We start from the raw sequence: 230,686 nt of genomic DNA on the forward strand, positions 1-230,686 counted from the left end.
CTCCATATCGTGGCTCTGAGCCCAACCGATGCGGTGGTTGTCACCCTAGCGGCCCTACTGCCCTTGGTGATCAACGAAACGACGAAGCCTGCCCCCATCAACCGCTAACCTAGTCATAGAGTGCATAGACTCATCGTGTCCCTGAACCTGCCTAGCCCCATGCCCCGTCCGCTGCTGTTTGACCAGGTTTCTGACTTTGCTGAGGGGTTGGCCATGGTGAAAACCAAGACCACCCTTGGCTACCTCAATACCAGCGGCCATCTAAGCATTACGGTGGCCGATGACGCTGTTACCGCCGCTGCCCAGTACAGCGAGTCCCTGGCCCTAGCGCGGGCCGGAGACTACTACGGCTACCTCAACCGCCAGGGTGAATGGGCGATTCCGGTACAGTTTCGGCAGGCCAAGGGGTTTTCCCAGGGCCTAGCCGCTGTGCAGGGGGGCACCAAGTACGGGTTTATCAATCTTTTGGGCGAATGGGTGATCGAACCCCAGTTTGATCTGGCCGATTCCTTTGCGGATGGACGGGCGGCGGTGAAACTGGGGGAACGCTACGGCTACATCAACCCCCAAGGACAGATGGCGATTCCGACCGATTTCAGGGATGCATGGCGCTTTGCCGAAGGGTTGGCCGTAGCCAAGCCAGCGGATCAAAATCAGTATGGCTACCTCAATCCGGCGGGAGACTGGGTGATTGCGGCGTCCTATGATGGGGCGTTTCACTTTTCCGAGGGGATGGCCCGCGTGCGCCAGGGCCGTTTCTTTGGCTACATCAGCCGCCAGGGCGACTGGGTGATCGACCCCACCCTGGCCTTTGCCACCGAATTTTCCCAGGGTCGTGCCGCCGTCCTAGAGGGAGCAAAATGGGGCTATCTCGACGCGGAAGGACAGATGGCCATCGCCCCCCGGTTTGACTACGCGGCCAACTTCTCTGAAGGGCTAGCCGCTGTGCAGATAGATGGGCGCTACGGCTACATCAACCCCCAAGGTGACTGGGTGATCGCCCCCGCCTACAGCAACGCTGGCCCCTTTGCCGCAGGATGGGCGAGGGTGCAGGTTAGCGGAGCCTGGGGGTTCATCAACCCTACGGGGCAACCGATGATGGATGTTGGCTTCAAGCCCCTGGGCCTATAATTTATTCATCACAGAAAAATCGGGCCTGAACGACGTTTGTGCTTGACACTCCGTAAAAAAACGTAATGGAAACGGTTCTCAGAACAGACTAAGTTAACAATTATGGTGATTGAAACCTCTGGGCCATTGTTCGCCTTGGCCCCTGCCCGCCTGAGCCTAGCCTTGGGCCAATTTTAAGAATCCTGTTTTCCGGTTAGACCTAGACCTAGAGCGAGACGTTTAGCATGAGTAACCTATCCACCGAACTGCGTGAAGGCACCAAAAAAGCCCACACCATGGCCGAGAACATGGGGTTTGTGCGCTGCTTTTTGCGGGGTGTTGTTGAGAAGCAGTCCTACCGCAAGCTGGTGGCCAACTTCTACTACGCCTACGCCGCCATGGAAGAAGAGCTAGAGCGCCACAAAGATCATCCCGTGGTCTCTACCGTTTACTTCCCGGAACTGCACCGCAAGGCGTCCCTAGAATCCGACCTCGCCTACTACTATGGCTCCAACTGGCGCGACCAGATCACCATGACCCCCGGTGGCCAAGCCTATGTCAACCGCATCCGCGAGGTAGGCAACACCCAGCCCGAACTGCTGGTGAGCCACTCCTACACCCGCTACATTGGCGACCTGTCTGGGGGCCAAATCCTCAAGGGCATTGCCCAGCGGGCCATGAACCTCAATGACGGCGAAGGTACCGCTTTCTACGAATTCCCTGACATCGCTGACGAAAAAGCCTTCAAGGCCACCTACCGCGAATCCATGGACGCCGCCCCGGTGGATGACGCCATGATTGCCGCCATCGTGGAAGAGGCCAACGACGCCTTTGGCATGAACATGGAAATGTTTAAGGAGCTAGAGGGCAACTTGATCAAGGCCATCGGTCAAATGCTGTTCAACAGCCTCACCAGCCGCAAGCGCCGGGGCAGCACCGAACTGGCCACCGCTGAATAGTCCTAGAGACCGCCTAGCCCGGTGAGCGAAGGAACGGAATCCGCTGTATCCAGTTTCCATCGGGCTTCCACGAATACCGCTGATGGAATCGGTGCGTCTGTTTCCAGGTTCCTACGGCTTCTCCGTTTTTGGAGACGTCAGAAAGGACAGCAACACCCGCCGATCACCTCGGCGGGATTTTTATTCCTAGCTAAGAAATCCTAATTTTCCCGGTTCTAGTTCCGAAGTTCTCGATAGAGTGAAAGAGGTGTTGGGCATAGGAGTACAGGACGGCCATGGTGAACCAATCCCAATCGGTGCCCCCGGCTGAGGGGGCGGGGGCGGCTCCAGATCTCCCCTTTGATGGCCTTGGGGGATCCCTCGGTGATGCGTTCAAGACTGCACGGGAGATGGAAGCCTATCTCGCAATTCCTGAGGTCATTCAACATCCACCCCAGCCCAAGAACTCCGGCAAGACGGTGCGGCCCCCTGCCTCTGGGCATTTCTGGCGCTGGCTGCTGCTGTCGATCCTGAGCTGTGTGGCCACCAGTGCGGCGGCGGTGGGAGCCTTGCTGTGGTTGGTCAATTTGCCCCCCACGACGAACTGCGATGACCCAGCCCAAATTACCACTGACCGGGCCGCCCTGTCCTGTGCCGAGATGGCGGCGGTGGATGGCGACTTAGAGTCAGTGCTGGCGGGGCTTACCCTGGTGCAGAGTTGGGGGCCGAACCATTGGCTATCCCACGAGATTGATCCCCTGGTGGAGGCCTGGTCGGCGGTGGTGGTAACGGCGGCAGCCCAGGAACTACGTCAGGGTCGCCGCGATGAAGCCGAGAGACTGATTGCCCATATTCCGTCCCAGAGTGCGGCCTATCCACTAGGGCAAAACCTCTTGGCCGAGTGGAACCAAGAATGGGAGGTGGGAGCGGCCCTGGTGGCTAAGGCCCAAGAGGCCATGGCTAACCAAGACTGGCAGGCTGCATCGGCCCAGATGTTGGCGCTAGGGGAACTGAGCCATCCCCACTGGCGCGAGGAGCAGGTACAGGCCGTGGCCCGTCAAATCCAGGGGGAGCAACAGGCCCACGCCCAAATTCGTCGGGCCGTGGCCTTGGCTTCCTCCGGTGGTGCAGATCGGCTGATGGAGGCCAGCGGGCTGGTCAGCCAGGTGGCCCCCGATACTATCGCCCACAAAACCGCCCAAACCTACCTAGACCGCTGGAGCGATCTGCTGCTGACGGAGGCGCTTCAGCGGTGGTACAACGCCGACCTGGATCGGGCTATTCAGATTAGTCAGTCGGTGTCTCGCAACCCCAACCGGGCCAAGGCGGCCCAAGAGCTGATCTGGCTGAGTCAGGCGCGTCAACTGGCTCGCGACAGCGTCGGCCCTTGGCGGGTGACGCCCCAGCAGATGACGGCCATCTACCAAGCTATGCTGCTGGCTAATCGTCTCCCTAGCGATAGTCCCTACTATCCCCAAGCTCAGTCTAGCGTGGCCACTTGGCGCACCCACCTGGCAGGCATGGGCACCCTGCAACTGGCCCAACTGCCGGGGGGCATTCACCAAGTCGGTACCCTGAAGCTGGCGATCCAGCAGGCCGAAATGATCCCCGCCGATCACCCGCGCCGGGTTCAGGCCCAAACCCTGATGGCTCACTGGCGGCAATCCCTAGAACGGTTGGAGGATGCCCCCTACCTCAGACAGGCGCACCAGCAGGCTAAGACCAACACCCCGGAGGGACTGCGCCAAGCCATTGCCAGCGCCAGCCAAATTCACACCCACCGCGCCCTGCGAGGGGAGGCCCAGAGCTGGATCTATGTGTGGACAAACCGCCTTCAAACCTTGGAGGATCAGCCCATCCTCGACCGGGCTCGTCAGCTTGCGGAGGAAGGCAAGTTGTCCCAGGCGGTGGCTGAAGCCTCATCCATTCGGCCAGGACGATCACTGTACGACGAGGCTCAATCCGCTGTGATCCAATGGCAGCGCACCATCACCGCCCAAGAGCAGCACCGCTATGCGCCCCCGCCGCGCCCCGCAACCCTGCCCCTGGCGGTGGAGCCTGCATCGCTCACCCCTCCGGCCTCGCCCTTGACGCCTGGGGTGCCCCCCCAGCGGGTTGCCCCCGCCGCCGTTCGTCCCTCACCGCCCGCTCAGCCCGCCGCTCCTGTTTCGCCCCCAACGGCTCCAGTACCCAGGACAGAACGACCCTCAGTACTGCCCACCCGCATTGAAACCGTGCCCGCAGACGATCTGCCTGTGCCAACCAGCCCCGCCGCGCCGCCGCGCCCTCTAGCTGCGCCCTCCTCGGTAGAGGGTCTACCCAGCGCCCCTCCGGTGTTAACGGCCCCGCCCCCGACGTCCCCTCCGGTGATGGCTCCTCCCCCAGGGGCCATCACCCAGCCTCCCCCTGCACCTCCAGCGCCCCCCACGCATGAACCTACGTCTCAGGAGGGTGCTAGCCTGCCCTCATCTCACCATGGGGGCACCTCATCTGCCCACCCCGACGCAGGCCCAGAGGTGATTTACACCGGGGCTCTCTATGCTGGGTGGTAGGGTCGCTGGCTTAGATCGGTTAGCAATGACAAGGCTTTGGCCCCCCTTGCCTCTTCCTCCGATGGCCTCGTATACTAACCCCCTCTGGCCTGACTTCTGGGGTAGGCGCGCTGGCAGAACTCGATTTTGATGAGATCTTTTTGTGTTTTTTGAGCACAATACTATCATCCAGGTTGACCTAGGTTCCTCGGGCTTTCAGGGGTCAGGTGGGTTGCAGCATTCGAGACAGATCCCATGGGGCCAAATGATCATCTACCTAACGACCCGTCCCTCCTATCGGCGGCGGCGGCCAATGAGGCTATGCGGGGCCTTAGCCAAGACTTGGAGGCTCTGCGCCAAAAGATCTCCGCTCAGTTGGCCGACGACATCACTTACCTGCAAACCCGAAAGCAGCGGTTGATGGCGGATATTGAGACCTTGGAGGATGATTTTTCCCAGCTCAAGGCGGAGTATCAGGCTTTGCGGGCTAGCCAGGGACAGTTGCTCAGTGAGCAGCAGATGGCCCAGCAGCAGGTGTGGGCCAAACGGCTGGCCCAGGCCCTAGCTACGCACCTCCAGGCTCGCCTCACCGAATCGCTGTTGGCTCCGGGGGTGGTCACTGGGGGAGATACGCTGACCTCCTTCACCGAAGCCAGCGAGCGTCTATCGGCCCTCGACCAAAGCCTCCACAGTGCCCTCAAGGCGATCCAGCAAGACCTGCAAGGCTACCAGAGTAGTTTGTCCCAGCAGGTGAGCCGGATGCACAGCATGGAGCAGCAGGGAGAGGCGATCCTAGAAGCTCTGGTGACGCGCCTCAGCCAGCAACTTCAGGGGCAGATGGTGCAACCCCAGCGGATGCCGAGTCGGAGTCCGGCGGAGGGGGCGCTGCTGCCCAGCCCGCGCACCCCTGAGCTACCTACCCCAGGGCTGTGGGGCCGTCCCCCTAGTCCTTGGCCTCAGCCTCAGCGGCCTACCTCACCTCTGCCCGCATCGCCTAGGAATAGTCCTGTTGCCCCCCAGGGCTCTCGGTCTGGGCCATCCCCCACCGCCGGAGCACCACCTGCGGGGGCGGCTTTGCCCTCGCCCCCTCGTTTGCCCCAGGCTTCGCCCACACCGGGACACCCCACGCCGCCCGCCGCTGTTCCCAGCCGCAGCCAGACTCAGGCTGGACTGATTTTGGTCATCCTGTCTACCCTGGCTTTGTCGATTCACAATGTCTTGGTTGGGCTGATTGGCTTTGGCGGTCAGGTGTTTGGCCAAATTCCGGTGGCGGCTATCTTCCCCCTCAGTCTGCCCAATTCCCTCCTCTTGTTGTGGCTGCGAATGGTAGTGGTGGTGCCGCTGATGGTAGTCGTAGCCCAACGGCTGCGCCCTACCGTTGGCCAAGAAATTGGCCAGGTTCTGTCCCAGGCTGATCGTCGGCCCCTGATGCAGGTGGTGGCTAGCGGGAGCTTTTTGTTCCTCTCCCAGGTGTTGATCTACAAGGCCATCTCCGAGATCGGCCCAGGGGTAGCCGTGACGCTGCTGTTCATGTATCCCCTGATCACGGTACCGCTGGCTTGGGCGCTGTTTGGGGATCGACCCACGCCCCTCCGCTTGGTTGTGATGGTGGCGATCACCATGGGCATTGTGTTCACGGCTCTGCCGCGCATCTCCAGCGACCTCAGCACCAGCCTAGTCTCGCCCTGGGGGGTGGGGGCCGCGCTGCTCTCTAGTGTGGCCTTTGCGCTGTACCTGGTGGCCATGCAGCTCAGTTTTCGACGCCTCCACCCGGTGCCCGTTAGCCTGATGCAGTTTTCCACCGTCTTTGTGCTCACTAGCGTGATTTTGATTGGCGGATCCTTTGTGGGCATTCAGCCTAGCCAGCCTGCCAGCGCGGCGGGCCTATATGTGGGTGGCCTGATGCTTGGGTTCCTCACCCTGCTGGGCTATCTATTTAATAACTATGGCGTCAAGCTGATGGGGGCCGCCCAGGCTTCCATCGTGGCGGCCAGTGGCCCCGTGGTGACGGCGGTGCTGGCCTATGTGGTGCTACCCGGAGAGAAATCGTCCCTGCAATTCATTCAGTGGATGGGGGTGGTACTGGTAACACTGGGGGTCGTGTCCCTTAGCCTCGAACGTCTGATCACCCTCCAACGAGCGGCTCGTCGTTCCGATCCCGCCTGACTCTGCGCGGAATGTTCGATAAACTAGAACTCACATCCGATGTCACTGCTTTCTAGCGATTTTTGCCCTCACCGTTATGACCTGGGTTCTGACCACGGCCACTGCCGCTGCTTCACCGACCATTGCCCCTGAGAAAACCCGCCAGACCACCCGCCAACCCTACCCCAACTACAAAATCATCGTCCTCAACGACGACGTCAACACCTTTCAGCATGTGGCGGAATGTCTGGTGAAATACATTCCCGGTATGGGAGCCGATCAAGCCTGGAACCTTACCAACCAAATCCACTACGAAGGGCAGGCGATTGTCTGGGTTGGCCCCCTCGAACAGGCGGAACTTTACCACACCCAGCTCACCCGTGCGGGCCTGACGATGGCTCCCCTCGAAAAGGCATAACCTGCTGTAGACTGGGCAGCAGGGCTGCTACCTGTGGCATCGCTCACCCCATACCCACATCCCTATTTCCCCGTCTATCCATTTCCCCTTCTATAAGAACAACCTTTATGACACAAGCCTCGGACGGTCGCCTCGTTTGGAACCACTCCACCCATCTACCGGGCCTGATCCCCATCCTGGAACAACTGCTCCATCAACCCGGTATTGGCACCGTCACCCCTGGGGTCATTGCCAACGTCCGTGCCCACTCGCCCGAACTGCGGGTGAAGGTCTCGGTGCCCATCCGGGGTGGGTTTAAGCTGATTGCCCGCAAAGGCAAGACCGTCCAGGAAGTATTTGTGCTTACAGAATTAGACAAGGCCGGATTAGAAACCGCTGTGGCTAAGGCTATCGAGGCGGCCTAGGGTGTCTGGGGAAACCTTTGATCCTCCGTCTAATCCCACCGAATCTGCCCAGCAAAAACCGCTGCCACCCCAGCCCCAACGGCAGCAGGAAGGCCAGGTAACGTTTACGGTGGGGGACGCCTTCTACCGTCCGCAAAGCGCCCTGGCCCGCGATTTGGCCGTCCTCGTAGCGGCCTTAGAAAAACAGCGCCTGGGCCATCTGCGGGTGCTGGATGCCATGACGGGCAGCGGCGTGCGGCCTTTGCGATATTTAGTTGAAGCCGGGGCCGATTGGGTCTGGGCCAACGAGGGCAACCCCGATCACGCCCCCATCCTGACCACCAATCTGGCCCAGGTTGACGCCACCCGTTACCGCATCACCCACGAGGACGCCCAGGCCGTTTTCTTTCGCTGCTATCAAGAGCGGGATTTTTATGATCTGGTGGATATCGACAACTTCGGCAGTCCCGCACCCCACACCAGCAATGCCCTCTGGGCGGCCAAGATTGGTGGATTGTTGTATTTGACCAGCACCGATGCCCGCTCCACCAGCGGCCACGACCCCGAACGCAGCCTGAAAATCTACGGAGCCTCCGCCCGATCCCACCCCGCCGTCCATGAGCAAGGGCTCCGGCTGCTGATTGGCCACGCCGCCCAAACCGCTGCCGCCCGTGGGTTTGGCATTCAGCCCGTGTTTTCCCTCTTTACCGGGCAAGTCCACCGCGCCATGGTGCGCCTGGTAAAACGCCCCACCCTCTCCAGCCACACCTACGGATTTCTGGCCTACTGCCATACCTGCGGCCAATTTCAAACCGTGGGCTGGCGAAAATTGGGCCGAGTTACCTGTACCTGCCCTGGTTTAGGCGGTCATGGTTTAGACGGTCATGGTTTGGCTGTGGATCAACCCCATCAAAACCTAGCGGCCCACAAGACCGAGGACAGTGCCAGCCTCGTTCTCAGCGGCCCGATGTGGCTAGGCGATTTACACCACGTTCCCACCCTAGAGGCTATGGCCACTGTGGCGCAGACTTGGGGCTGGTCGTTCCAGGTGAATGTGCTGAACCGCATGGCCGCTGAAGTGCCCCTGCCGCCCTACTACTATCCCCTAGGGGAAATGGGCCGACGGGGACAGATGGATATCCCCAACCGGGATCAGTTAATTGCGGCCCTTCAGCACCAAGGTTATCGAGCCACCGTTCCCAGTTGCGACCCCCAGGCTATCAAAACCGATGCGCCTCTCTCCATTTGCCTTGCCTTGGCCAGCCAACGGAATCACTAGGGCTGACGCTCTACCCAGCAGAAGATCGAAGGCACAAGTAGACGATAGGATAGGGCTACAGTCTCCCTATTAACGCCGTGGAAGTCACGTTTCCCAACGAACTTTTAGTGGCCCTCCGTGAAGAGCCAGATTCCTTTCGCCAGAAGGTTTTAGTCTACACCTTGGGCAAACTGTACGAAACGGGGCGCATTTCTGGCGGGTTTGCTGCCCAGATTTTAGGGTGTGATCGCTACGACTTCTATCGCCTCATATCCGAGCATGGCTTTTCTGTCATCGACTATGTAGAGGAGGATTGGTCGGCTGAAGCCGATTTTACCCCTTGGTTGTCCTCCCAAAAACAAGAATGAAAGCTGTTGTTAACGCAACTCCACTCATTGCGCTATCTCTGACGGGGCACCTGGATGTGTTATCTCAACTCTTTGCTGAGGTCTATGTTCCGCAGTCGGTGTACGAGGAAGTTGTGACTCAAGGGCGTGATCGTCCCGGCAGTAGTCGGGTTAAACGGGTTGATTGGCTCAAAATTCAGCAAACAACACTAACATCCCCGATGCCAGCTTTGCTGATGGGCTTGGATGTAGGGGAGCAGGATGTTATTTTGCTTGGTCAGGAAATCAGCGCCGACTGGCTCATTATTGATGAGCGATTAGGGCGCAGAATTGCCCAGGCTATGGGTTTTCGGGTTAAGGGAACCCTAGGTATTCTCTTGATCGCCTACCAAGCAGGTCTTTTATCTCAGTCAGACGCTATTAAAGCCGCTGAGACTCTGACACACAGCTCAGTCCGCCTCAGTTCAAAGCTTTTGGAATGGTTTAATCAACAACTTGAACGAGAGTAGACTTGTCGGACGCAGTGACTGACTGGATTTAGTTACTGGGCGAGCCCACCTTGCAGAAGGCTGGATTGAGCTTGGGAATGTTGGGTGGTGTGTTCTACCCAGGCGCGATAGTCGTGGACGAGGTGGTGCTCGATGCGGCTTTTCATCGTCATCAAAATGCCGCTGAGGAAGGTGCGCCCGGTGGCATCGAGCACCGAGTGGGGCATGAACTTAATCGGCGGCGGCATATCGAGCCGAATCCGCAAATTGGCCTCGCCTCGAAGTTCGGTGTGGTGTTCTTGGCGATGGGGTTTGAGGATGCCCTTGAGGCCCATGGAGAAGGAGTCGTTGATGTGGCTGAGGTAGCCGGGGCCGCGCACTTCGCAGTTGACCGCCTCTAGGCAGAGGGAACCATCCGCTAAGCCCCACACCTTGAGGTCGGTGGTGGGTTCCACATGGAGGCCAAAAAAATGCAGGGGCCGCAAACTGAGGCGATACACGCCATTCTCACGCGGTTCGATGTGGCGCGGATCGGTGATGGCCTGCACCAAACGCTGGGGCTGGCGCAGGTAATGCTCGATGGGGATGGCCTCATGGGGCACCCGCAGATGGAGGGCTTGGCTGGCGTGGAACTCTTTCATATAAGGACGTTACCCGAAAACGGGGATCGCTTTTATGGAGATAAAGTTTTGTAACGACATCTCATCTCCATTGTAGGTGCCGCCCCTAGGACTGTGGGGTTTCCCACAACCCATAGGGGTGAGGTTTCCCCACCCTGACTCGCCCTGGAGAAGATGGGCAAGGAGACCTTGCCCCTACGGGAGGCACTCTGTAGATTGATTGGGGCTTAATCGGGTAGCCCTAACACTTCGCCTTCACCGAGGACAACTTCACCGATGGCGTAGGCGGCAATTTGGTGCTGGGTGAGCCAGGTGAGCACGGCATCGGCCTGATCGGCGGGGACAATCAGCGCAAAGCCGATGCCCATATTAAAGGTGTGGTACATATCCCGCAGGGGCACGTCACCCGCCGCCGCCAGCCACTCAAACACGGGCAGCACGGGCCAGGTGCCAGGGGTGAGGTGCAGGCTTTGGCCGGGGGCAAGGCAGCGGGGCAGGTTTTCGGGCAGGCCGCCGCCCGTGATGTGGGCCATGGCGTGGATGGGCAAGCCTTCCCGTCGCGCTGCCAGTACGGTTTCTACATAAATCGTCGTAGGGGTGAGGAAGACTTCGCCCAAGGAGCGGTCGCCCAGGCTAGGGACGATTTCGGCCCAGTCGTAGCCCTGGCCGCTGCCGTCAAGGCGCTGGCCTTCGCTGACCACCTTCCGCACCAGGCTGAAGCCGTTACTGTGGACGCCGCTGCTGGCAAGGCCAATCACCTGGTTGCCAATCTGTACCTGGCTACCGTCGAGGATTTGGGATTTTTCCACCACGCCCACGCAGAAGCCCGCTAGGTCGTACTCTCCAGGGGCGTAGAATCCGGGCATTTCCGCCGTTTCGCCGCCCAATAGGGCACAGCCCGCCTGCCCGCAGCCCGTGGTGATGCCTTCGACCACGTTGGCTAGGGCTTCGGGTTCGAGTTTGCCCGTCGCCAGGTAGTCCAGGAAAAAGAGCGGCTCGGCCCCGCAGGTGAGAATATCGTTGACGCACATGGCCACCAGATCGATGCCGACGGTGGCGTGGCGCTGGGTGAGTTGGGCAATTTTGAGCTTGGTGCCCACCCCATCGGTGCCCGACACCAGCACGGGTTGCCGATAGCCCGCCGGAATTTCGCACAGGCCGCTAAAGCCCCCCAAGGCTCCGAGGACTTCTGGGCGACGGGTGCCCTCCACCATGGCCCGAATGCGCTGCACAAAGTCGCGCCCTGCCACCACGTCTACTCCGGCCTCACGATAATCCATAGCGGGAACGTCTTCCTTAAATGTCGTTGATCACTGTCATACGTGCGTTGATTCGCCTTCTATTTATAGGACGTTTCTAGGGCGTAATGAGAGTGATTTGCGGAGGCTGTGCCCTGGGCCAATCTCAGCCCTAGGGCTGTGGATAGGGGTGCAGCGGACAATATGACGGCTAAAACCTACGTGAAAATACGGGCACACCAGGGCCAAGATCACTCAGGAGATCTCATTTTTGCTCTATCCACATCCTGCATCGGCTCTCCATTGGTGAGGGCGGAGCTAGATTTCGACCCTGTTCATCTGATTTTGGACAGATCTATTGATGAGTTTTTAGAATCAGAAATGAATTTCACATAAGAAAATTAAAATTATTTATCCCCTAGGCGAAAGGGCCTCAAGCCCGATATGATGGGCGGTTGCAAAAATTGAGTTAGGATCACCCGCCAGTATTTTTTGCCGCCAGAGATTTATCCCACGGATCTTCCCCGGATTCGCAACCTAGGATCTTCGTGCTAAGTTACGTTTCGACAAAAAGCCGAGAGTAAACCTTTGTAACGGATCCGTGCCGCAAGGTTGTCCTGTGAAACCTGTCCTGTCGCCCCTATGGGCTCCGGGATTGAGCACCGTCCTCCCTGTTGATCTCTTCTGGTGTATATGAAACAGTCTGTATTGGGTGGGTTAACGGCTGCCGTTATCCTGTCCGCCTTTGGAGCACCGTTGCCCAGTTACGCACAATCCGCCGACGATCTGCGTCGAGCCTCTGAGTCTGAACTTGATTCTTTCCTAGCGTCCGCTGCCTCAGGTCTTTCCGAGTCCGCTACAACGGCCCCAGAAGCCGATATCTCCGCCACCGAGGCGAGCGATGTCTCAGGTTCCAATCTTTCCAATTCTCGTCAACGCTTTTCTGAAGACCTAGTGGCCATTTTGCCCCACGCCCTGGATACCAACCAGGCAGCTACGGTCTACCTGCGCTCTATCCCGGTGATGACCTTGGTTGGCGATGAACTCGCTACCCTGGGTGAATCCAAGGAAACCCACAGTGCCCCCACGGAGGGCGATCAGGATCCCGTAAATCGGGCCAACGAAATTGTGGATCGGCTACTGGCCTTGGCCGAAACCGAAGACCCCGCCAACATTGAAGCCCGCTGGCTGGCCGATCAACAAGCCTTTGTGGTGGCCTGGGACGAGGAAGTGCTGGTGACGGTCAACGATCAAACCATCCTGCCCGACACCACCCAAAACCCCGCCGAAGATGTGCTGCAAATGGCCAACCGGATGCGGCGACTGTTGGGCAATGCCCCCGCCCTCAGCCGCGTGGAGGGAATGCCTGAACCCGTGCGGCCTGCCCCGGCGGCTCCCCAGGTGGGCATTGTCACCAGTACCCTCACCGGAACCGCCTCCTGGTATGGGCCTGGGTTCCACGGTCGGCGCAGCGCCAGCGGTGAGGTGTTTAACCAAAACGACCTGACGGCGGCTCACCGTACCCTGCCCTTCGGCACCCGTGTGCGCGTTACCAACCTGCGGACGGGCCAGCAGGTGATCGTTCGCATCAACGACCGTGGCCCCTTCAGCCGTGGCCGCATCATTGACCTCTCTGCCGCAGCGGCGGGCCAAATTGGGCTGCGGGCCAGTGGAGTAGGCCAAGTGCAAATTGAGGTGTTGTCCAATCCCTAGCCGGGGTGAGGTCGGATCGCCTTAAATTCGGCCCTGCTCTAGCTCTTTTCTTTTATTTTCAAGGTTGATTTTCAATGATGCCCTGCGGTTCTCCGTGGGGCTTTTTTGATGGCTTGGTAGACAGGCGACGGTTATCCAGGCCGCTATCTGTGGCCAACAATAATCTGATAGGCTATGGACTTTGGCTGACAGTGGCCAGATGTTCATCTGTCACAGGGCTGGCCCACGAAAACGGTACTGGAGCGAAGACGGAGAGAGCGCAGGTGGTGCGAATACTGAAGACGGTGGACGGACTGACCTGTTATTTGGCCCAAAAACGCCAGGGCCGAACGGGGGCGCTCACGGTGGGCCTAGTGCCAACCATGGGTGGCCTCCATGCAGGGCATCGTAGCCTGATGGAGCAGGCGCGGCGGGAGAACGATCTGGTGGTGGTCAGCATTTTCCTCAATCCCATCCAGTTTGCGCCGGGGGAGGATTTGGCCCGCTATCCCCAAACCCCCAGCCAAGACCTACAGCTTTGCGAACAGGTGGGGGTGGATGCGGTGTTTATGCCCACGCCCCAGGTTCTCTACGGCAGCGATAGCCCAGCCTCGGCAGGGTTAACCCAGGTGGTGCCTCCGGCGGCGATGATGGCGGTGCTCTGCGGCCCCCATCGTCCGGGCCATTTTGAGGGGGTGGCCACGGTGGTGACAAAGCTGCTGAGTTTGATACGCCCGGATCGGGCCTACTTTGGCCGCAAGGACGCCCAGCAGTTCGCCATCATCAAGCGCCTTGCCCAAGATCTGAACCTGCCCACTCAAATTGTTGGTTGCCCCACTGTGCGCGAAGACAGCGGCCTCGCCCTCAGTTCCCGCAACGCCTACCTGAGTGAGGCGGAACGGGAGGAGGCCACCGTGCTGCATCGGGGGCTGAGGGCGGCTCAGGCAAAGTTTAAGGCCGGGGAACGCTCTAGCCTCGCGCTGATTGCAGCGGTCGATCAAACCCTGTGCCAGGTGCCAGCGGTGCAGCCCCAGTATGTGGAACTGGTGCATCCCGAAACCCTGGTGCCCTTGGATCGCATCGAATCCACGGGACTGCTCGCCATTGCCGCCTATCTGGGCCAAACTCGGCTGATTGACAATATTTTGCTGCGCCACCGCCAGCCCATTGTGGCCATTGACGGCCCCGCCGGAGCCGGGAAGTCTACCGTGGCGCGTCAGGTGGCCAAGCGTTTGGGCCTGCTGTATTTAGACAGTGGGGCGATGTATCGAGCGATTACCTGGAAGGCGCTTCAGCAAGGGCTAGACCTCCAGGACGAGGTGGCCGTGGCCGAACTGTTGCAGGACTGCGACCTCAAACTTGCCGCCTCTGGGGATGCCCCTGCCTTTGCCGCCTATCCCAGCCGGATTTGGCTCAACGGTGAGGAAGTGACGGAACTGATCCGCCAGCCCAGCGTCACCGCCCAGGTCTCCACCATTGCCGCCCAGCCCATTGTTCGCAAGGTGCTGCTGAAGCAACAGCAACAGTACGGCGTGGCCGGGGGCGTGGTGATGGAAGGGCGCGACATTGGCACCCAGGTCTTCCCCCAGGCGGAACTGAAGATTTTCCTCACCGCTTCGGTGGCGGAACGGGCGCGCCGTCGTCAGCAGGATCTCAAAGCCCAGCAGCAGCCCATCGAAAGCCTCGCCGCCCTAGAACGTGCCATTGATGACCGCGACCGCAAGGACAGCACCCGCCGCGTGGCTCCCCTCAAAAAGGCCGAGGATGCTGTGGAACTGATCACCGATGGTCTCACCATTGATCAGGTGGTCGATAAAATTGTCCTGATGTACGAGGACAGGGTTGGAGGCGTACCTATCCCTGAAGGGACTAACGGCCAACGCTAGCGATCCCCATAAATCCCCCTTAAAAAGGGGATTTGGAATCCAGTTTCGCTCAATACCCCCATGCTAAGTAGCCAGAGGGTTGAGCGGAGTCGAAACCCAGAGCCAAAATTAATTTTAATTTAGCCATTCTACCTACGCCTGATTCTCTTGTTTTTCAGATTCCTATGACGATTACTGGAACGACTCGACTGCTTGGTATTATTGGCGATCCGGTGGCCCATTCTCTGTCTCCGGTGATGCACAATGCGGCCCTGGCGGAACTGGGGGTGGACTATGTCTACGTGCCGTTTCCCGTGCAGGCGGACGACTTGGCGGCGGCGGTGCAGGGTTTGGCGGCGGTGGGCGTGCAGGGATTTAGCATCACCATTCCCCACAAGCAGGCGATTTTGCCCCTCTTGGCCACCGTAACGCCGGAGGCCCAAGCGGTGGGGGCGGTGAATACCGTCTGGCGCACGGAACAGGGCTGGGCGGGTACGAATACCGACGTGGCGGGCTTTATGGCCCCCCTGCAAGGACGGGACTGGTCAGCGGCGCGGGCGGTGGTGTTGGGCAATGGCGGCGCGGCGCGGGCGGTGGTCGCAGGCGGCGGGCAATTAGGGCTGAATAAGGTTCAGGTGGTCGGACGCAATCGGTCTAAATTAGCCGACTTTGAGGCAAGCTGGGCCAGTTCTCCCCTTAAACCGCCGCTATCTGTCCATGGCTGGGATGAGTTGCCGCAGCTATTGCCCCAGGCGGATTTGGTCATCAACACCACGCCGATTGGGATGCACCACACCGCCGCCCAAACCCCGTTAGAGGCCGCTGAACTGGCCCTGATTCCCGATCACGGTCTGGTCTATGACCTGATTTATACCCCTCGTCCCACTCGGTTGCTCACCCTGGCGGCAGAACGGGGGCTATCCACCCAGGACGGCCTAGAAATGCTGGTTCAGCAGGGAGCCATTGCCCTAGCGCAGTGGCTCCAGCAGCCTGTTCCCGTAGACACTATGCGGCGGGCCTTGGTGGCTTGGCTGGATCGGTCGCCCTAGCCTGTCTGAATCGTGACATCCAATCACGACGCCCGCTTGCGGTAATCGATCATGGTAGCTATTCCCGGCCATTTCCCGATGACCCAAAACAGCGTTACCCTAGTAGCGGCTTATGTTGAAGGGGCGAGGAAAACAATGGTCTTCCGCAGCATTGTGACGGGCGTTTTGGTAGCGATGCTCTGGCTGTTGAGCGGTTGGGGACTGACCGCCGAAGCCCTGACGCCCATTGATCTGAGCGATATCGCCTACAAGCCCTGCCCACCGGAATATGCCGATGGCATGGTGGCGGCGGGGTCAATCCAGCAAGCCAACTGCTTTTTGATTACCGGGAAGGCGATTAACCGTTCCGGCAAACCCGTGCTGGACGTGGATATTTTTGGCCGCATCTACGACGCCGACGATAATCCCGTCATGCAAAACCGCACCCGACTGGGCGGCATTCCCGAAGTGCTCCCCGGTGAAAGCGAGTTTGAAATCCGCATTTCCGTAGCGGCCAATCAACCGGAACCCTTGCAACTTAAGCAGTTCAAGGCATCCGGCTTTGCGGCCATGGTGCGTCGATAGGCCGCCTTCGGGAACCTTGTGCTAGAAGAAAATTGCTAGTCTAGTCCATCTACTTTTAAGACTTTACTCACCAGTTTAGTTTCTGCCGTAAGATGGGGTGGTGCCATTTCCCCTCCATAGCCTATGGTTTCCGTCCCTTCTTATTTTTCCTGGCGTATCCCCGGAGCCATAGCGGCCTGCTCAGCGCTCAGTGTTGCCTGTAGCCGTCCCACGCCCCAGATGATGGCTCCCCCTGCCGTGCCCGTGCAGGTGCAGATGTTGCAGTCGGCTCCTCTAGCAGAAAGCTCTGAGTTTATCGGTGCCCTAGAGGCCGAGCAGCGGGTCATTTTGAGGCCCGAAGTGGCGGGGCGGATTAGCCAGGTGCTAGTGGCAGCGGGGGCAGCGGTTAATCCAGGCCAGCCCATTGCCCAGCTTCGAGCCGACCAGGCCCAGGCCCAGGTGGCGGGGGCAGCGGCGGCGGTGCAGTCGGCGCAGTTTGGCCAACAGGCGGCCCAGGCCCAGATTGACGCCGCCCAGGCCCAGGTAGATCGGGCCAATGCGGAGGTGCAACTAGCCCAGGTAGACTTCAGCCGTACCGAACGGCTGGCCAGTCAGGGGGCTCTCAGCCGTCAGAATTTGGATGAGGCACGCAATCGCCTGGAGGTGGCCCAGGCCACCCAGCGACAGGCCACCGAAAACCTCCGCGCCGCCCAGGCCCAACTGGCCCAGGCCCAGGCTGTCGTCAGTCAGGCCCAGGCCCAGGTCAACGTCAGCCAAGAATCCTTGGGCTTTACCCAGGTGACGGCTCCTGTGGCAGGTATTGTGGGAGACGTCCCTGTGCGGGTGGGGGATTTTGTCAGTGCAGGGGAAACCATCACTACCATCATCCAAAACCAAGAGCTATTCTTGCGAATTCAGGTGCCTACGACGCGGGCGAACCAGCTACGCCTAGGCCTGTCGGTCGAGTTGATTGATTCGGCTACCGGATCGCCCCTAGGCACGGGTAATATCAGCTTTATTGCCCCAGAGGTAGACGAGGCCGCCCAGGCGGTGCTGGTGAAAGCCCGTTTCCCCAACGGTGGGGGCCAATTGCGGGATGGCCAGCGGGTACGGGCCCGGATTATCTGGAACCAAACTCCAGCGCTGTTGCTGCCCACGGTGGCGGTGTCTCGGTTGGCGGGGCAAAACTTTGTGTTTGTGGCCGAAGATCGCCCCACGGAAGACGGCCAAACCCAGATGGTGGCCAGCCAGCGCCCCGTTACCCTTGGTTCCATCCAAGGCAACAGCTACCAGGTGCTAGGCGGGCTTCAGGCTGGGGAGAACATTATCATCAGCAACATTCTCAAGCTTCAAGACGGCGTGCCCATCGCCCCTGAAGCTGCCGCTGCCACCTCCTTGGCCCCTGCGCCTCAAACGCCCCAGTAGCGGTCTCCGTCCCACCTTTTTCCTAAACCTCCATGGCAATCTTTTCCCTGGCCGAGCCCTTCATTCGCCGTCCGGTCTTTACGACCGTCTGTACCCTGCTGATTGTGCTGGTGGGGGCCGTGGCTATTCCCCTGCTGCCCATCGAACAATTGCCGGAAATTGCGCCCCTGCAAATTCAGGTATCCGCCAACTACAGCGGGGCCGATGCCGAAACCGTGGAAAGCGCCGTCACCACCGTCCTAGAGCGGGAAATCAACGGGGTGCAGGGGATGGACTACATTACCTCCAGCAGCACCAACACCGGGCAGAGCAGCATCAACGTGGTGTTTCAGCCCGGACGCAACCCCGACATTGCCCAGGTCAATGTACAAAACCGGGTGTCAAAGGCCGAGCCCCTCCTCCCCACCGAGGTGACTCAACTGGGGGTCACGGTGGATGCCCAGTCCCCCAGTATCCTGCTGGTCTACCGCTTTTTTACCGACGACGACCGCTACGACGCCCTGTTTCTCAACAACTACGTCGATCAGTTCGTGCTGGACGAAATCAAGCAGATTAACGGCGTCGGCAATGCCCAAGTGTTTGGGGCGGGGCGCTACGCCATGCGCATCTGGCTTGATCCACCTGCCCTGGCGCGGCAGGGGCTCACCCCCCAGGATGTGATCAACGCCCTGCGGGAACAGAACGTGCAAATTGGCGGTGGAGCCATTGGCGCACCCCCCACACCGGGCAATCAAGACTACCAGCTCACGGTGCGGCTCCCCAGTCGATTGGCAGAAGCCTCCGAGTTTGAAGACCTGGTGGTGCAAGTGGGGCAAGATGGCACCCTTATCCGCCTGGGGGATGTGGGTCGGGCCGAGCTGGGATCGGAAAGCTATAGCTTTGACGTCAAAACCGGGGACAACCTGGGGGCAGGGCTGCTGGTCTACCAGTTGCCGGGGAGCAACGCCCTGGAGGTGGCCACGGCGGTGCGGGATCGGCTGGCGGAACTGCAAGGCCGCTTTCCCCCTGGGCTGCGGGCCGAATTGGTGTTTGACACCACCGACTTTGTCAAGGTGTCGCTGCGGGAGGTGCTGATTACCCTAGCCCTGGCCGTGGGGCTGGTGCTGCTCATTTTGTTTATTTTCTTGCAGGACTGGCGGGCCACCCTGATTCCGGCCATCGCCATTCCGGTGTCGTTGATTGGGGCCATGGCCTTTTTGCTGATCTTTGGCTTTTCCATCAATACCCTGACGCTGTTTGGCTGCATTTTGGCCTCCGGCTTGGTAGTGGATGATGCCATCGTGATTGTGGAGGCCATCGCTGCCAAAATTGACCATGGCCTGACCCCGCGCCACGCCGCCCTTGAGGCTATGCGGGAACTGTCTGGAGCCGTGGTGGCCACCTCCCTGGTGTTGATGGCGGTGTTCATCCCCGTGGCCTTCTTCCCCGGCAGTACGGGCAAAATCTACCAGCAGTTCGCCCTCACCATCGCCTTCACGGTGCTGGTGTCCACGTTCAATGCCCTCAGCTTTTCTCCGGCCATGTCGGCCCTGCTGTTGCGGCCTCGCCCACCGGAGGGCTATGGGGGGCCGCTGCTGTCTGGGGCCTTCGACCGCTTTAACCGAGGGCTGAGCTGGACGGTGGAGCGCTATCGGCGGGTGGTGGAGGTCTTATTGAGGCTGCGCTACGGGATTTTGGGGGTCTTTGTAGCGGGGCTGTTTCTCACCCTGTTTATGTCGCGCCTGGTGCCCACGGGGTTTGTGCCGGAGGAGGATCAGGGCTTTTTCCTCGGCATTGTGCAGGCTCCCGACGGGGTTTCCCTGGAATATACCCAGCGGGTGATGGCCCAGACCAACGCCATTATTTCCCAGTTCCCCGAAGTCGAGAGCACCTTTTTGATTAGCGGCTTTGGCTTTGATGGGCCGTCCCCCAACCGAGGAGTGTTTTTTGCCACCCTCGCCCCCTGGGATCAGCGGCGGGGGCCAGCGTCTTCGGTGATGGGTCTGTTGCCCCAGGTCAACGGCGCTCTCCAGGGCATTCAGGAGGCGATGGTGATTGCCTTTAATGCGCCCCCCGTTCCTGGCTTTAGCCCCACGGGTGCCTTAGAGATGCAGCTCCAAGACCGCAGTGGCAACCAAATGAGCATTGCGGAATTTCTGGGCAACACCTACGAAATCATGGGACTGGCCAACCAGTCCCCCGCCTCCATGGGGGTGTTCACTCAGTTCACCGCCAGCTCACCCCAAATTCAACTGGATGTGGATCGAGATCGGCTGAAGGCGCTGGATGTAGACGTGGATGCGGCCCTCAATACCCTCAGCACCTACCTGGGCTCCCGCTACGTCAACGACTTTACCTTTGATGGCCGCAACTACCGGGTCTACGTGCAGGCCGATGCTCCCTTCCGCAGCAACCCCAACCACATCAACGATCTCTATGTGCGATCCAACCAGGGCAGTATGGTGGCCCTGGGAGAAGTGGTGCGCCAGCAAGAGGTGGTGGGGCCAGCCACCATCAACCACTTCAACCTGCTGCGGTCAATCAAACTGGAGGGCTTGCCTGCCCCTGGGGCCAGCACCGGGCAGCTCATTCAGGCCATGACCGAGGCCCACGCCCAGGCCGCTCTGCCCGTGGTAGGGATGGCATGGCAGGGCACCGCCAAGGAGGAAATTGCCTCCGGTGGCTTGGCGGGGATTATCTTTGGCCTGGGCATTGTGGTGGTGTTTTTGGTGCTGGCCGCCCAGTACGAAAACTACGTTGACCCGATCATCATTCTGCTGACGGTGCCCCTGGCCATCCTGGGGGCGCTCACCTTCCTCTACCTGCGCGGGCTAGACCTGAATGTCTATGCCCAGGTGGGGCTGGTGATGCTGATCGGCCTTGCCAGCAAAAACGCCATCCTAATTGTGGAATTTGCCAACCAAGCCCGCAGCGAAGGGATGGGCATCTTCCCCGCCGCCATCAGCGCCGCCGAGCAGCGGTTTCGCCCCATCATCATGACCGCCATTTCTTCCCTGGTGGGCTTCTTCCCCCTGCTGATTGCCACGGGGGCGGGCAGCGCCAGCCGTTGGTCGGTGGGCTACACCGTGTTTGGCGGCTTGTTGGTGGCCACGGTGCTCAGTCTGCTGGTGGTTCCCGTCCTCTACGTCATCTTCAAGCAGCTTGAGGACTGGCTCTTTGTCTGGGAGCACACTGCCGCCCCGGCGTTGCCCAAACCCGACCCCGACTATGCCTCCAATGACCCTGCTCATCGACCCTGACAACCCCTTGCACCCCTGGACAGGCTAAGGGAGTGTCCAAAGCCTCTATCCCCGTGCCATAGTGACAACAGCGATTCCCTTGACCTAGCCCCATGACAACCCCCGACATCCAGTGGTACCCCGGACACATTGCCAAGGCCGAAAAAGCCCTGGTAGACCAACTCAGCCGGGTGGATGTGGTGCTGGAGGTACGGGATGCCCGGATTCCTTTGGCGACTCAGCATCCCAGCGTCAACGGTTGGGTAGGAGACAAACCTAGGGTGCTCGTCCTCAACCGGGTAGACATGATTTCCCCGGAGGCCAGGGAGGGCTGGGAAACCTGGTTTCGGCAGCAGGGGGAGGTGGCCCTCTTTACCAATGCCCAGCAGGGCCAAGGGGTAAAGGCCATCGCCAAAGCGGCCCAAGCGGCTGGCGAAGCCGTCAACCAACGACGACAGGCACGGGGCATGAAGCCTCGCCCCATCCGCGCCGTGGTGATTGGCTTCCCTAACGTGGGCAAGTCGGCATTGATTAACCGTTTGTTGAATCGCAAAGTGGTGGCCAGCGCCCGTCGTGCCGGAATTACCCGCCAGTTGCGATGGGTGCGCGTTTCTGGAGAATTAGACTTGCTGGACGCGCCGGGGGTGATTCCCGCCCGGTTGGATGACCAAACTGCCGCCCTCAAACTGGCCATCTGCGACGACATTGGCGAAGCCGCCTACGACACTCAACGCACCGCCGCCGCCTTTTTAGAAATCCTCAAAACCCTAGAACAGCGACGGGTTCCCGATGATTACCAAGCCGTGCTACATCAGCGCTACGGCATCATGCTGGCCGACCACACCGGGGAAAGCTTTGTGGCTGAAGTGGCCGCTCGCAAGTTTCAGGACGACAAAGAACGCACCGCCAAACGCATCCTCAACGACTTTCGTACCGGGCTGCTCGGTGCCTGGATTTTGGAATGGCCTCCAGTGGGCTAGGGGGTTTTCCCACATCCCTAGAGTCCGGCCTCCAGGGTCACGCTACACTGTGGGTCAGTTCCAACCGGACGACCCGTTCCGATGGACATCCTATTCTTGAAACCGTATTGACACTATGCCTTGGTCTCGCATCATCAGTGGGCTGGTTGCCATTCTCATCGCCCTCGCCATGATTCTCCTGGGGGGCTGGTATTTTACCCTGGGGTTTGGGGTGATTATTTGGCTCGGCCAGCGGGAGATCTTTGAGCTGGTACAGGCCAAGAGCATTGTCCCTGCCACTAAAACCACCTTGGTCGTAAGCCAGTTGGTCTTGCTTGCCGCCCACTTTGTGCCCCACCTGGCCGATGCTCTCCTGCCCTTGGGGGGAACGTTTATCTGTTTCTACCTGTTGTTTCAGCCCCAGGTGGCCACCATTGCCGACGTGGCTGCTTCCATTTTGGGTCTGTTCTACGGCGGCTACCTGCCTAGCTTCTGGGTACGGCTGCGCGATCTAGGAGATAACGTCGGTTCGCTACCCCTGGGGGGCTACTGGCCCGACCACTGGCCCCCAGCCCTTGATCAGCTACCCCCAGGGCTCACCCTCACCCTGATTGCCTTTGGCTGCATTTGGGCCTCCGACATTGGAGCCTACACCGCTGGCAAGGTGATCGGCAAAACGCCCCTGTCCAACATCAGCCCCAAGAAAACTGTGGAGGGTGCGGCCTTTGGCATGGCCGGAAGCATGGCGGTGGGGTTGGCCGGGGCCTACTGGCTCAGTTGGCCGTTGTGGCCCCTCTCCGGTGCGGCCCTAGGGCTGATGATCGGCATCTCCAGTCTCCTAGGCGACCTCACCGAATCCCTGATGAAACGGGATGCCGGGGTCAAGGACTCTGGCGACCTCATTCCTGGGCACGGTGGCATCCTCGACCGTACCGACAGCTACGTCTTCACCGGAGCTCTGGTGTTCTATTTTGTCACCCTCTTTCTGCCCCTGCTAGATAGCTAGCGGCGGAATGGCTAGGAAGGACGACGGGGTGGACGGCCAAAGCTGGGGAGCTGAACCGCAGCCAAAGAAGCTAGTTTCCGCTGGGGGCGCGGCGGATGGGCAGCGGGCATTGAGGCCGCCGCCGCCCTTTGCAGCGGACGCTCGGCCTCAGCCCAGATCGGCGGAGTTGGGGCCGGAGACGCAGCCACAGCCGCCTTATCAACCTGCCCAAACGCTTCGGGCGGATCGAGAGGCGCTTCCTTAGCCGATGGGTCGGCAGGCACCGAGAGCGGCGCACCCCAGGGAGACGGCTCGGTGAATTCGGGGGTTGGTTCGTTACCAGCCGCTTGCCAGGGGTCGGCAACGGGGGAAAATCCCGAATCTAGGGAGATGGGATCGGGGCGGATGGCGGTGTCCCGAGACGTTGGGTCTGCACTGGGATTGCCCTCTGCCACTGGGGGAGTGGGCGCAGCCGGGGGCGTGATCGCCTCTGGTGCAGATGGCTGAAAGAACTCCGCCGCCAAGGGCATGGCAGGCCGTGGAGCCACTGCTCTACTCTCTTGCTCCACGGCTGGGGCACTGGCCGCAGGATTTCTGAGCCCTTGGAGGAGGCTAGTCAGGGCATCTGTCTGATCTGCCGCCACACTGGACGCCGCCCAGGGCTGAATTTGCTGGGCCTTGGGCATGGTCACGGGCTGAGCCTGAGCGACGGCGGCGGGCTGAATCTCCTCAAAAGCAGCGGGGCTGGCGCTGGCACTGGCAACAGCGGGAAGGGGTTGGCCATCGTTCGCCTTGAGGCACTTCTCCAGGGCGGTCTTAAATTGCAGCGTGTAGCGTTGCTGGCGGTGGAGACGGGCCTTGAGATCCCGGCAGGTATCCTCGGCCTGTTGCAGGGCGGTATTTTTTTCGCTAAAGCGCTGTTGCAGCAGGGTGCATTCCCGCTCCAGTTGGGCTACCCGCTGCTGGCTAGACTCCAGCTCTGTTTGCAGGGTTTCGTTGTGGATGGTGGCTCGTCGGAGGCCATCGTTTACCCCATCCAGCTCGCTGAGCAGTTGGGCAATTTGGGGAGGCACCACAGCTCGGTCTGGCAGGGCATGGCCCTGGGTCTGGTGGCGCTCCACCTCGGCTTGTAGGGCGGTTTGGGATCGCTCTAGGGATTCCTCCAAATCTGACACCCGCAACAGCAGCGCGTCGTTGCACTGGTTGAGATCTTGGATTAGCTGAATCAGTTCCTCGGTGCGGGGTAGGGCCGTCGAGTTAGGGGCAGGGGGAGACACTTCCGCTGGGGTGGATAGGGCTTCATCGGAGGCCACCACGGTTAGGGGCGTAGCCGTGGTGGAGAGGTTGGCCCCTGGGGGATGGAGGGTTAAGGGAGACGTAGCGTCAGGCCCGCTGGGGGTGTCGGCAATGGCCATTTGACCAGGAAACGTAATCACTTCCCAGGTTTGGGATGCCTTGGCTACTCCGGTTAGGGGAGGGCCAGGAGCACGGTCGGGGCAAGGCTGATCTTGGGAGCCGGGGGCCGGGTTAGAAGCGGTATTGTCAGTCATGGGCTTGCCTGATCCTGGTCTCGTGGTTTCAGATTTCATCCCCGAAGATGAACAGGGTGACTTGACCCAATAGAGTAGCGGACTTTGACAATTTATTCACCCTAAATTGGGGCCATCGTTCCCGAATGCACACAAAACTTTGCTAATCTGACTTTTCTGATTTGGCGCTGGCTTTGGTGTTAAAGGGCCTTGAATTCATCGCGCTGATTGCTGCTGCCCGAAAGGGGCATATCATTGCCGTTGGCGGTGGTTAGTTGGCCGTAGTTATTAGCTGTGGTGAATGGGGTGCGCCCCCTCTCCCCCGGCTTGATCAAAGGGTTGGCGTCAGCAAAATTGTGGCTAAAAACTGACGTAGTGTTGTTGCCGTCGCTGCTTCATCTAGCCCTAGGGGGGTATCGGCAGCGGCCACCACTTCAGCCGGAATCATCGGCAGTACCGGAGCCCCGGGCTGGGGCTGAGGGCTGGGAATAATCTGTACCATCGCTCCGAGGTTGGGCAGTTGGCTGGGGTCTACCTGCTCCGCCAAAATATCCGCTAACCGACGGCGAAACAGAATTTGGCACGCCGCTGGAGCCTGACGCAGGGTGTGACGTCGCCGCTGCCAGGTTCGCTGTCGCCCTTTGCCGCCCAACCAGGCCGCCAGGGTAATTAGGGGTGAGAGGGGAGAAACTAGCCAGCGATCCAGCCGCCAACGACGAACTGCCTGGGGATTGACCCAGCCCTCTGGTTCTACGAGGGCCAGTCCTTGTACCTGCCGGGGATGCTGCTGGGCATAGCGCAGGGCCACCCACGCCCCCAGGGAATGCCCCACGAACACGCAGCGGGAAATGCGTAGAGCCTGGAGCAGGGTACGCAATGCCTCAACTTCTAAATCTACCGAATGCACAGTAGCCGCACTGGTCGATTCGCCAAAGCCAATCAAATCAGGGACAAGGCAGTGGTAGTCAGCGGCTAGGGTCTGCATCACTGGGAGCCACTGGCCGCTGTCTTGCCAAGCTCCATGGAGAAAAATTAGGGTTTCCCCGCGTCCGGCCTCGTGCCAAAACAGGGTACCGCTGGGCACCTTTAATCGGCCCGTACGCATGACGATTTCCTGGGAGGGTTTCATGGCCCTAACTGAGTTTATAGATACAACCATTAAGTCACTGTAACCCTGATGCTAGGGCGATGGAATCCGGCATTGCCGAAACCTTGCCCGCTGATGCCAGCATTGGCCCTTTCAGCTTAGGCTAAAACCGTTTTGCCCTGGAAAAAATCCTCGAGTTGGTGGCGGTGGTCGTGGGCGAGTTGATCCCAGGGCAGGGCATCGCGGGCAAACGACCGCACCTCCAGTACCTCTTGGGGGTCGGCGGTGTAGGGCTGATCGGGCACCCGTACCGCCACCGCTACACAGATGGAATGGAAGCGCGGATCTCGCCCCGGCTTGGAATAAACCCCCACCAGCCGATCTAGTTCAGCCGATTCAATTCCGGCCTCCTCTCGCAGTTCTCGACGGGCGGCGGTGATCACATCCTCGCCCCAGTCCACTAGGCCACCGGGCAGGCTCCAGCGGTGGTTGTCTCGGCGCAAAATCAGCACAATGGTGCCATCGGGCCGCACCGGAATCACACAGGCTCCCACAATGGGTCGCCGCAACAGCAGCCCCGTTAAGGTTTTGAGCATGTGGGCAAGATAGGACATAGGAACTCCTGGACAGACTGGGGTAAGGCCAGTCTAAACCAGTCAGGCAAGCCCTAGGGACAAGACCAACGAGTTGGCTTTAGGGGCCTGTCTATCTGGGGCTTGGCGCACAGCGGGGTGATCCCCAAGGTTAGCCATCAGCCAAGTCCGCTAGCACCGTTTCGGCATGGGTTTCGGCCTTCACCTTGAGGTAAATGCGTTCTAGGGTGCCATCGGGGGCAATGACAAAGGTGCTGCGGGTGATGCCCATATACTCCTTGCCCATAAATTTCTTGAGGCCATAGACGCCGAAGCGGCTGGCCACTTCGCCGCCTGCATCCACCAGCAGGGGAAAGGGCAGGGTGTATTTGGTGGCAAATTTGCTGTGGGACTTGGCATCGTCAGCGCTCACCCCCAGCACCACCACGCCCTTGTCTTGATAGGCCGCGTAGGCATCGCGGAAACCGCAGGCTTCTTTGGTGCATCCGGGCGTGTTGTCGCGGGGGTAGAAATACAGCACCACCCGCTGGCCTTTGAGCGACGCCAGACTGTAGAGATTGCCCTCGGCATCGGGCATAGAAAAATCGGGGGCGGGATCACCAACGGCAAGAGTCATGGGGATTTCAGAACGACAGGGCAGAAGGGTATCAACAGCGGCAGGTCTCCCAGAGCGGTTTTGACAACCTGTTGCTTTGAAAGCCTCCAGTTTTGGAAGCCTCCTTTGAAAGCTAGCCTGGGAAGCTCGCTTGGGAAACCTGCTGTTATCGAAGCCTATTTTACCGTCATGGGCCTCCCCCCCGGGCCTACTCTGGACGGCGGTGGACATGGAACACCGAGGATTGGTCGGTGGGCATGAGGAAAATTTCGCTGATGTTGATGTGGGGGGGGCGGGTAATGGCAAACAGAATGCTGTCGGCGATGTCTTCCCCCGTCAGCGGCACCATGCCTTGGTAGACCTGTTTGGCCCGGTCGGTGTCGCCCCGGAAGCGCACGTCGCTAAATTCCGTTTCCACAAAACCGGGTTCCACATTGGTGACGCGCACGGGCGTACCCAGTAGGTCTAGCTTCAAGCCCTCAGAAAGCGACTTCACCGCTGCCTTGGTGGCACAGTAGACACTGCCGCCGGGATAGGTTTGCCGTCCGGCGATGGAGCCCACATTCACCACATGGCCGCGCCCCCGCGCCACCATCCCCGGCACCACCGCTCGGCTCATGTACAGCAAGCCCTTCACGTTGGTGTCGATCATTTCCTCCCAGTCTTGCAGGGGCGCTTCGTATTGCTTATCCAGCCCCCGACTGAGGCCCGCATTGTTGATCAGCACATCAACCGCCTGCCACTCTGGCGGGAGACCATCAATGGCCACCTGCACCGCCTGGGCATCGCACACATCCAGGGTCAGCGTCAGCGATTCAGCGCCGTACTGAGTCTGCAATTCTGCCGCCAACGCCTGAAGTTTCTCCGCCCGACGAGCCGCAAGAATGAGCCTTGCCCCGTCTTGAGCCAACAGCCGCGCACAAGCCGCCCCAATGCCGCTACTGGCTCCGGTAATCAAGACAATCTGTTGACGCATGGACACTGCCATCGGACACCCCCACTGTTTCAAACGTTGGCCCTAGGAGTTGATCCTAAAGGCTCGCTCGCTCTGTGGTGCCATTATCCCCCAGTCTTTCGCGAAAAACACCGGAGCGCGGGATTCCTCCGTTACTGCCCCAATTGCCGCAGCACAATGCCCACCAAGGCAATCGACGCACTAATGGCGAGCCCCGCACTAATGCCGCCAACCCACTTCACCACATCCCAGGTACGATCTTGCCACTGCTGACCTTGTTCCTGGTTGCGCCGCATTTCATCCTGGCTGCGGATCACCTCATCAAGACTGTGTTGCATTTCATCCTGGCTGTGTTTGACCTCGTCGAGTTCAGTGCTCAGCGTGGTTAGCCGATCTAGCACATCCTGTAGGGTCGGTTCTGGTTTAGGTGATGGGGTTGGGGTCATGGCGATATCTCAAGCCCTAGTCAGTCGCAAGCCTTAGTAAAACGTTAGCCTATCTCTAGGGTGATGGGCAGATCAAGCCGCCCTGTAGCACTCTGGCAAAGAGGCGAATCGCCATCGTCCAGAGTCATCCTTGCATCGAGAGACAGTGAACCCCAGCAACAGAAACAGTATGGAACGGCGGAGCTTTTTATCCCTGATGGCGGCGATGGCGGGAACGCCGCTGGTAGCTCGGTGTGCGCGGTTGGCTACAGCACCAACGCCCCCGACAATCTACCGCAGTGAAGCAGGACGCCTAGAGATAGACCTCACCGCCAGCCTTAACCAGGTTTCCCTGGACGGACGCTCGGCCACGCTGATGACCTACAACCAGCAAATCCCTGGCCCCCAGCTTGAGGTGCGCTCTGGGGATCGGCTGCAGATTCGCTTCACCAATGCCCTCGATCAGCCCACCAATCTGCACTACCACGGGCTACACCTGCCGCCCACGGGCCTAGCCGACGATCCCTTTCGCACGGTGGCCCCAGGGGAAACGGCGCTGTACGACTTCCAAATTCCCGACCAGCACCCCAGCGGTTTCTTTTGGTATCACCCCCATGTTCACGGCTTGGTTGCATCCCAAGTCTTCCATGGCTTAGCAGGAACCATCCTAGTGCGAGGGGAGGACGAAGCACCCGAATTGCAATCGGCCCAGGAAGCGGTGCTGGTGCTGCAAGACTTTGACCTCGACCGTCGCGGCCAGGTGCAGGAACCCACGCCTGTCTTCCGTATGTGGGGACGGCAGGGAAATTTAATCACCGTTAACGGCCAATCCCAGCCCCGGTTTAGTCTGCCCCAGGGCGGTTTGCTGCGGCTGCGGATTCTCAATGCTTCGGCTTCCCGCGTCTATCAGCTCCAGTTAGCGGATCATCCCTGGTGGCTGGCGGCGACGGATGGCCGCTCCCTGGCAGCTCCGGTGGCCCAAGAATCGGTAATTTTGGCTCCTGGGGAACGGGCGGATCTGCTGGTGCCGGGGAATCGTAATTCCGGTAGTTATGCCCTGCTGAGTTTGCCCTACGACCGAGGCATTGCCGCCATGGCGAAATCCATGATGGGGCATGGGGCGATGATGGAGTCTGGGACAGACGGTGCAGAGGAACCCCAAACCATCGCCACCTTGGACTACGGTGGGGAAGCCAGCGATGCAGGAAGTCCCGCTGTGGTTAACCTACCCGCAACCCTAAGCACTGTGGAACCTCTGCCAGAGCCTTCAATAGTGCGGGAATTTGTCTTCGATCACGGCATCGATCCCGAAACCCGAGATCCCTTTCTCATTAACGGTCGCGCCTTTGGCCATCATCGGGTAGACACGCAAGTTCAGGTGGGCACCGTGGAGGATTGGGTGCTGGTCAACAAGGCGGGGATGGATCACCCGTTTCACCTGCATACCAACTGGTTTCAGGTGATCAGCCGCAACGGCCAGCCGGAACCCCTGCGGGCTTGGCGCGATACCGTCAACCTACGCGCCTACGAAACCGTGCGTATTCGCATTCCCTTCCGCGACTTTGCGGGCAAAACGGTCTACCACTGCCACATCCTCGATCACGAAGACCAGGGCATGATGGGCATTGTGGAGATGGTGTAAAACCCTTAATTTTCAAGCCTTGGCGGTGTCTTTCGATGTCAGGAAATGCTGTATACTCCCTTGTGCAGCACCACGCCTAGAGGGAGCCTACTGCAATGGTTGCCGTTGCCATTCTCGCCGCCGGACGCGGCACCCGCATGAAGTCTGACCTACCGAAGGTTCTGCATTCGGTGGGGGGTAAACCCATGGTAGAGCGGGTGTTGGACGGGCTGGCAGCGGTGCAGCCGGAGCGGATCTTTGTCATCGTCGGCTTTGGCCAAGAGAAGGTGCAGACGGCCTTGACTCACATCCCTAACTTAACCTTTGTTCACCAGGCGGAACAGTTGGGGACAGGCCATGCGGTGCAGCAGGTGATTCCCCACCTCGAAGGCTTTGAGGGCGATCTGCTGGTGCTGAATGGCGATGTGCCCCTGCTGCGCCCCGAAACCATCTACACCCTGGTGCAAACCCACCGGGATAACCAGAATGCGGCGACCCTGCTAACGGCCCAATTTGCTGACCCCACGGGCTACGGTCGGGTCTTTTGCACTGAACAAAGCATCGTCACCGAAATTGTGGAACACCGGGATTGCAGCCCCGCCCAGCGGCAAAATCCGCGCATCAATGCCGGGGTCTACTGCTTCAACTGGCCCAAACTGATGGAGGTGCTGCCTCACCTGCAATCCGACAACGACCAGCAGGAATACTACTTGACGGACGTGGTGAAGGACCTCAGCCCCGCCATGGCCGTAGATGTGGCCGATTGCCAGGAAATCTTCGGTATCAACAGCCGTCAACACTTGGCGGAAGCCTACGCCATTTTGCAAGATCGCATCAAAACCCAGTGGATGGCCGCTGGCGTCACCCTGATTGACCCCGACAGCATCACCATCGACACCACCGTCCACATCGAACCCGACGTGGTGATTGAACCCCAAACCCACCTGCGCGGCCACACCAGCATCGGCACCGGAAGCCGCATCGGCCCCGGCTCCATGATTGAAGACAGCCAAATTGGGCCAAACACCACCATCACCTTCTCCGTCATTTCCGACAGCATCGTAGCCGCCGGAGCCAAGGTTGGCCCCTATGCCCACCTGCGCGGCCATGCCGTGGTGGGCGAAAACTGCCGCATCGGCAACTTTGTAGAACTGAAAAAAGCCACCCTCGGCCAGGGCACCAATGTGGCTCACCTGTCTTACCTAGGTGATGCCACCCTGGGCGAAAAGGTGAACGTGGGCGCAGGCACCATCACCGCCAACTACGACGGCTACAAAAAACACCCGACCGTCATCGGCGACCGCACCAAAACCGGGTCGAACAGCGTCCTGGTCGCCCCCATCACCGTGGGATCCGACGTCACCATTGCCGCTGGTTCCGTTGTGCGGAAGGACGTACCCGATGACTGCCTGGTAGTGTCCCGTGCGCCCCAAAAAATCCACGAAGGCTGGAAACCCGCCCACCTGCGCGATACCTCATCCGAAGCCAAGTTGCCTAATCCCTAAGCGATTCCCAGCGATTCGCAAGGCCAGAGGCCCAGTTTCTCGGATGTTGACCGACCCGCATCGAGGTTTGCTAGCCTGGGGTTGTCAATATTCACCCTGGAGTTGCAGGGGCGGAGGCGCGATGGGATCAACAATTTGGCGGCGGCTAGGCTATCTGGGGATCGCCTCCCTGGTGGGGTTGACCACCTTGGCCATGGGGACGATGCCTGCCCTAGCCCAGCGCTGTACGGTCAATTGTGGATCTGGCCAAATTCAGTTCACCCCTGGGGATCGAATCACCGTGCAGGTGGTGAATCGCAGCACCACGGCGGTCGGCATCGAGCAGCCCCCCCTGACTGGCCCCCGCACCCTGCAACCGGGCGAAGACTTAGAGCTAGGGTTTGGCTGGGGCACCACTCCAAATATCTCCATCCTGTTTTGGGCGTTGCGGGATCAGCCCATTCGCGTCAGGCTAGGGCGACCTGCGGCCCAAACCCTGTCGATGGAACTCTACAGCGTGCCCAGCGAACCCAGTCACCGCAGCATTTTTATCGAAAACGATGGCCGCGTCAGCATTAAATAGTCCCACGATAACCCTGCAAGGATGAGCCTGCGAGTATGAACCTGCAAGAAAGCCTCACCATGGCGACCAAAACCCTCGCCGCCAACCGCCTCCGCAGCACCCTGACCATGCTGGGCATTATCATCGGCAATGCCTCGGTGATTACCATGGTGGGCCTGGGGGAGGGGGCGCAGCGGTATATCAGCGCCCAGCTCGAAACCCTGGGGCCGAATGTGCTGTTTGTGGTGCCCGGTAGCCGGGAGACGCGGCAGTTGGGGTCGCTGAACATTCCCCGTACCCTGGTGCTGGAGGATGCGGTGGCGATTAGTCAACAGGTGCCTTCGGTGACGGGGGTGGCGGCAGAATCCAGTGATCGCCAGCTCATCACCCTGGGCAACCGCAATGCCAATGTGAATGTGGTGGGCACGGTGCCGGATTTTCTGACGGTACGCAGCTTTGAGGTGGCCAAGGGGCGGTTCATTAGTGACCTAGACATCAGCCGCAGTGCCCAGGTGGTGGTGCTGGGGGATACCCTCAAAACCCGTCTGTTTGAGGACGAACCCGCCCTAGGCCGATCTCTGCGGGTGGGCGGCGTCAACTTTAGCGTGATCGGCGTGTTGGACAAGAAAGGATCGAACCTAGGGCTAGATTACGATGATGCCGTCCTGGTGCCCATCACCACCCAGGCTAACCGTTTGGCCAGGGGCGAACGGTCTCCCTACGGCATTGATGTCTCGTTTATCACCGTTTCTGCCCGCGACCGGGAGAGCATGGCCACCGCAGAATTTCAGATTACCAACCTGCTGCGCCTGCGCCACAATATCCGCGACGACGACGATTTCTACATCAGCAGCCAAGACACCCTACTCACCATCGCCAACACCATCACCGGGGCGCTGACCCTGATGCTGGCGGCGATTGCGGGGATTTCCCTCCTCGTCGGCGGCATCGGCATTATGAATATCATGCTGGTCTCCGTGCGGGAGAGGACTCAGGAAATTGGCCTCCGCAAGGCCATCGGAGCCTCCCAGGGCGATATTTTGGGCCAGTTTTTGATTGAGGCGATCATCCTCTCCGTGGCTGGGGGCATCATCGGCACGGCCCTAGGGGTCAGCGGCATTGTGCTGATTGGCGTTCTCACCCCCTTTGATGCCGGAATTTCCGTTAGCGCCATCGTTATGGCGGTCAGCATTTCCGGCGGCATTGGTCTCTTTTTTGGAGTGTTTCCCGCCCGCCAAGCTGCCCAACTCGATCCCATCGTGGCCCTACGCACGGCTTAGTCGCTTACCCATCGGGTCAGCCAATTCAGTTTGAAGCGCTTTCCAACTCCCCTCTCCTCTCAGGAGAGGGGTTGGGGGTGAGGTCTTCCGGGGACGTTGCGATCTACTGAGATGATGCTAGAAGGAATCCAAATCCAGAGCCTTGGAGCCGCCTTCCTCAATCATGGCCAGAATTTTGCCCAACTGCGACCAGATCAGCAGGCCGCTGAGCAGGGTCATGGGTGCGCCCATGGCGTAGGCCACTTTGCCCGAAAAGCCGAACAGTTCAATGCCCGAAGCGAGGAAGACGCAAACTCCGGCGCAGATGCCAAAGAAGGGAATTTTGAGCTGTGGCCCGCGCAGGGTCGCTAAGATTCGGGTCGAACGATTACGGTTCCAGTCGCCAACGGATTGTTGCAGAGTGGTGCTGAAGGCGTAGCCGGAGGTGACGGCGGCAAGAAAACCCGCCAGGAGCAAAATGTAGGGAGGTTGGGAGTACACGGGTAACGCTCTGAAACAATAATTAATCTTTTGCAATTATAGGGGAGAGGCTTCTCTGAAATACCGCTCCCCTCAGCGGGAAAACCCTAAACCTGAAGCGCCTGACGCAAACCGCCCACCCCCGGCACCAACTGTTCCGCTTGGTCTAGGGAATAGGTGGTTAGGGCTCCCCAGGCGGCCTCTAGGACACGATCCACGGTGATGTCCTCCTTCACCAAGTCCCACAGGCGTTGGACTTCGGCGGTGTGGAGGCGGTCGTTTTCGGTGAGGGCCAGCAGCAGCATTCGGCGCAGGTGTAGCCCCTCCTCGGACATCAGGTAGCGAATGCCAAGGCCAGCGGTGGGCAGAACGTCAAAGTTGCTGTCGCTGCGGGCGATAGCCAGCATATTTTCCAGCCGCTGCCACTGGAGCTGACCGTCTTTGAAGATGACCTCCAGCAGCCGTTGCCGCAAGGCCGGAGTTTCGCCCAGCAGTAAACGCCGCGCCACGTAGGGATAGGCCACATCCACAATCTTGAAGTCGGGATTGAGGCTGAGGGCCAACCCCTCTTGGGTGACGAGGGAACGAATAATCAGGGCAAACTTGGCGGGCACCCGGAAGGGGTAGTCGTACATCAGTTCCGAGAACTGGTCGGTGATGCTCTTGAAATTGAAGTCCCGTACCTTGGCCCCCATGGCATCTCCCAGCACCCGTTTGAGGGCGGGGATAATCGGCCCCAGTTCGGTTTCGGGGGTGAGGAAGCCCAGTTTGACAAAGGCGGTGCCCAGGCGTTCAAAATCTTGGTTAATCAGATAAACCACGGCATCCACCAGGGTTTCCTTGGTGGTCTGATCGAGCTGATCCATCATGCCAAAGTCGATGTAGGCCATGCGACCATCGGCGATGGCAAACAGGTTGCCGGGGTGGGGGTCGGCGTGGAAAAAGCCAAACTCTAGTAGTTGTCGCAGCCCGGAGGTGACGCCAATTTCAATCAGGCGGTTTTGATCCAGGTTGGCCTCGGCCATGCCCTCGGTGTCGGTGAGCTTGCGGCCTTCGATCCATTCCAGGGTAAGCACCCGGTGGCTGCTGTAGCGCCAGTAGATGACGGGCACCTTCACCGTGGGGTCGTCCTTGAAGTTGGCGGCAAAGCGCTCGGCGTTGCGGCCTTCGTTGAGGTAGTCAATTTCCTCGAAGAGCTTGATGCCAAACTCGTCCACGATCAGGGTGAGGTCGTGGCCCAGGTTGAGGGGCAGGAACCGGGCTATCCACCCCGCCGCCCAGCGCATCAGGTACAGATCGCGGCTGAGCAAGGGCCGCAGGTTGGGCCGCTGCACCTTCACCGCTACCTCTTCTCCAGAAAAGAGCCGCGCCCGGTAGACTTGGCCCAAACTCGCCGCCGCCACCGGGGCCGGGGAGATGCTGCTAAAAATTTCTTCCGGGGAGTAGCCCAGTTCCGCTTCGATAATGGCCCGGGCTAGGGGCGTGGAAAAGGGCGGAAGCTGATCCTGAAGCTTGGTCAACTCTTCCAAAAAGTCCTTCCGTACCAGGTCGGGCCGGGTGGAGAGGGCTTGCCCTACCTTGATGAAGGTTGGCCCCAGATCAATCAACACCTGCCGCAGTTGGGAGGCGCGTTTCTGGCGGTTTTGTTCCTCGCGCCGGAACCATTGGTCAAACTTCAGCCCCAGGACGAAGGTGCCCAGCCACCAGAGGATTTGCACAATCCTCGTCCCCAACGTCCACCATCGCCACCGAAACTGACGGGCAATGACGGCAGCATCATAGGCCCACAACGTATTGGGATCTTCACCAGTCACAGTATGATTGCCTCTCTTCCAGGGGATTGGAGAACGATGCCGCAGCCACGATAAGGGAGCGAAGTTGAGCGGGGAACGATCCCCAGCGTGGGAAACCGGGAAACCACTGACTCTAGTATCGGGCCTGGTTGTCTTCCGTTAAGACTAGTATAGAAAACTACAAACAAATTTATATGGATTTTTCCCGTCGATACCCTGGCTTTCCTTTTTCTCTAGAATTGACCTGAATCAATCTTGATCGTTATGACAATAGGCTGAACCAGGGATTCAAGGGCCATAGGGGACATTCGCGGCGATCACCCAATCTGTGCAATGCTCTGATCCATTGGGTGAGCCGCCATGCCCCCCAAGAGCGGGGGTTGCGAAAGGAGATCTGGGCACGGGAGGAACCTGGCGAAATCGTGCCGCGACTCCCCCCTTCGCCCACCGCGCCTAGCAGTATTGCGCTGCCTTCAAACCCACTTCGGCCAGCACCTGCTTCAGGGTGTTGGCGATCACCTCCTGGCGGGCGGCATCCAGTTCGGGGAACATAGGCAGGGACAGCACTTGATGGGCGGCGGCTTCGGCCTGGGGAAAATCGCCCGGTTTGTAGCCTAAGGACTGATACACCTCCTGAAGGTGTAGGGGAATGGGGTAATACACCATGCAGATCACCCCGGCTTCCCGCATTCGCTGCTGGATCTGGTTGCGCTCCTGGCCCTCGGCGGTGGCTCCGGCAATCCGCAGGGTGTACTGGTTCCAGACAGACTGGCCAAAGGTGGGAGCCTGGGGCAACACAATGCCCTCCACGTCGGACAGCAGGGTTGCGTAGCGTTGGGCGACAGCGGCGCGTTGCTGGTTCCACTGATCCAGGTAGCGCAGTTTGATGTCTAAAATCGCGGCCTGCACAGAATCTAGACGGCTGTTGATGCCGATGGCCGCGTGGTGGTAGCGCACTCGACTGCCGTGCTCCCGCAGCATGGTCATAGTATCGGCCAGGTTGGGATCGTTGGTGGTAATGGCTCCACCATCGCCGCAGCCGCCCAGGTTTTTGGTGGGGAAGAAACTAAAGCACCCCACATGGCCAAGGCTGCCGACAGGTTTACCCTGCCAGGTGGCCCCGGTGGCCTGGGCGCAGTCTTCAATCACCGCCAGTTGGTGACGGCTGGCAATATCTAGCAGTGGCCCCATATCCACCGGACGGCCAAACAGGTGCACGGGAATGATGGCGCGACTGCGGGGGGTAATGGCGGCAGCGATTTGGGTAATGTCGATATTGAAGGTATCGAGGTCGATATCCACAAACACGGGGGTGGCCCCTACGGCACTAATCACCTCAGCGGTGGCGATGAAGGTGAAGGGAGAGGTGATCACCTCGTCGCCGGGGCCAATGTTGAGGGCGCGGAGGGCCAGGTAGAGGGCGTCGGTACCGGAGTTGCACACCACGCAGTGGTCAGTGCCCACCGAGCGGCCAAAGGCTTCGGTAAAGGTCTTAACAATGGGGCCATTGATATACTGGCCCGACGCCAGCACCTCTGCCACTGCCGTGTTCACCTCGGCTTGGATTAGCTTGAACTGCTCCGTCAGATCAACAGGTGGAATCACGGCCCCTCGCTCACACTCACGAACATAGATAGGCTTAGTGTACCGTACAAGAAGGGCGGCCATGGGTGTGGATTAAGCGGCTGCCTTAGCGCTGGGATGGTGATCGCTGAAGGCGGGTTGAATGGTCGTGGGTTGGGGGCTGATGTATTGAGCCGTAACGAGTTGGATGATAGCCGCTGTGACTGAGTCTTTTTCCACCGACCCCGCTGATTCCCTCCATCGACAGTGGATGAACCGCTGCCTAGCATTGGCCCAGCAAGCGGCTGGGCTAACCGCCCCTAACCCCCTAGTGGGGTCGGTGATTGTGCAGGCCGGGGACGTGGTGGGGGAGGGGTTTCATCCCAAGGCCGGACAGCCCCATGCCGAGGTGTTTGCCCTGCGACAGGCTGGGGACAGGGCCAAGGGCGCAGCGCTCTACGTTAATCTGGAACCCTGCAACCACACCGGACGGACGCCCCCCTGCACCGAGGCGATTATCCAGGCAGGGATTCATCGAGTGGTGGTGGGCATGGTGGATCCTGACCCACGGGTGGCTGGCAGCGGCATTGCGCGGTTGCGTCAGGCTGGCATTGAGGTGGTTGTGGGCGTCGAAGAATGGGCCTGTCAGCGGTTGAACGAAGCGTTTGTGTGCCGCATTTTGCGCCAGCGCCCCCTTAGTCTACTGAAGTATGCCATGACCCTAGACGGCAAAATTGCCACCACGACGGGCCACAGCCAATGGGTGACGGGGCCGGAGGCAAGGGCGGCGGTGCACCAACTGCGGGCGGTGTGCGATGCGGTAGTGGTGGGCGGCAACACTGTGCGCTGCGATGATCCCCACCTCACCAGCCACGGTCACAGTGCCCATAATCCCCGCCGAGTGGTGATGAGTCGCGCCCTTGACCTGCCCGATCAGGCGCACCTGTGGGATACCTCAACGGCTCCCACAACGGTGTTTACTAGCCTCGCTGCCCCTGCGGAAAAGCGTCAACGCTTGGAGCAGGTCGGGGTTGAGGTCGTGGTCATGGATGATCTGACTCCCTTGAATGTGATGGCCCATTTGTACAAGCAAGGCTGCGCTCAGGTGCTGTGGGAATGCGGCGGCACCCTGGCGGCCCAGGCCATTCGAGATGGGGTCATCGACAAGGTTTGGGCCTTTGTGGCCCCCAAACTGGTGGGCGGTCAGGCAGCACCGACCCCCCTGGGGGATTTGGGCATCGCGGAAATGTCTGCCGCGCTGCCCCTGCACCACCTCACCTGGCGATCCCTAGGGCCAGACCTATTGATTGAGGGCTATCTAACCCCCGAACTTTGGCCGCGCGAAAAGCCTGCATCCCAGTTATAGTTCCTTGGTCGTCGCCTCACCCAGCCTCTTGCCACCGGGGAGGTAGGGTGAGTCATGGCTATGTTCTAGAAACCCCTAGGACTGGGGATAGACTCGCACTAGGGGCGACATTTCGTAGCGGAGGGAGCGCTGGTGCATGAAGCTATCGAGCACTTGGCGCATGTCGTCTTTGCTGCGGAAAGTTTCGAGGCGTTGGCGTAGTTCGCCCCCTTCAAACAGCAGCAGGGTGGGTAAATTAGACAGGCGGTAGGTATTGGCGAGGCGAAGATTTTCGTCAGCATTGATGTCTACGAGGCGAATTTGGCCTTCCCACTCTGCCTGGAAGTGATTCAGGAGGGGATTGATCATCTTGCACAGCCCGCACCAGGGAGCCCAAAAGTGGACTAATACTGGCACCTCTGAGGCTAGGACAATGGATTCAAAGGTGGCTTCGCTCACGGAGGTTGACATTGTTATAAATTCAGTATTTTTAAGGAGCTTGGTTATTAAACGTATTGTGACACTTTCCGGCCCATTCCCCACGATCTCCCGTATCCAGCTTGATCCCCTAGGGTCTATGGGATAGAGCAGTCGTGAAAAGTCTAAGGGGTGGGGGGTATGGAATCAAGGACGCAGAGCTGATATGGCCTAAGGACGCTAGAGGCTTACCCATTGAGGTTGGGATCATTGTAGATCAGGGAAGAAATGAAGTTAACCAGGGGAAATGGAATTCAACCCAGCCAGACCCCTACCTGGGCAAGGGCGTTGCCGTCGGGGGATCTCCAGGATAGTTACCGCCTGAGTTGAGGCCGTTGCTGGCAGGGCAACGTTGACCTAGGCCGTGGGGATTCTGGATTGGCTGAGGAGTGCCTGGGCTTCGGCGACAGGGAGGGGTTTGGCAAAGAAATAGCCCTGGCCGTAGTCGCAGTGTTCCTGCTTCAGCATGGTCATTTGCTCCAGGGTTTCCACTCCTTCAGCCACGACCTCCATACCCAGCTTTTTCCCTAGGGTGAGAATCGTGTGGATGATGGCTCGATCTTCGTTGCTTTTTTCTAGACGACCCACAAAAGACTTGTCCACCTTGAGGGTGTCCATGGGGAAGCGGTGCAGGTAGCTAAGGGAGGAATATCCGGTGCCAAAGTCATCAATGGCGAGCTTTAAATCCAGGGATTTCAGCTTCAGCATTAGATCAATCGCGGCATCTACATCGCCCATTACCATGCTTTCAGTGATTTCTAGCCGCACGCACTCTCCCCGCACCTGGGTTTCTTGCAGGGCCGCTTTTACCTGGCTGATGAGGTCAGACTGGCCAAACTGCCGATTGGAGAGGTTGATGCTCATGGTCAGGTGGGCGTGCTGGGGAAACATCTCGTGCCAAGCCCGCAGTTGGCGGCAGGCTTCCCAAAAGATCCACTGACCGAGGGCCATAATCAGCCCCGTTTCCTCGGCGGCAGGGATGAAGGCACTGGGCAGCACAAAGCCCCGATCCTTCTGATGCCAGCGCACCAGGGCTTCAAACCCGGCCAGTTCTCCGGTGGCAAGGCGAATGATCGGCTGATAGTAGAGCAAAAATTCTTGGTTATCCAGGGCGCTGAGCAGGTCACTCTCCAACTGAAGGCGGTTGACAGCCTCGGTTAGCATCCCCATGGCAAACACTTCAAAGCGAGACTTACCCAGGGCCTTGGCGCGATACATCGCGGTGTGGGCATCCCGCAGCAGGTCGGCGGGTTTGTGGGCCATGCCCGGTTGGCTAATGGCCATACCCATACTGATGGCGCTAGGCAACCGCTGTCCCTGGAGCAGGATCGGCTCGGAAAGCGCATACTGTAGGGCATCCATCTGCTCTCCTGCCGCTGCTTTACTGAGGTTGGCCACCATCAGGGCAAATTCGTCGCCGCCGACTCGCGCAACTCGCCCATCGAGGGGCATTTTTTGGGTGAGCCGCTTGGCGATGATGCGCAACACCTGATCCCCAGCTTGGTGGCCTAGGCTTTCGTTGATCACCTTAAAACGGTCAATCCCCATAAACACCACAATCACTGGATCTGCCTCCGGATCACCCTGGTGTTGGCGGAGAGCCTTTTGGATTAGGGTGAGGAAGGCTTCCCGGTTAGGGAGCCCAGTCAGGGGATCGTGGGTGCTGCGATAGAGCAGCTTGTAGGCAATGACGGCAGCGGTGGTGGTCACAATGCCCACCATGGGTTCGGCAATGGGGAGCCACAGCAACTGTTGCACCGCCACCCAGCCCAATCCACCGATCCCCACCACCAGTACCACACTGGATCCCAGCATCAAACTGGGCCGCCGCAGCCCCCATACCAAGCTACCCGCTACCAAGCACCAGCCAAATAGCCATAGCCCCTCTCCCCAGGCGGGTAAATAGCGGTATAGGGCAGGTTTGCCTTCCAGCAAGTCTAGGAGCTGGCTGATCATTTGGGCGTGGATGACAACCCCCGCCATGGTCATCTCTTCGTCGAGGTTGAAGCTGAAGGGGGTATAGAACCGATCCTTGAGGCTGGCGGCGGTGGTGCCAATCAACACCACTTGGTCGGTAATCCAGGCGGGGTCAAACTGGCCGCTCAGCACCTGGCTCATGGAGAGTTGGCGGATGGGCTGATGGCGACTGTGGTAGCGCAGCACAATTTGGTAGCCGCTGCTGTCTACCGACTGATACCCTCCATCCGGCCCCGACAAGACCCGAATGGGAATGTCTCCCAGGTACAGGTGATTCTCATCCGTTGTCAGGGGTAGGGGATCGCGCTGGTTGTCGGCCAACACCACCCGCAGCCCAAAGGAGTAAAACCCGTCGGGGGGACGGCCCACAAACAGCAGATTGCGCCGGATGATGCCGTCCGAATCGGTCGGAAAATCGTTAAAGCCCACCCGCTCTCGCTCCACCGTGGGCGGTGGCGGCACCTCTCCGATCCCAGGGGCATTGCCCACATTTTCAATGGCGATCAGGTTGGGGGCGGCTAACTGTTCGATCAGGGCCTCAGTACCGGGGGGGCGAAAGGTGCTGCGGTAGAGGTCAAGCCCGACCACCCGAGGCTGATGGGTCTGGAGGGTCGCTAGCAAATCCGCCAACTGCTCGTCGGATAGGGGCCACCCATACTGACGCAGATCCCCCTCGCTGAGGCCAATAACTGTGATGCGAGGGTTCAAATCTTGATCGGGCAGAGATCGGACAATCCGGTCGAAAATAAATAGCTCTGCGGGCTCTAAAATTTGCAGGAACTTTAGCCCGGTAATGCACAGTCCGGCAAACAGGCTAGATAGCGCAATAATTTTGCCCCCAGTGGCCAGGGTTTGGGTCTCCGACTGATAGAGAACCTTAGGGAGAACAACATGGCGAAAAAAGTGATTTAGGCGCTTGAGAGAAGCTTTCACAATCGCTGGAATCCTAGTGATGGTGGCGGTAGTGGTATCCCGTCAGCGACAATCTAGCCTTGGGGTCAAGGGCTCCCCTCAAACCAGGATCGCGGCACGCATCCCAGTTGTGGCCTTGTCTTGCTTTTTTGTACCTGTTCACCCAGGGGCACAGTGCCGAAGTACCCATATCTGTTCTATCTGAGTTCTGCTGTAACGGCCAGAGGGCGTCATAGGTTGTAATTCTTTTGCCGCCTTTGGGGAGGAGATGGCCCTTTTCCATGGGCCTTTTCTGCAATCCCGTCGTCTTCTGCCACCGTCAGCGCCATGTTGCCATAAAAAACTCCCCCTCACGGGGAGGGAGAGTGGGCTGATCGATCATCCGGAACCGTCATCCAGCGGAGTCTTGGCTACAGGGCTCCGGTTTGATCGTCGATCAGCAGGTCATCGTCATCCATGGTCATGGCGAGGAAGTCGTCGCCATCCTCCGACAGAGCCGGGGGACGCCGCAGACCGCCTTCATCCATGGGAGATCCGATCATTTCGTCGTCGTCGGTCAGGATGCTGAGGCTACCCTCTAGGTCGTAGCTGCGGGCGGTGCGGTCATCTAGCACCACGTCCTGAAGGTCGTCGTCGAGGATGGCAGACTCGTAGCCCGGTTCGACTTCAGGGGCGGGGGCGTCTTCGTAGGCGTTGTAGCCCGTCCCGGCAGGGATCAAGCGCCCAATGATGACGTTTTCCTTCAGGCCGCGCAGCCAGTCGGACTTGCCTTCAATGGCGGCTTCGGTGAGGACGCGGGTGGTTTCTTGGAAACTCGCCGCCGAGATGAAGCTGTCGGTATTTAGGGAGGCCTTGGTAATCCCCAGCAGCACCGGAGTGTACTGGGCCGGAGCCCCACCCGTAATCGACATGGCTTCGTTGACCTGCTCCACCTGGTAGATTTCCACCAGTTCACCGGGCAGCATGGTGGTGTCACCGCCGTCGTCAATGCGGCACTTGGAGGACATCTGCCGCACGATCACCTCCGTGTGTTTGTCGGAAATATCAATCCCCTGGGACTGGTACACCGACTGCACCTCGTTCACCAGGAAGCTTTGAACTTCCTGCAAACTCTTGAGGGCGGCTTCGTGGGTGCCTTCCCCTAGACTCATGTGGTAGTCGAAGAAGACCTCCAGAATTTCGTGGGGGTTGGCGGGGCCGTCCGTGAGGTGTTCCGCCGTGCTGACCTGCTGCCCGTCGGAAACGATTACGTTCTGGCCGGGGTTGATCGGATATTCCGACACCACGCCGTCCTCTTCGATCACCTTCACTTCCACGGTTTCGTCGTCGCTGTAGACTACCTGGGCGGTACCGGGGCGACGGGACAAAACGCAGGCTTCCTTGGGCTTCCGGGCCTCCAGTAGTTCCTCAATCCGGGGCAGACCTTGGATGATGTCTCCGGTCTTGGCCCGCTCAAACACCAGTAGCACCAGGTTGTCGCCCCGTTGCACGAGGTCGCCATCTTCGATGTGCAGCACGGCTCCGGTCGAGACCCGGTAGGGCCGTGCGAGGCGTAGGGTGAGGGTGTCACCGTCGATGCTGGCCACTTCCCCAGATTCGTTGTGGCTGATGCCGGGGGCGATTTCTGTTTCTGCCACGACTAAGCTGCCCACCTTAACGCTGGGCGCTTGGCCACCCAGGTTCATCTGAACCTGGTCGGTGTCGCGCACCACCAGCAGGCGACGCACGGCCTCCTGGCCTTCACGAATCCCGCGCACGACGCCGGATTCCTTACACTTGATTTCGGTACGGGCCAAAACGGCACCGGGGGGAATCTGGTCGCCCTCCTTCACCAGCAGGGTGGTGACGGTGCTGCCCTGGGTTTGGTCGGCTACCACATCGCGGCGGATCACCTGGGTTTCCAGCACCACCATTTGCAGGCGGGTAATCTCAGGATCGGCATCGTCGGGCACGAGTTCAATGTCGGCCACGACATGGGGCGATTCGTCTTCGATATCCAGCACCAACTGAGTCCGCAGGAGTTCGACGCCATCGACCACCTCAATCCGGTCGCCATCCTTGAAGGGCACCCGCTGTACCGCCCGCAGTTTGATGGAGCTGGCGGCATCCGTCGCGGAACCCTGGCTGGGCACCGAGGGCTCGTTGGGGACGGTGTATTCCTCTACCGGACGCAGCAGAATCGCAGGCCCTTCGGGGGTTTCTACGTATTCCACGTAGCGCAGGGCGTCGGCCACTAGACCGGGCATGATTTCTTCCCCGGCGTTCACCAAGGAGCGATCCCGTTCCATCACGTCTTCGGGGGCATCCACCATGTGCAGGTCGCCCGGTTTGACGATGATCTTCCGCAGAATGTCGTTCTTCTGGGTAATTTCCACCACACCGCTGTTTTGGCAGAAGATGTCCTTCACCACTTCGGTGCCCGCTTCTAGGTATTGGCCATCCTCCACCATCAGCAGGGAGATGTCTTTGTTGACCTCGTGGGTTTCTTCGGGAATCCACAGCAGGGTGCCGCCTTGCACAACTTCGTAGCCCTGCTTGCCCTTGCCCTTTTTGGCCACCTCAACCCCAGCAAACTTGACGATACCGCCCGTCTGGGTTTTGAACTGGTCGTCTTCGAGTTCGGCAATCACCTGGCCGCTGGTGACTTTGGCCCCAGGGGTAGCAATCAAAGAGAAACGCTGCCCGTAGGAGGTTTCGATGAAGTAATGCTCCCGACCTTGGCCCTGCTCTTTGCGCACCTGGGCCTGATCCAGCATGACGGAGGCGGTGATGATCTCCACTTCCCGGCTACCCTTGTCGTCTTGGGTGTCGGGCAGACGCACGAAGCCGCCGCGCTCGGTGGTCAGCTTGGTGGCGGCTAGGGTGTCGCCCGCCTTCACGGCATCGCCGTTGCGTACCACGGGTTCGGCACCGGGCAGCAGGTTATAGACATCCCCAGACAGCACCCACAGCAGACCGCCACGCTGGGCTAGGCGAGTGGTGTTGCCCTGGCGGTCGGTTTTTTCCTCCTGCACCAGGCCGTCGAACTTCACTTCCCCAGCCAGGTCAGAGGTCACGTCCTTGGTGGCTTTTTCCGTCACCTTGCGGGTGCGCCCTGCGGAGGGCAGTTCTGCCAGCAGTTGCTCTTTCTTGACCGCATCGCCATCGTTGACGAATAGGATCGTCCCCTGGGGTAGGCGTTCCGTCTGGTTCTTGCCGCTCATCTCCACCACAAGATCCGCGTCGGACTCCAGCATCAGGGCTTCTTCGCCGTAGCGGGTGCGGAAGCCACGACTCTTGAAGCGCTTGGGCAGGCGCACAGTGCCGTCCTTGGTGGCGTTAATCCGGGGAGCCACTTCCCCGGTGAAGGTACCACCCGTGTGGAAGGTACGCATGGTCATCTGGGTACCCGGTTCGCCAATGGACTGGGCGGCGATGATCCCCACCGCTTCGCCCAAGTCCACCAGGTCAGAATGGGCCAAGCTCCAGCCGTAGCACAGTTGACACACCGACCGCGTGGCTTCGCAGGTGAGGGGCGAGCGCACCACCACCTCTTCCACCCCGGCCTTGGCAATCTTGCTGGCGGTTTCGGGGGAAATGGGCTCATTCTTGGCCAGGACAACTTCCCCGGTTTCCGGGTTGACCACATCCTCTGCCACCACCCGACCCAGCAGACGGTTTTCCAGGGGAATTAGCACCCGCTCCCCGTCGGTCATGCTGCGTAGACGAATACCGCGCTCGGTGCCGCAGTCGTGCTCACGGATAATCACATCCTGGGACACGTCCACCAGACGCCGGGTGAGGTAGCCGGAGTCCGCCGTCCGCAGGGCCGTATCCACCAGCCCCTTCCGCGCCCCGTAGGAGGAGATCACGTACTCGGTTACGGTCAGCCCTTCCCGGAAGTTGGTTTTAATGGGAAGGTCAATGATTTCCCCTTGGGGATTGGCCATCAGGCCGCGCATCCCCACCAACTGACGCACCTGGGAGATGTTCCCCCGTGCCCCAGAGAAGGCCATCATGTACACCGAGTTGAGGGGGTTGTTCTTTTTGAAGTTCTCAACCACCTGATCCTTCAGCTTTTCGCTGGTGTCGTTCCAGGTATCGATAACCTTGGTCAAACGCTCTACCTCGGTGATTTCACCCCGGATATAGCGCTCCTCAGTGGCGTTGATGTCCTCTTCGGCAGCGGCCAGCATGGCCCGTTTTTCCGCTGGTACCTGGAGGTCTTCCACACTGATGGAAACCCCGGCGCGGGTGGCGTACTTAAAGCCCAGCTCCTTAATTCGGTCGGCCATTTGGGAGGTGCGGGCGGTGCCGTACTCGGTGAATGACCAGGAGATCAGCTTTTTAAGCTGCTTTTTGTCAATGATGCGGTTCCGAAAAACCAGCGAGGATTGAGTTGCCCCTTGCTCAGCCATGTGTTTTCTGCCCCTCGTGCGGTGTACTGATGTCGTGATTGGCGGGAATGGCGGCTCCGGCTCATCCAAAAGCCAGAGCCAGACGTTAGCTTGCGATTGCTTCGAGAACGGCCTTGTTGTAGATGATGCGGCCTGCGGTGGTTTTGATGTACTGGGAAATGACGTTGCCCTCTTGATCCAGACGCACCCGCCGTTCGGAGTAAACCTGCGTCTTGATGCCGCCGGATTCCTCCTCCTGCTCCAGTACCTCCGGCTGATCCGACTCCACCGGGCCGTCATAGCGCAGCCACACCTTGGCATGGAGATCCACCAAGCCCTGCTCGAAGGCCATGATGGCGTCTTCCATGTTGGCGAAGTAGTGCCCTTCGCCCTTGGTGGCCCCAGGGTTGTCCGCCGTTAGGTAATAACAGCCCAACACCATATCCTGGGAGGGGGTGATGATCGGTTGCCCCGTGGCCGGAGACAGCACGTTGTTGGAGGCCAGCATCAGCAGCCGCGCCTCGGCCTGGGCTTCCAGGGAGAGGGGGACGTGGACAGCCATTTGATCGCCGTCAAAGTCGGCGTTGAAGGCGGGACAGACCAGGGGATGAAGCTGAATGGCGCGGCCTTCCACCAGGATCGGTTCAAAGGCCTGAATCCCCAAACGGTGGAGGGTCGGTGCCCGGTTCAGCATGACGGGGTGGCTTTCAATCACCTCTTCCAGCACTTCCCAGACGGTGTCGCTGTTGTCGCTGTGCTGGATCATCTTCTTGGCGGCCTTGATGTTGTTCACCACCCCCTGGCGAATCAGGCGATGGATCACAAAGGGCTGGAACAACTCAATAGCCATTTCGCGAGGCAGACCGCACTGGTGAATTTGCAGCTTGGGGCCAACCACGATGACGGAACGGCCAGAGTAGTCCACCCGTTTACCCAGCAGGTTTTGGCGGAAGCGGCCCTGTTTCCCTTCAATGATGTCCGACAGGGACTTGAGCGGGCGGTTGTTGGCCCCCACCACCGTGCGACCCCGACGACCGTTGTCGATCAGGGCATCCACGGCCTCTTGCAGCATCCGCTTTTCGTTGCGGACGATAATTTCCGGGGCCAGGATTTCCTGTAGGCGGGCCAAACGGTTGTTGCGGTTGATGACGCGACGGTAGAGGTCGTTGAGGTCGGAGGTGGCGAAGCGGCCCCCATCCAACTGCACCATGGGGCGCAGGTCGGGGGGAATGACGGGAATCACATCCAGCACCATCCACTCGGTTTTCGACCCGGTGGCGATGAAGTTGTCGATCACCCGCAGGCGCTTGATCAGCTTGGCCCGCTTTTGGCCCTTGGAGTTGGCGATTTCCTCCCGCAGCTTCTCGGCCACGGTTTCCAGTTCCAAATCTTGCAGCAAGCGCTGGAGGGCTTCGGCCCCAATCCCCACCTCAACGCCGGAGAGTTCGGTATCTTCGTCATAGAGCTGGTCTTCGATTTCAATCCACTGATCTTCCGTCAGCAGTTGCTTGTAGCTGAGGTTTTCAGCGTTACCGGGATCCAACACCACATAGGCGTTGAAGTAGACAATCTGCTCCACGTCCCGCAGGGGCATATCCAGCAGAATGGCGATGTAGCTGGGGATGCCCTTCAGGTACCACACGTGGGCCACCGGAGCGGCCAGTTTGATGTAGCCCATGCGGTGACGGCGCACCCGCGATTCCGTCACTTCCACGCCGCAGCGCTCGCAGACAATGCCCCGGTGACGCACCCGCTTATATTTGCCGCAGTGGCATTCCCAGTCCTTAGCGGGGCCAAAAATCCGCTCACAGAAAAGCCCGTCCATCTCCGGCTTTAGCGTCCGGTAGTTGATGGTTTCCGGCTTGGTGACTTCGCCCACCACCTGGCCGTTGGGCAGGGTGCGTTCCCCCCACTGGCGAATCCGTTCAGGGGATGCCAATCCAATTTTGACGTAGTCAAACCGCTGTTCTAGCTTGGCCATGCTGGGTGTTTTCCTTGTAAGCGCGCTCAATCGAATGGAAAGCCGTGATCTGGGAAGATCCGTGTCGGGTTAGAAGGCTGGATAGAGGGGGTTCCGAGGTGGAGACAAGGCACCCCGGAACCGGGGGTTAGCTGAAGTTAGCCAACGGCCCTAGTCTTCCATGTCCTCGCTGTCGTCGCGGGCGATGGATTCGTAGGTGGGCCGGGAGGGAGCCCGACGATTGTTGACATCGGCCATCAGGTCTACCTCAATGTCGCGGCTGGTGCCGTCTTCCTTGGTTTCCACCTTGTGAACGGCGATGTCGAGACAGAGGGATTGCAACTCCCGCATCAACACCTTGAAGGATTCCGGCGTACCGGGGCGAGGGATGGACTTGCCCTTGACGATGGCGTTGAGGGCTTCGTTACGGCCCTGCATATCGTCGGACTTCACGGTCAGCAATTCCTGGAGGGTGTAGGCCGCCCCGAAGGCTTCCAGCGCCCACACTTCCATTTCCCCGAAGCGCTGTCCACCCTGCTGGGCTTTACCGCCAAGGGGCTGCTGCGTCACCAGAGAGTAGGGACCCGTGGAGCGGGCGTGGATCTTGTCATCGACCAGGTGAACCAGTTTCAGCATGTAGGCTTTGCCCACAGTGATCGCCTTATCAAAGGGTTCCCCGGTGCGGCCATCCCGCAGGATGATTTTGCCGGGATCGTCGGGGTTGTAGACCCAATCTTTTCCGGTGGTTTCGCGGGCCTCCATCAGCTTGCCGTGGGTGGAGTTGCGGGAGGCTTCTTCGCCGTACATTTCGTCGAAGGGGATCACCTTAAAGCGGGCGTCCAGGTTCTCCGCCGCCCAACCCAGTAGGCACTCAAACACCTGACCCACGTTCATCCGGGAAGGCACACCCAGGGGATTCAGGGCAATGTCGATGGGGGTGCCGTCGGGCAGGTAGGGCATGTCCTCGATGGGCAGGATGCGGGAAATAATTCCCTTGTTGCCGTGGCGTCCGGCCATTTTGTCGCCCACCTGGATCTTGCGCTTCTGGGCCACGTAGACCCGCACCACCATGTTGGCACCGGGGGGCAGTTCGTCGCCCTGTTCGCGGGTAAACACCCGCACATCGACCACGCGGCCCTTTTCGCCGTTGGGCACCCGTAGGGAGTTATCCCGCACGTCCCGCGCCTTTTCGCCGAAGATGGCCCGCAGCAGTTTCTCTTCCGGGGGCTGGTCGGATTCACCCTTGGGCGTCACCTTACCCACCAGAATGTCGCCGGATTCTACCCAGGCCCCAATGCGGATAATCCCGGTTTCGTCGAGCTGACGCAGGGCATCTTCCCCGACGTTGGGAATTTCGCGGGTGATTTCCTCTGGCCCCAGCTTGGTCTGCCGCGCCTCAATCTCGAATTTCTCGACGTGGATGGAGGTGTAAACATCGTCGTAGACCATTCGCTCGCTGAGCAGAATGGCGTCCTCGTAGTTGTAGCCTTCCCAGGGCATGTAGGCCACCAGGATGTTTTGACCCAGCGCGAGTTCACCGCCCTCGGTGGCAGAGCCATCGGCCAGCACCTGCCCCGACTGCACCTTTTCCCCAGGAAACACGATGGGGCGCTGGTTTAGACAGGTGTCTTGGTTGGAGCGCTGGTACTTTTGCATCTCGTAGGCATGGATGTTGCCTTCGGGATCCTTAACCTTAATCAGGTCGGCATCCAGGTAGACCACCTCGCCATCGGTGCGGCTGATGATCACCATCCCAGAGTCGCGGGCGGCCTGGGCCTCCAGACCCGTACCCACCAGGGGACGCTCCGGTTGCAGCAGGGGCACCGCCTGCCGCTGCATGTTAGACCCCATCAGGGCGCGGTTGGCGTCGTCGTGCTCTAGGAAGGGAATCAAGGACGTGGCCACGGAGATAATCTGCACTGGAGACACGGCCACGTAGTCTACCTCGGTGGAGGCGGTGGTGGTGAAGTCTTGCCGATAGCGCACGGGCACGGTGTCGCCAATGATGTAGCCCTCTTCGTCGGTGGCGATATCGCCCGGAGCCACCCGCAGATCGTCCTCTTCGTCGGCGGTCATGTAAACCGGGGGAATATCCTTCCGCACCCGACCATTTTCGGCCCTAAAGAAGGGGGTTTCGATGAAGCCGAAGTCGTTGACGCGGGCGTGGGTGGCTAGGGAGCCGATCAGACCCGCGTTGGGGCCTTCCGGCGTTTCAATGGGGCAAATCCGACCGTAGTGGGAGGGGTGAATGTCGCGCACCGCAAAACCTGCCCGTTCCCGGGTCAGACCACCGGGGCCGAGGGCGCTGATCCGGCGCTTGTGGGTCAACTCCGCCAGGGGGTTGGTTTGATCCATGAACTGGGAGAGCTGGCTGGAGCCGAAGAACTCCTTAATCGCCGCTACCAGGGGTTTGGGGTTCACCAGGGAGGCCGGAGTGAGGGAATCGGCATCGGACACGGTCATCCGTTCCCGAATGATCCGCTCTAGGCGGTTGAGGCCCACCCGCACCTGGTTTTGCAGCAATTCACCCACCGAACGCACCCGACGGTTGCCGAGGTGGTCGATGTCGTCGATGCTGCCGATGTCGAATTCCAGATTAATCAGGTAGTCGATGGCGGTGAGGATGTCCGTGGGGGTCAGCACCCGCGTAGTGTCGGGCACATTCAGCCGCAGCTTGCGGTTCAGCTTGTGGCGACCCACCCGACCCAGGTCGTAGCGCTTGGGATCGTGGAAACGGGAGTACAGCAGTTGCTCACCCCCCGTCACCGTAGGCGGTTCACCGGGACGCAGCTTGCGGTACAGCTCCAGCAGGGCTTCCTCTTCACTGAATTGCCCTTCTTTTTCGATGGTTTTTTGGAAATATTCCGGGTTCCGCAGGGAGTCGAAAATTTCGTTGTCGCTCAGCCCCAACGCCTTCAGCAACACCTGGGCCGACAGCTTGCGGGTTTTATCAATCCGCACCCACACCAGGTCGTTTTTGTCGGTCTCAAACTTCAGCCAAGCGCCCCGGTTGGGGATCAGGTTGGCGTTGTAGGTACGGCGACCGTTTTTGTCGGTTTCCGACTTGTAGTACACCCCAGGACTACGGACGATCTGGTTGACGATCACCCGCTCGGCCCCGTTGATGATGAAGGTACCCCGGTCGGTCATCAGCGGCAGATCACCGATGAACACTTCCTGCTCCTTAATTTCCCCGGTTTCTTTGTTAATCAACCGAGTGGGCACATACATCTGCACCGAGTAGGTGGCGTCCCGCCGCTTGGCCTCATCCACGTCGTACTTCGGGCTTTTTAGCTTGTACTGCTTACCCAAAAAGTGCAGTTCCAGCTTGCCCGTATAGTCGGTAATCGGAGAGAAACTTTCCAGCTCCTCGATCAGCCCTTCCTCCAGGAACCAGCGGAAACTAGAACGCTGGATCTCCACAAGGTCGGGTAGAACGAAGTTGGGCGTGGTGTAGGTGATAGGTTCAGTCATGGGTTTCCTAAAGCGAGTCAGGCCCGGGCCTGGGTGGCCTTGAATTCAGACGAAAGCATCCAAACGAAAAAGTCAGCTAGCCAGCACAGTGACTAACCGATGACGGTACAAACAATGATGGGGAAGGGAGTCATGGATAGGGGGCAGGATGGCTAACCTCAGCACAGTAAAACCTTGAAACGAACAAACCCTGGGGCCGTCAATGGGGCAGCAGAAACCGCGTTAGACCAATGGATTATCCAGTAGCCAGAGCCGCTATCCTCTCGGTGAAGGGTAGGGGGTCAGGCCACTGAAAGAGCGCCCAGGCATTGCGGGTTGTCCCCTCTGCCAAAGCCTGAAAGTCCACCTGGCGCAGATCGGCAAGATAGCGGGCCACATGACTAACAAAGGCGGGCTGATTTCGCCGCTCCTTACGCATGGGTTCAGGGGAGAGGAAGGGACAGTCAGTTTCGATCAACAGGCGATCATCGGGGACGATTTGCGCCGACGCCTTAACCTGGCGGGCGTTTTTAAACGTCACAATGCCGCTGAAGCTGATGTAAAACCCCAGATCCAGAAACCACTGGGTTTCCTCCGGGGTACCCGCCCAGCAGTGCATTACTCCAGTCACGGGGCCGACGGTCTCCTGAAATTCGCGAATGAGCTGGGCCGTGGCCTGGGCCGCATCACGACAGTGAATAATCACCGGAAGAGACATCTGGGAGGCCAGGGTGAGCTGTGCCCAAAAGGCTTCCCGCTGCACCTCAGTGTTGTCGGCCTTGAAGAAATCCAGCCCCGTCTCCCCAATGGCAACCACCCGATGATCGGATCGAGCCAAGCGCCCCAGTTCTGCCGCCGTATCCACCCCCCACTGATCCACATCCAGGGGATGCAGCCCCACCGCCAGGGAAAGCTCAGGGAAGCGATCCGCAATGGCCTGCATAGCCGGAAAATCCTTGGGTTCCACGCAGGAATGAACCATCCGCACGATCCCAGCCTCTCGCCAAGCCTGAGCTAGATCGTCAAGATCGTCAGCAAATGTGTCGAAGTTGAGATGTACGTGGGTATCAACCAGCGGCATAGTCGGGGGGCAGCAATGGAGAAAACAGGGGCGATATTTGACCCGAACCGTTCCTAGGAGGCTGCGGTGCCCTGACTATCTTTCGTTTTGAGGGCTCTTGCCAAGCCAGATTTTTTCCGTGCCCCGGTGTTGGGATGCAGCACACCCCGCTTAACGGCTTTGTCAATTTTGCTGTAGGCCGTGGCCATCTTGGCCTCAGCCGCCGCCAGGTTTTCTGGAGTGGGGTCAGCCTGATAAGCCTCAGCCGCCGCCAGGTAGGATTTGCTGAGTGTTTTAACCGCTGACTTATAGGAACGATTCCGAAGCCGATTCCGCTCGGCAACTTCGATGCGCTTGAGCGCAGACTTAATGTTTGCCACAGTATGCCCTAGCTTAACAAGATTATGCTTGATCTGGATATAACATCTTAGCACCAGATGTCGCCATTCAGCAGAAGGATGATCGAATTGTCTAAATTCTGCTCCAGATTGACCGATGGGGTTGATTGGGCCGGATACGTCGTTATTATCCCCATTCCCGCCATGAAAATGGGCCTTCTAGGACTGGAATGGGGGCAACTGATTGGCAGGGAAACTCCCAGGGCCTCCGGCAAATACCCGAATAAATCGACTATCCTGTATAGAATACAACGACTCACCTAGGGCTGTCCTAGGGGGCGTTAGAGAGCCTAACCCCTGGGCCATCGTTGACTGTCGAATCCATCTGAACCCATCCGCCGTAATGCTGCGCATCATCCACCAGATTCCTGAGGCAAGGGCCGAGCTACAGCGTATCTGTGCCCGCACCCACGACGACCAGGTCGTTCACAAGGAGGCGACTGTTCGTGAGATCCTACACGCGGTTAAACGCCAGGGCGACCAGGCTTTGGTGCAGTATACCCAAGACTTTGACCGGGTTTTGCTCACTCCAGAGGATCTGCGGGTAACGGGGGCAGAAATGGACGCTGCCTACCAGCAGGTGAGTAAGCCCCTGCTGGATGCCCTGCGGGTAGCCTGTCGCAACATTGAAGCTTTTCACCGCCAGCGTTTGCCGAAAAGCTGGGTGCAGTTTGAAGACAACGGCGTGGTGCTGGGAAAACGATATACCCCGGTGGATCGGGCGGGGATCTATATTCCTGGGGGTCGCGCTGCCTACCCCAGTACGGTGCTGATGAACGCCATTCCGGCCAAGGTGGCAGGGGTATCGCGGATTGTCATGGTGACGCCCCCTGGCCCCGATAAGGCCATTACCCCAGCGGTGCTGGTGGCGGCTCAGGAGGCTGGAATTTCCGAGATTTACCGAGTGGGCGGTGCCCAGGCGGTCGGTGCCTTGGCCTATGGCACTGAAAGCATCCCGGCAGTAGACGTAATCACTGGCCCCGGCAACATCTACGTGACCCTGGCCAAAAAGCTGGTGTTTGGCGCTGTGGGGATTGACTCCCTGGCAGGGCCGTCGGAGGTGCTGGTGATTGCCGATGGCAGCGCCAACGCCGACCATGTGGCTACGGATATGCTAGCCCAGGCAGAGCATGATCCCCTGGCAGCCTCGATTTTAATTACCACCAGTGCCCCCCTCGCCGACGCCGTGGCGGCATCGGTGGCCCGTCAGCTAGCGGATCACCCTCGCCAAACCCTGACGGAAAAATCCATCGCCAACTACGGCCTCGCGGTAGTGGTAGATACCCTAGATCAGGCGGCAGAATTGTCTAATCAGTTTGCCCCAGAACATCTACAGCTTGAGGTGGACGATCCCTGGGCGCTGCTCGATCAGATTCGCCATGCCGGGGCGATTTTCCTGGGGCACTCGACCCCCGAAGCCATTGGCGACTACCTAGCGGGGCCAAACCACACCCTGCCTACCTCCGGCGCGGCCCGCTATGCCTCGCCCCTCTGCACCGAGACGTTCATGAAGCATTCCAGTCTGATTCAGTACACCCCCCAGGCGCTCCAGGAGGTGTCTGAGGCCATTGCTGTGTTGACCGAGGCGGAAGGACTGCCCTCCCACGGGCAATCGGTATCGGATCGGGTGTAGCCCCAGACCCAGCGAGAAGACGGGTACCCAGGGCACGAGTTGGCGTACAATACCTGTTCAGCCGTTGCCAAGGGATTAGGGTGCCTGTGTTTGACGTTGTTCTGATTGCCTTAGACTGTACCCCCTTCGATCAAGAGGTGATGGTAGCGGCTCAGCAGTTGCGGCTGGAGGAGGACGTAACGGTAGTTTTTGTCCACGTGCTGCCCTACGCCGAAGACACCGCTGGCCAGGACGTGTCTCGCCCGCTGCCCCCCACCCACGACTTTCCCCACGGCCAGTTAGAGCAATACCTGCGCTCCTGTGCCGATCAGTTGGCCGATCCGGCCCTGGGTCAGAATTTTCGCCTAGACACCCTATTTGAGATCGTCCAGGGCGACGCGGAAACCGAAATTATTCGCCTCGCCAACATTCACCAGGCTGATTTGATTCTGCTGGGCAGTCGGGGGCTGACGGGGGTGAATCGCATCCTGGCGGGTTCCGTCAGCAGCCAGGTGGTGGCCGATGCCCCCTGTACGGTGATGGTCGTCAAACCGCCCCAGGACTAGACTATCCTACCCCTGGATCACCCCAATCCTAGACCGCGTCTCTAGTCCGAACGACCCAGGGCATAGCGCTGACGAAACTGCTCCTCGGCCAGGGCTTCTAAGAAGTGCTTTAGGGGTTGGGGATCGGGGCTGGCGGGCTGGTCGGAGATAATTTGAATCCAACCTGACACGTCGGTGGTGCAGTGGGGAGTGAGCCCAACGGCAGCCAAGGCCAGCAGGCCCAGGTCTAGGGAAACCTCAGAAATCCTTAGCCGTTCTCTCAGGTAATCGCGGGACACGGCGGTTTGGGTGCGGGCTAGGTATTTGGCCATGCCTGCCAAGGTCTGCCAGACCGTGATGGGAGATGCGGCGTTGATAGACTCAGCATGAGCGGTTAGGCTGGCGTTCAGTCGGGGCAGATGGCCAGAAATGAGGCCAAAATCGCCAAAATCAGGAGTTAGGGCAACGTCAGGCTGAACGGTTTCCGTATCACCGACAGCAGAGCGCACATCCACCAGCTTGACGTGGTAGCCCTGGCGCTGGCTGTGATCCAACTCCACCACCACATCACAGCGGCCTTCGGGCAGTTCCTCCTTATAATGCCCCCACCACTCCCCCGGAAAGCCTGCGGTGGCGGTATCGTCCCCCAGGTCAAACTCGGTTTTGATGAAGCCGACCCCCTGGTTGGTGGCATCGCGCAGATTGCGGTGAAAGGCGTTGGCAAACCAAGCGTTCCGAATTAGCAGCCGGGGAACGGGATGGCCCATGCCGTAGGGCTCTAACAGCTTGAGTTCTCGAAATAGGTCTTGCCCCAAGTCTGCCACGGTCACGGTTAGGTCAATGGTGAGACTAGGCTGGGGAATGCCGCTGCCCAGGGCCTCCCGCACCGCTCGGTTCATGGCGGTGGTGAACATGGCTAGCCGCTCCACAGGCAGGGTAAGACCAGCGGCGAGGGGGTGTCCGCCAAAGCTGGTCAGCAAATCTGCCTGGGATTGGAACAAATTGTACAGGTCTAGGCCGGGGACGGATCGGGCAGAACCCCTGGCTAGGCGTGGTGTTTCTGGGGATTCTGCGGAACTGGGGGGATCGATGGTGAGTAGGAGAGTGGGCCGACCGAGGGTTTGACTCACCTGTCCGGCCACCAGACCCAGAATGCCCGTGGGCCATTGTTCGTCGGCCAGAATGACGCAGTGGGTCGTCGCCAGATCGAGGGCCGCGACCCGATCCATCACCTGACGGTAGAGATCTCGCTGAAGCCCCTTGCGGCGGGTGTTGGCCAGTTCCGCCTCGTAGGCGAGTTTGCGGCAGCGGGCCGCATCTTGGCTGGTGAGCAGTTCCACACAAAAGCGGGCGTCGCCATGGATGCGGCTGACGGCATTGATGCGCGGCCCTAGGCCAAAGGAAATATCCGTGGGCCGATCCCCCGTTTTCTTGCAGAGGGTCAGCAATTCTTTCACCCCTGGCCGAGGGTGGGGAGGGTGGTCTGTCAGGTGGGTTTGGAGCTGCTTTAAGCCCCGCTGGGCCAGGTAGCGGCAGTCTCCGGTGAGGTCTACTAGGTCGGCAATGAGGCCAATGGCGACGAGATCTAGGAGATGTTCGAGGGCAAAATGTGGCGGGACATCAAGGGACTCGTACAGCCCCTCTAGCAGCTTATAGGCCACCGCCACGCCGGACAGGGTGGCCAGGGGATGCCCCGTGGGGAACCTGCGGGGATTAATCAACGCTACGGCAGCGGGGTCGGTCTCCGGTAGGGTGTGGTGGTCGGTGATGATCACCTCCATGCCCAGGCGTTGGGCATAGGCTACTTCCTCCAGGTTGGTGCTGCCCGTGTCGCAGGTGACGATCAACCCTGTGCCCCAGTCCCGTACCTGATCTAGCCCTGCCTTAGACAGCCCGTGGGATTCTCGCAGCCGATTGGGAATGTAGTAATGCAGGGTAGTTCCCTGGTCAAAGAGTTGACCCAGCCCCTCCCACAGAACGGCGGTAGCCGTCACTCCATCGGCATCAAAATCACCCCAGATGGTCACGGTTTCCTGCTGCGCCATGGCCCGCTTGAGGCGATCTATCGCCCTTGCCATCGGCAGACCAAAGGCCCCCGGTGGAGTGGGGATGTAGGCCATTGGGCCACCGTCGTCCTCTAGGGGGTTGAGGAAACCCGCAACCCCCTCCAAGGGAACGAGTTGACGCTGCCACAGCACCTGCGCAGCCCAGCCTGCCAGCGTCGCTGAGGGATCTTGGGCCGTCGCGGCGGTCGCCACGGCCCAAAGCCAGGATTCTGGAGGTGGGGTAGAGGCGGCACAGTGCCAAAGTCGGGGGGAGTCATCCATCGCCTTTGGAAGCCGAGGGCTATGGCGTGCCCTAGACCATGGCTAGCAGCTTATCGAGGTTTTTGGCCGTTTCAAAGAAGTAGGCCGCGTTTTCTTCGGGGGTGCCGGGGAGGATGCCGTGGCCCAGGTTGAGGATGTGGCCGCGATTTCCGGCTTTCTTAACGGTGTCGAGGATGCGCTCGCGAATGAGTTCCTTAGACCCAAACAGGATGGCAGGATCCACATTGCCCTGGACGGCAACGTTGGGGCCAAGGCGACGACGGGCTTCGGCCATGTCCACCGTCCAATCCACGCTGACAATATCCACGCCAGACTCGCCCATCATGTCAAAAATTCCGGCGCTGCCGCTGATGTAGAGAATCAAAGGCGTGTCGGGGTGGGTTTGCTTCACCTGCTGCACCACCCGCTGCTGGTAGGGCAGGGCGAAGGTGCGGTAGTCCATGGGGCTGAGCTGTCCGGCCCAGGAGTCGAAAAGCTGCACCACCTGGGCACCGCAGTCGATTTGGTAGCGCACGTAGTTGGCAATGTTGTCCGCCAGTTTGCCCAGCAGGGTGTGGAGCATGGCGGGCTCGCTGAAGGCCATGCCCTTGATGTTGGTGTAGCTCTTGGAGGTTTTGCCCTCTACGGCGTAGGCGGCGAGGGTCCAGGGAGAGCCCACAAAGCCCAGCACGGCGGCTTCGTTGCCTACTTCTTGGCGCAGGGTTTGCAGGATGGTGCGAATGTAGGGCAGGGCCGTTTCGGGATCGAGCTCGTGCACCGCGTCAATTTGGGCCTGGGTGCGAATGGGGGGATCGATAATCGGGCCTTTGCTTTCGATGATATCGAAGGGAATGCCCATCCCCGGCAGCGGCGTGAGGATGTCGGAGAACATGATCACGCCATCGGGACGGAAGGCGCGCCAGGGCTGAAGGGAAATTTCGATGGCCAGATCGGCATTTTCCGACCGCTCCCGGAAGGAGGGATACTTGTCGCGCAGGTCTCGGTATACCTTCATATAACGCCCTGCCTGACGCATCATCCATACGGGGGGACGATCTAGCACTTCGTGGCGGGCGGCGCGGAGCAATAAAGGTACCTGATTCGCTGCGGTCATTGAAGCGTCACCAATTTACAAGAACGGTTTACAAGGGGAGATTAACAAGGGCGATTTTAAGCGCACAGGCTAGCTTATCACTCTGCGATGCCCTAGTGCCTACAGAGCGCGGGTTTCAGCATCTTTGGTTGTTACATTTGTACATATTTTTAAGGCGCTTCACCCTAAGATGCACGGTGGGGCAAGACCAGAATGGGGTGTCTGCTCCTGCCCCATCGTGAGAAGATCGGGGCCTAATCTTGGGGTGCCCTTGGGAGGCGGTGGGGGCTATGGGCTGGGGATCAAGGCACGTTGCCGCCCTAGTACCGGAAAATCACCCGTGGGGCAGGGCGAATATCCATATGCAGAAAGCCCTTGGCTTGGCCGAGGCCGATTCCTTTCACCGCAGGTTCGTCTTTGAGTACCGTCAGCAGGGTGGCAAAGTTGCCGTTGAGGGGGTAGATGTCGGCGGCCCGACCAGGGATATGTTGGGAATTGGGCACGCCGATCCGCAGATGGGCCGGACGGAAACCAGAGGTGACGCCAATGGACGACCCAAACTTCGTGCGGATCCGGCCAAACACCTTGGCAACTTCCTGGATGTTTTTGACCTCACTGGCCTGGGTGGGGCGACGGGTGAGGTTTTTGGTCATTTCCCCCCAGGTGAGGTAGGAGCCGGGCAGAATCCACTCGTTGGCGTAGACCAAGCCCACGGTGGGCAGCGTGGCCGACGCGCCCGATTTAGAGCCCGCATTGATCAGCGGTTGCTGGTTCAGCCCCTCCCCTTGCTCAGACAGGGTGCCCGGAGCCGAAAGCTGAGCTAGCAAATTGAGAGTCGTTTGGCCAATGCCCTTGGGATATTCCAAATGCTGATCGGCCTTGAACTTGGCTAGGGCTGCCAAGGTCTTGGGGCCACAGACGCCATCAATGGCTCCATCGAGGTAGCCGCCAACCTTGAGCTGGGTTTGAACCCACCGGACAATATTGGGTTCGAGTTCGTCGATGTTACGCGGAACCGTGAGCGTGGGCGCTTGCACCATGGTCGTGTCTCCTGACAGACTCGGCTGTCTATTGCATCTGCCTCCAGTGTGTCCTCGGTCTGTGGCTACAGCATGATTTGTAAGAACATTGAGCATATTTTGTAAAAATGAGACATAAACCCCAGCCCCAGGGCTCAGTTCCCTCGATTAGATCCGCATGATTCCGGGCCATGGCACCTTAGAATGGGAGACTGTGACTCGATTGGCAAGCTGACCTAACGCCCATGGATATTGTGAGTTTTATTGAAACCCTGGCCGGGAAATGGTTTTCCCAGCGCACCACCCACTACCTGGCCAGCCAAACTTCCAAGGCGGGGCAGTCTAACTTGCTGATGGAGGTGCTGCCCGCCACTGATGCTAGCCTGGTGCAGCTGTGCGAAGCCCAGGGCCAAGATCCCAGCCACATCGTCTGCGGCCTTAAGGTTGACCAAGACAGCCGCCTGGATGGCGATACCCGCAATACCCAGCGCACCACGGTGATGGTGATGTTGCAGCCCACTGCCGAGGGCAAAGGGGTGTTGCTGCAAGCCAGTTCCAAGGAAACCGTGGCCCTGGGTGAATATAGCCTCGACAGCGACGTGCTGACTCTTACCACCCAAACCCCCGACGGCACGGTGCAGGAACGCCTTTGGTTTGCCAACCCCAACCTGCGGATGCGGACGAGCGTCCTGAAGGTGGGTGATATTGAGCACATGGCCTCCTTTTGCTCGGAAATTCGCCTGGGCGGAGCACCTGTTCAAAGCTAGCTTCAGGGGCCGTCGAGGGAGCGACTACCGCTGCCCCAAGGGTGAAAATATGAAAAGCGCCTAGGGTCAAAATCCTAGGCGCTTCCTGTAGAGCATCAGTTGTGTCAGGCAATTGTGTCAGGCAATCGCATTAGTCAGTCTTGATGGCTGACTAATGCAGGGCGGTGGGACTAGCTTGCAGAAGCACCGCTACGGCCATAGGTTGCCCAAAAGCTGGGGTGAACTTTGCCCTGGATGTGATTCCAGTAGCGGGCCGCATCGGTGGGCAGTCCGGCTTCGGTGGCTAGGCGGGTCAGCATGGACTGCTGCCGACGCTTAACGGTGCGATGACGATTGAGCATCATCAGCCGCGCTTTGTCTTCGGTATTCACCGCTGCGGCCACAGGTACAGGGGCAACAACGGGAGCCGTCACAGGGGCCACATCAACGGTAGAGCCCGTGCTGTAGGCCACACCGCGATACATCAGATCAAGGGTGGGCTGCTGTACGGGAGCCTTGGTGATGGTGCGGAATCGGATATCCACGCCCCGGAATTTGCCGCTTTCATCCACGGCCTTCAGGGCCACAGTGGGGGGAGTATATTCGTAGCTAACGCCGCGATAGGTAAGTTTCATGAGGTCGCCTCCAAAAGATCAAGGAATTTGATCCGAACCTTGGGGCGCGTTCCTTCGGGGGGATCAACCCCTACTTCCGTCCCTCTCTGATCCAGTTGAGATGAGCGAGAGAGATGAACGAATTTCAATTTCCTTCTGTATAGTAAGCTACGGTTTTGAAAAAAGTCAAGGTGCGTCTTCGACTGTAAAGGTTCTTCATGCATTCCCTGTTCCCTGGATTCGCGCCTAGGAGAGATCGGTGGGCGCGGTGGAATCGGTGGGGCGGGCAGGGGGGGAATTGGCCCCCAGGGATTGGATCGTTTGACTGAGGTCTAGCCCGGTACTTTCCTTGAGTTGGGCCAAAAAGGCGGCGATTTTGGTGGCGTTGGTGCCGCCGCTGGCATCAATGACCGTGACCTTATCGACGGCCACATTGGGGATGGTATCTACCAGGTTGGCCAACAGGGCCTCTAGCTTCTGGAACAGGAAGATGTCGCGGGCGTTGTCTCCGGCGACTTGCCAGGTGGTGGCCAGGGCTCGGAGACCTTCGGCGCGGGCGCGTCCGTCTTCAATGATGCTGGCCGCTTCCCCCTTGGCCTGGGCTTGGGCCTGTTGGCAGGCGGCGGCGGCGGGGGCAATCACGTCGGCCTGAAGTTGTTGTTCTACCTGGTTGCGGCGTTCCCGTTGCACGGCCAGGGCAGCTTCGGTGCGAGCTACTTCGGCGGCAATTTCCGCTTCGGCCTCGGAGATGGTGGCTTGGCGCTGGCTGAGGGCATTTTGCAGTCGCCGTTCGGCCTCGGCGCGGGTGGTGGCAATTTTGGCCTCAATTTGGCGCAGGGAGGTGCGGCGCAGGTTTTCGGCAGATTGCAGGGCCGACTGGGCCTTAGCTTCGGCTTCAGCAATGCGGGCATCGCGCAGCAGATCGGCCCGCTGCTTGCGACCAATGGAGTTGAGGTAGCCCACATCGTCGGAGATGTTTTGGATTTGCAGGTTGTCCAAAATCAGCCCCAGTTGGGCCAGGTCATCGTCGGCTTCGTCTAGCAGGTTTTGCACAAAGGCCATTTTGTCTTCGTTTACCTGCTCTGGGGTGAGGCTGGCCAAGACGCCGCGCAGGTTGCCTTCGAGGGTTTCGCGGGCAATTTTTTCGATCTCTTCCCGGCTTTTGCCCAGCAGCCGTTCAATGGCGTTGTGGATGGCGGGTTCTTCCCCGGCAATTTTGATGTTGGCCACGCCGTCTACATTCAGGGGAATGCCGCCCTTCGAGTAGGCGTTTGTCACCCGCAGCTCAATGATCATGTTGGTGAGTTCCATGCGGAAGGTTTTTTCCAGCAGGGGTTTGCGGATGCTGCTGCCGCCTTTCACCAAGCGATAGCCTACCCGCCGTCCATCGCTGACGACGCGGCGATCTCCAGCAAAAATCAGCACCTCACTGGGCTGACAGATGTAGTAGAGGTTGCGAATCACCAAGATGAGGCTACCGGTGGCCCCAAACATGACCACTAGCAGGGAAAAGATGAGGCCCATGAGTTTTCCTCCAGGGGTAAATTGCGGTGAATATCAACGGAAATTGGGATCAACGGCACGAAGGAGTCGGGGGATCTGAGCCACGGTCGTACCGTGGCTCAGCTAACGGCCCGCGCCTTAAGTATCCGTCGAGGGATTGCTTGAGGGATCGGTCGAGGGATCGGTCGAGGGATCGGTCGAGGGATCGGTTGAGGGATCGGTTGAGGGATCGGTCGAGGGATCGGTCGAGGAGTCAGCCGGGAGATTAATCCATGGGCCTGCCTCTGGCGGTGCCTCGGTGCTGGACGAGGTCGGGTTGGATGCTGCTGGGTTAGGCGTCCACTCACGGGAGGTTGGCGACGGGGTGGCGATGGGTAATTCACGGCGGGGCAAGGCTAACCCAGGGGCCGACCCATTGCCCGCCGGACGACGGGTGGCTAGGGGAATGCCCAGGATCGATTCCGACTGATGGAGGAACTGCTTCACCATTTCGGGGTAGGCGTTGAGGAGCGACGCCATGGCCTTACCGTCGCCGTTGTCGATGACGTTTACCTCGCCGAGGTGCAGCCGACTGGGGATGCGTCCGGCCTCCTTCAGCACCATTTCGAGCTGCTGCACCAGGAAGAGTTCCGAGGCATCAACGCCAGTGTCTTGCCACACCCGCACCAGCAGTTCGCTGGCCTGGGCCGAGGCTTTGGCATTTTCCTCTAGAATGGCCGATGCGCCCCTGGCCTGAAATTCCTGGGCGCGTTGCTGGGCCTGGGCGGGCAGCACTTTCTCTACCTCCAAACGGGCCTGCTCTAGCTGGGCGCGAAGGGCCTGGAGTTCTCGCTGGGCTCTGGCCTTGGCTTCTTCGGCGGCGGCTTGGGTGCGTTCCTCTTCAATGCGGGCCTGTTTATCCACATCGGCGGTGATGCGGCGCAGTTCGTTTTCCTTCTCTTCGATGGCGGTACGGGCCTGGGTTTGGGCCACCTCCGCCTGTCGGCCACTGTCGGCTTCAATCTGTTCGGCCTCGGCGACGGCGTTGGATTCGGCAATTTCCGCATCCTTGACCACCGTGGCAATTTGCCGCCGCCCAATGGAGTTGAGGTAGTCTACCTGATCCGCCACGCTTTGAATTTTCAGGGTATCCAGTTGCAGCCCCAGCTTAGCCAGGTCGTTTTGCACATCGCTGGCAATGCGCTCAGCAAACTGAAGCCGATCTTCATTGAGCTGCTCCGGCGTGAGGGTGGCCACGACGCCGCGCAGGTTGCCCTCTAGGGTTTCCCGCGCCACTCGGGCGATTTCCTCTCGGCCTCGGCCTAAAAAGCGCTCGATGGCATTGCCCACCAGGGTTTCATCGCGGGCTACTTTAACGTTGGCAATGGCTTGAATATCCAGGGGTGTTCCCCCCTTGGCGTAGGCATTCGTTACCTCAATGGGCACGGGCATGGTGGTCAAATCCATCATCCGCACCGTTTCTAAAATCGGCACCCGAAACGTGCGCCCACCATAAATCACCCGGTAGCCCACCACCTGGCCATCGGGGCGGTGATACTTGCGGCCCGAAATAATCAAAATCTTGTTGGGGTCGCAGATCTGCACCAGGGCATTGACGCCCCAAATGGTGATCAACACCGCAAAAATCAACACCGCCACTGCGCCGCCGCCCACCGACTGGGCCACAACGGGCACCGCTGGCTCCGGCGGCAACGCTTCTGCCGCCCTGACTGTTTCCACTTGATTCATTCCATCTGCCATAACCTACCTCGCTTAGCAACCTCAACTGATCCTTGAACTGACCCCTGTGTTTCGCAAACTTGGCCCGTCCTTCCGGGAAACCAGCTATACCCCCACCTCACTCGCCCACTCCCTCCGCCGAAGCCACCCACAGCTTGCCGTGCTCCATGCCGACGACCAGGACGGCTTCACCGACGGCAAAGGCGCGTTCCTCTTGGGTGATGGCGAAATAGCTAACGGTGGAATCGCCCAGCACCAGCCGCACTTTGCCGCGACTGGCTTGGTCGAAGGGGATTTCTACCTGCCCTACCTGTCCAATGAGGAAGTCGGGGTTGACCATGCTGCTGATGGGCTGGCGACTGAGGGAACGCAGCACCGCCGCCGCTCCCCAGCCGCAGAACAGCCCCATGCCCAAGGCAATCAAGGCTGTTAGCCAGGGGCCAAGGTCAGGGACGATCAGGGTAATGAGTATCCCCGTGAGGCCAAAGAAACAGAGGCAAAATGTCCAAAATCGCAGGCTGAGCAGCGGCAACCACCAGCGAGACCGTAGGGCGGTGAGGGTTTGGTCAATCTGGGTACCCACGTCGATATCGTCGAGGTCGGCGGGGAGTTCGGCGTCCAGATCTAGGTCAAAATCGGCATTGATATCGACCCCGTCTAAGCCCCCGATGGCCGCCAGCAGCACGAAGATCCCTCCCACAATGAAGCTAAGTCCGTAGATCGTCATGGCTGACCCGATTCCTCCTAGAACGATCTTCCCAGAAGCATGGCCAGAACGCAGAGGGCGTTTACTTCCCTCGCTGCATTGCTTCAATGGGGGTAGTCCTGTTTGCTAGGCTACTCTTACCGTGGGCTAACCCTTCCGTTTCTTCAGGAATTCCTTAGACCGTTAGCCCCTTCTGCAACACCTAGGTAAACTCGACCGTTCCAGATCCCTAGGCCCAATGCCAAGGAAAAGGGAGGTACAGACGTGCCATAGATGGGTACTGTAGATCAGAGAACCATGAGTTTACGTCGCGCAATAACGGATAGGACAATGACCGCAAGCCAAGGGCCAGGAGAAGGCAACCACAAAATTACTTGTCAGGTATTTGTCTACGGCACGCTGAAGCCTGGAGAAAAGGCGTTTCGACGATTTTGCGAGCCCTACATTATTGACCAGCAGGAAGCCCTGGCCCCAGGTCGTCTCTACGATTTGTCCTTGGGCTATCCGGCCCTCACCCTAGAAGCGGGCTGGGTGGAAGGCACCCTGCTCACCTTCTCTAACACCGCCGCCTTGACTAAGCTGGATGAATTCGAGTCCTTTTATCCTGATCACCCTCAAGACAGCGAGTACCTAAGGGTTTGGCACGCTATCTATGCCCCTGATCAAACCTTCCTCACCCACGCCTGGGCCTACGCCATGACCAGGGAACAGGTGGAAGGCCTGGGGGGCCAGTGGCTCCCCGACGGACGCTGGAGCAGCTCATAGCCATCCATTTTCCGCCCCCGATCCCCAACGGTTTTTCCTGTGGCTCAACTCTACTACCTCCTCCGCGCCCAGGCCGATGGCCGCTATTTGGTTGCCCGCCCCCGCACCGAAGACCCTGCTCAGTCCGGCGGGTTTTTGCTGGTGTTCAAGGCCGACTACGACGCCCTCAGCTACCTCAATGCCCACGCCCCCGACTTGAGCGAACAGTTTTCGGTGGAAGCCATCACTCCCCCTAACCTCAAGCCCCTGCTGAGCCGCTGGAATTTTCAAGGTCTAGGCATGGTCAACGATCCGCGCCTGCCCCAAATTGACTTCTTCAACCGCACAGCGGAGCCCTAGCGCCCAACCTGGGCCTGATGCCGACGGAAACCTTTTCTAAAAGAAAAAGCGGCGGTGCTAGGATGAAAGACTGCAACAGTTTGTAACGCCGTCACCACCACCTTAGAGGTCGGAGCGGATCGACCGGGACGGCACTTTTGATTGCCCGGTTGCGTCACTGGCACAGGTGGCTCAATAGCCTCGGATCGCAGACGTTAGAGTTTTGGCTGATCCACACACCCTGTTGTATCCATCTAGACGGTTTTTTCGGAGGTAATCCATGACATCCCCCAAGCAGCCCCTGCGTTTCGCGATGTTGGCCCTGGCAGCGGCGACCCTGGCCACGGGTGTGGGTGTAGCGTTGCCACAGCCCGCGCCAGCCCAATCGGGGTTAACCATTTTTGGCGGCGTTGCCCCCGAATTTCGCCTACGCTACCTGATTGATTTCAACCGCCCCCGCAGCCGCAACAGCCGCTACTACCTGCAAGTGGCCCGCGCCATGGTGACTCAAGACATTGTTTCCTTTGAAATTGAGTACCCCGAATCCTTTACGGAACGGCGAGGACGGCTAGACATGAACGCCATTGAGCTCCGCCAGGGAGACTGGCGTGGCGGTGCGGTGATCCCGGTGCAAAGCATTGAGTGGGAAGAGGGCTCCGGTCGGATTGTGATCACCCCCGAAGAACCCATCCCGGCCAACAGTAACTTTGTGATTGTGATGAGTAACGTCGTCAACCCCAATCGCTACGGCTACCACTACTTCAACCTGAACGCTATGTTCCAGGGCGACGTCATTGGTCGGTATGTGGGCACCTGGCCCCTAGAACTCGGAGCGGACTAGAGCTATTTGGGCTCATTGCCCCTCTCCCCTGAACTAGACCCCTTGATCGTCTGGCATCAAGGGGTTTTCGTTTGGGCAGTTCTCCCGCCCGCCGCTACGGAATCAGGGTCTCGGCGATGGTTTCTAGGATGCGGGTAACGGGGTGATCGGGGTAGTTGAGGACAAAGATGCCACTGCTGGCCAACACCATGAGATCGTCGGAGTGGGGAATAACCCCGGCGACATCGGCGTTGTAGGTCGATTGAACCCTAGCTTTGAGTTCGTCGGGATCAAACACATCGGGGGCTTTGTTGACAGCGATCAGCAGCCGCTCCACCTGAAGCTTGCGAGCCACATCAACGGTGACGGCGGTGCCTTGGTAGTCTTGCTGGTCGGGCCGCAGCAGCAACAGCAGCACGTCGGAAATGGTAATGGAGAGCAGGGTTTCTTCGTTGAGGCCGGGGTGGGTATCAATGATGAGGTAGTCCAGCTTAAAGTCTTTGATCACCTTGCGGTAGCCGTCATTGAGGCGATTGACGTCGTAGCCCTCCCGCAGCACCCGCGCAATGTCGCTGGTTTTGATGCTGGAGGGCAGTAGAAAGAGCCCCCCTCCCCGACCACTGGTGAGCAGGTAGGAAATATCGTAGACCGCATCCTTAACGTCAATTTTTCCCCAGAGATAGTCATTCAGGGAGGCTTGGATATTCTCTTTACCAAAGCCAAACAAAACGTGCACCCCAGGGGACTGAATGTCGGTATCGACGACCGCCACCCGATACCCTTTTTGGGCCAAAATCACCGCTAAGTTAGACACGGTATTCGATTTCCCCGTGCCGCCTCGGTAAGAATGTACTGAAACAACTTGCGCCATAAAACCGAAATCCAATAACTTCCCATACAGCCCGACCAACCAGGCCCAACTCACCAAGATAGCCCCAAACTAGCCCCCGCCGCTGTTCCCCATCCTAGGTAAAAACTGCCCTGCTGGCACTGGCGTTTAGGGATACCTTGCCCGCGAGACTTCTGCTGAGGCTCTGGTCTTCCCCGATCCTCCCCGATCCTCCCCGATCCTCGCTCCGCTATCCTTTACCGTGTACAGTAGGTTCCTTCAGGATGTTCTCTTTGCCATGGGCCTAGGCCAAGCGCGTAGTGGCCCCATCCCATCCCCCCAGGGGAGCAGGGGGAGACCGTAAGGAAGACTGAGGATTTAGAAGACCGAGGATTGGGATGGGCCTAGATCTAGTACTACTAACCATCTACCTGATTTGTATCGGATCGCTGGCCTATCAGATGGTGCTGGCGGCGGAGGCGGGGGTGGAGGTGCGCGTCACCTGTCTCCCCGATGCTGATATCCTAGGGCGGGCGCTGGCGGATCAGTTAGCCCGCCAAGGGCTGTCAGCAGAGTCGGGCCAGGTGGTGATGGAAATGCCGTCACCGCTGAAGCCGCAGATGGGGCTAACCCTCACCCCCCCGGCCCTGCGGGGTCAGCCGCCGGGAGATCCCACAGGGCAGATTGCGGTGCAGGTCATTCCCCAGGGGCCACAGCCTCTCAAACCCCTAACGGGGCTGACGGTGCAGGTGCTGAACCAAACCCAGGGCTTTCAGGTAGTGGTGGATTGGGATCGCAGCTCTTTCACCCAAGGGAAGGATCAGGCCCGACGGGTAATTCGCCACACCCCTGGCACCCGCATGGACTTGGGCCTGCCCCAGGTGATGAGTGTGGTTAACCCCAACCAGTTGCTGAGCGCCGTAGCCACCAGCGAAGACTGCTTCCGCCTTAACCCCGATACCCAACTGCTGCACCTGGCGGTTCCCCTCGTGGATCCTAACCAACTGCTCACCTTAGACCCCCCAGATCGAATCTATGCCTTAGATTTAGCCCTGAACATCACCCCGGTGATTGGGCGGGGGGCGCGGCCCCTGGTGCTGCTGCTGCCCTTTCGGTTTCGGGTAGAGCGACGTGTGGGCCAGTCTCCCCTGCCCTTTCGGCGCTGGCTGGGCAAACGCTAGGGGGCGTCCGACCCTGGGAGGGCTAGGTGGTAGGCCACCAATTTTGTTCTTTGGCGAGGGGCGTCAGCACGGTCAACCCCTGGGGGATGCAGTCGATATCAACGGGGGTGGTGCCAATAATTTCGCCATCGACCACCACAGGGCGGGGGGTGTCCGTTGTAATTTTGACCCGCGACCCGCGCAGGCAGAGGATGCCTTCGTGGGTGGTGGGGCTGCTGACAAGGGCTGAGGCAAAGAGGCTGGTGAGGGCGCTAATGGCCTGCATACGAGTTTTGACGGTGCTGATGGTAATGTCGAGGAGGCCATCGGCGTAGCGCACTTCCCCAAACCCCTGGGCCAAGACGGAGGTAGCCGGGGCCGCGTTGGCAATGGTGATGGCGGAGGTAGTAAAGCTGCCCTTGAGGATCTGTTCCTCGCTGTGTTCTGCACCTTCGAGTTCGAGGGTGGCTTCAAAGGTATCGGCTTCGCTGAGCTGCTGCACTCCGGCCATGAGGTAGGCCAAGGCCCCAAAGCGATTTTTCATTTCGCGGTTGGCTCGGTTGACGTAGTCGGCCTCAAACCCCAGCCCCGCCAGCAAAATCATGGGCCTACCGTTGCAGCGGGCGATATCTACGGTGCGGGTATTGCCCGCCAGAATGGTTCCGCAGGCTCCCTGAATGCCCGTGGGAATGCCCAGGGCGACGGCAAAGGCGTTGGCTGTGCCACGGGGAATAATGCCGAGGGGAATCCCGGTTTCCATCACGGCCCCCGCCACCTCCGAGACGGTGCCATCGCCACCGGAGGCAATCACTAAATCCGGCCCCTTGGCCAAGGCCTCCCGTGCTTGGTCGGCGGCGGCCACATCGGGGCTGGTGACAATCACGTTCACCTGCACCTGGGGTTCTAGCAGCCGCTTAATCAGGGCGAGGTCGTTGTCAGGGTTGCCTTGGCCGGAGACAGGATTGAAGATCAACTGGGCAATACGCGCCTTGCCGATGTGCTTGATCACCGCCTCTGCGGTCGCGAGGTTGGTGGCCACCGGGATGTTATGCACCTCACACACCCGTAGCAGGGCACGAATGTCTGGCTCGTGGGGTTGGGCGTAGAGCGGATCAATGAGGAAAATGACCGCAGCAACCTCGCCCACCGCCACGCGGGCCGCGATTTGGGCATCGCCCCCCAAGGGCCCAGACAGCAGACATTCCACCGATAGCCCCGCCTGCTGCAAGCGCCCGCCCGTGGTGCCCGTGGCAATCAGGTGATAGCGGGATAAAATCCCCTTAAATCGCTGGCCAAAGGCCACCATGTCATCTTTTTTGCCGTCGTGGGCAATTAGGGCAATTTGGGTGGGCATGGGGAGGTGGGGGAATGAGTTGGCCAGGGCAATCTACCCCAGGAAAGATGGCCCGGTGGAGATTGTCCTGTAGAGATAGCTAGGATAGCGCAGCCTAAACCAGCCGTGGGGCTAGCCGCTGGTGACGGACAGCCCATCCACCAGCACCGAGGGAGTGTAGCAGGATCCGTTCCAGTCGGCATCGGCACCGAGGTCTAGGTTGTCCTTGAGGGCGCTGTAGACGTTGCCCGCCACCATGGTGTCCTTCACGCGCCCGACAATTTGGCCCCGGTGGATGTGGTAGCCCAGGTCGATATTGACGGAAAAGTCGCCGGAGATACCCGCCCCGCCGCCCAGGATTTGATCCACCAAAATGCCGTGGTCGATGCTGGCAATCAGCTGATCTAGGGTGCGCTGTCCGGGGGTAATGAGGGTGTTGTAGAGGCTGGGGGTGGGGTAGCTGCCGAGGCCCGGTCGAAAGCCGTTCCCCGTAGACTGGCCCCCTAGCTGTTGGCCCACCTTGCGGTCGCAGTAGAACAGCGCCAGGACGCCTTTCTCAATGAAAACTAACCGCTGGGTGGGGGTGCCTTCGTCGTCAAAGGGACAGCTAAAGGGGCCAGCCTCCGGGTCTTGGTAGAGGGTGATAGCGGGAGAAATCATCCCCTGCCCTAGGCCATCGCTCCAGGGGGAGGATCGTTCTAGCACCCGCTTACCGCTGAGGGCGGCCTGGAGGGTGCCCCACAGCATATCCGCTGCCTTAGCCGTAAACAGCACAGGGAGCCGCCCAGAGATGACCGAGGCCGAAGTCTCCGCCCATTGCAGCCGCTGGATCAGTTGCTCTGCTAGGCTGACCACATCTAAACTATCGCGCTGGGTCTGACCATCGCTGACGCTTAGAAAGTCGTCCCCCCGAACCCAATCGGCGGAGGCATAGCCGCTGAGCGTGGTGTCGCTGTAGGCGCAATCTAGCCCCTGGCTGTTGAGGATGCGGGTGGTTTCCAGGTCGCACTCCATTTCCACGCCGCAGATCACCTCTGGGTAGGCGGCCCGCACCCGGTCAATCACCGCTTGCCCCCAGGTGATTAACTGATCCACAGGCACCGTCTGGCCCAGGTCGGGATAGCGCTGGCGGCTGCCCGACGTGAGGTTGACAGGCTCAGGATCGTTGAGGGCGCTAATGGCCATGGCCTTGTCTACAATGGGCTGAGGATCCACTGGCCCGTAGGCCACCGCCAAACCGGGCCGACCCTTCACCCACAGCCGCAGCGCCGTTCCTAGCGCCGCCGAGCTTTCCAGTTGCTTCAGGCGGTTGGCTTCAAAAAACACCGGACGCGACTGGGAGCGCGACTGGAGCACCTCCGCCGCCTCCGCCCCCGAACGTAGGGCCAGATCGAGGAGTTTCTCAGCAAGGGAATCGTCCGTGAGGCCAGCAACCATAGACGGGGCTATCCAAGGTAAATCAATGTCTTCCCATCTTCCTGGATTGTGGTACCCCTGGAAAGCCTATTCCTTCTACGGTGCTCACGGCATAGCCTCGATTGCGGTCTATTTAATCCAGCCCTTTGCCACACCACCAGACCCGCCACCACTCTAGACGAGGCCCCTAGCTGCACTAAACCCAATCTTGACTAAAGCCGATGGCGGGATTTGAACCCGCGACCGCTCGATTACGAATCGAGTGCTCTACCACTGAGCCACATCGGCATAGGAACTCACAGTCAATTAGTATAACAGGGTGGGTCGTCTATGGATGGCCCTTTTCCCCAGGGATGGGGGAGGAATTTTTTGAGGAGCCCCTGCAATGACCCTGCCCGATGCGCCGCCGCCCAATCGCCCCCCCCAGGGTATGAGCCCTGAGCGGTATGCCCGACTGCGGGCGGAGGCGAAAGCCCCCTATCGAGGATTGCGGCGGGTGGTTTATCTAACGGCGGGGGCATCGGCAGCTATTGGGGCATTTATTATGATCACCCAGGGGCTGGCGGGGCGGGCCACGGCGGATTTGGGCCTCAATCTGCTGATTCAGTTTGGGGTGCTCGGAACAGCGGGGCTATTGCTGTGGCTGGAGAGTCGGGGTGCCAAAAAGACGGACTAGGGCGGTTGGCCCGTCGGTGAGCAGGCCAATTGGTCTTGGGCTATCTCCTGAAGACAACGGGCAGGCGGACTGATTCGTAGTCCAGGCTACTCATTTGTCTACATACAGACTCTATATCTAGAACCAGACGGCAGCCCTCCCTTGAGAGGGGTCTGCGGTTTTTAGCTGTTTTTTAGCAAATTCTTCTGGTAACGGAGTCCTTTCAAGATGACCGCATTTCGCCCCCTATTAGGTTCTCTTTTGCTGGCCGCATCGCTGACGGTGATGGGCTGTGCGGGTACCACAGAGGTCGCCACCCCTGATACTGCTGAGACCACGACCGACGCCGCTGCCCCCAACACAGCGGATCTCACCCCCGTGAGGTTCACGCTATCTTGGCTGTTTCAGGGGGTGGATGCGCCCTTAGCCATCGCCCTAGAACGGGGCTACTTTGCTGAGGAAGGTCTGGATGTCACCTTTGAGCGGGGCTTTGGTTCCGCCGATTCCATCACCAAAATCGCCGCTGGGCAGTACGACATCGGCGAAGGGGATATGTACTCGATGATGGAGTTTAACGAGAAAAACCCTGACCAACAACTGGTGGCGGTGGCTATTAAGTTCAACCGTTCTCCCTTTGTGATTGTCACCAAAGCCGATTCTGAGTTTAGCGAACCAGCCAAACTGGGCGGGGCCAACCTAGCGGCTCCGGCGGGGGATGGGCCACGGCGACTGTGGCCTGTGCTAGCTCAGGAGGTAGGGGCCGACCCTAACAGTGTGCAGTGGACGAATGTGGAACCCCAACTGCGGGAGAGTATGCTGGCCCAAAACAACGCGGACGGGATTTCCTGCTTCTCCATCTCCTGTCTGCCCGTGCTTAGCCAAAAACTGGGCTTGCCCCAGGAAAGCCTCAACGTGTTCTACTACAACGACCACGGCCTCGACCTCTACGGCAACGCCCTGATTGTCCGGCGAGACTTCTTGGAGGCGAATCCTGAGGTGGTGCGGGGCTTTGTGGCGGCCTACATCCGGGGCCTACAGGCCACCCTCGCCGATCCCGAAGCCGCCCTCGCCGTTGTGACCGAATATGCCGATGACGAACTCTTTGATACCGCCATCGAGGCTGAGCGGATGCAGATCGCCATGGAGCGGCTGTATACCGGGCCAGAAACGGCAACCATCGGTCTAGGCGGCGTGGATCCAGATCGCCTAGAGGCCACTATTGCCCAAGTGGCTGAGGGCTTTGGCCTCACCACGGTGCCCAGCATTGAGGCGGTGTTTGACCCCAACTATCTGCCGCCCCAATCTGAGCGGATGCTCTAGGGGCCTAGCGTAGCCGGAGCCCCTAGGATCCTCGTTTCTGGGGAATCCTAGGGGCCTTTGAGACAGCTATTGCGCGGCCTGCTGCCGGATCAACTGCTGCACCGCCGTCAGGGTGCGGTTCAGTTCGGGGCCTTTGTAGGCGGGGTTGGCGTCAAAGGCTTGCTGCTCCTGCTCCAGCATCAGCACGTCCTCCCGCACCAGCCGCCGCAGCACAAAGCTGGCGGAGTTAGTAAAGGCGTTTTTGAAGAAGCGCCGCACGGCTTCGGGGGTTTTGTGCAGCTTGGGGAAACGCCCCAAAGAGGTGAAGTGCAGCAGGTAGGCGCGGGTGTGGGTCTCGCTGATGGGGCAGAAGAGGCAGTAGATTTTGAAGTCTTCCCCCAGGGTAGACATCCAGTGGGGGTAGTAGTAGTACACGTCCAGGGGTTCGGGGTGCAGTTTCCGCAGGGCAGGGATGAGCAACTGGGTGGCCGACCAAATTTTGTCGATGCGGTAGTAGCTTTCGGCGTCGTAGTGGGCGTGGACGTGGTTCTCGTCGGCTTCTAGACCTGCCAGGACGGCATTGGCCCACACCTGTGCCCCGCCATGGAGGTGGCCGTGGTACATATCCATCAGGTTTTCGATCAAAAACGAGTAGTGGGATTGCACGTCAATCACCGCCACCGACCCAATGAAGTTGAGGTGGTCAAACTCTGGTACGCCCATGGGTTTGACCTGATCCGCTAAGTCCGCTTCCCCCGGAAACAGCCAGATAAAGCCGTCCATTTCCTTCACCGGATAGGTGCGTAGGGTGCAGGTGGGCAGCTTTTGCTGGGGTTCTAGGTAGGGAATGTGGGCGCAGGTGCCGTTGGGGGCAAACTGCCAGCCGTGGTAGGCGCAGGTGATGTTGTCGCCCTCAATGGTGCCCTCACTCAGCTTGACCTGACGGTGGGGACAGCGATCCTCCACCGCCACCGCCTGCCCCTGGCTGTTGCGGTAGAGCACAATCGGCTGGTGCCACAGGGTGCGGGCGAGGGGTTTGTCCGTCAGCTCTGTGCTTTGGGCCACCACATACCAGTGGTTGAGGTTGATGCCCAACTGCCGCAGCGCCTTGGCCTTAGGCTGCGCGACTGGTTTAGGGGATTCGGCCACCGCCGTCACCGATTGCAGGTCAATTACATCCATCGCTTGGCTCACTTGGTAATGCTGTGTTGTGATGGCAACCCATCAAGGTCAACTCCGGTTATTCCGATAATTCCGATCAGATAATTCCGATCAAAGTATAGGGGAAGGCCCACCGGAAGGCCCGCCTGCTCTAGCCTTGGAAGCGCCCTAGGTAAGAACGCTCGATAGTCTACTTTACGAAGCCTGAGCCGATTCGTAAACTAGCTTGGCCTTGCCTTGGGTCGCGACGAAGGGCACGACGGCATCCCCCGATCACCCATAGGACTGATCTACAATGATCTTCGAGCCTTCCTGGGCGTGGCTAGGCCCTGGTCGAACGTGCGTCCCGACCTAATATTCCCCCGTGTTTCCAGCCTCAATCCCCCTCTCTCAATCCTGAATCTCTCTCCTGAGTCTATGAACATTTCCGGCTGGTCTATTCGTCGCCCTGTACCCATCATCGTGACCTTTTTGGTGCTGACCCTGGCGGGGCTGTTGTCCTTTGGGCAGTTGGGCATTGACGAAAACCCCAATATCGAGTTTCCCGCCGTCACCGTCACTGTGACCCAGGTGGGGGCGGGGCCGGAGGAACTGGAAACCCAGGTGACGCGCAAGATTGAGGATGCCGTGGCCGGATTGGGCGACATCGACGAAATCCGCTCCACGGTGCGGGATGGCGCTTCGACGACGGTGATTTCCTTCATCCTTGGTACCGATGTGGATCGGGCCACCAACGACGTGCGGGATGCGGTGACGCGGATTCGCAGTGACCTTCCTGGCAACAGCCAGGAACCCGTGATTCGGCGGCTGGAGTTTGGCGGCAGCGCCATGGTGACGTACGCCGTGAACTCAGATCGGCGATCCGTGGAGGAACTGAGTGACCTGGTGGATCGCACCATCAGTCAGGAAATTTTGACCGTGCCCGGTGTGGCGCGGGTAGACCGGGTGGGCGGCGTTGACCCAGAAATTCGGGTTGATTTGGATCCGCAACAACTGGATGCCCTCGGCATTACCGCCACCCAGGTGAACGACCAAATCCGCGCATTGAACATCAACCTGCCCAGCGGACGGGCCACCCTGAGCGGGCAGGAACAAAGCTTCCGTACCCTGGGCAGTGCCGAAACGGTGGAGGATATGCAGTCTGCCCGGATTGTGCTGCCCAATGGTGCCACGGTGCCCCTCACCAGTCTGGGCCAGGTGTCCCTAGATTTTGGCGAGGTGCGGCAGGCGGCTAATCTCAGCGGCGACCCCGTGGTGGCGTTCCAGGTCTTTCGCAGCACGGGCAGCGTCCTCGTCTCGGTGGAGGATGGCGTGACGGCTGCGGTGGAGCGGCTGCGGCAAACCCTGCCGGAGGATGTCAGCCTAGAGCTCATCTTCACCCGCGCCACGGAAATCCGTGATTCCTACCAGGCTTCTATCGACTCCCTGATCCTCGGCTGTATTTTGGCGGTGGTGGTGGTGGGCGTGTTCCTGCGCGACTGGCGGGCCACGCTGATTACGGCCACGGCCCTGCCCCTGTCGATTATCCCCACCTTTTGGGTGCTGGGCTGGTTCGACTACACCCTCAACAGCATGACCCTGCTGGGCCTCACCCTGGCGGTGGGCAACCTGGTGGACGATGCGATTGTGGAAATCGAGAACGTCGAGCGCCACATCCGCATGGGCAAACGGCCCTTCCAGGCGGCGCTGGATTCCACCGCAGAAGTCGGTCTGGCGGTGGTGACGACGACGGCCACCATCGTGGCGGTGTTTCTGCCCGTGGCCTTCATGGGCGGCATTCCGGGGCAGTTCTTCCAGCCCTTTGGGGTGACGGTGGCCACGGCGACGGTATTCTCCACCATCGTGGCCCGCACGGTGACGCCGATGATGGCGGCCTACCTGCTCCAATCCAAACCCCAGACCGTCTTCGGCGATGATCCCCTGGAAACCTTTGACAGCAACGGCACCCGTCGCCGCCCCGGTCTCTACCAACGGCTGCTGCGCTGGGCCTTGCGCCACCGAGGTGTGACCCTGGCCCTGGCCCTGATTTTCTTCGTGGGCAGTCTGCGTCTGGTGCCCTACATTCCCACCAACCTGTTCGATGCCAGCGACTCCGGCCTCTCCACCATCACCGTGGAACTGCCCCCCGGTGCCACCCTGGCCGATACCCAGCGGGCCACCACCCAAGTCACCGATGGCCTGCTAGAAAACCCCGCCGTTTCCGCCGTGCTGTCCACCGAGGGCGGCGAAAGCGGCGTCAACCAAGCCACCCTCTACGTGCGCCTGCTGCCCAGAAACGAGCGTGAGGTCTCCCAACGCCAGTTTGAGCAGGAGATTCGCCCCCTGTTTGAACAGGTGCCCGGTGCCCGCGTCACCTTCCAAAGCCAGGGGGCCGGGGGCGAAAGCAAGGATCTCACCGTCGTCCTCAAAAGCGATGACCCCATTGCCCTCCGGGAAACCTCCGACGCCCTCACCCGCGAAATGCGCGGCGTCCCTGGCCTGGTGGATGTCAGCTCCAGCGCCAGCCTAGTGCGGCCAGAGGTGCAGATCATCCCTGACCGCGACCGCGCCGCCGACCTGGGTGTGACCGTGCAAGCCATCGCTGGCACTGCCTCCCTCGCCACCCTGGGCGACACCGACGCCAACCTAGCGGACTTCAACCTGGGCGACCGCCAAATCCCCATCCGCGTCCAAATCGCCCCCGAATTCCGCGACGACCCCATCCTGCTGCAAACCCTGCGCGTGCCCAGCCAAACCGGAGCCCTGGTACCCCTTTCCGCCGTCGCCGAGGTGCGCTTTGGCAGCGGCCCTGCCCAAATCGACCGCTTCGACCGCTCTCGCCAAGTCACCGTCGGCGGCAACCTCCAGGGCATCACCCTCGGCCAAGGGCTGGCCCTAGTGGATGACCTGCCCACCATGCAAAATCTGCCCGCCGCTGTCACCCAGCAGCCCGCCGGGGAAGCGGAAATCATGCGCGACATCTTCACCCGCTTTGGCCTCGCCCTGGCCACGGCGGTACTGATGATCTTCGCCGTCCTCGTCCTGCTCTACAACAGCTTCATCTACCCCGTGGCGGTGATGGCCGCCCTACCCCTCTCCGTCGGCGGTGCCCTGCTGGGCCTGCTCATTTTCCAAAAACCCCTCGGACTCTTCGCTCTAATCGGCATCGTGCTGCTGATGGGCCTTGTCACCAAAAACGCCATCCTGCTGGTGGACTACGCCCTCATGGCCAAGGAACGGGGCAAAACCCGCCGTGATGCCGTTGTGGAAGCCGGAGTCACCCGTTTTCGCCCGATTTTGATGACCTCCATCTCCACCATGGCTGGGATGGTGCCCATCGCCCTCGAACTCGGTGCAGGCGGCGAAACCCGCAGCCCCATGGCCATCGCCGTCATCGGCGGCTTCACCACATCCACCCTGCTCACCCTCGTCGTGGTGCCCGTCCTCTACACCTACATCGACCGCCTGAATAGCATGATCGGCAATCTCATCCACCGCCTCACCGGGGGCGACTCCACCCCCCAGCCCCCCACCCCCCAAGAAGTTCCGCCCAAGGAGTATACGCTGAGTAAATAGCCCCCAAATAGCCCTATAATAGGTATCCGTTGGTCATTGGCCAGCGCACCTCGCGGGTGTAGTTCAGTGGTAGAACGTCAGCTTCCCAAGCTGAATGTCGTGAGTTCGAGTCTCATCACCCGCTTTCAAAATGGCCCGCAAGAGTTCTGGCAGTGCTAATCTGAGCTACCAAGATTTCCATAATGGCTATGGCAAATACGCTTTCAACGGCAGAACTTCAGTCGGCCCAGTCGCTTTTGCAACACTACGCTCCGGCCCAGACGGCCCTGGAAAATCTGCACCAGCACCGGGGCAACCTGGAGGCCAGCCTGGAGGATTTGGCGATGGCGGCGGCGGGGTCAGCGGTCTATGGGGAGACGGATCGGGGCGGCGGCAAGACCCTGCGCCAGGTGCTATTGGCGAACCTGCGGCGGGAGTTGTGTGGTGATGACAGCTTTCGGGAAAAGGTGGAGGAATACAACAAAAACCCGGCCCAGGCGGCTCTGCTAACGGGGTTGATTGTCTATGTGGTGGAGCTGGTGGCGCTGCCCTGGATGAGTCCGGCCATTGCGACGGTGGCGGTGCTGTGGATTCTCAAAATTGGCCTGCGCACGTTCTGCGACTATACGGAACCTGCTGAAACCCAGCGTGGTGGGTGATGTCGGTGCCTAGCTTTTCGGGGGTGCATTGCTTCGCGAATGGCACCCTACCACTTCAATAACGGTGCCGACCGCTACCACAGTGCAGTGGTAGGGTTTTTCTCAACTTGCACTAGCCAGATCATCACCACGGTGGGCTGCATAACCGAAGTAATGTTGCTGCATCGGTGCTCTAGAAATCTGGAGACAGAATCTCATCGAGGGTGAGGTGGTCGAGCCACTGGGTGCGGTCTTTTGTGTAGTCGCCGTGGCCTTGGTCGAACTGTTTGATAAAGCGCACCGCATCAACATAGCCTAGGGTATCGACTAGGTCTTGAAAGCCTTGGTTGGGCGGTTCCGTGGGGGGCATGGGATTGTGGGATATGATCTGAGTGATGCAGCCTATGTTTATTAGCAGAGAGAGGTGGTTGAGATGCGATCACTCACCTATACTGTAGCGCTTTATCCCTCTGAGGAAGGGTATAGTGTGTCTTGCCTTGGGTTGCCGGGGTGCTGGTCTCAGGGAGAAACCGAGGCCGAGGCCATAGCCAATATTCAGGTGGCGATTCAAGAATATTTGGCCGCTATCGCAGAATTGGTTCCTAGTGATCAACGGCGCGAAGTGAATGTTTTGGTGTAGCATGGCTGCTTTTGAGGCGACGGAACAGGCTGGGCCGACGGTTTTGCAGCGGATGGGTGGCATTCCTCAGCATTTGCTTTCGGTGGGAGGATTGTCAGACCGTGATACCCGCCGAGCGTTGATTGCCGCAAGGATCCAAGCCCGCCATCAGGCTAGATCCTAATTTCCAATACGGTGATTTTGATATCGTCGCTCATAGATAGTGAGTAATTTCTACAAAGTCTTCATCGCTGTGGTCGGCGGGAGAAAATGAGGCTTCAATTTCGGCTTGTTCTTGGGTGTCCACATAGGGAAGGAGCAGGTCAAAGAACTTGAACCACTCTTCGCGCATCACCTCTCGGACGCTGTCTTTGATGAGCATCTTGAGTGCTTGTAAATCGAGGGAGGCGGTGGGTTCCATAGCGGTTCTGTATCTGGGTAGGGTGGGCCTGTCTCTATTGTGTACGACACTAAGGATCGCGGATTGAATAAGGTGTAATACTTTGGGTTGGGCTCTTATCCTAGAGAGGAAGCGAGAGGAGCCGATAGATGATCATTGCCTACCCTGCCTCCGTAGAAGCTCAAATGCAGCGGTACTACCAGTCGTTGTCCGAGAAGGATCGTCGCCGCTATGCGGCCATCGAAGCGATGAAATTAGGGTATGGCGGGCAAGCCCATCTTTGGCGACTCTTGGGATGCCATCACGCCACCTTGGCGCTAGGTCTAGCCGAACTGAACGATATTGCAGCCCTCGACCAGGAGCGAGTTCGCCAGCCTGGTGGGGGGCGAAAATCAGCCCTGGCCACCATGGCTGGCTTAGACGAGGCCTTTTTGCGGGTGCTGGAACGCCATACGGCGGGTTCTCCCATGGATGAAACGCTCAAGTGGACGAATCTCAAGCGCCACGAGATTGCCGCTTTGCTTCAAGACGAGGGCATCACGGTGAGTGTGACGGTGGTGGACCCGTTGTTAAAGAAGCACCATTTTCGGAAACGCAAAGCGGTGAAAGCGCTGGCCACGGGAACCAGTGAGCACCGTCATGAGCCATTTGAGACCATCGAGCGCTTGAAGGAGACCTATCAGGTAGCGGGCAACCCGGTGATGAGCATGGACACAAAAAAAGAGAATGGATTGGCCCGCTGTACCGGGAGGGCACCCTCTACACGCAGGAACCCATTGAGGTGTTTGACCACGACTGGGCCAGTCTGGCTACTGGAGTCGCCATTCCCCATGGGTTGTATGACCTGACGGATAACGTGGGCTACATCCACATCGGCACCAGCCACGATACCACCGAGTTTGCCTGTGACTCGATTCGCCATTGGTGGAACACCTATGGCAAAAGTCGCTACCCACTCGCCACCTCGATTTTGCAGTTATGCGATGGGGGAGGCCGCAATAGCTCACGCCATTACATTTTCAAGCAGGACTTGCAAGGGTTGGCCAATGAACTGGGAGTCGAAATTCCCATCGCTCACTATCCCCCGTATACCTCCAAGTACAATCCGATTGAGCATCGCTTGTTTCCCCATGTCTCACGGGCCTGTCAAGGCATGATCTTTGACCGTGTCCAGACGGTTCAAGACCTCATCGCCCGGACGACGACGCGCACCGGACTGAAGGTGTTTACGACCATCCTCGACAAGCCCTATCAAATAGGACGAAAAGTCGCTGAAGACTTCAAAGCTACGATGACGATTGTCTTTGATGATGTCTTACCACAATGAAACTACACTGCCGTCCCAGAAGTACAGGTTATTTAATCCACGTTCCTAAGTGTTGGGTTCCGCTTCGCTGCACCCAACCTACTTTGGAGATGTGTCAGGCAACCAGCCCTCCCAGTCCTGCCGCCGAGACTGCACCCAGGCGATACAATAATCTTCGCTATATGTAGCCCGTCCCTCCGTCCCCCAATCCCCCCATCGCCCTGTCCTCCATCCCAAAAAAGGAGCCCCGCCATCTACACCCGTCCCCTGGCCCGATTGATTGAAGAACTCCAGCGACTTCCTGGCGTTGGCCCCAAGTCGGCGCAGCGGTTGGCGTTGCACATCCTCAAGCGGCCCCAGGTGGAGGTACAAGCCTTGGCCCAGGCGTTGCTGGATGCGAAATCTCAGGTGGGGCAGTGTTCGGTGTGTTTTCACCTGTCGGCGGATCCGGTGTGCGACATTTGCCGTGCCCCCAGCCGCGATCCGCAAACCCTGTGTGTGGTGGCCGATTCGCGGGATGTGATCGCCATCGAAAAAACCCGCGAGTATCGGGGCAAATACCACGTCCTGGGCGGGCTGATTTCCCCCATGGATGGCATTGGCCCGGAACAGCTCAACATTGGCCCCCTGGTGCATCGGGTGAATAAGGAGGGCATTAAAGAAGTGATCATGGCCATCAGCCCCAGCATTGAGGGTGACACGACGACCCTGTACGTGGGCCAACTGCTGAAGCCCTTTACCCGCGTCACTCGCATTGCCTTTGGCCTGCCCATGGGCGGCGACCTGGAATATGCCGATGAAGTCACCCTGGCCAGGGCGCTAGAAGGGCGGCGGGATTTGGATTAGGGCACCGTCACTGGTGGGTTAGAGTAGAGAAAGCACGGCGAGGGCGGGGGCCTTCTGGGGTTAAGGCAGGGCACCGATGGGCGTATTTCTCTACTTTTTGCGGCATGGCCAGACCGCCTACAGCCTCACCGGGGGCTATTGCGGCAGGCCAGAAAATGATCCTGGGTTGACCCCAGAGGGCGTCGCCATGGCCGAAGAATTTGCCGAAACCTACGCCACCCTACCCTGGGCCGCCGCCTACGTGAGCCCCCTGCGGCGGGCGGTGGAAACGGCCAAGCCCCTCTGTCAGCGGGTGGGCATGGAGATGCAGTTGCGGGACGGCCTGCGCGAGGTGATGTACGGCATTTGGGAAGGGATGCACCCCACGGCGGTGGATCGGGAGCACCATGATGAGTATGTGGCGTGGCTGACCGACCCGGCCTGGTATGCCCCGGTGGGCGGCGAGCGGGCGGTGGACATTGCCCGACGGTCGGCCCAGGTGCTAGACGAAATTGAGCGCACCCACCATCACGGCCACATTCTCATCGTCTCCCACAAGGCCACCATTCGGATTATGCTCTGCACCCTGCTGGGCATTGACGTGGGCCGCTACCGAGACCGGATGGATATGCCCGTGGCCGCTGTCAGCGTGGTGGAATTGGCGAAACGGGGGCCGCTGTTCCACACCATCGCCGACCGCTCCCACCTCAGCGATGCCCTGCGATCCCTTCCTTCCACCTAAGGACGGCCCACTATGACCCTGAGGCTCTATCTGCTTCGCAACGCCGAAACTGAATACTGCCGCACCGGACGCTACTGTAGCCGCGACCGGGTGGACTTGACGGATCGGGGGCAGCAGATGGCCGAGTTCTTCGCCAAAGCCTACTATCAAATGGATTGGCAAGCCGTTTTTTGCAGCCCCCTCCACCACGCCATCACTACCCTTCAGCCCTTCTGTCGCGCCACTGGGCTTCAGGTGGAATGCCGCGACAGCCTGCGAGAACTGGGCTTTGGCAAATGGGAAGGGATGTCCCCCGCCGAGGTGAACACCCAATTTCACGACGATTACATTCGCTGGCTGGCCGACCCCGCCTGGAACAGCCCCACCCAGGGCGAAAAGGGCATCCACGTCGCCCGCCGCATCGCCGATGTGCTCTCTGAAGTGGAGGAAACCTACCCCGACGGCAACGTGCTGATTGTTTCCCACAAAGCCACCCTGCGGATCATGCTCTGTACCCTGCTGGGGGTGGATGTGGGCCGCTACCGGGATCGACTGGCTTGGCCCGTCACGTCCCTTTCCATTGTGGAGCTTCAGGACTATGGCCCCTTTGTGCGCCGATTCAACGACTGTAGCCACCTGCCCCTGCACCTGCGCCGCCCCTGGGCTGGCAACGGGTCGGATGGGTAGATGAGGCCATACAGCCCAAGCGCCAACCCGCCCACGGAACATCGCCAGAGGATCGGGCGTCCGGGAAGGGTGAAGGAGTGTTACAGTGCGGGAGAGCATCCCTTGCAGAAGATCACTACATTTGTTAATGGCACGGATAAAAGATTAAGGGGAAAATAAGGCCAAACTTCTTCCCCCAACTTCAGAAAAATATCAGTAAACTGAGATACGGAATCCCTGATTCCTGTCTGCATGTATCCAAAGTTCCCCTTGGATGCCCCCTCTTGGGGCAAAGTGCTTGATGAAAGCGTGTTTTTAATCTGAGGTTTAACTAGTTCACGGGGGAACAGCTATATGATTTTATGCCTGCTTTTCTATTGCCCCTTCGCTATTTCAGGGTTTAGCTATGCTTCAGTCTCTCCACTACTCCATCGATCTTATTCGTGATGAGGCCCGCCATTTAGTTCAATGTGGCCTAGTGGGTCGCCAACAGCCCATCTATACCCTCTGCCGTCATATTCCTGCTCGCGAGTGGGTTTTTGTCGAAGCTGAGCTTGAATCCTCCGGTTTTCTCCTGCGGGATCGGGTCGCCGACCTGATGGGCCGCGAAGATTGGGAAAACGACTAGGTTGATGAGCGTAGTCATCGTTGCATTGCTTTGTGAATGCACCCTGCGCCTAAATTCTCCAGCACAAACTCATTAGAACAGACTTAGTTGAGCCGAGGCAGCGGATACCTCGGCTTCTTGCTTTAAACACACGTCCCAGGGCAGATCAGGCAAATCTACCCCCGCCTGTTGCAAACGGTGGTACATCGCCTGGGCCACTGGGGGAGACTTCATCTCCTGGGGGCAGTGGGCGAAGAAATAAACCTCGGTACCATCGGCCAACCACTGGGCTATACGGGGCGTCCATTCCGCCAGATAGGGTTCATTGAGATCAAAGCTGGGATGGCTGATATAACGAATGATCGTAAACGGAGCCGTCACCACGGGCTGAAGCGGCACCTGGGGTTTACGCCGTTCAGACCCCAACTGAGGATCTTCGTCGGCGGTCTCTATGCCGTCGTAAATGGGGCGCGTATCCAGCAGCACCCGCCCCACCCCCAACTCCGTCAGCACTTGGTTGAGGCGGTTCGCAATGGGTGCCGCAAACCAATCCAAGTGACGCACCTCCACCGCAATGGGAAACCGCTGCCGGGGCCACTGGGTGAGAAAGTCTCGCAGGTCGGCCCCCTGGGCGGGGCTATAGGTGGGCGGCAGTTGCAGAAATACCGGGCCAAGGCGATCCCCCAAGGGCAATAGGGTTTCCACAAACCGCTGAGCCCCCTCTAAATGGGGCAGCAGCTTACCCTGATGGGAAAAGACCTTCGGTATTTTGGGACAGAATCGGAAGCCAGGGGGCATCGTCTCCGCCCAGCGCCCAATGGTTTTGGCGTCGGGCATCGAGTAAAACGTGGTGTTGCCTTCCACGGCGGTCATCCGCTCACCATAGAGGCGCAGAAAATCTCCAGCCTTGCTCCCCTTCGGATAGAACGAGCCCACCCAATCTTTGAACGCCCAAACGGCGCAACCCGTGAAATAACGATTATCCATGGCAAGCATTGTGCCACGGCATGGGGGAGAGAGGCATCGGGGGCGTCGATGCGGGCCTTCTGGCAATGAGGCTAAATATTCCTTAAGCCTGGGTTAAGTTGCCCAAAAAGGCGCTTTGCTAGGAAAAACCTTCCACAGCACATCCTATGGACTCCAAATCCTTCATCGCGGCCATGCAGCCTGAAGTCATGATGGCCAAGCCCGGAAAGAAAATCAAGCTCAAGGACTTTGATCCAGGATTTACGGGCGACTTTAAAAAGAAAGAAGCTAGGGAATACCTTGAAGCCGGAATTGAAGAACTCGCCCGCTATCAGGATATTCTCTACGCCCAAAATACCTATGCCCTGCTGCTGATTTTTCAGGCGATGGATGCCGCCGGAAAGGACAGCACTATTAAGCATGTGATGTCTGGAGTGAATCCCCAAGGATGCCAGGTGTTTAGCTTCAAGCCACCCTCCGCTGAGGAACTGGATCATGACTATCTTTGGAAGTCTTTTCGATGTTTGCCAGAACGGGGAAATATTGGCATTTTTAACCGTTCCTACTACGAAGAAGTGCTTGTTGTTCGGGTTCACCCCCACTTGCTAGACCGACAGCAACTACCGCCTAGTACCCGCAAGGGCAACATTTGGAAGCAGCGGTTTGAAGAAATCAACAACTTTGAAAAATATCTAGTTAACAATGGCATTGTGGTGATGAAGTTTTTCCTCAATGTTTCCAAAGCTGAACAAAAACGGCGATTTCTAGAGCGTATCAATCGTCCTGAGAAGAACTGGAAGTTTGCCCTTTCCGATGTGGAAGATCGCGCCCGCTGGGATGATTACCAAACGGCCTACGAAGATGTTTTCACCAACACCGGAACCGACTGGGCACCTTGGCACATTATCCCCGCCGATAACAAGTGGTTTACCCGCCTTGCGGTGGCCCATTTCATTCACCAAAAGCTGAAGTCTTTGAATTTGACCTACCCCGAAGTGGAACCCAACCACCTGGAACGACTCCAGGAATCCAAACAACGCCTAGAAAGCGAACCCGAAGATTAACCGCAAAAAAGCCAGGTCTTAGCGCATCGAAGACCTGGCGATATCCCTATCAATCTGGCCCAGGGGGGCTGGGGCTATTTGATGAACAGCATTTCCTGGTAGGTGGGCAGGGGCCAGAGGTCGTCGGCCACTTCACCCTCCAGGGCGTCGGCATATTCCCGCACCTCGTCCATCAGGGGGCGGAGGGTTTGGGCACAGAACTGCATGTGCTCTTCCACGGAGGTGAAGTGCTTGGTCATCATGTCCTCTAGGTTGCCCACCTTGGCCATCATGTCCTTGGTGAGTTCAGCGACTTTAACAGCGCTGTCCTTGCCAAATTCGATGCCGATTCCGGTCAGACTATCGATGGTTTTGGCCAGTTCGCCCAGGTAGCGGACGGCGGCGGGGTAGATAATGGTCTTGGCCATGGAGATCACCAGTTTGGCTTCCACTTCGATGTGCTGGATGTACTGCTCGGAGTAGGCTTCAAAGCGGCTACCCAGTTCCACCGGGGAGAGCACCTTAGCGTTAGCAAACAGATCTTCGATGTACTGTTCCCGCAGTACGGGCAGGGCATCGGCGGTGGTGCGGAGGTTGGCCAGCCCCCGCTCGTTGACAGCCATTTCGTGCCACTCGCTGGAGTAGCCGTTGCCGTTGAACACCACCTTGCCGTGGTCGTGGATGATGTCGCGCAGAATATCGTGGATGGCGACGTTCAGCTCAACCCCGGCCCCCAGTTTGGCTTCCATTTGGTCGGCTACCCAGTTGAGGGAGTCGGCCAGGATGGTGTTCATGGCCACCAGCGGCCCCGATACCGACTGACCCGAACCCACAGCCCGAAACTCGAAACGGTTTCCGGTGAAGGCAAAGGGGGAGGTGCGGTTGCGGTCTCCGGCATCCTTGGTAAATTTCGGCAGGGTATCTACCCCTAGGTCCATCTCGCCCTTGGCTTGGGATCCGGTGACTTCCCCGCTGGCGATCTGGTCAAACACATCCTGGAGCTGACTGCCCAGGTAGATGGAGATGATCGCCGGAGGGGCTTCGTTGGCCCCCAGGCGGTGATCGTTGCTGGCACTGGCAATCACCGCCCGCAGCAGTGGCCCATACTTGTGGACGCCGCGAATCACCGCACCGCAGAACACCAAAAATTGGGCGTTGGCATGGGGGGTGTCGCCGGGATCCAGCAGGTTGCCCTGGGTGGCGTTGCCCACCGACCAGTTGACGTGCTTACCGGAGCCGTTGATGCCGGAGAAGGGCTTTTCGTGGAGCAGACAGAGGAAGCCGTGCTTTTTGGCGGTGTTCCGCAGCACGGTCATGATGATCTGCTGGTGGTCGCTGGCCACGTTAGCGGCTTCAAAGAAGGGGGCGATTTCAAACTGGCCGGGGGCCACTTCGTTGTGGCGGGTCTTGGCGGGAATGCCCAGGCGATAGAGCTTTTCCTCCACATCCTGCATGAACACCTGCACCCGCTCTGGGATCGCCCCAAAGTAGTGGTCGTCAAACTGTTGGCCCTTGGCCGGAGCCTTGCCAAACAGAGTGCGGCCCGCCAGCAGCAGGTCAGGGCGCACCGTGGCGAAGCTGGCATCCACCAGGAAGTATTCTTGCTCGGCCCCGCAGCTAGAGTTGACCGGGGCAATATCCGTGTGGCCCAGCAGCGAGAGCACGCGGGTGGCGGCCTTGCTCATGGCGGCGTTGGATCGCAGCAGCGGGGTTTTCTTGTCGAGGGCTTCCCCCGTCCAAGACACAAACACCGTGGGAATAAACAGGGTGACGCCGTTTTCGGTGTCCATCACAAAGGCGGGGCTGGTGACATCCCAGGCGGTGTAGCCCCGCGCTTCAAAGGTGGAGCGAATGCCGCCGTTGGGGAAGCTGGAGCCGTCCGGTTCGCCCTGCACCAGCACCTTGCCGGAAAATTCTGAAATCACCGAGCCATCGCTCTGCACGGAGATAAAGCCATCGTGCTTTTCGGCGGTGGCGTTGGTGAGGGGGAAGAACATATGGGAGTAGTAGAGCGCCCCCTTGGCCACGGCCCAGTCCTTCATGGCTACGGCCACCACATCCGCCACCGACATATCCAAAGGCGTGCCGTGCTTGATGGTGCTCTGGAGGGACTTGAACACCGACTTGGGCAGGCATTCCTGCATTTTCGCCAGACTAAACACGTCCTTGGCCCACAGTTCCTCCAGCTTGCTGGGCGGGTTTACGGGTACCTTGGGGCGGCTAGCAATGGTGGCAATGGCTTGGGCGCGTAACTCGTTTCCACTCATAGCAATCTCCTAATGACGCTAGATTTTGGGCGTTCGATTTTGGACACTAGCCCTTGGGGGCTAACCCTTCAGACGCTCGATGATGACTACGACCCTGGCCCTGCAAACCTGGGCTAACAACAACCCGCAGCAGCAGGCTAAGCCAACCTGTGCAGTTCCGCCAAAGCCTTACGCAGAAGATTAACCACTAAAAAAGCCGCCAGATTACTTAATCTGACGCCCTAGGATGATGAATAACCTGCGCTTGGGCGGCTAATGACCAGTTTTTTGCGGCCATAATAACCTGAATACTAAGAAATAATACGGCTGAAGTAGTCGTACTTTTGTGTCGGACGCTACCCTTGTAACATCAAGCAACACCCATTGATCCCTGGGCCTTGCCCTAGGGGGGCTGAGGTCAGGGGTGGCTAGGATATGGGGTGGGGTATCATCGGGATGGAATCGGTACCAAATCAACTTTTGGTAAATTTGGGAACATTTTTGCCTGTTTATCCTTCGCAGGATTTAAACAAAATGTTAAGCTAGGCGACATAACACCTTCGCCCGGTAAGCCAAGCCTGGCCGAATATTGCAGCTCCCTAAGCTCAGGATACATTTCTGGGCTGATGGTGTAGGTTATCTCTATCCAAATAAATTTATGACTGCGGCACAGAACGTTTGTACGGGCTGTGCATCTTTTTAATCCTTTGGCTACAGGTTTCCGCCACCCCTTCACCCCATTGATTGTCCTATGACTGCCACAGTTCACCCCTCGCAACCGACCGATCTTGAGTCTTGTGCCGTCGAGACTGAAGCCTGTTTGCCGACCGACTGTGAGTTGCCCAACTGGCTGAAAACCTGTGTCCTCAGCTATCACCATCCCTTGCAGGAGGGGGAGGTGCCCCTGCGCGATGACAAGTCTAACAGTGAACTGGTGTGTCGGGCCTTTGAATTTGCCTATGCCCTGCACCAAAACCAGTATCGGGCCTCGGGGGAAGCCTACATTTGCCATCCGGTGGCGGTGGCGGGGCTGCTGCGCGATTTGGGGGGCGACAGCGCCATGATTGCCTCCGGGTTTCTCCACGATGTGGTGGAGGACACGGATACGCCCCTAGAGCAAATTGAAGAACTGTTTGGCATCGACGTGCGGCAGTTGGTGGAGGGCGTCACCAAGCTCTCGAAGCTAAATTTTGAGAGCAAAACCGAGCGGCAGGCGGAGAATTTTCGGCGCATGTTCTTGGCCATGGCCGAGGATATTCGGGTGATTGTGGTGAAACTGGCGGATCGCCTCCACAATATGCGAACCCTAGAGCACCTGAGCGACGAAAAACGCCGCCGCATTGCCCGCGAAACCATGGAAATCTTCGCGCCCCTGGCCAACCGCCTGGGGATTGGGCGATTCAAATGGGAACTGGAGGATTTGTCGTTTAAGTACCTCGAACCCGAAGCCTATCGGCAGATGCAGGAGTACGTCACCGAGAAGCGAACGGATCGCGAATCGCGGCTGATGCAGGTGGCGGAAACCCTGCGGGAACGAATGCACGAGGCCAACATTCAGGTGGTGGATATCAGCAGTCGCCCCAAGCACCTGTACAGCATCTATCGCAAGATGGAGAAGCAGCAAAAGGACTTCCACGAAATCTACGATGTGGCGGCGGTGCGGCTGATTGTAGGCACCAACGACGAATGCTACCGCGCCCTAGCCATTGTCCACGATGCCTTTCGCCCCATTCCTGGCCGTTTTAAAGACTACATTGGCCTACCCAAGCCCAACCGCTACCAGTCGCTTCACACGGTGGTGATCGGCAGCAAAGGCAAGCCCATCGAAGTGCAGATTCGCACCCTGGAAATGCACCACATCGCCGAATACGGGATTGCCGCCCACTGGAAATACAAAGAAACCGGGTCGTCTACCAACACCCGGATGACCGCCGACGACGACAAATTCACCTGGCTGCGGCAGCTTTTAGAGTGGCAAAACGACCTCAAGGATGCCCAGGAATTCCTCGAAAATGTGAAGGGCAACCTGTTCGATGAAGATGTCTACGTCTTCACCCCCAACGGTGATGTGGTGCCCCTCAGTCGGGGCGCAACCCCCGTCGATTTTGCCTACCGCATCCACACCGAAGTGGGCAACCACTGCACCGGGGCTAAGGTAAACAGCCGCATCGTCACCCTCGACACGCCCCTAGCCAACGGCGACATTGTGGAAATCATCACCCAAAAGAGCGGCCACCCCAGCCTAGACTGGCTGAATTTTGTGGTTACTCCCAGCGCCCGCAACCGTATTCGCCAGTGGTACAAGCGCTTTCATCGGGATGAAAATATTGCCCGTGGCCGCGATCTGCTAGAAAAAGGCATGGGCCGTAACGGCTTTGATGCCCTACTGAAGTCCGATGCGGCCCGATTGGTGGCAGAGCGTTGCAACTACCCCACCGTGGACGATCTGCTGGCGGGGCTGGGCTACGGGGAAGTCACCCTCAACCTAGTGGCCAACCGTCTACGAGAAGAGATGATCAAGGCCCAACAGGCCAAGGAGGCGATTTCCGCCGAAGCCTCCTTGGGTGACTCCAATCAGATGCTGGCCCACGCCATCACGAGCCTCCATCGCCACCGCACTGCGCCTTCCAAGGATCCAATTTTGGGCATTGAAGGGCTGGTCTACCACATCGCTGGATGCTGTAGCCCCCTGCCCGGAGAACCCATCCTCGGTAGCGTTTCCCTCGGCAGTCGCGGCATTGCCATCCACCGCCAGGGCTGCCCCAACCTAGCTGATATTCCTGGAGATCGGCTCATTCCCGTCAGTTGGAACCAGGGTGACGCTACCGGAAATCGCCAAACCTACCCCGTGGAAGTCAAGATTGAGGTAATCGACCGGGTGGGCGTGCTCAAGGATATTCTGTCGCACCTCTCCGATCTGCAAATTAACGTCCACAAGGCCCAGGTTAAAACTTTCCCCGGCCAGACCGCTGAGATTGACCTTGGCCTAGATGTGCGAGACAGTGCCCACCTAGAGCAAACCTTCACCCAACTGCGAAAAATGACGGACGTGCTCAACATTCGCCGCCTTAGCCAGGGGAATTAGTGTAGTCCAGGAAGTCGTTTCTCAGAACCTCGATTTTCTCAAGAACTTGGGGTTCTTTATACTAATGCGCCCCTGTCTCACCTCAGCCCTGTGCCGTAGGCAATCACTTCTACCGCAACAATCCCCTGACCAGAATTAGCCCCCAGTTCAGCGGTCTGAATTCGCACATTCACCACTTGATGGGCTCCCCAGGCCAGGGCCGCTTCTTCCATGCGCAGCACTGCTTCTCGGCGGGCACGATCTAGCAAGCTTTCGTAGGTGGAAATTTCGCCCCCAATCAGATTTAATAACCCGGCAATAAAGGTCTTAAAAAAATCTGAGGAAATGACCACACTGCCCGCAAATAATTGAGCCTCTTGGGCATGGGGAAACTCGGCTTTTGCGCCCGTTACGCTAATTCCTAGGTGCTGTACAGCTTGTTCTCGCCACTTGAGGGATTTGAGGTGCTGTTGTTCTGCCTGACGACCAAAGTAAAGTCCCACAATCAGCAGCGTCGCAAAAATCAATAGCTCTACCATGGCTATTCCACCCGTACCGCTGTGCCGTAGGCAAATAGTTCTGCTGCGCCCTGGGTTAAGGATGACGTGGCAAACCGCACGTTCACAATGGCATTTGCTCCCCGTTGGCGAGCTTCTTGCACCATGCGTTGGGTGGCCTGATCGCGGGCTTCTTGCAATAGTTCGGTGTAGCCCTTTAGTTCGCCGCCCACAATATTTTTGAAGCCCGCCGCAATGTCTCGGCCAATGTGTTTTGACCGTACAGAGCTACCCTGAACCAGCCCTAATTGCTTAGTAATGGTCTTGCCCGGAACACTTTCGATATTAGTGAGAATCATGGACTGAGCTGAAGCCCGTACTGGTGCCGTCATCCCCGGTTTCCCTATCAACGAAGAACCACCGCAATCCTAGCCTGTTGTGCTTTTTCCTGCGAGGATTGTGAACCATTTCCTACTATTACTTGCAAACCGTTACAGTCTACGTCCCACCCCTACGGATGCAGGGCCGTGATCTAAGCCTGAACGCCACACTTCAAAATCGCAAAAGCCCAGTCGCAATAGACAAGCCTGCCCCAACGGCCCTACCTGTGAGGTCAGGCCCATGTCACACAATTTCGGAACGCACAGTAAATCACCTTCTTGCGCTGAAAAGGCTTTGAGAACAGGGCTGGCGGGGTTCGAACCCACGACCTACCGCTTAGGAGGCGGTCGCTCTATCCTGCTGAGCTACAGCCCCAGGATACGTTCCATTCTACCCGATGCCCTAGCCACCTTGGACAGATGGCGCTAGCCTAACGGGGTAGCAACCGAGGCAAGGGATATGGCGATTCACACGCCGGATTGGGTAAAACAGGCGGTGTTTTACCAGATTTTTCCGGATCGGATGGCGCGTACCCAGCGACGGATAGACGATCCGGCCATGGCCGTGGCCCTAGAACCGTGGGACACGCCGCCCACGCCTTCGGGCTATAAGGGGGGCGACCTGTGGGGTGTGCTAGAGAAGCTAGACTACTTGCAAGATTTGGGCATTACAGCGATTTATTTCACACCCATTTTTCAGTCGGCCTGCAACCATCGCTATCACACCCACGATTACTACCAAGTAGACCCCTTGCTGGGGGGAAATGCCGCCTTTTTCGACCTCTTGGAAGCTGCCCATCAGCGGGGGCTAAAAGTGGTGCTCGATGGGGTATTTAATCATGCCAGCCGAGGCTTTTTCTTTTTTAATGACATTCTAGAAAACGGCCCCCACTCCCCCTGGATTGACTGGTTTCGGGTGGAGGGTTGGCCCCTCTCCGCCTACGACGGCAGCAAGCCCGCCAACTATCAAAGCTGGGTCGATAATCGTGCCCTGCCTACTTTTAACCATGACCATCCGGCGGCGCGGGAATACCTGATGCGGGTGGGAGAATATTGGGTACGCCAAGGCATTGATGGCTGGCGGCTAGATGTGCCCTACGAGGTCAAAACAGCGGGCTTTTGGCAAGAATTTCGCGACCGCATCAAGGCCATCAACCCCGACGCCTACATCGTGGGTGAGGTGTGGACGGACGCCCGCCAGTGGCTCGATGGCACCCAGTTTGACGGGGTGATGAACTACCTGTTTACCGGGCCAACCATTGCCTTTGCCGCCGGGGATCGGGTGCGGATGGACTTGGCAGAAAAACCCCACTATTTCCCCTATCCGGCCCTGGATGCAGCGGGCTATGGGGCGAAAATGCAGGCACTTCTGGGTCTCTATCCCTGGGACATTCAGCTCACCCAACTGAACTTGCTGTCCAGCCACGATGTCGCTCGAATGTATTCCGTGGTGGGGGAGGACGAGGCCAGCGTGGTGTTGGCGACGGTGCTGCTGCTCACCTTTCCCGGTGCGCCCAGTCTCTACTACGGCGATGAGGTGGGCCTACCGGGAGAACTAGACCCCGACTGTCGCCGCACCTTTCCGCCAGAGTCGGCCTGGAATCGCTCCCTCTTGGAGATTCATAAAGCCCTGATTGCCCTGCGCCACCAGCACCCGGCCTTGCGAACGGGCACCTACCAGGTGGGCTATGCCGAGGGCCACACCTACAGTTTCGCCAGAACGCTGAACGCCGACAGCCAAGGCTCCGAAACGATCACCGTGGTGCTCAATGCGGGTGAGACGGCGACGACGATTGCGCCCCCGCACCTCCAGCCCAGTGCGCCCCCTGGAGACTGGCATACCCTGTGGGCCTACCGTTCTGCCCAGGTCGGGCCGGATGGGCTGCATCTGCCCCCCCGATCCGCCTGGATTGGCCAGGTCAATCCCTAGGCTGCGACTGCCCCATGGATGACCGCCCCTAAACCCGTTTTCCGAGCAGTTGATCGCGCAGGGTTTTGATCCGGTCGCGGTATTTGGCGGCCTCTTCAAATTCGAGGTTTTTGGCGGCTTCTTTCATTTGTTTTTCCAGTTGGCCAATCAGTTCGGGGATGTCTTCTAGGGGCAGGTCTTCCTTGTGTTCGTAGACTTCTTCGAGTTCTTGGGCATTGAGGCGGCGGGAAATATCCAGGAAGGAGAGGATGGAGTTGCCCTTGTTGCGGCGTTCGATGGGTTGTGGGGTGATGCCATTGGCCTGGTTGTAGGCGGTTTGGATGGCGCGGCGGCGCTCGGTTTCGTCGATGGCCTTGGCCATGCTGTCGGTTAGGTTGTCGGCGTAGAGGATGGCCTGTCCCCGGACGTGACGCGCCGCCCGCCCAATGGTTTGAATCAGGGAGCGCTCGGCCCTGAGGAATCCTTCTTTATCTGCGTCTAAAATCGCCACCAGGGAGACTTCCGGCAGGTCTAGCCCCTCCCGCAGCAGGTTGACCCCCACCAGCACGTCGTAGTTGCCGTCGCGCAGGTCTTGGATGATTTCGATGCGCTCGATGGAGTGAATTTCGGAGTGCAAATAGCGCACCCGCACGCCGTGTTCTTCCAGGTATTCCGTCAGGTCTTCGGCCATGCGCTTGGTTAGGGTGGTGACGAGGACGCGCTCCTGCCGTGCCGCCCGTTCCCGCACTTCCCCCAACAGGTCGTCGATTTGGCCTTCGGTGGGGCGCACAAATAGCTCTGGGTCGAGCACTCCGGTGGGGCGGATGATTTGCTCCACCACTTTGCCCTCGGAGATCTCCATTTCCCAGTCCCCCGGCGTGGCGGAGACGAAGACGCACTGGTTCACCTTCTCCCAAAATTCCTCGGCCTTGAGGGGGCGGTTGTCGGCGGCGCTGGGCAGGCGGAACCCGTGGTCAATCAGCACCATTTTGCGGCTGCGATCGCCGTTGTACATGCCGCGAATTTGGGGAATGGTGACGTGGGATTCGTCGATCACCAATAGCCAATCTTTAGGAAAATAATCCAGCAGACATTCCGGCGGCGATCCGGCGGGGCGTCCGGCGAGATGGCGGGCGTAGTTTTCCACGCCGTTGCAGTAGCCTACCTCGCGGATCATTTCTAGGTCGTAGCGGGTGCGCTGTTCTAGGCGTTGGGCTTCCAACAACTTGCCCTCTTTTTCCAGGGCTTCCAGCCGTTCCGCCAGTTCCGCTTGGATGGCTTGGCAGGCTTCTTCCACCCGATCTTCGGGGGTAACAAAGTGCTTGGCGGGGTAAATGCTCAGCCCCTCCATGCTCTGCAACGTGGCCCCGGTGATGGGATCGACGTAGCGAATCGCGTCAATTTCGTCGCCAAAAAATTCCACCCGAATGATGCGATCTTCGTAGGCGGGGCCGATTTCTAGCACGTCCCCCTTCACCCGAAACCGCCCTCGGCCCAGGTCAAGATCATTGCGCTCGTACTGAATTTGGGCCAAATCTCGCAATACCTGGCGCTGGTTCACCTCCATCCCCACCTGCAAGGGAATCGAGGCTTTCAGGTATTCCGCAGGCATCCCCAGGCCGTAGATGCAGCTAATGGAGGCCACCACAATTACGTCTCGCCGCTCGAATAGCGACCGCGTGGCGGAGTGCCGCAGCATGTCGATTTCTTCGTTGATCGAGGCGGTTTTGGCAATGTAGGTATCTGTCACCGGGATGTAGGCTTCCGGCTGGTAGTAGTCGTAGTAGCTGATGAAATACTCTACGGCGTTATCGGGGAAAAATTCCCGCAGCTCGTTGCAAAGCTGGGCCGCCAGGGTTTTGTTGTGGGCCAGCACCAGGGTGGGCTTGCCGATGTTGTCGATGACGCGGGCGATGGTGTGGGTTTTGCCCGTGCCCGTGGCCCCCAGCAGGGTTTGGTAGCGGGTGTTGTCCTTCAAAAATTGGGTGAGTCCGGCAATGGCCTTGGGCTGGTCGCCCATTGGTTCAAAGGGGGCCTGAATGTTGAAATCGCCCATCGCTGATTCCCAAACGGTAAAAGATACAGGTTTACTGGCACTGTTCCTATGGTGACGGATTTTGGCCGATTGGGGGTGACGTAGGCCACGAAAAGGGCATCACCAGGACGGGACACAGTCAATCGGCCCCAAGAAACGCCGCCCAAACGCAATGCCATTCGCCAGGGAATGGGGGATGGCATTGCCTATCAAGCCGTTGCGACAAACGTAGATACGGCCTTTCTGCCTTTTGGAAATCGGGGTTATGAGCTTCGGATGATGGGAGCTATCTGAATCCACAGCTTTGACTCATGCCACCCCGCTCACAAAAATAGCCCCTTGGCTGACGGACCAAGGGGCTAGGGAAAGTAAGAGTAAGTTCGTTATGGGCGGTAAGTGATAGTTGCTATCAGCCAGCAGCCAAAACGGTCTCGCAAGCCAGCAGCCACTAGGCTTTGCGAGAGTAGTATTCCACCACCAGCAGTTCGTTGATGCTGAGGGCGACCCACTCGCGCTCGATCACACCATTGACCTTGGCGGTTAGTTTTGCTTTGTCGAGTTCTAGGTGGCTCGGAACGTTGGCCAAGCCAGGGAATTCCAGGTTGGCTTCCACCAGTTTCTTGGAGGCGTCGCGATCGCGGACGGTGATCACATCGCCGGGGCGGCACTGGTAGCTGGGAATGGTGACAGGGCGACCGTTCACGCAGATATGGCCGTGGTTCACAATTTGCCGTGCGGAGGGAATGGTGGGGCCAAAGCCAAGGCGGAATACGGTGTTATCCAGCCGCATTTCCAGCAGTTGCAGGATCACCAATCCGGTGGAACCCCCAGCCCGACGGGCTTTTTTCACGTAGCGCAGCAGTTGCTTCTCGGTCAAGCCGTAGTTGAACCGCAGCTTTTGCTTCTCTTCGAGACGAATCCCGTATTCAGACTTTTTCTTGCGGTCTTGGCCATGTTGCCCAGGGGGGTTAGCCTTACGGGGCGTTTTGCGGGACAACCCCGGCAACTCGCCCAACCGCCGAACGACCCGTAGACGGGCACCGCGATATCGCGCCATAAACGTTTACTCTCCGAAAAAATGAGGCTTGGAATAATTCCAAAGCTATCATCTTAACCTGCTGACTTCCTTAAGGCAATAGCTTGAATCCTTAAGATTCTGGCCTTACGGTCTGGCCTTACGGTCTGACCTGGAGATTCTGAAGAGAGTCCTTACGGCGCTGGGTGGTGCCTGTTGGGGGTGTTGGGTTAACGGACTGAACCTCCTCCATTTCACGGACTTTTGATGCCGCTGAACGGATGTATGGCTGGGCTGGGGCATTCGTGGTGAGACAAGCTATCGTGAAAGGGCAGTCCGTTGATGGCCCACACCCTGGGGCCACCCTCTTCAAACAATCGTGCTATGGCCATCAAACCCATTCAATACGAAAGCCTGCTCAGCACCTGCACCGATCATGTAGGGGCGTTAGAACTGCTGAAGCGCCATCGTCCCTATATGGAGGTGGTGCCCAGCTTGCGACGGCCCCAGGAGAGTATTGTCACCCTGCCGCTGCCCAATATCCGCGTGCGCGACTCGGTGCACCTCAACCCCCACAGCCCAGCGGTGGAGCCCGGATCGGTGGTGACATTGCCCTGCGATGTGGGGCTGCTGATGTGCGATCCCGAATGGAAAATTAAAACCGGGGTAGAGATCTTCGTATTTATTCATCGCCCCCAGGAGGACTTTTCTAGCCTGCTGCTGCGCTGGCGACACACCCAAATCCTCACCGACCGGGGCTATGAATGGCTGCTGCCCCAGCGCTATCACCACCTGCTGAGCGACGGCAGCGACACCGGATACCCGCTGTTTGTGCTGTTCCCCGAAACCCCAGAGCGCATCCTCAAGGGGATGAATGGAGCTGGGTTGCCCGCCATTGTGTTTCCCTTCGATGCCGAAGATGGCGACCGACTGGCGGTGGAAGACAGCCTGGGAATTGGCGATCTCCCCGGCCTCGATGACATTGACAGCCGACTACTGGAAGATGGCTAGGCCCCGCCGCCTCGGCCCCCATCGCCCCAACCCCCAAGGGCAGAGCGCTGCCAATACTCTGCTCCCCGATTCCAAAAAGGACAGCCGCTCAGGAGCGAAGGCGCTTAGGCGACAGTTTGGGGGGCAGGGGGCGAGATAGGGGCCTTGGGTCTGGGGTGGCGGTGGCTTGGGCCTCCTCTAGGGGCTGTGGATGGGCATGGCCTAGATCGTTTTCTGGGAACCTCTCTGGAACTCTCTCTGGGAGCGTGGCCAGTCAGTAGTCTTTTTCGATGTATTTACGAACATCATTGAGGTCAATGTAGCGGTCGGTCGCGTTACGGAGTTCACGGGCGATCATGCCTTCTGTGGAGACCACCGTAATGTGGGTGCTTTTGGAACGCAGGAGTTCAATGGCGCGTTCAAAGTCGCCATCACCGCTAAATAAAACAACCTCATCGTACTGATCGACGGTATTGAACATATCGATGGCAATTTCGATGTCTAGGTTGGCCTTTTGGGAATAGCGACCGGAGGTATCGTCGTAGTATTCCTTCAGGATTTTGGTGCGGACAGTGTAGCCGAGGCTAATCAGGGCGTCCCGAAACCCTCGCTGATCCTGGGGATCTTTTAGACCTGTATACCAAAAGGCATTCACTAACGTTGCTCCGCCATCAAGGCCGAGGAAATATTCTAAAACCCGCTTTGGATCAAAAAACCAGCCGTTTTTTTGCTGGGCATAGAACATGTTGTTGCCATCTACAAAGATAGAAAGCCGCTTGGAACCATGATATTTAGACATAAAAACTGTGTAATAGTCGGACAGGTTATGAAGTTTGATGGATATCGGGCCTAGGCGGACAGCTTGGCAGGCGCTAGGCTTAGCAGTGTAGCGATTCTCATTCAGAAAAGCTAGACACCGGAATTCTACCCTCAAGCCTTGCCACCGTATCCGCCGAGTGGTCTAGACACAGACCAACTCTTGGGAATGGCCAGGGCTTTGGCTGGAGGGCGCGGTGTTGGGGGATGATCCAATTATAAGGGTTGTCTAAGGAAAGCGTGACGCCAAGGGACGAGCAGCCCCTGCGATAACCGCTGGATCGCCCTACCCGGTGGCCATAGATGGCCACGGCCTAGGGCTGGGGGTCAGCCTTCAGCCGCTCCTGGAGGTCTGCGGGAAGATCAGCCAGGAACCGATAGCCCGTCGCCTGTTCAATGCGATGGACGCTGGTGCGATACTGCCGCCAGTCGGCGTTGAGGTCATTGCGGTTGGGCATATCCACGGCAATCACCTGGCTGTCGGGGCCAAGGCCCAACCTGCCATCCGGGAGGCGGTCGTAGACAATGAGAATTTTCCACAGCCGCGAGGGAATGACGATACCGCGACTGCCCACGGTGCCCCGCTGCCCGTAGGCCCCGGCAAAGATATGGACGTCGTGATTGTACTGACGCACCAGGTCGCGGCCATATTCTTCCAGGTCGCGCCAGGGGCCACGATTATTTTCTGGGGTCTGGGGCACGATGTTGGTCATCAAAAAAGTAGCGCTGTTGTCTCGAACTGTATTGGTGCGGTCGCCCGATGGCACAATGTGGCCCCGGTCGTAGCCACTGCCGCGAAAGTCGGTGGGGGTGACTTGGTAAAACCCCTGGGGTAGGGATCCATCAGGCCGAAAGTCATCCTGGCGGTTGACCGATCCCAGCCAGTTCGCATTGAGTTGCCAACTGGCCCAGTTGAGGATTTTGCGATCTCGGCTGTAGGAAATCACATACTGGGGCCGTTCTAGCAGATAGTTGTTGGGATTGCTGGTAGCGGCATGGCTAGGGTTCCCCAGCACCAGGTGAGGATTGCTGGATGGTGGGCCAGGGGGATCCATTGGCGGCAGCGCCGCAGGCAGCGTTTCGCAGGCTCGACCATTGCCGTCGCCATCCAGCCCGTAGGGATCCCCCGGCAGGGCATCTAGCACCGCCTGGGCCTGGGTTTGGGCGAGAAAATCGCCGCAGTGGCACTGGTCATCTACACAGGGGGGCAGGTCAGCGATATCCCCCACCGAGGTCGGTAACAGCAGCGCTAGCGGCCCACACCCCACCAGGCTTAGCCCCATGGCCACTAGGGTCATTCCCCGCATCCACCGATTCATCCTTGGCCGCTTCAATAAACTCATGGCGATCTCTCCCCAGACAGTGGTTTGAACAGGGTGCTGGCCCTAGCTTGGGGGTAGCTAGTTGCACAAGACACCAATAGCTATAAGAATGGAGGGGTTAGTCCCCCTATCCCCCTGCCCCCCATAGGGATTTTGGCCCACCCTAGGGTTGCGCCTTGGGGTTTCCCAGGCTAGGCCAACGGGTCATCTCCATGGAGACTTAGGGTTAGGGTTCCCAAGGATTAGCCCGAAACAACCGCAAAGACGCAATCACAATCGGACGTCATTATGCTGAACCAAGTTATTTCCCAGTTCCAAACCCGCTTCCCCGCCCCTGAAGTGCACGCCCACTGCGACGGCCCCTGCGGCGTCTACGATCCCTCCTCGGCCCGTGTGGCGGCGGAGGCGGTGGTTTCTATGACCAAAAAACTACTGGCTCTAGAACTACCCGCTCCTGGCGATCAGGCCGCTGCCGTGGCCTACCACAACACCTTCGCCCGCTATAGCGCCATCAAAGAAGAGCAGGCTCAACTGGCTAAAGAGGAACTGCTGATCCTCTGGACAGACTACTTCAAGCCCGTTCACCTCGAGCAGTTCCCCGACCTCCATGACACCTTCTGGAAAGCGGCGAAGCTTTGCTCGGCCTGCAAAGTAGAAGTGAGCGCCCAACACGCCACGGAACTGATGGAAGCTATCCAAAAAATCCACGGCATGTTCTGGGCCACCAAAAACCGCGATGTGGCTTGGTTTACCGCCAGCTAATTTCCCACTAACCGTCAACATGCGATTTCCTTGAGATCACGGTGCCCAATCCATGATCCCAAGCCTTACCCAGGGGTGCTGCTATGGTGCCCCTGGCTTTTTTGGTGTCTTGCCACAATCGCGAAACCGCCCTAGTCATCCTCCCCTTGCGGCCACGGGCGACTCCACAGGCAACTCCCAGCCCGCTCCGCCAGCGGTCTAGAAATCCACCGGAAACATTCCGGCCTCTAGGCGCTGGGCCTCTTCTAGTTTTTTCTGAAGCTGGTTATATCCGGCGGGGCTGTGGAGAACGGGCACCGTTTCGAGCAGGGCGGGGAAGATGATGCTCTCCCAATCGTTGGGCAGGTAGCAGGAAACCTCGGCCCGCTGGAGCCAAACCCGTTGGGTTTCGGGGTGCCAGATAAATTGGCTGCCGGGGCCAAGGGCGAGGGCGGCGAGGGTGGGCTGGCGGGGGCAATCCTTGGGGTTGGTGCCATCTAGGCTGGGGACGCGGTAGCTGGGCAGGGGCAAGGGTTGAAACGGCACTCGGTAATCGTGGGCCTGGACGCCGAGGCGAGTCCCTTCGGCCTGGATACCATCGCCCCCCACCGCAAAGACGAGGTGATGGCGAAACTGGGCGCTGGGAAAGCCAATGTTGGCCAAACTGGGGGGCAGTTCGTCGCGGCTTACCCCCGCCGCCAGGAGGGAACCCAGCAGCAGGATTTTTTGAAAACCGGGTACGTCCCACTCGCCCACCATGCGCTGATCCCTGGCTTCGGCGTAGAGCTTGGCGAGGGCGCGAATGCGGGGGGCATCTTGGAGATCAACGGCAATGAGTTCTTGCACATTGAGGGTTTCTTGGCCGTAGGCACGGAGGGCGGCGGGGGTACCACCATAGACGGCAATGTCGGGGGCTTCGCGCAGGTAGATGGCGAGGCTGCGGCGAAAGGCCAGATAGCGGGGATCGTAGGGATCGGCGGGGGCAAAGGCTTGGTCGATGAGGTGGGCCAGGTGGGCCTGGAAGCCGACGGCCTGTTTGAGGGTGGCGGCGATACCGATATCTTGGTCGTTTTGCACCATGGCGGCATAGAAGACTTCGTGGAGGCTGGCCCCCTGCTGGGCGAGGGCGTGGTAGGTGCGAATTGGGATAGTGAGGTCGTTCAGGGTGTTGGCCAGTTGAGGCACCCGCTGGGCCAGCCAGGGCCAAAAGTCGGCATCGAGGCCGTGATCCCGCAGAGTTGCGTATACCAGTTGACTGGCTTGATCGGCGGCGGGATTGGCAGCGGCTGGGGACGCTCCCTGGAGCCACTCCAGCAGCAGCCCCCGACCGTTGGCGTAGGCTTGGGTGAGGGGGTAGCCTGCCTTTTCGCTGCGGGAGACCAGGATGGATAGGGTGTTGCCGCCGTTGAGTCGGCTAGCTTCGGTGGGGGAGAAGTGGGGGCTGAGCCCCAGGTGGTCGGGGCTGGTTTGGGCGGCGTCGGCGAGGGCCGCCGCGAGGATGGGCGTCTGCTGGGTGGCCAGGGTGCGGAGTTGGTCGGTAATCTGCTGGCGAAGCACCTGCTTTTGGCGTTCGTTTTCGACAATTTGCCGCGCCAGGGTGACAACCTCGGTGGGGTAGATTCCGGTCTCTGGAAACTGCACAATCCCCAGGGCCAGGGCAATCGCGCCCTCCTCGGCCCCAAAGGTGACGTTGGGCAACTTAGAAAGCACCTCCGGGGTGCTGGCCAGACGGCGGTTTTCTAGGTGGGTGGATCGCTCGATGTGGCGCACCAGGCCATAGCGCAACAGCGGCCCCCAGGGGCTACCATCAGCCACCCAGGGGCGCAGCACCAGTTGTTTCATCGAGAGAGATTGCTCGTCGCGCCAAAAGGAGCCGACAATTCCGGCCCCGCTGGTGATGGGCTTGGCCTCTGGGGTACGCAGCAGCGGGTCGTGGAGGGTACGCAGGGAGTGATCCAGCATCCACAAGGATTCCGCCGGATCGAGCCCCGCCGCCCCACTGGATTCCACATACACGGGCATGAAATACTCGACAAAAAAGCGGTCGGTATTAAACCGCTGGCCCGACCGATAGGCGTCGAGCTTGCCCGTTTGCACATCGGCGGCGAGGGCGGTAATGAAGGGGCTGGTCTGCAAAAACCAGAAGAATTTGCGGTCGAGGTGGGGGGCGAGGGCAGTCTGGAATTGCGCCCTGGCTCGGTTGTAGGCGGCTTCCGACAGGGGCGGCACCACGGTGCCATCGCGCAGGGTAAACCAGGCTCCATCCCGCCGAAAGACGTAGCTGGCCCCCTCGATCAGCGGCACGGACTGGCGCAGGGGCAATCCCTGCATCGTCATGCCCAGGCTGGTGGCGATCAGGTCGGGGTCGAGGGGCAGTGCCAGGGATCCCGGCGGTGCTTGGCCCGTGGCCTGAAGCTCAAGTTCCGGCTTTTGCCAGGGGCTAGAGACCCGCACATAGCCCTCAAAGGCTTGGCCCGGAGCCAATGGCAGGGGTTGGCCCACCAAACGCTCCACATCCGCCGCCGCTACCGGGGGCACCTGGGCCGTGAGGTTGTAGCCCAGGGGATCTACCTGCCCCGCTGCTGTGAGGGATAGGTTTCCCAGATGCAGGCGCGTATCGTGGAGGGTGGCCCGCTGCCCCTGGAGCCACAGTCCCCCCTGCCACCGCAGCGGCTCTGCCACTTGCCCCAGTTGGCCCTCACCCCTCGCCATCACCAGCCCCTGGGCCTCGGTGCCTCGGAACTGGGGCTGACCTAGACCATCCAAAGGCACCGTCAGCGCCACATGGCCATTGACTACCCCCGTGTTTAGGGCAATGGGGGGCGGCAGCAGGGCATTGAGTGCCGTGAGGGGCAGTTGGGCCACTTGCAACGTGGCTTTGGCAGGCAATCCAGGACTCACGCCGACGGTTCTAAACTGGGGTAGGGTGCCGCTGAGGGTAAACTGCCCCTGATCCATCTGCCCTGTCAGATCCAAGGCCATGGCCCCCTCGGCAGGGCGAATCACGGCCCCCTGAAGATCCTCCACCTCTAGATAGGCCGTCCCGGTTGCTCCCAAGACCGTGACTTGTCCCCGCTGAATCTGCACCGCTGCCAATCGGGGTCGCCCATCTGGATCGGGCCTGTGCCGAACTCGACCGTCCTGCTCTCGACCGTCCTCAGAAGCGGGGGCCGAGTTAAGGCGGGGCAAACTCCAGGGGCCATGCTTCGGCGCAACTAGGGTGATCTGCGGCTGATCGAGGGTGACAGTCAGCCAGGGATCGGTGCCTTTGGCCCAGGCCAACCCATTCATGCCGACGATCACAGTGTTAACCTGCCCATGCCACCGATCATCGGGTTCTGGGGGAACGTGCAGCGGGCCAAGGTGAATCCCCCGACGGGATAGCCCCCGCAGCCCGCCTACCCGCACCGGACGCTGAAGCCGCTCTGCAAGCTGATCCTCTCCCCCTTGCCGCAGCAGTTCTAGCCCCTGGACGGTGCCCCATAGCCCTGCGATGACGGCCCCCCAGCCCAGAGCGTAGATCAACCTGGTGGACAGTTTCGCTGAGGGTTTCGCTGAAGGTTTCGTTAATGATGGAGGGTACGGTTTCGCTGAAGGTTTCGCTGAGGGGGGAGGCGCGAGGAGTCCCAGCAACCAACCGAGACCGTAAAAGGAGCGTGGGGGAGGGGAAGCAGGCATGGAGACGGCCTAGGGGGTACAGATTTGGCGATCCTGGGGCGTCAGTCCCTCGCCGTGGCGGAGGTAGTCTTGCACCCAATCGCAGGCATAGGCGACAAAGTCGAGGGTCATAATTTGCTCCATGTCCCAGACGATCAACTGGCCGTTGTCGCTGCCGGAGTAGAGCAGGTTGCCCCCGGCATTGAAGGTGAGGGCGGTGATGATTCCCCCTTGGCCAGGGAGAATGGTACGAAGGGTGCCGTCTTGGTGCCACAGTTTAATCGATCCATCAATGCCTCCGGTGGCGATAGTGTGGCCGTCGGGGCTGAAGGCCACCCGCGTCAGGCCATCGCTTTGGCCAGGGATTGGTTGGAGAGGGCCGTTGGGGTAAGTCCAGAGGTAGAGGGTATCGTCTAGGCTGGTGGCGGCTAGGCGTTGGCCATCAGGACTCCAGGCAATGCCCCACACGGCCCCGGCATTGGCAATGGGAGTGCCGATCAGGGTGCCATCGGTGCGCCATAGTTTGACTGTGCCCTCCTCGCTGGCCGAAGCCAGGGTGGGGGCCTGGGAGCTAAACGCCAGTTGCCAAATGCGCGAACTGTGGGCTTTAAACCGGGTTTTCACTGCCCCCGTAGCGTCGCGGATTTGGATGGTGCCGTCATCGGTGCCCACGGCGAGGAAGAAGGCCTCTGCGTTCGAGGGGGGTAAGTCGGAACTCGGTGGTGCCTGCAAAGCTAGCCCAAAACCGCTGCCGAGGGTCGTGTCAGGTTGCCAAGGATCGGGCGTTGTGGGCAAAGTCCCCTGATCGAGGGTGAGGCGGTGCAGCCCTGATGTACTGGCGGTAAACAGAAGGTTGCCCGTGGGATCAAAGGCTCCGGCCCTGGGGTCAAAGGCTAGGGTATGGAGCCGTTCTGAATCCCGCCAGATATTCACTTCTCCAGCGGATCCCATGGAGGCAAAGGTGCGGCCATCGGAGCTGGCGGAGAGCGACCAAATGGTGTCGGTATGGCCTACCAGTTCTCGCATCAGGTAGAGATTACGCTGCCAGAGGCGCACGGTGCCGTCGTCGCTGGCGGAGGCGGCAAAGGTGCCATCTGGCCCTAGGGCGGCGTCGCGAATGGTGGCCCGATGCCCCCGCACGGTGCGAATAAAGGTACCGTCACTCTGCCAAATATGGGCTCTACCATCCTTGCCGCTGGCCGCGATAAACGCACCATTGTCGCTACAGGCCACCCCCAGCAGAGGAGCCGAATTCGGCGGGGTGAGGGTTTGCACAAGCTGGCCCTTCCTATCCCACACCTTCACCGTTTGGTCGGAACTGGCGGACACAATCTGATCGCGGCCGGGGCAAACATCCACATCCCACACCTCCGCCCGGTGCCCCACCAAGGACGGTAGCGGCTCCCCATTGGTCCGCCAGCGCTGCACCGTGCCATCCACCACCGCCGCGATTACCTCGTCCCCATCGGCACTAAACACCACGTTCCAGGGAATGCTGGTGGTGGGTAGGGTTTGGGCTAGGGTGCCATCGGTGCGCCAAACCTTGATGGTGCGATCCCCGCCCGCCGAGGCCATCCACTGGCCATTGGGGCTGGTGCCCACTCCCCACACAGGCTGATCGTGGGCCTGGATTTGGAGCTGCTGCTGCCCCTCTAAATCCCACACCTGTAGGGTGCCGTCTAGGCTTCCGGTGATGATCCGCTGGGAGTCGGCGGTGAAGGCCACCCGATGCACCGTATTTTGGTGCTCTAGGCGATGCACCAGGCGACCATCCCTGGCCCACAAAACTACGGTTCTATCATTGCTGCCCGTGGCGATCCACTGGCCATCAGGGCTAATGTCCACCGTCAGCACGCCCCCCCGATGCCCGGTCAGGCGGTTGCGTTCATTGCTGCCAAAGACGGTTTGATTCAGCACCGCATTCACCCCATCGCGCAGGGCCACCCCAGGGGACTGCACCCGCCCTAGGGCGCGGTAGGCTCGCAGCGCTTCCACCATGGCATCCAACTGCTGGTGAGAGGTAAACTGCCCATTGGAGGAGGAAGTCAGCGCCTTCACTTCCCCCAGTTGGCTCCGCTGATACTGCTGCCAGGTGATCCAGCTTAGGCCCAAGGCCCCCACCAAGGCCGTAGAAACGACCCCCAGCAGCACGGTTCTGAGCTGCGCCACCTGGCGGGTTTGCCGCAGGCTTTGGTTTTCGGCCTGGAGTCGTTCGTTCTCTAGGTTTTGCTGAATACGCCGCTGTTCCGCCTCCTGGCTGGCCTGAAAGAAGCGGTAGTCTAAATCCCCCAGCCGCCGACTTTGGGGCTTAGCCCAATCCAACACCTGGCGCAGGGTTTCCCCGCGCAGCAGCCGCGACTCATCGCCATAGCCCGAGGCCACCCAGGCATTGAGGGCTTGGGCGTAGGGGCGCAGATTGTCTAACTGGGTTTGAATCCAGGCTTCGGAAAACACCGCCCGATAAATGGGATTTTTCACCCGCAGGGTTCCTTCCACCTGGGCCACCAGCCCCGACAGCAGCAGTTCCCGCTGGGCCGAACTGCCGTCGAAGGGCACCTCCTCCTGGGCTAGCACCCGCTGGTAGAGGGCCAGCAGCCGGGGGGCGCGTTGCTCATTGTGGAGCAGCCGATCCCGAATGGTGCGGAGATGTTCTGGGTTGTCCTGGCTTTCCCAGTGGTCGATCACGTAATCGCGCACCAGCCGCGCCACCCATAAATCCTCCCCTCCCGGCGGCATGGGCAACGGCTCCCTAGGATTGACCTGGGCCAGACTCATCACCCGCTGACAGAGCTTTTGGGTGAGAAAGGGCTGGCCTCCCGTCCAGTGGAGAATGGCGGCTAGCACGGCCTCTGGATGGCAGATCTGAGGCCCAAACCCCGTTAGAAGAGGCTGACTTTCCGCCAGGGTAAAGTCCTGGAGATCAATGGCGCGGCCAATGTTGAAGGGGGTGCGCTGGGGGTCGCGAATCAAATCTGAGGGGGTGGCCACGCCAAACAGCCCCCAGGTGAGGCGGCCATAGTCGGCCTGGTGAACCCGCTGTTCGTGGCAGGCGCGGATGAAGGCGAAGAAGTCGTTGGCGGGAAAGTCGAGGCTCAGCACGCTGTCGATTTCGTCTACCAAAATAAACAGGCGGCTGTGGGGCAGGTGCTCAAAGATTTCATCAATCAGCAGCCGTAACTGCTGCACGGGGGGGAGGGAACCCCAGGTTTGCCAGCGATCATTGATGTTGATGGAGCCAAGGAGGTGCAGCTCCCGCAGCACTACCACCATCACCCCCCGATACCACTGCTCCATCGACACCTGATCGCTGCCTAGTTCGGTCATATCCAGATAGATGCAGCGATGTCCGGCCTGCTCTAGGCGCTGACGAATCCGCGTTCTCAGGCTAGATTTGCCCATTTGGCGGGCATTGAACACGTAGCAAAACTCCCCTGCCAATAGCCCCTCCCAGAGCTGCTGATCCGCTGCCCGCACCACGTAGGTTTCAGCATCGGCAGTCAGGCTTCCGCCAGCCTGGTAGAGATGGGGCAAGGGACGAACAGTCACAGGGGGCCAGAGAATGCATCAGAAATGGGGCAGCGGGCAGGCAAAAAACAGTCTGGAAGCACCCTAGGATGCGGGTTGAAACAGGGGTTCCCCACCCGCCGTCAGGCTAGAGATCGGCGTAGAGAGCGGAAAAATAGTCTCGGCAGAGGTGACAACGTACCCGAACTCGCCCAGATTCAAGCTGCACGATCCCCATGGCCTCTAGGCGGTGAGCAACAGAAGCTGGTAACACCACAGGCTGATCCGAGGCAATCACCTGCTGCCAAGCTTTTTCCAGATCGGGGGACTGCTGAAAAATCGCCCACAGCCGATGCAAATACTCGCGGTAAATGCCGTCGTCGGTGGCGGCCTGATCGATCAACTGCTGGCTTGTAAAATGGCCCGACTGAAGCCAATAGAACGCGATTTGTAAGAGGTAGGGGTGGCCTCCTACCCGGATGAGCAGACGGTTGATATCATCCTCACTCACCCCCTGATTGGCCAGATGATGGCGCTGGGCCAAGTCCTCCGCTTGGGTGCGGGTCAGCAGGGGCAATTCGAGGGGGAGCCCCACGTTGAAGGGAGACTGGTGGGTTTGCAAGGGCAGATCAAGCTCGGCGGCATAGGCCATCACCAGCCGCAACTGCCCCCACTCTGGGCTACTGCGGGCCTGCTCGTACCAGGAACGCAGCATGGCGAAAAAATTGCTGGCAATCGTGGGGTACTCGGCCAGGTGGTGCAGGGTATCGATGGCCACTACCACAGGCATAGCCAGCCGACTGAGCACCTGGTCTTGTATAAATGTGGTGCAACTGAGTTTGCTGCCAGCACTGGCAAACCAATAGTCGTCCACATTCAGATTGAAGTTAAACTTCTGGCTGATGGCCCAGCAAAACCAGCGGGCAAAGGCATCAAAGCTCTCGAAGGCGGAGGCATCGGCCTGACGCATATCGATCAGGGCTACGGGCATCCCCTCCCGCTGCGCCTGTCCGAGGAGTCGGTGAATCAGCGATGTCTTGCCCATCCCCCAAGCCCCCTTGATGCGAAGCAGACTGCCCGACTGTTGCAGCGCCCGATGGGCCATCTCCTCTAGGGGTGGACGTTCTACATACCATGACGACTGAAAGGGCAGGGGCGATCCAGGAAACTCAATCGACTTTTCCCCCACCACCGTCGCTGCTGGCATTCCCAAGGGGTTTCGATCCTCCGGCTGTCGGGCGACTTCCGCCAGGATAAACCGCAGGCGTTTTTTGCTCACCGGGTAGCCTAGGTGCTGGGAGAGGGCTTGCCACAGCCGGGAGCCGATATCTTTGAGGTATCCCTCCTCATAGCCCGTGTCTACCGCCATGTCTCGGTAGCGCTGATCTTGCCAAGTACGGATAAAAACGAGTTCTTCAACGTAGCTCAACTGCTGTGGCGCTAGAATCTGTTTCACAATCTCCAGGGCCGCTTTCACATCCATGGACTGTGGTGAAAAAGGAGTCATTGTTTATAGGTGGCTACGTTACTAAAAAGTCTGATCGGTTAGCTAAGTCTGCTGAATCGACTAGGTGGGCTCAAGGGGCTTGGGGTAAGGACTGAAACCCTGTCAGCTTGCCCATATTAGCGCCAATGCTGCTTTTTCTATCAATCAGCCGATCAAGCTTAAAAAAGCATCATTTAGGTTAACGCTAGCTATCATTCCTACGGCCTAGGCTGAGAGATTGACGTCCTATAAGCTTAGGACAAAGCTGGCTATAGGTCATCCCTGACAACCGTAGAACTACTGGAAATCTGACCCAGCATTTAGCCTACCCTCTGGTCTGATAGCGAAGACATCGCTCTGAATCTAGACTCTGAATCTAGACCTTGGGGCAGGCGATCTGCGGCCATAGCCTTGAGTCTGGGGCGACGGTAGCCATCACAATGGGCGGGATTTCGCTATTCTGGATCTGGATTTTTCTGGCCCAACGACCCCAGACCTTGTTCAAGGGTCCTAGGCATCATGCCGCTTTCCCAAGGAGACCTCCGCACTATGACCCGTCGCTGGATTTTTGGGCTGTTGAGCCTCGCTCTGATTGTTACCCTCGGATGGGCGCACTATCCGGCCCAGGCCACACAGCCCCTGCAACCCCTGATTCAGGTGGTAGGGATGCCTTCGCTGCCCCCGGTAGCCGACCTAGAACCCCGCAAAGCCCTCGAGGCTGGCCCCACTGACTTCAAGCCCCCTATTCTTGCCCAGGATACCCTGCTAGCTCAGGCGGCCCCGCGCCAGGTGATGGCCCTCGCCGATCCCAGCAACTATGGAGATCGCTTTGCCACCGATGTCCATGGCAACCCAGTGACCAACGAGTTCATTGCTGTCCTCCACGAAACCGTGGGTTCTGCCCAGAGCGCCATTAACCTCTTTCGCACGCGCCATAGCCGCGATGCCGACCAGGTCAGTTACCACACTCTGATTGGCCGGGATGGCACTATCTACTACATCGTGCCGCCCGAAAAGCGGGCCTTTGGGGCAGGAAATTCGGTGTTCAACGGCCCTAACGGCCCCGAAACCGTGCGGACAAATCCCAACTTTCCCCCCTCGGTGAATAACTTCGCCTACCACGTTTCCCTCGAAACCCCCGGTGATGGCATGAACAACCGCCGCAGCCACAGCGGCTACACCCAGGCTCAATATATTTCCCTGGCTTGGCTCCTGGCCCAAACCACCATCCCCGACAACCGCATCACCACCCACCAAGCCGTAGATCGGTCGAATAACCGTATGGATCCGCGCAGCTTCAATAGCCAGCAGTTGTTTTCCCTGCTGCGCCAATATCCCACCCGCGCTGGACTCTCTGGTTAGTGAACTGGGGCTGTGGTCTGGCCCTGTATTGCCCTAGTTATCTGGCCCAGTGAATGGTGCGCTTTTCGACTAGGGCAAAGCAGCCGTACAGCAGAATGCCCATGGCGGCGAGGGACAAAATCGCCAAAAACGCCAGGGCCACATTAAAGCTGGCGCTGGCGGAGACAATCACATAGCCAATGCCCCGATCCGAGGCCACGGTTTCAGAAATCACTGAACCAATAAAGGCTTGGGAAATGGCTACCTTGAGGGAGGCAAACAGGTAGGGGAGGGAATGGGGGAAGCCCACCTTCTGAAAGATTTCCCAGCGGCTGGCCCCTAGGGAACGGAGGACATCCTGCATTTCGGGCTCTACGGTGGCTAGCCCCGCCGCCACATTCACCACAATGGGAAAAAACGCCAGGGTGAAGGCGGTGATGATGGCGGGCACTGCGCCAATGCCAAACCAAATCGCCAGCAGCGGCACCAGCGCCACCTTGGGAATGGTGTTAAAGCCCACCAGCAAGGGATACAACACCAGGTAAGCCAAGCGGGAGTAGCCGATTAAAAAACCCAGCACAACGCCGAGGCCCAGACCCATGAAAAATCCAGCCAGGGTGGTGCTGAGGGTGGTGAGGCTGTGCCGCCAGATGGTGTTTCTGTAGGTTTGGGCGGCTTCCCACACATCGCTGGGGGCGGGCAGCAAAAACTGGGGAATCTCGAAGAGGCGGGTGGAGGCTTCCCAAACCAGCAGCAGCAACACCGTGGCAATGGCGGGCAGCACGTAGGCCGCCTGCTTGCGCTGGAGATAGCGGTTAAACGACTGGGCAAACGACGACATCAACGGCGACACAACACGCAACCTCCCTTCTCCTATGGTCAACCCTAGCCTTGATGCTATGGGAGGATGACCGAACAAACGGCTCAATGCGGACAATCGGTCTCCTGGGGGTATTGTCGCAGAATCGTTGCCCAGGGACAGTGGGTCGGTAGGTGAGGGGGTGGGTAGATCGCAAATGTCCTGGTTTGCTGCAACTTGCCCTTGTTCTCAGACTCTCACCCTTGGGGCGAAAGCCGCGCGCCTGGAATGGGTCGGCTCAAGGGTCTAGCTAACCAAGGTCTAGCTAACCAAGGTCTAGCTAACCAAGGTCTAGCTAACCAAGGTCTAGCTGACCAAGCCATGCTCTAGGGAAAAGCGGACAAGTTCGGTGCGGCTGTTGGTTCCGGTTTTGCTGAACAAACGACTGACGTACTTCTCCACATTGCGAACGCTGGTATCGAGACGGCTAGCAATTTCTTTGTTCATCAGCCCCTCGGCGACCAAATCCAGCACGCTCTGCTCGCGGGGGGTGAGGTCAATATTCACGTCGGAGACCATTTTTATGACACCGCCCTTTTGGGTCAGCATGGCCTTGATCTCCTCAATTTGGCGGGCCATCACGGCAATGTCAGGGAGGTCTCCAGTGTCGGGGCTTTGGGCGGCACGGCGTTCGATTAAATTGCCCACCACCGCCACCAATTCCTCCGGGTCAAAGGGCTTGGAGAGGTAGGCATCACAGCCCGAGTTGTAGCCCTGGATGCGGTCTTTGGTCATGCCTCGGGCGGTGAGGAACACCACGGGCAGGCCCTTGAAGCGCACATCCTCTCGCACCTGGGCCAAGAAGGCGTGGCCATCTACCTGGGGCATCATAATATCGGAGATCAGCACGTCGGGGGTGGCCTCCTGGAGCAGCGCCCAACCTTCCTGGGCATTGCTGGCGGTGCGGACGACGAAGCCGCTGTCCTCTAGATAGGCTTGCACGGCTTCCCGCAGACCGGGCTCATCATCAACCAGCAAAATGTTTCCAGTGTAGTCAGACATGGCGGTAGGGGGCTGCATGGGATCAATGCCCAATGTAACCTGGAATGCCGGGGACAACGCCGCCGGAGACGGTAGAAATATGCCCCCTTCTGGGGTGGGGTTTTACGCCCGCCGCAGGTACGTTAGAAGCCTAACCAGCTCTTGGTCGGAGGGTAGGGAGGCATTGGCGCACTCTGGAATAGGGCTTTTCGCTCTGCACGCCTTTGCGGCTTGCATCCCTTTGCGCCCTGCATAAAAGCGAGGATCAACCGTCCTAAACGGGAGGATATTCGCTAGAGTAGGGACACAAGCCGTCATCGCGATATGAGCGATTACACACCGCCTACGGACGGCCTGAACAATAGCCCAGGGCATGGCCCATGGTAAAGCAAAGCCGAACATGAGGGGCGCGGGATGCTATCAAAAGGAGGGCGTATGGGCGGAATAGGATCGCAAACGGTCTGGATTGCCGCCGCCTTGGCCTTGGGGGGTGGCGTAGGCTGGGCAGGGCATCACTACGTGGATCATCTCACGGCTACTGAGATGGTCGAGATAGCTCCGACGGAACCGGAGTCTTCCCTGGCGACCCTATCCCTACCCGCCGAGCCAGTCCCGGAACCCACGGCGTCTACCAATTCCTTAGCCATTGTCGCCTCTAACTTTATTGCGGCGGCGGTGGAACAGGTGGGGCCAGCGGTGGTTCGCATTGATGCGGAGCGGTCGGTGTCCCAACTAAACCCCGAAACCTTTAACAATCCCCTGTTTCGCCGCTTTTTTGGCGAAGAAATTCCCCCAGAAATGGTGCCCGACCGCCTAGAACAGGGCACCGGGTCGGGGTTTATCCTTAGTGCCGATGGCCGCATCCTCACCAATGCCCACGTGGTAGACGGCACCCGCACAGTGAAGGTGACGCTGCGCGATGGCCGCACCTTTGAGGGGCAGGTGGTGGGCGTAGATTCCGTCACCGATGTGGCGGTGGTCAAAATTGAGGCGGAGGATCCGCTGCCGACGGTGCGCCTGGGCAGCACCGCCAACCTGTCCCCCGGTCAGTGGGCCATTGCCATTGGCAACCCCCTTGGGCTAGATAACACCGTTACCGCTGGCATCATCAGCGCCATTGGCCGCACTAGCAACCAGGTGGGTATCCCCGATAAGCGGGTGCAGTTCATCCAAACCGACGCGGCTATCAATCCGGGCAACTCCGGTGGCCCGCTGCTGAACGACCAGGGCGAAGTGATCGGCATGAACACCGCTATCCGCGCCAACGCCCAGGGGCTAGGCTTTGCCATCCCCATCGAAACCGCCAAGCGCATTGCCGACGAACTCTTTGCCACCGGAGAGGTGCAGCATCCCTTCCTGGGTATTCAGATGGTAGAACTCACCCCCGACACCATCGCCGAAATCAACGCCCAGCAGCAAATGAATATTCCCCTCGATGAATCCGGTGTGCTGATTGTGCGCGTGTTGGAAGGCAGCCCTGCCCAAGCCGCCGGACTACAACCCGGAGACATCATCCAGCGGGTCAACAATCAAGAGGTTAGAACCCCCACGGATGTGCAAAGCCAGGTGGAATCCAGCCAAATTGGTCAAGACTTAGCCATCGACATCCACCGCAACGGCACCGATCAAGCCCTAGCCGTCAAGCCGACGGCCATGCCTGCTGAGTTGCGCTAGCGCCTGCCCCAGCGCTACTCTACCGCCAGAGACACGCGATTGCCGCCCAGGCTACGTAGATCCGTAAGCAGTGTGGCTACCTCGCGGTAGGCCAGGGTGCGATCAGCCTTGAGCACCAACTGCCCGCCTGGGTTTTGGCTAAAGTAGGTTTGCACCTGCTGAGAAAGCTGAGCCCAGGTGACGGGCTGGCCCTCTAAAACAAGGTTGCCATCGTTATCGAGGCCCACCACTAGGGCTTCCCCAGAAACGACCTCGCCTTCGCCCAATCCGCCTTCTGCTACCGACTGGGGCAGCCGCACATTCAAAATTTGCTGGCCTGTCATACCCATGGAAATGATGATGAAGAAGGTGAGTACCGTCATCAGCACGTCCATCATCGGCACGAGGTTGACCTCGGGCAACTGTGAGCGAGAGGATTGACTTTTAAAGCGCATGGCAAGGGAGAAACGGTAAGGAAGGGCGTCAGGGTGAGCTGTTGCAGCCCCAGGTCTAGCATATTGAGGAGGCCATCGTCAGGATCCCCAGACTACAAAGCCGTGGTTCTATGCCCTTACAGATCGGGGTTGATCCCCTGGGCGCGGAGTAGGTCAGCGAGACGTTCGGCCCTTTGCCGCTCGGCTTCAGCCCGTTGCCGCTCAGCTTCAGCCCGTTGCCGTTCGGCTTCGGCTCGTTGACTCTCAGCTTCGGCCCGTTGACTCTCAGCTTCGGCTTGCTCGGCACTCCAGAGGAGCAGGTTGCCGTCGGCGTCCCACCAGCGCAGCCAGTTGATCGTTTGAGCCAGCCGTTCCCCTCGCCACACGCCTAAAAACAGCCCCAGCGGCTCTACCCAAAAGCGTCCGGCAGCATCGGGAGTTTGCAGCACATAGCCTCCATTTTGCAGCGACCGCACCTCTAGGCGACCGCGCATGGGTTCGTAGATGACGTAGACGGGCACCTGGAGGATTTGCTCGTAAAAATAGAGCTTGCCGTAGGGGGGCATGGATCGAATGGACAGCTCGCCGTTGTCATCGGCGGAGAGAAATTCCATCACCACCGCCACGCCTCCCCCCTCCAGGCTGGGCGTGTAGCTGCGGCGCACCACGCCTTCCGGTACAGGGTTGGCCTGGGGCACGTAGAACCAGTCAGGAGCTTTGACCACCGTTTCGTGATCCACTCCGGCAACCAGACCAAAGTTAGAGCCGATCAGCATTTCTGGGCGGATGCGCTGGGCGGCTCCCAGGGCATCGGTGAGGGCGGCGGCAAGGGGTGGCTGTTGAATATTTTCCACTGGGTCGTCCACTAACTTGAAATCATCGGGCAGGGGGGGCCAGGTGATGACGGGGCCAGTGCGGGGCTGAGCTTGAACCATGGCAAGCGCGTCCTGGGCGGAGTGCTACGTTGACAGGTGAAATTTTGTAAGCGAGATCGGGCAATGACGAGGGGGTGTGGGCTAGGTTAGCAGCAGGTTGGCTGTGCCGACCTCCCCTGTCTAGATGGTAGCTCACCCATGACATCCCCCATGGCCTCAACGCCAGAATCCCGTATGTGGGCCAGTTTGGCCCATGTCAGCGCCTTTGCGGGGCTGGTCTTCCCCTTTGGCAGCATTCTTGGCCCTCTGCTGATCTGGCTGATCAAGCGAGAAGAAATGCCCTTTGTGGATGACCAGGGCAAAGAAGCCCTGAATTTCAACATCTCCATGACCATGTATACGGTGGTCTCGATGTTGATGATTGTGGTGTTGGTGGGCTTGTTGATGCTCCCTGCTGTGGCCCTACTTTGGGCGATTTTTGTGATTTTGGCAGCAGTGCGCTCCAATGAGGGGATTCCCTTTCGCTATCCCCTCACCATTCGCTTTATTCAATAGCCTAGCCGGAATTCAGCAGCCCGGGCTGAATGCGAGCTTAGGACAGACCGCACAGTTGCTCTAGGGTGGCCACAAAGCTGGGGTAGGACACGGCGGCAGCTTCGGCCCGTTGAATCACCGTTTCGCCCTGGGTGCGAAGGGCCGCAATGGCAAGGCTCATGGCGACACGGTGATCGCCAAAGCTTTCTACGGTGGCCCCTTTGAGTTCACTGTGACCGTGGATGGTCAGCCCTTCCGGGGCTTCCTCCACCTTGGCTCCTAGGGCGCTGAGCTGGCTGGCCATGGCGGCGAGGCGGTCGCATTCCTTCACCCGTAGTTCGGCGGCGTCGGTGATGGTGGTGGTGCCCTCGGCAAACAGGGCGGCAATGGCCAAAATGGGGATTTCGTCGATCATGCGGGGGATGAGATCGCCGCTAAAGTGCGCAGCCTTGAGGGGGCCATAGCGCACCCGCAGATCCGCCACGGGTTCCCCGGTCACTTCCCGGGGATTTTCGAGGGTGATGTCCGCTTCCATGGCTTGCAGGGCGTCCAAAATTCCGGTGCGGGTGGGGTTGATGCCCACATTTTCCACCACCAGATCCGAGCCGGGGGTGATGGCTCCGGCCACCAGCCAAAAGGCCGCTGAGCTAATGTCTCCAGGCACCACAATGGTTTGGCCCGTCAGCGTGGCGGGGCCGTGGACGGTGACGCTACAGGTCTCCGGATCCACGGTGAGGTTGGCCCCAAAGGCCCGCAGCATTCGTTCGCTGTGGTCACGGGAGAGGCTGGGTTCGGTGACGGTGGTATCGCCTTCGGTCATCAGCCCTGCTAGCAACAGGCAAGATTTCACCTGGGCCGAGGCCACCGGAGACTGGTAATGAATAGGCTTCAGCGTGGTGCCCCGGACGGCTAAGGGCGCTTGGCGGTCGCACTGACGGCCCCAAATTTGTGCCCCCATCTGCCGCAGCGGATCAATCACCCGACCCATGGGGCGCGACCGCAGAGAACTATCCCCCGTCACCGCAAAAAATCGGTTGGGATGGGAGGCCAGCAGGCCCAGCATCAGCCGCAGGGTCGTCCCGGAATTGCCCGCATCCAGCACGTCGGCGGGCTCCTGCAATTTCCCCAGGCCCACCCCCTGCACCGTCACCCACTCGTCTTCCAAATTTGACATCCCAACACCCATGGCCCGAAAGCAGGCGGCGGTACTGCGCGGATCTTCCCCCAGCAGCAAACCCTGGATGCGGGTTTCGCCCTGGGCAATGGCCCCTAGCATCAGCGCCCGGTGGGAGATGGACTTGTCGCCCGGAATCTTCACCCGCCCCCGCAGCGCTACCCCTTCGCCGGGGAAGGCCAGGGTCAAGGTTTGGTGCGGATGGGCTTCGGTCAGGTGGATACGGGCAGTCATAGCAGCAGGGATGAAGGGCAGAAGGTCGAAATTAGACAACAATAAGGCCGTAGCCGATCCTACCGCTTTCTGCCCTGGGTTCGGTTGGCCATGGCGCTAGATTCTGAAGCCAACCTGGGTAGATGGCCTAACCTGCGCTCTGATCCACTGAATGATAGTCGCATCCTGATGGGCGTTGGATGGGATGACAGGCTGAGGCTAGGGCGTTTTGGGGACAGGCGGAGACTCCATCGCTGAACGATGACGACGGAACCCCAGGGAAAAGCAAGTCTGCCATAGATGATCCGCTTGGGGCTCGCTGGTGACGGTAATCGTGCCCTCCAACTGCTCCACTAGACCTCGCACCAAGGCCAGCCCCGTCCCCGTGCCGGGAATGGCATCCTTCGTAGCATTGCGGCCTCGACGGAATTTTTCAAAGATGTGAGCCAGTTCGTCGGCTTGAATCCCCGCTCCCACATTGCTGATCTGCACGACAGCCTGGGCATCAGTGGCGGCGGGGGGGAGGAGGGTAATAGTGACGGTACTGCCAGAAGCAGAGTATTTTTGGGCATTAGTCAGCAGTTCTTGCATGATCCGAGTCAGGGGGCTGGCTGCCGCCAAAACCCGCACGGGCTCTTGGGGCACCGTGACAACGAGGGAAAGCTGAACCGCCGCCAAATCCGCCTGAATTTCCTGGGCTAAGGTGGTGAGCGCTTGTCCCAAATCGACTGGAATAAGCTGAGTACGGCCAGTGCCCGCATCCACCGTTTGCAGCATCAGCAGGTCGTTAACTAAATTAGTTTCGCGACTGCACTGCTGTTCCAAGATATCTAGATACATAGCCACCCGCTCTGGGGTTAGGTCGGGCCGTCTCAGCATCCGAATGGCCAACATCATGCTGGTCAGAGGAGTGCGTAGCTCGTGGTTGAGGGTGCTGAGAAAGTCTTCCTTGAGGTAGCTGAGATAGCGCAGTTGCTCGTTGCACTGCTGGGTCTGTTGCTGAAGATGGTGCTGATGGAGAGCGACCGCGACCAAACTAGCGAGGTTGACGGCTAGGGCTTCTTCGACTGCCAAGCCAGGGCCGCGACGGCGATTCAGCAACACCACCACCCCTTCGCAGTCGGGGGCAGCGGTGATTACGATGGAACGGTAGATTTTGATGCCTGCTAGCCACGCTTCGCCCTGGGGATGATCGGGGGTCAGCGCCAACAGGGCATCGCGCCAGGGAAGAGGGACAGGACTACCCTGAGGGACAGAAAATTGCTGAATTAGGGCTTGAGCCATCCGATGCTGAAGCGCCGCCTGGGGGGATCGCCCCAAGCTGGGTAATTGCCATAGCTGGGCGGTGGATCCATTTTGCCAGCAGGTATAGGCGGTGCTTGCCGTAGGCCGATGGTGCCACAGCACCAAACAGGCATCGGCCCCCAACTGAGAACCCAGCACCTCGGTGATTTGGTGCAGGGTGTAGGGTGTATTTAGGCTGGCGGCAAGGGTGTGTAACAGTTGGCAGGCAATGGTTTGGCTATCCAGAAGATGAGCAGCGACTGGCTTCTGCGCTTCCCCGGCTGATCGCACTGAGAATAGGACGGGGGAATGATCAGATGCCATGGCTCTGGGGTTGAACAACTGCCCTGAATCCTTAGCCAGGGGGAGAGAGTCCTATGATCCTATGATTTGAGGCTTTTTTCTTCCCCCTGACTATCTATAGCCTACTGGCTCCCTTCCCAGACGGTATCCGTAATAATGCCAATTTTTGGACTGGCCTGTTTTGGGATCCTCAGCATTTTCCTAAGTGTCTCCATCCAGGGGTTATGGGCAGATAGAGACACTTCCGTTCCTCTGCGGAGGTGGGCCTTTAGGGGGGACGAACGCTACTGGCCCTGGTTCTGAGACTGGCCCTGGGATTTCATGGATCGGACTACCCAGGTATCTTTGCTGCCGCCGCCCTGGGAGGAGTTGACTACTAGGGAACCCCGCTTGAGGGCCACACGAGTGAGGCCGCCGGGGTTTACGTAGATATCTTGTCCATAGAGAATATAGGGGCGTAGATCCACATGACAGCCCTCAAAGCCCCCGTCAATGAGGGTGGGGACGCGGGAGAGGCAGAGGGTGGGCTGGGCGATATAGCCCCTGGGGTTGGTGCGGATACGGTCGGCAAATTCGAGCCGCTGCTCCTCCGTGGCGTGGGGGCCGACCAGCATCCCGTAGCCGCCGGAGGCATTGGTGGCCTTCACCACCAGCTTGTCTAGGTTGCTGAGGACGTGGGCCTGCTGGGTGGGGTCTTCGCACAAAAAGGTGGGCACGTTGGGGATGAGCTGGTCTTCGTCGAGGTAGTAGCGGATCATCTGGGGCACGTAGGCATAGACCAGTTTGTCGTCGGCCACCCCGGTACCGAGGGCGTTGGCGATGGCCACCCGTCCGGCCCGGTAGACCTCCATCAAACCGGGCACCCCCAGCAGGGAATCGGGCCGGAAGGCTTGGGGATCAATAAAATCGTCATCAATGCGGCGATAGACCACATCCACCCGCTCTAGCCCCTTGGTGGTACGCATTTTGAGGTAGCCGTCAGACACGACGAGATCCCGACCTTCGACCAGTTCCGCCCCAATTTGCTGGGCCAGGAAAGAATGCTCGAAGTAGGCGGAGTTGTACATCCCCGGAGTCAGCACCGCTACGCGAGGGTTAATTAGCGTTTCTGGCGCTAGGTTGAGCAGGGTTTCTAGGAGCTGGCTGGCGTAGTCATCCACCGCCGCAATGTCCATGGCCGAGAACAGGTGGGGGAAGGTGGTCTTCATCACCCGCCGATTTTCTAGCACGTAGGACACGCCGGAGGGGCAGCGCATATTGTCTTCGAGGACGTACCAGGTACCATCCTGGTCGCGCACAAGATCGGTTCCGGTGATGTGGCACCAGATATCGTTGGGCGGCTGAAGGCCCATGCAGGGTTTCAAAAAACCGGGGGCGCTTTCCACCACATGGCGCGGAATCACCCCATCGTTGAGGATTTTTTGCTCGTTATAAACGTCGTGAATAAAGCAATTAAGGGCATAAATGCGCTGTTTGAGTCCCTTCTCTAGCCACTCCCACTCGTGGCCAGGAACAATGCGGGGAATCACATCGAAGGGGAAAATTCGTTCGGTGCCCTGGGTGTCGCTATAGACATTGAAGGTGACGCCCAGCTTAAACAGGGTTTTTTGTACGGCCTCCTGGCGCTGCTGCAACTCCACCAAGGACATGGCATTGACTCGCCGAATCAGCAGTTCTGCTTCTGGGCGAGGCTGGCCCTGGCCGATAAATAGTTCGTCATAGAAGTTGCCGGGGTCGTAGGCATCGAATAGCACAGGTGCAGCCTCCCAAGGGGTAGATGGTCGTCCACGATTGCGCAGGGGGTTATCCAGGTGGTTACGCAGTCGGTTTGGATTACACAGTTTGGATTACACAGTCGGTTTAATCATTACTGGGTGATGGCCCCCTCAAGTTGTAGCTTAGGCTACGCCTTTAGGACACCCCCCAACTGACCCAGGCTCGATAGAAAAAGTAGACTGCAAAAAAGGCCAGCAGCCCACGAAACATGAGGGTGACAACACGATCCGGCAGTTTGGGCAAATAGCGGGTGCTGCCCTGCACGCCCACTAGCCCCCCCAGACCCAACAGCGCCCCGGTGAGGGGCACCACATTGCCCTGGAGGCTGTGCCAACCGCAGGCGGAGAGCGCCGTCACCACAATGGCTCCAAGGCTGGTTTGGATGGCGACTTTGATATTTTCCCGCAGCAGTAAGATTTGCAGGGGCACCATGACCACCCCGCCCCCAACCCCAAACAACCCGGCTAGAAAGCCAGCAATTCCCCCAATCAGCATCCGGACAAGAACGGGGTTTCGGGGATGGGATGGGATCGAGGTAGCAGAGTCGTCAGGAGTTGTTGAGGCCCCACCCTCCTGCGATTTGGCCTGGGCCACGACCCGCTTTTTGATGCCAATGAGGTAGATATTCAGAAGCAGGAAAACGCCAAAAATACCCAGTAACCCATGCTCTGGAATGTAGCTGGCCAAGGCCGTCCCCAAAAAGGCTGTCCCCACAGAGGGCAACCCCAGCAGCAGCACGTTCTTGAGATTTAAAGAGCCCATGCGCCAGTTTTGTAGACTGCCGCCCAGAGAAATAATCAAAATTGCCAGGGTGCTGGTGCCCACGGCCTCCACCCCCGACAGCCCCAAGGCAACCATCACCGGAACCATGACGGTGCCGCCGCCAATGCCCAAGAACCCCGCCAGCACCCCCGCAAAGGTACCCACCGCCAACAAGAGTAAAACGTCACCGATCATGGATTTTCAATGCGAGACCTGAGGCCCAATCCTAAGTGGATCGGGCTAATCCAGCAACTCGCCCCGCAGCACAGTAACGGCTTGGCCGCTGAGACGGACGCGGTCGCTATCATCCTGCACCTTGACCACGCCGCCCCGATCCGAGGCTTGGTAGGCGAGGAAACGGGTTTGGCCAAGGCGGTCTCGCCAGTAGGGGCTGAGGCTACAGTGGGCCGATCCGGTGACGGGGTCTTCGGGGATACCGAGGTTGGGGGCAAAAAAGCGAGAAACGAAGTCGTAGGGCGGTTCCCCTAGGCTGGTGACAATCACCCCAGGGACGGGGAGGGCTTGGAGGGCAGCAACGTCGGGCTGTAGTTGGCGCACTACCTCAGCGGTGGCGACCTCCACCAGATAGCCCATTTCGGTGGCCATGACCCGCTGAGGCTCAGCCCCTAGAGCCGCTGCCAAGTCGGGGGGGGCAGAAATGGCTTCAAGGGAGGCGGTGGGAAAGTCAAGCTCAATCCAATCGCGGAATCGGCGGGCGGTGAGAAGGCCGCTGCGTGTGTGGAACAGGGCCGTCTGGGGCGGGGCCAGATAGCCTTCACTCCAAAGCACATGGCTGGTGGCGAGGGTGGCGTGGCCGCAGAGATCGACCTCTGTGGTGGGGGTAAACCAGCGCAGACGGTAGCCTTCGGCTTCGGGATAGACAAAGGCCGTTTCCGAAAGATTCATCTCCTGGGCCACCCGCTGCATCCAGGCGGCAGGTCGCTCCTCTGGCAGAATGCAAACCGCCGCTGGGTTGCCGCCAAAGGGACGATCCGTAAACGCATCAACCTGAAATAGGGGAATCGACATGGCCGGGGTGGGCTAGGGGGACTAGTTCTTGGGATCGCCGCTGTCTTTACCGTCTTTGCCGCCTACAAAGCGATGGGAGACGGTTTCGGGCTGAATGGCGGATAGAATGGTGTGGCCAGAGTCGGTAATAATCACGGCGCGAGTGCGGCGGCCATAGGTGGCGTCCACCAGTTGCCCCCGTTCGCGGGCGTCGCTAATGATGCGTTTGATGGGGGCCGATTCGGGGCTGACAATGGCAATCACCCGATTGGCCGACACAATATTGCCAAAGCCGATATTGATGAGCTTGATGTCCATAATGTTAGGTGGGGGCAGTGAACCAGGGACAGACCACAAAACTCTAGAAATCAGGCGTTAATGCGAGGCTTTGCCCTACATGGCCGGATAAAGCTGGCTATTATGCCTAGAATTTAGCCTAGCGCCCATACTAACGAATTGCCAGAGCGTCGGGGAAAATATCCGGCTAATTTTCAGGATTTGGGAAGAAAACCCCATGCAACCCGTAGACTTCACAACCCTAATGGCCGTTTGCCACGATCTGCGGGCCAACTGGCTTCCGGCCCGCTGCGAACAGGTGGTGCAGTGCGACACCACAACCATTGCCATCGCCCTCCGCACGTTGGATCGACGGGGCTGGCTGACGGTGTCTTGGCACCCTCAGGCGGCGCGGCTACACCTAGGCGAGGCTCCCCCCAAGGGGCCGGATACCTTCACCTTTAGCCAGCAGCTCAAGCATCAGTTAAATCAGTTGGCCCTGGTGGCCATTGAACCCGTGGCCCCCTGGGAACGGGCTCTGGATTTGCAGTTTGGCCCCCGCCCTGGGGATGCACCCCAGTGGCATCTGTACGTGGAGGTGATGGGCAAATACAGCAACGTGATTTTGGCCAACGACCAGAATCAGATTGTCACTGCCGCTCACCAGGTCAGCGATCAACAGTCGCGGGTGCGCCCGATTCAAACCGGGGATCCCTACGTGCTGCCCCCAGCGATGATGAGCACCCTGCCGAGCCTCACGGAAGATCAGGCAAGCTGGCAGGATCGCGTCGCCCTCGTGCCCAGCACCCTCAAAAAAATGCTGATGCAGAGCTACGGCGGCCTCAGTTCGTCCCTGGTGGCCACCTTGGTGGCGGCGGCAGGACTGAGCCCGAATCAACCCGCCGAAGAACTGACGCAAGCGGATTGGGATCGATTATTTACGGTGTGGCAACGGTGGCTGATGGCCCTAGAGAAGGGGCAATTTTTCCCCGGTCGCACCGCCACAGGGTACACGGTGCTAGATTGGGATGCCCTCGCCCCCGTCGATGATCTCCAGGGTCTGCTGAACGACTACTACCGGAACGAACTGAATCGGCAGGGGTTCGACCGACTGAAAAACCAGCTCCAGCAAAAGCTCAAGGGCCATCTCGAAAAGCTGGGTCAAAAGGCCGACACCTTCCGCCAGCGGCTCGATCAATCCGCCCAGGCCGAAGCACTGCGACAGCAAGCCGATTTGCTGATGACCTATAACCACCAGTGGGAACCGGGCCTCACCGCCATGACCCTCACCGACTTTGAGACCGGAGCGCCCGTCACCATCCCCATCGACCCCGACAAAACCGCTATTCAGCAGGCCCAGCGCCTCTATAAACAGCACCAAAAACTGAAGCGGGCGCAGGACAAAGTGGTACCCCTGCTCAATGCCGTGGAGGCCGAATTAAATTATCTAGAACAGGTGGACGATGCCCTGGGCCAACTTACCAGCTACAGCGAACCCACCGACCTAGAATCCCTCATCGACATTCGCGACGAGCTGGTGCAGCAGAGCTATCTGGCATCCCCCGACTATCGCCCCCAGGATCGCCGCAACCCCACCGACGCCTTTCGTCAGTTGCACACCCCCGACGGCCTCATGGTGCTGGTGGGCCGTAACAATCGCCAAAACGACCTGCTAATTTCCACCGTTGCCACCGACTACGACCTCTGGTTTCATACCCAGGAAATTCCCGGTAGCCACGTCCTCCTGCGCCTAGGGGCGGGCCAGGTGCCCAGTGAAGCCGACCTACAATTTGTGGCCGATGTCGCCGCTTACTTCAGCCGTGCCCGCCAGTCCGACCAGGTGCCCGTTATCTACACCCAGCCGCGACACGTCTACAAACCCAAGGGAGCCCGCCCCGGCATGGTGATTTATAAGCACGAAACCGTGATTTGGGGCCAACCCCAGCGCCTCCGCCAATTGCCACCAGTTCCCGTTTCTGGCCAGCCCTAGGGCCGAATTACCCGCCTAAGTACATTTGCTCATTAGCTCAGGTTATCGAACCTGGACATATTGACTAGAGATTGTGTAAAGAGAAATCTGTAATTGTTGTTACAATGAAAGGCGGAGGAGATGAGAGCCCTCCCGCAGAGGCCACCCCTGGCCCATAGGCTTTGAGGCGGTTTCTTCCAAATTGAGAGAACAACATAGGTATTCAATATTACCTACATCGGCTTCGAGAGAGGCCGATTTTTTTGGATCTTTTTAAGGATTGCGATGCCTCCGAAGCCAACTGACCCAGTGCAGGTATGGCGGTGGCGGGAGGCAGACACCTGGGAGCAGTGGGCTCCCGTGCGTGAAGTTTGTTCAATACAGTGAGGTGGCACCCCAGAGAGGCTGCTATTCTAACCCTCAGCAAGCTGGGGCCAACAGTAGGAACAATGGGTAACAAAGATAAGCGCAAACACCATGGGAAAGCAAACGAAAATCGCCCAGATGCGGAGCTACTAGATCCATCGGCCTTGCCTGAGGCTGAAATTCTAGACTCATCAGCCCCAGCGCCGCAAAAGTCGCTAAAGAAAAAGCGGTTGAAGCAATCCTCAAAGTCTGGCCCTATTTCCGCCGATCAGACCACCTCTGAACATAACCATTTTCGCTATACCTCCGAATCAGAAGGTAGCTCTAAGTTATCCAAATCCTTCTATGAAAAAGAACTAGCCAAACTGCAAGTGGAACTGGTGAAAATGCAGTATTGGGTGAAACATACTGGAACCCGCATTGTTATTTTATTTGAGGGGCGCGATGCGGCAGGCAAGGGCGGCACGATTAAGCGCATCACCGACCCCCTCAATCCTAGAGGATGTCGAGTGGTGGCCTTGGGCACCCCCAGCGACCATGAGAAAACCCAGTGGTATTTTCAGCGCTACGTGGCTCATCTGCCCGCTGCGGGAGAAATTGTTTGTTTTGATCGTAGTTGGTACAACCGAGCCGGAGTCGAGCATGTCATGGGCTTTTGCACCGCTGCTGACTACCAGGAATTTATGCAAACCTGCCCTGAATTTGAGCGAATGCTGGTGCGGTCGGGCATCATTTTGTTGAAATATTGGTTCTCCGTTAGTGATGAAGAACAGGAACGGCGATTTCAATCACGCACTACAGACCCCGCTCGTCGCTGGAAACTAAGCCCGATGGATCTAGAATCCCGCGACCGTTGGGTGGAGTATTCTCAGGCAAAGGATGCTATGTTTTCCCATACTAATATCCCCGAAGCTCCATGGTTTACGGTAGAAGCCGACGATAAGAAACGCGCCCGCCTCAACTGCATTAGCCACATTCTCAGCAAGATTCCCTATGTGGATATGACTCCGCCACCCCTCAAACTTTCTCCTCGGAAGAAAGCACCCCAGAATTACAGTCGCCCTCCCCATAATGAACAGTTCTTTGTGCCTCAAGTTTATTAGCCCAATCTGGGTTCGGGACAAACCTAGGGCTTTAGTCTTTGACAGCCCGCTGTTAGCTTGCTTCCCGAAGAATGAGTTTTCAGGCTATTGGGTTGTGGGGCTTTACCCAAACTGATACTCAATTCAAATAGAAAACCTCGCTATATAAATTGAGGCTTTCCTCGTTGGGGAGGCTACGCCAACAAGGAAAGCCTGGGCGGAATCGTTTTCCCCATCGAAGGGCAGCGACCGGGATTGAGTACGAGGTCATTCCTAAGATAAGCCTGTACCTGATCTTGGGCTTGTGGTCGCCTGGGGATGCCCAGGGCCAGAGCACCGCCATGCTAAGGAGATTAGCCAGCGGGAAGCCCTAACTATCGGCTGGATTGGCAAGCCCTAGACGCCCAGTCGTCAGGAAGGTTGTGATGGGGTCGGCCTTCAAAATCGGTAGTTGGTTTCCCCCACCCACAGGCTGACGGGGACGGCATGGCCTTGGCCGTCAATTTTGACCTCTACCACAAAGGACTGGGGCTGCTGGTTTTGCAGTTGGCTGATCGCCTGGTTGATGGAATCCCGCTGATCCTCCGGCATATAGTAGGTTTCTAGACCGTAGAGGACGCGCCAGTTTTCGGCCCGTCCTCGCAGGGCGATTTGGGTATCGGGTAGGTGGGTGGGGCGGGTTTGGCTGACCCCCACGGGTACCCAGGCTGTGGGTGGGGTGGTGGCGGTGGCGGGTTCCTCCAGCACCACGTAGATAGGGCCAGTGAGGTCGCGATTTTCTAGAATCTCACCCCCCGGCAGGGTGGCGAGGGTGTCTGTATTGGAGACCTGGTAGCCCAGGACTTGGTAGTAGCCCCGCAGCATGTCATAGGGATCCACCGGGGCCGTTTGCAGTACGACGGTACGCCCCACGGTGTAGGTAAAGGCATCCTGGGCAGGAACAGCCACAATCAGCAGGGATTGCAGCAGGAGCGGCAGGCCCAGACGCCACCAGGCCATCGGTTGGGCGGCAGTTGGGGCTTGGGGCGAGGCCGCAGGGGGCGGCTGGGGCGGCATGGGCGGATCTACCGAAGGATTAGGCTGGGAATTGCGAGGGGGTTGGGCATTCATGATCAGACCTCCGAAGATTCAGGTAGGGCGGCTGGCGGCGGCTGGCGGCGTTCAAACCACAGACCCGCGACGATGATGCCCACGCCACAGGCCCCTAAAACGATGGATTTGAAGATTAGCCCCGTGTTGTATTCCAGGCTGCGGCTGACAATACCTAGCACCAACAGCACCATGCCGCCCCAAAAGGTAGATCGTTGGGTGAGGGTGAGACCATCGCGCACCAGCCCCAGGGCCAGGGTGAACAGCAGGATATTGAAGCCCAGGGCGGTTAGCACCCCCAGGCGACCTTGGCCCACCAGCAGCGTCACCGTTACCAACAGCAGCAGGGCCACAACGGCGGAGTTAATTGCCTGGGTGCGGCCCCGACGGGACAGGATTTCATAACGCAGTTGCGCCCAGCCCAGCCCTGTCACCACACCCAGCAGCGCGGCATCCAGCAGCGGCGGCCAAGCCCACAACGTCGCCAAGCGATCCGACGGCGGCGGCGGATATTGCCACCAGTAATGGAACGAGAGGAGGTAAAACAGCACACTCAAAAACCAGAGGGCCACCTGCCGCAGCACCGGATCAAACCAGTCGGGGTCGGTGGTGCGTTGCCAAATGCGGTCGCTGTAGCTCCACAGCAGGGCCGGGGGCAAAACGAGGGCCACCGCCATCAGCCAGCCCTGGTGCCAGATCCAGTACAGTTGGCTATTGGTCATCAAACTCAGGGCGACCATCAGGCCACTGAACCCCAGCAGCACGCGGGAACGGCACCAGTAGGCCAAGGGCACAAACACCGCCGCCACCACCAGCGGCATGTGCTGAATCAGTAGCGCCGTGGTAGACCACTCTTGCCAAATACTGGATCGGCCCCAGCTAAAGGCATAGCCCAACCCCACCAGGAGCAGTGCGAACATACTCAGAGAGGTAAGCCGCAAACTGTAGGCCATCGCCGCCACCCCCAGCCCCCACACCAGCAGCAGTTCAAACAAATCGCCGCTTTGGTGAAACATCTGAGACATGAGGCCAAGGTTGGCCCCCAGCAGCAGCGCCCCCAGCAGCAGCAGACCATGGCCCAAACGGTGCCAGCGGGATAATTCGGCGGGCTGTCGCCACCAGTAGAACCCCAAGCTGTTGACCCATAAAAAGGTGCTAAGCAGCAACGCCACCCGCACCGCACGGGGCCACACCTGCCAGTTGGCCGCCACAAAGGTAATCGCCCCCAGCCCTAGCAGCACCGCCCCCAGGCCCATCAAAATGGCGATGAAGCGGTTGCTAGCGGCCTGCTCTAACCCTGTAAATTGATAGCGATGGGCTAGGGTTTCGTATAATTCAGCATCAATTAAACCCTCGGCTTGCCAGGTTTCGGCCTCCTGGCGCAACTGTCGCCGAAATCGTTCAGGCATCATAGACCATGCTCTCCACCCAGTTGGGATGCCCCTACTCTAGCCCGCGCCATTCTGGCCGACGAGAACAGCGAGACAGTCTGTAATTTGGCTGGGGCGAGGGAGAAATTCCTCCCCTCCTCACTCTTCGCCAAATGATACGGTTTCAGACATCGCCTGCTGGGGCTGATCCCCGATGGCAAAATCATAAACGGCCCGAACATCGCCGGGACGCCCTAGGAGATCCTCACCCGTGAGGTGAAACCCTTGCTCAACCACCTGTAGCCCTTCCAGGGTGATAGGTTCTACGGTGGTGATCAGCAGATCCTCATCGGTTGTCACCGTCCGCAAACTCAACTCGCCTGCCGCTACGGCCACAGGATCTGGAGTTAAGTTCTCTAGTCGCAGTCGCACCACTGCATGGCTGGCAGGATAAACACCGCTAGAACCCGGGGGCGGAACGGGGGCCTCGTAGACCTCCAACAGGGTGACTGCCACGGCAATGGATGGCTGGGCTGGAGCCATATCAGCGTTAGATGGGGCGGGGACCATGGGCGGGGTGGAGGTAGGGGGTAAGCTAGTGCAGCCCAGGATTAGCAGACTGCTGAGACAGGCTAAGCATCGCATAGAAAACTCCATCGGGGATAGCTCTCAGCCACGGGGGATTGAGGGCTTTGACCTATGGACGAAGATGGTGCCGAGAAAGATGCCAACGGCTCCAAAACACTCAAAGATTCCAGCGGTTCACGGACGAGGTCTTCGTCTGACTGGACTCTCAGGATAGAACCCCCTCTCCAGACCCAAGCTGGGCCTGGAGAGAGGAAGACGCGGACAGATCCTAGGCAATACCAACGTGATCGAAGGAGCGCTGGAACTCAGCGAAGGAGAGATCGATGAAGCCATCATCATCCCCTTGCCGACTGCGGCCATCCACGCCCCACGGGTTACGCACCACGACCCGCTGCTGGCCAGCGCTATTCACATAGGCATTGGTAATGGTGTAGGCATGGCCACCCACAATCAGATCCGTATCAGAGGAGACGTAGCGTCCAGCCGTCAGGGCTCGACCACCCTGTAACGCTGTGCTAATGACGCTAAAGGTAGCGGCAGTAAACGGTCGGCTAGCGCTGGTATTGAATCCATAGCCGTAGGCCAAAGCCGTACGTCCGGTGATAAATTGGAGCGGACGATCTGGGTGATCGCCATTGCCGATCAGGTTGAACCCCGGTGCACCTTCCCGCCATTCCCGCCATTGGGCGTAGGCCCGTTCCACTAGGGCTGACCACAATACGTTGCCGTTGATGCGGGCACCCAGCAGACTACCATTCGACCGATAGGCCAGCCGTTGATCCACCGTGACATACTGGGCTTCCATCCTTCCCACCAAAGGATTAAAGAACCGCATGGTGTAAGTACGATCGCCATTGTCGATGATCATTTGGTTAATCACCGTGCTAGAACGGTTGCCGCTATCGTTGCTTTGGGGGCTGAAGGTTGCTCCTAAGGCCGCGAGAAAGGCGCAGTTGCCAATGCTGCCCTGGTCAATATCGCCAAGGCGGGCTTGTCCAGCCGTACCAAACAGCGTCCCCGTGACCGCTTGGTAGGTGAGGGTCGCCCCGTTGAACTGGGCGGTGGGGGCTACCGTCCCCAAGAACCAGCGACCAACTAGGTTATTTTCAAAGGTGGTCGCCGCCATATTGACGGCTGCCCCTTGGGCCACCTGATTAGACAGCCAACGCACATGATCGGCCATATTAAACCGACTGCTGTAGGCGACTAGGGTACGGAGGTCGGCGACCTCGTTAGCGTCGATAGCACTGCTATCCTGAGCATTACGGAAGATAGCCAACATATCGTTGCGGCTGAGGCTACCATCGGCAGCCAGGGTTCGCGCCGTGCTGCGAATGCCCTCATCCCGCAGGTTTTGGGTAAACCAGTCGGCTACGGTGCCTGCGGCGGTTAGGGTGAGGGCGTAGTTGGTATTGGCCCCGCCATAGGGATAGACCCGCACAAAGTAGGTACCTGCGCCCAGGGTGTGCTCAATCCCTTCGGCAAGGGTGCCCCCGCGAGCTGAACTGGTGATCACGCTGCCGCTGCTGTTCAGCAGTTGTACATCCGCATCCGCCGTCAGGCCGCTGAGGCTGAGGCTGAAGGTAGCGGTGTTGGTCAGAGTAAAGCGGTAATAGTCATTGGGGTCTGCCCCACCCACAAAGTCATTGAAGGTTTGGGTGCCCACCAAGTTCCCCACATTACGGGCATTGGAGAGGGTGTTTCCGGCCCGATCCGTTGGCGCAAAGGCCGTAGCGTTGAGGGTCAGCAGGTAGTTGGTGTTTTGGTTGGCGGCTCCTTCCGTGTAGGCGCTGGCGGAGTAGACCCAAGCAAAGTAGGTGCCCGCATTCAACTGACGGGTAATGCTCTCGTTACTGGTGCCCAGGTTGCGGGACTGCACAATCGTGTTGCCAGCAGCATCCTGGAGGATAACATCAGCGTTGCTCGTCATGCCTGTTAGCGACAGGCTAAAGTTACTGGCCTGACTGAGGCTAAACCGATAGCGGTCGTGGAGGTCAAAGGTATCCACTCGGTCGCTAAAGGAACGGCTACCGCTCAGCACACCAATGTCGCGAGGGGTATAGTAGTTGCCGCCATTGTCCGGCTGGGGCGTAGCGGTTAGGGCTAGGGTATAGGTGGTGTTGATGGGGCCATAGGGATAGACCCGCACATAGTACGTCCCCACCCCCAGGGTTTGGGTAATGGATTCAGAGCTACTGCCCCCCGCCGTAGACGAGGCAATCACACCACCGCTGCTGTTCAGCAACTGCACATCCGCATCCGCAGACAAACCGCTCATCGCTAGGCGGAAGTTGCTTACACTACCGACGTAGAAGCGGTAGTAGTCATTGGTATCGGTCGTGCCCACAAAGTCCCTAAAGGTTTGGGTCGTACCGCCCAGAGTACCAATGCTGCGGGCGGTGGATAGGCTATTGCCTGCCCCATCCACAATCGTTGTCACCGGAGCAGCAGACAGGGCCAAGCTATAGGTGGTGTCGCCGCTATAACGATAGACCCGCACATAGTAGGTACCCGTCGTTAATTGGCGACTGATACTTTCAGCATTAGCCCCCCCATTCATGGAACTGGCCACTACGCTGCCGCTACTGTTCAGCAGTTGCACATCCGCGTCCGCCGATAAGCCCGTGAGGCCAAGGCGGAAGTTGCTGGTGGATCCCACGGAGAACCGATAGTAGTCATTGGTATCAATGGCTCCCACAAAGTCTCTAAAGGTTTGGGTGGTGCTGCCTAGGGTGCCGATAAACCGAGCCGCCGCTAGACTATTGCCCGCCAAATCGGGAGGCGTGGCCCGCAGGGTGAGGGTATAGTTAGTATTGGCCCCACCAAAGGGATAAACCTGGACATAATAGGTGCCCGTGGTCAACTGGCGACTAATGCTTTCAGCCGTGGTGCCACCATTGGCGGAACTCGCCAGTACTGTTCCAGCACTATTCAACAACCGTACATCCGCATCCGCAGACATCCCCGCCATGCTGAGGCTGAAGTTGCTGGTGGATCCCACGTAGAAGCGGTAGTAGTCATTGGTATCGACGCTGCCCACAAAGTCCGTGAAGGTTTGAGGACTCGTTAGCGTGCCAAGGTTACGGGCCATGGATAGGGTGTTGCCCGCTCCGTCATAGGGCAGGGCACTGAGACTGAGGGCGTAGTTCGTGTTGGCCCCGCCGTAGGGATACACCCGCACATAGTAGGTGCCCGTTGTTAACTGACGGCTGATACTTTCGGAGGAGGTGCCGCCTGCCATAGAACTCGCAATGGCCGTACCACTACTATTGAGCAACTGGACATCGGCATCGGCGGCAAGCCCGGTCATGCTGAGGCTAAAGTTGCTGGTAGATCCCACAGAGAATCGGTAATAGTCATTGGTATCCGAACTGCCCACAAAGTCCCTAAAGGTTCGGGTGCCGCTAAGGGTGCCAATGTTGAGGGCCGTGGTCAAGCTATTGCCTGCCCCGTCCACTGGAATAGCCCCTAGGCTCAGGGTGTAGTTCGTGCTGCCACTCCAGGGATACACCCGCACATAGTAGGTGCCTGCAGCGAGTTGTTGGGTGATCGCTTCAGATGTTGTTCCCGATGCCGCTGAGCCTGTGAGGTAGCTGCCACTCGCATTCAACAACTGCACATCGGCATCCGCAGACAGCCCCGTCATGCTGAGGCGGAAGGTGCTCGTAGACCCTAAGGAGAATCGATAGTAGTCGTTGCCATCGACGCTGCCCACAAAGTCCCTAAAGGTTTGGGTGCTGCTGAGGGTGCCCATGTTGCGGGCCGTGGTCAGGGTATTGCCTGCAAAATCTAAGGGGATGGCATTGAGATTGAGGGTGTAGTTCGTGTTGCCACTCCATCGATACACCCGCACAAAATAAGTACCTGCCGCAAGCTGGCGGCTAATGCTTTCGGAGGTCGTCCCGCTGGCTGCCGAGCCAGTAATGTAGGCTCCAGTGCTGCTGAGCAACTCCACATCCGCATCGGCAGACAGCCCCGTCATACTGAGGCGGAAGGTGCTGGTAGATCCCACATAAAATCGGTAGAAGTCGTTCAGGTCATCACTACCCACATAGCCCGTAACCGTACGACTACCCAACAGGGTGCCTAGGTTGGTTGCTGCGCTCGTGGTGTTATCCAGTTCCACCGAAATCGGCGTTCCGCCTAACAGCAAGGTGCCCCAGTCGTTCTCTTGACGGATGCGGGCTAACTCTGTCTCGCTGAGGTCAGTGCCCAGCACCACATGACGGAATCGTTCTCCTTCATCCCCAGCGGTTTCTACCCCAGGGCTAAAGCGTTGATCTAGGGCATGGCCATATTCCTCTAGCCAGACTTGCCCTAGCAAATCATCGTCTTGAGTCAAAGACGCCGCTAAGTAAATGGTGTCTTGGTCGGCGGCATAGGCTCCAGCGGCCCCTTGCAGCAAGCCATCTTCTAGGAAAACAACCCTAGGCAAGCTGGTGAAAATACCGTTAGACCAGTCCGCTATCTGAGTCTGCACGGATGCCGAGTCGGTGATCTCAAACACCTGGCTAAGCTGATCAAAAGCGCTAGACGATGCCGCAAAGGACTGAATCCGCTGCTGCACAGTGGACAACGACGTTTCTAAATCCAGTCCATAGCCTGTAGGCGACAAAGCGGACAAAGGGCTGCTATCCAGAGGGCTATCGGTCTGGGTTAATGAAGGTGAAGGAGACAGCATATTGTAAAACCCCACGAATGATGTGGAACCAAGGGGATCAATGATCTATCTACAGGGATCTATCTATAGGTACTCTTCATGCCTGACCAAGCCCAGACCTGACGTGGCCTCACAAAGATTGACTGAAATTCCTGGCATGGCTAGGCAGCAGCCCCCGAACGAGAGCATCCTAAAACAAGGAAACTCAGGTGGGTCGAGCAACGCTCAGGTGAGCTGCATCACTAGGCTTCAAAGCTATGAGGAGAAAGGATGATGGGCGCTTCAACGCAAGCCTATGGGTTGGCACTCAGATCTAGTGAGGCGCAGACAAAACTACTCAGTCTGGTTGAGCTTTATCAGCTTTTCTAATTCCTCCATCCTAATCCTAACATGGATTCGCCCCAGGAATATTAAGTATAAATACTGACATTATCAATATTTATACGGAGTGACTGCTTGTTCTTGGTACAAGTCAGGGCGGCTCACACCAGGCTTTCCCCATCTGGCTAGCTGGGGGTAAAGCCTTGTTGACAAACGATCAAAGCCCCTTTCTATAAACTGTTCCACGCCATCATGGATTGAGATGACGCCTCTACCCAGGAACCTGAAAGGGAGAATCGTCAGTATTAACCCTAGCTCGCTTTGTTCACTCTTCCTAGAACCTGAGTGGGGGAACAAAGCGGAGCCATACCTAAGGCATTGTTAAAAAAACACCCCTAGCCAAAGCTGAGGGGTGTTGAAGAAATGTATCTTGAAGTCTCGAACAGATTAAGTTTGGAACGCTAGGCAACCTAGAATGCGCCGCTTAGGCTTCCCGATTCAGGAAGGCTTGCAGTTGGCCCAGAGCAGCCCGGCCAATGTTAAACACAGCCCAGCTCCCGGCAATCACGATGGGAAGTAACACAACAACAACCCGCCAATCCATAATGCCCGACCTCCTAAAATTGGGTTCGCTTAAATCGTTGTCACAATTTTCTCATAATGTACACCACTGCGACCGGGAACGAAATGGTTTGCCCTAGGGTTTCCTCGTTGTTTTTGGGAATAGTGCCCTAGGGGCGGTATCACCCCTGGGTCGTTCGGATTCCAAGACGTATGGCCACAGGGGGGAACCGATAGGATAGGGGCGTAGCCGTTGCTGAGGCCTAGGATGCTTCCCGATTTGCCCACCCCCAACCCGGATGCTGTTGATCCGTCGAGCACTATTCCGCAGGAGGCGGCAGCAGACCTCCCTACGGCCAGCCATGCCGCCAAGCCGCGATGGGAAACGGTGGCCAAGGGTATGAAGGCGTTGCCCGAAAAGGCGTGGCAAGGCGCGGCGACCAACCTGGGGCGGCTGCGGCCTGGGCGACAGCTAACCCGCTGGTTTGCGGTAGATGACAACCAGGTGGCGGAAATTTTGGCGGCGGTGCGAGAACAACTGCCCACCACCGAAGCCCTGCTGATTGGCAAACCCCAGGCGGGCAAAAGCTCCATCGTGCGGGGGCTGACCGGGGTTTCGGCGGATATTGTGGGCCAGGGCTTCAAGCCCCACACCCAGCACACCGAGCGCTACGCCTATCCTTCGGAAGACCTGCCCCTGCTGATTTTTACCGACACCGTGGGCCTCGGCGACCTGGGCCAAAGCACCGAGGCCATTGTGGCAGAGTTGGTCGCAGACTTAGAAGCGAACCCCAGTCAGGCCCGAATTTTGATCCTGACTGTCAAAATCACCGACTTTGCCATTGATTCCCTGCGCCAGATAACCCAGGAATTGCGCCGTCGGTTTCCCACCATTCCCTGCCTGTTGGTGGTGACATCCACCCACGAGGTCTACCCCGCCGAGATGGCCGACCATCCCGCCTATCCCCCAGCTTTAGAGGCCGTTCAGCGCCCCTTTACTGCCCTTCAGGAGAGCTTTGGGGACATTGTGGATCGGGCTGTGCTGATCGATTTCACCCTCGAAGAAGACGGCTTTACCCCGGTGTTCTACGGCCTAGAAGCCCTACGCGATGCCCTGGCCGACCTCCTACCTGCCGCCGAAGCCCAAGCGCTTTACCAACTGCTGGATGAACAAACCGAAGCCTCCCGCCAACTGGGCAGCCTCTATAAAGATGTCGGGCGGCACTACATTTCAGCCTTTGCGGTAATGGCGGCGGCCTTGGCGGTGGTGCCCATCCCCTTTGCCACCATGCCCGTGCTCACGGCCTTGCAGGTGTCGATGATTGGGGTGCTGGGCCAGGTCTATGGTCAAACCCTGAAACCCGCCCAGGCCGGAGGATTAGCCAGCGCCATTGCCGGGGGCTTTTTTGCCCAAATGGTGGGGCGAGAGTTGATCAAGTTCGTCCCTGGGTTGGGCAGCGTGGTGGCGGCGTCCTGGGCCGGAGCCTATACCTGGGCCTTGGGCGAAGGAGCCTGCGTGTATTTTGGCGACCTGATGGGTGGCAAAAAGCCCGATCCCAGACGCATCCAAACCGCCATGGCCGAAGCCTTTGACGCCGCCAAGGAACGCTTTAAGGACAGCCACCACAATAAACAGGACGAACATCCCCAGGGCTAGACCTTCGCTAGCGTGACCCGCTCGTCTTGGTCTTGGTATTTGCCGCGCCGAGTTTCGTAGCTGACCTGGCAGGGTTCGCCCTCAAAAAAGATGAGCTGTACCACGCCCTCGCCCGCATACATCCGGCAGTCGGCACTGGAGGAATTAGAAAATTCTAGGGTGAGATGCCCACGCCAACCCGCTTCGGCGGGAGTAAGGTTCGCAATGATACCGCAACGAGCATACGTAGATTTACCGATACAGATCACGCTGATGTTGTCGGGAACGGCGATTCTTTCTAAGGCAACGCCCAACCCGTAGGAGTGAGCGGGCAGGATGAAGTAATCGCCCTGATCGTCGGATTTCAGTTCCGTCGGCTCTAGATTGGCGGGGCTAAAGTTTTTGGGATCGACCACGGTGCCGGGAATGTGGCGAAAAATGCGAAATTCTGCCGGAGATAGGCGGATATCGTAGCCGTAGGAGGACAGGCCGTAGCTAATGACGGGGTGCTGTCCTGGCAAGCCTTCCCGTTCAACGTGGCGCACCAAGCTGGGCTGGAAGGGCTGAATCATCCCCTCCTGGGCCATTGTGCTAATCCAGGCGTCGTTTTTAATCATGGTGTCGCAGGTTTCGGCAGGGGGTCACGTTGGTACGGTGCTGCAATTTGGCCTTGCGAGCCGCTGATGCAGCCTTATATCTTACGGTGAAAGTCGCCGCTATGACGTTCTCTAAATTTTAGAAAAGGTCGCAGGGTTAGGGCAAAAAGTTACGGCGAAATTCCGTCACCTGATCCGCCACTTTCAGCAGCGATTCCGGCATTTCTGGCCCCGTGAGGATGATGTCAATTTGGGGCGGACGATGGCGCAGCAACTCCACCACCTCATCGGCGGAAATCAAGTCGTTGTGAACCGCGAGGCTGAGTTCGTCTAGCACCACCAGCCCGTAACGACCTTTGTTGATGACAGATTGGGTATGCTGCCACAGGCGGGCTACGGCTTGCCGCGCCTCTGGAGCGGTTGGGGCTGCATGGATACAGTAGGGCAGGGCGCAACGGATCCAATCTAGGTTCTGCCCAAGCTGCATGGGGCTATCGGGGCCTTGATCGATACCGCCCTTCAAGAACTGAACAATCAGGGTGGGCTTACCCTGTTCAGCCGTGCGGAGTGCCTGCGCCATCACGTTGCTAAAAAAGCTGCGGTGAACCGAGGTGTACACCTGCACCGTCCCCTCAATGGTTTGGAGCAAGGGATGGCGGAGCACGGCGGGAGACGACGGAACAAAGCCCGTCACTTTAAGTTGGGAGACCATCGGGCTGGGGGCGATTTTGGAAAAGCTGGGCTAAATATAGCGTACTTTTGGCGAGGAAAACGGTATCAGACACCATATGTCATCCAATTGAAGGACACCCCTCTGCCCCCCGCCGAGGCCAAAAGCACGGCCAATACCAGGGGCCTGCTGTATTCTAGGGGACGACCTCTTTCCCCAGTTCTCCCTATGGCTTGGCAGCGTCCCGATGGTCGTCAACCCGATCAACTGCGCCCCGTCAGTTTTCAGCGGCGGTTTACGAAATTTGCCGAGGGATCGGTGCTGACTCGCTGCGGCGACACCCAGGTGCTCTGTACCGTAGGGATTGAAGAGGGCGTACCCAAATTTCTCAAGGGCACGGGCCGGGGCTGGCTGACGGCGGAATATCGGATGTTGCCCGGAGCCACCCCCCAGCGCCAAACCCGCGAGATGCTGAAGCTCTCTGGCCGCACCCAGGAAATTCAGCGCCTTATTGGTCGCAGCCTGCGCGCTGCCCTAGACTTTGACCTGCTGGGAGAACGCACCCTCTTTGTCGATGCAGACGTGCTTCAGGCCGATGCTGGAACGCGCACCGCCTCCATTACCGGGGGTTACGTGGCCTTGCAAGAAGCCATTGCCTCCCTGCTGGATCGGGGCGTGTTGACCCAGTCTCCCCTGGTGCATCAGGTAGCAGCGGTCTCGGTGGGGCTGTTGGGCGATGGGGTTTTCCTCGACTTATCCTACGAAGAAGACGTTGCAGCCATCGTGGACTTTAACCTGGTGCTGAACGAAAACCTCGATATTATTGAAGTCCAAGGCACCGCCGAAGACGGCAGCTTTAGCCGTCACCACATGAACCAAATCCTCGACCTCGGCGAACGGGGCATTCAACAACTCCTCGCCGCCCAGCGGGACGCCTTCGCAGAACCCTAACCAGACGCAGCCTTCTAGGGGCTTCCCAAAGGAGTGATCGGCGCTAGGCTACGCTGCCCCAGGGTTCACCTTTGTACCCATTCAACGCGCTAAGATAAAAAACCGCACCGCCCTTCATTATATTGAGCCCAAGCACCATGTCTGGTTCCGCCCGTCAGTACCACATCACCACCTTCGGCTGTCAGATGAACAAGGCCGACTCCGAGCGCATGGCGGGCATTTTAGACGACATGGGCCTGGTGTGGACGGACGACCCCTACCAGGCCGATGTGGTGTTGTACAACACCTGCACCATCCGCGACAACGCCGAGCAAAAGGTCTACTCCTACCTGGGGCGGCAGGCCAAGCGCAAGCAGGAAAAGCCGGATCTGACCCTGATCGTAGCGGGTTGTGTGGCTCAGCAAGAAGGAGAATCCCTGCTGCGACGGGTGCCAGAGCTTGACCTGATCATGGGGCCACAACACGCCAACCGTCTGCAAGATTTACTGGAACAGGTGATGGACGGCAACCAGGTCGTCGCCACCGAGTCCATCGACATTATGGAAGACATCACCAAGCCCCGCCGCGACAGTGAAGTAACGGCCTGGGTCAACGTGATCTACGGCTGCAACGAGCGCTGCACCTACTGCGTGGTGCCGGGAGTGCGCGGCATCGAGCAATCTCGCACGCCGGAGGCGATCCGGGCGGAAATGGAGGAACTGGGTCGCCAGGGCTTTAAGGAAGTCACCCTGCTGGGCCAAAACATCGACGCCTACGGACGGGATTTGCCCGGTTCCACCGCCGATGGTCGCCACCAGCACACCTTCACCGACCTGCTCTATTTCGTCCATGATGTCCCCGGCATCGAGCGCATCCGCTTTGCCACCAGCCACCCCCGCTACTTCACCGAGCGGCTGATTCGCGCCTGTGCCGAACTGCCCAAGGTCTGCGAACACTTCCACATTCCCTTCCAGTCCGGCGATAACGACGTGCTCAAAGCCATGGCGCGGGGCTACACCCACGAAAAGTACCGCCGCATCATCGACACGGTGCGCCGCTACATGCCCGATGCCGCCATCAGCGCCGATGCCATCGTGGGCTTCCCTGGCGAAACCGAGGAGCAATTCCAAAACACCCTGGATTTGGTCAACGACATCGCCTTCGACCAGCTCAACACCGCTGCCTATTCTCCCCGCCCCGGCACCCCCGCCGCCCTGTGGGACAACCAGCTTGCCGAAGCGGTGAAAGCGGATCGGCTCCAGCGGTTGAATCACCTGGTCAACACCAAAGCCGCCGAACGCTCTTTGCGCTACCAAGACCGCATCGAAGAAGTGCTGGTGGAAGCCGCCAACCCCAAAAATCCTGCCCAGGTAATGGGCCGCACCCGGGGCAACCGCCTCACCTTCTTCCCCGGCGACATCGCCACGATGAAGGGTCAATTTGTGCAGGTTCGCATTACCGAAGCTCGTCCCTTCAGCCTCACGGGCGAAGTCCTGAAGGTGTCGGCCACCTCTGAATGGAGTCGCGCCACCGTCGCGGTTTGAAGCCGACTGAAGCCGTGTGAATTCGTGTGAATCCGCGTGACGTGGTTCAAAACCGTTGGAAGTGGCATGAATTGGCGCAAATCCCGCTAGAGCGTTGCTGGTATCCTGGGTGTGGCGTTTGTGAGATGGCGGCGCATCGCGAGTGCAGCGCATCCGCTGGCGCACCGATGGGAACCTTGAGGGTAGAGATCGCATGAAAATCTTAGTCACTGGTGCACTGGGCTTTGTGGGGCAGGTGGTGGTGCAAGCGCTCCTAGCGGCTGGCTACGGGGTGCGGGCGGTGGTGCGTCCCGGCAAAGATCGCGGTTCGATGCCGTGGCAAAGCCCTAACCTTGAGGTATTTGAGGCCGATCTCGTCACCCTGGCCGAGGACAGCCCCATACTGCAAGGGGTGGATGCGGTGATTCACCTGGTAGCGTCTAAAAGCAGCGATTTTGATAGGGCCTATCAAGATACCGTCGTTGCAACCCAGCGCCTCTTGGCTGCGATGAAACACAGCCAGGTCTGGCGTTTGATCGCCATCAGCAGCTTTTCGGTGTATGACTATAGCGCCCTCCCCGATGGGGCTCGCCTCGACGAAACTACCCCCCTCGCCACCAACCCGGCTCTGCGAGACGCCTATGCCCGCACCAAACTGCTTCAGGAGGAGGTCGTGCGGGAGTTTGGAGCCCAGCCGCAAGCCGCCGTCACGATTTTGCGTCCCGGCATGATCTACGGCCCAGGGGCGCTGTGGAATGCCTGCCAAGGCACCGGGGCTGGCCCCGCCTGGCTGTTGATTGGCCCCTCCGCCCAAATGCCGCTAACCTATGTGGAGAACTGCGCCGCTGCGATGATTGCAGCCCTGCAATCCACCGCTGCCGTGGGCGCAACGCTCAACATTGTGGATGACGACTTGCCCACCCGCCAAGCCTACACCGATGCCCTAGTACGCCAAGGAACTTGGAAGCCCAAGGTGATTCCGCTGCCCTGGGGTGCTTTTCGGGGTGTTGCCCAGGCCGTGTGGTGGGGTCAGCAAACCCTATTGAGAGGGCGCGGGAAGCTACCAGGGCTATTGATTCCCGCTCGACTAGAGGCCCGCTTAAAACCCCTAACCTACACCAATGGCAAAGCAAAACAGGTACTAGGTTGGCAACCCGCCTATCACTGGCGAGAGGCCATTGAACGAAGTTTTGCGCTATCTTCAAACTGAAACTTTGTTCTTGTTGAAGACTTCTTGCGGCGTTGCGGGGAGATAGCCTAGACTGAGCCGAAAGGTAGATAACGGTGAGTTCTGCCTTACCTCTATTATCAGTCAGCAGGAAAGATGTTGCTGATCTGCTGATTGTCCAAGTCTCTATCAGGAATTATTTAGTATGAAAATTGCTATCGTCGGCTGTGGCTTTGTAGCTGACTATTACCTAGGCACAATGCCCCTTCATCCCAACCTAGAACTCGTAGGCGTTGCCGATATTGATCCAGTTCGCCTAAAGCAGTTTGCCGATTTTTACAATGTCAAAACCTACCCCTCAACGGCAGACCTGCTGGCGGATGAATCCGTAGAAATTGTGCTGAACCTCACGAATCCAAGGCAGCACTACGAAGTATCCAAGGCATGTTTAGAAGCCGGAAAACATGTTTACTCCGAAAAACCCCTCGCCATGACGATTCCTGAAGCCAAGGAATTAGTAGCTATGGCGGCGGAACGGGGACTACAAATTTCCTCAGCCCCTTGCAGTTTGTTAGGAGAAACAGCCCAAACGGTTTGGAAAGCCCTGCGGGAGAAGGTTGTCGGCAAAGTGCGCCTTGTCTATGCCGAAATGGATGATGGCTTGGTACACAAAATGCCCTACCAGCAATGGATTAGCGCATCGGGAAAGCCCTGGCCCTACAAGGATGAATTTGAAGTGGGCTGCACCCTAGAGCACGCAGGCTACTACGTCAACTGGCTGACGGCCTTCTTTGGGCCAGCGGTTTCGGTAACGGCATTTTCTTCCTGCCTAGTGCCCGACAAAGTGACTGACGTTGTTCTAGATCCACCCGATACCCCTGACTTTTCAGTGGCCTGTATTCTGTTTGAATCGGGTGTGGTGGCTCGGCTCACCTGTGGCATTGTGGCCCCCCACGATCACGAACTCAAAATCATTGGTGACGATGGCATTTTGATGGTTCACGACTGCTGGAACTATGGCGATCCGGTGAAGGTGCAGCGGATGCTAAAGATTCGCCGGAAAGTGCTGATGAACCCGCTCAAGCAGACAATTCCCCTTGTCCGCAAGCCCGTTCAGCCCAAGACCAAGGGAGCGCAGCAAATGGATTTTTGTCGGGGCGTAGCGGAGATGGCCGCTGCTATTACTGAACAACGTCCTAGTCGAATGGCGGCGGATATTTCGCTGCACAATAATGAACTCGCCATTGCCATTCAAAATGCGCGGGAAACCGGAGGCTACTACAAAATGACCACGACCTTTGCGCCCGTGGTGCCGATGCATTGGGCCAAATAATCAGTCTTGAGGCAGTCGCCATATTAGAGATGTATCAGCCGATCCGTGGAAACTCCATGGAAACCCTGCATTGGGTGGTTCTTACCTGGGATTTAACAAGGTAGTGCTTAGGCTACGGCGGCAAGGTTAGAAGCTTTCCTCTATCCTGGAACAAGAATGATCACTAGGCTGGTTATTCCCAGGTTTTAGAGTCCTCAATCTGCCGCTGTCATCCTGCCATGTTTGCCACCCAAATTCCGCCCCAAGCCATCAACCGATCTGCCCTGCGCCCCGATATTCAAGCCCTTCAGCCGCAACTGGTGAATTGGCGGCGGCAACTGCACCAGCGGCCAGAGTTGGGTTTTAGGGAACAGTTGACCGCCGAGTTTATTCAGCAGCGGTTGACGGAATGGGGCATTCCCTTTCAAGCAGGCATCGCTAAAACCGGAGTGGTGGCGGTGATTGAGAGCGGCCAACCGGGGCCAGTGCTGGGGATTCGGGCGGATATGGATGCGCTGCCCATCCAGGAAGAGAACGAGGTGCCCTATTGTTCTCAACACGAGGGCATCATGCACGCCTGCGGCCACGATGGCCATGTGGCCATTGCCCTAGGCACGGTGCGCTATTTGGCAGAGCATCGGGATCAGTGGCGGGGCACAGTGAAGGTGATCTTTCAACCCGCCGAGGAGGGGCCGGGGGGGGCAAAGCCGATGATTGAGGCGGGGGCGCTGAAAAATCCCGATGTGGAGGCGATGATTGGTCTGCACCTGTGGAACAACCTGCCCCTGGGGACGGTGGGTGTGCGGACTGGCCCCCTAATGGCGGCGACGGCGCTGTTTAACTTGACGATTCAGGGTAAGGGGGGCCATGGGGCACTGCCGCACCAAACCGTGGATGCCATCGTGGTGGGCGCACAGATTGTCAATGCGCTACAAACCATCGTGGCCCGCAATGTGGATCCTACCCAGGCAGCGGTGGTCAGCGTGGGCAAGTTCCACAGCGGCCATGCCCCCAATGTGATTGCCGATGGGGCCGAACTGAGCGGCACCGTGCGCTATTTCGATCCTCGCTATACGGACTTTCTGCCCGCCCGGATTGAGCAGATTGTGGCCGGAGTTTGCCAAAGCCAAGGCGCAACCTATCGCCTAGACTACCAAACCCTCTATCCTCCAGTGATTAACGACGCTGGAATGGCTGACCTGGTGCGGTCGGTGGCGCTCTCCGTGGTAGAAACTCCGGCAGGGGTGGTGCCCGATTGCCACACCATGGGCGGCGAAGACATGGCTTTTTTCCTGCAAGAAGTACCGGGCTGCTATTTTTTCCTCGGCTCGGCCAACACCGAAAAAGCGCTGGCCTATCCCCACCACCATCCCCGCTTTGACTTTGACGAAACCGCCCTGGGTCTGGGGGTGGAGATGTTTGTGCGCTGCGTGGAAGCCTACGGCCAAGGGTAATTCAGCCCCGTTAGGGACGTGGTGCCCTCTTCTTCCGAGGTTTCTTTCTTCCCCAAAACCTTGTCGTCCTCGAAGGCTTGCGTTAAGGTTAACCGCTATTTTTTTACATAACCTGGGGCGTTTGGGTCTCCGTTGCTATGCTTAGCGGTGAAGCCTGGGAAAAGGATAGATTCACCGTGATGGGATACCGACACCGATTTCGCTGGGGATTGATGGTGCTACTGAGCCTGGGGTTGTGCCTGGGGCTGGGCTGGCACTTTGGCGGAAACCCCCAAACCGCTGTGGCCCAAAATACCCCGCCGCCCACCCTCGCTCCGGCCATGCCGATGATTGCGGGCAACTTTGACGATCCCCAAGGTCGCTTTCAGGTGGGTATTTTTGAGGGCTATCGGGTGAGTCGAGTTGGGAGTGCGCCCCTAATCGAGGCCCCGGACGGCAGTTTGGCCTACACCGTGGTGATTACCCCCTTACCCCGTGGGGCCGAAATGGCTACGGAGGCGGACTTGGTGCAGGTGACGCAGCAAACCTTTGGTTCAGGGGAAGGCTTTGCCACCGGGGATGTACAGGCAATTCCGGGCGGCGGCATTCGGATTAACTGGACTGGCCAGCTATCCCAGGGGGGAGCAGCACCCCAGCCGATGACGGGCAAAATCTTTGCGCGACAGCGGGACAGCGAGGCGTTTCTGCTGATGGTGGCCGCTACCGCCGACCGTGAGGCCCAGGTATCTGACGCCATCGTCACCCTGGGCGGCACGTTGACGGTGCCCTAGGAGGTTCACCACAACTTCCCTAGTTACCACATTCAACGGATTTCCTATGCATATCCACTGGGCTAAGTTTTGGAAGCTGCCCCAGACCTATCTTTTGTTGGTCGGCCTGGGCCTGGGCTGTGCGGTCTTGTGGGGGCTGGCCGGAAATCGGTGGTTGACCTTCCTGGGCGGAGCGGTGATTGCCGTGGCTATGGTAGCGAGTTGGGCGCTAGGTTTTCGCCGTAACCCCTCCATAGCCAGCGATAGCAACCTGCTAAATGCCGAAGCCTTTGTCTACCACCTGGAACCCCTAGGGCAGCGAGTGCCGAGATCAGGTCAAAAAACCTGGCGGCAGGTGGCGGCTTGGGCCGCAGAATCCCAGCAGTTTGCGGCCCGCATTGCCGAGCGGGATCCCCTATTGCAGGTGGAACTCCTGGAGGCGCTGCATACGGTAGTCGATCTGGCCCATCAGGTGGCCGATGGGCTGGCGGTGATCAACCAAATTGAAACTTCCACCTATCGCCAACTGGCCCAGCAACGGCTGACCGCCAGCCGAGATCGCCTCCAGGCCACCCATGCCCAACTCCAGCAGCTTCAAGATCAAGTCGCTGTCTCCAGCCTAGAAGCGAAGGCCAGCCAAGCCCCGCTACCTCAAAGCCTCCAAATTTTGATTAGCGCTAACAAACTCATTCTGGAGGATCCGCCACCACCCTAGCACCTTGGCTAGGGCCATCTGGAATCCTTGGGGATGGGGTCGCCCTCCTATTTATTCACTGCTGAATTCATCGCCGTTATCCATGCCTATCTTTCTTCGTCGTCGCTCGCTGTTGGCTTTTTTGCTGGGGTTGTGTGCCGTTTTTCTGTGGAACTGTGGCCCTGGCGGCTTACCCATGGGCAGCACTATTGATTCCCCCGAAGCGGCCCAGGCAGCTCTGGTGAATACAGTACTGCCCAAAATTGACGTGATTGACGAGGTGGTGTCTGACGAAATCGCCGCCCGCTATGCCACGGATCAGATTGTTGAGCCCATCCCCCGCACTGAGGATTTCCCCCTCTACGGAGCGCCTCCCATCGGTGGCAATACGGTGCACGTGGAGATCTTCAGCTCGTCCGAGAAGGCCAACGTGAATCGCCAAAACGAGCGCTGGCTGGTGGAGGTGGCCGATGCCTTTAACCAGCGCCAGGAAACCCTGCCCTCTGGGGAGGTGATTCAGGTGGGGGTGCGCCAGGTGCCTTCAGGAACGGCGGCGCGGATGCTGGGGGCCGGAGCAGCTCAGCCCCAGGGCTATACCCCTTCTAACGACCTGTGGGTGGCGATGATTCAAAGTGAAGGCGTACCCGTGACTCCAGGGGCGGCGCGGCTGGTGCCCAATACCGCTGGCTGGGTGCTGCCCAAGGCGGTCTACGACCAACTGGCGGAAAATGGCACCGTCAGCTTTGATCGGCTGCTGGCAGCCATTGCCTCGGAGCAAATCACCGTGGCCTACCCCAACCCCTACTCCAGTTCCACGGCCCTCAACCTGCTCTATACCCTCTACTGGCGGGCGGCGGGGCACCAGCAAAGCGGTGGGCAACTGACGGCAGCGGAACTGCAAACCCCCCAGGTGAACTCGGTGTTTGACCAGTTTCAGTCCCAGGTGTTGATTACGACCCCCACCACCCTCGACCTCCAGGAACTCTTTCTGCGGGATCAGTCCAACCTGCAAGCCTTTCCCCTGGAGTACCAAAACTACCTTGCCCTGCGCCAGGTACCGGGGTTTGAAAACACCGAATTTGTCCCCTTTGGGATGCCCCACAATAACCCGCTTGTGGGCTTTGGCTGGAATACCCCGCAACAGCAAGCGGCCCTAGAACGATTCACCGCCTTTGCCCTATCGCCCGATATGCAGGCCCTCGCCGCCCAGCAGGGCTTTGTGGAAACTGACCACCTGCGGGCCACCGCCAACCACCCGCCGATTCCGTCAGGAGAAGTGCTCCTCGCCGCTCAGTCTAACTGGAAGCTGCGGAAGGATGGGGGGCGCACGGTCTATATGGCCCTCGTCATCGACACCAGTGGTTCCATGGAAGGAGCCCGGATGCAGTCGCTGAAAGACGGCCTACGCATTGCCGCTGGGCAGATCAATCCGGGCAATTACGTCAGCATTGTCACCTTCGATAGCCGTCCTGTCCGGCGGCTACCCCTGGCTCCCTTTGATCAACAGCAGCACCAGCGCTTCCTGGCCACCGTCGATCTGCTGCGAGCCGATGGAGCCACGGCGATGTATGACGGCATGATGGTGGGCCTCGCCGACCTGATGGCGAAAAAAGCCACCGACCCCACCGGACGCTTTTATCTGCTGTTGCTCACCGATGGCGAAGCCAACCGGGGGTTTAATTTTGATGCGGTAAAGGACATCATGGCCTACAGCGATGTGCGCTTCTACCCCATTGCCTACGGGGAAGTCAGCCAAAGCGAACTCCAGGCCATCGCCAGTCTGCGGGAATCTACCGTACAACAGGGCAATCCTGACAATGTCCAAAGCCTGTTCCGCGACCTGTTCCAAGTCAACCTGTAATCGACTCCCGACCCCCGACTCCGACTCCCACCCTTCCTACCCATGCGCCACCCCACCCTCCGCCTCCTCCTCACCCTCGGCCTAGGCTGGACAGCCTTCCTTGGCCTAGGGCTAGGTTTGCGCCAGGGCTTGGCTGGCCCCACCGTAACGGTGATTATCGACCGCAGCTACTGCGCCCCCGCCCAGTGGCAGCCCATCGCCGCCAACTACGCTGCCCTCCACGAGCAACATCGCCAGGGGCGTCTGCGGATTGGCCAGGTCATCTATGTTAGCGACCTGGGGACAGTGGTGGCTGAGACGGTGCCGACGTCCGAAGAAGTCAGCCGCCTGACTACCTTTGGCCGATTCAACCCTACCCAAATGGAACAGGTGCTCCAAGCCCAGCCTGGGGCCGAAGTGTTTTCCTGCCATTTGAACTAAGGTTGCTGGCCGTTGATCTAGGTTAGGACAGGCTAGACGGGTGAGGTTGGTTCAGCCCCATGGATGTCTGAAGGGGGGCCTGAAGCTGAGCTTGAAGCTGGGCCTGAAGGGGCTGATCCGGCTGAATCCAAAGTGTGGTGTTGGGGGCATCTGAGGAGCTTGAAGCTTGGCCCTGGACAGTGCCCAAGGGGCTCCCCCATATCACCTGTCGATGACCTGCGCCCTGGGGGATGCTCAGGGGGGTAGGGGTGAGCCAAAGGGTAGGCACCTCTGGCCCCATGGGGGGATCGGTACTATGGGGATCGATCTGCACCCCAGCTAGGGCCGTCAGCACACCCGGTCGATCCTGAAGCAGCTCTCCCTGGGGCAGCCATAGGGCCGCTGCAAACCCCTTGTCAAGGGCGTAGTGGTAGAGGGAGGCCGCCGCAATCACCGCCTGCTCAAAGTCTGCCTCAACCCATGGGCCTTGGGTGTGGAGGGCAATGACAACCTCCTGACTGGCAGTTACTTTTTCTAGCTCTCGTACCCGTAGTTCGCCGTAGCGGGCGCTGGTACGCCAGTGGATCAACCGGGTGGGGTCGCCCCAGCGGTAGGGCCGCAGAGACCGGGTCACGCCCTCGGTGGCGGGTTTGACCACGGGATGATAGTGCCACTGTTGCCCAGATTGATCGCCCAAAGCATCCACAATAGGGCACCCTTGCAGGGGCAACACCTGGGGATACACGACGGCGGTAGTGGGCAGCGCCAAGGTGCGCCGATACCAAAACAGCCCTAGGGGAGCCGCCGAGCGTAGGGTTAGGGTAGACCAGGTATACAGGCCGCGCCGAGGAGTCGGCACCCGGTAGCGCCAGATATGGGTTTGGTTGGGGCCAAGGCTGCGGAGGGCGGTGTGGGGTGGTTGGCCCAGGCCCGTGGGCAGGGCGTCTACCAGTTGAAACAGGCCCTTCGGCTGGCGTTGGCGGTTAGTCACGACCACCTCTACCGCCAGCGGGTCTCCCGCCGAAACAGGGGCGATGGGCCAGCGCTCTACCGTAATGCCCTGGAGTTGACGCCGGGGCAACCGAGTAGCTAAGGCCAGCAGGGCCAGCATGAGACCACTCATGACATACAGCCACCCCGCCATCGTATTGGTGGCGGCGGCAAAGAGAAAAACCGCCAAGGCCAACAGCAACCCACCCGCATAGGCAGGTCGCAGACCCCGCTGTTCTAGCCTATGCCCCCACCGCCTGAGACTATCCATGGTAACTATCCCTTGAGACTATCCCTTGAGACCACCCTTACGGGGTTCAAGGCTCTGCAATCCCATCGACGCCGCGAAGTGTGATCGCTGTTTAGAGCATAGCCAACCCCCGTTTCCGCTGCCATCATTCCCTCAGCCAATGCCCCAGCGCAGCTTGGGAGTGATGGCGCGAAGCCACCCTGGGCTCCCCGTGCTGTGGTTCAATAGGAGCAGTTGTTGTGGAGAGATCGGCCATGGGAGCCATTTCATACCTTTTGTTTTTGGGCGGCATGTTGGGGTTGGCCCTGGGGCTGTACTTTGGCCTACGCACGGCCAAGCTGATTTAGGCGGGCGCAACTAGCCAATGACATCGTCCTTCGGCGGTTGATCGTCGCCCTGCATCAGCACTATCCCTGGGCTAGGTGGCCCAGGGATAGCCTCTGCTACATAGGTTGTGGGCAGGTCTGGGAGGCAGGGCGGATAGCTTGGGCTCGACGCCATCGGGTCTATGGGAGGCAGTAAGGCTGACGGTTGGGCCAGGGTAACGGGGCTGACTCCGTCAGGGATCGCCTGAAGAGCTGCCAGCATAAGCCACCCCAGAAGATTAACTCGCGCATCAAAAAGGACAATATCCGACATCGCAAATAAGATACAGGCCAAAAACCCCAAGCCATAGCCCACCAGCATCGGCTCGGCTTGGGGGGGCAATTGGCCTAGCCGATAGGCCTGCATTGCCCGATAGCAAATGCTACCCACAATGGCTGTCAGCAGCAGCATCACAGGCAGGCCCGCCTCCGCCGCTAGGTGGAGCCAGAGGTTGTGAACATGGTGTAGAGTAGCGTGGTGCGGGATGGTGTGGGGTTCATAGGTGGCCTGGGTGCCGCCAAAGCCGAGGCCAAACCAGGGGTGCTGCTGAATTAACGGCAGGGAAAGTTCCCAAATGTCTAGGCGCAAGATACTAGCTGTGGAGGTTTGGGCAAAGGAACGCCCACCAAAACCAGCGGAGAAGACCCCCACTATGGTCATGGTGATCAAGCCTAGCCCGCTGCACATGGCCCAACGATGGCGGCGCACAAGGGTCACAGCTATCGCGAGTTGGATCAGCAGCACCAGAACGCCATTGCGCGATCCGGTACAAAAAACCCCCAGGGGAATCAGCGCCATAGCGCCATAGATCCACCGCATCTGAGCCCGGTGTCGAGAGGGCTTCAGCGGCCCTAGGAAGCGCCGGGATGGTGGCAGACCAGAGGCCGGAGGATCCGCCAGGGTCTCAGCAGCGAGGGGCAGAGCCTGCAAACAGAGCCCCAGCCCTAGGCCAAAGATAATCACGAGGTAGGCCGCTAGGACATTAGGGTTGCCAAAGACCGAATCCACCCGCTGGCGAATTGGGCTGATTTCAGCAAGCCCCAGCGGTGCACCTACCCGTATGGCCAAGGCGGGCAGATACTCGATGAAAGCCCGTAGGTTAATGGGTATGGAGGCCATCAGCAGCCAAAAGGCCCATTCCCCCAAATTCGCTAGGGGGTCAGGGAGTCGATCCAGATAGACGGACAACCCCGCAAAAAATATGAAAAAGGGCCAGAAGTTGGTTGATTTCAGCGCTGCCTGAACAGGGGCTTCAGCGAGAATAATGCTGAGGCCCAGCCCTAGGATTAGCCAAATCCAGCCCTGACGACGGAGGCGATGCCCAATGGCTTGGGGGTAGGTAGTCAGCCACCTCACCAAAACAATAACCGCCCCTACTAGCCCCACATAGCTGGCGTAGGGCAAAACAATAAGACTGCCTAGCAGTAAGGCGTCACCGTTCTGATCCCGATCCGATCCTTGGGTGTCGGTTGATCGCGGTCTAGTGGTCAAGCGCCCTTATCCCCCTTGGTGGTGATCCCGGAATTAGGGTACCTGATTGCGGTCGCTGTCGCGCAAAAAAGGATGGGGCAATCTCTGTGGGTCACAAAGGCCGTCGTTTGCCGCCATCAACTGAGTCTAGAACTCAATGCCGGGTTGGGCTTTTACACCCTGTTCGCGAAAGGGATGCTTCACCAGAGTCATTTCTGTCACCAGGTCAGCCGCCTCCACCAAGGCGGCAGGGGCTCCCCGTCCAGTGAGGATCACATGGGTCATCTCGGGCTTGGCAACCAGCCCTGCCAACACCTGTTCTGCGGACAGAAACCCATGCTTGAGGGCCACATTGACCTCATCCAGCAGCACCAACCGATAGTCGGGGTTGCGGATATGATCTAGGGCAACGGCCCAGGCTTTTTGAGCCGTTTCGGTGTCGCGCTCCCGGTCTTGGGTGTCCCAGGTAAAGCCTTCCCCCATGGCGTGGAAGGTGAGTTGATCTTCCCAACGACCCAGGACAGCCTTTTCAGCAGGCTCCCAGGCTCCTTTAATGAACTGCACAATGGCCACCCGATAGCCGTGGCCCAAAGAGCGCATCACCATGCCTAGGGCAGCAGTGGTTTTGCCCTTGCCGTTGCCCGTATGGACAATCACCAGACCCTTTTCCAGGTTGCGTTCGGCTAGGCGCTGCTGCTGCACTTCCTGGCGGCGCTGCATTTTGCGGCGATACTGCTCCGCCGACAGACCATCCTGCTCGGCGGCCTGGTTGAGTTCCGTCGCCACGGCATCGAGGGCATCAGCGGGAAAATTGGAGGATTCGGTCATGGGTTCCCCTAGGAGGCTAGGGCCACTTGCACGATCTCCTGGAGCTGACCGTTTTGGTACAACTCGATCAAGATGTCGGAACCGCCGAGGAATTCGCCGTTGACGTAGACCTGAGGAATGGTAGGCCAGTTGGAGTACTCTTTGATGCCCTGGCGAATGTCAGGATCGGCCAGCACGTCGCAGGTCTCAAAGGGGACGCCCAAGATATTCAAAATCTGCACAACATTGTTGGAAAAGCCGCACTGGGGCATCAGCTTGTTGCCCTTCATGAAGACCATGATGGGGTTGCTTTGCACCATCTGGTCAATTCGGTCTTTAACGGCAGTGTCCATGGGGGAGCCTCTCTCAGGGTGAATGGAACAAAACAATGAAGCGGCGGATCCGGCGTGCAGCCAGCCCCTCCTAGCTGGCTTGGGCTGCTTGCCAACCTTCAGGGGTGTAGGTTTTCAGCGCTAGGGCGTGGATGGCCTCTGAGGACATGGCCTCCCGCACTGCCCCGTAGACCAGTTGATGCTGCTGCACCAAGCTGCGTCCGGCAAAGGCCGCTGAGACGACGGCCACTTGGTAGTGATCGCCACCCCCCGTCAGGTCTTGAACCTCAACCTCCGCATCGGGCAGGCTGGCCTTAATCATGGCCGCAACTTGGTCTGGGCTAATCATGGTAACGGGCACTCCAGCATTGAATACTATCGGTCTGCGCGCCGACGAAGGACGGATCAGCGACAACCGCCGAGCCTGGTGCTCTACGGCACAACCTTGGGGCCAACTGAGCCGATCTATGGCTATATTGCCATTGAAAGCAACCGTGTGGATAGCTTTGCAGCATTGGTTTTTGTTATGCTTTCATGCCAAAAGCCGAGGGTTGGATCCGCCTAGGGGATTTCTTGAGCCGCAGGACGTCCGGCAAAGGGCTCGTTGACAAAGCCCAATTCAAACAGTTGTTGGTAGGCCCGCTGCCCCAGATCGCGGGTGGGTTGCTGGCTGCGAAGCACCTCCATCAGCAGGGGGACGGCGCGGTCGGGCTGGTTTTGGGCGCGGTAGACTAGGGCCAACTGGTAGGTAGCTTGATCCCGCATTTGGGCTGCTTCTAAGGCTTGTTCCCGGTGGCTGCGGTTGAGCTGGCTGTTGATCCCCACAAACATCTGAGCCAGTTCTTGGTAGTAGCTGGACAGTTCGTTGAGGGTCTCGCGGGAGGACTGGAGCCTGACGGCGGCGGTCTCTAAATCTTGGTTGGCGATGGCGGCTTCGGCTTCGGCCATCTGCTGACGGGCTCCAGCCATGCTGAGGGAGGTGCTGGAGATGTTGCCCGGTTGAATGGGGGTAATGCCCTCCATGGGCACGGTTTGGGCCAAGGGGGTAGGGTTCGCTAGGGCTGGGGTCGTCATCGTGAGGAGACCGCCCACGGCCCCCCCAGAGGCTACCAGCGCCACCGTCGAAAGGCCGGAAAGGGATTTCCAGAAAGATTGCATTGCAACGACCATGAGGTACCCAGAGTATTGTGAGGGACAGGATGAGGGACAGTTGCACCCGTCAATCTAACGATTTGCCAACGGACAAGGTGCCAAAATACTGATGTATCTTAACATCTCGCTATGGCACCCTGAAGCGCCCGCCCCGGATTCTGCGTGGCGGGGGCGCGGGGGGCTGGGGTGTTGCCCCATCGCCTGTTGTTGACTGTTGCCAGGACAAAAGGTTCCCGCTGGGGGGCTGTCCTAGGTTCTGGTCTTTAGTTCTGATCCGCTAGCGTAGCAATGCCATGGTGCAACCTTCCAATGCCAATGCTGATACCAATCCTTCTGACCTGCCGACGGGGGCTGGCCCGCGTGAGTCGTTCGTGGGCGATATCATTCAGCGCGGCGGGGAAGAACTGCGGGTAGATAAGGTACCCACCCGATTTACGACCCGCCTCCATCAGCCGGGGGGCCTAGAGGCGGTGCAGGCGGCGCTGAGCCCGGTGGCGGTGCGCCCAGTGGCGGCGGGGCAGTTGGTGGAATGGCAGGTCAACACTGCCGAGTTGGAGGATACCCTCAACCGAGCGCGACAGCATCCTGACGTGGCCTTTGCCAGCCATGTCTATTGCCTGGTAGATAGCCCTCAAACCTGGGTTTATCTCACTGACGAAATGACGGTGCAGGGGGATGATTCGGTGGATCGGGCCACCCTCGAAGCCAGGATGGCCCCTCTGGGGCTGGCCCTTGAGCGGCCTCTGACCGGGGTTGCCAATGCCTTTGTGGTGCGTGTGACTGCCACGGCCACCGAGAACCCAATTAAACTAGCCAACCGCCTGCTGCGCCTGCCCGGTGTCATGCTGGCCGAGCCGAATTTGGTGATGGCCATTGAGGGGCAGTATCGCCCCACGGATGATCGCTATCCCCAGCAGTGGCACCTGTTTCACCAGGGTGGATCCCAGTTGGCGGCGGGGTCCCATATCCAGGTGGAGGATGCCTGGAACATCACGCGGGGCAGTCGTTCGGTGGTGATTGCGGTGGCCGACGACGGGTTTGACCTAGAGCACACCGACCTACAAGGCATGGGCAAACTGGTGAACCCCATCGACCTCAAGGATCGCGATGCGGTGCCCCTGCCGATGCAAAGCCACGAAAACCACGGCACAGCGGTGGCGGGGGTGGCCATTGGCGAGGAAAACGGTAGCGGCATTGTGGGGGTAGCTCCGGGCTGCGCTTTTTTGCCCATTCGCACTACCGGATTCATTGACGACACCTCGATAGAGCAACTGTTTGGCGAAGCGGTGAACCGGGGAGCGGCGGTGATTGTCTGTAGCTGGTCGCCTGCGTCCAATTATTTCCCCCTCACCCTGCGCCAAACCAATGCCATTACCCAAGCTGCCACCACCGGGCGCAACGGCAAGGGCTGCGTGATCCTCTTCTCGGCGGGGAACGCCAACCGCCCCGTCAGCGGCACCATCAACGAAGCCCAGTGGCCCCGCAATGCCCTCAGCGGCCCCACCAAGTGGCTGAATGGCTTTACCGTTCACCCTGACGTGATTACGGTCTCGGCTTCCACCAGCCTGAATACCAAGGCCGCCTACAGCAACTGGGGGCCACACATTGCCCTCTGTGCCCCCAGCAACAATGCCCCCCCCACCATGGCCCTGCCCCAGGTGGGTACCGTAGCCACCGGGCCAGAGGTGCGCCAAACTTTGCCGGGGCGGGGCGTCGTCACCAGCGACCGCACAGGCGGAGCGGGCTACGACCCCAGCGCCTACACCCAAAGCTTTGGCGGCACCTCCAGCGCTTGCCCCGTGGTGGCTGGGGTCGTAGGGCTGATGCTGTCGGTGAACCCCAACCTAACCGCCCAGGAGGTGCGGGAAATTCTGCAAACCACCGCCGACAAAATTGTTGACCCGGCCCCCGATCCCCAACTGGGCTTGAAGTACGGCACCTACGACGGGCGCGGCCATTCCCAGTGGTTTGGCTATGGCAAGGTGAATGCCCTGGCGGCGGTGCAGGCGGCCCAAGCTCGCGCCTGGAGCCAGCGACGGGTGCGGCAAATTCTTTCCCAGCAAAATCGCACGGCTCTGGTGATTCCCGACAACCAGCCCACGGGCATCGACAGCGCTATTGTGATTGCCCAAAATGGCACCGTCACCGACCTTCAGGTACAAGTGAGCCTTCAGCACGAGTTCCTCGGTGATATTAGCCTCACCCTGATCGCCCCCAGCGGCCAAACAGTGCTGCTACAGGGGCGCACCCTAGGCCGTCAAACCAGCCTGCGCCAAACCTACAATCTGCAAACCGCCCCTGCTCTGGTGGCGATGCTGGGTCAGCCCGCCCTCGGAGCCTGGAAACTCCGCATTGTTGACCATGCCCCCGCTGCCATGGGTCGGCTGCTGGAATGGCGGCTTTCCCTGGGGCTGGGCTAGGGCCGCTAACGCCGAACAGACTAGATATCTCGTGGCTAGGACAGCGCCATCGCCGTATCCCAAAAGCGCTCACGGCCCCGGGCGTATTGAGTGTCCCGCTGCTGTAGAGATTCCATTAGGATGGTTCTGATTCCAGCAAAATCAGTTGTGTGGGCGATAAAGACCGATGGGATTCCTTGATCAACTCAGCAAAGCAGCTCAAAACCCTGGCAAGCTGCTACAGAAACAGGTGGAAGATTACATCCTTGTTGATCCTCCTGCCCAGGCCCTAACCCTCAAAGCCAAGACCGTTGAGTTACTGTGCCAAAAAACGATTCAGCGCGTAGACCAACTTACCGCCCTAGAGCCAGATCCTCAGCAGGGCCTAATGGCTACCATCGAGCAAAATCAAATCAAAGCTAAGATTCACTTCACCCCCGAAAGAATCTGCATCAAAGGGGATTTAGTTGAAGGACAGCTTCGCCTTCTCCAAAAGCCCCAAGTAGAATCCTCTTCGCTGATGTATCGCACCCTTATCGCTGGATGGAGTACGTTTCTTGGCGGCTATGTCCCCAACCAAGCCCTACCGGAAGGGGTCAGGTTAGAAGGCGATCTGGTTTACTATACCCTTCCCAAAGGCCAACTTCGTTTAGTTGATGCGCTCTTTCACAATCTTCAAGATGGCTCAGCCCTCAATCTTGATCTTCAGAAAGGCGAATTGGGCATTAAAAGTACCGTCGCTATCAACTGGCGTGACATCAATCTGCTGAGCTTGATCCAGCTTTTCACCGCGATTTCTGGCAAAAAATCCTAGGTGGAAGATTTTGGGCATGGTGGGCTCTACCATCGCCCTACTTCGCCGCCGGGATCCCCTCCCATGAGGTTGAGGGTGTTGATCCGTGAGGGAAAGGCGATAGCGGTTTACAATTCTATGTACTGATAGTTCATGTGTTGATTACAAGGAATCTTTTGGCATGGCCGAAATTCAATTTGCCCGTGGGATCGCCGAACCCGTTATCCCTGATGTCCGCCTCACCCGCGCCAAGGACGGCACCAACGGCACCGCCACCTTTTACTTTGACTACCCCCAAGCCCTCTCCGAAAACGGCGTGGAAGTGACCGGGATGTATCTGGTGGATGAAGAAGGGGAACTGGTGACTCGTGAGGTGAACGGTAAGTTCATCAATGGCGAACCCGCTGGCATTGAGGCCATCTACGTCATGAAGAGCGAGGCCGACTGGGATCGCTTCATGCGGTTTATGAATCGCTATGCGGAACAAAATGGCCTCGGCTTCACCAAGAGCTAGGGTATCCCCACCAAACCTGAGCCATGGCCCACCCCCGTTCCCTCAATCGCCCCCTATGCTGCGCTGTTTTGACGGTGAGTGACACCCGCACCCCCGACACCGATCAGAGCGGGGCGCTAATTCAAGCGAGGCTGGCGGAGGTGGGGCACCAGATCACCGATTACCGCATTGTGGCCGACGAGCCCGCGCTGATTCGGGATCTGGTGGTGCAGTGGGGACAGCGTCGTGACTTGGATGCGGTGATTGTGAATGGCGGCACCGGAATTGCCCCCCGCGACACCACCTACGATGCCCTAGAAGCCCTGCTAGAGAAAACCCTTCCGGGCTTTGGAGAACTGTTCCGCCAGCTCAGCTTCCAGGAAATTGGCTCCCGTGCGATGGCCTCTAGGGCGGTGGCCGGAGTGTATCAGGATAAGCTGCTGTTTTCCCTGCCCGGATCGAGCAAGGCCGTAAAACTGGCCATGGATGCCCTGATTGTGCCTGAGTTACCCCACTTAGTCAGTCTGCTGCGGGGCTAGGCGGGCCGAGTGCGCTTGCCCTGGGTCGCAGGGATAGTATTTTTGCTGCGTAGGGTAACGTTGACCCCGTCGTTAGACTGCTCTACCACCAGCAGCGGCGTGGGCTTGGCCTTTTGATCCCAGTGCATATAGGCCAGACGCCCCTGAATGGTGGGCTGCCAGTGGCAGTCGTCTGACTGGGGGCTCATGAAGTTTTCGATGCAGGCGATGAGCTGCTCGATGGTGGCGGAGGTGGCCTGGGTGGGCAGCTTAGCCAGTTTGATTTGGATGCGGAACAGCACCCGCTTACGGGCCGAGGGATTGTCGGTGAGGTTGTACTCTACGTCAAAAATCTCGTCTACGATGCGGGTTTTAGCCGCCACGCCCACCAGCCCCACTTCCGCCTGCTGGGGCCGTAGCGCCACGGTAATTTTCTGCTTCACCTTCACCTTCAACTGGTTCACGATGGCAGAGTGGAAGCCGTCTTCCTCCATCCGCATCCGCAGATAGTCGAGGTTGCACTCGCGGGAGTGCACTAGGTCGGGGTTGCGCTCCATGCGGGTGATGGTCTCTAGGGCCATCTTCACCTTTTTCTGAAGCTCCTGGTTTTTATAGGTCTGAAATTTCAGTTGTTTGACCAACTGCTTGGTTTTGAGGTGGGAGGTGACGCCCAGGGCCACTAGCAAAATCCCCAATCCCCCAGTGGCTAACATCCAGGGGTTTGCGAGGATCTGCGAGGGTTGGCTAGGGGCAGGAGCCTGAGCAACCGATGTGTAGAGAGAGACTGAGGAGGTAGTCATCGCCAATTTGCCGCGAAGGGTTTTCTCGGAATTACTTCTAGGGTGCCCTGCTTACCCCTAAAGTCATCTATGCGCTCAACATTTAGTCGCAATTTCGCTAACTTAGTTCACGCTTTATAGAATTATCACATCTCTCTGCCCCAATTTTGGCGGATCACGGCTGAAGCCCAGGGCTTCCCAGGGCCTTACCCTCGCCGATTCAGGCCCCAATCATAGGGGAGGTAGCGCACCTCAGCGGCGAGGGATACCTGGGGATTATATTGAGCAATGTAGGCTGCGATGGAGGGAGCTACGGCTAAAAAGTCTTCCTTGTACCACTGAAAAATTTTGCTGCAATAGAGAATATTCTGATCGGCGTCGTAGCGAACTTTTTCGGGATGATTTAAAAAGCGCTGGGCATCGGTATCGAGTTGCGCTTCGACGATTCCCGGCAGGTAGGCTTCGTTTCGCAAAATGGGGCAACCCAAGGACGCACAGACCAGGGCAAAATGGATGCGCGGATCGGCAAAGGTGGCCCGTAGCTTGCGGTGCTCAATGTGGTTCAGGCTGAGGGACTGGCCGTTGTGCCGATAGACCGGGCGGCTGAGAAACGCCAACAACCCCAGCCAGTTGGGGAAGCCCAAAATCCTAGGCCGAATGGAGGTAATGGGGTAGCGCCGCAGCACCTCCTGTACCATCAGCGCGTTGTAAAGGTTAAGCCAAAAGGCGAGGTGTTCTTCTGGGGTGAGATCCGCCACCACCACGGTTTGTAATTCGGCCAGCCAGTCCGCCAGCATGGCCATGGATTCCTGCCGCCAGCGGCCATAGTCTACCAAGCCCTGGTCATCCACGTAGGCTTGTAGCATAAAGTCCCAGGGGGCAAAGGTGAGCATAGGGCAGGTCGGGAACTTTGTTCAGGAAATGGCTTTCCACAATCTTACCGAACCCCTCACAAAGAAAAGCCTGGTTTCTCTAAGATGCCGGATGTCTGGGGGCTAGCGCAGTTCTAGATCCAGCCCTTCTCGGCGGCTGCGGAGGTCGTAGTACAAAACGCCCTTGACCGCTTGCCAGAGGGGCAAAATCAACATGTTGCCTGCGAGGCTAAGGATGAAGCCGATCCCTTGGCTAATGGCCATCACCGTGACACTGTCGGGCAAAAAGGCGAAGAAAATGCTGGGCAGGTAGTTTGTAACCGAGAGAACGGGTAACTGAATGAGAAACGTGGCCAGCAGGACAATCTGGATGCGGCCTAGGGAGGTTTGGGTGAGTTCCCAACTGCGGCTGAGGCTGCTTCCGGCGTCTTGGTTGGGTTCCACCGCCAGCACCACATCGGGGATGAGGAGGTGGGAGATGATCCAAACCAACCCTAGGGTAAACACCGCTATCCACAACAAGACCCCCAAGATTGTTCCCACAACGCCGCCCACGGCGCTGTTTGTGAAAGCGCCTAGGAGGCCGCCGATGACGACGCCAACCCCGGCCCCCGCCAAAGAGGCCACGAGCAGCGACACCATCAAAGCCGCAGAGTAGGCCAGGGATAGCAAGAAGCTGAGCAACAGAAACTGGTTGAGTTTAGGGGTGAGAGCGCGTCTTACATCCAAGGAGGTTTCGGGTTGGTTGATCAGGTCGCGAAAGGCCAGCCGCCCGATGACACTGAGGATCATGGTGTATTTGGCGCTGCCGTAGAGCAAGGGCAAAAAACCCACCAGCATTCCTAGGAAACCACCCACCACGCCCAGCACCTCGCCGCCAATGGCCCACAGCCCTCCGGCCAGAACCGCAATGGCCAAGGCCATGCCCACAATGCCCGCAAGCACCCACAGGGTAGCCAGGGCCGACAGTTGGAGGTAGGTCTTGAAGCGATCCCGATACAGCTTGAGCGCGGCACTCACCACATCGCCAGGATTAAGGGGGCCAAGCGGAGGGCTCGGAACGTCGGAAAAATCCATGGAATCTATCTTAAAAATGGCGCATCCCCAGGGATGACCTCATTGGGAACCACTGGGGGTAGTCTTAGACTTTGAGAGTAGCCTACACTGCGGTTGGGGTCGCTGTTTTTCCCGATTTGCTTCATGAATATTCAGCGTTGGATGGCCCGCCGCGAGGCCAGTTGGCGGCAGTTAGATGCCCTGCTTCAGCAAGCGGAGAAAAAGGGGCTGAAGAGTCTTTCGGGGGGGCAGGTGCGGCAGATGGCTAGCCTCTATCGTTCTGTGTCGGCGGATTTGGCGCGGGCCAAAAGCAACGCCGTGGGGCAAGCGGTGATTCAGGATTTACAGCAACTCACCAGCCGGGGCTATCGCCAGATTTACCAGGGCTCTCGGCGGCAGGAATGGCAGTCTATCCTAGACTTCTACCGCTACGGCTTCCCAGAAACGGTACAACAAACCTGGCCCTACATCGCCCTCGCCACCGTCCTCTTTGGCCTGGGTGGGCTGGTGGGCTGGTGGTTTGCGTGGCAAGATCCGGCCTTTCTCACGCTGGTGCTGGGCCAAGCGTTTGTGGAGCAAGTGAAAACCAGCCAAGAACTCTGGACAGTGTCGATTATGGGCGTGGAACCCGTCGCCTCTAGCCAGATTATGATCAACAACATTGGCGTGTCCCTCTGGGCGATGATTGGCGGCATTGCCATGGTGATGCCCAGCGTGCCCCTGCTGACCCCTCCCGGAGCATTTACGGTTTATCTACTGCTGTTCAATGGCCTGATGATTGGCTGTGTGGGGGTGTTGGTGGCCCAGGCGGGCCTTGCCTGGGATTTGTGGGCCTTTGTGTTTCCCCACGGGGCGCTAGAACTGCCAGCAATTTTCATGGCAGGCGGGGCGGGGCTACTGCTAGCCAAAAGTATTCTGTTGCCGGGGGCCTATCGTCGTATCGATGCCCTACGGATTCACGGACTTCAGGCAGTGCGACTGCTCTACGGCATCATTACCCTACTAGTGATGGCGGGCATAATCGAAGGATTTTTCTCCCCCCAAACCTGGATTCCCAATGGCTTGAAATATGCCGTAGGCATCGCCCTTTTCATCGGCCTAGGGCAGTATTGTCGCCGCCAGCGTCCGGCCTAAAGCAGCCACTCTAGCGAAAGCCCCCAGCGACTCTCTTGGCCAAAGCGGGAGTTTTGAAACTGGAGGTCGCTGCCCAGGCGCAGTTGGCCCGTGACGGCATAGCCCAGGGCAAAGCTGGTAATGCCTACTTCGCGGTCGGTGCCGGGGGCGACCCAGTGCTGGCTAATTGCGAGATCCGCCCCGCCCCCACGGGAGGGAATCAGCATCAGCCGTAGGCCCAGATCAAGGCCATCGGTGCTGTAGGCCGGGGCTGAGACCGAGCGATAGCCCACACTGGGGGCCACATTCACGTAGCCGCCCAGGGGTAGCAGGTAGTAGCGGGCCTCGGCTCCGTAGGATTCTCGCTGGCCGTTGCCGCTGCGGCTGTAGTCGGCGCTGGCGGTGAGTCCGGTACCGGGCCACACAAACACATCGTCAACCCCTAGCTGAAACCCGCCGATTTCGCCGTTGGAGGGAAAGTTGGCATAGCCCACCCGCAGCCGGGTACGGAAGCTGGGCGTATGGCGGATTTCCTCGGCAATGTCGGGCACTTCATTGAGCCACTGCCGCAGCACCGGGCTTTCTTGAATCACCCTAGGATCGAGTTCAAGGGGGGCCAGTTCTTCCTCAGTGAGCGGCTCGGTGGAATCAGGATCCACATGGGAGGTTGAATGGAGAGAAGATTCGTCCGAGGCGGACTCAGGGGTGGGCGATGGCGTTTGGGTCTGCGCGAGAACGGCGGCGTCAGGCGGACAGACCGATTCGGGAGACACCAAGGCTACGTTCTCCTCAGCAACATTGAGGGAACAGCCTGTGACCCCAAGCCCTTCGGCCATCGCTGCCCCGCCATGCCCCAGGCTACCGATAACGCCTAGGGCTAGGCCAAGCCATTTTCCATACATGAAGGACTGGGCCATTACACCACACACTCCCATTGATCTCGATTGATCTTGTCTGCGATTCGTCTGCCGATGCACAAATGTCTGGCCATCGTAAGAAAAACGGCTCTGTAAATCTACAAAGCCGTTGGGGGAAACGAGGATAGCGTTTTTCTTGGGCAAGGTACCCTAGGCTAATGCCCCTGGGCCACTTACCCGCTGAACCTAGCGCACTTGGCCACGGGAATCGGTGACGTCGATGGGCTTCATGAAGTAGAGGCTCACCATTTGCCAGCCGATGTTGGCGATGTGGGGCAGTTTACGCAGGGTTTGCAGCAGTTTGGGTTGGTTAGACTCAGATACCGCCGAAATCTTGGCGTTGGCCGCCGCCGCCGTATCCAGGCGCTTGAAGAAGTCGGGATGGTCAACGTTGAGGATCACCGGGAATACCCGACCAGCGGTTTCGTTGGTCTTTTGGATCACTTCAATGTCGTAATCCCGTGCGTTCAGGCCCAGGGAGGCGTAGAAGCCGCTGCGCTGAAGGTCGTTCAGATACATGGTGGCGAACACCGACAGCAGGAAGAAACGGCACCACAGCTTGGCTTTCCAATCGGTGACGATTTCGGGCTGGGCCTTCATCAGGGCCGAGAAGAAGTCGCCGTGGCGGTTTTCATCCTGGCACCAGTTCTCGAAGAACCGGAAGATGGGGTACACCTCGTTTTCGGGGTGAGATTCGAGGTGGCGATAGATGGTGATGTAGCGCCAGTAGCCGATCTTCTCGGAGAGGTAGGTGGCGTAGAAGATAAACTTGGGCTTAAAGAAGGTGTACTTCTTGCTCTTGGTCAAAAAGCCCAGGTCGAGCTGAAGGTTGAAGTCCGACATCGCCTTGTTGAGGAAGCCAGCGTGGCGGGCCTCATCGCGGGACATCAGGTTGAAGCACTCGGCCAGCACGGGGCTTTTATCTTTGAGGCGACGGCCCAGTTCCTTATAGAGCAGGAAGCCGGAGAACTCGGCGGTGCAGGAGCGCTCTAGGAACTCCACAAACAACTGCCGGGTTTCGCCACTGATGTGCTCCCAGGACTGCTCGAAGGACTCATCCCGCACAAAGTGGTGACGGTTGTAGTCTGCCCGGAATTCCTCCAAAATGGCCTGGAGTTCGTCTTCGTTGATGGAGATGTCCATGGCGGCCATCTCGTCAAAGTCGGTGGTGTAGAACCGAGGGGTGAGGATGGTGTCCTTGGCGGGAGCCTTGACCCCTGGGCGGATTTCTTGAAATTCAGGCTTCTTAAGGGAATCTACCATGAGTCCGTGGTTGCGCGGTTGATTGAGGGTGTGTGAGTTCAGCGGGCTGAGGTTCCCCAAGGACGGTGCCTAGGGGGGCCGCTAGATGACCCGAACATCCGTTGTGACAAAGCAACGAAGGACGGGCTGAAATAAAATCGCTGAATGTTAGTGTATCAGCGCTTTCAGGTCTTCTGCCAGGGCTTTAAGTTTTGCAACAAAACATCTCAGAATGTGATGCCCCTGGGCCGATACTGCGGAGAGCTGCCTGGGTACGCTGATTTAGAGATCCATAAGGCAAGGAGGAAAGTCCCTGCCGTCCGGGTTCTCCCTATCGTTGTTCCCTTGTAATTACCCATGGCAATCTTTGGTTTCCTTTTGCTGGTGGTTGGCGGTGTGCTTTGGTTTGTGCGCGGCCAGCAGGAACATCGCTCCCGCCACCTGAAGTTAGCCCACACTACCCCCATCGGTGAACTCAAAAGCCTTGCTGCCGCCGTGGCCCAAGAAATTGGCAGCGGCGACTGGCGCGACTATGTGCTGCTTTGGGGTACCGTCACCACCGAAGCTCCCCTCACCTCGCCGATGAAAGGGATGCCCTGTGTGTACTACAGCAACGCCGTCATCCGCGAGTATGAAGAAACCATCCGTGAGCAAGACGAAAAAGGGAACTGGCGCACCCGCACCCAGCGCGGCTCCGACACCGTCAGCCAAGAGCATCAGTCTATTCCCTTCGACCTGGTGGATCAGGTTTCTGAGCAAGTCACCGTAAACCCCGAAGGGGCCGATGTGGAACTGGTGGAGGTGCTGAACGAATTTCGACCAGGGCAGTCTAGCGGCGGATCGGTCTCCTTTGGCAACTTTTCGATGAATATGGGCAATGGCTTCGGCGGAGGCAATCGCCGCACCCTGGGCTACCGCTACCGGGAATCGATCTTGGCCGTGGGCCGTCAGATCACGGTGCTGGGCATGGTCAGCGACCGCACCGGAGCCCTCACCGTCGAAAAACCCAATACCAACCAGCCCTTCATCATCTCGCCCAAGTCTCAGGAAGCCCTGGTGAAATCGGCTACCCAAAACGCCCAGATCGCCTTTTGGTCAATGGTGGGCTGTTTGGGGCTGGGGCTGCTGCTGGTGGTGATTGACCTACTGTCCTAACCGATGGTCTCCGACGGAAGGGCTGCTGATGCATCGCCGTCAGCACAGTGGGGGCAGGCTTGGCCCGGTTGGTATTGGGGCGAAGCCTGGTCTTGGGGGCTGAGGGGATAGCCACAGCCGCCGCAGAGAACATAATTTTGGGATTGCAGGCTGTGATCCACCGCCACCCGCTCGTCAAACACAAAGCAGTCTCCTTGCCAGAGGCTATCGCTGGGGGAAATGTGCTTGAGGTAGTTCAAAATGCCGCCCTTGAGGTGGTAGACCTGCTCGAAGCCCTGGGCGCGAAGATAGGCGGTGGCCTTTTCGCAGCGGATGCCCCCGGTGCAAAACATGGCCACCTTGGGTTGTTGGGCCGGGTCGAGGTGTTGCTCAAGGTAGTCGGGCAGTTCGCGAAAGGCGTGGGTGTGGGGGTTAATGGCCCCTTGGAAGCTGCCGATCTCCACCTCAAAGTCGTTGCGGGCATCGATTAGCACCACCTCCGGATCTTGAATCAGCGCGTTCCAGTCCTGGGGTTCCACATAGGTTCCGACCTGCTGATTGGGGTTGAGGTCGGGCCGACCAATGGTGACGATTTCTGGTTTGATTTTGACCTTCATCCGCCCAAAGGGGGCCGACTCGGTGGTGGATTCTTGCACCGTCAGCGGGCCGATGGCGGGATGGGCTTGCAGCCAAGCCAACAGGTGATCCACGCTCTCCCGAAACCCAGCAACGGTGGCATTGAGCCCTTCCTCGGCGATCAAGATCGTGCCGCATAGGCCCCAGCGCTGGCTCTCGGCCAAGAGATCCTCCCGCAGTTGGGGCAAGTCACCCAGGGAAACAAACTTATAAAAGGTGGCAATCGTCCAGGTCATGGGTCTAGAGAGAGAAGGGTCAGGGCGAGGAAGCGCGGAGTTAGGGCGAGACGTCGGGCGTGGAAACGGCCTAGTTTACTAAGGATTGGGAGCCTCTGGTGCGGGACGGGCTGAGGGGGGCTGGGTGGCAATGGCAAGCTGAACGCCCTCCAGGGTTCTGATCTGATCCATCACCGCCACCACCCGCCCGTGGGGCACCGCTTGATCGGCCTGAATCACGACTACGTTACCCACCGTTGCGGGAAGCTGGGCCTGCACAACTCCCAGCAGTTGGTCGTCGCTGACGGCTTGGCCCCCCACGGCCAAGGTTCCACTGGCTTCCACCGTTACCACAATGGAAAGCTGGGGTTGGGCGGTGCCCGTTTCTGCCCCCGGCAGCGCCACCGTGAGCCCCTCATTGCGGCTGAGGTACAGGCTCGACACCAGGAAAAAGACCAGCACCGCAAACACCACATCGATCATGGGCACGATGTTGATCTGGGGGGGAGACTCTGGTTCTTCGGGCCAACGCATGGGCTTCTACTGGCTTAACTTCTCCAGACCTAACCTAGGCAGATCGCGCCATGGCCAGCAGGCGTTCTGCCACGGCATCAGCCACGGGCATCACCGATAGCCGATTGCCCCGCCGCACTACCCACAAATCCTCTGGGGAAAAGGCGTCCTTCAGTTGGTCGAGGGTGATTCCGGTGGGAAAGGTCTCTACGTAGCCCACCACCACGGTACGCCAGCGGGGCTTGTCCGGTGACGATTTGGCGTCATAATACTTGTGGGTGGGGTCAAACTGGGTAGGATCAACCACGTTGGCTTCTACGATTTTGGCCAGCCCCACAATGCCCGGTGGCTTGGTGTTGGAGTGGTAGAAAAACGCCAGGTCGCCCACCGCCATACTGGTGAGAAAATTGCGGGCTTGGTAGTTTCGCACCCCGTCCCACAGTTCGGTTTGGTCGCGGGCGAGGTCATTGATACCGTAGACATCGGGTTCAGACTTCATCAACCAGTAGGCCATGGCTTAGCAGGTTCTCCAACAACGCGCGATGGGAAGGGTTTTGGGTGGATAGGGTGACGTTACGGCCACCGTGGTCAGCATAGGTGAGGGCCAGGTGAACCGCCTGGGGCGGGAGATTATCCAACCGCTCGGCCCATTCAATGGCGACGATGCCGGGGGCGGTTTCCTGCTCGTCCCAATAGGCTTCTAGGTAGAGATCGTTCACCTCATGGCCATCGAGCCGATAGAGGTCGAGATGGTATAGGGGCACTCGGCCTTCGAGGTATTCGTTCACCAGGGTAAAGGTGGGACTGCTGATGGGATCCACAATGCCCAAACCCGTCCCTAACCCTTGAATTAGCGTTGTTTTGCCGCTGCCCAAATCCCCCGACAGCAGCAAGATTGTTCCCGCTGGCAGCACTCGCCCCAGGTCTTCCCCTAGCCGCTGGGTCGCCGCCGCATCGGGCAACTCAAGTTCCATCACCACGCCATCCATACACAGAATTGAGATACAGAGTCCATACCCCGATTGTCGTCCATTTCAGAGCACACCTTGAGCACACGCGGTACCCAAAACCTAGCCTAGGGTAGAGGCATCGTAGCGGGAGCTACGGTTTTATAGGACTATCTGGCTCTGCAAAGACCGTCCCTGTTTTACTGATTGTCTCATCACGATCAGCCGTTTTGATGCCCGCTCGGCCCAGGCAACGGACTTGGTTTGAGCGACCCGGTGGGCCGCCTTGGGAGTCAGGCTGGTTCGCTGGTGAGGCTTTTGTTTTGGCACATCTGGGTAATATTCATCTTTGGCGTGGGCTTGGGAATCGGCTGTGGTCGCTGTTGCGGGCTGTCCTGCGGCGGCGCTGGCGCTGGCTTGGCCTAGCCCTGCTGAGTAGCGCGATGCTGTGGATTTATAGTCCGGTGGCGGTGTCCCAGTCGCCGGATCCGGTGACGATTTCGTTTTTGGTGCGGGCGGTAGAGGCAGAACAACTCCAGCCCTTGGCCGATGCCTTTATGGCCGAAAACCCCGACATTCGCATCGACATTGTGCGTGGCCCCAATTCCGCCGATGCGGTGGAAAACCTCTACACCACCTCCTTTTTGCTGCGGGATTCCCCCTACGATTTGGTCTATGCCGATGTGGTGTGGATTCCCAAACTGGCGGCGGCGGGGTGGTTGGTGGATTTGTCGGATCGGGTGGATGCCGCTGATCTCGCTGAGTTCCTGGAGGCCGACATTGTGGCAGGGCAATACCAGGACGGCCTCTATCGCATGCCCTTTCGGTCGGACATGGGGATGCTTTACTACCGCACCGACCTGCTGGATGCAGCGGGACTTTCGGCCCCAGACACCTTTGACGAGTTGATTTCTGCCTCCCAGACCCTTCAGGATCGGGGGGACGTGCCCTGGGGCTTTGTGTGGCAGGGCTTGCAGTACGAGGGCTTGGTGACCAATTTTGTGGAAATTGTGGCGGGCTTTGGCGGCTTTTGGGTGGATGCCGATTCCCTGGAAGTGGGTCTGGATGCGCCGGAGGCGATTCAGGCCGTGGAGTTCATGCGCGGCGTGATTACCGACGGCATCACCCCTCCCGGTGTGACCAATTATTTAGAAGAAGATTCCCTGCGGCAGTTTGAGGCGGGCAATGCAGCCTTTCTACGCAACTGGCCCTACGTCTGGGCCGAGGCCAACCGCCCCGGTTCCCCCGTGGCCGGAAACATTGCCCTGAAGCCGATGGTTCATGCGCCGGGGCAGTCTCCGGCGGCCTGTTTGGGCGGTTGGGGCTTTGGTCTGTCTAACACCAGCCCCCACCCCGATGAGGCTTGGCGGGTGGTGGACTACTTCACCAGTCCGGCGGTGATGAAGCGCTTTGTGGTGGAGAACGCCTACGTGCCCAGCCGTCGCGCCCTGTTCACCGACCCGGAGGTGCTGGCGGCCTATCCCCACTTTCAGCAGTTGTTGGAAGTAGCGGAAACCACGGTGCCCCGCCCCCCGGTGGGCCAATACGCCCAGCTTTCGGACATTTTGCAGCGCTACCTCAGTGCTGCCCTCACGAACCAGCTTTCCCCGGAAGCCGCCATGGAAGCCGCTGCCCGTGAAAGTCGTCGCGTGTTGGGGACGGTGTGATCATGAGAGACTACCTTCGCGAACGGGAACGTCGCACTGGACTGTGGCTGATTGCCCCCGCCTTTGCCCTGCTGCTGTTGGTCTATGCCTACCCCATCCTGCGGTCGTTTTGGCTCAGCCTGTTTACCGAGAACCTGAGCACCAACCTGTCTCCAGTGTTCAGCGGCGGCGAGAACTATATCCGCATGGCCGAAGATGGCCGTTTTTGGCAAAGTTTGGGTAATACGGCTGTTTTCACCAGCGTTTCCCTGGTGGCGGAACTGGGCCTGGGGATGATCATCGCCCTCGCCCTCAACCAAGCCTTCTTGGGCCGAGGCGGGGTGCGTACCATCGCCATTTTGCCCTGGGCCTTGCCTACGGCGCTGATTGCCCTGGCTTGGCGCTGGATTTTTAACGACGAATTCGGCGTCTGGAACGACCTGCTGCTGCGGCTGCAACTCATCGGCAATCCGGTCAACTGGCTGGGCGACCCCAACTGGGCCATGGTGGCCGTGATCGCCGCCGATGTCTGGAAGACCACCTCCTTTGTGGCCATCCTGCTGCTGGCCGGGTTGCAGTCCATTCCCCAGGATTTGTACGAAGCCCATGCCCTGGATGGGGCCTCGCCCTGGCAAAGCTTTCGGCAAATTACCCTGCCGTTGATTGCCCCCCAAATCCTGATCGCCCTGCTGTTCCGCTTTGCCCAAGCCTTCGGCATCTTCGACCTAATCCAGGTGATGACCAACGGCGGTCCGGGCGGTGCCACGGAAATGGTGTCGATCTATATCTATGCCACCGTCATGCGCTACCTCGACTTTGGCTATGGCGCGGCCCTGGTGGTGGTGACGTTTTTGATGTTGATTGCCGTCGTCGCCCTCGCCGCCCTCTACCTCTCCCGCCTGCGAGCCAAAACCGAATGACACGGTGGATTTTTCGCGTTGGCGTTATGCAGCCAACCTAACGGTGCATTGCTTCGCGTTGGCGTCAGCCTCGCCTTGGCGTTATGCACCCTACGTGATCCCTCTCTCCCCCTCTCCCCCTCTCCCTATGACCACCCATTCCCCGACCACTCACCCCACCCGATCTCTGCCCTGGATGCGAATCCTGCTGTGGACTGCCGTGGGCTTTACGGTGTTGTTTAGCCTTGGCCCGGTGCTGTGGCAGGTGTTGACCTCGATTAAAACCAACGATGCCATCACCCAAACCCCGGTGGTGTATTTTCCAGGGCTGGATCAGCTCACCTTGGATCACTACCTGGATCTGTTTCGGCGCAATCGGTTCTATATCTACATGGGCAACAGTGCCCTGGTGTCGGTGGTGTCTACGGTGCTGTGCCTGGGGCTGGGTTCCCCCGCCGCCTATGCCCTGGCGCGGTTGCGGGTGCCGGGGAAGCAAATTCTGCTGGCCCTAGTGCTGGTGGTGACGTTATTTCCCTACATTCTGCTGTTTTTGGGATTGCTGGAACTGGTGCGACTGCTGGGCTGGGCTAACAACTACCTGGCGTTGATTGTGCCCTACACCGCCATCAATTTGCCGCTGACGATTTTGGTAATGCGAAGCTTTTTCCAGCAGTTGCCCAGGGATTTAGAAGACTCCGCCAAAGTAGACGGCTACAACACCCTACAAATGCTCCAGCAAATTCTGCTGCCCATGACCCTCCCCGCCCTCGTCACCACGGGCATCCTCACCTTCATCTTTGCCTGGAATGAATACCTCTTTGCCCTCACCTTCATGACCCGCGAATCCATGAAGACCATCCCCGTCGCCGCCGCCCAACTCGGAGGCACCACCCTATTTGAAGTCCCCTACGGCCCCCTCGCCGCCGCCACCGTAGTCGGCACGTTGCCCCTGGTGCTGCTGGTGCTGTTCTTCCAGCGGCGCATCGTCCAAGGTTTAACCGCAGGTTCAGTGAAGGGGTAGCGGTGGATTACCCTCACCCCCAGCCCCTCTCCCAGGAGGGAGAGGGGAGCCAGAATGCCTTCAAAGTCCCTCTCCCAGCTTGGGAGAGGGATTGAGGGAGAGGGACAAAGCCACGATAACAGGGGTGTTAGCGATGGGTCAGGCCTGAATTTTTAGAGACTGAACTTTGAATTTTGAACTTTGAACTTTGGATACCCCACCATGGCAAAACTTGAACTCAAAAACCTCCGCAAAGCCTACAGCGACACCATCGTTCCGGTGAAGGACATCAGCCTCACCGTGACCGACGACGAATTTCTCACCCTAGTCGGGCCGTCGGGCTGCGGCAAATCCACCATTCTGCGGCTGATTGCCGGATTGGAGCAGCCCACCCAAGGCCAAGTGTGCATTGGCGAACGCGACGTTAGCCCCCTGCCGCCGGGGGATCGCAACATTGCCATGGTGTTCCAAAGCTACGCCCTCTACCCCCACATGACGGTGCAGCAAAACATCGCCTCTGGCCTGAAGCTGCGCAACCTGGCCGGGGGCGACATCCAAAAGCGCGTCCACGAAGCCTCTAGCCTGCTGGGGTTGGATGACCTCCTCGACCGCAAGCCCGCCAAGCTATCGGGGGGGCAACGGCAGCGGGTGGCCCTAGCCCGTGCCCTGGTGCGCCAGCCGGACGTGTTTTTGCTGGATGAACCCCTCAGCAACCTCGATGCCCTGCTGCGGGAACAGGTGCGGGCCGACCTGAAGCAGCTTTTTGCCGACCAAAAATCCCCCACCGTCTACGTCACCCACGACCAAACCGAGGCCATGACCCTCTCCACCCAGGTTGCCGTGCTGAACGATGGCTACCTGCAACAGTTGGGCCGACCCGAAGACATCTACAAACGCCCCGCCAATCGCTTTGTGGCCGGGTTCATCGGCAGTCCCCAAATGAATTTGCTGACCTGTGATCGCGCAGGCCAAACCGTCATCCTCGGCGGAACCCGCATCACCGCCCCCATGCCCCTACCCGACCACAGTACCGTGGTGCTAGGGCTGCGGCCTGAGGATGTGCGCCTCCCCCGCCAGGGCGACTCGATTCTTCTGCGCGGCAATGTGTTTTTGGTGGAAAATCTAGGCATGGCCAATTTGGTCAGCCTGCACCTGAATGGCGACCCCCAAACCACGCTGCGTACCCTACTTCCCGCCGATGCCACCTGGAGCCACGACCATCTGGAACTGGCCATTTCCCCCGCTGCCATTCACTGGTTTGATACCGAAACGGGCCAGCGGTTGGGGGCTTAATAGGGTACCTTGTTGCGTGGAAAGCCTGGGGTGAATTGCTTCGCGAATGACCCCTACGAGATCCTACGAGATCCTTAACGTCGGCGTTAGCTTCGCCTATGCTGATAGCGGCGGGACTCTACCATGATGGCTCCTATTCCCCTCGCTCTCAACATCATTGCCCTGTGCGTCACCTTGGCTGGGGTGGAAACCCTGCACGGCATTTTGCGGAATGCGTTGGTGGCTCCCAAAATGGGCACCAAACGGGCCAAAAAGCTGAGCTTAATCAGCGGCACGGTTCTGCTGTTTATGGTTTGCTACCTGTGGGTGCCCCGGTTGGGTTTGGTCAGTCCCGGATCCCTCCTAGCGCTGGGACTCCTGCTTGCGATCTTCATGGCCCTGTTTGATATCCTGCTGGGCCGCTACGTGATCAAGCTTCGCTGGCGGGTGATTCTCAAGGACTTCGATCCCAGACAGGGTAACTATCTGGTACTTGGTCTGCTGGCGCTGGTGTTGATTCCTTTGATCGTCATGGCACTACATTGAAGCGCTCACCATCCGTCTAATTTCTCAACATCTCAACGTCATTGTTCCCATATATCCCGGTTGATATCGCTTTTTACATAAAGCTGAGCCTGACTAGCTGTTGGGAGTTAAGGACGAACAGATTTTCAGGATTCTCAAGCTAAATTAGAATCACTATAACAGTGTTGGCATGGTCTCATCTTGAGCAGAATTGACTTTGTTAGTAATCCACACTGACTGATAGGGTTTAAGGATATACACCATATCTAAATCGGCAAATTTATCGTCGCTGATCAGATCAAACCAGTCGTCGGTGCTGACGAGATTCAGGTTGCTAAAGCGTAGCTCCTGGGGTTTATCGCTGAGGTTATGTACCGAGAAAATGCTTTGGTCGCGGGTAAGGCTTTGTCGCCAAAAGGCAAACAGGGCTGGGTTGAGCGGATGCAACGTGTACTGGGTAGCGTTGGGATGAAAGGCCGTTTGCTGGCGACGAATTTTAATCAGCCGAGTTAACTCTTTGAGCACCTTGGCATGGGGCGTGGTGGGATCAGCCAAGGCCGCTTCTAGGGCTTCAAGATCCCATTTGTAGCGGTTGATGGTGCGATTGTGACCTGTTTTTTCGACACCCTCTGTGTAGTTGTGGGTGGCTAGCAGGCTGTGAATATAAAAGGCGGGAATACCTTCCAGCGCCATCATAATCGTCTGAGAACAAAGAAAACGCTCTACCTGCCATTGGTCTTCACCGTTGACCGTGCCCTTCAGCGCATCAAACAGGGAAATGTTGATTTCGTAGGGGGATTGACTGCCATCGGGGCGGGTGCGTAGACTAATTTTGCCGCCGTGCTTTCGCATGGTATCAATCAGTTGTTCATACTCATCATCGCTTAATAAGCCTTCGGCTGGCCGCATACCAATGCCGTCGTGGGAGGCCGTGAAGTTGAAGTAGGCGCAGCCAATGGGGGCTGGGGGCATACTCATCATCCAGGTTTTGAGGTGGTCAGATCGGCCCTGTAACAGCGCATTCAACAACAGCGGCGGCAGGCTGAAGTTATAGATCATGTGGGCTTCGTTGCGGTTGCCAAAATAGCTGAGGTTTTCCCGGTTAGGAACGTTGGTTTCGGTAATGAGGGCAATGCCGGGATCGATCATTTGTAGAATTTCCCGAAACAGGCGCACCATGGCGTGGGTTTCGGGTAGGTGCATACAGTTTGTACCCCGTTTTTTCCACAAAAAACCGACAGCATCGAGACGAATGTACCGCGCCCCAGCTTGCACGTAGGCGAGGATAATTTTGACGTATTCAATCAGCACGTCAGGATTTTCAAAATCCACGTCTACCTGGTCGGCGCTGAAGGTTGTCCAGACATGGCGAATTCCCGTTGCGGTTTCTACGGGAGTCAGCAGTGGCGTACTGCGGGGGCGCACGACCTGGGATAAGTCTTCACCAGGATCGCCCGTGACAAAGTAATTGCGACCGGGTAATTCACCAGCCGTGAATTGTTGGAACCATTCATGCTGGCTGGAGACATGGTTAATCACCAAGTCCACCATTAAATTAAAATGTTGGGCAATGCGTTTGATGTGCTCCCAACCGCCCAGTTCTGGGTTGACCTGGAGATAGTCGATCACCGCAAAGCCGTCGTCAGAACTGTAGGGAAAAAAGGGCAAAATGTGAACCCCAGTGACGGTGCCCTCTAGGTGATTTTCTAGAAATTCTGCGAGTACTTCCAGCGGGGGCCGCTCCCCATCCACAATGCTGTCCCCATAGGTAATGAGCAAGACATTATTATGGTTCCACTTTCTAAGATTTTCCTGGCCGGAGGGACAGAGCGTGCCTTGAATCAGATCAAAAATTTCCGTGGCTAGTCGAGTGGCGATGTCTTGGGGGTAGACGATTTCGAGCAGGGGTTTGAGTTGGTGAGACACTTGCTTAAAGACGAGATGATGATCGGGGGTGACAGCTTGGCCTAGGACGTAGGATGGCAGATTCCAGGCGGGAACGGCCTCTGCCTTGATAGGGAAATGGGGTAAAGACTGGGCTATCCTAGAACGCCTGCGAGGGTGGGCCATGGCGGCACGTCCTTTCTGTATAGATGGATGGGGTGGGAATTTAAGTCAAACTGGATACCTAGGGGTAACTTTCCCCTAGGTATTGCTAGTGTTCCCTGAATGGCCTTAAACCCCCACGGCCTTATTCACCCCCAATCCCCTCACGGAAGGGCTGGCTTAGCTAAAGTCTCGCAGCATTTTCTTGATCTCGAGGTTGTGCAGTTCCTCTTGACCAATTTTGGTGCGAGCAAATTCTTCGAGATAGACACTGGCATTTTCTACGACTCCCAGCAGTTGTTTATACATCTCTAGGGCTTTTTGTTCGTGGTTGAGGCTTTCCTCTAGCAAATCTCGTACCCCGTGGCGGTTGTTTTCTTCAATGGGGGCAATGCGCTGACTGGGATGCCCTTCTAGTCCGGTGATAATTTCCCCCGCTTCCTGGGCATGCAGCAAGGATTCTGCGGCCTGGGCTTTGAAGAAGTCCACAATGGGGATGCGGTTTGGCCCCGTGACCATGAGGGAGCAGTGGGTGTAGCGCACTACGCCAGCTAGCTCAAACTCCATGATTTGATTGAGCAGTTCTATGGTGGCCTGGGTATTGAGATCGCGCATGGCTTACACACTCGGTAATGCGTTAATAACCTCTTCACCCTAGCCCCAGTTTGGCAAAAATCCAATGTGGCGGCAGCGGTGGGAGAGCCTGGGCGGTGGGGCGGTGGGGCAGGGTTAGCCCAGGGGCGGTGATGGGGGGCGGGACGGGGGCGTACACTGGGGAGGTGATGCAACGCAGGACTCGGTGGCATGGCTATCCTTGACGATCTTTCTCCGGTACAGGGATCTAAATATCGCCTAGAAAAACGACTGTCGGTGCAGGAGCGATTGGAGCAGGGCAAGCAGCTTCGGCAGCAGTTCAAACGTCGCAACCAAGCCTATACCCCCGCCGATAATCGCCCTGACCCGGTGGATATTCTCGTTGCCCAGGCCAAAACCCGCGTGGCCAGCCTCGTGCCCCTGCGCTATGCGCGAATGCTGGCGTCGCCCTTTGCCTTTTTACGGGGAGGGGCGGCCATCATGATCCAAGATATTGCGGCGATGCCGACCACCGGAATTACGGTGCAAGCCTGTGGGGATATGCATGTCTCTAACTTTGGAGTCTATGCCTCGGCGGAGCGGAGTCTGGTCTTTGGCATCAACGACTTTGACGAAACCTACCCGGCCCCCTGGGAGTGGGATCTCAAGCGCTTGGTCGCCAGCGGGGTGGTGGCCGCTCGGTATTTGGGTGGAGATCGGGCGGTGGCCGAAGCCACGGTGCGGGCCATCGTCAGCGCCTACCAAAACCACCTGCAAGACTATGCCAGCCTGGGCTACCTCGACCTGTGGTATGCCACCATCACCGCTGAGGGAATTTTGGACACCCTGCCAGGGAACTTACAAAAGCCCGTAGACCAGATGATGACCAAGGCCCGGGGCCGCAACCACCTTCAGGTGCTGGGCAACATGACCGATCTGGTGGATAACCAAAAGCACATTGTCGAATCGCCGCCGCTGGTGGTGCGGGCCGCTACCCTCGGCCAAGAGGAGGAGGTGCTAACCCAACTTCGGGCCATGGTGCTGAGCTACTTCAGCTCCCTGGGTGGGGATCGTCGCTTTTTGCTCTCTCGCTATCGCATTATTGACGTGGCCCGCAAAGTGGTTGGGGTCGGCAGTGTGGGCACTCGGTGCTGGGTGGTGTACCTGGAGGGCAAAGACAACGACGACCCGCTCTTTTTGCAGGTGAAGGAAGCCCAGCCCTCCGTCCTCGCCCCCTACTCCGAAGCCCGCTGCGGCTATCGCCTCCCCGACGACAACCAAGGCCGACGGGTAGTGATTGGCCAGCGCCTCATCCAGGGAGCCCCGGATATTTTCCTCGGCTGGGGAGAGTACAGCGGCATTCACTACTACATTCGCCAACTGCGGGACATGAAGGGTAGCCTAAAACTGGAGCAGGGCAAGTTCAAACCCTCGGCACTACCAGAGTATGGGGCGCTTTGCGGGTGGGCCTTGGCCCTAGCCCATGCCAAGTCTGGCGATGCGGCGATGCTGGCGGGCTATGTGGGCACCGGAGACGCCCTGGCCGATGGCCTGGTCTCCTTTGGCGAAGCCTACGCAAACCAAACCGAGCAGGATTATGACGCCCTCGTGGCCGCCGCCCGCCAGGGTCGCATCCCCGTTGCCGAGGCGGTTTAGCCATGCTTTAGCCGTTGATCCGCTGCCCCCGATCCCTGGAGCCAGAGTTTGAACAGCGGTCTTCTAGGCTGTCGGGAGCAGGCGGTGCAGAGCGTCTCTGTTGCTAGTTTCCATGCCCTCAATGTTTCCCATGCCCTAGAAAAGGAGCGAGTATGCCAACGGTTTACGATTGCCTAGTGATAGGCGGTGGGTTGTCGGGGTTAGTAGCCGCCCGCCAACTCCAACGCGCAGGGCACAGCACCTTGGTGCTCGAAGCCCAGGATCAGTTGGGGGGGCGCATGGTGGGCAAGGCGCTACCCTCCGGCCAATGGATTGACTTTGGTGGCCAGTGGGTTGGCCCCACCCAGGATCGCTTTTTGGCATTGCTAGACGAATACGGCATCCGTCGCTTTGCCTTTCCCCCGGCGGGTAAAAAGGTGCTGGTCTTTGACGGAAAACGCTACGAATTTGACGGCTTCTTTGAGGGATTTCCAGAGGGAGACCCGCCCCCAGTCAGCCCGGAGGAATGGCAGGATGCCATGACCGCCTGGGAGCAGTTTGAAGCCCTGGCCAAAACCTTGGCCCCCGGACACCCTCGCCGCAACGACCACACCCAAGCCCTCGACCGCCAAACCTTTGCCCAGTGGATTGACGCCCACACCACGACGGCCTTTGGGCACTGGTACTTTGCCTACATGGCTCGGACGGTGGGCTTCCTTGGCCCTGCCGAACCCAGCCAGGTGTCGCTGCTCCATGTGCTTTGGGGCCATGTCTGTGCGTCCCAAGCCGAGTATCCCGAAGCGGAGCTGATCCACGGCGGGGCGGGGCAAATTCCAGCCAAACTGGCGGCGGAATTGGGACAGAATGTGCGCCTTGGCGAACCCGTCCTCTACCTGCGCCAATCGGAGGACAGCCTGGAGGCAGAAACCTCCCACGGACGCTTGGTTGGACGGTATGCCATCGTGGCTATGCCCCCTCACCTGGCGGGCCGCATCCACTACGATCCACCGCTGCCACCCCGGCGGGCGCAACTCACCCAGCGAATGCCCATGGGCTGCTGTGCCAAGGTGCTGGTCTCCTACGACCGCCCCTTTTGGCGAGACCGAGGGCTGGCGGGGCTGGCCATCGGCAACTGCCCCTGGATAGAACTCTGTGCCGACAGCTCTGACCCTGAAACCGGAGTGGGAGTGATCGCCGCATTCATCGTCGGAGATCGCTATGGAGCTTGGCGGTCTATGCCGGAGGAGGGCCGTCGGGCGGCAGTTCTAGCCGACCTAGCCCATTACTTTGGATCCGAAGCCTTTGCCCCAGTCTCCTACGACGAAGCCGACTGGCCCAGCCATCCTTGGATTGGCGGTGGCTATGCCGCCTTCATGCCCCCCGGCGTGTGGACGAGCTACGGGGAGGCCCTGACCGCCCCAGTGGGTCGGATTCACTGGGCAGGCACCGAAATGGCCGAGCGCTGGCCCGGTTTCTTTGATGGGGCAGTCCGCACCGGAGAAGCCGCCGCCGCCGCGATTCAGGCCCTCCTCCGCTCGGAGAATCCGTGACGAAGAGAGCCCCCGGACGTTGCTTTCTCTAGCCGTGGGTTTAGGGCTTCAGCCAAGCGAACCCCCCTGCTGAAAGGTAGCCCAAAGCCTACTTTTCGGACTGGTTTTGCCCCAGGGATCTTCAGCCCTATCCCGTGGATAGTCGGTGCCGTCTGCGGTCTGGGCGTTTGTCAAAGAATCGGGATGGCGGGATTCGAACCCACGGCCCCTTCGTCCCGAACGAAGTGCGCTACCAAGCTGCGCTACATCCCGTTTTGCCTACTTAGCGTATCACACCTAGCTTCGTCTTGGAGGAAGAACGCCTTTGGCAAACAGCGCGTGATCCATAGGGTTCGCCATGGAGAGGGTGAGCCCTTCCCCTAGCCTAATCTCCAGGGGTAAGACGTTCGGGAACGGGCTCTGTATTCGCCCGGGTAGAGAGGGAATAGGCCAGTTTGTCGGCAATGCCTTCGACCCAGGCTTCGTCTTGTTTGGTGTAGCTCCGGGGGGCGTTGGCGGCTAAGATCAGCACGCCTTCCGGGCCGAGGGGCTGGCAGATGACGCCCTGGGTGTTGGGCGGCAGGTAGGTGAACTCGACCCGACCGGGGTAGATTTTCAAATTCACCAGGTAAACTGCCTTGCCCGTCTCCAGCACCCGCTGCAAAATTGGGCCAGGCTCCACCGTGGCCGTTGGCCCCAAGACGCCCCGGCGCAGTAGCACTCGCCCCTGGACATACACCACCACCGAGCGCGTCACGGTATTGGTTAGCAACAAATGGGAGGCCCAGGCTAGTTCCGTCTTCACCGCGTCGGGCAGGGTTGGGTCGAGGTCGAAGCCCTCTTCCCCTTCCAGGATGACCGCCTCCGGGGACACGGGCTGCACCCGCTGCCACAGCAGCCCCGTCAGAATCAGCAGGGCGCTGAGAATCACCCCCATCACATCCGAGCGGGCCTGGGATTCCGTCAACCCTGGGGTAAGCACTCGATTCAGCAGCAGCAATGTGCCTCCTAAGCCTCCAGCCACCAAGGGCAGGAGACGCAGCACACGGTTGGGGTCAGACTTGGCCATGGGGAGATTGGTATCCAACGCTTTTCTCCAAGATAGGCCAGAGCGGGGGAGGATTAGGCGCGAGATCGTCGCCAGTTGCACCAGTTTTCGGCCCAGTCGCGGCGGCGGGTGCCCGGTTGCCAGCGCTGCTGTTGCCATGCGTCCACCATTTGAGCCAAGATTTCGGTATGGCTGTGGGGCAGGGCCGAAATCCTCTCCCAGTGCTGAATCCGCAGATTATTTTGCATCATACCCGCCACGGTTTGGATCAGGTCGCGGGCGCAGGTGCCCCAAGTCTGGGCTCCCAACAGTCGGCCATCGCGATGCACCACCCAGCGACACAGTCCGGTGATGTCCCCAGCCAGGTGGGTGGCGAGGGTCTGGCCTAGGTAAACCTGAATCACCGATGCGTCGGAGCCAAACCAGCGCTGGGCTTGGTGGGCCGTCATCCCCACTCGGCCTAGGGCGGGCACCGTGGGCAGCAGGCTAGGCTGATGGAGGGTTAGCCGTTGGCGGTAGGGCCAATATAGGGCATTGCGAACGGCGATGGGCACATCCTGAAAGCCCGTGGCCGTGGCCCAATAGCCCCCCAAAGCAGGCCCCCAGGCAAACATCCGGGGATGCACCGTCCTCAGCCGCTCATCCACCGGAATCCTCTGGGCACCAGGCCGCAGGCCCAGGGCCTCTAGGTTTAAGCCTTCTATCATCGCCTGGTGGGCCGTCCCCAAAATGAGCTGCTGACGGTGGAGGGTCGCGCCATCCGCCAATTCCACCCGAAATTGGCCGTCGTAGGTGATCACCCTAGGCCGTTGCCCCAGCCGCACCTCCACCCCCGCCGCCCGCAGGATTTGCTCCCCAAACAGCGACATATCCCCATCCTCCGTGGGCAAAAGCTGGTCTCCCCGGCTCAGCAGCGTCACCGGACGCCCCAGCAGGGCAAGGCACTGGGCCAGGGCAATGGCCTGGGGGCTGCGGCCCAGAATAACGGCGCTTTCGGGCAAATCGTCCCAATCCGCCAAGTCATCTAGGGTGTGGTAGGGCGTGGAGGCTAAGCCCGGAATGGCAGGCACCGTCGCCTGCGTGGGCGGACACAACCCATACCCCCGCGCCCGCAGCCGTCGATCCGCCGTGGTAAAGGCCAGCCGAGGCTTGGGGCTAAATTGACCCAGCCCCTCCACCACATCCACCCCCATCGCCGCCAACGTCGCCGAAGAGAGGGACTCCGCCGCCAATTCCACCGCCCAAGGCAACCGCTGCCGCACCACTGCCCAGTCCGCGCCATCCACCGCAGATTTCCCTAGCTTGAGCGACCCAAACCCGCCCAAACCGCCCACGGCCTGGGTCAACAACTCCAGCGCCACCTGGTTATTCAGGATGCGATCCACCGCCCCCGGAGGTTCCACCAACGCCACCCGCGCCCCCTCCCGTGCCGCCAATGCCGCGCCGCGCCGCCCCTGCACCGTGCCCCCCACAATTACCAAGTCATAGTCAACGGCCATCGCATCCCCATCGCCAGCGTCCTAGGCTGATTCTAGGGCGATTCTTCCGAGTTTCCAGCATTTGGTTCACCCCGCACCGACTTACGAAACTTGCTTGTTGCTAAACTAAAATCGTTCAGCCTCATGCTTTGGCCCTCACCGCCAGATTCTTGACCCTCACCCCCAGATTCTTGACCCTCACCCCCAGCCCCTCTCCCAAGTTGGGAGAGGGGAGCCGAGCCGACTCCCGACTCCTGATTCCCGACTCCCCCTCCCCCCATGCCCACCATCGACTACCTCCGCATCAGCCTCATCGACCGCTGCAATTTCCAATGCACCTACTGTATGCCGGAGGGCATGGATCTTCAGTATGTGCGTCAGCAGGATTGGCTCACCCGTGAGGAGTTGCGGCGATTGTTGACGGAAATCTTTATGCCCCTGGGGTTTTCGCGGTTTCGGTTAACCGGGGGAGAACCGCTGCTGCGGCCCGACGTGGTGGACATTGTGCGCGATATTGCGGGGCTTCCGGGTACCCAGGATTTGGCCATGACCACCAATGCGTTTTTGCTGGCCAACCTAGCTCAGGATTTGTGGGATGCGGGGCTGCGACGCATCAACATCAGCCTCGATTCCCTCGACCCAGCGGTGTTTCAGCAGATTGTGGGGGGCCGGGGGCGGTCTCGTTGGCCGGAGGTATGGGCGGGGATTCAGGCGGCGCACCAGGTGGGTTTTTCGCCCCTGAAGCTGAATGTGGTGGTAATTCCTGGCGTAAACGACCATGAGGTGCTGGATTTGGCGGCGCTGACGCTGGATCGGCGGTGGCACGTCCGGTTCATTGAGTTTATGCCCATCGGTAATGATGACCTGTTCAAAGACCGGGGCTGGGTAGATTCTGAAACCCTGCGCCAGCGCATTCGGCAACGGTGGGGGCTGACGGAGGGCCAGGTGCAGGGGAATGGGCCAGCGGATGTGTTCCAAATTCCCGGGGCGCTGGGCACCGTGGGCTTCATTAGCCAAATGTCGGAATGCTTTTGCGACCGCTGCAACCGAATGCGCCTGTCTGCGGATGGCTGGTTGCGCCCCTGCCTGCTGAACGAAACCGGGCAGATTGACCTGAAAACGCCCCTGCGCCAGGGCAAACCCCTCGCCGACCTGCGGGCTCAGGTGGCAGAATTGCTAGGGGCAAAACCCGACATCAACTACAAAATGCGAGAATCCGGCGTCACCGGGGCCTACAGCCGCACCATGTCCCAGATTGGGGGATGATGGAGGCCATCTGGTTCCAGAGGTGAAATGCCCCCGACACTAAATGCCGCGATGTCTGTACTTGGTACGCTTTCCGTGAGTTTTCCGGCCCCGCTAGCCATTGCCGATGGGGCTTGGCTTCAGAACTATCTGGTGGAAGCCCTGCAATGGATTGACGGGCTGGGCTGGACGGGGGTGCTGGCCTTTGTGGGGCTCTATGCCCTGGCCACGGTGGCCTTTGTGCCCGGTTCGGCCCTCACCCTGGGGGCGGGGGCGGTGTTTGGGTTGGTCAAAGGTACTCTGGCGGTGTTGGTGGGGGCCACCCTAGGGGCCATCCTCGCCTTTTTAGTGGGCCGCTACCTGGCGCGAGGCTGGGTCAGCCGTCGTCTGGAGGGCCGGGACAACTTCGCCGCGATTGATCAAGCGGTGGCGGCATCGGGGTTCAAAATTGTGCTGCTGACGCGCCTCTCGCCTGCGTTTCCCTTCAACCTGCTGAACTATGCCTTTGGCCTGACGGGGGTTTCCCTGCGGGACTATGCCCTAGGGTCGGTGGGGATGGTGCCCGGTACCCTGCTCTATGTCTACATCGGTTCCCTGGTGGGGGATTTGGCCCAGATTGGCACCGCCCCGGCCCCGGTGAATCCCGGTCTTCAGTGGGCGGCGCGGTTAGTGGGGCTGGGGGCCACCCTGGCGGTCACGGTGTACATCACCCGCATCGCCCGCCAAGCCTTAATCAAGGCCGGAGCGTCTTCTTCCTAGCCGAGCCCTAGCCGTTGCGCCTACTCCAGAATGTCCGCCAGCGGCAACATCCCGATGCGGGGGACGAATTGCGTCAGCGCACCCTACGGGTTGGCAGGCGCTAAATCATGGCCTTCAGGCGTTCCATGGTTTGCTGAAGTTGGTGGGTGCCCTGACGGGTTTGGGCCACGCTGTTGGTGGTTTCGGCGGCGGCAGTATTGAGGGCATACATGGCCTGGAGCACCTCCCGAATGGCCTTGGCCTGCTGCTCGGCGCTCACGGTAATTTGCTGGCCGCTCAGCACCATTTGTTCGTTGGCGTGGGCCACCTGGCCAAAGGTGTCGGCATTGGCCTTCACCAGGGTGACGCTGTCGGCGGCGTTGTGGGAGCCCGTATTGGCGGAGGTCACCGCTGTCTGCATGGCGGATTGAATCTCGCTCACCAGTTGGGAAATATTCTCGCTGGATTGCTTGCTCTGGTCGGCCAGTTTGCGAATTTCCCCCGCCACCACCGCAAAGCCCTTGCCGTGATCTCCCGCCCGCACCGCCTCCACCGCCGCATTCAGCGACAGCATATTGGTCTGGTTGGCCAAATCTCGCACCAGGGCAGAAATCGCCCCAATCTGCTGCACCTGCTCACTAAGGTGCTGAATGTGCTGGGCCAAGCCATCTACGTTGTGCTGCAAACTCGCCATCGATACCAGGGTGTGCTGCACGGACTGCGCCCCCTGCTCCGAAAGCTGGAGCGACTCCTGGGAACGGTAGGAGACGGCCTCGGCTTGATGGGCTGAATTACTGGCAAAGGCATTCAGTTGATCCATCGTGGCGGTGGTTTCCTGCACGGCGCTGGCCTGTTGGGTGGCAATCCGTTCGTGTTCTTCGGCGGCGGCGGCAATTCCCAGCAGCGCTTGGGCCACGGCATCGGTGGTTTCCTTCAGGGTTTTGGTGATCATTTTGCTAAACACATAGCCCGCTGGGGAGGCCAAAATCAGCGCCAACGCCAGCATAGTGATAAACACCGCACGGGTTTGCTGATACAGGGCTGCCGCTGCCTGTCGTTCGGCCTCGGCCACCGTCAGTTGGAGATGGGCGAGGTCGTTAATCTTGGTGGTGATGGGGTCAATGGTGGCGTAGAGTGGCCCGTTAAAGGCATCCAGATCTGCGGCTGTCGCCGTCGCGAGGACTTCGACTAAGCGATTCAGTTCCGGGGTGGCCTGCCGAAAAAGCGCCTCCACCTCCTGGGCCAGTTGGGCCTCCTCTGGGGTGAGGTCGGTGGCGCGGTACGCCCGCCAAAGCCGATCAATATCCTGCTGAGCCGTCTGAATCTCAGTGCGGGTAGCCTGGGGCGTGATTAACCCCTGGTGGGCTTTATTCACGGCGTCAATCACATGCACCGCATAGTGATCGGAGATCTGCTTAAGCTGCTCTAGGGGCACCACCCGATCATCGTAAATGGTGCCCACCTTTTGGTTAATTTGGCCAAAGGAATAGAGGGCATAGCCCCCAATCACGCCCAGGGCCAAGGCGGGAACCGCAAACCCCACATACAACCGGGTACTGATCCGGCGAAAGTCCAAACCTTGCCCTGCTAGCATGACGGATCTCCTTCAGCCCTCAGGGCTTCAAAGCGGTAAAACGTATTTTTTGATACTTTTTACACATCCTAACAAACCCCTGGATTTCCCCTGAGAAGTGCGACAAAGGGATGGCAAAGGTTGATATTTCGTTAGTTTTCAGGAGTAGCGACTCCGCGCCCCCGGCCATCTCCTCCGCCGTTTGGCGCAGGCAGTGCTGGCGGAAGATGGCGCGTGGAGATCGGACGTTGATAGACTAAAATGTATCAAAAGTTGAATGTTCATTAAGTAAGTCGTGGGTGTGCTGGTCTTGGCTGTGTCCAGAGCCGAATCGTTAAGGCGGCTACGGTGTGCTAAAACCAGGGCAGTCTGAATTCCGGGCGTTCTTGATCTGCCTCGGAAAACGTCCCAGACCTTTCCCCATCACCCTAGCCAGGAGAAGCCCGTGACCAAAAGACGGCGGCGGATTAAGTGGAAGCGCATATCAGGTCTAGCCCTGGGGATGTTTGGGGTGGGAGCCCTGACCGGATTGATGGCCTCGCGCCTTGCCCCCGCCTCCACCCCAGACCTATCTCCCCAACTGCGGGTGTCGCGCCTGCCAGAGCCCGCCTTTTTGAACGGACGCCCGCAACTGAGCCCCAGGCCCAATGCCCAAGAAGTTTGGGAATGTGAGGTGGTGGTGGTGGGCGGTTCCCTGGGGGGGATCGCCGCCGCTGGGCACGCCATGGCCAGCGGTGCCCAAACCTGCCTGATTGAGGTGGCTCCGTGGCTGGGCGGACAAATCAGCTCCCAGGGCGTTTCGGCCATTGATGAATCCCTGCAAATGCGGCTGCGGGACAACTTTGCCCCCAGTTGGATCCGATTTCGGCAGATGATCAAAAACCAGGTGGTAACGCTGCCCGCCTGGAGTCCTGGCGGCACCCGGCGCACCGTGGCGGATCTGAATAGCTGCTGGGTGGGGGGGCTGTGCTTCATGCCCGAAGCGGGAGCCCTGGCCTCCGAGCAGTTCCTGCAAGAAAAAAATGCCGCTGGCAATGGCCGCTGGACAACCATGGCCGCCTTCAAGGGGGCTGAGTTTAACGCCACCGGGCAGGAAATTACGGCGGTCTATGCGGTGCAGCGCATTCCCAGAGATCCCAACTATGTGCCCAAGGGGCGGCTCTCGGAGGAAATCGCGGAATGGTATAGCTGGTCGCCCACCGATACCTACGACCGAGTGCCCATCCGCCTACAAGCCCCCGCCGGACGGCCCCTGATGGTGATCGACGCTACCGATACTGGTGAACTGGTGGCCTGGGCCAGAGTGCCCTACCGCCTGGGGTCAGAATCTAAAGCCACCACCGGGGAACCCAACGCCGCCGCCTTCGACAACCCCGACTGCACCCAAGCCTTCACCTATCCCTTCGGCCTTGCGGTGCACAATGATGGCGGCAGCAGCCTCGCTACCCTCTCCCGCATCGAGCCCACCTACGGCCTCCACGAGCACAAGTCGGTCTACGACCTGGAGGGCTTCCCCTTCTTCAGCGGCAAGAGCTTCTTCAACTATCGCCGCATTGTGAGCCAAACCCGCAACAATGCCCACACGGGCACCCCCGCCCCCGGCGACATTGCCATGATCAACTGGAACCGGGGCAACGACTGGAACTGGATGGATCCGCCGCTGATCCTCAAGGATCACGAGCTGGAAGCCTCTGGGCAGTACCAAAACTGGATGGGGGGCCTGTCCCAATCCGCGCTCAAGTTTGGCGAAGAACACGCCCTAGTCTTTGCCCGCTGGATCATCGAAAACCACGCTGGCCCCGACGTGCCCCTCACCTACCTCTATGGCCCTGACAGCGTGATGGGCACCCAATCGGGCCTCAGCATGGTGCCCTACTTCCGCGAAGGTCGCCGCATCCTAGGTCGTGCCGCCTACGGCCAGGAAGAATTCATGATCCGCGAAAACGATATGCGGATTGGCTTCCCGGAGCAGCGCAGCTTTGCCCCCACCGCCGTCGGCGTCAGTCACTACGCCATTGATATCCACGGTTGCCGCTACCGCAACTGGGGGCCGTCGGGGGATTCTGTCAGCGCCCCGGCCCAGGAACCCAAGGTGCAGCCCATTCAGTTGCCGCTGGAAAGCCTGATTCCCCAGGGGGTGGAAAACCTGCTCATTGGCGGTAAAGCCCTAGCGGCTACCCACATCGCCAATGCCTCTACCCGCATTCACTACGGGGAATGGCAGGCCGGATCGGCGGCGGGGGTAACGGCAGCTTGGCTGCTGCAACCGAATACCCCCAGCCGCCCAGCCGAAATTGTGCCCAATGGTTATATGCCCGCTCTGCAAGCCTACATGGCCCAGCGGGGGCTCCGCACCGCCTGGTAATTAGGGATTTGGCTGTTCGGCCCTGGGGTAGACGGCCTGCCCGTCCCTCAAGCACAGCGCCCGTTAACCTAAGTCAGCCGATACCTGAATCAGGCGATACCTAAATCAGCCGATAAAGTAGGCGGATAGCTGCTGTCGCAGATCCTCAGCGGGAAGGCGGATATCGAGGCTTACCAGGGCTCCGCTGGGCTGGTAGCGCTGAATCGCCTCGCGGAGGGCCGGGGGAATATCGTCAGCTTTGGCGGTGAGGGCGGCAGCGACCTCATCGGCCAAGCGACCGCTACCTGCCAGCACCAGCATAGGCCGTCCGGCAGCGAGGTTGATGTGAAAGTCGGTGGTGGCAATTTTGCCACCATTCACCAGCAGGGTGAGGGCAGGCTGGGGCTGGGCGATGGCTGTGGCAAGGTCAGAAAGCCACGGTGACTCGCTGCCCCAGGCATGGCCGGGGGTGAGTAAAAAGTGAGTGTGGTGGGGTTCCAGGTCGCACTCTGGACAGCCCAACCTTGGCCCATTAGGCAGAGGACTGGCCGGACGACACCAATCGAGGGGCAAATCTGGGGGGATTTCGCCCGCTGACTCAGGAGAATGGGAGGACGTCGCCGAGGTCAGCCGCTGCTTTTCCAGCAGGGCCATGGCGTGGAAATCCGAGAATCGCGCTTGCCCCTGGGGCAACACCCCCACCAGCGGAAAGGTACCCCCCAGGCGATGGCGGGCCTGCCCCATGAGCTGCATCACCCCCGCATCGGTGCCCCCGTCAATCACCGTTAGCCTGAGATCCTGGGCTAGAGGAGCTAGCACCTCGTTAAAGAGCACCTGAAGCCGCTGCATACTGGCGGTTTCCATCAGCCCCGCCCCGCCCACAATCACCAGGGTTGGGCGAGGCCGTTCTAGCCCCAGGGGATCGAGGGCTTGGTGAATGGTGTGGTGAGGCCCAAGCCAAAGCGCCTGGGCACAGTGCCCACCGGGAAAAGAAAGGGTGAAGGGGCCAGGGACAAGGGGGTCTGCCATGGTGAGCATTATATCGATTGCGGTTGCGAACGCCTAACCAAGGACTATCCCGATACCGCAGCCGCTAAAGCTGGAATAGTTCAGGATCAGCTAGAAGCCGTCAGGCCGATCTGCGCTCAGCCCCCCTATCCTAGGCCACTAAGTCTGTCATGGCTGCTTCATCTAAATCAAAATTGGCGGTGACAGACTGCACATCGTCTAAATCTTCTAGGGCATCCATCAGCTTCATCAGCAATCGGGCCTGATCCGGATCGCTCACCATCACCGTGTTGCTGGGAATCCAGCGCAGTTCGGTTTGCTGGACGGCATAGCCGTGGGCCTTCAGGGCGGTATCCAGTTGCTCTAATTCCGTTGGCGGACAGAAAATCTCTGCCCCCAGGGTATCTTCGTCGAGGTCGATGATCTCGTAGGTTTCCGCCCCGCCCTCCATGGCTGCCTCCAGCAGGGTTTCCTCGTCCCCCGGATCGGCAATGGTGACAACGCCTTTTTGGTCAAACATCCAGCCCACACAGCCCGTTTCCCCTAGGTTGCCGTTGCGCTTGCTGAAGGCGGCGCGCAGATCAGCGGCGGTGCGGTTGCGGTTGTCGGTCAGGGCTTCGATCAGCACCGCCACCCCGCCAGGGCCATAGCCCTCGTAGCGGATCGCCTCATAGCTGTTGTCGGCCCCCAGTTGGCCCGCCCCCTTGGCAATGGCGCGGTCAATGTTGTCGTTGGGCACCCCCGCTGCCTTGGCCTTGTCAATCGCCGTTCGCAACTGAAAATTGCCCGCCGGATCGGCCCCCCCCAGCCGCGCCGCCACAATAATTTCCCGCGACATCTTGGCAAACACCTTGCCCTTCACCGCATCCACCCGAGCCTTCTGTCGCTTAATGTTGGCCCACTTACTATGACCTGCCATACCTCATGCGGGGATCACTGCATGTTCGATTCTATCCCGCCTGGGCACCTCGATGCTGGGAATCAGGCTGGGGGAACTGGGAGGAAGACCCCGTAGGCCAGGTGCCCAGCCCAGCCTTGGTGCGGGAATTATGTAGGGTTTTGTTAACTTCCTAGAAAATTCCGGAGCAACCCGTTGATACTTCGGACTAACGCATCATTGCGCCTCAGACGTTCTGTTCTGTCGTTCTGTATTGGGCATTATTTTTGCCCCTTGTTCTCAACCCTTGGCATGGGCCTTGTGAATGCTATGGTGAACCAGCCTGTGATGCGGACGTGTGGCCTGAGTGCCCTGGTATGGCTGCTAGTGCTGGGGGGGAGTTCTCCAGGGGCAGCGGAAACCTTGGCCCAGACGACGCCGTTGATTCCGTCGCTTGATCCGCTATTGCCGCCAGAGGATGAACTGCCGCCGGAACCGATCTTAGAGATTGAAACACCGGGGGCTCAACCCGCTGGGCCTGTGACTCCGCCCGCTGAGACCCAGGTGCTGGTGCAGCGCATTGTGGTGGAGGGCAGCACGGTCTTTAGCGAGGCGGATCTGGCGGCGGCGGTGGCTCCCTTTGAGGGGCGGTTGCTGACCCTGGCGGAACTGCAACAGGCAGCGGATGCGGTGACGCAGCTCTATCTCAACGGGGGCTATCTGACCTCGGAGGCGGTGGTGCCGCCCCAGGAGGTAGCGGATGGCATCGTGCGGCTGCGGGTGATTGAGGGCTTTTTAGAAGCGATTCGGGTGGAGGGGAGTGATCGGCTGGCGGACTATGTGCGGCGGCGGGTGGCCCTAGCGGGGACAGCTCCAGTGAGCCAAACTCGGTTGGAGGAGCAGTTGCGACTGCTGCAAGTCGATGCCCTATTCGACAATGTGGAGGCCGGACTGCGCCAGGGAGAAACGGAGGGGGGCAGCATCCTGACGGTGCGAGTGAGTGAGGCTCCAGCCTTTAGCGGCAGCATCGGGCTGGATACCCTGTCGCCCCGGAGTGTGGGGCAGTTTCGCACGGGGGCGATTTTGCGCTACCAAAACCTGGCGGGGCTGGGGGATCGGCTGCAAGCCTCGGCCTACCGCAGCACCACGGGCGGTTCCCACGCCTACGACCTCAGCTACCAAATTCCGATTACACCCCAAAATGGCACCCTGCTGCTGCGCCTTGCCCCCAACAACTACCGCATCACCGATGAAAGCCTCCCGGAGTTCAGCCTCGGCCTCAGCGGTTCCGCCGATAGCTATGAGGTGGTGGTGCGCCAGCCCTTAATTCGTACCATTGACGAGGAGTTTGCCCTGTCGGCGGGGTTCCGCTATCGCCAAGGATCGACCCTGCTGCTGGGGTTCATCACACCGCCCACCGTCACCAGCGTATTTAGCTTTGGCCAAGACTATGTGCGCCGCGATGCCAGCGGAGCCTGGGGGCTTCAGTCGCAGTTTCGGCTGGGGACGGGGTTATTCAATGCCTCGGTTGCGCCCACGGGGCCAGATGCCAAGTTTTGGAGCTGGCAGGGGCAGGTGCAGCGCTGGCAAGTGCTCAATCCCAACCATCGGCTGCTGATCCAGGGGAGTGTGCAGCTCACCCCCGATAGCCTGCTGGGGTCGGAGCAGTTTGTGATGGGCGGGGCGCAGTCGGTGCGGGGCTACTACCAAAACCAGCGGTTTGGCGACAATGGGGTGCGGCTGTCTGTCGAAGACTACATCACCCTACAACGGGACAACAACGGACGCCCCATCACCCGGCTGATTCCCTTCTTTGATGTGGGCTATGTGTGGGCAACGAACCCCGCCTTTGCCGCCACCCAACAAAACTGGATGGTGGGTACCGGGATGGCGGTGGAGGCTGAGCTGGTTGAGAATCTATCCGCCCGCGTGGATTTTGGGGTGCCCTTGGTAACGCTGGATGAACTGCCGGGGGACAACCCCTCCGGTCTGCGGATTTATTTTGACCTGCGCTATCGGTTTTAGCTATGCCCCTCTACGACCTCTTCATTTCCTACGGGCGGGCAGATAGTAAAGCCTTTGCCATTGACCTCCACCATCGGCTGACGGAGCGCGGCTATCGGGTCTGGATTGATTTGGACGACATTCCCTTCGCGGTAGACTACCAGGTTCACATCGATAAAAGCATTGAACAGGCCCATAATGTGCTGTTTGTGCTCAGCCCCCACGCCGTCAATTCTCCCTACTGCAAAGCCGAGATCGAGCGGGGGCTGCACTTCCATAAGCGCATCATTCCCCTCCTCCATGTGGAGGAAATTGCCTACGATACCTGGAAGCAGCGCAATCCTCAGGGCACCGCCGCCGACTGGGCCACCTACCAACGGGAGGGGCGGCATTCCGGCATCCAAAACCTGCACCCCGGTGTGGCCAAGCTGAACTGGATTAACTGCCGGGAGGGCATCGACGACCCGGATCTGGCCCTGGATCAACTGGTCAACACCCTGGAGGATCACCGCGACTATGTGGCCACCCATACGGAACTGTTGGTCAGCGCCCTAGCGTGGAACTATAACCAGCGCCAGCCCCGGTATTTGCTCAGTGGCCGTCGTCGCGAGACCGCCGAAGCCTGGTTGCGGCAGGCGATTGAGGAAAACCCGCCCTTCGCTCAGCCCACCGATCTCCACTGCGAGTACATCACCGAAAGCACCAAGTATGCCGACGACCAACTCACCCAGGTCTATCTGTGCTACGCCGACGAAGACAGCAACCTAAAGGAATCCATTCGGCGACAGTTGGATCGGGTGGCGCTGGTGGAGGCTCCGGTGACTGGGCCCAGCGATCAGGTGCGGCGGCTGTTGCGGCGGGCTGGGTTCACAGTGTGGGATCGCAAGCAGGACTTAGCCTCCGGCGACAACCTCCAGGAGACGATTCGCCAGGGCATTGAAGGGGCGGATTCGATGGTGTTTTTGCTGTCCCCCGCTGCCGTGTGTTCCAGCTATTGCCTAGAGGAACTCAACTATGCCCTGAGCTTGCACAAGCGGGTGATTCCGGTGCTGGTGCAACCCCTCGGCCAGACCACCCTCCCCACTACCCTGTCTCACCTCAGCGTGATTGACCTGCATGAGATCCAGGCTGGGGCCGGGGCTGCTGGGGCCAACGTTCAGACGAGTTGCCGCCAGTTAGTGACGCTCCTCAGCCAAGATGCCGTCTACTTTCGCGACCACAAACGACTGTTAGTGCAGGCTCTAAAGTGGGAACGCCAGCGCCATAACCCCAGCGTGCTGCTGCGCGGAGCCGAACGCCGCTACTACGACGGCTGGATTAAAGCTGCCCGTTCCCGCCCCCTCCAAACACCCCTGCCGATTCAAACCGCCTTTGTGGCCGAGAGCTTGGCCCAGCCCGACACCCAAACCCTGGATGTCTTCCTAATTGCCGACCCAGAGGATCTAGACTTTGCCCGCCGATTGCAGCACACCCTTCAGGTGCAGGGCAAAAGCACCTGGTTTAACCCAGGAAGCCGGGGGGATGCTCGCCATGGCCAGGCCGATGCCCTGGCGGAGGATCGCGAAGCCTTAGAAACCGCCGCCAACGTGGTGGTGCTGTTGTCGCCCCATCTGGCCCAAAATGTTGTTGGCCAAGCTCAGATTAGGGAGGCCCAAGCCCTTAGTAAACGCCTGATTGGCGTGAGCGATCAGCCCCTAGAAGCGGAGATAGCCTTGGCCCTGCCCGACCCCACTCCGGTGGTTGCCTTTCACCACCACGGGGGCGACTTTTCCTCGAACTTTGGCGACCTCTACCGGGTACTAGAAAGCGACGCCGACTACATCGACCAACACACCCGCTTGCTGATGCGGGCAATTGAGTGGGAGAAGGCCGGACGCGATGACAGCCTCTTGCTGCGGCGCAAAGCCCTCGACCAAGCCAACGATTGGCTGGCCCAATCTGCGACCAAAACCCCCGCCCCCAATCCTCAGCAGATCGCCTACATCACCGCCAGCAGCCAGTTGCCCCTTCGTAGGGTGAGGCGGCGCACCTTGAGCGGCTCGGCGATAGTTGTTACCCTCGGCATTTACCTGCTGCGGCTGATGGGGGCACTGCAACCGCTGGAATTAGCCGCCTTTGATGCGCTGATTCGCCGTCGCCCCAGCGAACCCCAGGATAGCCATCTGCTGCTGGTGATGGTGGATGAAACCAGCGGCAACTGGCTGCGGGAGGGCGTCAAGCAAGGGCGCTATCAACCGACCCTGGGCACCATTCCCGATGAAGCCCTGCGGGAGGGGTTGGAGGTGCTGCTCTCCCACGATCCGGCCCTGGTGGGGCTAGACTTTTACCGCGACTTTGCCGCCACCCCGGCCCTGGCGGATCTGCTGCGCCAACAGGACCAAATCTTCGCCATTTGCAAAGCCTCCTACGAGGATTCGCCTGGGGTGGAACAACCGCCGGAACTGCCCCCAAGGCGCATTGGCTTCAACGATTTTGAGATCGACCCCAATGCCTTTGTGCGCCGCCACTACCTCAAGCACGAGGCCGATCCTCCGGGCTGCGACACGGAAAACGCCTTTAGCCTGCGACTGACCCAGATTTATCTAGGGGATCGGGGCGTTGCCTATACCAATCCTTTTTTGCCCGATGGTGGCATTCAAGACATGGCCTTTGGATCGGTGCGGGTGCCGCAACTGTGGACGGGGGGCATTTTCAATAGCCATAGCGCCGCCTACAGCCCCCTGCGGCCCGACCAACTGCTGGGCTACCAAAGCATGGTGAACTACCGCCACTATCAGGGCGACCCCAGCCAGTTTGCACCCCAAATCACCTACAAAGACCTGCTAACCGGACAGTTTGACCCAGAACTGGTGCGGGGGCGGATTGTGTTGATTGGCTACAAAGACCTCACAGACCGTAATGCCGACTCGTATAATACGCCCCAAGGCAGGCTACCGGGGGTCGTCATTCACGGACAAATGATTAGCCAGTTGGTAAGTGCCACCCTGGAAAATCGCCCCCTGATTCACTGGTGGCCCCTCTGGGGCGAAACCCTGTGGATGGGCCTGTGGGCGGTGATGGGTGGCCTCGTCGTGCGGCAGTTAGTGCGGCCTACGGCCTTGGCGATGGGTGCAACGGTTGGGGTGCTGTTATTGGTTGGACTTAGCTATGGCCTGCTGGTGGGAATTGGGCTGTGGTTGCCCCTGGTGCCTGCCCTGGGGGCCGGACTAGGAACCGCCCTTCTGGTAGCCTACCTCAACTATCGGCTACGGAATCCATAGGCTAGGGAATCTACCAGTGACGGAATCTACCAGTGACGGAATCTACCAGCTAAGGAATCTACCAGTGACAGAATCCAGCGGCTACGGCATCCCCTAGCTACGGCATCTACCAGTGACGGAATCCAGCGGATCAAGTAGTCAAACACTCCAGAATTTATCGATTACGGAATCCATGGCTCATCCCGTGGATTTATCCCATACCTTAAATCCCCCGGACATCACCATGCCCTATTCTCGGCCTCTCCTGACTGCGGTTGTCTACCCCCTTATTCACCGCTCCACCCTTTGGGCTAAAGGATGTCGCCAAGCCTCCCAGACAGCTTCCCGGAGAACTGCCCGGAGAACTGCCCGGAGAACTGCCCGGACAGGTTCATGGAAAACTTCCCGGAAAGCCTTAGTAAAATTGCTGATGGTAGCGATCCTAAGCACAGGACTGGCGCTGGAGGTATACCCCGTTCCGGCCCAGGCCAACAGCGTATCCAACTTTTTGTTTGGGCGGCGGGAAAATCGGGGCGGACGATCCCCCAATCGGCAGCAGGGTGGCGGTGTGCGGGGCGGACGGCTAGGGGGTGGCGTGGATGCGCGTTTGCCCTACCTGATTACGCCACGCAACAGTTTTCAACCCAGCGACCGCTTTACCGTGCGCTGGAACCCCGTGGAGGGAGCCACCACCTACACCGTGCGCCTGTGGCTGTGGGAAGACGCCAACGGAGGCCGTCAGCGGGTGCTGTGGGAAACCACCACCGCCAATACCAGCCTCGTCTATGAGGGCAATCCTCCCCTGGCCCCAGAAGACTTCTATTCCATCGAGGTGATCACCGATCAGGGCGTGTCCTCTAACCAGGACGCGGGCTGTGCCATTGCTGGATTCTCGGTGCTGTTCCCCGAAACCCAGGCTCGCCTAGAGGCCGACCGGGCCAACCTCAACCGCCAAAACCTCCCCCCCGACGAACGAGCCTTGGCCCTCGCTGACCTCTACCTCAGCTACCAAATGCTGGACGCCGCTATCGACACCCTCCACCAGCACATTGCCCTGGCCCCCACCGACACCCTCCACCTCGCCCTGGGGGATCTCTACAGCCTTGCCGGACTGAATGCCCTCGCCGCCGACCACTATCGCCAAGGCTTGGCCCTCGCCACCGACAACCAGAACGAACTCTGGCAAGCCGTCGCCCTCGAAGGGCTGGGCGAAATTGATGTGCTCAACAACGACCTCTCAGAGGCCATCCCCCACCTACAGCAGGCCGTCCTCAGCTATCGCCGCGCCAACGAACCCCTCCGCGCCAACCTGGTGCAGCAGCGGGTTGATCTCCTCATCACCGCCCAACGGGCTGGCATGAATCCTACGCCGCCCCCGGAGGTGTGTCAGTAGGGGCACAGTCTCCTCGCCCCAGGAAGTCGGGGGTCGGGCATCAGCCATCAGCAACAACAACGGCCCCAGTCTCCAGCCCTGAAGGTCCTAAATTCCTGAATCCCTGAATTCCTGAGTTCCCCAAGTTCCCTGAGTTTCGGCATCCCCAAATTCATACACTCCTGAGTTCCTAGCCCCCAATCCCCAATCCCGCCCCCGCCATGCGCTTTCTCCCTCTCCTCTCCGCCCTTCTGCTGCCCCTGCTTCCAGCTCCAGCCTTTGCCCAATCCATTATTCCAGCAGCGGATGGCACAGGCACCCTAGTTTTGCCCAATGGCACCACCTACACCATCACCGGGGGCAGTTTGTCGCGGGATGGGGGCAACCTGTTCCACAGTTTCGAGCAGTTTGGGCTGACGGCCAACGAGGTGGCGACTTTTCTGGCCAATCCCTCGGTGCAAAACATTTTGGGGCGTGTGGTGGGGGGCAATGCTTCGCTGATTGACGGGCTAATGCAGGTCAACGGCGGGGCCAACCTCTACCTGATTAACCCGGCGGGGATTTTGTTTGGCCCCAACACGGTGCTGAATTTGGACGGTTCCTTCACCGCCACCAGCGCCAGCGGGGTGGGCTTTGGCCGTGAGTGGCTCCATGCCCTAGAGCCGAGCAACTACAGCGCCCTCACCGGAGACCCCACGGCCTTTAGCTTCACCGACAATGCCGGGGCCGTCATCAACAGCGGCAACCTGGCGGTGGGCGAGGGCGAACGACTGACCCTGATGGGCGGATCGGTGGTCAACCTGGGCACCCTAGAAGCTCCCGGTGGCCAAATTGCGGTGCTGGCGGTGCCGGGGGAAAACCTGGTGATTTTGCGTCCGGTGGGGGCGCTGCTGGGGCTAGAACTGGCCCCCTTGCCCAATGGTGCCCCACGCCTCAACGGGATGTCGCCGCTGGATATTCCGGGGCTGTTGCGGGCGGGTGAACCGGAAATTGCCACGGGCCTCGTCGCCAATCCGGACGGTACCGTTAGCCTGGTGGGCTCTCCCCTACCCCTGCCCACAGCATCGGGAACGGCCATCACCTCTGGCACCCTGTCGGTGGCAGGCAACCAGGGCGGCGCGGTGCAAATCTTGGGCGACCGGGTGGCGGTCGTGGGGGCTGCGGTGGATGCGTCTGGTAGCCAGGGCGGGGGCCAAGTGCGGATCGGCGGCGAATACCAGGGCCGAGGCACCACCCCCACCGCCAACCGCACCTTTGTGGATGCCACCTCCACCATCACCGCCAGCGCGGGAGAGTCGGGCAACGGCGGCGAAGTCATCCTCTGGGCCGAAGAAGCCACCCGATTTGACGGCACCATCACCGCCCAGGGCGGCACCACCGGGGGCGATGGCGGCTTTGTCGAGGTCTCCGGTCGGCAAACCCTATCCTTCAACGGCTTGGTGGATGTCAGCGCCCCCAATGGCGCAATCGGCACCCTGCTGTTGGATCCGACAGATATTTTTATTGTTTCTGAATTTCCTGTCCCAGACACTGGGTTTGGAGATGCTAACCTGCCCGAAATTTTGGCCTCAGACTTTTTGCCAACACCGGGCAGTATCTCCCTTCTCGCCAGCAATCTCCAAAGTCAAGCGGCCAATGTGGTGTTGCAGGCCACGAATGACATCATCATTGAGAACGGTCTATCCCTCAACTTTGTCCTAGGGGGCGGTAGCATTACCTTCACCGCCGATGCCGATGGGGATGGGGTGGGCGATTTTTTCATGGACCCCACCCAATCCATCCTGGCGCGGGGCAACGAAACCGCCAACGGGCGAGATATCACCATCAGCGGGGCCAATGTGACGGTGGGCACCATCCGCACCGATGTGGCCCCTGGCACCCTGCCCAACGCCAGCAACGGCGGCAACATTACCCTCACTGCCACCAACGGCGGCATCGAAGCCGGACTGCTCAATACCTCGGTCTGCAACGCTTGTACAGGTAATGCGGGCGATGTCACCATCTCTGCCAGTGGCGGGGTAAGTGAATTTCCCATCGGTGAATTTCCCATCGAGTTTCCCGTCGAATTTCCCATCGGAATTGAAGTTTTCAGGATTAATGCCCGCGCCACCCGTGGACTGGGGGGAACCATCACCATCCGCACCGAAGCAGGCGACATTTTTCTGGGAGACCTGGTGTCGCGATCCACGGCAGGGCAAGCGGGGGACATCACCGTTGAGAGCCTAGACGGCGGCGTTTTCTTCATTGATGGCAACGGTCTCATAGACGCCGGAACCGGATCGGGCACCGGGGGGGCCGTCAGGCTACGCTCCACCGATAGCCCGATCTACGTTAGGGGAACGATTGCGGCGGATTCCCTGGAAGCCGAAATCCAGACCTTCGGAGCCAACGGCTTCGGCTGCGGCACATCCCTCGTGTTGGACGACACCGTCACCGTCACCGACGCCATCACCCTGACCACCGGAGCAGGTGGATTTGTCGGCACGGCGGCGCTCCGGGCTGGGGCTGGGGGCATTACTATCACCACCGATGATCTGGATCTCTACGGTGGGGCCAACTCGGTGGCGTCACCCGGAGAGTTGACCATTCAACCCGCCTCAGAGGATCGCCCGATGCTGCTGGGGGTCTTTGATGTTGAGCGCTTCATCGATGCCCTCTATCTCGATCAAAACGCCCTAGATGCCCTGGCGGACGGCTTTAGCCGCATCACCCTAGGCCGTCCGACGGGCACGGGTACCATCACCCTTGATGACGATGTCACCTTTCGAGACCCCACCCTATTGACCACCCTCGGCACCATCGACACCCAAGGCTTTAGCCTGATCGGCACCGACAACGCCAGCCTCACCCTAGAGGCTGGGCTGGGTATTCTGGCCGCAGAAATTTCAACCACCGGGAATGCGGTCACGCTGGTGGGCGATGTTGATGGCGATGGCGATGGCGAGGTGAGGCTAGATGGCCCCATCACCACCAACGGCGGCGCAATCAGAATCGCAGGATCTGCCGTCGAAGGGACGGGAGTTGTCCTGGGCAATGCAGGTAGTCTCAACTCTGGCGGCGGCAATATCACGGTCAATGGCACCACAACAGATCCAAGCGTCGATTCCCACGGCATCGATGTGGAGGGGGCGATCAATAGCCAAGGGGGAGCCGTTCGCCTGACCGGAACCAGTACCGACGGGATTGGCGTCTTGGTGCGACCGTCAGCGCCGATTACATCCGGCGGCGGGAATGTCACCCTCCTCGGCACCTCTACCACGGGCAACGGCATTGAGTTTCAGGGAACCTTAGACAGCCAATCGGGAGATATCACCTTCACCGGGACTACGGCGGGCACCGTGGGCATTCAGACGTCGGGCAGAGTCGTATCCGGTGGCGGGGCCATTCGCTTTACAGGCACCTCCACCGGAACGGATACCGTCTTCTCGCGGGGCATAGAAACCCAAGACATCGTGAATAGCGGCGGCGGCAACATCACCTTTGAGGGCACCAGCACCAACGCCGAGGGCATTCTCTCGTTTAGCCCCATTACCTCCAACGGAGGCGATATCACCTTCACCGGGCGCGGCCCCAATGGCGGCATTTTTGTGACAGCGGCCAGCACCCTAGACGCAGGCACAGGCAACCTTGTCCTCAATGCCGATGATCCTCGGATTGTGGGCCAAGTGCGCGGGCAGGGCACCTTGCAAATTGCGCCCCTCAACCCCACCCTAGCCCTCACCCTGGGCGGCACGGGTGGCCTAGGCACCACCTTTTTGAACGCCGCTGAACTGGATCGCCTGGGCAACGGCTTTAGCCAGCGCACCATTGGCCAACCGGGCCACACCGGAGCCATTACCCTAGACCGCTTTATCCTCAGCAGTGCTCTCGCCATCAACGGCACCACAATCTTCGGCCCAAACCAAGACACTACCTGGGCCGCACAACCTGACGGCAGCGTTCTGGTGAGTGGGTTTGGCGCACCGCTACGGCTGAACAATCCCACCACCATCACCGGAGGCACCGCCCCCAACACAGTACTAGGCACCGACGGCAACGACACCGTCACTCCCACCGGGCTCAATGCGCTGCAACTGGGAACGGTGCTGTTTCGCAATATTTCGGTCTTTGACGGTCTCGACGGAGTTGATACGGTTCAGGGCACTTCGGCCAATGATCGGGTGGAGGAGGTTGGCCCCAATGCCATTCTGTTCAGCGGCATTCGCTTCAACAATATCGAAGCCTTTGATGGTTTGGGTGGCCTCGACACCGTCATCGGCTCTGGCTTGACAACTACGGTCACTAGCCTTGGCCCCAACGCCCTTGGCCTCAATGGCGTGGAATTCAACAACATCAACAGCTTTGATGGCACCGCTGGCACCTACACCGTCCTCGGCACTGAAGGCGATGACACCGTTTCCACACCGACCGCTGGTGCGATTCAGGTCAACAACGTCGGCTTTAGCGGCGTCGCGGGGTTTGATGGCCGAGGGGGCACCAACACCCTGTTGGGCAATTCCGGTAACGATACCGTGCGAACGACTGGCCCCAACGCCCTCACCTTCAACGGTCTGCGCTTTATTAATCTCAGCGTCTTTGATGGCAGCGGCGGTATCAACACCGTCTTGGGCGGCAATGCCAGCGCCACCGTGGCCCTATTGGCCAACGAGCCCAATGCCCTGACGCTGAACAACACCATCTTCCGTAGCGTGAGCGTCTTTAACGGGGGTGCGGGGAACTACACCCTTCTCGGCACCCAGGGCGATGATCGGTTCACCCTGGGCGGCGGCAATGTCTTGCGGTTTGGCGGGCTGACGTTCCGCAACCTCAGCGCCCTGGATGGCGGCAGTGGCTTCAATACCCTGGTGGGCACCAACGGCGATGACTCGTTTACCCTGCGCAGCGCCAATGGGGGCACGGCCCAGAATATCCAGTTTGCCAACATCAATGCCATCAACACCCTGGCGGGGGAAGATACGGTTGATCTAGCTGGGGTGCCCCTGGAGGTGGATCTTACCGCTGGCGACGGCACCTTGACTATCAATAGCCTAGACGGTGGCGATGTTGTCCTCAATGCCAACGTGCGGACACCGGGGAATCTGGCCATCCGCACCTCGGATGGGGCCATTACCCAAACCGGGGGCCAAATCACCGTGGGAAGAACCACCGATCTAGCGGCAGCGGGGGCCATCGCACTAACAGGCAACAACGACTTCAACATCGTCACCGTGGGGCGCAGCCAAAGCCTAACCTTAGTGGACATCAACGACCTGGTGCTGGGCGAGATTGCCTTCACCGACGGCATCGACATCACCGCCGCAGGCAACCTCACCGCCACCCGCAATCTCATCCAGGGTTCCGCGCCGTTGCTGTTTGCCCCGTTCTCCCTCTTTAGCCTCTTTGCCACCGACAGCCGTTCGGTCACGGTGGCTCCCACGGGGGTCTCCCTCACCAGTGGATCCGCCCTCACCGCCCGCGATATTACCGTGCCCGGTGGCCCCATCACCCTCCAGTCGGGTGGCCCGATGACCGTGGGCAACTTGAATACTAGCGGCCCGGTGGGTGGAGCGGTGACGCTCCAATCGGGAGACCGCATCCAGGTCAACACCATCAACGCCGAGGGCGATACCGTGGGCGGCAGCATCGCCGTTACCGCCGCCACCACCTTCCAGGCGCTAGGGAGTTTCCTCGCCCAAAATGGCGTCACGGCCAGCCTCTCCACGGTGGGCGGCACCCAGGGCGGCCCTATCAGCCTCACCTCCGGCACCAGCCAGTTCTCCATCGGCGATGCCACCCTCAACGGCACCCAAGCAGCCATCACCAGCGGCGATGTTACCCTGCTGCCCGGTAATGTGGTGATTGGTAGCCAGGTCTTTGGTGAGGGTCTCCCTGGCCAAATTTCCTTCACGGCCCCTGGGGAACCGCCGCCGCCGCCACCCCCGCCGCCGCCTTCACCCGACCCGACACCAGAAGTTATCCTGGATGACCGTGAGGTGATCTTGGACGTTGAGGAAACCCTGGGGGCCGGGGGCGAACAGCCCGTGTTGCTAACCAGTACCGGGCAAACGCTTCAAGATGGTGAATTTAGCGACATCGAAGCCGCCATCGCCAGCGAATTTAGCAACCACTTTGGCGGTACATTCCGGCCCGCTCGTCCGGTGAGTTTGGCCGATGCCCAAAATACCCTGCGCGACATCCAGGCCCAAACTGGGGAAGTGCCCGCTCTGGTGTATGTGCGCTTTAACCGTCAGGCGTTCCGGGTGGCAGGGTTAGGTGCCCTAGAGCTGTTGTTGGTACCCCCCAATGGCGACCCCATTCGGGTGCAGGTGCTATCGGCCAATCCCCAGGCGGTGATTCGGGCGCAGGAACTGCTGCGGCGACAGTTGACCAACCCCAACCTCACGAACAACCGCGACTACCTAGCGGCAGCCCAGCAGCTCTATCAGTGGATCATTGCCCCCATCCGTGGCGAACTGGAGGCCGCAGGCATTACCAACCTCAGCTTTATCATGGATGCGGGGTTGCGAACCCTCCCCCTAGCCGCCCTGCACGATGGCGAACGCTTTTTGATTGAGCAATACAGCGTAGGACTAGTGCCCAGTCTAGGGCTGATTGACCCCACCTACGTTAACCTCAACCGCCAAAGCGCCACCATGACCCTGGGCGGAGCCTCCCAGTTCCTCAGTCAGCCGCCCCTCCTGGCCGCCCGTACTGAACTGGAGACCCTTCAATCCTTTTGGCCTAGCAATACCGTGGCGGAGTCCAACTTTACCGTCGCGGCGCTACAACAAACCCGGCAGCAGGCCCAAATTGTCCACCTAGCCACCCACGCCGAATTTTTGCGCGGTGCCCCCGACCAGTCCTACATTCAGTTCTTCGATGGTCGCCTCAGCCTTAACAATATGGCGGCGCTGCGCTGGTTTGAGCCTACGGTAGATCTTGTCACCCTCAGCGCCTGCCAAACGGCGATGGGCAACGTGCAGGCAGAGCTGGGGTTTGCGGGGTTTGCCCTCCAGGCCGGAGCCCGGTCGGCCCTGGCCAGCCTGTGGCGGGTCAGCGACGAAGCCACCGCCGGACTGATGCCCACCTTCTACCAACAGCTCGACCAACAGACCACCAAGGCCGAAGCTCTGCGACAGGCGCAGCTCGCCTTCCTCCGGGGAGAAGCCACCATTGCCAACGGCCAAATTCGCTGGCCCGGTGGCACGGTTCCCCTACCGCCCAGCCTTGCCTTCTCCGGCACCCAGGATCTCAGCCATCCCTTCTACTGGGCCGCCTTCACCATTGTGGGTAGCCCTTGGTAGGGCCATGCCCGATCTCCTCCCCCCCAGATTTCACCCTGGGACTGGGAGGCTCAGTAGATCACAAACACGCTCTTTTGCCGTGATCCACCCTCACCCTAAATCCCTCTCCCAATGTGGGAGAGGGACTTTGAAGCACTTCCGGCTCCCCTCTCCCTCCTTGGAGAGGGGCTGGGGGTGAGGGCCAGGGGGACTTTGCGATCTACTGAGGCTGGCCCAGGGGACGGGCTGGAAGGACGGGTTGGAAAGCGTGGTTGAGATCCACTGTCCCTAGGCTGGGCCAATGGCTGCCACCGCCGCCTCCACCGCCAGGGCCACGTGCGTCCAGTGGGTGCCGCCCTGGCAGTAGACCACGTAGGGCTCGCGCAGGGGGCCATCGGCGGAGAGTTCCGAGGTGCTGCCGTCGATGAAGGTGCCTCCGGCCATCACCAGTTGGGTGTCGTAGCCCGGAGTGACGGCGGGGACGGGTTCCACGTAGGCATCAATGGGAGAATGCTGCTGGATGGCCTTGCAGAAGGCAACCATCTTCTCTGGCGAACCGAGTTTGATGGCCTGAATCACGTCCCGCTGGGCAACGGTCGGGTTGGGCTTGACCGGATAGCCCAGGGCATCGAAGGTGGCGGCTAACAGATAATTCCCCTTCATGGCTTCCCCCACCATTTGCGGCGCAAGGAAAAGCCCCTGGTACATCAGACGGTTTTGGTTGAGGCTGGAACCACCGCTGGAGCCAATTCCCGGTGCCGTTAGCCGACAGGCCGCCGCTTCCACCAAATCCGCCCGTCCGGCCACGTAGGCCCCAGTGGTGGCGATGGTGCCGCCGGGGTTTTTAATCAGCGATCCGGCCATCAGGTCAGCCCCGACGGCGGTGGGTTCGCGATCTTCTAAAAATTCGCCATAGCAGTTATCGACAAAACACACCACGTCGGATTTCTGCCGTTTCACCGTCGCCACGATGCGCTCAATTTCGGCTATGGTTAGGGTTGTGCGCCAACTGTAGCCGCAGGAACGCTGAATGTGTACCAGCCGAGTATTCGGTTTAATGGCGGTTTCCAGGGCGTCCCAATCCACGGAATCGGCGGCGGTTAACGGTAATTCTCGATAGGTGATCCCAAATTCTGCCAGCGAACCCTGGCCCGACGAACGCAACCCAATCACCTCCTCCAGGGTGTCGTAGGGGGCTCCTGCTACTGCCAAACATTCATCCCCAGGGCGAAGAACGCCGTAGAGGGCGCAGGCAATGGCATGGGTACCCGACACAAATTGGGATCGCACGAGGGCTGCTTCCGCCTGAAATACCTCCGCAAATACGTTATCCAAGGTGTCTCGGCCTAGGTCATCGTGGCCATAGCCCGACACGCTGCTGAAATGGTGGCTTCCTACCCGATGCTGCCGGAACGCCCTGAGCACCCGCTCAAGGTTATGCTTGACCTGGGTGTCAATTCCGTAAAAAATCGGAAACATTGAGGACTCTGACGGCATCATCGTGTTTGATCGTTGCGAAGGTTAATTTTTTTCGTTAAGAAACGAGGGAGACCTATTGTCCCTCAGATTTATTCAACCTGTCCAAAACTTTTGTCCCAATTTTTGTCCAAACCTTTAGAGATTTCGTACATGACTGCAACAACCCCTACCTCCACGCTCTCCCGCGACTGGGTAACGCTATGGTTCATGGTCGCCATGCATGGCCTAGCGCTATTGGCCTTTTTGCCCGGAAACTTTTCCTGGGCGGCGGTAGGGGTGGCCCTGCTGCTGCACTGGGTAACGGGTTGCCTAGGCATTACCCTCGGCTGGCACCGTCTAATTTCCCACCGCAGCTTCCAGGTGCCCAAGTGGCTGGAATACTTCTTCGTGTTCTGCGGCACCTTGGCCTGCCAGCACGGCCCCATCACCTGGGTCGGCCTGCACCGCCACCACCACGCCTTCTCTGACCAAAGCAACGACCACCACGACTCCAACAAAGGCTTCTGGTGGAGCCACATGGGCTGGATGTTCCGGGACGTGCCTGCCAAACGAGAAATGGGCCGCTTCACCCGCGATATTGCAGAGGATCCCGTTTATCTCTTCTTTGAAAAATATTTTCTGGCCACACAAATTGTTCTGGGTGTGGTTCTATACCTCCTGGGCGGCTGGCCCTTTGTGCTGTGGGGGATCTTCGTCCGCCTCGTCGTGGTCTACCACTGCACCTGGCTGGTGAACAGCGCCACCCACAAGTTCGGCTACCGCACCTACGAAACCACCGATAAATCCACCAACTGCTGGTGGGTGGCCGTCGTCACCTACGGCGAAGGCTGGCACAACAACCACCACGCCTTCCAATACTCCGCCCGTCACGGCCTCCAGTGGTGGGAAATTGACATCACCTGGATGACCATCCGCCTGCTGGAAATGGTGGGCTTGGCCAAAAAGGTGAAGCTGGCAAACACCAACGCCGCCGAGTAAGCCCTCGACAGGGGCAGAGTTGCCTGGATAACCCGCATCGTCTGCCCTAACCATGACCGATGAAAAAGCGATGCCGTCTACCAGGGTGGGGACGGCATTCTTTTTGGGAGCGAAGGGCGCACCCAGGCCCATTTCAGCGTTTGCCCTGCACCTCCCGCAAAATGCCCTGCGCAGCGTTCCCGTTATCCTAGATAATGGGAGGGTTTTGAAGTTTGCGTTCCCCCCATCATTCGTCTATGCGTACCCACTACTGCGGCACCCTCCGAGCCAGCGACATTGGCAGCACCGTTACCCTGTTTGGCTGGGTAGACCGTCGCCGGGATCATGGGGGCGTGATTTTTGTTGACCTGCGGGATCGTACCGGGGTGGTGCAGATTGTCAGCGACCCCGAACGCACCCCGGAGTCTTACCCCCAGGCCGACCCCCTGCGGAACGAGTATGTGGTGAAGATTGTGGGGCGGGTGAGCCAGCGCCAAGAGGGTTCCATCAACCCCAAGCTGTCCACCGGGGAAGTGGAGATTTATGCCGATTCCATTGAACTGCTGAACGCCGTTCGCAAGCCCCTACCCTTCCAGGTGTCTACGGCGGATTCGGAATCGGTGCGGGAAGACCTGCGCCTGCGCTACCGTTACCTAGACCTGCGGCGGGAGCGGATGGCCCAGAACCTTAAGGTGCGCCATGAGGTGATCAAGGCGATTCGTCGCTTCTTGGAAGACCAGGAAGGCTTCATGGAGGTGGAAACCCCCATCCTGACGCGCTCGACCCCCGAAGGCGCACGGGATTATCTGGTGCCCTCGCGGGTGAACCCTGGGGAGTTCTACGCCCTGCCCCAGTCGCCCCAGTTGTTTAAGCAATTGCTGATGGTGTCTGGCGTAGACCGCTACTACCAAGTGGCCCGCTGCTTTCGGGACGAAGACCTCCGGGCCGACCGTCAGCCGGAGTTCACTCAGCTCGACATGGAAATGAGCTTCATGACCCAGGACGAAATCCTGGCCCTCAACGAAGCGCTGGTGGCCCACATTTTCAAGACCGTGCAGGGCATCGACATTCCCCGCCCCTTCCCTCGCCTCACCTACGCCGAGGCCATGGATCGCTACGGCAGCGACAAGCCCGACACCCGCTACGGCCTGGAACTGGTGGATGTGTCTGACCTGGTGAAGGACTGCGGCTTTAAGGTGTTTTCTGGCGCGGTGGCCGATGGCGGCATCGTCAAGGTGCTGCCCATCCCCGGCGGCAACGAGCAAATTTCCAACGTTCGCATCAAGCCCGGTGGCGACATCTTCAAAATTGCCTCTGAAGCCGGAGCCAAAGGACTCGCCTACATTCGGGTACGGGCCGAGGGCGCGGTGGATACCATCGGAGCCATCAAAGACAACCTGCCCGCCGAGAAGATGCAGGAATTGCTGAGCCGTACCCACGCCCAAGAGGGGGATCTGCTGCTCTTCGGCGCTGGCCCCACGGATATTGTCAACGCCACGCTGGATCGGGTGCGGCAGGCGGTGGCCAAGGAAATGAATCTGATCCCCGACGGCAAACTGAATTTGCTGTGGGTGACGGATTTTCCCATGTTTGAGTGGAACGCCGACGAACAGCGCCTCGAAGCCCTGCACCACCCCTTCACCGCCCCCCACCCCGACGACGTGGCCGACCTCAAAACCGCCCGCGCCGTGGCCTACGACCTGGTGCTCAACGGCTACGAAATCGGCGGCGGCAGTCTGCGCATCTACCAGCCCGACGTGCAGCAGCGGGTGTTCGACACCATCGGCCTCACCACCGAGGAAGCCAAGGACAAATTCGGCTTTTTGCTAGAAGCCTTTGAGTACGGCACCCCTCCCCACGGCGGCATTGCCTACGGGCTAGATCGCCTGGTGATGCTGATGGCCGGAGAAGAGTCCATCCGCGACGCCATCGCCTTCCCCAAAACCCAGCAGGCCCGCTGCTTGCTCACCCAAGCCCCCTCCGGCGTGGATGAGGCCCAACTGAAGGAACTCTCCATCGCCTCCACCTACGAACCAGAAAAAGACGAAGACTAATCCCAGGCATCGGTGGCGCTTGGGCCGTGGCGGAAGGCTAGGACGTCTACCCCGGCCCCAAGCCCCCCTAATCCGGGTGCTATTATGGCTTTTTGTAAACATAGTCGGCTGCCCACGTAGGGCAATCGCGGTGGGGATGCCATGACTCTTCTTCGACAGTTGCCCTCAAAACTGCCCTCCATGGTGGGTTCCCTTCAGGGAGGGCGCACCGTAGGGCGACGTTTTCAGGCGGTTTTTCTGCTGCTGTTGTTCGCGCTGATTCTGGGATCCTTTGGGCTGCGGCTGTTTCAGCTTCAGGTGGTTGATGGGGATCGCAATCGGCAGCGGGCCGACAGCAACCGGATTCGCCTCGTCCCCAAGCGCCCTGCGCGAGGCACCATCACCGACCGCAACGGCAGAATTTTGGCGGGTAGTCGGCTGTCCCATACGGTGTCGATTTGGCCCATCGCCCTGCCCAAGGAAGAGTGGCCAGCGGTGATTGATCGCCTCGCCACGGTGCTGAAAATGCCCGCCGAGGACATTCAGCGGCGGGTAGAGCAGGCGGGCTATTCGTCCATTGAGTCCATCACCATTGCCCAGGGGATTAGCACAGCCCAGGCAACGGCCCTCTCGGAGTACCTCAGCGAACTGCCGGGGGTGCGCCTGGAGGCCGAGGCGGTGCGAAATTACCCCAACGGCGACCTAGCGGCCCACATTCTGGGCTACACCGGAGAACTCACGGACGCCCAACTGGCGGAGCGCCGTGCCCAGGGCTATCGCATGGGTGACGTGGTGGGCCAATCTGGGGCTGAGGCGGTTTTTGAGTCTACCCTGCGGGGCCAGTGGGGCGGGCAGCAGGTGGAGGTGGACAGCGCCGGACGCATCATCCAAATTTTGGGGGATAAGCCCTCGGTGTCTGGCCAAGATGTGCAGCTCACCATCGACATCGAACTGCAACGAGCCGCCGAAGCCGCCCTGGGCAATCGTCGTGGGGCGATTGTGGTGATGGATGCCAACAACGGCGAAATCCTGGCCATGGCCAGTTGGCCCACCTACGACCCCAATATTTTTACTGGCCCCATCAGCCAAGCCCAGTGGGCACAGCTTCAGGGTTCTAATCATCCCTTCCTAAACCGCGCCCTGCGGGCCTTCGCCCCGGCCAGTACCTTCAAAATTGTCACCACGGCGGCGGCGATTGACCTGGGCGGATGGGATCCCAATACTGTTTTGCCCACCTTTCCCTATCTTCAGGTGGGGGGGGTGCGCTTTGGCGAATGGAACCACGCTGGCTTTGGGCCGCTGGGCTTCACCGGAGCCATGGCCTGGAGCAGCGACACCTTCTTCTACCAAACCGCCCGCCGTATGGGTGGCCCGCCGCTAATTGAGATGACTCGCCGCTTCGGGTTTGGGCGCAGAACGGGCATTGAGCTGGCGGTAGAAGAAAGCGCTGGCCTAGTGCCCGATGATGACTGGAAGCGAGAAACCTTGGGCACCTCCTGGGTCATTGGTGACGCCATCAATATGTCCATTGGCCAGGGCTACCTCACCTCCACGCCGCTCCAGGTGGCCAATATGTTTGCGGTGGTGGCCAACGATGGCTACCTCGTCCGCCCCCACATTAACCGAGACAACGAAGAAGCCCGCCTCTGGCGCGAACATGTGGGGCTGAGCGATGTCACCCTCGACATCCTGCACCGGGGCCTGCGCCAAGTGATTACGGGCGGCACGGCTACGGCCCTAAACGTCTCCCATATTCCCCCCTTTGCGGGCAAAACAGGCACCGCCGAAGCCCCCCCAGGGCTCTCCCACGCTTGGTTTGGAGCCTATGCCCCCATGGAGAACCCAGAAATCGTCGTGGTCTCCTTTGCTGAACACTCCGGTGGCGGTGGCGGTCGCGTGGCGGCCCCCATGGTGCTTCAGGTGCTAGAAGCCTACTTTGGCTATCAACGAGAAGCCGCCGACCAGCCCTAGGGTGGCCCAACTAGTAGCAGCCGTTATGGTTGCCGTCGGCAGGGCGCTGCGGGGGGAGAAGCTGCTGGTGATCTGCTGAGGCTAGATATCCTGAATATCATCGGCATAGCTATAGATTTCGATGCCCAGAGCTTTGGCGACGGGCAAGGCCCGATGATCGACCATGGGTGAGACAACGATTTTGCGACTAATGGGTCGTTGTTCGTGCTTTTCGTAGAAATCTACCTTGCGGCCAAAGCTGTACATCCCGGCTTTATCGATAGAGGACTTGATCTCACAGGCTATGGTGGTGCCATTTTTAATAATGAGGTCAATCTCTACTTGATCCGGTCGGCCAAAGACGTCGCCCGCTTGGTCGTAGAGGGTGAGATTGAGCACTTCCACCCCAAAAGATTGAGTCAAAATGCCCGCCAGCGCATTACGGAAACTGGCCTCAGCAGATAGCCCCCATCGAGCCCCTAAAGCCCCAATCGTGCTATCAAACCGTTTATCCAAGCGCCGAATTTCCGCTAGCTGCTCATCCCACTTGCGGTTTTGTTCATCCCACTTGCGGTTTTGTTCGTCCCACTTGCGGTTTTGTTCGTCCCACTTGCGGTTTTGTTCGTCCCACTGGTGGGCTTGCTCGTCCCACTTGCGGTTTTGTTCATCCCACTTGCGGTTTTGCTCGTCCCACTTGCGGGCTTGTTCTTCGCGATCTTGCTGTAGCTCGGCTAGGATGCGGTCAAATTTGATATCGGCTTCTCGCCGTCCCATATAAAAGTCTGAGACGGTTTGCAGAACAAACTCCCTCATCTGGGGCTCTTGGGCCATGAGTCGGGGGAGTTCTTGTTGAATCAGAGCAATGACTTCAGATCGCTCCATGCCTGGGGCCTCTATCCTGTGGTTTTATCTTAACAGTCGTAGCCTGAGCCCGATGGTGAACCGCCATGCGGGCTCTAAGGATGGCCGATATTCGCCAAACCCGTTTCTACCAAGAGAGTCTTGCGGAGGGTCGGGAAGGAGGTGAAACGGCGGTGCGCCTGAGCTTGCTGTTGCGGCGGTTAGGATCATTGCCCGACGATCAGGTGGCCCACATCCAGGCGTTGCGGTTGCTACGGTTGGCGGCGCGGCTGGAGGTGGTGCTGGAGGGAGTGCTGGACGTGGCGGATGGGGCAGCGTTGGCAGGCTGGCAATTGGCGCATCCGGTGAGGGGGGGATGGGGGCTAGGCACTGTGCAACGAATCGTAATGGTTTTTGTGAAGGCAGAATGAAGCAAGTTGGGCAGAATGAAGAGTAGTTCTCTCGTTTTGCAGTCCTTTGCGCGTTGCCCCATGGCGGATACGGTCATCCAGGTCGAAAATCTTGGCAAAAAATATATCCTGGGCCACCAGCAGGAGGGGCATTCTCGCTATGTAGCGCTGCGGGATGTGATTGCCGATGGGGCCAAGTCCGTAGCGCGACGGCTGCGGCATCCCGGTAAACGCCAGCCCAATCCCAACCAGGAAGAATTTTGGGCGCTGAAGGATGTGTCCTTTGAGGTGAAGCAGGGCGAGGTGGTGGGCATTATTGGCCGCAATGGGGCGGGTAAGTCTACGCTGCTAAAGATCCTCAGCCGGATTACGGAGCCGACGGAGGGGCGGATTAAGCTGCGGGGTCGGGTAGCCAGTCTGCTGGAGGTGGGCACGGGCTTTCATCCAGAGCTAACGGGGCGGGAAAATATTTTTTTGAATGGGGCCATCCTGGGGATGAGCCGAGCCGAAATTAACCGCAAGTTTGATGAAATTGTGGAATTTGCCGAGGTTTCTCGGTTCTTGGATACTCCGGTAAAACGGTATTCCAGCGGGATGTATGTGCGGCTGGCGTTTGCGGTAGCAGCCCACCTAGAGCCAGAGATTTTGGTGGTGGATGAAGTGCTGGCCGTAGGGGATGCGGCATTTCAGAAGAAGTGTTTGGGCAAGATGGGAGATGTGGCGAAACAAGAGGGACGAACGATTTTATTTGTTAGCCATCAGATGTCGGCTATTAAGAACCTTTGCTCTAGAACAATTATGCTAAACAGCGGCTCTATCTATCACGATGGAGATCCGCAGGCAGGAATTACTCTTTATCTACAGGATCTTGCCTCTGCATCAAATCAAACGTCTCTTGAGAATGTTAGGCGTACTGGAACAGGGGTTTTAAAGATAGTCAATTTTTGGTTGGAGAATATAAATGGAGAAAGAGTGACAGCCGTTGCATCTGGAGATACTGTCAAAATGGTTTTTCAGTGCCGGGTTAACGGCAATAGTTCTCCTAAAAATATTTCTTTAGGCTTTAGCTTGCATACGCATCTAGGCGATCTGCTGTCAGTTTTATATAGCGACTATATGGGAGTTAATTTAGATGACCTAAAAAAAGACGGATGTATTAGTTTTACAATATCTGATTTTCCCTTCTCTAGGGGTAGATATTATGTAGGTGCTCGTGTTGTGGTGAACGACATAGAATCTGACTGGCCTAAAGATTTCATTGGCTCTATAGATGTAGAGGATGGCAGTTTCTATGGGAAAGGAAGGACTCCACACAGCGGAATTGGGCCAATTCTTATAAAGGGCGATTGGTCGATAAATTCTCAAGAAGCATCGCTCCAAAAACTACACGATCATGAATTTCAAAATCTTGGCCGCTAAAGCTAAAAAATACGCTCAAGTTTTAGAGTCTATTATTAGACCTCAAAAATACTACATATATCCAAAAACAAGCTACTCTCATCATAGAATTTCCTTTTCCCAAGAGGGAGAGGATCTTGTCTTGATGCGAATGTTTGAGGGACAGGAAAGTGGCTTTTACGTAGATATTGGTGCCCACCATCCTCAACGCTTTTCAAACACATATCTATTTTACTTAAAGGGCTGGAAAGGCATAAATATTGATGCAATGCCCGGAAGCATGGATTCCTTTAAGAAGATAAGGCCGCGAGATATTAACTTAGAGATTACGGTCTCTGACAAAGAGGAAATATTGACATACTATGAATTTGATGAGCCTGCTTTGAATGGCTGCTCAGTTGAGCTATCAAAAGAGTATGAAAACCTCTCTTCTCATAGAATCATTAATGAGATAAAAGTTAAGGCAAAGCCTCTTTCTGACGTTTTAGACAGCTATCTTGAAACAGGGCAGAGTATTGACTTTATAAGTATAGATGTCGAAGGGCTGGACTATCAAGTCTTAACATCTAACGACTGGAAGAAATGGAGACCTAAAGTTCTAGTTATTGAGGATTTAGAAAATAGGATAAATTCTCAGAAAACTCAGATTCAAGCATTTCTAGAAGATCAAGGTTATTGCCTTTATTCTAGACTTGTCAATAGTGCTATTTTTAGAAATATAGAGAAAAATTAGAATGCTATCAATTTCCGATGTTTCAATTTACAGCGACTCTCAGATTTCTTATCCGTTACTGTCACCATTCAACTCGGACGTCTCTTATCCAGAAGATCCATTTGAAGGGACTTTAGAAGTAGACTCGAGGAATCGAGTTTACAGTGCTGTTCGCCAATCCTTATATCTCTTAGGATTAGACAAAGAAAACTTTGATACCTCTAGCTGGAATCCCTTAAAAAATCTGATTAATAGCGGAGAGACTGTTCTAGTAAAGCCTAATGCGGTTATGCATCTTAATATGAATCCGAGTGATTCAGTCTTTGCAAGCATAACGCACGGTTCAGTGATTCGAGCTGTGATTGACTACATATATATAGCACTTGCTGGAAAGGGACGAGTCATTATTGCAGACGCCCCGTTAGCTCATAGTGATTTTGAACAATGGCTCAACACAACGGGAATACATAAAATTATTGAGCTATATCGAGAAAAGAAAAATTTTGAAATTGACATTTTCGATCTTAGAAATCTATACGTTCCCTGGGACTTTGAGCATAACTATGCTCCCTCTAAAGGCCGAAATATAGAAATTCGGGATCCAAACGGCTATCAAGAAGTTGACTTATATGACGCAAGCGAGTTTTCTAATTTTAGTCAAGAAGATATCAATCGACTGTACGGTTCTGACTATAAAAGGCAAAAAACAGTTGTTCATCATTCAAATGGACATCATAAGTACTATGTCTCTAAGACGGTTCTTAAAGCAGATGTTTTCATTTCTGTGCCCAAATTAAAAGTTCACAGCAAGGTTGGAATCACCGCCAATTTAAAGGGAATGGTAGGAACTCAAGGCGATAAGAATTACATTCCTCATCATAGAGTCGGAAGCCCGAATGTTGGTGGAGATGAACATCCAGACTTAGGTTTCGCTCAGAATACGTTAAACCGCTATAGAATGTGGCTATTGACGAATATTCTATCTCATGAAAATAAAACTGCTGACTTCCTTTACAAGAGACTAGTTCTTATTCAAAAATTAGGTCAAAAAATTATCGATAAATTGGGCCGAATTAGACATGGAGAAAAGTACAAAGGTAATATCGTAGGAGGTTCTTGGTACGGGAATGATACATCGTGGCGCATGACACTTGATCTCACAAAAATCGTTTTGTTTGCTGATGAGGAAGGTAATCTCTGTAATCATCCTCAGCGCAAGTTCTTCTCAGTTATAGATGGTATTGTAGGTGGCGAAGGAGAAGGGCCACTAGCTCCAACCAGCAAGCATTCGGGTGTTGTTTTAGCAGGCTTTAATCCTTTGTCCGTAGATATAGTCGCTGCACGATTAATGGGTTTTGATTATCGAAAAATAAAAATGCTTGAGCAAGGATTGAAAAGACCTTGGCTCCAATTATGGGAAGGAGAGGCTAATCAAATAGCAGTATTCTCAAATAAGCCTGAGTATTCTTCTCTTATGAATAATACTCAGGCTCGTTTTTTAGACTTTACTCCTCCTGTAGGTTGGCAAGATCATATTGAAGTAGGCTAATAGATGGATATCAACCAAAAAATATATCAAACAGACTGGCTTGCTTCTAGCCCTGTTTTTTATAATGAACTGACTGGCCAAGTTAGCCATAATATTAATGACGTGATTGATTTTTCAAAATTTGATTTTCACCCTGAAGGGTTAAATAATTATCTTGAGTTTGGCTACTCTGTATTTGGGCAAACGCCAATTAAAAATATTAAGTTTTTAAGACACTCCTCGAAATTGACAGTCGGGAAGAATAATGAAATTAAAGTTGAGCATTTGGAAGATTCTTCTGAATATTGGCTAGATAAAGCGACAAGTGAAGACGATGTATTTCAACTACTATGTAATGCCATTCACCAGTGGGAAAAATCAGTCCAAGGAGAAATAGTTATTCCTACAAGTGGTGGCTATGACTCAAGGCTTTTAAATTTTCTTATTGAAGACAAGTCTAGAGTCAGAGCTTTTACGTACGGCATATCAAATAATCAAGAAGACTCCTTTGAGGCTATTTATGCCAAGCTTTTGTGTAAAAAACTTAGTATCCAATGGGAAAGAATTGAGATAGGCAATTATCATCATTACATTAATGATTGGGATAGCATATTTGGCGTTTCTACCCATGCACATGGAATGTATCAAATTGAGTTTTACCATAAAATACTCTCAAAAGTTGAAGGGAATAACCCTTTTTTAAGTGGAATTATTGGCGATGCCTGGGCAGGAAGCGTAAATATTACAGAGATTCAATCTCCTTCAGATATTCTCAAACTAGGCTATAGCCATGGTATAAAAGCTGACTCTCAAATGAGCTATTTATCTTCTAAAAGTGAATTGATAAATGAGTATTATGAAATTCATAAAGACAAATTGAATTTACCTATTTTTAGAGTCATTGAATCTATGCGATTTAAGATAATTCTTCTGTCTTATTTAATGAGAATACCAAGGCATCTTGGCTTCCAAGCTTGGTCTCCATTCTTAGATATTGAGACTGCTCTTTCTATGTTAACCCTGCCAAGTGAGCGTCGAAAAAATCGTTTATGGCAAAAAGAATTCTTTGAAAAAAATAATCTAAATCTAGAAGACATGGGCTTCAAGACAAACAAGAGCAACACCCTTAATCTTCAAGCGATGAAAATATCGCCACTTGATCCGCTAAACAGTAATCTTCTGCGAGAGATTATTCATCCTGATTATGTTGAATGGATTAATCGCCATATTCCCGCAAGGTTAACTTCATGGGATGTATTTTGGAATATTCATAGAATTCCAAAGGTTAGGAGATTAGTTTATGTCTTTAATTTGGAAGACAAGAGGCTAAAAGCTTATTATGCATATTTAACGCTCAAGCCCCTAGAGAATCTCATTAAACGAAGAAACGCTATCCTATATTCATAGCAGCGGCACGCCATCATTCTATCTTGACTGAATAGCCACTATGAACACCCTCACTCCTCCCCTAGAAAATGGTGATCGCCTCACCCGCTATGAGTTTGAACGACGGGCAAGCCATGCCTCATCCCCCAAAAAGCTCGAACTCATCAATGGAGTTGTCCACATGGCTGCTGCCTTGCGCTATCGTTCCCACGGGCTACCTCACAGCCATATCATGACCTGGCTGGGGCTCTATGCTGCCTACACTCCCGGTCTTGAACTGGCAGATAATGCCACCGTTCGCCTGGATGTGGATAACGAACCCCAGCCTGACGCATTACTTCGGCTTGAGGAAGATTATGGGGGCCAATCTCGCATTAGTGATGATGACTATATTGAAGGCGCACCCGAACTCATTGTCGAGATTGCAGGCTCCACGATTTCCTACGATTTACACGATAAATTACAGGTTTATCGTCGTCATGGGGTAAAAGAGTATATGGTTTGGCGAGTCTATGACCATGCCATTGATTGGTTTCATCTAGAAGAAGGCAACTATGTGCCCCTCAGCCCTAATGAACAAGGGCTCATTGAAAGCAAACTGTTCCCAGGCTTGGTTTTAGCACTCGACGCCATGCTCAATCATAATTTAGTGGATGTTTTGGCTGAGCAGCAGACTCATCTAAGCCATAAAAAATATCTTGATTTTTACCAAGAGCTACAAGATCGCTTGTTTTGAGAGCCCATTTTGAACAGATACATTAAATCATGCCCCTCTCAACCCCAGTTGCTTTTATTATCTTTCGTCGCCCAGAGGTGACAGCAAAAGTGTTTGAGCAGATTCGCCTAGCTCAACCCAAGCAACTTTTTGTCATTGCCGATGGCCCTCGTAATGAAGAGGAAGCCCTACCTTGCCAGCAGGCCAGAGCCATTACAGAACAAATCGACTGGGATTGTGAGGTTTATAGAGATTACTCAGAGGCAAATCTAGGCTGTCGGCGGCGTGTATCTTCGGGATTGAATTGGGTATTTGAACAGGTAGAGGAGGCAATTGTTTTAGAAGACGACTGCTTGCCTAGCCCAAGTTTTTTTACCTTTTGCCAAGAATTGCTAGACTACTATCGCAACGACACCCGTATTTGGATGATTAGTGGCGACAATTTCCAAGATGGGAAAATTCGAGGGGATGGCAGCTATTATTTTTCAAGATATCCCCACTGCTGGGGTTGGGCAACCTGGAAACGTGCCTGGAAGAACTATCAAGATGATCTAGCTTTTTGGCCAAAACTCAGGGACTCTGGCCTGATGGATACTATTTTTGAGGATCCTGTAGAGATTCGATACTGGACAAAAGTCTTTAATAAATTGACACAGGAGGGAAAGCCGGATAGTTGGGCTTATCGATGGGCTTATAGTTGCTGGTCTAACAGTGCCTTAATTACCCTTCCCAATGTAAACCTTGTATCCAATCTTGGTTTTGGGGATGCAGCAAGCAATACAATAGAGATTGATGCCAATAAAGCTAATTTACCAGCAGGAGAAATTTCTCCTATTCAGCATCCTCCTTTTGTTGTTAGAGACTCAGAAGCTGATTTCTATACATCAAAAAATCTCTTTCGCGATCTACCATTTAGATCCTCTTTCTTAAACAAAGCCCAGGGCAAGATAAAAACTGAGGTCAGGAAAATTTCGAGTCTTTGGAAAAAGTAAAGGATCATTAGTTATGCCGACACAAGACTGGCTAAAACAAGAGTTTGAATATGGCTATGATAGTGGCAATGTGCTATCAATTTGGCCTAATGCTAGACGAAGAAACGAAGAAAAGCTTATAGGTGGATCCTATCGACAGGTTTTCAAGGAATCTCTTTTACCTCTTCTAAATTCAACATCCAAAGTTCTCGAAATAGGCCCAGGAAGAGGATCCTGGTCACGCGCTATTCTGAAATATATACCGCAAGGCGAGTTACACACAGTAGATTTTCAACCTGTCGAGCAATGGCTAAAACCAGAGAGATATGAAGGACGATTAAAATGCCATAGGATTGAGAGTAACTCAGACTATGCAGACTTATTTGAAGATGATTATTTTGATATTTTCTGGTCTTTTGGAGTCCTTTGCCATAATAATCTAGAGCAAGTTGAAGATATTTTGAAGCAAGCTTATCCTAAAACTCGAAAGGGCGGCTATGCTCTACATCAATACGGCGACTGGCAAAAATTAGATAACTATGGATGGGAAAAAGGAGGTATCCCTACAGAATTTCAAAGTAAGCCTGATGATGAAATTTGGTGGCCTAGAAATAATCAGAAAAAGATGACTGAAGCGGCCCAAAAAGCAGGTTGGCAAGTTGTCAATGCGGATTTGAGGCTACTAGGTCGTGATTCAATGATTTTGCTTCAGCGTTAGTCTTAGCATCTGTCAGATTATAAAAGTTGAGAGATAAAGGGATCCAACAGTGAAGATAAAGGACTTTTCAGATAGAATCACTAGGGTATTTCAGGAGCCTGAGAGGGTAAAAGACAAATTAGAATTATTGAGAATCAGCAGCATTCCTAGATTTACTGAGTTTCAGACCAACATACTAAAATATCCCATCAAAGGTGCTGACTCAGCATCTTTTGTCTTTATGTTTGATGAGATATTCAAAAAGGAGATTTACAAGTTTTGCAGTAATAGTGATCGCCCATTTATTATAGATTGTGGAGCTAATATTGGTCTGAGCATTATTTATTTCAAGCGACTGTTTCCGAATTCTGAGATATTAGCTTTTGAGCCTGATAGATCTATTTTTCGGATTCTTGAAAAGAATATTTCTAGTTTTGATTTTTCTGGCGTCAAGTTATTAAACCAGGCTGTATGGGATTCAGCTACTCATTTAGAATTTATGTCAGAAGGGGCAGATGGAGGTCGCGTTGTAGAAACTGATCTTAAGAATTTGAAAAAATATCAAGTTGAAGCCATAAGAATAAAAGATTTCTTGACCAAGCCCGTTGATCTCTTGAAGGTGGATATTGAAGGTGCCGAAACAACTGTCATTCAAGACTGTAAGGAAAGGCTTCATTATGTCAAAAACCTATTTATTGAGTATCACTCTTTTGTTAACTCCCCTCAGACTCTTCATGCTATAACCCAAATCCTCGCTGATTCTGGGTTTAGAATACATCTTCATCCATCTTTTTCATCTCCACATCCTTTTATTGAGAGATTAGCTGCATCAGGAATGGATATGCAAGTTAATATATTTGCCTTCAGAGAGGCAGGTTAGATAGTAGATATATATTTTGCTGAAAGACAGCTATGCTTCTGGTTCTAATATTCTGGAATAAATTGTGAGAAAACTACTCTCTAAACTAGTCAAAAAAAGCTTTTTTGGGCAATCTGAAACAAGCCTTGTATCCTTAGGTGCTGCCCTTCAGCGCGTCGCCCAGCGGCAAACCCCTATCGCCAGCGTGATTGATATTGGTGCCTCTAACGGCTGTTGGTCAGAACGCTTAGGAAAGTATTATCCTGATGCATCTTATTTGCTGGTAGAAGCTAACCCCTACCACCAAAAAGCCCTAGAGCAATTCAAAGCCCAGAATTCCAAGGTTGATTACATCCTTGCGGCGGCTGGCGATACCGAGGGCGAAATCTACTTTGATGGTACCGATCCCTTCGGTGGACTGGCTTCTCACGAAGCTTCGGCTCAAACCAACCTCAAAGTTCCTGTCACTACTGTCGATGCCCTTTGTAAAACCTATCAGCTTCAGCCACCCTACCTGATCAAGCTAGACACCCACGGCTTTGAAGTACCTATCTTTGAAGGAGCCAAAGAAACCCTAAAACAGGCCAGTTTATTGGTCGTAGAAACCTATAACTTCGATATTGCGCCCGGTAGCCTGCGGTTTCCTCAACTGTGTCAGTATCTCGAAGACCGAGGCTTTCGCTGCATTGATATGAGCGAACCTTTATATCGCGACTTTGACCAAGCTTTTTGGCAGTTTGACCTATTCTTTGTGCCCCAATCCTACCCCGGCTTCAACAACAACCGCTGGCGCTAAATGAACGTTCTACAGATCAACTTCAGCGACTATAGTGGTGGCGGCGGCGGGGCCATCGCCATGTATCGCCTGTGCCAAGGATTAGCTGCTCAGGGAATCGACTGCAATATTCTTAGTAAAGCCAAAACCCTAGACACAAATCGATCCGCCCTAGTGCCTCGGCTACGGTTGGTAGAAGAAGCCCTCAAGCGCATCACAAAGCCCCTTGGCCTCAACGATCTTCATACCCTCGGTTCCTTCCGCCTAGGCCATCATCCCTTTCTGCAACAGGCCGATATTATCAACGCCCACGTCATCCACAGCGACTACTTCAACTACCTCGCCATCCCACGCCTCACCACCCGCGCCCCCATGGTCATGACCCTCCATGATATGTGGGCCTTCACGGGCCATTGCGCCTACAGCTACGACTGTACCCGCTGGCAAACGGGCTGTGGCCAATGCCCCTACCCCACCAGCTATCCCCCCATTCAGCGAGACAGCACCGCCCTCGAATGGCGGCTCAAACGATGGGCCTACAACCACGCTCGCCTCGCCATTGTCAGCCCCTCTCGCTGGCTGCAAACCCAGGCGCAGAACAGCCTACTGGGGCAGCATCCCATCCACCACATCCCCAACGGCCTGGATGTGCAAGCCTACGCCCCCATCGATCCTGTCCTAGCACGGCAAGCCCTGGGGTTGCCAGCAGATCACCACATCGTCATGAGCTGCGCCGAAAGCCTCACGGATTCCCGCAAAGGCATGGATTTGCTGCTTCAAAGCCTCCATCGCCTGCCCGACGATCTCAAGGCCAAGACCACCCTCCTGCTCATGGGCAAGGCATCGGAAACCATGCAGCAAGCCATCTCCCTGCCCACCGTCTTTTTAGGATTTGTGGCCAGTGATCGCCTCAAATCCCTCGCCTACTCTGCCGCTGATATTTTTGCCTTCCCCACCCGTGCCGACAACCTGCCCATTGTGCTGCAAGAAAGCATGGCCTGCGGTACACCAATGGTGTCCTTTGATGTGGGGGGCGTCCCCGAACTCGTGCGTCCCGGCATCACCGGACTGTTGGCCCCCGCCGAAGATGTGGAAGCCTTCACCGCCCAAGTGGTTACGCTGCTTACTCAGCCCGAACTACGCCATACCTTAGCCGCCCAATGTCGCCAAGTTGCTGTCGCCGAATATGCCCTCGACCTCCAGGCCCAACGCTATAAAGCCCTCTATGAATCCTTGCTTCCACCCTGTGGCTAATCCGCTCAAAATTTCCATCGTGACCCCCTCCTTTAACCAAGCCACCTTTCTAGAGGCGACCCTTCACAGCGTCTTGGGGCAGGGCTATCCTAACCTTGAGTATCGTGTCATCGATGGTGGCTCCAGCGACAGCAGCCAGGAGATTCTAGAACGCTACAGCAACCAACTATCCTCCTGGTGCAGCGAACCCGATCAGGGCCAATACGACGCCATCAACAAAGGGTTCCACCCCAGCAGTGGCGACATTATGGCCTGGATTAACTCCGACGATATGTATACTCCCTGGGCCTTTCAAATCGTCAACGAAATCTTCACCACCCTGCCCGACGTGGAATGGTTAACTACCCTATGTCCCATCGTGTGGAATGCCGCAGGTAGCCCCATCTACTGCGCCCAGCGCGGTGGCTACACCCGCCAAGGGTTTTTCAAAGGCGAAAACGTGCCCGATAGTGCCTGGTATAGCCTAGGTGCCATCCAACAAGAGTCAGTCTTTTGGCGACGTTCCCTCTGGGAAAAAGCCGGGGCCAACCTCGATACCCGCTACCCCCTCGCCGCTGATTTTGAACTATGGGCCAGATTCTTTCAGCACGCCGATTTGTACACGGTTTCCGTTCCCCTTGGGGGTTTTCGTACCCACGGCAACCAGCGATCCGTTGCCCAGGCAGCGCAGTATCAGGCCGAAGTGAACGCGATCCTAAAGGACTATGGCGGGCGCACCCTGGGTAAGCTAGGAGCAATCACCACCAAAATCCTCAAAGACTATGTACGCCTACCCTATGCGGCCCGTCGGCGAATGACCACCTGGAAGCTAAAACCCGTCCACAAACATTGCGCCTACGATCCCACCACCCAGCGCTGGCAGGTCACTAACCTATGAACCCATTGGTCTACATCCTCATCCCCGTCCACAACCGCAAGGTCGTCACCCTTACCTGCCTAGAGACGCTACAGCGCAATGGCGACCTCGCACGGTATAGGGTCGTGGTGATTGACGATGGTTCCACCGATGGCACCGCCGAGGCGATTCAGAGCCAGTTTTCTCAAGTCACCATTCTCAAAGGTGATGGTAATCTGTGGTGGACGGGGGCCATGGTCAAAGGGATGGAATATGCCTATGAGAAGGGAGCTGACTTCTTTATTTGGCTGAATGACGACACATTACCGCTGCCTAATGCGATCTCTACCCTAGTGGATACTTGCACTCAACGACAAAAGACTATTGCGACTGCTCAATGCTACAGCTCCAAAGACAAACACCCACCCACCTATGGAGGGCAAATTAGAGGAACATGGTCGCTCAAGCCTATTTGTGTTCCAGAAAATCATTGTCAATCTTGCGATTGTACAAGTGGTAATCTAGTATGTCTGCCTAGGTCTGTGGTTGATCAAATTGGATATCCCCCTAGTCAGAGACTTCCGCAGTGCTTTGCTGACGTCGTCTATACCTGGGAAGCGAAAAAGAGGGGATATCAACTAGAAGTCATTGGCAATGCGAAAGCTTTTTGTGAGTTTAATGAACTAGAGCAAAACTGGTTGACTAGCTCAAAGTCAATCCTTAAACAGTGGCAGCGTATAAAAACCAAAAAGTCTAACCTCTATCCATCAGCACATTGGTACTATTGCACTAAATTCTACGGATTTTTATCACCCCTTGTATTTGTACATATTTATCTCAAGCTCATCTTAATTACCTTAATTCGATGGCTGGTGCCAAAGTATTTTTTAAAGAGGCAAAAGCGAATGACTAAGGATTATTAAATGTTTTATAAGCCAAGTGTTAAAATAAGAATAGCAATTGATTGCTCACTTTTAGGAATGGGATATGTCAATGTAAAAGCGAGGACGGGGATTTTCCGTGCTTTTGATCAAACCCTTTCATCTCTTTTAGAACGCCAAGATATTGAGTTTGATCTAGTAGGGCTTAACAACGAAACTAGCCCTTGGTATCGACGTAGCACACAGATTTATCTTCAGGATAATAAACTCAAGTTTAGAGAATCTGAGTTGATATCAACCAATGCGTTTGAACGACTCCTGGATATTCCTATCAGCGTCCAAAAAAAAGCTTTAGGCTATTTTTCGTCGATGCCATTGATGCGCAAAATGGCTGTCGCGATGCAATTTCCTTTTGATTGGCTGCTTAATTCATTTTCAAAATCCAAAATCAACCTCAGTCAATGTCAAGTTTACCATTCCCCTTACTTTCCGTTACCTAAAGAACTCAAAGGATTTCCCATTGCAAGGATTATCACCATTTATGATCTAACACCCATCCACTACCCTCAATTATGTTCTGATCGAACAATTACGCAGTTTCATCGCATTCTGAAAAGCATTGATTATCACCATGATTGGGTAATTTGCATTTCAGAGGCTACAAAGCAAGATTTTTGCACGTACACTGGGATGAATGAAAATCGAGTCTTTGTAGTTCCCTTGGCGGCATCGGGAATGTTCAAGCCAGTACCACATTCGGATGAGTCTTTATCGCTATCAAGCCACCCCCTAAGCAATAAGCCTTACCTGCTTAGCCTTGCCACCCTAGAGCCGCGCAAAAACCTAGATTTTCTAATTACTGGTTTTCTAAGGTTTCTGAGAGAGCAGCCTAATTTAGATATCAATCTAGTCTTAGTAGGTGCAAGTGGCTGGAAAAATAAGAGGATCTTTGAAGCTATCAGTCAATTTCCTGACTTGCAAGATCACATTATTTTCACAGGCTTTCTTCCAGACCAAGACCTAATCTCAATTTACAATGGTGCGCTAGGCTTTGTGTATCCCTCACTCCATGAAGGCTTTGGTCTTCCTCCCCTAGAGGCCATGCAATGCGGCGTTCCTGTCATCACCTCAAACACCAGTTCTCTGCCAGAAGTGGTGGGCGATGCAGGAATTATGATTGATCCTAAGGATGAAGACGCCCTATGTCAGGCCATGCTGGCTCTCATCAATAATCAGACATTAAGAACCGAACTATCTCACAAGGGATTGGATCGGGCTAAACAATTTAGCTGGGCCAAATGCGCCGAACAAACCGTTAATGTGTACCGCATCGCCGCCGAAAACCTCCCATGAACCTCCTCTACACCCTCACCGCCTATCCGCCCTACATTGGGGGTGCCCAGCTTCACCAGCACCTGTTGGCGCAGCAGTTGCAGGGGCGGCATTCCATCCAGGTCGTCACCTTTTGGAACCATAACCGTACCGACTGGCTGCTGGGCACCACCCTCAAGGCCCACGGTCGGCCCTACGACTACGAGGTGGATGGGGTTTCCGTTCATCGGTTGGGCTTTGGCTGGCCGGAAAAACTGCGGATGGCTCCCTGGTTGCCGTTGTACTACCCCTGGATGGCGGTGGCCTTGCCCCCCATTGCGGCGGTGATTGCGGAATCCATACAGGAATTTGCCCAAGCGAGTGACCTGATCCACAACGTCCGCATTGGTCGAGAGGGGCTGACCTACGCCAGTTGGCAGATGGCGCGGCGGCGAGGGATTCCGTTTATTTTGACGCCTGTCCATCATCCCCGCTGGGTGGGCTGGCGCTATCGGGAATACATTCAGCTCTATCAACGGGCTGATGCAGTGATTGCCCTCACCCAGGCCGAGGCCCAGATTCTACACGGGTTGGGCGTTCAGGAAAGCCGTATTCACGTAACCGGGCATGGCCCTGTGCTGGCTCCCCAAGCCGATGCCCAAGGCTTTCGGCAGACCTACGGCATTACCGGGCCGATGGTGTTGTTTTTGGGGCAGCACTATCCCTACAAGGGGTTTCGGCAGGTGTTGGAGGCGGCCAAGACCGTGTGGGCACAGCAGCCAGAGACCCAGTTTGTGTTCATTGGCCCAGCGGTGAAGGATTCTGAGACCGCTTTTGCGGAGATGGCGGATCCGCGCCTTCATCGGTTGGGGGCGGTGGATTTGCAGACGAAAACCAACGCCCTGGCGGCCTGCGACCTGCTCTGTGTGCCCTCCAGCCAGGAGAGCTTTGGCGGTGTGTATACCGAAGCCTGGAGCTTTGGCAAACCTGTGATTGGCTGCAACATTCCGGCGGTGGCGGAGGTGGTGAGTGATGGGCAGGACGGCTACCTAGTGGAGCAATCCACGCCCGAAATCGCGGATCGGATACTGGATTTGCTCAACCATCCTGAAACCGCCGCCCGGATGGGGCAATCGGGCTACCAAAAGGTGCAGGAACGCTACAGTTGGCCTACCTTGGCGAAAAAAACAGAGGCGGTTTATCGGGGGCTGATGGGGTCGTTGGAGCCAAGCATACAGGACTGAGGCAGGAGAGCGATGAAGCGGGCACTGATTACGGGCATTTCTGGGCAAGACGGCTCCTATTTGGCGGAGCTGCTGCTGACCAAGGGCTACGAGGTGCATGGCCTGGTGCGGCGGGAGGCGATTGAGGATGCGTCTCGCAAATTGGCCAACCTCAAGGCGGTGCGGAATCAGATTACCTTCCATGCAGCGGCCTTGGATAACGATCTGTCCCTGTACAAAGTGATCACCAAGGTGCAGCCCGACGAGTGCTACCACCTGGCCGCTTCCAGCTTTGTCAGCTACGCCTTTGAGGACGAATCCTCTATCCTGCATACCAACTTCAGCGGCACCCATGCGCTGCTGTCTTCCCTCAAGGAAGCCAACCCCGACTGTCGGATCTTTTTTGCGGGCTCCAGCGAAATGTTTGGCACCGTGGCAGCGGCTCCCCAAACCGAAGACACCCCCTTCAACCCTCGATCTATCTACGGCATTGCCAAACTGGCCAGCTACCACCTGGTGCGGAACTATCGCGCCCAGTATGGCCTATTTGCCTGCACAGGCATTTTGTACAACCACGAATCTCCCCGCCGCGATTTCAAGTTTGTCACCCGCAAAATTACTGCCCAGGCCGCACGAATTAAACTGGGTTTAGCGGATAAACTCTACCTCGGTAACCTCGATGCCCTACGCGACTGGGGCTATGCGCCAGAATATGTGCAGGCCATGTGGCAAATGCTGCAACACCCCACCCCCGACGACTACGTGCTAGCCACGGGAGTCAACCATTCCGTGGAGGAATTTGTGGATATCGCCTTTAGCCACCTGGGTCTCAACTATCGCGACTATGTGGAGGTGGATCCCCGCTTCTATCGCCCCGCCGAGGAGGTGCCCCTCTGCGGCGATGCCCGCAAAATTCGCCAAACCCTGGGCTGGCAACCCACCAAGCCCCTGCCCGACACCATTGCCGAAATGGTCGATCACGATCTGCGCCTGCTTGCCCCCTAGGGAGCATAAAATCCAAGATTGGCAAGTCTGGACAGGGCCGCATCTACCCTAGGGTAGGGGCCGTGGGCTTATCGATCCCTTATCTTTCTGACTTAGGATCGAAGATTAGAGTAAAAATGGTTACACCCACGTTTACCTCCGATTTCCCTGAAACTTTGTTATTGATGATTGCGCCTAATGTCTGACACTTTCCCGGTCAATCAGGTTCAGCACCTTCTAAACCGCCCCCTAACCCATCTAGAATCTACGATTTTGGTGGCGTCCTGGGAAGGTCGCCGCTATAGCGCGATGGCGAAACAATCGGGATACGGGGAAGAATATTTAAAGCAAATTGGAGCCAAACTTTGGAATGAGCTATCCAATTATTTTGAGATCACGATAACAAAGAAAAATCTGCGCCTGATCCTCCAACAAAAGTTTCAAGAACAGGAGGATGAAGCCTGCTCAGTGGAGGAGACAGCCCTAGCGGCCCAGACGCAACCGCTGCCATCGACCACCCATCGGTTTCCATCGGGGCCGTTACCGTCAGATTCCTCGCTCTACATCCATCGCCCCCCCGCCGAGGCCATCGCCTTTGCTGAAATTGATCAGCCCGGTTGTTTGCTCTGCATCCACGCTCCCCACCGCTACGGCAAAACCTCGCTACTGCGACAACTGATGGCCTATGCCCAAAGCCAGCAGTACCGCGCCTGTTTGCTCGATCTCCAGGAGGCCGATGGGCGCATGTTACGGCGGGCCGATTTACTACTGCCCTGGCTCTGCCATCGCATTGCTGAGGAACTGGGCTTGGCCACGGAGGACGAGATTCCCTGGGATCCGCGTCTGGGGGTAAAGGTGAACTGTGGCCGCTACCTCCAGCGGGTGGTGCTAGAGCCCACCGAAACCCCGGTGGTGCTGGCTATCCATGCCCTAGAAGTTGGCCTAGGGCAAGCGTCGGTGGCCCAGGATTTGCTGTCGATGCTGCGGCTGTGGCACGAACAGGCCCAGGGCACTCCCCTATGGGAGCGGCTGCGCCTGGTTTTGGTCTACGCCACCGATAGCCCCACCGCCTTTACCCAGCCCACTCCCCAGCCCCTACTATCGAGCGTTGCGCCCATGAACCTGGGCCGATCTCTGGGGTTGCCACCCCTCAGCCTTGATCAGTTTGTGGCCCTGGGCCATCGTTACCAGATTGAAGCCTTCCACGATGCCAGCCAGCGCTCTGTCGCCGCTGACCTCTATGAGCTCATTGGTGGCCATCCCTACCTCGCCCACCTCAGTTGCTATGCCGTCCAACAAGGGCGGCAAAGCTTGCTGGATATTGTCGCCACAGCGGCTACCCCAGACAGCCTTTTTTGGCCCCACCTCCAAGAGCGTCTGGCCCGTCTCCAGCACTATCCCAAGGCCAGAATGGCCCTGCGGCGGGTGGTGACAGGACGGGGGGTGCGAGTGGAAGGGCTGGCCCTCCATCAACTGATGAGCCTCGGTTTGGTGCGGGTCGATGATGGGCTGGTGTATCCCCTAGGCGATATCTACCGCCAATTCTTCGCCGCTTACCTCCTAGAGGAAGTAGCGGCTGTGGCCTCCTAGGGGTGGCCTGCGGAGCCTTCGCCCCCTAGGGAACCTGCCAGGTACCGGGTAGGGCTCCCCATTCCTGGGTTTCGGCGGGCATGGTAGCAATGGGCATGACGCGGTAAACATCCTGCATCACCTCGGCATAGATCACCTGGTTGGGCTCGATCACCAGCAGTTGCGGGGCGGTGCCCACCGCCGTGGTGGCCCCAATCAGGGCTCCCCCCAGTAGGCCAATGCCGCCAAAGCCCGTCAGCAGGGTGAGGGCCAACGCCCCCAGCCCAGCGCCCAAGGCCAAGGTGCCGCCGCTCACTTGGGGCGAGTTGTAAACATAGTCGGAGGTGCTGGCAAAGGGAACCCGCTGGCCGTTGGGCGCAATCAGCATTTGGCTGACCCACTGGTGGCCGTCGCCGCTGGGCCGAAACTGGCCGATGAGCTGACTGCCTGCCGGGGCCACAAGGCCGTTAGTCATGGGATCGCGGATTTCCGTCTCCAGCACCAGCACTTCTTGGTGAACAGTGCCCGGATCGAGCGCCAGGGAGGAAGGCCCGGTGTAGCGCAACTCTAAAATGCTGCCAGCGGCAATGAGGGTATCTGGGGCCAAGCGCCGATCTGGCCCCGGCGGCACGGCCCCCGGCGACAGGCTACCGGGCAGCGGCTGTCCAAAGGAAAGCGCCGCGTCAGGGCCTACGGCCACGGGGATTGGCTCTACGCTGGGCGGAATCACGACTCCAGCGGCGGCGGTGGGAGGGGTGGGCACGGTGAGAACGGTCGTTGCGGGGGCGGGGGGAACGGTCTCGCTGGCAACGGCATCGGGGCGGCTGGGGGGCGGCACCGTCAAAAAGGGTGGATTTTGGGGCGCTGAGGGCAGGCTGGGGCTGGGAGTGGGGCTAGGCCCCGGAGCCGCTGAGGGCGGTGGGGTGGTGATGGCCGCTGTGGGCACGGGGTTCACCGCAATGGCCTGACCGCCATTGTCTTGATCGATGGCGGCAGGATTCAGGGTTGCCGGATCGGGGGTGGGGGGAAGGATCTGGGGTTGAACGGTCGATGGGGCGGAGGTCGGCAGCGGGGGCAGGCTCGCGGTCGGTGGGGCGTCTGGGCTAGGGGCTGGGGTTGCCGTGGGCGCAGGCACCTGGGCAACGGGCTGGGCTGGGGCCACCGTTGGGGCTGGAGTGACCGCCGGGTTAGCAATGGCCACGCCCACCGCCGCATCCAGCTCTTCTAAGCTGGGCACCGACACCTGCTCCGTCACCGTGGGCAGGCCCAGGTTAAAGGGATCGATGGCCAGGGTTTCCGGCAGGGTGTTGAAGGCGTCCAAATTGGCAGGCCGCATCAGGTTCGCTGCCGAGATGCTGAGCCGTCCTACCCCGGTGTAGGGCCAGTTGAGGTTGGGGTCAGCGGGGAGCGGCGGCAATTCCACAATCATGGCAGGGGGAGCCTCGCTAGCCTGGGCCACCGGGGCAAGTTGGGGCGCATACACCCAGCGGGTTTGCCCCGCCGCTTCCACCGCCACCAGTTGCCCCGGATCAGCTTCTAGGGCCACCCCTGGGGCTAGCACCAGCACAATGTCCACCGCATTATCCCTAGGCAGCAGTTGGATCCGTTGGATGGGGCCATCGTAGGTGGCGGTGGTAGCAACCGTCCCCAGTTGCGTATTGGCCAGGGTGATCACCAGGCGATCCGAGGTCGGCGTTACCGTGGATTGCGGCACTGTCCCCGCTGGCAGGATGAGGGTCAACTGTTGGGTTGCTGGGTCAAATTGCCAATCGACTAAGCTCTCTGCCCGCACCGCCGGACAGTAGGCCACCAGTGCCGCTAGGGCAACCCCAGGCACGACGGCAGAACTCAAGCGGGACGGAGTAAACCATTGCATCGGTGCGTCCTCAAAACCCTACGTTAGGCTAACGGCAAGGGGGAAATTGGCCCAGGCTGTCCGCAAGACGCTGCTCTTCGCCCTTGCTCACCTTGGCCCTCGGCAGACCGATCCCCGAAAAACCTAACTAAGAATACGCACAATTTCTAAAAAAGCAAGCCCCACAGGGGTTGATTTTGCCCATGGCTGGCTTGGGGTGCCCTAGAACCCCCTATTGCCGCCCCGCCAAACTAAAGTTTCGGAACTGCTTGGCCTGCTCCTCAATCCGAGAGGCAATGCGATCACAGACCATGCCACAGAGGTCAAAAATCAAGTCATCGGCCACACTGTAGTAGGCGGAGGTACCCTCGGTGCGGCGGTTGAGGATGCCTGCTTGCAGCATCACCTTCAAGTGTTTAGACACATTGGCCTGACTGGTTTGGGTGGCGTCTACCAGTTCTTGCACGCACTTTTCCCCGTCGCGCAGCAGGTTGAGAATGCGCAAACGCATGGGCTCGCTCAGGACGCTGAAGTATTCAGCTACCTGCTGTACCACTTCGGGTGGAACGGTATCAACCACAGTTCTTTTTGGCCAGCTAGAAGGAATTTAACCCATCTTAACAACTAACGCCCTGTCGTAAATGGGGCCGGGGCAATGCGCCCTCTACGCAGGCGCACCCAGGGCGGAAAATGAGGCACGGTCTATTTCTAGCCTCAAGGTGTAAAGCGCTCCCGTCGCTAAGTTTGGTAAGGTCTAGAAACCTCCTGCTGCTGTACTGAGTGCCCTGCCATGTTGCTGACTGCCCTAACCCAAATTGGCATTGTGCTGACCTGGCTGGGGCTGGTGGGCGGGGCCGCCGAGGCGGTGCGACGGTTTACCTCCGCCAATCCTGAAGTGACTCGCAAAATTGTTCACATTGGGGCAGGGCAGGTCATTGTGCTGGCCTGGTGGCTGCAAACCCCCACCTGGATGGGAATTGTGGCGTCGGCGCTGTTTAGTGGGGTGGCGCTGCTGTCCTACCGCTATCCCATTTTGCCGGGAATCAACGGCGTGGGCCGTCACAGCCTGGGCACCTTTTTCTATGCCGCCAGCATTGGCCTGCTCACCGCTGCCTTTTGGCCCAGCGGACAGCCCCAATACGCCGCCCTCGGCATTCTGGTGATGACCTGGGGCGATGGTCTCGCGGCCTTGGTGGGGCAAAACTTTGGCCGCCACCCCTACCAGGTGTTGGGCAGCAAAAAGAGCTGGGAAGGCAGTCTCACCATGCTGGTGGCCAGTGGGGTGGTCTGCCTGCTCGTGCTCGGCGTCAGTGCCGGGTTTACCGCATCGGTTGTCACCACGGCCATCCTCGTCGCCCTGTCCGCCACCCTGCTAGAAACTCTGTCGTTCTACGGGTTGGATAACCTCACAGTGCCCCTGGGGAGTGCGGTGCTGGCCTATGGGTTAATGGGCCTATGACCAAAACCGCCGCCCCCCGGTGTGGCAATGCACAGTTGGTCGCCCGGTTCCATCGCCACCGTGGCCTGTCCCGGTAGGGTTTCCACCGTTCCATCGGCGCGAATC

189 protein-coding genes, 4 tRNA genes, 1 pseudogene and 1 riboswitch (2 of these 195 cut by a window edge) are annotated in these 230,686 nt (G+C 58.4%); of the genes and pseudogenes, 104 read left to right on the plus strand and 90 right to left on the minus strand.

Annotation, left to right across the window (positions count from 1 at the left end; translation table 11 throughout):
- From GFS31_RS12145 to GFS31_RS12190, 10 genes are all read left to right on the plus strand, one after another.
- Nucleotides 1–108 carry the end of a cation-translocating P-type ATPase gene (locus GFS31_RS12145; RefSeq protein WP_198805077.1) on the plus strand. The gene continues 2,697 nt to the left of window position 1, outside the view, so only the last 108 of its 2,805 coding nucleotides appear in the window; its start codon lies beyond the left edge, outside the window; it ends in the stop codon at nucleotides 106–108.
- Nucleotides 109–135: 27 nt separating this feature from the next.
- Nucleotides 136–1,131: a WG repeat-containing protein gene (locus GFS31_RS12150; RefSeq protein ID WP_225907399.1), complete on the plus strand. Its 996-nt coding sequence runs from the start codon at nucleotides 136–138 to the stop codon at nucleotides 1,129–1,131.
- 224 nt (nucleotides 1,132–1,355) lie between these two features.
- Nucleotides 1,356–2,069, plus strand: coding sequence for a heme oxygenase (biliverdin-producing) (locus tag GFS31_RS12155; RefSeq protein ID WP_198805078.1), 714 nt, complete (start codon nucleotides 1,356–1,358; stop codon nucleotides 2,067–2,069).
- Between the two features lie 275 nt (nucleotides 2,070–2,344).
- Nucleotides 2,345–4,600: a hypothetical protein gene (locus GFS31_RS12160; protein WP_198805079.1), complete on the plus strand. Its 2,256-nt coding sequence runs from the start codon at nucleotides 2,345–2,347 to the stop codon at nucleotides 4,598–4,600.
- 234 nt (nucleotides 4,601–4,834) lie between these two features.
- On the plus strand, nucleotides 4,835–6,745 hold the full coding sequence (locus GFS31_RS12165) for a DMT family transporter (RefSeq protein ID WP_225907400.1): 1,911 nt from the start codon (nucleotides 4,835–4,837) through the stop codon (nucleotides 6,743–6,745).
- Between the two features lie 76 nt (nucleotides 6,746–6,821).
- Nucleotides 6,822–7,142 (plus strand): ATP-dependent Clp protease adapter ClpS, encoded by a 321-nt coding sequence (clpS, locus tag GFS31_RS12170; protein WP_198805080.1) that lies wholly within the window; start codon nucleotides 6,822–6,824, stop codon nucleotides 7,140–7,142.
- Between the two features lie 107 nt (nucleotides 7,143–7,249).
- Nucleotides 7,250–7,546, plus strand: a complete 297-nt coding sequence (locus tag GFS31_RS12175) for a DUF2103 domain-containing protein (RefSeq protein ID WP_198805081.1) — start codon at nucleotides 7,250–7,252, stop codon at nucleotides 7,544–7,546.
- A gap of 1 nt (nucleotide 7,547) precedes the next feature.
- Entirely contained in the window at nucleotides 7,548–8,804 is a 1,257-nt protein-coding gene (locus tag GFS31_RS12180) for a tRNA (guanine-N1)-methyltransferase (RefSeq protein WP_263974830.1), read from the plus strand.
- A gap of 77 nt (nucleotides 8,805–8,881) precedes the next feature.
- A complete protein-coding gene (locus GFS31_RS12185; protein ID WP_198805082.1) occupies nucleotides 8,882–9,151 on the plus strand; it encodes a UPF0175 family protein in 270 nt (89 codons plus the stop codon).
- Nucleotides 9,148–9,639, plus strand: coding sequence for a DUF3368 domain-containing protein (locus GFS31_RS12190; protein ID WP_198805083.1), 492 nt, complete (start codon nucleotides 9,148–9,150; stop codon nucleotides 9,637–9,639). The genes GFS31_RS12185 and GFS31_RS12190 overlap by 4 nt, the downstream gene beginning before the upstream one ends.
- A gap of 32 nt (nucleotides 9,640–9,671) precedes the next feature.
- Here GFS31_RS12190 and GFS31_RS12195 read toward each other — a convergent pair whose 3' ends face one another.
- Together GFS31_RS12195 and purM are read right to left on the minus strand one after the other, a co-directional pair.
- Nucleotides 9,672–10,259 (minus strand): DUF1997 domain-containing protein, encoded by a 588-nt coding sequence (locus tag GFS31_RS12195; protein WP_198805084.1) that lies wholly within the window; start codon nucleotides 10,257–10,259, stop codon nucleotides 9,672–9,674.
- A gap of 206 nt (nucleotides 10,260–10,465) precedes the next feature.
- Nucleotides 10,466–11,518 carry a phosphoribosylformylglycinamidine cyclo-ligase gene (gene purM, locus GFS31_RS12200; RefSeq protein WP_198805085.1) on the minus strand — a complete coding sequence of 351 codons (1,053 nt, stop codon included), beginning with the start codon at nucleotides 11,516–11,518 and terminating at the stop codon, nucleotides 10,466–10,468.
- A 651-nt stretch (nucleotides 11,519–12,169) separates the two neighbouring features.
- Here purM and GFS31_RS21000 point away from each other — a divergent pair.
- The 8 genes from GFS31_RS21000 (at nucleotide 12,170) to GFS31_RS12240 (ending at nucleotide 23,233) form a co-directional block, all read left to right on the plus strand.
- Nucleotides 12,170–13,189, plus strand: a complete 1,020-nt coding sequence (locus GFS31_RS21000; protein ID WP_225907401.1) for a septal ring lytic transglycosylase RlpA family protein — start codon at nucleotides 12,170–12,172, stop codon at nucleotides 13,187–13,189.
- Nucleotides 13,190–13,452: 263 nt separating this feature from the next.
- The gene (locus tag GFS31_RS12210; RefSeq protein WP_198805086.1) at nucleotides 13,453–15,054 is read left to right on the plus strand and encodes a bifunctional pantoate--beta-alanine ligase/(d)CMP kinase; all 1,602 of its coding nucleotides are present in this window, start codon (nucleotides 13,453–13,455) and stop codon (nucleotides 15,052–15,054) included.
- Nucleotides 15,055–15,218: 164 nt separating this feature from the next.
- Nucleotides 15,219–16,082: a shikimate dehydrogenase gene (locus GFS31_RS12215; RefSeq protein WP_225907402.1), complete on the plus strand. Its 864-nt coding sequence runs from the start codon at nucleotides 15,219–15,221 to the stop codon at nucleotides 16,080–16,082.
- 51 nt (nucleotides 16,083–16,133) lie between these two features.
- Nucleotides 16,134–16,646: a hypothetical protein gene (locus GFS31_RS12220; RefSeq protein WP_317135030.1), complete on the plus strand. Its 513-nt coding sequence runs from the start codon at nucleotides 16,134–16,136 to the stop codon at nucleotides 16,644–16,646.
- A 123-nt stretch (nucleotides 16,647–16,769) separates the two neighbouring features.
- A complete protein-coding gene (locus tag GFS31_RS12225; RefSeq protein WP_198805087.1) occupies nucleotides 16,770–18,050 on the plus strand; it encodes an efflux RND transporter periplasmic adaptor subunit in 1,281 nt (426 codons plus the stop codon).
- A gap of 32 nt (nucleotides 18,051–18,082) precedes the next feature.
- The gene (locus GFS31_RS12230) at nucleotides 18,083–21,289 is read left to right on the plus strand and encodes an efflux RND transporter permease subunit (protein ID WP_198805088.1); all 3,207 of its coding nucleotides are present in this window, start codon (nucleotides 18,083–18,085) and stop codon (nucleotides 21,287–21,289) included.
- Between the two features lie 92 nt (nucleotides 21,290–21,381).
- Entirely contained in the window at nucleotides 21,382–22,248 is an 867-nt protein-coding gene (gene ylqF / locus GFS31_RS12235; RefSeq protein WP_198805089.1) for a ribosome biogenesis GTPase YlqF, read from the plus strand.
- A 115-nt stretch (nucleotides 22,249–22,363) separates the two neighbouring features.
- A complete protein-coding gene (locus tag GFS31_RS12240) occupies nucleotides 22,364–23,233 on the plus strand; it encodes a phosphatidate cytidylyltransferase (RefSeq protein WP_198805090.1) in 870 nt (289 codons plus the stop codon).
- A gap of 11 nt (nucleotides 23,234–23,244) precedes the next feature.
- On the opposite strand, the gene GFS31_RS12245 is transcribed toward GFS31_RS12240, so the two are convergent.
- From GFS31_RS12245 to GFS31_RS12270, 6 genes are all read right to left on the minus strand, one after another.
- Nucleotides 23,245–24,762, minus strand: a complete 1,518-nt coding sequence (locus GFS31_RS12245; protein WP_198805091.1) for a hypothetical protein — start codon at nucleotides 24,760–24,762, stop codon at nucleotides 23,245–23,247.
- A 310-nt stretch (nucleotides 24,763–25,072) separates the two neighbouring features.
- Entirely contained in the window at nucleotides 25,073–25,870 is a 798-nt protein-coding gene (locus tag GFS31_RS12250) for an alpha/beta fold hydrolase (protein WP_198805092.1), read from the minus strand.
- Between the two features lie 116 nt (nucleotides 25,871–25,986).
- Nucleotides 25,987–26,442 (minus strand): NUDIX domain-containing protein, encoded by a 456-nt coding sequence (locus tag GFS31_RS12255; protein ID WP_198805093.1) that lies wholly within the window; start codon nucleotides 26,440–26,442, stop codon nucleotides 25,987–25,989.
- A gap of 130 nt (nucleotides 26,443–26,572) precedes the next feature.
- Entirely contained in the window at nucleotides 26,573–27,037 is a 465-nt protein-coding gene (gene bcp / locus GFS31_RS12260; protein ID WP_198805094.1) for a thioredoxin-dependent thiol peroxidase, read from the minus strand.
- A gap of 187 nt (nucleotides 27,038–27,224) precedes the next feature.
- The gene (locus GFS31_RS12265) at nucleotides 27,225–28,004 is read right to left on the minus strand and encodes an SDR family oxidoreductase (protein ID WP_198805095.1); all 780 of its coding nucleotides are present in this window, start codon (nucleotides 28,002–28,004) and stop codon (nucleotides 27,225–27,227) included.
- Nucleotides 28,005–28,123: 119 nt separating this feature from the next.
- Nucleotides 28,124–28,417, minus strand: a complete 294-nt coding sequence (locus GFS31_RS12270) for a hypothetical protein (protein WP_198805096.1) — start codon at nucleotides 28,415–28,417, stop codon at nucleotides 28,124–28,126.
- A 169-nt stretch (nucleotides 28,418–28,586) separates the two neighbouring features.
- Between GFS31_RS12270 and GFS31_RS12275 the strand changes: the two genes are divergently transcribed.
- The 4 genes from GFS31_RS12275 to GFS31_RS12290 all read left to right on the plus strand — a co-directional run bounded on the left by GFS31_RS12275 (nucleotide 28,587) and on the right by GFS31_RS12290 (nucleotide 33,343).
- Nucleotides 28,587–30,038 carry a multicopper oxidase family protein gene (locus tag GFS31_RS12275; RefSeq protein ID WP_198805097.1) on the plus strand — a complete coding sequence of 484 codons (1,452 nt, stop codon included), beginning with the start codon at nucleotides 28,587–28,589 and terminating at the stop codon, nucleotides 30,036–30,038.
- A gap of 95 nt (nucleotides 30,039–30,133) precedes the next feature.
- Nucleotides 30,134–31,522 carry a bifunctional UDP-N-acetylglucosamine diphosphorylase/glucosamine-1-phosphate N-acetyltransferase GlmU gene (gene glmU / locus GFS31_RS12280; RefSeq protein ID WP_198805098.1) on the plus strand — a complete coding sequence of 463 codons (1,389 nt, stop codon included), beginning with the start codon at nucleotides 30,134–30,136 and terminating at the stop codon, nucleotides 31,520–31,522.
- 121 nt (nucleotides 31,523–31,643) lie between these two features.
- Entirely contained in the window at nucleotides 31,644–32,084 is a 441-nt protein-coding gene (locus GFS31_RS12285) for a hypothetical protein (RefSeq protein WP_198805099.1), read from the plus strand.
- A gap of 35 nt (nucleotides 32,085–32,119) precedes the next feature.
- A complete protein-coding gene (locus GFS31_RS12290) occupies nucleotides 32,120–33,343 on the plus strand; it encodes an ABC transporter permease (RefSeq protein WP_198805100.1) in 1,224 nt (407 codons plus the stop codon).
- Between the two features lie 117 nt (nucleotides 33,344–33,460).
- Here the strand turns inward: GFS31_RS12290 and GFS31_RS12295 are convergent, their stop codons facing one another.
- The 3 genes from GFS31_RS12295 to GFS31_RS12305 all read right to left on the minus strand — a co-directional run bounded on the left by GFS31_RS12295 (nucleotide 33,461) and on the right by GFS31_RS12305 (nucleotide 37,200).
- Nucleotides 33,461–33,823, minus strand: a complete 363-nt coding sequence (locus tag GFS31_RS12295) for a hypothetical protein (protein ID WP_225907403.1) — start codon at nucleotides 33,821–33,823, stop codon at nucleotides 33,461–33,463.
- 86 nt (nucleotides 33,824–33,909) lie between these two features.
- On the minus strand, nucleotides 33,910–35,616 hold the full coding sequence (locus GFS31_RS12300; protein WP_198805101.1) for an ABC1 kinase family protein: 1,707 nt from the start codon (nucleotides 35,614–35,616) through the stop codon (nucleotides 33,910–33,912).
- A gap of 432 nt (nucleotides 35,617–36,048) precedes the next feature.
- A complete protein-coding gene (locus tag GFS31_RS12305; RefSeq protein WP_225907404.1) occupies nucleotides 36,049–37,200 on the minus strand; it encodes a DegT/DnrJ/EryC1/StrS family aminotransferase in 1,152 nt (383 codons plus the stop codon).
- A 178-nt stretch (nucleotides 37,201–37,378) separates the two neighbouring features.
- Here GFS31_RS12305 and ribD point away from each other — a divergent pair, with 178 nt between their 5' ends.
- Complete coding sequence (gene ribD, locus GFS31_RS12310; RefSeq protein ID WP_263974831.1) at nucleotides 37,379–38,524, plus strand: bifunctional diaminohydroxyphosphoribosylaminopyrimidine deaminase/5-amino-6-(5-phosphoribosylamino)uracil reductase RibD; 1,146 nt, start codon at nucleotides 37,379–37,381, stop codon at nucleotides 38,522–38,524.
- 75 nt (nucleotides 38,525–38,599) lie between these two features.
- Here ribD and GFS31_RS12315 read toward each other — a convergent pair whose 3' ends face one another.
- The 7 genes from GFS31_RS12315 to rpsT all read right to left on the minus strand — a co-directional run bounded on the left by GFS31_RS12315 (nucleotide 38,600) and on the right by rpsT (nucleotide 53,098).
- Complete coding sequence (locus GFS31_RS12315; RefSeq protein ID WP_198805104.1) at nucleotides 38,600–38,974, minus strand: thioredoxin family protein; 375 nt, start codon at nucleotides 38,972–38,974, stop codon at nucleotides 38,600–38,602.
- Nucleotides 38,975–39,337: 363 nt separating this feature from the next.
- Nucleotides 39,338–41,890: a putative bifunctional diguanylate cyclase/phosphodiesterase gene (locus GFS31_RS12320; RefSeq protein ID WP_198805105.1), complete on the minus strand. Its 2,553-nt coding sequence runs from the start codon at nucleotides 41,888–41,890 to the stop codon at nucleotides 39,338–39,340.
- A gap of 389 nt (nucleotides 41,891–42,279) precedes the next feature.
- Nucleotides 42,280–46,266, minus strand: a complete 3,987-nt coding sequence (locus tag GFS31_RS12325; RefSeq protein ID WP_198805106.1) for a DNA-directed RNA polymerase subunit beta' — start codon at nucleotides 46,264–46,266, stop codon at nucleotides 42,280–42,282.
- Nucleotides 46,267–46,351: 85 nt separating this feature from the next.
- Nucleotides 46,352–48,226: a DNA-directed RNA polymerase subunit gamma gene (locus tag GFS31_RS21270; protein ID WP_198805107.1), complete on the minus strand. Its 1,875-nt coding sequence runs from the start codon at nucleotides 48,224–48,226 to the stop codon at nucleotides 46,352–46,354.
- Between the two features lie 150 nt (nucleotides 48,227–48,376).
- Nucleotides 48,377–51,679 (minus strand): DNA-directed RNA polymerase subunit beta, encoded by a 3,303-nt coding sequence (gene rpoB / locus GFS31_RS12335; RefSeq protein ID WP_198805108.1) that lies wholly within the window; start codon nucleotides 51,677–51,679, stop codon nucleotides 48,377–48,379.
- A gap of 235 nt (nucleotides 51,680–51,914) precedes the next feature.
- On the minus strand, nucleotides 51,915–52,739 hold the full coding sequence (locus tag GFS31_RS12340; RefSeq protein WP_198805109.1) for a TatD family hydrolase: 825 nt from the start codon (nucleotides 52,737–52,739) through the stop codon (nucleotides 51,915–51,917).
- 53 nt (nucleotides 52,740–52,792) lie between these two features.
- Nucleotides 52,793–53,098: a 30S ribosomal protein S20 gene (gene rpsT, locus GFS31_RS12345; protein WP_198805110.1), complete on the minus strand. Its 306-nt coding sequence runs from the start codon at nucleotides 53,096–53,098 to the stop codon at nucleotides 52,793–52,795.
- A gap of 361 nt (nucleotides 53,099–53,459) precedes the next feature.
- On the opposite strand from rpsT, the gene hisD reads away from it, so the two are divergent.
- Nucleotides 53,460–54,749, plus strand: a complete 1,290-nt coding sequence (hisD, locus tag GFS31_RS12350; RefSeq protein ID WP_198805111.1) for a histidinol dehydrogenase — start codon at nucleotides 53,460–53,462, stop codon at nucleotides 54,747–54,749.
- A gap of 86 nt (nucleotides 54,750–54,835) precedes the next feature.
- On the plus strand, nucleotides 54,836–55,294 hold the full coding sequence (locus GFS31_RS12355; protein WP_198805112.1) for a universal stress protein: 459 nt from the start codon (nucleotides 54,836–54,838) through the stop codon (nucleotides 55,292–55,294).
- A gap of 41 nt (nucleotides 55,295–55,335) precedes the next feature.
- On the opposite strand, the gene recJ is transcribed toward GFS31_RS12355, so the two are convergent.
- From recJ to GFS31_RS12370, 3 genes are all read right to left on the minus strand, one after another.
- Complete coding sequence (recJ, locus tag GFS31_RS12360; RefSeq protein ID WP_198805113.1) at nucleotides 55,336–57,600, minus strand: single-stranded-DNA-specific exonuclease RecJ; 2,265 nt, start codon at nucleotides 57,598–57,600, stop codon at nucleotides 55,336–55,338.
- 31 nt (nucleotides 57,601–57,631) lie between these two features.
- Nucleotides 57,632–58,693, minus strand: coding sequence for a uroporphyrinogen decarboxylase (gene hemE / locus GFS31_RS12365; RefSeq protein WP_198805114.1), 1,062 nt, complete (start codon nucleotides 58,691–58,693; stop codon nucleotides 57,632–57,634).
- A 299-nt stretch (nucleotides 58,694–58,992) separates the two neighbouring features.
- Entirely contained in the window at nucleotides 58,993–59,712 is a 720-nt protein-coding gene (locus GFS31_RS12370; protein ID WP_198805115.1) for a D-Ala-D-Ala carboxypeptidase family metallohydrolase, read from the minus strand.
- Between the two features lie 224 nt (nucleotides 59,713–59,936).
- Between GFS31_RS12370 and GFS31_RS12375 the strand changes: the two genes are divergently transcribed.
- Nucleotides 59,937–60,458, plus strand: coding sequence for a phycobiliprotein lyase (locus tag GFS31_RS12375; RefSeq protein ID WP_198805116.1), 522 nt, complete (start codon nucleotides 59,937–59,939; stop codon nucleotides 60,456–60,458).
- Nucleotides 60,459–60,628: 170 nt separating this feature from the next.
- On the opposite strand, the gene GFS31_RS12380 is transcribed toward GFS31_RS12375, so the two are convergent.
- The 4 genes from GFS31_RS12380 to GFS31_RS12395 all read right to left on the minus strand — a co-directional run bounded on the left by GFS31_RS12380 (nucleotide 60,629) and on the right by GFS31_RS12395 (nucleotide 65,000).
- Nucleotides 60,629–61,072 (minus strand): DUF4278 domain-containing protein, encoded by a 444-nt coding sequence (locus GFS31_RS12380; protein WP_198805117.1) that lies wholly within the window; start codon nucleotides 61,070–61,072, stop codon nucleotides 60,629–60,631.
- Between the two features lie 43 nt (nucleotides 61,073–61,115).
- Nucleotides 61,116–61,194: riboswitch (Glutamine riboswitch) on the minus strand.
- Nucleotides 61,195–61,297: 103 nt separating this feature from the next.
- Entirely contained in the window at nucleotides 61,298–62,575 is a 1,278-nt protein-coding gene (locus GFS31_RS12385) for a flotillin family protein (protein WP_198805118.1), read from the minus strand.
- 117 nt (nucleotides 62,576–62,692) lie between these two features.
- Nucleotides 62,693–64,294, minus strand: coding sequence for an SPFH domain-containing protein (locus GFS31_RS12390; RefSeq protein WP_263974832.1), 1,602 nt, complete (start codon nucleotides 64,292–64,294; stop codon nucleotides 62,693–62,695).
- 97 nt (nucleotides 64,295–64,391) lie between these two features.
- Nucleotides 64,392–65,000 carry an OB-fold-containig protein gene (locus GFS31_RS12395; protein WP_198805119.1) on the minus strand — a complete coding sequence of 203 codons (609 nt, stop codon included), beginning with the start codon at nucleotides 64,998–65,000 and terminating at the stop codon, nucleotides 64,392–64,394.
- 309 nt (nucleotides 65,001–65,309) lie between these two features.
- On the opposite strand from GFS31_RS12395, the gene GFS31_RS12400 reads away from it, so the two are divergent.
- From GFS31_RS12400 to GFS31_RS12410, 3 genes are all read left to right on the plus strand, one after another.
- Complete coding sequence (locus GFS31_RS12400; protein WP_198805120.1) at nucleotides 65,310–65,744, plus strand: gamma-glutamylcyclotransferase; 435 nt, start codon at nucleotides 65,310–65,312, stop codon at nucleotides 65,742–65,744.
- A gap of 39 nt (nucleotides 65,745–65,783) precedes the next feature.
- The gene (locus GFS31_RS12405; RefSeq protein WP_198805121.1) at nucleotides 65,784–66,083 is read left to right on the plus strand and encodes a hypothetical protein; all 300 of its coding nucleotides are present in this window, start codon (nucleotides 65,784–65,786) and stop codon (nucleotides 66,081–66,083) included.
- Nucleotides 66,084–66,342: 259 nt separating this feature from the next.
- A complete protein-coding gene (locus GFS31_RS12410) occupies nucleotides 66,343–66,903 on the plus strand; it encodes a DUF2808 domain-containing protein (protein WP_198805122.1) in 561 nt (186 codons plus the stop codon).
- A 94-nt stretch (nucleotides 66,904–66,997) separates the two neighbouring features.
- Here GFS31_RS12410 and GFS31_RS12415 read toward each other — a convergent pair whose 3' ends face one another.
- On the minus strand, nucleotides 66,998–67,753 hold the full coding sequence (locus GFS31_RS12415; RefSeq protein ID WP_198805123.1) for a MinD/ParA family protein: 756 nt from the start codon (nucleotides 67,751–67,753) through the stop codon (nucleotides 66,998–67,000).
- Between the two features lie 356 nt (nucleotides 67,754–68,109).
- Between GFS31_RS12415 and GFS31_RS12420 the strand changes: the two genes are divergently transcribed.
- A complete protein-coding gene (locus GFS31_RS12420; RefSeq protein ID WP_198805124.1) occupies nucleotides 68,110–68,892 on the plus strand; it encodes a hypothetical protein in 783 nt (260 codons plus the stop codon).
- A gap of 22 nt (nucleotides 68,893–68,914) precedes the next feature.
- On the opposite strand, the gene mgsA is transcribed toward GFS31_RS12420, so the two are convergent.
- The 3 genes from mgsA to GFS31_RS12435 form a co-directional block, all read right to left on the minus strand.
- Nucleotides 68,915–70,225, minus strand: a complete 1,311-nt coding sequence (gene mgsA, locus GFS31_RS12425; protein WP_198805125.1) for a methylglyoxal synthase — start codon at nucleotides 70,223–70,225, stop codon at nucleotides 68,915–68,917.
- Between the two features lie 111 nt (nucleotides 70,226–70,336).
- Nucleotides 70,337–71,641 carry a TldD/PmbA family protein gene (locus tag GFS31_RS12430; protein WP_198805126.1) on the minus strand — a complete coding sequence of 435 codons (1,305 nt, stop codon included), beginning with the start codon at nucleotides 71,639–71,641 and terminating at the stop codon, nucleotides 70,337–70,339.
- A 195-nt stretch (nucleotides 71,642–71,836) separates the two neighbouring features.
- A tRNA-Thr gene (locus GFS31_RS12435) sits at nucleotides 71,837–71,908 on the minus strand.
- Nucleotides 71,909–72,005: 97 nt separating this feature from the next.
- Between GFS31_RS12435 and GFS31_RS12440 the strand changes: the two genes are divergently transcribed.
- Entirely contained in the window at nucleotides 72,006–72,296 is a 291-nt protein-coding gene (locus GFS31_RS12440; RefSeq protein WP_198805127.1) for a DUF3493 domain-containing protein, read from the plus strand.
- Nucleotides 72,297–72,503: 207 nt separating this feature from the next.
- The gene (locus tag GFS31_RS12445) at nucleotides 72,504–73,595 is read left to right on the plus strand and encodes an ABC transporter substrate-binding protein (RefSeq protein ID WP_198805128.1); all 1,092 of its coding nucleotides are present in this window, start codon (nucleotides 72,504–72,506) and stop codon (nucleotides 73,593–73,595) included.
- Between the two features lie 66 nt (nucleotides 73,596–73,661).
- Here GFS31_RS12445 and GFS31_RS12450 read toward each other — a convergent pair whose 3' ends face one another.
- On the minus strand, nucleotides 73,662–74,756 hold the full coding sequence (locus GFS31_RS12450; protein ID WP_198805129.1) for an aromatic ring-hydroxylating oxygenase subunit alpha: 1,095 nt from the start codon (nucleotides 74,754–74,756) through the stop codon (nucleotides 73,662–73,664).
- A gap of 396 nt (nucleotides 74,757–75,152) precedes the next feature.
- On the opposite strand from GFS31_RS12450, the gene GFS31_RS12455 reads away from it, so the two are divergent.
- The 3 genes from GFS31_RS12455 (at nucleotide 75,153) to GFS31_RS12465 (ending at nucleotide 78,928) form a co-directional block, all read left to right on the plus strand.
- A complete protein-coding gene (locus GFS31_RS12455; RefSeq protein WP_198805130.1) occupies nucleotides 75,153–78,290 on the plus strand; it encodes an efflux RND transporter permease subunit in 3,138 nt (1,045 codons plus the stop codon).
- A gap of 52 nt (nucleotides 78,291–78,342) precedes the next feature.
- Nucleotides 78,343–78,414 (plus strand) — tRNA-Gly (locus GFS31_RS12460).
- A 64-nt stretch (nucleotides 78,415–78,478) separates the two neighbouring features.
- On the plus strand, nucleotides 78,479–78,928 hold the full coding sequence (locus GFS31_RS12465; protein ID WP_198805131.1) for a hypothetical protein: 450 nt from the start codon (nucleotides 78,479–78,481) through the stop codon (nucleotides 78,926–78,928).
- Between the two features lie 172 nt (nucleotides 78,929–79,100).
- On the opposite strand, the gene GFS31_RS12470 is transcribed toward GFS31_RS12465, so the two are convergent.
- Nucleotides 79,101–79,277, minus strand: a complete 177-nt coding sequence (locus GFS31_RS12470; protein ID WP_198805132.1) for a hypothetical protein — start codon at nucleotides 79,275–79,277, stop codon at nucleotides 79,101–79,103.
- A gap of 63 nt (nucleotides 79,278–79,340) precedes the next feature.
- Between GFS31_RS12470 and GFS31_RS12475 the strand changes: the two genes are divergently transcribed.
- Nucleotides 79,341–79,547: a type II toxin-antitoxin system HicB family antitoxin gene (locus GFS31_RS12475; RefSeq protein WP_198805133.1), complete on the plus strand. Its 207-nt coding sequence runs from the start codon at nucleotides 79,341–79,343 to the stop codon at nucleotides 79,545–79,547.
- Nucleotide 79,548: 1 nt separating this feature from the next.
- A complete protein-coding gene (locus GFS31_RS12480; RefSeq protein WP_198805134.1) occupies nucleotides 79,549–79,710 on the plus strand; it encodes a hypothetical protein in 162 nt (53 codons plus the stop codon).
- 30 nt (nucleotides 79,711–79,740) lie between these two features.
- On the opposite strand, the gene GFS31_RS12485 is transcribed toward GFS31_RS12480, so the two are convergent.
- The gene (locus GFS31_RS12485) at nucleotides 79,741–79,947 is read right to left on the minus strand and encodes a hypothetical protein (protein ID WP_198805135.1); all 207 of its coding nucleotides are present in this window, start codon (nucleotides 79,945–79,947) and stop codon (nucleotides 79,741–79,743) included.
- A gap of 446 nt (nucleotides 79,948–80,393) precedes the next feature.
- On the opposite strand from GFS31_RS12485, the pseudogene GFS31_RS21005 reads away from it, so the two are divergent.
- From GFS31_RS21005 to GFS31_RS12515, 5 genes and pseudogenes are all read left to right on the plus strand, one after another.
- Nucleotides 80,394–81,253, plus strand: a pseudogene (locus tag GFS31_RS21005) (ISAzo13 family transposase).
- A gap of 231 nt (nucleotides 81,254–81,484) precedes the next feature.
- A complete protein-coding gene (gene recR / locus GFS31_RS12500) occupies nucleotides 81,485–82,078 on the plus strand; it encodes a recombination mediator RecR (RefSeq protein WP_198808193.1) in 594 nt (197 codons plus the stop codon).
- Nucleotides 82,079–82,154: 76 nt separating this feature from the next.
- Nucleotides 82,155–82,799, plus strand: a complete 645-nt coding sequence (locus tag GFS31_RS12505; RefSeq protein WP_198805137.1) for a histidine phosphatase family protein — start codon at nucleotides 82,155–82,157, stop codon at nucleotides 82,797–82,799.
- Nucleotides 82,800–82,811: 12 nt separating this feature from the next.
- Nucleotides 82,812–83,465, plus strand: a complete 654-nt coding sequence (locus GFS31_RS12510; protein ID WP_198805138.1) for a histidine phosphatase family protein — start codon at nucleotides 82,812–82,814, stop codon at nucleotides 83,463–83,465.
- A gap of 385 nt (nucleotides 83,466–83,850) precedes the next feature.
- On the plus strand, nucleotides 83,851–84,072 hold the full coding sequence (locus GFS31_RS12515; RefSeq protein ID WP_198805139.1) for a DUF4327 family protein: 222 nt from the start codon (nucleotides 83,851–83,853) through the stop codon (nucleotides 84,070–84,072).
- Nucleotides 84,073–84,144: 72 nt separating this feature from the next.
- On the opposite strand, the gene GFS31_RS12520 is transcribed toward GFS31_RS12515, so the two are convergent.
- On the minus strand, nucleotides 84,145–85,038 hold the full coding sequence (locus GFS31_RS12520; protein WP_198805140.1) for a DUF72 domain-containing protein: 894 nt from the start codon (nucleotides 85,036–85,038) through the stop codon (nucleotides 84,145–84,147).
- A 146-nt stretch (nucleotides 85,039–85,184) separates the two neighbouring features.
- Here GFS31_RS12520 and GFS31_RS12525 point away from each other — a divergent pair, with 146 nt between their 5' ends.
- On the plus strand, nucleotides 85,185–86,081 hold the full coding sequence (locus GFS31_RS12525; protein ID WP_198805141.1) for a polyphosphate kinase 2 family protein: 897 nt from the start codon (nucleotides 85,185–85,187) through the stop codon (nucleotides 86,079–86,081).
- Between the two features lie 74 nt (nucleotides 86,082–86,155).
- Here GFS31_RS12525 and GFS31_RS12530 read toward each other — a convergent pair whose 3' ends face one another.
- A complete protein-coding gene (locus GFS31_RS12530) occupies nucleotides 86,156–88,327 on the minus strand; it encodes a glutamine synthetase III (protein ID WP_198805142.1) in 2,172 nt (723 codons plus the stop codon).
- Nucleotides 88,328–89,057: 730 nt separating this feature from the next.
- On the opposite strand from GFS31_RS12530, the gene GFS31_RS12535 reads away from it, so the two are divergent.
- Nucleotides 89,058–91,391 (plus strand): RelA/SpoT family protein, encoded by a 2,334-nt coding sequence (locus GFS31_RS12535; RefSeq protein ID WP_198805143.1) that lies wholly within the window; start codon nucleotides 89,058–89,060, stop codon nucleotides 91,389–91,391.
- A gap of 77 nt (nucleotides 91,392–91,468) precedes the next feature.
- On the opposite strand, the gene GFS31_RS12540 is transcribed toward GFS31_RS12535, so the two are convergent.
- The 3 genes from GFS31_RS12540 to GFS31_RS12550 all read right to left on the minus strand — a co-directional run bounded on the left by GFS31_RS12540 (nucleotide 91,469) and on the right by GFS31_RS12550 (nucleotide 92,623).
- On the minus strand, nucleotides 91,469–91,909 hold the full coding sequence (locus tag GFS31_RS12540) for a YbjQ family protein (RefSeq protein ID WP_198805144.1): 441 nt from the start codon (nucleotides 91,907–91,909) through the stop codon (nucleotides 91,469–91,471).
- Nucleotides 91,910–91,911: 2 nt separating this feature from the next.
- Nucleotides 91,912–92,259 (minus strand): YbjQ family protein, encoded by a 348-nt coding sequence (locus GFS31_RS12545; RefSeq protein WP_263974833.1) that lies wholly within the window; start codon nucleotides 92,257–92,259, stop codon nucleotides 91,912–91,914.
- 290 nt (nucleotides 92,260–92,549) lie between these two features.
- Nucleotides 92,550–92,623: transfer RNA gene (locus GFS31_RS12550), tRNA-Arg, on the minus strand.
- Nucleotides 92,624–92,707: 84 nt separating this feature from the next.
- Between GFS31_RS12550 and GFS31_RS12555 the strand changes: the two genes are divergently transcribed.
- Nucleotides 92,708–94,177 carry a glycoside hydrolase family 13 protein gene (locus GFS31_RS12555; RefSeq protein WP_198805145.1) on the plus strand — a complete coding sequence of 490 codons (1,470 nt, stop codon included), beginning with the start codon at nucleotides 92,708–92,710 and terminating at the stop codon, nucleotides 94,175–94,177.
- Nucleotides 94,178–94,205: 28 nt separating this feature from the next.
- Here GFS31_RS12555 and uvrB read toward each other — a convergent pair whose 3' ends face one another.
- Together uvrB and rpsD are read right to left on the minus strand one after the other, a co-directional pair.
- Entirely contained in the window at nucleotides 94,206–96,212 is a 2,007-nt protein-coding gene (uvrB, locus tag GFS31_RS12560; RefSeq protein WP_198805146.1) for an excinuclease ABC subunit UvrB, read from the minus strand.
- Between the two features lie 427 nt (nucleotides 96,213–96,639).
- Complete coding sequence (rpsD, locus tag GFS31_RS12565) at nucleotides 96,640–97,248, minus strand: 30S ribosomal protein S4 (RefSeq protein ID WP_198805147.1); 609 nt, start codon at nucleotides 97,246–97,248, stop codon at nucleotides 96,640–96,642.
- A gap of 342 nt (nucleotides 97,249–97,590) precedes the next feature.
- Between rpsD and GFS31_RS12570 the strand changes: the two genes are divergently transcribed.
- A complete protein-coding gene (locus GFS31_RS12570) occupies nucleotides 97,591–98,217 on the plus strand; it encodes a hypothetical protein (protein ID WP_198805148.1) in 627 nt (208 codons plus the stop codon).
- 253 nt (nucleotides 98,218–98,470) lie between these two features.
- On the opposite strand, the gene GFS31_RS12575 is transcribed toward GFS31_RS12570, so the two are convergent.
- Nucleotides 98,471–98,995 (minus strand): NYN domain-containing protein, encoded by a 525-nt coding sequence (locus tag GFS31_RS12575; protein ID WP_198805149.1) that lies wholly within the window; start codon nucleotides 98,993–98,995, stop codon nucleotides 98,471–98,473.
- 331 nt (nucleotides 98,996–99,326) lie between these two features.
- Nucleotides 99,327–100,355, minus strand: a complete 1,029-nt coding sequence (locus tag GFS31_RS12580) for a DNA/RNA non-specific endonuclease (RefSeq protein WP_198805150.1) — start codon at nucleotides 100,353–100,355, stop codon at nucleotides 99,327–99,329.
- Nucleotides 100,356–100,622: 267 nt separating this feature from the next.
- Here GFS31_RS12580 and sodN point away from each other — a divergent pair, with 267 nt between their 5' ends.
- Nucleotides 100,623–101,096: a superoxide dismutase, Ni gene (gene sodN, locus GFS31_RS12585; RefSeq protein ID WP_198805151.1), complete on the plus strand. Its 474-nt coding sequence runs from the start codon at nucleotides 100,623–100,625 to the stop codon at nucleotides 101,094–101,096.
- A gap of 198 nt (nucleotides 101,097–101,294) precedes the next feature.
- Here the strand turns inward: sodN and GFS31_RS12590 are convergent, their stop codons facing one another.
- From GFS31_RS12590 to GFS31_RS12600, 3 genes are all read right to left on the minus strand, one after another.
- Nucleotides 101,295–104,600 carry a hypothetical protein gene (locus tag GFS31_RS12590; RefSeq protein ID WP_198805152.1) on the minus strand — a complete coding sequence of 1,102 codons (3,306 nt, stop codon included), beginning with the start codon at nucleotides 104,598–104,600 and terminating at the stop codon, nucleotides 101,295–101,297.
- Nucleotides 104,601–104,762: 162 nt separating this feature from the next.
- Entirely contained in the window at nucleotides 104,763–108,278 is a 3,516-nt protein-coding gene (locus GFS31_RS12595; protein ID WP_198805153.1) for an AAA-like domain-containing protein, read from the minus strand.
- A gap of 106 nt (nucleotides 108,279–108,384) precedes the next feature.
- The gene (locus GFS31_RS12600; RefSeq protein WP_198805154.1) at nucleotides 108,385–109,743 is read right to left on the minus strand and encodes an AAA-like domain-containing protein; all 1,359 of its coding nucleotides are present in this window, start codon (nucleotides 109,741–109,743) and stop codon (nucleotides 108,385–108,387) included.
- A 528-nt stretch (nucleotides 109,744–110,271) separates the two neighbouring features.
- Between GFS31_RS12600 and GFS31_RS12605 the strand changes: the two genes are divergently transcribed.
- Nucleotides 110,272–111,084, plus strand: coding sequence for a peptidoglycan recognition family protein (locus GFS31_RS12605; RefSeq protein ID WP_198805155.1), 813 nt, complete (start codon nucleotides 110,272–110,274; stop codon nucleotides 111,082–111,084).
- 37 nt (nucleotides 111,085–111,121) lie between these two features.
- Here GFS31_RS12605 and GFS31_RS12610 read toward each other — a convergent pair whose 3' ends face one another.
- Both GFS31_RS12610 and GFS31_RS12615 read right to left on the minus strand, forming a co-directional pair.
- Complete coding sequence (locus GFS31_RS12610; RefSeq protein ID WP_198808195.1) at nucleotides 111,122–111,904, minus strand: ABC transporter permease; 783 nt, start codon at nucleotides 111,902–111,904, stop codon at nucleotides 111,122–111,124.
- Between the two features lie 324 nt (nucleotides 111,905–112,228).
- A complete protein-coding gene (locus tag GFS31_RS12615) occupies nucleotides 112,229–112,942 on the minus strand; it encodes a response regulator transcription factor (protein ID WP_225907405.1) in 714 nt (237 codons plus the stop codon).
- Nucleotides 112,943–113,338: 396 nt separating this feature from the next.
- Here GFS31_RS12615 and GFS31_RS12620 point away from each other — a divergent pair, with 396 nt between their 5' ends.
- Nucleotides 113,339–114,577, plus strand: a complete 1,239-nt coding sequence (locus tag GFS31_RS12620; protein WP_198805156.1) for an HhoA/HhoB/HtrA family serine endopeptidase — start codon at nucleotides 113,339–113,341, stop codon at nucleotides 114,575–114,577.
- 14 nt (nucleotides 114,578–114,591) lie between these two features.
- On the opposite strand, the gene GFS31_RS12625 is transcribed toward GFS31_RS12620, so the two are convergent.
- Entirely contained in the window at nucleotides 114,592–115,011 is a 420-nt protein-coding gene (locus GFS31_RS12625) for an ExbD/TolR family protein (protein ID WP_198805157.1), read from the minus strand.
- 116 nt (nucleotides 115,012–115,127) lie between these two features.
- On the minus strand, nucleotides 115,128–115,925 hold the full coding sequence (locus GFS31_RS12630) for a Uma2 family endonuclease (RefSeq protein ID WP_198805158.1): 798 nt from the start codon (nucleotides 115,923–115,925) through the stop codon (nucleotides 115,128–115,130).
- Nucleotides 115,926–116,063: 138 nt separating this feature from the next.
- On the opposite strand from GFS31_RS12630, the gene GFS31_RS12635 reads away from it, so the two are divergent.
- On the plus strand, nucleotides 116,064–116,420 hold the full coding sequence (locus GFS31_RS12635) for a DUF4870 domain-containing protein (protein WP_198805159.1): 357 nt from the start codon (nucleotides 116,064–116,066) through the stop codon (nucleotides 116,418–116,420).
- A gap of 37 nt (nucleotides 116,421–116,457) precedes the next feature.
- Here the strand turns inward: GFS31_RS12635 and aroA are convergent, their stop codons facing one another.
- From aroA to remA, 6 genes are all read right to left on the minus strand, one after another.
- Nucleotides 116,458–117,807, minus strand: a complete 1,350-nt coding sequence (gene aroA, locus GFS31_RS12640; protein WP_198805160.1) for a 3-phosphoshikimate 1-carboxyvinyltransferase — start codon at nucleotides 117,805–117,807, stop codon at nucleotides 116,458–116,460.
- Nucleotides 117,808–118,005: 198 nt separating this feature from the next.
- The gene (locus GFS31_RS12645) at nucleotides 118,006–119,394 is read right to left on the minus strand and encodes a sensor histidine kinase (RefSeq protein ID WP_198805161.1); all 1,389 of its coding nucleotides are present in this window, start codon (nucleotides 119,392–119,394) and stop codon (nucleotides 118,006–118,008) included.
- Nucleotides 119,395–119,657: 263 nt separating this feature from the next.
- Nucleotides 119,658–121,127 carry a circularly permuted type 2 ATP-grasp protein gene (locus GFS31_RS12650; RefSeq protein WP_198805162.1) on the minus strand — a complete coding sequence of 490 codons (1,470 nt, stop codon included), beginning with the start codon at nucleotides 121,125–121,127 and terminating at the stop codon, nucleotides 119,658–119,660.
- A gap of 157 nt (nucleotides 121,128–121,284) precedes the next feature.
- A complete protein-coding gene (locus GFS31_RS12655; protein WP_198805163.1) occupies nucleotides 121,285–122,106 on the minus strand; it encodes a sulfite exporter TauE/SafE family protein in 822 nt (273 codons plus the stop codon).
- A gap of 45 nt (nucleotides 122,107–122,151) precedes the next feature.
- Complete coding sequence (locus GFS31_RS12660) at nucleotides 122,152–122,940, minus strand: PhzF family phenazine biosynthesis protein (protein ID WP_198805164.1); 789 nt, start codon at nucleotides 122,938–122,940, stop codon at nucleotides 122,152–122,154.
- A 21-nt stretch (nucleotides 122,941–122,961) separates the two neighbouring features.
- Nucleotides 122,962–123,237 (minus strand): extracellular matrix/biofilm regulator RemA, encoded by a 276-nt coding sequence (gene remA / locus GFS31_RS12665; RefSeq protein WP_198805165.1) that lies wholly within the window; start codon nucleotides 123,235–123,237, stop codon nucleotides 122,962–122,964.
- Between the two features lie 196 nt (nucleotides 123,238–123,433).
- On the opposite strand from remA, the gene GFS31_RS12670 reads away from it, so the two are divergent.
- Nucleotides 123,434–125,185, plus strand: a complete 1,752-nt coding sequence (locus tag GFS31_RS12670; protein WP_198805166.1) for an NFACT family protein — start codon at nucleotides 123,434–123,436, stop codon at nucleotides 125,183–125,185.
- Nucleotides 125,186–125,760: 575 nt separating this feature from the next.
- Nucleotides 125,761–126,633 (plus strand): polyphosphate kinase 2, encoded by an 873-nt coding sequence (gene ppk2, locus GFS31_RS12675; protein ID WP_263974834.1) that lies wholly within the window; start codon nucleotides 125,761–125,763, stop codon nucleotides 126,631–126,633.
- A 417-nt stretch (nucleotides 126,634–127,050) separates the two neighbouring features.
- On the opposite strand, the gene GFS31_RS12680 is transcribed toward ppk2, so the two are convergent.
- From GFS31_RS12680 to GFS31_RS12700, 5 genes are all read right to left on the minus strand, one after another.
- Nucleotides 127,051–127,722 (minus strand): GDYXXLXY domain-containing protein, encoded by a 672-nt coding sequence (locus GFS31_RS12680; RefSeq protein WP_225907407.1) that lies wholly within the window; start codon nucleotides 127,720–127,722, stop codon nucleotides 127,051–127,053.
- Nucleotides 127,723–127,724: 2 nt separating this feature from the next.
- Nucleotides 127,725–129,113 carry a DUF2157 domain-containing protein gene (locus GFS31_RS12685; protein WP_198805167.1) on the minus strand — a complete coding sequence of 463 codons (1,389 nt, stop codon included), beginning with the start codon at nucleotides 129,111–129,113 and terminating at the stop codon, nucleotides 127,725–127,727.
- Nucleotides 129,114–129,230: 117 nt separating this feature from the next.
- A complete protein-coding gene (locus GFS31_RS12690) occupies nucleotides 129,231–129,641 on the minus strand; it encodes a hypothetical protein (RefSeq protein WP_198805168.1) in 411 nt (136 codons plus the stop codon).
- Nucleotides 129,642–129,927: 286 nt separating this feature from the next.
- Entirely contained in the window at nucleotides 129,928–134,283 is a 4,356-nt protein-coding gene (locus tag GFS31_RS12695; RefSeq protein ID WP_198805169.1) for a pre-peptidase C-terminal domain-containing protein, read from the minus strand.
- 841 nt (nucleotides 134,284–135,124) lie between these two features.
- Nucleotides 135,125–135,244, minus strand: coding sequence for a photosystem II protein Y (locus tag GFS31_RS12700; protein ID WP_190499929.1), 120 nt, complete (start codon nucleotides 135,242–135,244; stop codon nucleotides 135,125–135,127).
- 225 nt (nucleotides 135,245–135,469) lie between these two features.
- Between GFS31_RS12700 and GFS31_RS12705 the strand changes: the two genes are divergently transcribed.
- Nucleotides 135,470–136,858, plus strand: a complete 1,389-nt coding sequence (locus tag GFS31_RS12705) for a GTPase family protein (RefSeq protein WP_198805170.1) — start codon at nucleotides 135,470–135,472, stop codon at nucleotides 136,856–136,858.
- On the opposite strand, the gene dcd is transcribed toward GFS31_RS12705, so the two are convergent.
- Together dcd and GFS31_RS12715 are read right to left on the minus strand one after the other, a co-directional pair.
- On the minus strand, nucleotides 136,855–137,454 hold the full coding sequence (gene dcd, locus GFS31_RS12710) for a dCTP deaminase (protein WP_198805171.1): 600 nt from the start codon (nucleotides 137,452–137,454) through the stop codon (nucleotides 136,855–136,857). The genes GFS31_RS12705 and dcd overlap by 4 nt on opposite strands.
- Nucleotides 137,455–137,590: 136 nt before the next feature.
- Nucleotides 137,591–138,145, minus strand: a complete 555-nt coding sequence (locus GFS31_RS12715; protein ID WP_198805172.1) for a P-loop NTPase family protein — start codon at nucleotides 138,143–138,145, stop codon at nucleotides 137,591–137,593.
- Nucleotides 138,146–138,331: 186 nt separating this feature from the next.
- On the opposite strand from GFS31_RS12715, the gene rph reads away from it, so the two are divergent.
- The 9 genes from rph to GFS31_RS12760 all read left to right on the plus strand — a co-directional run bounded on the left by rph (nucleotide 138,332) and on the right by GFS31_RS12760 (nucleotide 148,214).
- Entirely contained in the window at nucleotides 138,332–139,054 is a 723-nt protein-coding gene (gene rph, locus GFS31_RS12720) for a ribonuclease PH (protein WP_198805173.1), read from the plus strand.
- Between the two features lie 137 nt (nucleotides 139,055–139,191).
- The gene (miaB, locus tag GFS31_RS12725) at nucleotides 139,192–140,577 is read left to right on the plus strand and encodes a tRNA (N6-isopentenyl adenosine(37)-C2)-methylthiotransferase MiaB (RefSeq protein ID WP_198805174.1); all 1,386 of its coding nucleotides are present in this window, start codon (nucleotides 139,192–139,194) and stop codon (nucleotides 140,575–140,577) included.
- Between the two features lie 193 nt (nucleotides 140,578–140,770).
- Nucleotides 140,771–141,766: an NAD-dependent epimerase/dehydratase family protein gene (locus GFS31_RS12730; RefSeq protein WP_198805175.1), complete on the plus strand. Its 996-nt coding sequence runs from the start codon at nucleotides 140,771–140,773 to the stop codon at nucleotides 141,764–141,766.
- Nucleotides 141,767–141,929: 163 nt separating this feature from the next.
- Nucleotides 141,930–143,057: a Gfo/Idh/MocA family protein gene (locus GFS31_RS12735; protein WP_198805176.1), complete on the plus strand. Its 1,128-nt coding sequence runs from the start codon at nucleotides 141,930–141,932 to the stop codon at nucleotides 143,055–143,057.
- Nucleotides 143,058–143,275: 218 nt separating this feature from the next.
- Nucleotides 143,276–144,490, plus strand: coding sequence for a M20 family metallopeptidase (locus tag GFS31_RS12740; RefSeq protein ID WP_198805177.1), 1,215 nt, complete (start codon nucleotides 143,276–143,278; stop codon nucleotides 144,488–144,490).
- A gap of 179 nt (nucleotides 144,491–144,669) precedes the next feature.
- Nucleotides 144,670–145,260: a hypothetical protein gene (locus GFS31_RS12745; RefSeq protein ID WP_198805178.1), complete on the plus strand. Its 591-nt coding sequence runs from the start codon at nucleotides 144,670–144,672 to the stop codon at nucleotides 145,258–145,260.
- A gap of 46 nt (nucleotides 145,261–145,306) precedes the next feature.
- On the plus strand, nucleotides 145,307–145,954 hold the full coding sequence (locus GFS31_RS12750; RefSeq protein WP_198805179.1) for a hypothetical protein: 648 nt from the start codon (nucleotides 145,307–145,309) through the stop codon (nucleotides 145,952–145,954).
- Between the two features lie 82 nt (nucleotides 145,955–146,036).
- On the plus strand, nucleotides 146,037–147,794 hold the full coding sequence (locus GFS31_RS12755) for a VWA domain-containing protein (RefSeq protein WP_198805180.1): 1,758 nt from the start codon (nucleotides 146,037–146,039) through the stop codon (nucleotides 147,792–147,794).
- A gap of 42 nt (nucleotides 147,795–147,836) precedes the next feature.
- Nucleotides 147,837–148,214, plus strand: coding sequence for a hypothetical protein (locus GFS31_RS12760; RefSeq protein ID WP_198805181.1), 378 nt, complete (start codon nucleotides 147,837–147,839; stop codon nucleotides 148,212–148,214).
- 22 nt (nucleotides 148,215–148,236) lie between these two features.
- Here the strand turns inward: GFS31_RS12760 and GFS31_RS12765 are convergent, their stop codons facing one another.
- Nucleotides 148,237–149,454, minus strand: coding sequence for a DUF58 domain-containing protein (locus GFS31_RS12765; protein ID WP_198805182.1), 1,218 nt, complete (start codon nucleotides 149,452–149,454; stop codon nucleotides 148,237–148,239).
- A gap of 233 nt (nucleotides 149,455–149,687) precedes the next feature.
- Here GFS31_RS12765 and petL point away from each other — a divergent pair, with 233 nt between their 5' ends.
- Nucleotides 149,688–149,780 (plus strand): cytochrome b6-f complex subunit PetL, encoded by a 93-nt coding sequence (petL, locus tag GFS31_RS12770; RefSeq protein WP_198805183.1) that lies wholly within the window; start codon nucleotides 149,688–149,690, stop codon nucleotides 149,778–149,780.
- A 10-nt stretch (nucleotides 149,781–149,790) separates the two neighbouring features.
- Here the strand turns inward: petL and GFS31_RS12775 are convergent, their stop codons facing one another.
- The 5 genes from GFS31_RS12775 to GFS31_RS12795 all read right to left on the minus strand — a co-directional run bounded on the left by GFS31_RS12775 (nucleotide 149,791) and on the right by GFS31_RS12795 (nucleotide 153,566).
- Nucleotides 149,791–151,290: an O-antigen ligase family protein gene (locus GFS31_RS12775; protein ID WP_198805184.1), complete on the minus strand. Its 1,500-nt coding sequence runs from the start codon at nucleotides 151,288–151,290 to the stop codon at nucleotides 149,791–149,793.
- A 126-nt stretch (nucleotides 151,291–151,416) separates the two neighbouring features.
- Nucleotides 151,417–152,097, minus strand: a complete 681-nt coding sequence (gene cobO / locus GFS31_RS12780; RefSeq protein ID WP_198805185.1) for a cob(I)yrinic acid a,c-diamide adenosyltransferase — start codon at nucleotides 152,095–152,097, stop codon at nucleotides 151,417–151,419.
- A gap of 8 nt (nucleotides 152,098–152,105) precedes the next feature.
- Entirely contained in the window at nucleotides 152,106–152,429 is a 324-nt protein-coding gene (grxD, locus tag GFS31_RS12785; RefSeq protein WP_198805186.1) for a Grx4 family monothiol glutaredoxin, read from the minus strand.
- 70 nt (nucleotides 152,430–152,499) lie between these two features.
- A complete protein-coding gene (locus GFS31_RS12790) occupies nucleotides 152,500–152,757 on the minus strand; it encodes a BolA family protein (RefSeq protein WP_198805187.1) in 258 nt (85 codons plus the stop codon).
- 212 nt (nucleotides 152,758–152,969) lie between these two features.
- Nucleotides 152,970–153,566: a hypothetical protein gene (locus GFS31_RS12795; protein ID WP_198805188.1), complete on the minus strand. Its 597-nt coding sequence runs from the start codon at nucleotides 153,564–153,566 to the stop codon at nucleotides 152,970–152,972.
- Nucleotides 153,567–153,853: 287 nt separating this feature from the next.
- On the opposite strand from GFS31_RS12795, the gene GFS31_RS21455 reads away from it, so the two are divergent.
- The 4 genes from GFS31_RS21455 to GFS31_RS12815 all read left to right on the plus strand — a co-directional run bounded on the left by GFS31_RS21455 (nucleotide 153,854) and on the right by GFS31_RS12815 (nucleotide 157,784).
- Nucleotides 153,854–155,980, plus strand: coding sequence for a S8 family serine peptidase (locus GFS31_RS21455; RefSeq protein WP_198805189.1), 2,127 nt, complete (start codon nucleotides 153,854–153,856; stop codon nucleotides 155,978–155,980).
- Nucleotides 155,981–156,347: 367 nt separating this feature from the next.
- Entirely contained in the window at nucleotides 156,348–156,773 is a 426-nt protein-coding gene (locus GFS31_RS12805; RefSeq protein ID WP_198805190.1) for a hypothetical protein, read from the plus strand.
- Nucleotides 156,774–156,933: 160 nt separating this feature from the next.
- A complete protein-coding gene (gene psb28 / locus GFS31_RS12810; RefSeq protein WP_198805191.1) occupies nucleotides 156,934–157,266 on the plus strand; it encodes a photosystem II reaction center protein Psb28 in 333 nt (110 codons plus the stop codon).
- A 23-nt stretch (nucleotides 157,267–157,289) separates the two neighbouring features.
- Nucleotides 157,290–157,784, plus strand: a complete 495-nt coding sequence (locus GFS31_RS12815) for a molybdenum cofactor biosynthesis protein B (protein WP_198805192.1) — start codon at nucleotides 157,290–157,292, stop codon at nucleotides 157,782–157,784.
- On the opposite strand, the gene GFS31_RS12820 is transcribed toward GFS31_RS12815, so the two are convergent.
- The 3 genes from GFS31_RS12820 to GFS31_RS12830 form a co-directional block, all read right to left on the minus strand.
- Nucleotides 157,781–158,563 (minus strand): hypothetical protein, encoded by a 783-nt coding sequence (locus GFS31_RS12820; protein ID WP_225907408.1) that lies wholly within the window; start codon nucleotides 158,561–158,563, stop codon nucleotides 157,781–157,783. The two genes, GFS31_RS12815 and GFS31_RS12820, sit on opposite strands and share 4 nt — an antisense overlap.
- 185 nt (nucleotides 158,564–158,748) lie before the next feature.
- Nucleotides 158,749–159,435 carry a DUF547 domain-containing protein gene (locus tag GFS31_RS12825; protein WP_198805193.1) on the minus strand — a complete coding sequence of 229 codons (687 nt, stop codon included), beginning with the start codon at nucleotides 159,433–159,435 and terminating at the stop codon, nucleotides 158,749–158,751.
- 102 nt (nucleotides 159,436–159,537) lie between these two features.
- On the minus strand, nucleotides 159,538–160,491 hold the full coding sequence (locus GFS31_RS12830) for a hypothetical protein (protein ID WP_198805194.1): 954 nt from the start codon (nucleotides 160,489–160,491) through the stop codon (nucleotides 159,538–159,540).
- Nucleotides 160,492–160,614: 123 nt separating this feature from the next.
- Here GFS31_RS12830 and GFS31_RS12835 point away from each other — a divergent pair, with 123 nt between their 5' ends.
- Nucleotides 160,615–161,604: a stage II sporulation protein M gene (locus GFS31_RS12835; protein WP_198805195.1), complete on the plus strand. Its 990-nt coding sequence runs from the start codon at nucleotides 160,615–160,617 to the stop codon at nucleotides 161,602–161,604.
- On the opposite strand, the gene GFS31_RS12840 is transcribed toward GFS31_RS12835, so the two are convergent.
- Nucleotides 161,601–162,500, minus strand: coding sequence for a hypothetical protein (locus tag GFS31_RS12840; RefSeq protein ID WP_225907409.1), 900 nt, complete (start codon nucleotides 162,498–162,500; stop codon nucleotides 161,601–161,603). The two genes, GFS31_RS12835 and GFS31_RS12840, sit on opposite strands and share 4 nt — an antisense overlap.
- Nucleotides 162,501–162,686: 186 nt before the next feature.
- Nucleotides 162,687–163,763 carry a magnesium-protoporphyrin IX monomethyl ester (oxidative) cyclase gene (gene acsF, locus GFS31_RS12845; RefSeq protein WP_198805196.1) on the minus strand — a complete coding sequence of 359 codons (1,077 nt, stop codon included), beginning with the start codon at nucleotides 163,761–163,763 and terminating at the stop codon, nucleotides 162,687–162,689.
- 336 nt (nucleotides 163,764–164,099) lie between these two features.
- Here acsF and GFS31_RS12850 point away from each other — a divergent pair, with 336 nt between their 5' ends.
- Nucleotides 164,100–164,897 carry an E3 ubiquitin ligase family protein gene (locus tag GFS31_RS12850; protein WP_198805197.1) on the plus strand — a complete coding sequence of 266 codons (798 nt, stop codon included), beginning with the start codon at nucleotides 164,100–164,102 and terminating at the stop codon, nucleotides 164,895–164,897.
- On the opposite strand, the gene GFS31_RS12855 is transcribed toward GFS31_RS12850, so the two are convergent.
- The 4 genes from GFS31_RS12855 to tsaE form a co-directional block, all read right to left on the minus strand.
- Nucleotides 164,894–165,748 carry a rhodanese-related sulfurtransferase gene (locus GFS31_RS12855; RefSeq protein WP_198805198.1) on the minus strand — a complete coding sequence of 285 codons (855 nt, stop codon included), beginning with the start codon at nucleotides 165,746–165,748 and terminating at the stop codon, nucleotides 164,894–164,896. The two genes, GFS31_RS12850 and GFS31_RS12855, sit on opposite strands and share 4 nt — an antisense overlap.
- Nucleotides 165,749–165,826: 78 nt before the next feature.
- A complete protein-coding gene (locus GFS31_RS12860; protein WP_198805199.1) occupies nucleotides 165,827–166,261 on the minus strand; it encodes an ExbD/TolR family protein in 435 nt (144 codons plus the stop codon).
- A 34-nt stretch (nucleotides 166,262–166,295) separates the two neighbouring features.
- The gene (locus tag GFS31_RS12865) at nucleotides 166,296–166,754 is read right to left on the minus strand and encodes an EVE domain-containing protein (RefSeq protein ID WP_198805200.1); all 459 of its coding nucleotides are present in this window, start codon (nucleotides 166,752–166,754) and stop codon (nucleotides 166,296–166,298) included.
- Entirely contained in the window at nucleotides 166,729–167,214 is a 486-nt protein-coding gene (tsaE, locus tag GFS31_RS12870; protein ID WP_198805201.1) for a tRNA (adenosine(37)-N6)-threonylcarbamoyltransferase complex ATPase subunit type 1 TsaE, read from the minus strand. The genes GFS31_RS12865 and tsaE overlap by 26 nt, the downstream gene beginning before the upstream one ends.
- A 296-nt stretch (nucleotides 167,215–167,510) precedes the next feature.
- Here tsaE and GFS31_RS12875 point away from each other — a divergent pair, with 296 nt between their 5' ends.
- The 5 genes from GFS31_RS12875 (at nucleotide 167,511) to GFS31_RS12895 (ending at nucleotide 172,550) form a co-directional block, all read left to right on the plus strand.
- A complete protein-coding gene (locus GFS31_RS12875) occupies nucleotides 167,511–168,854 on the plus strand; it encodes an ABC transporter substrate-binding protein (protein ID WP_225907410.1) in 1,344 nt (447 codons plus the stop codon).
- A 2-nt stretch (nucleotides 168,855–168,856) separates the two neighbouring features.
- A complete protein-coding gene (locus GFS31_RS12880; RefSeq protein ID WP_198805202.1) occupies nucleotides 168,857–169,753 on the plus strand; it encodes a carbohydrate ABC transporter permease in 897 nt (298 codons plus the stop codon).
- A 127-nt stretch (nucleotides 169,754–169,880) separates the two neighbouring features.
- Nucleotides 169,881–170,753 (plus strand): carbohydrate ABC transporter permease, encoded by an 873-nt coding sequence (locus GFS31_RS12885; protein WP_198805203.1) that lies wholly within the window; start codon nucleotides 169,881–169,883, stop codon nucleotides 170,751–170,753.
- Between the two features lie 201 nt (nucleotides 170,754–170,954).
- The gene (locus tag GFS31_RS12890) at nucleotides 170,955–172,025 is read left to right on the plus strand and encodes an ABC transporter ATP-binding protein (protein ID WP_198805204.1); all 1,071 of its coding nucleotides are present in this window, start codon (nucleotides 170,955–170,957) and stop codon (nucleotides 172,023–172,025) included.
- A 123-nt stretch (nucleotides 172,026–172,148) separates the two neighbouring features.
- Nucleotides 172,149–172,550 carry a hypothetical protein gene (locus GFS31_RS12895; protein ID WP_198805205.1) on the plus strand — a complete coding sequence of 134 codons (402 nt, stop codon included), beginning with the start codon at nucleotides 172,149–172,151 and terminating at the stop codon, nucleotides 172,548–172,550.
- A gap of 153 nt (nucleotides 172,551–172,703) precedes the next feature.
- On the opposite strand, the gene GFS31_RS12900 is transcribed toward GFS31_RS12895, so the two are convergent.
- The 3 genes from GFS31_RS12900 to GFS31_RS21285 all read right to left on the minus strand — a co-directional run bounded on the left by GFS31_RS12900 (nucleotide 172,704) and on the right by GFS31_RS21285 (nucleotide 175,347).
- Complete coding sequence (locus GFS31_RS12900; RefSeq protein ID WP_225907411.1) at nucleotides 172,704–174,599, minus strand: sugar phosphorylase; 1,896 nt, start codon at nucleotides 174,597–174,599, stop codon at nucleotides 172,704–172,706.
- 156 nt (nucleotides 174,600–174,755) lie between these two features.
- Nucleotides 174,756–175,190, minus strand: a complete 435-nt coding sequence (locus GFS31_RS12905; protein WP_198805206.1) for a bacterioferritin — start codon at nucleotides 175,188–175,190, stop codon at nucleotides 174,756–174,758.
- Between the two features lie 34 nt (nucleotides 175,191–175,224).
- A complete protein-coding gene (locus GFS31_RS21285; RefSeq protein WP_263974835.1) occupies nucleotides 175,225–175,347 on the minus strand; it encodes a hypothetical protein in 123 nt (40 codons plus the stop codon).
- A 32-nt stretch (nucleotides 175,348–175,379) separates the two neighbouring features.
- Between GFS31_RS21285 and GFS31_RS12910 the strand changes: the two genes are divergently transcribed.
- A complete protein-coding gene (locus GFS31_RS12910; RefSeq protein ID WP_198805207.1) occupies nucleotides 175,380–176,804 on the plus strand; it encodes a DUF2252 domain-containing protein in 1,425 nt (474 codons plus the stop codon).
- A gap of 152 nt (nucleotides 176,805–176,956) precedes the next feature.
- Nucleotides 176,957–178,333: a flavin monoamine oxidase family protein gene (locus GFS31_RS12915; RefSeq protein ID WP_198805208.1), complete on the plus strand. Its 1,377-nt coding sequence runs from the start codon at nucleotides 176,957–176,959 to the stop codon at nucleotides 178,331–178,333.
- Nucleotides 178,334–178,511: 178 nt separating this feature from the next.
- On the opposite strand, the gene GFS31_RS12920 is transcribed toward GFS31_RS12915, so the two are convergent.
- From GFS31_RS12920 to GFS31_RS12930, 3 genes are all read right to left on the minus strand, one after another.
- Nucleotides 178,512–178,585 (minus strand) — tRNA-Pro (locus GFS31_RS12920).
- A 112-nt stretch (nucleotides 178,586–178,697) separates the two neighbouring features.
- Nucleotides 178,698–179,399 (minus strand): cofactor assembly of complex C subunit B, encoded by a 702-nt coding sequence (locus GFS31_RS12925; protein ID WP_317135031.1) that lies wholly within the window; start codon nucleotides 179,397–179,399, stop codon nucleotides 178,698–178,700.
- A 35-nt stretch (nucleotides 179,400–179,434) separates the two neighbouring features.
- A complete protein-coding gene (locus tag GFS31_RS12930) occupies nucleotides 179,435–180,859 on the minus strand; it encodes an FAD-dependent oxidoreductase (RefSeq protein ID WP_198805209.1) in 1,425 nt (474 codons plus the stop codon).
- 258 nt (nucleotides 180,860–181,117) lie between these two features.
- On the opposite strand from GFS31_RS12930, the gene moaA reads away from it, so the two are divergent.
- Both moaA and GFS31_RS12940 read left to right on the plus strand, forming a co-directional pair.
- On the plus strand, nucleotides 181,118–182,104 hold the full coding sequence (gene moaA / locus GFS31_RS12935) for a GTP 3',8-cyclase MoaA (protein ID WP_198805210.1): 987 nt from the start codon (nucleotides 181,118–181,120) through the stop codon (nucleotides 182,102–182,104).
- 51 nt (nucleotides 182,105–182,155) lie between these two features.
- A complete protein-coding gene (locus tag GFS31_RS12940) occupies nucleotides 182,156–182,842 on the plus strand; it encodes a TVP38/TMEM64 family protein (protein WP_198805211.1) in 687 nt (228 codons plus the stop codon).
- A gap of 100 nt (nucleotides 182,843–182,942) precedes the next feature.
- On the opposite strand, the gene GFS31_RS12945 is transcribed toward GFS31_RS12940, so the two are convergent.
- A complete protein-coding gene (locus GFS31_RS12945; RefSeq protein WP_198805212.1) occupies nucleotides 182,943–184,415 on the minus strand; it encodes a methyl-accepting chemotaxis protein in 1,473 nt (490 codons plus the stop codon).
- A gap of 424 nt (nucleotides 184,416–184,839) precedes the next feature.
- Here GFS31_RS12945 and GFS31_RS12950 point away from each other — a divergent pair, with 424 nt between their 5' ends.
- Complete coding sequence (locus GFS31_RS12950) at nucleotides 184,840–186,759, plus strand: FAD-dependent oxidoreductase (RefSeq protein ID WP_225907412.1); 1,920 nt, start codon at nucleotides 184,840–184,842, stop codon at nucleotides 186,757–186,759.
- A 105-nt stretch (nucleotides 186,760–186,864) separates the two neighbouring features.
- Here GFS31_RS12950 and GFS31_RS12955 read toward each other — a convergent pair whose 3' ends face one another.
- Nucleotides 186,865–187,767 carry a hypothetical protein gene (locus tag GFS31_RS12955; protein WP_198805213.1) on the minus strand — a complete coding sequence of 301 codons (903 nt, stop codon included), beginning with the start codon at nucleotides 187,765–187,767 and terminating at the stop codon, nucleotides 186,865–186,867.
- A gap of 130 nt (nucleotides 187,768–187,897) precedes the next feature.
- Nucleotides 187,898–188,665 carry a YebC/PmpR family DNA-binding transcriptional regulator gene (locus tag GFS31_RS12960; protein WP_198805214.1) on the minus strand — a complete coding sequence of 256 codons (768 nt, stop codon included), beginning with the start codon at nucleotides 188,663–188,665 and terminating at the stop codon, nucleotides 187,898–187,900.
- A gap of 288 nt (nucleotides 188,666–188,953) precedes the next feature.
- On the opposite strand from GFS31_RS12960, the gene GFS31_RS12965 reads away from it, so the two are divergent.
- The 4 genes from GFS31_RS12965 to GFS31_RS12980 all read left to right on the plus strand — a co-directional run bounded on the left by GFS31_RS12965 (nucleotide 188,954) and on the right by GFS31_RS12980 (nucleotide 202,521).
- Nucleotides 188,954–190,648 (plus strand): ShlB/FhaC/HecB family hemolysin secretion/activation protein, encoded by a 1,695-nt coding sequence (locus tag GFS31_RS12965; protein WP_198805215.1) that lies wholly within the window; start codon nucleotides 188,954–188,956, stop codon nucleotides 190,646–190,648.
- 2 nt (nucleotides 190,649–190,650) lie between these two features.
- A complete protein-coding gene (locus GFS31_RS12970) occupies nucleotides 190,651–193,887 on the plus strand; it encodes a TIR domain-containing protein (protein WP_198805216.1) in 3,237 nt (1,078 codons plus the stop codon).
- Between the two features lie 409 nt (nucleotides 193,888–194,296).
- Entirely contained in the window at nucleotides 194,297–195,259 is a 963-nt protein-coding gene (locus GFS31_RS12975; RefSeq protein ID WP_198805217.1) for a tetratricopeptide repeat protein, read from the plus strand.
- A gap of 200 nt (nucleotides 195,260–195,459) precedes the next feature.
- Entirely contained in the window at nucleotides 195,460–202,521 is a 7,062-nt protein-coding gene (locus tag GFS31_RS12980) for a CHAT domain-containing protein (RefSeq protein ID WP_198805218.1), read from the plus strand.
- Between the two features lie 267 nt (nucleotides 202,522–202,788).
- On the opposite strand, the gene GFS31_RS12985 is transcribed toward GFS31_RS12980, so the two are convergent.
- Entirely contained in the window at nucleotides 202,789–204,000 is a 1,212-nt protein-coding gene (locus tag GFS31_RS12985; protein ID WP_198805219.1) for an aminotransferase class I/II-fold pyridoxal phosphate-dependent enzyme, read from the minus strand.
- 129 nt (nucleotides 204,001–204,129) lie between these two features.
- On the opposite strand from GFS31_RS12985, the gene GFS31_RS12990 reads away from it, so the two are divergent.
- The 3 genes from GFS31_RS12990 (at nucleotide 204,130) to mrdA (ending at nucleotide 208,940) form a co-directional block, all read left to right on the plus strand.
- A complete protein-coding gene (locus tag GFS31_RS12990; protein ID WP_198805220.1) occupies nucleotides 204,130–204,957 on the plus strand; it encodes an acyl-CoA desaturase in 828 nt (275 codons plus the stop codon).
- Nucleotides 204,958–205,193: 236 nt separating this feature from the next.
- Entirely contained in the window at nucleotides 205,194–206,990 is a 1,797-nt protein-coding gene (gene aspS / locus GFS31_RS12995; protein WP_198805221.1) for an aspartate--tRNA ligase, read from the plus strand.
- Between the two features lie 141 nt (nucleotides 206,991–207,131).
- Nucleotides 207,132–208,940 (plus strand): penicillin-binding protein 2, encoded by a 1,809-nt coding sequence (gene mrdA, locus GFS31_RS13000; RefSeq protein WP_198805222.1) that lies wholly within the window; start codon nucleotides 207,132–207,134, stop codon nucleotides 208,938–208,940.
- A gap of 81 nt (nucleotides 208,941–209,021) precedes the next feature.
- On the opposite strand, the gene GFS31_RS13005 is transcribed toward mrdA, so the two are convergent.
- The gene (locus tag GFS31_RS13005) at nucleotides 209,022–209,801 is read right to left on the minus strand and encodes a PD-(D/E)XK nuclease family protein (RefSeq protein WP_198805223.1); all 780 of its coding nucleotides are present in this window, start codon (nucleotides 209,799–209,801) and stop codon (nucleotides 209,022–209,024) included.
- A gap of 65 nt (nucleotides 209,802–209,866) precedes the next feature.
- Between GFS31_RS13005 and GFS31_RS13010 the strand changes: the two genes are divergently transcribed.
- From GFS31_RS13010 to GFS31_RS13090, 17 genes are all read left to right on the plus strand, one after another.
- A complete protein-coding gene (locus GFS31_RS13010; RefSeq protein ID WP_198805224.1) occupies nucleotides 209,867–210,190 on the plus strand; it encodes a hypothetical protein in 324 nt (107 codons plus the stop codon).
- Nucleotides 210,191–210,250: 60 nt separating this feature from the next.
- A complete protein-coding gene (locus GFS31_RS13015) occupies nucleotides 210,251–211,588 on the plus strand; it encodes an ABC transporter ATP-binding protein (RefSeq protein ID WP_198805225.1) in 1,338 nt (445 codons plus the stop codon).
- Nucleotides 211,563–212,300: an FkbM family methyltransferase gene (locus tag GFS31_RS13020; protein WP_198805226.1), complete on the plus strand. Its 738-nt coding sequence runs from the start codon at nucleotides 211,563–211,565 to the stop codon at nucleotides 212,298–212,300. The genes GFS31_RS13015 and GFS31_RS13020 overlap by 26 nt, the downstream gene beginning before the upstream one ends.
- Nucleotide 212,301: 1 nt before the next feature.
- Nucleotides 212,302–213,828 (plus strand): DUF362 domain-containing protein, encoded by a 1,527-nt coding sequence (locus tag GFS31_RS13025; protein WP_198805227.1) that lies wholly within the window; start codon nucleotides 212,302–212,304, stop codon nucleotides 213,826–213,828.
- A gap of 3 nt (nucleotides 213,829–213,831) precedes the next feature.
- On the plus strand, nucleotides 213,832–215,214 hold the full coding sequence (locus tag GFS31_RS13030; protein WP_198805228.1) for a hypothetical protein: 1,383 nt from the start codon (nucleotides 213,832–213,834) through the stop codon (nucleotides 215,212–215,214).
- Nucleotides 215,215–215,254: 40 nt separating this feature from the next.
- Nucleotides 215,255–215,929: a Uma2 family endonuclease gene (locus GFS31_RS13035; protein WP_198805229.1), complete on the plus strand. Its 675-nt coding sequence runs from the start codon at nucleotides 215,255–215,257 to the stop codon at nucleotides 215,927–215,929.
- Nucleotides 215,930–215,958: 29 nt separating this feature from the next.
- Entirely contained in the window at nucleotides 215,959–216,900 is a 942-nt protein-coding gene (locus tag GFS31_RS13040) for a glycosyltransferase family 2 protein (RefSeq protein WP_198805230.1), read from the plus strand.
- Between the two features lie 13 nt (nucleotides 216,901–216,913).
- Entirely contained in the window at nucleotides 216,914–217,597 is a 684-nt protein-coding gene (locus tag GFS31_RS13045) for a class I SAM-dependent methyltransferase (RefSeq protein WP_198805231.1), read from the plus strand.
- A 49-nt stretch (nucleotides 217,598–217,646) separates the two neighbouring features.
- Nucleotides 217,647–218,456: an FkbM family methyltransferase gene (locus GFS31_RS13050; protein WP_198805232.1), complete on the plus strand. Its 810-nt coding sequence runs from the start codon at nucleotides 217,647–217,649 to the stop codon at nucleotides 218,454–218,456.
- 184 nt (nucleotides 218,457–218,640) lie between these two features.
- Nucleotides 218,641–219,231, plus strand: coding sequence for an FkbM family methyltransferase (locus GFS31_RS13055; protein WP_225907684.1), 591 nt, complete (start codon nucleotides 218,641–218,643; stop codon nucleotides 219,229–219,231).
- The gene (locus GFS31_RS13060; RefSeq protein ID WP_198805234.1) at nucleotides 219,232–220,464 is read left to right on the plus strand and encodes a glycosyltransferase family 4 protein; all 1,233 of its coding nucleotides are present in this window, start codon (nucleotides 219,232–219,234) and stop codon (nucleotides 220,462–220,464) included.
- Complete coding sequence (locus GFS31_RS13065; RefSeq protein WP_198805235.1) at nucleotides 220,457–221,341, plus strand: glycosyltransferase family 2 protein; 885 nt, start codon at nucleotides 220,457–220,459, stop codon at nucleotides 221,339–221,341. Before GFS31_RS13060 ends, GFS31_RS13065 begins: the two co-directional genes overlap by 8 nt.
- A complete protein-coding gene (locus GFS31_RS13070; RefSeq protein WP_198805236.1) occupies nucleotides 221,338–222,222 on the plus strand; it encodes a glycosyltransferase family 2 protein in 885 nt (294 codons plus the stop codon). Before GFS31_RS13065 ends, GFS31_RS13070 begins: the two co-directional genes overlap by 4 nt.
- Nucleotides 222,223–223,533, plus strand: a complete 1,311-nt coding sequence (locus GFS31_RS13075; protein ID WP_198805237.1) for a glycosyltransferase family 4 protein — start codon at nucleotides 222,223–222,225, stop codon at nucleotides 223,531–223,533.
- On the plus strand, nucleotides 223,530–224,735 hold the full coding sequence (locus GFS31_RS13080) for a glycosyltransferase family 4 protein (protein ID WP_198805238.1): 1,206 nt from the start codon (nucleotides 223,530–223,532) through the stop codon (nucleotides 224,733–224,735). Before GFS31_RS13075 ends, GFS31_RS13080 begins: the two co-directional genes overlap by 4 nt.
- A 12-nt stretch (nucleotides 224,736–224,747) precedes the next feature.
- Nucleotides 224,748–225,719 carry a GDP-mannose 4,6-dehydratase gene (locus GFS31_RS13085; protein WP_198805239.1) on the plus strand — a complete coding sequence of 324 codons (972 nt, stop codon included), beginning with the start codon at nucleotides 224,748–224,750 and terminating at the stop codon, nucleotides 225,717–225,719.
- A 177-nt stretch (nucleotides 225,720–225,896) separates the two neighbouring features.
- Nucleotides 225,897–227,288: an AAA-like domain-containing protein gene (locus GFS31_RS13090; protein WP_198805240.1), complete on the plus strand. Its 1,392-nt coding sequence runs from the start codon at nucleotides 225,897–225,899 to the stop codon at nucleotides 227,286–227,288.
- 25 nt (nucleotides 227,289–227,313) lie between these two features.
- Here the strand turns inward: GFS31_RS13090 and GFS31_RS21290 are convergent, their stop codons facing one another.
- Nucleotides 227,314–229,143: an AMIN domain-containing protein gene (locus GFS31_RS21290; protein WP_198805241.1), complete on the minus strand. Its 1,830-nt coding sequence runs from the start codon at nucleotides 229,141–229,143 to the stop codon at nucleotides 227,314–227,316.
- Between the two features lie 211 nt (nucleotides 229,144–229,354).
- Nucleotides 229,355–229,702, minus strand: a complete 348-nt coding sequence (locus tag GFS31_RS13100) for an ArsR/SmtB family transcription factor (protein WP_198805242.1) — start codon at nucleotides 229,700–229,702, stop codon at nucleotides 229,355–229,357.
- 210 nt (nucleotides 229,703–229,912) lie between these two features.
- Between GFS31_RS13100 and GFS31_RS13105 the strand changes: the two genes are divergently transcribed.
- On the plus strand, nucleotides 229,913–230,581 hold the full coding sequence (locus tag GFS31_RS13105; RefSeq protein ID WP_198805243.1) for a diacylglycerol/polyprenol kinase family protein: 669 nt from the start codon (nucleotides 229,913–229,915) through the stop codon (nucleotides 230,579–230,581).
- Here the strand turns inward: GFS31_RS13105 and GFS31_RS13110 are convergent.
- A protein-coding gene (locus GFS31_RS13110) for a hydantoinase B/oxoprolinase family protein (RefSeq protein WP_198805244.1) crosses the window boundary here: on the minus strand, nucleotides 230,560–230,686 show its 3' end. It continues 3,923 nt past the right edge of the window; 127 of the gene's 4,050 nt are visible here — the last part of the coding sequence; its start codon lies beyond the right edge, outside the window — the gene reads right to left on this strand; its stop codon occupies nucleotides 230,560–230,562. The genes GFS31_RS13105 and GFS31_RS13110 overlap by 22 nt on opposite strands.

It is taken from the genome of Leptolyngbya sp. BL0902, assembly GCF_016403105.1.
Taxonomy (GTDB): Bacteria; Cyanobacteriota; Cyanobacteriia; order Phormidesmidales; family Phormidesmidaceae; genus Nodosilinea.

Bases quoted from the DNA above. Each gene is read 5' to 3' on its own strand.
- recJ (WP_198805113.1), bottom strand. From the start codon at position 57,600: ATGGATGACTCCCCCCGACTTTGGCACTGTGCCGCCTCTACCCCACCT.
- GFS31_RS12245 (WP_198805091.1), bottom strand. From the start codon at position 24,762: ATGACTGACAATACCGCTTCTAACCCGGCCCCCGGCTCCCAAGATCAG.
- GFS31_RS12615 (WP_225907405.1), bottom strand. From the start codon at position 112,942: ATGCAGCCCCCTACCGCCATGTCTGACTACACTGGAAACATTTTGCTG.
- glmU (WP_198805098.1), top strand. From the start codon at position 30,134: ATGGTTGCCGTTGCCATTCTCGCCGCCGGACGCGGCACCCGCATGAAG.
- GFS31_RS13005 (WP_198805223.1), bottom strand. From the start codon at position 209,801: ATGGAGCGATCTGAAGTCATTGCTCTGATTCAACAAGAACTCCCCCGA.
- GFS31_RS12940 (WP_198805211.1), top strand. From the start codon at position 182,156: ATGTCTGTACTTGGTACGCTTTCCGTGAGTTTTCCGGCCCCGCTAGCC.
- GFS31_RS12985 (WP_198805219.1), bottom strand. From the start codon at position 204,000: ATGATGCCGTCAGAGTCCTCAATGTTTCCGATTTTTTACGGAATTGAC.
- GFS31_RS12735 (WP_198805176.1), top strand. From the start codon at position 141,930: ATGAAAATTGCTATCGTCGGCTGTGGCTTTGTAGCTGACTATTACCTA.
- GFS31_RS12455 (WP_198805130.1), top strand. From the start codon at position 75,153: ATGAACATTTCCGGCTGGTCTATTCGTCGCCCTGTACCCATCATCGTG.
- GFS31_RS12375 (WP_198805116.1), top strand. From the start codon at position 59,937: ATGGATATTGTGAGTTTTATTGAAACCCTGGCCGGGAAATGGTTTTCC.
- GFS31_RS12175 (WP_198805081.1), top strand. From the start codon at position 7,250: ATGACACAAGCCTCGGACGGTCGCCTCGTTTGGAACCACTCCACCCAT.
- GFS31_RS12955 (WP_198805213.1), bottom strand. From the start codon at position 187,767: ATGGCAGACCCCCTTGTCCCTGGCCCCTTCACCCTTTCTTTTCCCGGT.
- grxD (WP_198805186.1), bottom strand. From the start codon at position 152,429: ATGGACACTGCCGTTAAAGACCGAATTGACCAGATGGTGCAAAGCAAC.
- GFS31_RS13035 (WP_198805229.1), top strand. From the start codon at position 215,255: ATGAACACCCTCACTCCTCCCCTAGAAAATGGTGATCGCCTCACCCGC.
- GFS31_RS13105 (WP_198805243.1), top strand. From the start codon at position 229,913: ATGTTGCTGACTGCCCTAACCCAAATTGGCATTGTGCTGACCTGGCTG.
- GFS31_RS12430 (WP_198805126.1), bottom strand. From the start codon at position 71,641: ATGGTTGCTGGCCTCACGGACGATTCCCTTGCTGAGAAACTCCTCGAT.
- GFS31_RS13010 (WP_198805224.1), top strand. From the start codon at position 209,867: ATGCGGGCTCTAAGGATGGCCGATATTCGCCAAACCCGTTTCTACCAA.
- GFS31_RS12685 (WP_198805167.1), bottom strand. From the start codon at position 129,113: ATGATGCCTGAACGATTTCGGCGACAGTTGCGCCAGGAGGCCGAAACC.
- moaA (WP_198805210.1), top strand. From the start codon at position 181,118: ATGCCCACCATCGACTACCTCCGCATCAGCCTCATCGACCGCTGCAAT.
- GFS31_RS12520 (WP_198805140.1), bottom strand. From the start codon at position 85,038: ATGGATAATCGTTATTTCACGGGTTGCGCCGTTTGGGCGTTCAAAGAT.
- GFS31_RS12820 (WP_225907408.1), bottom strand. From the start codon at position 158,563: ATGACTACCTCCTCAGTCTCTCTCTACACATCGGTTGCTCAGGCTCCT.
- GFS31_RS12990 (WP_198805220.1), top strand. From the start codon at position 204,130: ATGACTGCAACAACCCCTACCTCCACGCTCTCCCGCGACTGGGTAACG.
- GFS31_RS12700 (WP_190499929.1), bottom strand. From the start codon at position 135,244: ATGGATTGGCGGGTTGTTGTTGTGTTACTTCCCATCGTGATTGCCGGG.
- GFS31_RS12605 (WP_198805155.1), top strand. From the start codon at position 110,272: ATGACCCGTCGCTGGATTTTTGGGCTGTTGAGCCTCGCTCTGATTGTT.
- GFS31_RS12315 (WP_198805104.1), bottom strand. From the start codon at position 38,974: ATGTCAACCTCCGTGAGCGAAGCCACCTTTGAATCCATTGTCCTAGCC.
- GFS31_RS12450 (WP_198805129.1), bottom strand. From the start codon at position 74,756: ATGGATGTAATTGACCTGCAATCGGTGACGGCGGTGGCCGAATCCCCT.
- GFS31_RS12620 (WP_198805156.1), top strand. From the start codon at position 113,339: ATGGGCGGAATAGGATCGCAAACGGTCTGGATTGCCGCCGCCTTGGCC.
- GFS31_RS12395 (WP_198805119.1), bottom strand. From the start codon at position 65,000: ATGACGATCTACGGACTTAGCTTCATTGTGGGAGGGATCTTCGTGCTG.
- GFS31_RS12960 (WP_198805214.1), bottom strand. From the start codon at position 188,665: ATGGCAGGTCATAGTAAGTGGGCCAACATTAAGCGACAGAAGGCTCGG.
- GFS31_RS12890 (WP_198805204.1), top strand. From the start codon at position 170,955: ATGGCAAAACTTGAACTCAAAAACCTCCGCAAAGCCTACAGCGACACC.
- GFS31_RS12880 (WP_198805202.1), top strand. From the start codon at position 168,857: ATGAGAGACTACCTTCGCGAACGGGAACGTCGCACTGGACTGTGGCTG.
- GFS31_RS12825 (WP_198805193.1), bottom strand. From the start codon at position 159,435: ATGCTCACCTTTGCCCCCTGGGACTTTATGCTACAAGCCTACGTGGAT.
- rph (WP_198805173.1), top strand. From the start codon at position 138,332: ATGGCTTGGCAGCGTCCCGATGGTCGTCAACCCGATCAACTGCGCCCC.
- GFS31_RS12715 (WP_198805172.1), bottom strand. From the start codon at position 138,145: ATGGTCTCCCAACTTAAAGTGACGGGCTTTGTTCCGTCGTCTCCCGCC.
- GFS31_RS12575 (WP_198805149.1), bottom strand. From the start codon at position 98,995: ATGTCTAAATATCATGGTTCCAAGCGGCTTTCTATCTTTGTAGATGGC.
- GFS31_RS13015 (WP_198805225.1), top strand. From the start codon at position 210,251: ATGGCGGATACGGTCATCCAGGTCGAAAATCTTGGCAAAAAATATATC.
- GFS31_RS21270 (WP_198805107.1), bottom strand. From the start codon at position 48,226: ATGGCCAAGCTAGAACAGCGGTTTGACTACGTCAAAATTGGATTGGCA.
- GFS31_RS12660 (WP_198805164.1), bottom strand. From the start codon at position 122,940: ATGTCGATTCCCCTATTTCAGGTTGATGCGTTTACGGATCGTCCCTTT.
- GFS31_RS12515 (WP_198805139.1), top strand. From the start codon at position 83,851: ATGCTTCAGTCTCTCCACTACTCCATCGATCTTATTCGTGATGAGGCC.
- rpoB (WP_198805108.1), bottom strand. From the start codon at position 51,679: ATGACTGAACCTATCACCTACACCACGCCCAACTTCGTTCTACCCGAC.
- GFS31_RS12580 (WP_198805150.1), bottom strand. From the start codon at position 100,355: ATGAGTTTATTGAAGCGGCCAAGGATGAATCGGTGGATGCGGGGAATG.
- GFS31_RS12540 (WP_198805144.1), bottom strand. From the start codon at position 91,909: ATGGTAGAGCTATTGATTTTTGCGACGCTGCTGATTGTGGGACTTTAC.
- GFS31_RS13085 (WP_198805239.1), top strand. From the start codon at position 224,748: ATGAAGCGGGCACTGATTACGGGCATTTCTGGGCAAGACGGCTCCTAT.
- GFS31_RS12570 (WP_198805148.1), top strand. From the start codon at position 97,591: ATGGCCATCAAACCCATTCAATACGAAAGCCTGCTCAGCACCTGCACC.
- GFS31_RS13045 (WP_198805231.1), top strand. From the start codon at position 216,914: ATGCCGACACAAGACTGGCTAAAACAAGAGTTTGAATATGGCTATGAT.
- GFS31_RS13080 (WP_198805238.1), top strand. From the start codon at position 223,530: ATGAACCTCCTCTACACCCTCACCGCCTATCCGCCCTACATTGGGGGT.
- GFS31_RS12630 (WP_198805158.1), bottom strand. From the start codon at position 115,925: ATGGTTCAAGCTCAGCCCCGCACTGGCCCCGTCATCACCTGGCCCCCC.
- GFS31_RS12830 (WP_198805194.1), bottom strand. From the start codon at position 160,491: ATGGATTTTTCCGACGTTCCGAGCCCTCCGCTTGGCCCCCTTAATCCT.
- ylqF (WP_198805089.1), top strand. From the start codon at position 21,382: ATGACAACCCCCGACATCCAGTGGTACCCCGGACACATTGCCAAGGCC.
- GFS31_RS12765 (WP_198805182.1), bottom strand. From the start codon at position 149,454: ATGGATAGTCTCAGGCGGTGGGGGCATAGGCTAGAACAGCGGGGTCTG.
- GFS31_RS12535 (WP_198805143.1), top strand. From the start codon at position 89,058: ATGACTGCCACAGTTCACCCCTCGCAACCGACCGATCTTGAGTCTTGT.
- GFS31_RS12980 (WP_198805218.1), top strand. From the start codon at position 195,460: ATGCGCTTTCTCCCTCTCCTCTCCGCCCTTCTGCTGCCCCTGCTTCCA.
- tsaE (WP_198805201.1), bottom strand. From the start codon at position 167,214: ATGGAACTTGAGTTGCCCGATGCGGCGGCGACCCAGCGGCTAGGGGAA.
- GFS31_RS13075 (WP_198805237.1), top strand. From the start codon at position 222,223: ATGTTTTATAAGCCAAGTGTTAAAATAAGAATAGCAATTGATTGCTCA.
- GFS31_RS21290 (WP_198805241.1), bottom strand. From the start codon at position 229,143: ATGCAATGGTTTACTCCGTCCCGCTTGAGTTCTGCCGTCGTGCCTGGG.
- GFS31_RS12410 (WP_198805122.1), top strand. From the start codon at position 66,343: ATGACATCCCCCAAGCAGCCCCTGCGTTTCGCGATGTTGGCCCTGGCA.
- GFS31_RS12545 (WP_263974833.1), bottom strand. From the start codon at position 92,259: ATGACGGCACCAGTACGGGCTTCAGCTCAGTCCATGATTCTCACTAAT.
- GFS31_RS12250 (WP_198805092.1), bottom strand. From the start codon at position 25,870: ATGAAACCCTCCCAGGAAATCGTCATGCGTACGGGCCGATTAAAGGTG.
- GFS31_RS13025 (WP_198805227.1), top strand. From the start codon at position 212,302: ATGCTATCAATTTCCGATGTTTCAATTTACAGCGACTCTCAGATTTCT.
- GFS31_RS12385 (WP_198805118.1), bottom strand. From the start codon at position 62,575: ATGGGCCTCATCTTTTCCCTGCTAGTGGTCATGTTTGGGGCCACCGGT.
- GFS31_RS12420 (WP_198805124.1), top strand. From the start codon at position 68,110: ATGGGCCTAGATCTAGTACTACTAACCATCTACCTGATTTGTATCGGA.
- GFS31_RS12740 (WP_198805177.1), top strand. From the start codon at position 143,276: ATGTTTGCCACCCAAATTCCGCCCCAAGCCATCAACCGATCTGCCCTG.
- GFS31_RS12850 (WP_198805197.1), top strand. From the start codon at position 164,100: ATGGCAATCTTTGGTTTCCTTTTGCTGGTGGTTGGCGGTGTGCTTTGG.
- GFS31_RS12930 (WP_198805209.1), bottom strand. From the start codon at position 180,859: ATGGCCGTTGACTATGACTTGGTAATTGTGGGGGGCACGGTGCAGGGG.
- GFS31_RS13030 (WP_198805228.1), top strand. From the start codon at position 213,832: ATGGATATCAACCAAAAAATATATCAAACAGACTGGCTTGCTTCTAGC.
- GFS31_RS12325 (WP_198805106.1), bottom strand. From the start codon at position 46,266: ATGGCTGAGCAAGGGGCAACTCAATCCTCGCTGGTTTTTCGGAACCGC.
- rpsD (WP_198805147.1), bottom strand. From the start codon at position 97,248: ATGGCGCGATATCGCGGTGCCCGTCTACGGGTCGTTCGGCGGTTGGGC.
- GFS31_RS12230 (WP_198805088.1), top strand. From the start codon at position 18,083: ATGGCAATCTTTTCCCTGGCCGAGCCCTTCATTCGCCGTCCGGTCTTT.
- GFS31_RS12290 (WP_198805100.1), top strand. From the start codon at position 32,120: ATGAACCTGCAAGAAAGCCTCACCATGGCGACCAAAACCCTCGCCGCC.
- GFS31_RS21000 (WP_225907401.1), top strand. From the start codon at position 12,170: ATGAAACAGTCTGTATTGGGTGGGTTAACGGCTGCCGTTATCCTGTCC.
- GFS31_RS12885 (WP_198805203.1), top strand. From the start codon at position 169,881: ATGACCACCCATTCCCCGACCACTCACCCCACCCGATCTCTGCCCTGG.
- GFS31_RS12525 (WP_198805141.1), top strand. From the start codon at position 85,185: ATGGACTCCAAATCCTTCATCGCGGCCATGCAGCCTGAAGTCATGATG.
- GFS31_RS12510 (WP_198805138.1), top strand. From the start codon at position 82,812: ATGACCCTGAGGCTCTATCTGCTTCGCAACGCCGAAACTGAATACTGC.
- GFS31_RS12505 (WP_198805137.1), top strand. From the start codon at position 82,155: ATGGGCGTATTTCTCTACTTTTTGCGGCATGGCCAGACCGCCTACAGC.
- GFS31_RS12225 (WP_198805087.1), top strand. From the start codon at position 16,770: ATGGTTTCCGTCCCTTCTTATTTTTCCTGGCGTATCCCCGGAGCCATA.
- GFS31_RS12730 (WP_198805175.1), top strand. From the start codon at position 140,771: ATGAAAATCTTAGTCACTGGTGCACTGGGCTTTGTGGGGCAGGTGGTG.
- GFS31_RS12275 (WP_198805097.1), top strand. From the start codon at position 28,587: ATGGAACGGCGGAGCTTTTTATCCCTGATGGCGGCGATGGCGGGAACG.
- GFS31_RS12965 (WP_198805215.1), top strand. From the start codon at position 188,954: ATGGTGAACCAGCCTGTGATGCGGACGTGTGGCCTGAGTGCCCTGGTA.
- GFS31_RS12415 (WP_198805123.1), bottom strand. From the start codon at position 67,753: ATGGCGCAAGTTGTTTCAGTACATTCTTACCGAGGCGGCACGGGGAAA.
- GFS31_RS12265 (WP_198805095.1), bottom strand. From the start codon at position 28,004: ATGGCAGTGTCCATGCGTCAACAGATTGTCTTGATTACCGGAGCCAGT.
- GFS31_RS12465 (WP_198805131.1), top strand. From the start codon at position 78,479: ATGGCAAATACGCTTTCAACGGCAGAACTTCAGTCGGCCCAGTCGCTT.
- GFS31_RS12240 (WP_198805090.1), top strand. From the start codon at position 22,364: ATGCCTTGGTCTCGCATCATCAGTGGGCTGGTTGCCATTCTCATCGCC.
- GFS31_RS12445 (WP_198805128.1), top strand. From the start codon at position 72,504: ATGACCGCATTTCGCCCCCTATTAGGTTCTCTTTTGCTGGCCGCATCG.
- GFS31_RS12440 (WP_198805127.1), top strand. From the start codon at position 72,006: ATGACCCTGCCCGATGCGCCGCCGCCCAATCGCCCCCCCCAGGGTATG.
- GFS31_RS12600 (WP_198805154.1), bottom strand. From the start codon at position 109,743: ATGACTCCTTTTTCACCACAGTCCATGGATGTGAAAGCGGCCCTGGAG.
- GFS31_RS12840 (WP_225907409.1), bottom strand. From the start codon at position 162,500: ATGGCCCAGTCCTTCATGTATGGAAAATGGCTTGGCCTAGCCCTAGGC.
- mgsA (WP_198805125.1), bottom strand. From the start codon at position 70,225: ATGCCCACCCAAATTGCCCTAATTGCCCACGACGGCAAAAAAGATGAC.
- GFS31_RS12910 (WP_198805207.1), top strand. From the start codon at position 175,380: ATGGCTATCCTTGACGATCTTTCTCCGGTACAGGGATCTAAATATCGC.
- GFS31_RS12860 (WP_198805199.1), bottom strand. From the start codon at position 166,261: ATGCGTTGGCCCGAAGAACCAGAGTCTCCCCCCCAGATCAACATCGTG.
- GFS31_RS12900 (WP_225907411.1), bottom strand. From the start codon at position 174,599: ATGGCCCACCCTCGCAGGCGTTCTAGGATAGCCCAGTCTTTACCCCAT.
- GFS31_RS12835 (WP_198805195.1), top strand. From the start codon at position 160,615: ATGAATATTCAGCGTTGGATGGCCCGCCGCGAGGCCAGTTGGCGGCAG.
- GFS31_RS12480 (WP_198805134.1), top strand. From the start codon at position 79,549: ATGGCTGCTTTTGAGGCGACGGAACAGGCTGGGCCGACGGTTTTGCAG.
- GFS31_RS12705 (WP_198805170.1), top strand. From the start codon at position 135,470: ATGCTTCCCGATTTGCCCACCCCCAACCCGGATGCTGTTGATCCGTCG.
- GFS31_RS12760 (WP_198805181.1), top strand. From the start codon at position 147,837: ATGCGCCACCCCACCCTCCGCCTCCTCCTCACCCTCGGCCTAGGCTGG.
- GFS31_RS12815 (WP_198805192.1), top strand. From the start codon at position 157,290: ATGGCCCACCCCCGTTCCCTCAATCGCCCCCTATGCTGCGCTGTTTTG.
- GFS31_RS12680 (WP_225907407.1), bottom strand. From the start codon at position 127,722: ATGAATGCCCAACCCCCTCGCAATTCCCAGCCTAATCCTTCGGTAGAT.
- GFS31_RS12790 (WP_198805187.1), bottom strand. From the start codon at position 152,757: ATGATTAGCCCAGACCAAGTTGCGGCCATGATTAAGGCCAGCCTGCCC.
- clpS (WP_198805080.1), top strand. From the start codon at position 6,822: ATGACCTGGGTTCTGACCACGGCCACTGCCGCTGCTTCACCGACCATT.
- GFS31_RS13070 (WP_198805236.1), top strand. From the start codon at position 221,338: ATGAACCCATTGGTCTACATCCTCATCCCCGTCCACAACCGCAAGGTC.
- petL (WP_198805183.1), top strand. From the start codon at position 149,688: ATGGGAGCCATTTCATACCTTTTGTTTTTGGGCGGCATGTTGGGGTTG.
- GFS31_RS12855 (WP_198805198.1), bottom strand. From the start codon at position 165,748: ATGACCTGGACGATTGCCACCTTTTATAAGTTTGTTTCCCTGGGTGAC.
- GFS31_RS12750 (WP_198805179.1), top strand. From the start codon at position 145,307: ATGCATATCCACTGGGCTAAGTTTTGGAAGCTGCCCCAGACCTATCTT.
- cobO (WP_198805185.1), bottom strand. From the start codon at position 152,097: ATGACCGAATCCTCCAATTTTCCCGCTGATGCCCTCGATGCCGTGGCG.
- mrdA (WP_198805222.1), top strand. From the start codon at position 207,132: ATGACTCTTCTTCGACAGTTGCCCTCAAAACTGCCCTCCATGGTGGGT.
- GFS31_RS12795 (WP_198805188.1), bottom strand. From the start codon at position 153,566: ATGCAATCTTTCTGGAAATCCCTTTCCGGCCTTTCGACGGTGGCGCTG.
- GFS31_RS12485 (WP_198805135.1), bottom strand. From the start codon at position 79,947: ATGGAACCCACCGCCTCCCTCGATTTACAAGCACTCAAGATGCTCATC.
- GFS31_RS12340 (WP_198805109.1), bottom strand. From the start codon at position 52,739: ATGCCGCTGGTTGATACCCACGTACATCTCAACTTCGACACATTTGCT.
- GFS31_RS12905 (WP_198805206.1), bottom strand. From the start codon at position 175,190: ATGCGCGATCTCAATACCCAGGCCACCATAGAACTGCTCAATCAAATC.
- GFS31_RS12160 (WP_198805079.1), top strand. From the start codon at position 2,345: ATGGTGAACCAATCCCAATCGGTGCCCCCGGCTGAGGGGGCGGGGGCG.
- GFS31_RS13040 (WP_198805230.1), top strand. From the start codon at position 215,959: ATGCCCCTCTCAACCCCAGTTGCTTTTATTATCTTTCGTCGCCCAGAG.
- GFS31_RS12220 (WP_317135030.1), top strand. From the start codon at position 16,134: ATGGTAGCTATTCCCGGCCATTTCCCGATGACCCAAAACAGCGTTACC.
- GFS31_RS12690 (WP_198805168.1), bottom strand. From the start codon at position 129,641: ATGGTCCCCGCCCCATCTAACGCTGATATGGCTCCAGCCCAGCCATCC.
- GFS31_RS12155 (WP_198805078.1), top strand. From the start codon at position 1,356: ATGAGTAACCTATCCACCGAACTGCGTGAAGGCACCAAAAAAGCCCAC.
- GFS31_RS12915 (WP_198805208.1), top strand. From the start codon at position 176,957: ATGCCAACGGTTTACGATTGCCTAGTGATAGGCGGTGGGTTGTCGGGG.
- GFS31_RS12215 (WP_225907402.1), top strand. From the start codon at position 15,219: ATGACGATTACTGGAACGACTCGACTGCTTGGTATTATTGGCGATCCG.
- uvrB (WP_198805146.1), bottom strand. From the start codon at position 96,212: ATGGGCGATTTCAACATTCAGGCCCCCTTTGAACCAATGGGCGACCAG.
- GFS31_RS12755 (WP_198805180.1), top strand. From the start codon at position 146,037: ATGCCTATCTTTCTTCGTCGTCGCTCGCTGTTGGCTTTTTTGCTGGGG.
- bcp (WP_198805094.1), bottom strand. From the start codon at position 27,037: ATGACTCTTGCCGTTGGTGATCCCGCCCCCGATTTTTCTATGCCCGAT.
- GFS31_RS12635 (WP_198805159.1), top strand. From the start codon at position 116,064: ATGACATCCCCCATGGCCTCAACGCCAGAATCCCGTATGTGGGCCAGT.
- GFS31_RS12475 (WP_198805133.1), top strand. From the start codon at position 79,341: ATGCGATCACTCACCTATACTGTAGCGCTTTATCCCTCTGAGGAAGGG.
- GFS31_RS12195 (WP_198805084.1), bottom strand. From the start codon at position 10,259: ATGAAAGAGTTCCACGCCAGCCAAGCCCTCCATCTGCGGGTGCCCCAT.
- GFS31_RS13060 (WP_198805234.1), top strand. From the start codon at position 219,232: ATGAACGTTCTACAGATCAACTTCAGCGACTATAGTGGTGGCGGCGGC.
- GFS31_RS12555 (WP_198805145.1), top strand. From the start codon at position 92,708: ATGGCGATTCACACGCCGGATTGGGTAAAACAGGCGGTGTTTTACCAG.
- dcd (WP_198805171.1), bottom strand. From the start codon at position 137,454: ATGATTAAAAACGACGCCTGGATTAGCACAATGGCCCAGGAGGGGATG.
- purM (WP_198805085.1), bottom strand. From the start codon at position 11,518: ATGGATTATCGTGAGGCCGGAGTAGACGTGGTGGCAGGGCGCGACTTT.
- GFS31_RS12895 (WP_198805205.1), top strand. From the start codon at position 172,149: ATGATGGCTCCTATTCCCCTCGCTCTCAACATCATTGCCCTGTGCGTC.
- GFS31_RS12190 (WP_198805083.1), top strand. From the start codon at position 9,148: ATGAAAGCTGTTGTTAACGCAACTCCACTCATTGCGCTATCTCTGACG.
- GFS31_RS12255 (WP_198805093.1), bottom strand. From the start codon at position 26,442: ATGTCCTATCTTGCCCACATGCTCAAAACCTTAACGGGGCTGCTGTTG.
- hisD (WP_198805111.1), top strand. From the start codon at position 53,460: ATGCTGCGCATCATCCACCAGATTCCTGAGGCAAGGGCCGAGCTACAG.
- remA (WP_198805165.1), bottom strand. From the start codon at position 123,237: ATGGACATCAAGCTCATCAATATCGGCTTTGGCAATATTGTGTCGGCC.
- GFS31_RS12165 (WP_225907400.1), top strand. From the start codon at position 4,835: ATGGGGCCAAATGATCATCTACCTAACGACCCGTCCCTCCTATCGGCG.
- GFS31_RS13020 (WP_198805226.1), top strand. From the start codon at position 211,563: ATGAATTTCAAAATCTTGGCCGCTAAAGCTAAAAAATACGCTCAAGTT.
- GFS31_RS12745 (WP_198805178.1), top strand. From the start codon at position 144,670: ATGGGATACCGACACCGATTTCGCTGGGGATTGATGGTGCTACTGAGC.
- GFS31_RS12530 (WP_198805142.1), bottom strand. From the start codon at position 88,327: ATGAGTGGAAACGAGTTACGCGCCCAAGCCATTGCCACCATTGCTAGC.
- GFS31_RS12805 (WP_198805190.1), top strand. From the start codon at position 156,348: ATGGCTACCATCGAGCAAAATCAAATCAAAGCTAAGATTCACTTCACC.
- GFS31_RS12865 (WP_198805200.1), bottom strand. From the start codon at position 166,754: ATGGCCTACTGGTTGATGAAGTCTGAACCCGATGTCTACGGTATCAAT.
- GFS31_RS12370 (WP_198805115.1), bottom strand. From the start codon at position 59,712: ATGGTGCAAGCGCCCACGCTCACGGTTCCGCGTAACATCGACGAACTC.
- GFS31_RS12975 (WP_198805217.1), top strand. From the start codon at position 194,297: ATGGTAGCGATCCTAAGCACAGGACTGGCGCTGGAGGTATACCCCGTT.
- GFS31_RS13090 (WP_198805240.1), top strand. From the start codon at position 225,897: ATGTCTGACACTTTCCCGGTCAATCAGGTTCAGCACCTTCTAAACCGC.
- aspS (WP_198805221.1), top strand. From the start codon at position 205,194: ATGCGTACCCACTACTGCGGCACCCTCCGAGCCAGCGACATTGGCAGC.
- GFS31_RS12625 (WP_198805157.1), bottom strand. From the start codon at position 115,011: ATGCGCTTTAAAAGTCAATCCTCTCGCTCACAGTTGCCCGAGGTCAAC.
- GFS31_RS12470 (WP_198805132.1), bottom strand. From the start codon at position 79,277: ATGCCCCCCACGGAACCGCCCAACCAAGGCTTTCAAGACCTAGTCGAT.
- miaB (WP_198805174.1), top strand. From the start codon at position 139,192: ATGTCTGGTTCCGCCCGTCAGTACCACATCACCACCTTCGGCTGTCAG.
- GFS31_RS12390 (WP_263974832.1), bottom strand. From the start codon at position 64,294: ATGGCAGATGGAATGAATCAAGTGGAAACAGTCAGGGCGGCAGAAGCG.
- GFS31_RS12380 (WP_198805117.1), bottom strand. From the start codon at position 61,072: ATGAAACTTACCTATCGCGGCGTTAGCTACGAATATACTCCCCCCACT.
- sodN (WP_198805151.1), top strand. From the start codon at position 100,623: ATGCTGAACCAAGTTATTTCCCAGTTCCAAACCCGCTTCCCCGCCCCT.
- GFS31_RS21455 (WP_198805189.1), top strand. From the start codon at position 153,854: ATGGTGCAACCTTCCAATGCCAATGCTGATACCAATCCTTCTGACCTG.
- acsF (WP_198805196.1), bottom strand. From the start codon at position 163,763: ATGGTAGATTCCCTTAAGAAGCCTGAATTTCAAGAAATCCGCCCAGGG.
- GFS31_RS12400 (WP_198805120.1), top strand. From the start codon at position 65,310: ATGACCGCAAGCCAAGGGCCAGGAGAAGGCAACCACAAAATTACTTGT.
- GFS31_RS12285 (WP_198805099.1), top strand. From the start codon at position 31,644: ATGGGATCAACAATTTGGCGGCGGCTAGGCTATCTGGGGATCGCCTCC.
- GFS31_RS12655 (WP_198805163.1), bottom strand. From the start codon at position 122,106: ATGATCGGTGACGTTTTACTCTTGTTGGCGGTGGGTACCTTTGCGGGG.
- GFS31_RS12945 (WP_198805212.1), bottom strand. From the start codon at position 184,415: ATGCTAGCAGGGCAAGGTTTGGACTTTCGCCGGATCAGTACCCGGTTG.
- GFS31_RS12645 (WP_198805161.1), bottom strand. From the start codon at position 119,394: ATGGCATCTGATCATTCCCCCGTCCTATTCTCAGTGCGATCAGCCGGG.
- GFS31_RS12970 (WP_198805216.1), top strand. From the start codon at position 190,651: ATGCCCCTCTACGACCTCTTCATTTCCTACGGGCGGGCAGATAGTAAA.
- GFS31_RS12670 (WP_198805166.1), top strand. From the start codon at position 123,434: ATGCAACCCGTAGACTTCACAACCCTAATGGCCGTTTGCCACGATCTG.
- aroA (WP_198805160.1), bottom strand. From the start codon at position 117,807: ATGACTGCCCGTATCCACCTGACCGAAGCCCATCCGCACCAAACCTTG.
- GFS31_RS12610 (WP_198808195.1), bottom strand. From the start codon at position 111,904: ATGTCGTCGTTTGCCCAGTCGTTTAACCGCTATCTCCAGCGCAAGCAG.
- psb28 (WP_198805191.1), top strand. From the start codon at position 156,934: ATGGCCGAAATTCAATTTGCCCGTGGGATCGCCGAACCCGTTATCCCT.
- GFS31_RS12270 (WP_198805096.1), bottom strand. From the start codon at position 28,417: ATGACCCCAACCCCATCACCTAAACCAGAACCGACCCTACAGGATGTG.
- hemE (WP_198805114.1), bottom strand. From the start codon at position 58,693: ATGACCGCAGCGAATCAGGTACCTTTATTGCTCCGCGCCGCCCGCCAC.